Below are 180,926 nucleotides of genomic sequence, written 5' to 3'. Positions count from 1 at the left end.
ACGCAAGGCGAGCGTAAGACGGAAGCAAAAAATCGCAGGAATGAGCAGTGAATATCTGGAAACGGTACTCAATGCGGGTCTCAAAAAACTGGGTGAAATTTAACAAAATGTTCACGCTCTCACCCTGCAAGAGGCCCGTGGGGATGGGGACAGAAATAACCCTGCCTATTTCTTTGATATCACGCCGTTTCCCCATCAACTGGAGATTCTTGAACAATTGGCGATGGAGCGCGCTTTACACCAGCGCTTTCGTAACTTGGTGGTAGCGGCTACCGGTACAGGAAAAACTCTGATCTCCGCCTTTGATTTTGCGCGTTTTTTGAAAACCAAACCCGATGCCAAGTTTCTGTTTGTCGCCCACAAAGAGGAGATCTTGCGCCAAGCATTAGCCTCGTACCGCGGAGTGCTCAAGCAATCAAATTTTGGCGAACTCTTGGTCGGCGGCGCCGTGCCAACCCACTACCGTCAGCTGTTTGCCTCGGTGCAATCCTTGAATAACCAGCTGGCTAATTTACGTCTTAGTCAAGACTATTTCGATTACATCGTCATTGATGAGGTTCACCATATTGCGGCGGCCAGTTATCGCGGTCTGCTCGCCACCTTTGAACCTCAGATTCTGTTGGGATTAACCGCAACGCCAGAGCGCCATGATGGCGGTGATATTCTTGCCGACTTTTGTGGTGTCATCGCAGCAGAAATCCGCTTGCCCGAGGCCATCAATCGTCGCCATCTCTGTCCATTCCAATATTTTGGTATCGATGATGATACTGACTTGCGCCAAGTGACTTGGAAAAATGGCCGTTATGACATCACTGAGCTCACCAATATCTATACCCACAATCAGCAGCGGGTACAGAAGATAGTCCAGAGCCTCAATGAGATCGTCACCAATATTACCAAGATCAAAGCACTGGCATTTTGTGTGAGCCGTGAACATGCCGACTTTATGTGCAAGGCATTTTTATTGAAGGGTATCAAAGCTGACATACTCACTAGCGATAACCGAGACGAGCGACATCGTAAGCAACAAGATTTGCGTACCGGCGTTATCAATATTCTCTGCGTGGTGGACATCTTCAACGAAGGGGTTGATATCCCGGAAGTCGATACCTTGCTGTTTTTACGACCAACGGAAAGCCTCACCATCTTCTTGCAGCAATTGGGACGTGGCCTGCGGCTGGCGAGCGATAAAGAGTGCTGCACCGTATTGGACTTTGTTGGGAATGCCCGTGCGGAGTATGACTTTGCCCAGAAATTCCGGGCACTGGTGGGTAAAACCAATAAGGCGATCAGCCACGAGATCAAACAAGGCTTCCCTCACGCCCCCTTGGGCTGCCGCATCGAGCTCTCAAAACAGACCCAAGAGTTAATTCTGAGCAATATCAAGAAGGCGACTCTCAATACCTCGCGCCTCATGGGCCTGATCCGCCGTTTCTCACAGGATTGCGATTTACCGCTGACACTGGCGAATTTTCTGAAGTTCTACCCTCACATCAGCCTTGAGGAGATCTACAAGCGCGGCAATTGGAGCACCTTGGTCAAACAAGCCCGCAACCACACTGTTTCTGAAATGAGCGATGAGAAGCTATCTACCCTCTACACCCGGGCCATCAAAACCCGGCTATTGGGCTGCGATGCGCTCCATTACTTGAACTTCTTACAAACCTTGGTGGAAAGCACCTTTACCTTAACGGCTGAGCAGGATGAGCGGATGGCTTTGATGTGCCATTACGACTTCTGGCAACAAAGCGGACCCAACGCCGGCTTTAGCTCCTTGGCGCACAGCCTGAAACAACTCAATCAACCAGAGTTGAGGGCCGAGCTTGCAGATCTGTTGCCCATGCTGATCAACCGGGTGCAACACGAGCAACTGGCCATGCCTGACCTTCCCGGCAATCCACTGCAACTGCATGCCCGTTATGCCAGAGAGCAGGTACTGGTTGGCTTTGGCGCGACCACCTTCGCGCAGCAACCCACGGCTCGCGAAGGGGTCTATGTCATCGCAGAGCAAAATATCGAGTTGCTGTTCGTGACCTTGAACAAAACGGAGCAGCACTTCTCCCCCACCACCCGTTATCACGACTACGCCATCAACGAGTCGCTGTTTCATTGGCAGAGCCAAAACAGCGCTCGCCCAGAGCGGGGTAAGGGGCTGAGTTACATAAACCACAGGGCAGAGGGTAAGCGATTGTTTTTGTTCGTTCGTGAGCAGAGCAAAGATGAATTTGGCCGCACCCTTGGCTTTGTGAACTTTGGTGAGGTGGAGTACGTATCCCACAGCGGCAGCCAACCGATGAACATCAAATGGCGCCTAATGACCCCAATGCCGCCGTTTATGTGGAAAGAAGCGGCCAAATTGGCAGTTGGCTGAGCGACCCATCACAAAAAGGCCCACCCACGGCGGGCCGCCTTCGTGTGGTCAGCAGGCAATCCGCTCTATGCGACCGCCACTGAGTTTGAAGAAGGCATCCTGCGGCAGCTCCTGAAGCCAGGTGGTGGTGTAGTCCAGATCCACATAGGCGCCGCGCAGCATGGCGCCAAAGAGACCGTGAGAAACCACGATGGCCTGCTCGGCAATGTGCTCGTCCTCAAGCCATTGCCGGGCCCGGCGCTGAATGCTCTCAAAACTCTCACCATGGGGAGCCCGCAGATACCAGTCCGGCTCCTCCAGATCCAGCTCGGGGTGGGCCGCCAGCAGCTCGGGTACCCGGCGACTCTCCCACTCCCCCATCCCTAGCTCCACCAGCCGCTCGTCCCAGATGATGCGCTCCTGGTCCAAGCCAAGCTGCTGACACACCCGCTCCGCCGTCTGCCGTGCCCGGCCGAGGGGGCTGGCGTAGATCGTCCAGTCGGTGGGCTCGGTCAGGAGCTTGGCCAGACGGGCCCCCATGGCGAGGGCCTGGGCTTCTCCCCTGGGGGTCAGCTCGGAGTTGCAACGCCCCTGCAACCGCAATTCGGCGTTGTAACGGGTCTGGCCATGGCGCAGCAAATAGAGGGTTCGAGACATGGTTTCTCCAGCAGAGTCAACGAGATAAGAAAACAGGGGGAAGATGATAACAGATGTACCGGGTCAACCAAGACCCGGAGGATGCAGGCTTGTGCTGACTCCTTGAGCGCATGGTCTGCGGCGATCGTGAAAGGACGACAGGGGCTGCGCGCCTTTATCGCACAGGCGCCTTGTGCGCATACCACACGCCTTCGCCACGGGCCCGCCAGCGCCGTGGCAAGCGCCCCATGCCCCCCTATCTTGTTGTTCAGACGGGATAAAATGGGGATGTGCCGGTTTATCGGTCACAGGATGGCGGCCAATGCCAGAAAAGACAGAGTTTTTGCTCTGATCCGGGGGCCATTTTGGTACGTATCTCTGGCTCACGACAGGGACGCCTGGTGTACAATCTGCCACCCGATTTCCCCTGACCCGGCCCAGGCTCAGGCCCTGATGTACCCCAGAGTAAATGAACGTGACCCCAACCCACCCCATGCTCGACAGTTATTACAGCCAGGATCTGGTGTTCTTCTCCATCCTGGTGGCGGTGCTCGCCTCCTACACGGCGCTGACCATGACCAGCCGGGTGAGCCAGAGCCGGGGACGGGCCGCCGTGCTCTGGCTAGCGGGGGGAGCCTTCGCCATGGGGCTCGGCATCTGGTCCATGCATTTTATCGGCATGCTCGCCTTCAACCTGCCCATCGCGCTGGGATACGATCTGACCCTCACCGGTCTCTCCCTGGTGGCGGCCATCGGCTCCTCGGCCTTTGCGCTCTGGCTGGTGAGTCGTCCCCAGCTCCCCTGGCACCAGATCCTGTTCGGGGCCGTACTGATGGGTGCCGGCATCGCCACCATGCACTACATCGGCATGGCGGCCATGAAGATAGCGCCCGGCATCCACTACCTGCCTGGGCTTTTCATCCTCTCCATCCTCATCGCGGTATTCGCCTCGGGTGCCGCGCTCTGGATAGCGTTTCGCCTGCGCAACAGCTCGCCCCGCGCCTTCTTCAGCAAGGCCCTCGCCTCCCTGGTGATGGGGGCGGCCATCATCGGCATGCACTACACCGGCATGGCGGCGGCCCAGTTCCCCGCAGAGAGCCTGTGCGGGGCCCTCTACACCGGCCTCAATACCCAGTGGCTGGCAACCGTGGTCATCATCGTGACCCTGGCGGTGTTCGCCATCGCCTTCGTGCTCTCCATGCTGGATGCCCACGCCGCCAAGCTCTCCACCTCCCTGCATCAGGCCCACGACGAGCTGCTCAAGCTGGCGCTCCATGACAGCCTGACCCGGCTGCCGAACCGGCTGCTGTTTGCCGACCGCCTGGAGCAGCGCATCCAGGAGTGTCAGCACAGCCAGCGCAGCTTCTCCCTGCTGTTTCTCGATCTCGACGGCTTCAAGATCATCAACGATGCCCACGGCCACCACACCGGGGATCTGCTGCTGGCCGAGGTGGCCCAGCGCATCACCGGCCTGCTCGGTGCCAGCGACACCGCCTCGCGCTTTGGCGGGGACGAGTTCGTGCTGGCACTGGCGCCGGGGGATGTGAGCCAGACCACGGCCTTTGCCGAGCGGCTGCTGGCCACCCTGGCCCAGCCCTATGAGTGGGAGCACCACAGCCTGCACATCACCGCCAGCATCGGCATTGCCGTCTATCCCCAGGATGGTACCAGCCTGCACGAGCTGACCCTCAACGCCGATGCCGCCATGTATTACGCCAAGGAGCAGGGGCGCAACGACTACTACTACTTCGACAGCGCCATGAACGCCAACGCCCACCAGCAGTTCCTGCTGCACAAGGAGCTGCAACATGCCCTGGAGCGGGGGGAGCTGGCCCTGCACTACCAGCCCAAATACTGTGCCCGCAGCGGCCAGGTGGTCGGCGCCGAGGCCCTGCTGCGCTGGCAGCACCCGGAGCATGGTGCCGTCTCGCCGGCCAGCTTCCTGCCGCTGGCGGAGAAGAGCCGGCTCATCATCCCCATCGGCAACTGGGTCATCGACGAGGCGTGCCGCCAGATGAGCGCCTGGCGGGCGGCGGGTCATCACGACTGGAGCGTGGCGGTCAATCTCTCCACCATCCAGCTCGCCAGCCCTGGGCTGCTGGAGGAAGTGCAGGGCGCCCTCGCCCGCCATCGGCTCGAGGCCCGTCACCTGACCCTGGAGATCACCGAATCCACCGCCATGCAGAAGGCCGAGGAGAGCCTCGCCATCCTCAACCGTCTGGCCGAGCTCGGCCTTGGCATCTCCATCGACGACTTCGGCACCGGCTACTCCAGCCTGCTCTACCTCAAGCGCTTCCCCGCCAACGAGCTCAAGATTGACCGGGGCTTTGTCACCACCCTGGAGCGGGGAGGCGACGATGCCACCATCATCGCCGCCATCATCGCCCTGGGTCAGGCCCTGGAGATGCGCATCGTGGCAGAGGGGGTGGAAACCCCGGAGCAGCGGGACCTGCTGACCGAGCTGGGCTGCGACACCTTGCAGGGCTACCTGCTCGGGCGCCCCATGACCGGGGAGCAACTGCTTGTCCACTGCGCTCCCGAGACTCCCCAACAGGTGCTGGAAGATGTGCTTGTCTGACAAGCAGGTGAGGCGCTGCGCCCATGTCGCCAGGGTCATCACCAGCCCGATTGCGTCCCTTCACGACTCAAGGTAGTCTGCTGCAAGACTCGAATGCTCCTTTATTTTGCCGGGCGCATCGAGCGCCCCCATGGCAGATCACCCGTTCAGAGGAGCCACATCCATGGCCAGATACCAGTTCTTCAGCGTCCCCGCCTCCCGCCGTCAGCAATATACCTATGTCGACATGGCCTCCCCCACCTTCCTCACGGAGAAGGAGGCGCTGCTGACACAAGGGTTCGAGGTGGAAGAGGATTTCATCGACGCGGCCACTCCCCGCGAGGCGGTTGAGAAGTACAGATCCGGCTTTCTCTACGTAGCGGACGAGATAGGCAAGTCAGACGAGGCCTATGCGGCGGCAACGGCCTTGCTGGAGATGGGCAATAAGATCCTGGGCCGCAAGGCGGGCTGAACAAGGCGGGCCGCCGGGACGATACCCCCGATGGCCCGCAGGCAGTCAGCGTTGGGGGTGCTGGCGGAGCATCTCCACCAGCTCCTCTTCACTGCCGGGTTCATGGGCAAGCTGCAGGCTGGGGGCGGCGCCCCCCATCAGCATATAAACGTGAGTGCTGCAGTGATCGTAGTGATACCACTTACCGTCGATACAGACGTCGGTATAGCATCTCGGGTCCCTCTTGAGTTCCATACGCAGATCCTTATGTGTCATTCACCAACATCACTCTTGACCGTAAAATAAGCGGCCCGAGTCCCCCTTGACCTGGATCAAGGGTGGTGACGGGCAGAAGCGGGCAGTGGCCGGATCTGGCCGGGGCGGGATGCCGCCAGCCTGGATGACAGAGCCCGCCAACCGGCCCCAGCCAGGCAACAGCACAACAAAAACGGCGCCCGAAGGCGCCGTTTTTCATGTCCGTCATTTGACCGACGGGGAACAAGCCGCTGGCTTATTCGTCTTCCAGGTAGGCGTAGCCTTGCAGACCCAGCTCCAGCTCGTCGAGCAGGGCCTTGCGGGTCTCGTCGTCCAGCGCCGGGTGGGAGACGATGCGCTGGTAGTTCTCGCGGATCACGGACGGGTCGATGTTGACGTAACGCAGCAGCTGGTCGACGGTGTCGCCACGCACCACGTTGCGGATGTCCATCTTGCCTTCTTCATCCAGCCACACTTCCGCGCAGTGGGTGTCACCGAACAGGTTGTGCAGATCCCCCAGGATCTCCTGATAGGCACCCACCAGGAAGAAGCCGACATGGCACTCTTCGTGCTCACCGTAGACCGGCATCGGCAGGGTGCTTTCCACCCCCAGACCGTCGACGTAGTGCTCCACCTGACCGTCGGAGTCGCAGGTGATGTCCATCAGGATGCCGCGGCGGGTGAGCGGACGCTCGAGGCCGGCCAGCGGCATCACCGGGAACACCTGACCGATGCCCCAGGCATCCGGCAGGGACTGGAACAGGGAGAAGTTCGCAAAGCACTTGTCCGCCAGCTTCTCGGAGAGCTCGTCAGCCAGGGCGCGGTGGTTGCGGTTGACCGGGTTGAGCAGCTCTTTGAGTGCCAGACAGGTGTTCTGGTGCAGCATCTCGGCCCAGGCGCGCTGCTCCAGGTTCAAGAGGCCCATGGTGTACTGGGCGTTGACGTCACCGAGATCCGCCACCGAGTCGTGGAAGATCTCCAGCAGGGAGGGATCTTCCCCGCGCAGGTCCAGCCAGCCTTTCCACATGTTCTGCAAGATGGTGGGCGCGTCTTCGTCCGGGGCGCTGATGTCGTTCACCTCCACCCCTTCGGCACCAATGATGTTGGTGACCAGCACGGCGTGGTGTGCAGTCAGGGCACGGCCGGACTCGCTGATGATGGTCGGGTGCGGCAGGTCGAACTCGCGGCAGACATCGCCGATGCCCCAGACCACGTTGTTGGCGTACTCGGAGAGGCTGTAGTTCGCGGAGCAGTGGCTCTGGGAACGGGTGCCCTCGTAGTCCACACCCAGGCCGCCGCCCACGTCCACCACCTCGACCTTGGCGCCAAGACGGCACAGCTCGGCGTAGAAGCGGCCGCACTCGCGGATGCCGCCCTGGATGTCGCGGATGTTGGCGATCTGGGAGCCCAGGTGGAAGTGCAGCAGTTGCAGGCAGTCCAGCTTGCCGAGGCTGCGCAGACGCTCCACCAGCGCCAGGATCTGGGAGGCGGAGAGACCGAACTTGGACATGGAACCGCCGCTCGATTCCCACATGCCGGAGCCGGTGGACGCCAGACGGGCGCGCACCCCGATGTTGGGCTTGATGTTGAGACGAGCTGACTCGTCGAGCACCATTTCCAGCTCGGAGGGCTTCTCCACCACGATGTAGACCTTGTGGCCCATCAGGTTGCCCAGGAGGGCGTGGCGGATGTATTCGCGGTCCTTGTAACCGTTGCAGACGATCACGGACCCTTGCTCATGATGATGGGACAGCACGGCCAGCAACTCGGGCTTGGAGCCCGCTTCCAGCCCAAGCCTCGGCTTGTCGCTGTAGGACTGACTGATGGTCTCGATGACGCGGCGCTGCTGGTTTACCTTGATCGGGTAAACGCACAGGTAATCCCCTTCATAGCCTGACTTTTCGATGGCCTGACCGAAGGCGTTGAACAGCGCATCGACCCGGCTCTTGAGGATGTCGGGGAAACGCAGCAACACCGGCGTGGTCAGCCCGGACTGGCGCAGTTGCTCGATGGCCTCGGACAGCACGATCTGAGCCTCGGGGCGAGACTTGTCGGGAGAGACGGTCACATGACCGGCGTCATTGATATTGAAAAAACCCGCACCCCAGTAGGGAACGTTGTAGACCTTCAAGGAGTCCTTGCTGGACCAGTTAGTCATGGGCTATGCCTCGCAAATGAGCGGCCGTGGGCCGCCTTCGTTACCCTCAATCACATCCAGACCATTGATTGCAAAATGCGGCAAGCCAGAGCGGCCTGCTGACGTTGGACCCGCAACGGAGCATGCTCCGCCACATCCTGTTCATTGCACATCGCGGCAAGCCAAGGCTGCCTGGTGGATCTTGGGAAGTAACGAGTCTTGATGTGGGGCTGGTGGCTTTACATCAAGCTCAACGGTATGCGGTAACACCTTGCCGGCGTACCGCGGTACTTTGATGACAATCGGCATCAGCCACGCCGTTTGTTCATCATTCGGCAGCCATCCCGACGGACAGGAGAGGGTTTCAAGGAAGAGAAGGGAAGACGTCAGCACGCATCGTGTTGATGGACGACAACCACTACGACCCGCTCAACGCCAGTGACCGCCCATGACAAGGGAGATGATGAGCCCGAAGCCCACTCGGTCAGCTGAAAGATGAGAGTCCGTTGTTCTCCCTGATACCGGAGCCTAACCGGTATTAAAGAAACCATTCCCCAGCAGTGTCTGTCGTTTCTGCGTGCCTCGCCCTATAGGCGTCATGATCCTGCGGGTCTGGCGGACACGGCCTGCGCAGGGTTGCCCTCGGATCGGCGCGGAGTGTACACACTTACCGCAGCCAGTGACAATAAAAAATCGTGTTAAAAAACGGGTTTTCATCAGGGGGCAAAATCTCGCTGCCAGCAAGGCGGGCTCTGGGATGGCGGGGGATGGGAGTGCGTGGGCGAGGTGATGAAAATAACCAACACGTCACGCTTTTTGGGTCACCCCTTGCCAGCGCTGGGCCGAGGGGAAATTCAGCTTTTTCGCAATTGCTTAACCAGTTTTTATTTTGGAATTTTTATGCAAACTGCCGCGCTATGATCCCTGCCCCTCCCCTTCGATGGCCCTCCTCTCCCCCACAAAGTCATCAAAAACTGCGCTGACGCAATAAGCGGCGCCGCCGTCTTGGCCACAATGACTCCTCTTTCGTGACCCGAGGCTTGCCCATGAACACCCTGCTTTCGCGCTTTCTCCACTACCTCACCTTTCATACCCGCTCCGATGCGACCAATCCTGCCTGCCCCAGCAGCGAGGGACAGCGCCTCTTCGCCCGGGCCCTGTGCGACGAAATGACGCAGATGGGGCTGAGCCAGGTCACCCTGGACGAGCATGGCTACCTCACAGCCTGCCTGCCGGGCAACCAGCCGGATGCCCCCGCCATCGGGCTCATCGCCCACATGGACACAGCCGATTACGAGGCCGAGTGCGTCGTTCCCCAGATAGTCGAGAACTATCAGGGGGGCGATATCTGCCTTGGCAAGGGGGACGAGGTGCTGGCCATCCGCCAGTACCGCTTCCTGAAAAACTACCTGGGGCAGGATCTCATCACCACCGACGGCACCACCCTGCTGGGGGCCGACGACAAGGCGGGCATCGCCGAGATCCTCACCGCCGTGGAATACCTGCAGGCTCACCCCGAGATCCCCCGTGGCGATGTCTGGGTCGGCTTTACCCCGGACGAGGAGATAGGGCGCGGTGCCGACCGCTTCCCGCTGGAGCGCTTCCCGGCCAAGTGGGCCTACACGGTGGATGGCGGCGAGCTCGGCGAGCTCGAATGCGAGAACTTCAACGCCGCCAGCGCCACGGTGCGCATCACAGGCAACAACGTCCACCCCGGCACCGCCAAGGGCAGCATGATCAACAGCCAGACCCTGGCCGCCCGCTTCCATGCCGCCATGCCCGCCGAGCAGACCCCGGAGTGCACCCAGGGGTATGAGGGCTTCTTCCACCTGGCCCGGATGGAAGGTACGGTGGAGGAGACCACCCTGCACTACCTCATCCGCGACTTCGACGATGACTGCTTCGCCGCCCGCAAGGCCCAGCTCAAGGAGCGGGTCGCCTCCCTGCAGCTGGACGCTCCCAGGGCGCGCATCACCCTGGAGATAGCGGACAACTACCGCAACATGCGCAGCCAGATAGCGCCCCATCCCCACATCGTCGAGCTGGCCAAAGCCGCCATGGAGGCCGCCGACGTGGTGCCCAAGATCAAACCCATTCGCGGCGGCACCGACGGCGCCCGGCTCTCCTTCATGGGGCTGCCCTGCCCGAACCTGTTCACCGGCGGCCACAACTTCCACGGCAAGCACGAGTTCATCCCCCTGCAATCCATGGAAAAAGCGGTCGCCACCCTGGTGGCGCTGGTGCGCCTCACCTCTGCCTGGCGGGCTGAGTAAGGGGGCAAGGACGGGGTTCGCCCCGTCATCAAACCGTCACCCAACCGACACACGAAAGGCACGCAGGGGCGTCAAGCTGGGGCAAAGTTCAGCGGAGCCTTGCCCATGTTCGACGTCGATACCCTGCTGGGGCAGCACCTGCCCCACCTCGCCAGCCAGCCCCTCCTCCGTCCCCTGATGAGGCAGGGGCTGAGCTGGTTGCTGCACGAGGAGGCCTTCACCCGCTTTGCCATGCGCCATCCCCACCTGCGCGGTCTGGACTTCGTCGAGCAGGCCCTCACCGAGCTCCACTTCGACTACCGGGTGAGCGAGGCCGAGCTCGAGCACATTCCCGCCAGCGGCCGGGTCATTCTTGTCGCCAACCACCCCATCGGCTCCCTGGACGGACTGGCCCTGCTGCGCCTCATCGGGCGCATCCGCCCCGACGTCAAGATAGTGGCCAACCAGGTGCTGGCCCAGCTCGCGCCGCTGCGCCCTTTGCTGCTGCCGGTGGACAACCTGGGGGGCAAGACCAACAGGCAGGCCATCCTCGCCATGAATGAACACCTCGTCGCCGACGGGGCCCTGGTTATCTTCCCCGCAGGCGAGGTCTCCCGCCTCGGCCCCAAGGGGGTGAAGGATGGCCCCTGGCAGGCCGGCTTCATCAAGCTGGCCCAGCGCAGCCGAACGCCCCTGGTGCCCATTCACCTGGGAGGGCGCAACAGCCTCTGGTTCTATCTCGCCTCCTGGCTCAACAAGCCCGCCTCCGCCCTGCTGCTGGTACGCCAACTGTTTCGCCAGCAGGGGCAGACGCTGCCGGTGACCATAGGGGCGCGCATTCCCCTCGCCAGTTTTCAGGAGCTGCCGGCCAAGACGGCGGCCCGGCTGGTGCGCGGCCACCTCTACCGAATCGCTCGGGGCAAGGCGGGACGGTTGCAGACCGAGGCCCCCATCGCCCTGCCGGAGGATCGCCGCCTGCTGAAACAGGCCATCGACGGGTGCGAGCTGCTCGGCCAGACCCCGGACGGCCAGCGCATCCTGCTCTATCGCCGCCACGAGCAGAGCCACTCGGTGATCCTGCGTGAGCTGGGGCGCCTGCGGGAGATTGCCTTTCGGGCGGTGGGGGAAGGCTCGGGCAAGCGGCGGGATCTCGATGCCTTCGACGATGACTATCACCATCTCATCCTCTGGGATCCCGCCCGCCTCGACATCATCGGCGCTTACCGTTTCGCCCCGGTGGCCGAACGGCTGGCCAGCAAGGGACTGGATGGCCTCTACAGCCACACCCTGTTCGGCTTCGAAGAGAAGCTGCTGCCCCGGCTGGAACAGGCCATCGAGCTTGGCCGCAGCTTCATCCAGCCCGCCTACTGGGGCAAGCGGGGGCTCGATTACCTCTGGTTCGGCATCGGGGCCTATCTGGCCCGCTATCCCCAATACCGCTACCTGTTCGGGCCCGTCACCCTCTCCGGCAGCCTGCCGCCGGCGGCCAAGGATCTGCTGGTGAGCTTCTATCGCCAGCACTTCGCCCCCACCCTTGCCCTCGCCCCTTCCCGCCGCCCCTATCCCGCCACGCCGACGCTGTTCGAGGGGCGCGATTACGGGGACGACCTCAAGGTGCTCAAGGCCGGGCTCGACAACCTGGGCTGCGCCATTCCCACCCTCTACAAGCAGTACGCCGAGCTGTGCGAGCCGGGGGGCGTGCAGTTCATGGACTTTGGCATCGACCCGGACTTCAACCACTGCATCGACGGCCTGGTGTGGGTGGACGTGAGCCGCATCAAGCCCCACAAGCGGGCCCGCTATATTGGCCTCCCCGCCGGGGAAGGGCTGGCCACATCTGGCGACCGTTGACCGGGGGCCGCAACGAAAGAGGGAGGCCTGCGCCTCCCTCTTTCACATCATGGGTGATGCAGCCTACTCGGCTGCGGGTTTGCGATCCGCATGGCCGAGATCCCGCTCCGGGGCGATGACATCCCGCACCCGCTGCTTGATCTCCTTGGCCTCGGGGAAGCCCTCGTCGGCCACCCTGTCCCACACCAGCACCCCGTCCACCAGGATGCGAAACTCCCCCTTGCTGGCAGGCACCAGGGCCACCTCTCCCAGTTCGCCGTCGAAGGTGGAGAGCAGTTCCTGGGCGAGCCAGGCGGCTCGCAGCATCCAGCGGCAGAGGGTGCAGTAACGGATTTCGATGCGCGGTTTCGCGAGGGGCAAATGGGTGTCTGTCATGGGGTGACTCCGTGAAAATCGGTCAACCAGTGGCGAGCGATGCGCTGCATGGTGGCCTGGGGCAGTTCGTGAAGGCCCGGGGTGGATGCCTGATGGGCCAGTTGGTGCACCCCTTCGATGATCTCTGCCAGCACCAGGTAGACATATTCGCCGATGACGGCGCCGTGGACGAAGTTGACCGCCTCCCCCCGGTTGAGCAAAAAGATGGTGCTGCCGTCCGGCCGGGTCAGGGCCAGCACATGGGGACACACCTCCTCGCTCGGCCAGGGCAGCTGGGCGAGGCTGAAGGCGAATTCGTCGTCGGCGGAGGTAACCGAGGCCAGCATGGCGCCGGGGCGCAGGGCCTGCAGATCGGTGATGTCGAGGGAGCCGTTGCCGGTGGAGCAGATCACCAGCTCGGCGCGGCCCAGGGCCTCGGCCTTGTTCACCAGCTTGAAGCCGTGGGAGAGCGCCTCCACCTGGCGCAGGGCATCCGTCTCCACCAGCTCCAGATGCAGGTTGCGACAGCGCAGTTCCCGGGCGATGCTGCGCCCCACCTTGCCATAGCCGAACAGGGCGGCCTGGCAGACATTGAAGGTACGCCTCAGGGTACGCGCGAGGGACTCCGCGGAGTAGACCACGCTCAGGCCGATCTGGATATCTTCCGCCTGCTTGAGGGGGCTGCGGGCCACCGAGATGACGGGGGCCGCCAGGGACTCCTGTTCGTAGCGCTGATGGCCGTTCTCGGTCATCTCCACCACCCCGATGAAGCGGGCGCCAAAGTGCTCGGCCAGTACCGCCTGGCTCTTGGCGAAGTAGCCGCCGATGTCGAGGATGATGAGCCGCTCGTGGGACATCACCAGGGGGGCAATCTGGGCGATCACCTCACCGGGATCCGAGGTCCAGTGGCGATTGAGGGGCAGCACGGGGTAGTGCTGCTGGGCCCAGGCCAGCGTCGGCCCGTGCACGGACTTGGGTTTGGGCAGGATGGCACCGACCCGGCCCACCCGATCGAGCACCTGGATGAAGTCGGGTCTGTCGGGAAGCAGGTGGGTCACCAGCAGGATGCAGAGATCCCCAAGACATCCCTGTTCGGTGAAATGGCGAAAAAACAGATGCTCAGATCCCTGACTGTGCAACTGTGGCCTCCTTAGCGTGCCGCGGGAAAGCAGGCAAACAGAACCCGGCATAGCCGGGTTCTGTGTGTATCCAGATAATTGAAAATCCTTTTTATCCGAAAGCACCATGGGTCTCAATCTTTATCTGTCCAGACTTTGACAAGCCCATCAATTTCTAAGGTAATAGCCTGTTTTTCATGCAGAAATCAGTAAAGTGACGCCTCTGGCCATACCCACCACAGACTCACTCCGGCACCGACGGCCGCCACCAGGATCAAGACCCCCCAGCGAGAGAGTCCCGGGCGCCCGTGCAGGGCACGTTCCAGCAGCGGCAACAGCCAGACCGGCAGCAGCACCAGCAGGGGCACTTCCACGTACTGCCAGGCGAGCATCTGCACGAAGGCGAGTGAAAGCCCCAGGGCAGCCGGGGTCACCTTGACCCCTGCAAAGGCGCCGAGCAGGGCACGGAATCCGGCAAACGCGGCCAGGGCCCCCGTCAGCTGGGCGATGAGCAGGCTGCCATCGATGCCGATGACCAGCGCCAGCCAGATGAAGGCCAGGGCGAAGCCGAGCCCCTCCTCGCTGTCACCACGCCAGCTCGTCCAGCCAGACCAGAGGATGGCGGGCAGCAGGGCCAGCCAGATCCCGGGCTCGCTCGCCAGCACGGAGGCCAGCCCCTGCCACCACACCAGGGCGCCCAGCACCCCGAACAGCGCGAGGGCGATCCCCTTGCTGGTACCCTGGGTCAGGGCGGGCACCAGCAGGGTCAGCGGCAGCCACTGCCACGCCTTGACCGGCAGGCCATAGGCACCGCCCAGCAGGCAACCCACCAGCCAGATCCCCAGGGCGCCCCACAGATAGCCCAGCCGCGGCCAGCGCCACGACAGCAAAGCGGCCCCAAAAGGAGCCGCCAGGGTTTGAAGCAGGAGTGCTGCGCCCATTACTTGCGCACGCCTTCAACGAACAGGTTGATGGTCATCTCGTCAGGGATGTTCGGCACCATGTAGTTCACGCCGAACTCGCTGCGCTTGATGGTGGTGGTGGCGTTGAAGCCGCTGCGGTAGCCGCCCCAGGGATCCTTGCCTTCCCCGATGTGGACCAGGTCGAAGGCCACGTCCTTGGACACGCCGTGCAGGGTCAGGGTGCCCTTGAGTACGCCTTTGTCCTTGGTGCCTTCATAGCCGGTGCTGACGAAGGTCATCTTGGGGTACTGCTTCACGTCCAGGAAGTCGGGGCTGCGCAGGTGCTTGTCGCGGGCCTCGTGGTTGGAATCCACGCTGGCGGCATCGATTTCGAAGCTCGCCTTGGCCGCCGCCGGGTTGGCGTCGTCCATGCTGAAGGTGCCACTGAAGGTGTTGAACCGGCCGACCAGTTCGGAGAAGCCGAGGTGGCCCACCTTGAACTGGACTGTGGTGTGCGCTGCATCGACATCGTAATCGGCAGCCATCAGGGGAGCCGCCATAAACAGGCAAGAGGCCAGCAGGGCCTTGGTCATTTTCATTCCGATCGTTCCTTCATTGGGGGTTCACAACGGTGTCTAAAATGCTAACCTCCTATCGAGAATAGATAATCATCGATTTATTAAAATAATTATCAACCGAGAGTGGAATATGGATCAGATAGCCGCCATGCGCACCTTCATCAAGGTGGTGGAGTGCCAGAGCTTCACCAAGGCCGCCCATCAGCTCGGGATCTCGGTCGCCATGACCTCCAAGCTGATGCAGCAGCTCGAGGAGTCCCTCTCCACCCGGCTGCTGTCGCGCACCACCCGCCAAGTCAATCCCACCGAGGCGGGCCAGTTCTACTACCAGCGCTCCCTGGCCCTGCTGGCGGAGCTGGAAGAGACCCACAGCCAGCTCACCCACAACAACCAGCAGCCCCAGGGCACCCTCAAGCTCTCGGTGCCCATGGATTTCGGCTACCTGCACCTCTCCCCCGCCCTGCCCCTGTTTCGCGAGCGCTACCCGGACTTGAAGCTCGAGATTGAGTACAGCGACCGGCGGGTGGCCCTGGTGGAGGAGGGGTTCGATCTGGCCCTGCGCATCGGCAACCTGCCGGACTCCTCCCTGGTGGCCAAGCCGCTCGCCATGATGAAGATGGTGGTGTGCGCCAGCCCCGACTACCTGGCCCGCCGGGGCAGGCCGAAGACCCCGGAGGATCTCAAGCAGCACGACTGCCTCATCTACACCCTGACCCAGCCGGACTGGGTCTTCAAACGGGATGGGGAGGAGCACAGCATCCGTCCCCAGGGGCCACTTCGCGCCAACAACGGGGTGGCCCTGACCCGGGCCGCCTGCGACCACCAGGGCATCATCTTGCAGCCCACCTTCATCGTGGGGGATGCGCTGCGCTCGGGGGCGCTGGTCCCCTTGTTGCTGGAGTGGGAGAAGGGGCAGGTGGGGCTCTATGCCCTCTATCCGCACCGCCGTTTCGTGTCGGCCAAGGTGCGCTGCTTCATCGAATTCGTGCAGGAGCGCTATCTGGCGCCCCACTACTGGGACAGGGAGACCTGAGCCCGGGCTCAGGGGGTGGGCATCAGCTCGGCCACCAGCAGGTGATCCTGCTGGCTCATCTGCCAGCGTGGCAGACGCTGGCGCAAGGCGGCGAGCTCGGCCTCCCCCAGCGCATAGGGCAGGGTGACGTGCAGGCAGTGGCAATCCAGCATGGCCGCCAACTGCATCATCAGGGCGAGGTTTGCCTCGTCGCTCTTGTGCTTGTTGATGCGCTTGCCGAGCTCGTGGCGAAAGTGGGTCTCGGGATCCTGAGTCATCGCCTGCCAGCCGTAACCAAAGAGCGGGATGAAGGCGCTGACGATGCCAAGGGCGGTGAGGGGCCGTTTGGGCGGATGATAGAGGGCGTTGAGATCCAGCAGGATGGGGCTTTGATGGGGTTCACGACTGCCGGATAAAATAGTATTGCTCATTGGATTACCCTGTTGATTCCTCTAGACTTCGCCGCATATTTGACCTGACATGCCAACGAGGTGCTGATGCTAAGCGATATCGAGATCTCCCGCCAGTCCCCCCGCCTGCCCATCGCCGAGGTGGCAGCACAGCTCGGCATAGCGGCCGCCCATCTCCACCCCCACGGCCATTACAAGGGCAAACTCGACCTCGCGCTGCTCCATCACGCCCCCGCCCGCGAGCCCGGCAAGCTGGTGCTGGTGAGCGCCATCACGCCCACCCCCCTTGGGGAGGGCAAGACGGTCACCACGATCGGCCTCTCCATGGGGCTCAACCACATCGGCCAGCCCAGCATCGCCACCATTCGCCAACCGAGCCTCGGCCCCGTCTTCGGGGTCAAGGGGGGCGCCGCCGGGGGCGGCATGGCCCAGGTGGTGCCGATGGAGGAGATGAACCTGCACCTCACCGGGGATTTTCACGCCCTCACCGCCGCCCACAACCTGGCCTCTGCCGCCCTCGATGCCCGCCTGTTCCATGAACGCAAACTCGGTGACCAGTTCAGCGCCAGAACCGGCCTGGCGCGGCTCGATATCGACCCGGCCAACATCCTCTGGCCCCGTACCCTGGACATGAACGACCGGGCGCTTCGCCACCTCACCCTCGGCCAGGGCGGTGCTGCCGATGGTGTCGAGCGCCCCGATCGCTTCGTCATCACCGCCGCCTCCGAGCTGATGGCCATTCTGGCGCTGGCCAGGGATCTCAAGGACTTGCGCGCGCGTATCGGCCGCATCCAGCTCGCCCTCGACCTGCGCGGCAAGCCCGTGACCGCCGAGCAGCTGGAAGTGGCGGGGGCCATGACGGTGCTGATCAAAGACGCCCTCAAGCCCACCCTGATGCAGACCACGGAGCAGACCCCTGTGCTGGTCCACGCCGGCCCCTTTGCCAACATCGCCCACGGCAACTCCTCCGTCATCGCCGATCGCATGGCGCTGGGTCTTGCCGACTACGTGGTGACCGAGGCGGGTTTTGGCTCCGACATGGGGCTGGAGAAGTTCTTCAACATCAAGTATCGCCAGTCCGGCCTCGCCCCCGCCTGCGTGGTGCTGGTGGCTACGGTGCGCGGCCTCAAGGCCAACAGCGGCCTGCTCGACATCCGGCCGGGCCAGCCACTGCCGGCCAGCCTGCAAGGGGAAGATCTGCCCACCCTGACAGCGGGGTGCGCCAACCTCGCCTGGCATATTAACAACGCCCGCCGTTACGGGGTGCCCGTGGTGGTCGCCATCAACCGCTTCCCCACCGACAGCGGCACCGAGCTGGCCCTGCTGGAGGCGGCGGCGCGCCAGGCCGGTGCCTGTGGGGTCGCCCTCTCCCGGGCCTTCACTGACGGTGGCGCGGGCGCGGCGGATCTGGCTCACGCCGTGGTGGCGGCCTGCAAGCAGCCCAGTGAGGTCAGGCTGCTCTACCCCGATGAGATGAGCCTTGCCGCCAAGCTCGCCACCCTGGTGGAGTGCGGCTATGGCGGCCGGGGCATCACCCTCTCGGACAAGGCGCGCCAGCAACTGGCCAGACTCTCGGCAGAGGGCCAGGATCACCTGCCCGTCTGTATGGCCAAGACGCCGCTCTCCATCAGCCATGACCCGGCCAGGAAGGGCGTGCCGACGGACTTCGAGGTGCCCATCGAGGAGGTGAAACTCTGCGCGGGGGCAGGCTTCGTCTATGCCCTGGCGGGCCCCATCATGACCATGCCGGGCCTGGGCAGTCTGCCGGCCTATCGCCATATCGACATCGACGATGACGGGGAGATTGTCGGCCTGAGCTGACGCGCAGGCTGGCAGCCTGCCGTCCCTGAACACCATATCGACATCAACGATGACGGCGACATTGTCGGCCTGAGCTGACGTACAGGCTGGCAGTCTGCCGTCCCTGAACACCATATCGACATCAACGATGACGGCGACATTGTCGGCCTGAGCTGACGGCGCCCAGGTCCAGCCAGAAACGACAAGGCCCCGCCGATTGGCGGGGCCTTCTGCGCTGTGCCGGGTGGCAGCAAGACTCAGAGGGTGAAACGCTGGGTCATATGGTGCAGGGTATTGGCCAGCTTGCTCAGCTCGACACAGGCCTGGGCGGTCTGCTGCGCCCCCTGGGCATTCTCGTCGGCGGCGGTGTGGATCTTGACGATGCTGCGATTGAGCTCCTCGGTGACCGCGTTCTGCTGCTCGGTGGCGGTGGCGATCAGGGTGTTCATGTCGGTGATCTGGGTGACGGCACCGTTGATGCTGTCGATGCTGCTCCCCGCCTCCCGCGCCAGCTCCACGCTCTCCTGCATCTGCTGACGGCTCAGCTGCATGGCGCTGCCCGCCTCGGCGGTGCGCTCCTGAAGCACCTCGATCATCTTGCTGATCTCGGCGGTGGATGCCTGGGTACGCTGGGCCAGACTGCGCACCTCGTCTGCCACCACCGCAAAGCCACGCCCCTGCTCGCCGGCCCGGGCCGCTTCGATGGCCGCGTTGAGGGCCAGCAGGTTGGTCTGCTCGGCGATGCCGCGAATCACGTCCAGCACCATGCTGATGCTGGCGCTGTCGGTCTCCAGTTGCTGCACCACGCTCCCGGCCTGCTCTATCTGGCGGGAAACCTGCTCTATGCTGCCGATGGCGCTGCGCACCACCTGGTTGCCCTGGGTGGAGGTGCGGGAAGCCTGCTTGGCCGCCCCCATGGCGTCCGTGGTGTTGCGAGCCACCTCATTGACGGTGGACTGCATCTCGTTCATGGCGGTGGCGACCTGAGAGACCTCTCCCTGCTGGCTTGCCATGCCTTTGGCGGACTGCTCGGAGATGGCGCTCACCTCCTCTACCGCGCTGCTGAGCTGGCTCACCGAACCGGAGATTTCACTCACCAGCTCCGCCAGAGCCCCCTGCATCCGGTCGATGGCCGACCCCAGCTGGCCCAGCTCGTCGCGGTTGAAGCGGTTGCCGCGGATCCACTCCTGCAGCTCGCCCCGACCGAGATCACCGCTCGCAATGCGCTGGGCCTGACGGGCCAGCATGATGAGCGGGTCGCGGATCTGGCGGGTCAGCACCACGGAGAGGGCGACAACCAGGGCCAGGCCGATCACCAGGGCCAGGGTCACGCTCAGCTTGGCGCTGTCAAAGGCGGCGATCACCTCGGCGCGGGAACCCACGGAGTAGCCGTGGTTGATGCGGATGAGATCCCCCACCGACTTGCTCAGGGTGGTGTAGAGGGTGACCCCCTCCCCCATGAAGAGGTGCCGGGCTTCGGCCATCTGTCCCGAGTCCTGCATCTGCCGGATGCGCTGGTGCAGGGCGATGTACCTCTCCCAGTCCGCCTTGACGATGTCAAAGGCGCGGCGCTCCTCCCGATCCTCCGCCCAGATGGTGCCATCGTGGGCCACTATCTGGCGCGCAGCCTCTTGCAGGCTCTTCTCGCTCTCGTTGCGATAGCGGGCCTTCTGCTGGGCATCGTCCGCCACCAGGAAGACATCCAGTTCGTAGCGGCGCAGGGCATTGATGGTCTCGCCGAGGGTGCTGGTGCGCACGACGGCGGGCAGGATACTGTCGGTAAAGCCGATGGCGGCGCGGTTCATCTTGCTGAATTCAAACAGCGAGAAGCCGCCGATAAAGGCCATCATCAGGCCGAGTACGGCAAAGCCGGCGGTAAGTTTTTTGCCTATCGTCATGGTGTTCATGGCATGTCCTGCATGGGGAAAACAAGTGGCATTGCTGGGCGCAGGCCTGGCCTGCGCCTTCACTACCCTCCTTGGCAGCACATCTCGTCCCTGTCGGCGCGCACAAGGGCGGGCCCGGGGGTGTCGGCGTCAACCAGACCGTCCGACAACACACAGAGCCATAGCGACCGGCACGGTCACAACTTTAGGTATTTTTCAAAAAAAGTGAGGGAAAGGAGACGGGGCCTGTCGGCGACAGGCCCCGGGAGCACTACCCTTTCAGACCACCGAGGAATTCGGCGCGGGTGTCGGGCTGGGTCTTGAAGACGCCGCCCAGGGAGGTGGTGGTAGTGTAGGAGGTGGAGTCCATCACGCCACGGGCCTTCACGCAGAAGTGGGTCGCCTTGATGCTGATGGCCACGTCCCTGGTGCCAAGCAGGGTCTGCAACGCCAGCAGGATCTGCTGGGTCAGCCGCTCCTGTACCTGGGGACGGCGGGCGAAGAACTGCACGATGCGGTTGATCTTCGACAGGCCAATCACCTTGCCGCGGGGAATGTAGGCCACGTGGGCAAAGCCGTCTATGGTGACGAAGTGGTGCTCGCAGGTGCTGGTGAGGCTGATGTCCCGCACCATGATCATCTCGTCCACCTTCATCTTGTTCTCGATCACCGTCACCTTGGGGAAGGTGGCATAGTCGAGGCCGGAGAAGATCTCGTTCACGTACATCTTGGCAATGCGGTGCGGGGTCTCGGCCAGACTGTCGTCGGCCAGATCCAGTCCCAGCGTCTCCATGATGGCGCGCATATGACCTTCGATTTTTTCCTTTTTCTGCTGGCCGCTCAATTCATTGGCCACCAGAGGTGTCTCAAGGCCCTCGGCCTCGAGCGCCGCCCTGACCAACAGGGCTTCCTGGCTTAAGCTCGTCATCGTGTTTATCTCCCACGCTCAGGGACTGTGCTGGCCTGCGGCATGGTGCCGCGGCGCAATCTTACAGGGCGATTATTGTCATAATTCTGTCTAACTCAAGCCCGGTGCCCGACTTTATGCCAAACCACCCCGTTTTGTCCGCACCGGCCTGCCCATTCGGGGGCAAGGCGCACGGCCGTGCCGCCTCTTCCCCACCTGCCATCCCGCGCAAGCCTCGCCCTGGTTACCCATCAGGAGGTAATTCAACGGGATAGCGCCCCATAATCCGATCACTCCGGGGCATCTGCCCCCCATTACCGCACCTTCGGCCTGCCCATCGGAGCGGATTTTTGGGATAATCCGCCCCCTACACACCAGAGAGGTCATGATGATGGGATTCGATACCGGTGCACTCCTCCCCTTGGACAAGGCCCTGCAAGGGATGCTGGAACAACTCACCTGCTGCTGCGAGACGGAGCGGTTGCCCCTGCCCCAGGCGCTGGATCGGATCCTGGCCGAGGAGATAAGCTCCCCCCTCTTCGTCCCCCCCTTCGACAACGCCGCCATGGACGGCTATGCCGTGCGCCTGGCGGATCTCGCCGCCGGGATGCCGCTCCCCGTGGCGGGCAAGGCCTTTGCGGGCCAGCCCTATGAGGGGGAGTGGCCCGCCGGCCACTGCATCCGCATCATGACCGGGGCCCCTGTGCCCCCGGGTGCAGACGCTGTGGTGATGCAGGAAGAAACGCAAGCCGGCGACAACGGGATCACTTTCCTGACCGCGCCCACGCCTGGCCAGAACATCCGTCGCCGCGGCGAGGATCTGGCGCAGGGCGCCCGGGTGCTCGAAAGCGGCCTTCGCCTGAGCCCCAGAGAGCTGCCGCTGCTCGCCTCCCTTGGCATCGCGAGCGTCACGGTGCGCCGTCCCCTCAGGGTCGCCATCTTCAGCACAGGGGACGAGCTCAAGCCTCTGGGCACCCCGCTCCAGCACGGGGACATCTACGACTCCAACCGCTACGGGGTCAAGGCGATGCTGAGCCGCATGGGCTGTGAGTGCCTGGACCTTGGCATCATCCCCGATGATCCGGCGGCCCTGCGCGCCGCCTTCTTGCAGGCCGACCGCGAGGCCGATGCCCTGATCACCACCGGGGGGGTCTCGGTGGGGGAAGCGGACTTCACCAAGCAACTGCTCGAAGAGCTCGGGGAAATTGGCTTCTGGAAGCTCGCCATCAAGCCGGGCAAACCCTTCGCCTTTGGCCGATTGCCAAACGCCTGGTTCTTCGGTCTGCCGGGCAACCCGGTCTCCGCCATGGTCACCTTCGATCAGCTGGTGCAACCGGCCCTGGCCAGACTGGCCGGTCAGCAGTTTGCACGCCCGCACCCCCTCCAGGCCCTGGCGACAGAGCCGCTCAAGAAGAGCCCGGGGCGCCTGGACTTCCAGCGCGGCATCCTGAGCGTGGGCCCCAATGGCCTCGAGGTACGCAGCACCGGCTCCCAGGACTCCGGGGTGTTCAGCTCCCTCTCCCGGGCCAACTGCTACATCGTGCTCGAACAGGAGCGCGGCAAGGTAGCCGCCGGTGAGACGGTCACCGTCGAGCCCTTCTCGGGGCTGCTGCTGTGAGCGAGATCCTGAGCGACGCCGAGCTCCTTCGCTACAACCGCCAGATCGTGCTCAAATCCTTCGACTTCGAGGGGCAGGAGGCGCTCAAGCAATCCCGCGTGCTGGTCATCGGCGCCGGGGGCCTCGGCTGCGCCGCCAGCCAGTATCTGGCGGTGGCCGGGGTCGGCCACCTCACCCTGGTGGATTTCGATCGGGTGGAGCTCTCCAATTTGCAGCGCCAGGTGCTGCACAGCGACGCGCGCATCGGCCAGCTCAAGGTGGAGTCCGCGGCGACGTCCCTGCGCGCCCTCACCCCCTGGCTCGAGGTGGAGACCCACGCCGCCCTCGCTGACGAGGCGCTGCTCGATGCCCTGCTGCCACGCCATCAGCTGGTGCTCGACTGCACCGACAACGTCGCCATCCGCAACCTCCTCAACCAGCGCGCCCGCCAGCACAAGGTGCCCCTGGTCAGCGGCGCCGCCATCCGGCTGGAAGGGCAGCTCTGCAGCTTCACCTGGCAGGAGGATGAACCCTGCTACGCCTGTCTCAGCGCCCTCTTTGGCGATCAGGCCCTCACCTGTGTCGAGGCGGGGGTACTGGCCCCCGTGGTGGGGCTGGTGGGCAGCCTGCAGGCGCTCGAGGCTATCAAGCTGCTGGTGGGCATGGGCAAAAGCTACAGCGGCCGCCTGCTGATGATCGACGGTCTGGGTGGCAGCTTTCGCGAGCTGAAGCTTCCCAAACGCCCCGACTGCCCGGTCTGCTCAAGACCCTGAGCAGCGCCCACAAAAAAGCCGAACCCCGGGGTTCGGCTTTTTTATCTACCTCTGCTGTCTGCTCCCCCTCAATGGGTTGAGAGGATCCGCTGCAACAGATGATTGAACCCGGCAGGATCTTCCGCCGGCCAGGCGTGGTGACCATCCGGGGTGTGGATGGTGGCATTGGGCAGGGAGGCGAACTGCTCCACCCGCCGCGCCAGGGGCAGATAGTCGTGACTGGTGGAGATGATGGCCACCGGCTGCCAGAGGGTGCCGAGACGAGCCCGCACCGACCAGCCGGGCAGCGCCTCCAGCAGCGCCTTGTAGGTCTTCTTTTTGTTGCGCACGAAGCGCCCCCGGAAGGTGTGGCGCACCTGGGCGAGATCGGGGCCGGGAAAGAGCTCGCGGCCGAGCCACCACGCCAGCGGCCGCATGCCGAACCAGCGCAGCCACTTGAGGCGCATGGCATAGCGCTCCTGCTCCTTTGGCGTCTCCAGCAGAAATTCGCTGAAGCCGTTGACCAGCACCAGCCCCTGCACCTTGTGGGGCAGTTGCAGCGCCAGCTCCAGCGCCACCATGGCACCGAGCGACAACCCCACTACCCAGGCAGGCTCGGGCTGCTCGTCGAGCCAGCGGGCCACATCCGCCGCCAGGGTGGGCACGTCAAAGGGCCCCTCCTGCATGCTCTGGCCGTGGCCGCGCAAGTCGATGGCCACCACCCGGTAGCGCTCGGAAAAACGCTCGATCTGCGCCTGCCAGTCGAGGCTGGAAGAGCCCAGCCCGTGCAGCAAGAGCAGCAAGGGCCCCTCCCCCGCACTGCGCAGGGCCAAGCCATGGGATTTCATTACCTGATTGCGACGCACCCGTCCCCCCTTTCTCGACGCCATGCCGGCCACTCATGGCCAGCCAATCCGTACTCCGGTCCCCTGTCTACCCCTCTCCCACCAGGCTCACCGCCTTGATGTAGGCGTAGAGGCGCATGGCCGGCGTCAGGGCGAGCCGCTGCGCGGAGCGGCTGGTGATCCGGGCCAGCAGTATCTGCTGCCCCAGCGCCAACTGCAACAGGGTCTGCCCCGGTCGCACCTCCCGCACCTCCAGCAGCCGGGTCTCGAGGCAGTTGGAGAGGCTGGAGTGCACGATGGGCTCGGTGGCGATCACCAGATCCCGCGCCGCCACCTTGATCTGCAAGGGGCCTGCTTCATCGGGGGCATGCTCCATGGTCACCATCAGGGTCTGCTCCCCGAGTCGCAGGGTCGCCATCTGCTCGTGCTCGTCGTAGTGGGCCAGGGTCGCCGAGAGCATGACCCCGACGTCGTCGCGACTGGCCAGCGACAGGTCGGTGCGGGCGAAGATCTCCTCTGGGGTGCCCTGGGCCTCCACCCGTCCCTCTGCCAGCAGCACCAGTCCATCGCAGAGCAGGCTCACCTCCTCCATGGCGTGGCTGACGAAGATCATGGGGATGCCGCTCTCTTGCTGCAAGCCCTTGAGCACGTGGGCCTGATGGATGCGGCTGCGCCTGTCCAGCGCCGAGAAGGGTTCATCCAGCAGCAGCAAGTCGGGCTCGGCCAGCAAGGCCCTGGCCAGTGCCACCCGCTGACGCTGACCGCCGGAGAGGCCGTGGGCCGGTTGCCCCAGCAGCTCGGCAAAGCCGAGGCGAGCAGCCAGCTCCTCTGGCTGCCAGCGCCCCCTCCCCTTGCGAGCCGCCAGTTGCAGGTTGCCGAGCACGCTCAGGTGGGGGAAGAGACGGGCATCCTGAAACACCAGCCCGATGCGCCGCGCCTCGGGGGGCAGGGCTGCAAGCTCGCGCCCCTGCCAGCGCAGGGCATCGCCCGGGGCCCTGTCGAGCCCGGCGATGATGCGCAGCAGGGTGCTCTTGCCACAACCCGAAGGACCGAACAGGCCGAGGATGCGGCTGGGGGGCAGTGCCAGATCGCACGCCAGGGTGAAGGGGCCGAAATCACGTCTGGCCTTGAGGTAGAGGCTCATCCGAACAGCCTCCGTTGTCGGCGTTGCAGCACGCCGTAGACCAGCACCAGCATCACCAGGGAGAAGCCCATCAGGCCGCCTGCCAGAATATGGGCATTCTGGTAATCCATCGCCTCCACGTGATCAAACAGGGCGATGGAGAGCACCTGGGTCTCCCCGGGAATGTTGCCGCCAATCATCAGCACCACCCCGAACTCCCCCAGGGTGTGGGCAAAGCCCAGCGCTGCCGCCATCACGAAGCTGGGCAGCGTCATGGGCAGGATGATGCGAAAGAAGCGCTCAAACGGGCCCATCCCCAGGGTGGCGGCAGCCTCCAGCTCCTTGTTGCCCATGTTGACGAAGGCGGAGGTGAGGGGCTGTACCACGAAGGGGAGCGAGTAGATGACGGAGGCGATGAGCAGGCCGAGGAAACTGAAGGCGAGCGGGGCCCCGAAGGTCTCCCGCCACCAGCCACCGAGGCCGTACTCCGGGGAGAAGGCCAACAGCAGATAGAAACCGAGCACGGTGGGCGGCAGCACCAGCGGCAGGGCCACCATGGCCTCCACCAGGGGGCGCAGCCGGTGCTGGCTGCGAGACAGCCACCAGGCGAGCGGCGGCGACAGCAGCAGCAGGATGGCAGTGGTGCTGGCCGCCAGTTTCAGGGTCAGCCAGACCGCCAGCAGATCCCCTTCACTCATAGGGTCCCCTCTCGGGTGTCGATAAAAAACAGGGCGCCGTCATGACGGGCGCCGCCTTGGGACACGTCAGGCACCGGATCTGGCCAGCACGGGGCTGGCCAGCCCCCGGCAGACGCCGGGCGCTTACTGCGGCAGGGCGTAACCCGCCGCCTTGATCTGCGCCTGTCCCGGCCCCTTGAGCCAGGCGACCAGGGCATCCACCGCCGCCCCTTTCTTCAGCACCAGGGCCTGCTGCTCGATGGGGGGATAGAAGCTGGCCGGCACCGCCCAGGCTTCGCCGGTCTTGCCCGCCTCCACCAGATTGGCCCAGGCGACAAAGCCCAGCTTCGCATTGCCGGAATCGACAAACTGCCAAGTCTGGCTGATGTTGGTGCCGGTCAGCACCCGATACTGCTTGGGATCGATCTTGAGATGAGCCAGGGTCGCCATGGCGGCGGCGCCATAGGGCGCTGTCTTGGGATTGGCGATGGCCAGCTCCCCCTGCCAGTGGCGCAAGGTGGCCTCGTCAGGAGCAGGCCCCCCCTTCTGCCAGAGGCCGAGCTGACCGATGGCATAGGTGAAGCGTTCGCTCCCCTTGCCTTCCGACTCCAGCTTTTGAGGGGTCGCCACGTCGGCCGAGAGGAAGAGATCGAAGGGCGCACCGTGGGTGATCTGGGTATAGAGCACGCCGGTGGCCGCCGAACTGATGGCGATGTTGTGGCCGGTCTTGGCGGTGAACTCCTTGCCGATGCGCTCTATGGTGCCCTTGAAGTTGGCCGCCACCGCCACCTTGACCTCGTCAGCCAGCACAGCACCGCTGTACATGGCGCCGATCCCCAGCACCAACAGGGATACCCATCTCTTCATTCCGTTGCTCCTTATGTTCCGGCACGCCGGATCGATTGACACGAGCTCGAGGCTCACTCCCCTTGTTGCCAGCGGGCCAGGGCGGCGTCATCGCTCGCCCTGGCCTCGACCCAGCGTTGCACCCCGTCGGCGGTCAGCTCTTTTTTCCAGAACGGCGCCCGGGTTTTCAAGAAATCCATGATGAAGTGGCAGGCCTCGAAGGCCGCCTCGCGGTGGGCACTGCTCACCACCACCAGCACGATCTGATCCCCGAGCAGCAGCTCGCCGATGCGGTGAATGAGGGTACACTCCTGCAGGGGCCAGCGGCTGCGGGCCTCGGCCACTATGTTCGTCAGCGCCTTCTCGGTCATGCCGGGGTAGTGTTCGAGGGCCAGCCCCTTCACATGCTCCCCCTGATTGAAGTCGCGCACCTTGCCGACAAAGCTGACAATCGCGCCTGTGTCCTGCCGGGCAGCAAGGCGGGCATATTCGTCGGCCAGCGAGAAGTCAGCCCGCTGCACCAGAATGCGATCTGTGATGGCTACGTCGCTCATGGCTCAACCTCCGGTCACCGGCGGGAAGAAGGCGACCTCATCCCCGTCATGGAGGGGGGTATCCAGCGGCACCAGGGTCTGGTTGACCGCCACCAGGAGCTTGCCGGATTCGAGCGCCAGCGCCCACTTGTCACCCCGCTCGCTCAAGGCGGCGCGAAGGGCATCGGCACTGGCGTAGTCGCAAGGCAGGCTCAGCTCGTCGCAGCCGACCAGCTCACGCACCTGCGCAAAAAACAGAACCTTGATCATGCCTGCTCTCCTTTGGTCTCACCCAGTTGGAAATGACCGGATTTACCGCCCTTTTTCTCCACCAGACGCACCTGCTCGATAACCATGTCCTTTTGCACCGCCTTGCACATGTCGTAGATGGTCAGGGCCGCCACCGAGGCGGCGGTGAGCGCCTCCATCTCCACCCCGGTCTTGCCCGAGAGCTTGCACAGGGTGCGGATATGGACCCGATTGTGCGCCGCCTGGGGGGCTATCTCTACCTCCACCCGGGTCAGAGCCAGGGGATGGCAGAGGGGAATAAGGTCGGCGGTCTTCTTGGCCGCCATGATGCCGGCGATGCGGGCGGTGGCGAACACGTCCCCCTTGTGGTGCTGACCACTCAGGATCAACGCCAGGGTCTCGGGGGCCATGGTCACAAAAGCCTCGGCGCGGGCCTCGCGTTCGGTCACCTGCTTGTCGGTGACATCCACCATGTGGGCCTCGCCGCTCTGGTTGAGATGGGTCAGGTTCATCTATGCCCCTATCGAAAAATAAGATGGATGATCCGGGTTTACTCCCGGGATCACAGATGGGTCACGAAGTTGCACGGCCGGGTACGGGCATCGAGCTGATCCCGGATAAGCTGTTCCCAGCCCAGACGGCAGGCGCCGGTGGAGCCGGGCAGGCAGCAGATCAGGGTGCGATTGGCGAGCCCTGCCAGGGCACGGCTCTGCATGGCAGAGCCCTTGATTTCGGCAAACGAGAGCTGGCGGAACATCTCGCCAAAGCCCTGCACCGTGCGCTCGAACAGCACGCCGACCGCCTCGGGCACCCGGTTCTGCTCGTTGAAGCCGGTGCCGCCGTTGATGAGCACCACCTGGACTCCCTCGTCGGCAATCCAGTCGCTCACCTGGGCGCGGATGCGAAACAGGTTGTCGGGGCAGAGCGCCCGATCGGCCAGCACGTGGCCGGTCTGGGTCAGGGCCTCGACCAGATAGTCCCCCGAGCTGTCATCGGCAGCGGTGCGACTGTCGGAAACCGTCAGGACGGCGATCTTGAGAGGGATGAATTCGCTGTGTTTGGGTGCCATTGGGGCCATTCCTGTCAATCATTGACCACGAGAGGATGAGGTGAACGCGCCGCACCGTGGTGCCAGCCATGAAAGGAGCCGGTGGGCGCCGCGTTGCCGGGAAGGGATTCTATCAAAAGATGTCTGGCTGGGGGGCGTCATTGCCCATTAATCTCGAAGGCCGCCGGATCCCGGGGATCCGGCGGCCTTCCCATCAGAAGCCCGGCACCCCTTTCATGTCAGGCAGTTGGTGCGCAATCCCCTTGTGGCAGTCGATGCAGGTGTTGGCCCCGCTTGCCAGGTTGGTGGAGTGCATCTGGGCGGCCCGACGCCCCTGCAGGGAGAAGTCCATGTACTCGAAGTTGTGGCAGTTGCGGCACTCGCGCGAATCCGTCTCCTTCATCCGCTGCCACTCCCGCTCGGCCATCTCCCGCCGGTGGGATTCAAACTTCTCGCGGGTATCCACCTTGCCGGTGATCATGCCCCACAGCTCCTTGGAGGCCTGCACCTTGCGGATGATCTTGTAGGTCCACTCGTGGGGTACGTGGCAATCCGGGCAGCTGGCCCGCACGCCGGAGCGGTTGGCGTAGTGGATGGTGTCGCGGTACTCCACGAACACGTTGTCCTTCATCTCGTGGCAACCGGTGCAGAAGGCCTCGGTGTTGGAGGCTTCCATGGCGGTGTTGAACCCGCCCCAGAAGATGACGCCACCGAAGAAGCCCATCAGCAGGATGACCCAGAGGGCCGCCTTCGACGGTGACTTGAAGGTGGTCCACAGACGCTTCACAAAGCCGGGTAATTTCATCTATGGGTTCCTCAGTTCAGCGCTTCAACCGGTTTGAAGGTATTGTTCACCAGCGGCTTGGCATCCGCTTGCGGCACGTGGCACTGCAGACAGAAGTAGCGGCGCGGAGAGACTTCGCCTAGGGTCATGCCGTCGCGGGTCTCGAAGTGGGTGGGGCTGATCTTGGGGGCCTTCATGGCACTGGCGTTCTTGAAGCTGTGACAGGCCAGGCACTTGTTGACCTTGTTGTCCACTTCATAGTTGCGGGTGTCGTGGGGGATCAGCGGGGGCTGGTGCATGTACTGGCGATCGTAGAGGTCGCCATCCTTGCGAAAGTTCTTCATGGGGGCCGCGTCGGCATCCGTCACCAGATCCGTGCTTCCCCGCTCCGACTTGATGCCCCCCGTGCTGTTGGTGATCTCGGGGACGGCCGCCATCAAGGAACCCGCCATCAGGCAGGCCAGCATTGCTCCAATCAGCTTCTTCATTATGTGTTCTCCGACGTTTTCTCTGCCTTGACGGCAAAACCTACAGTGATTTCAAAAACTTGCTCCGCGCAGACATCGATGCAACGGCCGCAGTTGGTACACTCCTGAGCCGCAATCAAGGGCCCGTGACCACGCCTGGCACCGTGAACGGGGCCGCGCAGGATGGGACGCTCCGGGCAGACCGCATAACAATCCATGCAGTTGCTGCACCGCTCGCGCCCCGAGGCTGCAATCTTGATGAACCCGACCCGGTTGACCAGGGCATAGAAGGCCCCCACCGGACAGAGGTGGCCGCACCAGCCCCGCTCCACCACAAAAAGGTCGAACAGGAACAGCACCGCCAGCAAGGCCCAGCCCGCCCCCATGCCAAACAGCAGGCCGCGCAGGGTGAGCGACACCGGATTGACCAGCTCCCACACCAGCACGCCAGCGATGGCCGGCGCCACCAGCACCATGGCCAGCAGCCAGTAGCGGGTGGTGCGGCTGAACTGACCGTTGCCCTTGAGCCCGAGCCGCCCCCTGAGCCAGGCGGCGGCATCGGTGACCAGGTTGACCGGACAGACCCAGGAGCAGAACACCCGCCCCCCGACCAGCCAGTAACCCGCGAGCACCAAACCGGCCCCGAGCCAGAGGGTGGGGATGGGCCACTGGCCCGCCGCCACCGACTGCAACAGGGTCAGGGGATCCGTGAGGGGCACCGTCTCCAGCAACAGGGAGCTGGAGAGGTTGCCCTTGAGGATCCAGATGCCCGCCAGCGGCCCCAGCAGGAACAGCCCCAGCACCCCGAACTGGCAGAGCCGGCGCAGCAGCAGGAAGCGGTGGGCACGCCACCACCCCAGCCTGGCCGTGGCCTCGGCCCCCGGATACCGACTCATAGACCCTCCGGTTTGCGGGTCGGCAGAGTGAGCCTGTCGCCGATGAGGGACTTGCCCGCCTTCTCCTTCTCTTCCCACCCGAGCCGGTAGTGGTGACCCAGCTCCCCCTTGGCAAGCCCGCGAGGCACCACCTTGATGGCCGCCTCCTCCAGCACGCAGGCGTGCTCGCACTTGCCGCAGCCGGTACAGAGATCGCTGTGCACCGTGGGCAGGAACATGGCGTGCTTGCCGGTGCGCGGGTTGTGCTGCAGCTCCAGGGTAATGGCCTTGTCGATGAGGGGACAGACCCGGTAGCAGACGTCGCAGCGCAGCCCCAAGTAGTTGAGGCAGGTCTCGTGATCGATGAGCACCGCCACCCCCATCCGCGCCTGATCGATGTCGGTCATGGCCCTATCCAGCGCCCCGCTCGGGCAGGCCACCACGCAGGGGATGTCGTCACACATCTCGCACGGGACGGCGCGCGCCTTGAAGTAGGGGGTGCCGGTGGTCACGGGTTCAAACAGCCGGGCGAGCTTGAGGGTGTCGTAGGGGCAGGCCTCGACGCAGAGCCCGCAGCGCACGCAGGCGCCGAGGAACTCGGCCTCGTCGAGGGCGGCCGGCGGGCGCAGCGCCTGGGCAGGCAAAGCCTGCACCTGCTGGCGCGCCACTCCGCCGAGCCCCACACCAAGCAGGCCCACACCGCAGGCCCCCTTGGCCATGTCGGCCAGAAACTGGCGCCGACTACGACTCATCTCGCGCTCCCCCGCCTCAGGCCTTCATGACCTTGACGGCGCACTTCTTGTAATCCGTCTCCTTGGAGAGCGGATCGGTAGCGTCCAGGGTCAGCTTGTTGACCAGCTGGCTCGCGTCGAAGAAGGGCATGAACACCAGTCCCTTGGGCGGGCGGTTGCGGCCCCGGGTCTCGACCCGGGTCTTCACCTCGCCCCGGCGGGAGGAGACGATCACCTCTTCCCCACGGCGCACGCCACGGGCCTTGGCATCTTCCGGGTGCATGAAGAGCACCGCATCCGGGAAGGCGCGATAGAGCTCGGGCACGCGACGGGTCATGGTGCCGGTGTGCCAGTGCTCCAGCACGCGACCGGTGGAGAGCCACATGTCGTACTCTTTGTCCGGAGCTTCGGCAGCCGGCTCATAGGGCAACGCGAAGATGACCGCCTTGCCGTCGGGCTTGCCGTAGAAGCGCACCCCTTCGCCCGCTTTCACATAAGGGTCAAACCCTTCGCGGTAGCGCCACAGGGTCTCCTTGCCGTCCACCACAGGCCAGCGCAGGCCGCGGGCTTCGTGATACTGATCGAACGGCGCCAGGTCGTGGCCATGGCCGCGACCGAAGGAGGCGTACTCCTCGAACAGCCCCTTCTGGACGTAGAAACCAAAGTGCTCGGCCTCGTCGTTCAGGGCCCCCTTGCTCTGCTCTTTCGGGAACTGGTTCACCTGGCCGTTGGCATAGAGCACGTCGAACAGGGTCTTGCCCTTCACTTCCGGCATCTTGGCAATCAACTCAGCCGGCCACACCTCTTCCACGGTGAAGCGTTTGGAGAATTCCATCAGCTGCCACAGGTCGGACTTGGCTCCTTCCGGTGCCTTCACCTGCTGGTGCCAGAACTGGGTGCGACGTTCGGCGTTGCCATAGGCCCCCTCTTTCTCCACCCACATGGCGGTGGGCAGGATGAGGTCGGCCGCCTGGGCGGTCACGGTCGGATAAGGGTCGGAGACCACGATGAAGTTGGCCGGGTTGCGATAACCGGGCAGCGCCTCTTCGTTCATGTTCGGGCCGGCCTGCATGTTGTTGTTGCACATCACCCAATAGGCGTTGAGCTTGCCGTCTTTCAGCATGCGGTTTTGCAGCACGGCGTGGTAGCCCACCTGCTCCGGGATGGTGCCTTCCGGCAGCTTCCAGATCTTCTCGGCGATGGCGCGGTGTTTGGGATCCGTGACCACCATGTCCGCCGGCAGACGGTGGGCGAAGGTACCCACTTCACGGGCGGTACCACAGGCGGAGGGCTGGCCGGTCAGGGAGAAGGGGCCGGAGCCCGGCTGGGAGATCTTGCCGGTCAGCAGGTGGATGTTGTAGCAGAGGTTGTTGGCCCAGACGCCACGGGTGTGCTGGTTGAAGCCCATGGTCCAGTAGGAGACCACCTTCTTGTCCGGATCCGCATAGATCTGGGCCAGCTTCTCGAGCTTGTCCTTGGGCACGCCGGAGAGCTTGGAGACGGACTCCAGATCGTAATCCGCCACGAACTTGGCGAAGTCCTCGAAGCTCATGGGGGTGGAGTCGCCACTGTCCGGGTTCTTGGCCTTTTGCTGCAGCGGGTTGGTGGGACGCAGGCCGTAGCCGATGTCGGTCACTCCTTTGCGGAACTGGGTGTGCTTGTTGACGAACTCCCAGTTCACCTTGTCGTTCTGGATGATGTAGTTGGCGATGTAGTTGAGGATCGCCAGATCGGTCTGGGGGGTGAACACCAGTCCGTTGTCCGCCAGCTCGAAGCTGCGGTGCTCGAAGGTGGAGAGCACGTGCACCTGCACATCCTGGTGGGACAGACGGCGATCGGAGATGCGTGACCAGAGGATGGGGTGCATTTCGGCCATGTTGGAGCCCCACAGCACGAAGGCGTCGGCCTGCTCGATGTCGTCGTAGCAGCCCATGGGTTCATCCATGCCGAAGGTACGCATGAAGCCCACTACCGCGGAGGCCATGCAGTGACGGGCATTGGGATCCAGGTTGTTGGAGCGCAGGCCTGCCTTCATCAGCTTGGCGGCGGCATAACCTTCCCAGACGGTCCACTGGCCGGAGCCGAACATGCCGACGGCGGTCGGCCCCTTCTCTTTCAGGGTCGCCTTGAACTTCTCGGCCATGATGTCGAAGGCCTGATCCCAACTGATGGGGGCGAAGTTGCCGTTCTTGTCGAACTTGCCGTTCGTCATGCGCAGCATGGGCTGGGTCAGGCGATCCTCCCCGTACATGATCTTGGAGAGGAAGTAGCCCTTGATGCAGTTCAGGCCACGGTTGACCGGTGCATCGGGATCCCCCTGGGTCGCCACGACGCGGCCAGCCTGGGAGCCCACCAGCACGGAGCAGCCGGTCCCGCAGAAGCGGCACGGCGCCTTGTCCCAGGTGATGGCGGTCTTGTCGGTACTGGTGATCAGGTTCGCCGCCAGAGTGGGGGCACTGACACCGGCCACGGCAGCGGCTGCCGCCACCGCATTGGCCTTCATAAAGTCGCGTCGACTCAGCTTCATGACATATCCTCGCATTGCTTAATCACATCAATGACAGCCATTGTGACGAGCCGCGCTGGCTCAGCTCCATGGCGCTTTATTCCTTTGCTCTGGGCTTTCGTTCATCGAACGCAGACAACAGACCCGGCATCCCGTGTATTACCCATGGCGGTCAGCGAACGACTCTTGCGCTTCTGCCACATGACGCCTTATTCCCCATCTTCGGCGTCCATTTCATCGAACTGGTGGTAGATCAGGGCCGCAGAGAGCACCCCGGGCAACCCCTGAATGGTGTCGATGGCCGCCATGATGGGGCGCTGGCTCGGCCCCTCCAGGGTCACCACCAGCTTGCCCTCCTCGCTGACGGCGTGGATCTCGGCCCCGTCCAGGGTCGCAATCCGCTCTGCCAGGGCGTGGCGCAGATCGGGCTGGGTCAGCACCACCAGGCTGGATACATGGAACTCTTCTCGCGTCATATCACCGTTTTCCAACTTGTTCGTCTCTTGGGTCATCGCGAAGCCTCGCCACGAGACAGACCGATGCTGATACTGCCCACTGGGCAATCCGCCACGCAGGCCCCGCAGCCGTTGCACGACTCGGCATGGATGCCGGGGGTGGGTACGCGCCCCAGCCGGGGGGAAAAGCGGATGGCCTGCTGCTCGCAGCTGTCCTGACAGCGCTGGCAGAACACCTGAGCAGTGGCCAGACAGCCCGCCTCGATATGGGCCACATACTCCCAGGGTGTCTGGGTTGTCGGCCTGAACACCGGCGCCTGGCAGGCGCTGACACACTCGGTGCAGAAGGTGCACTCGCCGCGGTGAAAATCCACCGTGGGGAAGCCCCCGTCTCCCTTGATCAGGATCTGCTCCGGACAGGCCGCCAGACAGTCGCCGCAGCGGGTGCAGCCGGCCACGAACTCGTCCCAGGAGACGGACCAGGGCAACTGGATCCCGGCCTTGGGGGCGCTCAGGCGTCCCCGAAACAGGCCTCTGCGTGACAAGTTGACCCCGTCGGTCATATCGACTCCTCTTTTCGGGGACGGATGCCCCCGCGCGGATCCCGTGACTGGCATTTTCAATACCAATTATAAGCGTGGGTGTATATTGCGGCCCTGACAAGTCAGGGGATATACCACCAGGGAGATAAACAGGGGGGATTCTTGCGCTGGATCAAACCCTTGGCGCAATTAGACACAGCAGGGGCAAGGTAAATTACCCCTATGTGAGGATTGATAATTAATCGAAGGTTATTTGAGGTGCACGGCGGCTGTCAGCCGCCGATGGAGGCCAGGTGGGGTGTCATGCCTGCATTGCCTTCATGGAGGCGATGGGTGGCGGCCTTGCCGGTCAGCGCCTGGCGAATACGCCATTGCAGCTCCTCCTGCTGGCTGTCATCGGTGAGCAGATCCCGCAGTTCCACCCCGTTGTCGCCAAAGAGACACAGGTGCAGCTTGCCCTTGGAGGAGACCCGCAGCCGGTTGCAACCGGCGCAAAAATCCTTGCTGTAGGGCATGATGAGCCCCACCCCGCCCCTCGAGTCCGGATGCGTGAACACCTGGGCAGGGCCATCATCCAGGCCGCGCAGCTGCTGCACCCAGCCGCTCTCTTGCAGGCGCTGCTTGATGAGTTCACCGCTGGTATGGTGATCGCGAAACAGGGCGTCCATCTCGCCGGTCTGCATCAGTTCGATGAAACGAAGCTCGATGGGTTTGTCCAGGATCCAGACGAGGAACGTCTCGAGCTGATGATCATTGAGTCCCTTGAGCAGCACGGCGTTGATCTTGACCGACCGAAAACCGGCACTCAGGGCGGCGTCTATCCCCGCCATCACCTCCGCCAGCTTGTTCTCGCCAGTGATCTGGTGGAACTGGCGGGGATCCAGGCTGTCGACGCTGACGTTCAGGGCCGTCAGCCCCGCATCGAACCACTCGCGGGCACGCTCCTTGAGGCGATACCCGTTGGTGGTCATGGCCACCTTCTCGATGCCGGGAGTATTGGCCACGGTCTCGATGATGGCCGTGAAGTCGCGGCGCAGGGAGGGCTCGCCTCCGGTCAGACGCACCTTGCGCGTCCCCATGGCGGCAAACCCGGAGACAACGCGACGGATCTCCTCCAGGGAGAGGAAGGACTGGCGCCCCTCACCATCTCCTTTCGGCGGGTGATAGCCGTCCGGCAGACAGTAGGTACAGCGGAAATTGCAGACGTCGGTGACCGACAGACGCAAATAGTAAAAGCGACGGGAAAAACCATCTTCAAGTGGCAACATAAACACCTTTCCAAATACGGGAGGCCAGGGCATTTCTTTCCTGACCCTTTCAGCTCGAACAGCGGCTGACGGCGATCTCCCCCTATCTCAATGACTTAGGCAAAATCGCTCGGAGTTCATCTAGTTTTTCGATGCTAGCACAACTTGGAGTACACTCCCATGCTACTTTGTGGGGTCTTTGTGGGTGAAAAGGGAGCCGGTCGGCATGGGAAAATGGTTCAGAGTGCAGTCGGTCAGCAGCGCCATCGGTCGCTCCATGGTGCTGATCCTGTTCATGGCCAGCCTGATCGCCGTGGTGGCCATGGTCACCCTCTTCTATTCGGTTCCCGATGCCAAGGCCATCAACCTGTCGGGCTCCCTGCGCATGCAGGCCTACCGCATGGCCTATGAAATCGAGAAGGATCAGGTCGTCCTCGGTCGGCTCGCCCAGTTTGAACAGACCCTTCATGCCCCCGAGCTGCAGGAGACCCAGCGCTGGATCACGCCCGCCTCCCTGCGCCGCACCTATGGTGAAGTCCTGCTGCAATGGCAAGTGATGCGCGAACACATCGAGAATGCCACTCCCAGCCGTTATACCGACAATACGGAGCAGTTCGTCGCCGCCATCGATGACTTCGTCAACCAGATGCAGTACCACGTGGAGTTCAAGGTGCGCATGCTGGCCCTGGCAGAGGGGCTAGGGCTGCTCGCCATCATCACCATCGCCTGGTGCACGGTGCGCTTCACCCGCCAGCAGGTGGTAGCGCCCCTCAACCAGCTGGTCTATTGCGCACGCCAGATCCAGCGTCAGGAATTCGATCTCACCCTGCCCCCCCACTGTGAGAACGAGCTGGGAGAGCTGTCGGGGGCCTTCGCGACCATGGCCGACGAGCTTGGCAAACTCTACCGGGAGCTGGAGAGCAAGGTGGAGGAGAAAACGGCCAAGCTGCAACAGGCCAACGACACCCTCTCCTTCCTCTATTCCACCGCCCAGAAACTGCACGCGGCGCCCCTCAGCCGCCGCACCCTGCAAAAGCTGCTGGAGCGGGCCGCCGCCCACCAGCACATCGAGTACATCCGCCTAACCCGCTTCGAGCACAATGCGATGCCGGTCTACATCACAGGTCGCAAGGGGTGGCCGGGGGATCTGGACGCCGTGGTGAGCTTCTACCTGCAGATGGATGACGAGGAGTACGGTCGGCTCGACATGATAAGCGACCACCCCATCGACGAGAGGCTGATGAAGAACTTCTCCATGTTGCTGGCCCAGGTGCTGCACAAGGATCAGACCCTGCTGCAGCACCAGCGCCTGCTGCTGATGGAAGAGCGCGCCGTCATCGCCCGTGAACTGCACGACTCCCTCGCTCAGGCCCTCTCTTACCTGAAGATCCAGGCCACGCTGCTCAAGCGCTCCTTCGCCAAGGGGGACAGGGCCAAGACCGAGGCAGCCATGGAGCAGATCGACGAGGGACTCAGCAATGCCTATACCCAGTTGCGCGAACTGCTCGGCACCTTCCGCCTCAGCATCGGCGATGCCAACCTGGGTGAAGCCATCGCGGTCATGCTCGAGCAGCTCAAACCCCAGACGCACGCCGACATCAGGCTCCAGTACGGACTGACGGACACCGACCTTGAAGCGGGGCAGCACATCCACATCCTGCAGCTGATCCGTGAGGCAGTGCTCAATGCCATCAAGCATGCCAGCGCGCGGCACATTGACGTTAGCTGTGAGACCCTGGCTGATGGTAACATCCAGGTTCAGATTGCAGACGATGGTGTTGGAATAAGGGGCGCAAGCTCGGCGGTGAATCACTACGGTCTCAGCATCATGAATGAACGCGCCAGCAAATTGCGCGGCCAGTTGACCATCAGTGAACCGCCCTCCGGGGGCACCCGCATACACCTAACCTTTCCCACCAGCCTAACAAGAGACGCCTGATGGACGAGATGAAATACAGTGTTCTGGTCGTGGATGACCACCCCCTGATGCGCAAGGGAATTGTGCAACTGCTGGAGTTGGAAGATAACATCGACGTGGTTGGCGAGGCCTCCAACGGCACCGACGCCGTGGCCATGGCCAAAGAGTCCGAACCGGACCTTATCCTGCTCGACCTCAACATGAAGGGGTTGTCAGGTCTCGATACCCTCAAGGCGCTGCGGGCCGAAGAGGTGACTTCCCGCGTGGTGATCCTGACCGTCTCTGACGCCCGCCAGGATGTGGTTGCCCTGCTCAAGGCAGGCGCGGACGGCTATCTGCTCAAGGACACCGAGCCTGACATGCTGCTGGCCCAGCTGGCTGACGTGATGACCGGCAAGCAGATCCTGAGCGAGCCGCTACGTCCCTATCTCGAGAACATCTACGAGCTGGACCACCTGCAGCAGAAGCTGGAGAGCCTGACCCGACGCGAGATGCAGATCATGCGTGAAATCGCCAAGGGGTTGTCCAACAAGCAGGTCGCCTCCGTGCTCCATATCTCCGAGGGAACCGTCAAGGTCCACGTCAAGAGCCTGCTGAAAAAGCTCGAGGCCCAAAGCCGCGTCGAAGCAGCCGTCATGTACCTGGAACAGCGCAACTGAGGTCCCGGCCTCCTGTCAGCAAGGGGTCACCATCCGTGCCTCCTTGCTGGCCCCCTCTTCTTTTCCCCAAATGGCGCGGAACCCGGTGCTCTATTGAGTAGATGAATTATTATTTTCATGACATCGCACGGGAAGGAAACATCGACATGACCTTTGAGCAGATAGAGCTGGTCCAGAAAGCCTGGGGCAGGGTGAGCGCCCTGAACAACAGCTATGTCCAGGAGGTTTATGAAGAGCTGTTCAGATTGTCCCCCGAACTCAGGGCCCTCTTTCCCCCACATCAGGAGCTGCCCGTTGCCAAGGTGTCGGACACCCTGAACACCGTCATCACCAGCCTCTCCCAACTGGATGCACTGGGTTTCATCATTCGCGATCTCGGCAGGCGTCACCAGCGATTCAACGTTCAACCCCACCAGTTTGCACTGCTCAAACAGGCGCTGACCCAGGTGCTGGCACGGCGTCTCGGCAGTGGTTTTACCCCGGCACTGGCACAGGCCTGGTCAGATGTATGACGAGATAGCCGCCCTGATGCTGGACGGCATGACACAGCACACCGAATTCACCACCTGATCCCCTGGCCTTTGCCCCCAATCGCTGAATGGGTCTGTAACAGGCATTTTGCATGAATCAAATTTGCAATATGCGAAAATAGACTCATTCTGCACACAGGGTATGTTCGGCGCCCTTACACCTCACCTGAATCCCTTTCGCACTGCCTTGCCTGCATTCGCGACATCAAATCACAATAGATTGATTTTAAATGGATATTAAAAATAACCACGGGAAATGACTCACCCCTTCGCCACGCCACCTCTCTCTGGCACGGTCACTGCATTGTCACATTCAGCAATGACTGATTAGGAGGATGGAACATGAAACTTCAACAACTGGCACTGTTCCCCTTGCCGTCCCACATTCTGCCCGGTGGCAAGCTCCCCCTTCGCCTGTTCGAGCCGCGCCACCTGCAGATGCTCAAGGAGTCCTTCCTCGAGGATCGTGGCTTTGGCATCGTGATGGAAGAGACCACCAGCACGGGCACCTGCGGACGGATTCTCCCGGTCGGAACCCGCGTCAAGGTGACTGATTTTTATACCCTCAACGACGGTTTGCTCGGGGTCACCGTGCTCGGCCTTGAACGCTTCTGCATCCACGAGATGGAAACGGATAGCGCAGGCCTCAGGCACGCCCAGGTCGAGCCGTTGCCCAACTGGCCGAGTGCGGATTCTGATGTCAGCGACAACCAGCTGGTCAGCCGATTGAGAGAGGTCTTTGCACAATACCCGGAACTGGATGAGCTCTACCCGGACAAGCAGTTCGACGATGCAGCCTGGCTCTGCCAACGCTGGCTCGAGATCCTGCCCATGCCGATCTATGAAAAACAGATGTTGATTGCCAAACAGAACAGTGAAGCGGCGCGCCAGTTCTTGCGCCGACTGATCGCACAGTGAGTCAAAGAGTGAGTCAACGGTTGGTTTGCAAAACGCGAATTCTCGGCACTGCATTCTTATAATGAAAAAATGAGAATTGCATTTTGCAATCACGGTAGCGATAAATAACACACAATTCAGCTACAGGCCGCAAATAACAGGTTTTGAAAAGTTGGCACGACTTTTTCATATAAAACCGTACAACCCGATTTATCCCGTGCTCTCTTCAGTATTTGCTGAAGAATTGGTCAACCACCAGGTTGACCATTTTTTTTACCCAAAATCGGCCGACATCACCTGCAATGGCGGAGCAGGCAGCTTCGCAGCCTGGCAAGACTGATGGGTTTGGCCAGAAAATCGTTCATGCCCTGGGCAAGGCAGCGGGCCCTGTCCTCCATCATGGCATTGGCCGTCAACGCGACGATGGGCACCTCGCACCCCATGTCCCGCAGGCGCCGGGTCGCCTCCAGCCCATCCATCTGCGGCATCCGCATATCCATCAGGACAAGGTCCGGCTGCTGCTTCGCCACCTGTGCCAAGGCCTCCAGACCATTGCCTGCCAGCCTCACCCTGCACACCAGCTTCTGCAGCATCAGGGATACCACCAGCTGATTGACCGGACTGTCTTCCACCACCAGCACATCCAGCTCCAGTCTGGCGCACTCTTCACTGCTGGGGGCGGCGGCCGGAGCACAGGGAGAGGCCATCCCGGGCAGCTCGAACCAGAAGCAGCTTCCCAGCCCAGGCGTGCTCTGCACGCAAATATCTCCCCCCATCAGCTGCACCAGCCGCCTGCAGATGGCCAGTCCGAGCCCCGAGCCGGAGAAGCGGCGGGTTGCCGAACTGTCGACCTGATAGAAGGGTTCGAACAGCAACGCCTGATCCTCGGTGGAGATGCCGATCCCCGTGTCGCTGACCATGACCCCCAGCTTTTCCTCCTCCCAGGTCAACGCCAGACGCACGCTGCCGACGGAGGTGAACTTCACGGCATTGCCAAGCAGGTTGCCTATCACCTGGGAGAGGCGGACGGCATCCCCTTGAAGGCGTTCAGGGAGCGTCTCATCCAGATGCCAGTGCAGTGTGATGCCCTTGGCACTGGCCTGTGCCTGCAAGGGCTCCACCAGGGCACGGCACAGCTCGGCTGGCTGAAAGGGTTCACAGTGCAGCGTCAGGGTATGTGACTCTATTTTCGAGAAATCGAGCACGTCGTCGATGATGGTCTGCAAGAGATGCGCAGAGTGGGTGGCATGGCCGATGAGGGTCTGTTGCGGAGTGTCGAGCCGGCCGTGCTGCAGCAGATCCAACATTCCCAGCACGGCGTTCATGGGAGAGCGGATCTCGTGGGTCATCATGGCGAGGAACTGGGATTTGGCACGGTTGGCCGTCTCGGCATCATCCCGCGCCCGCGCCAGCTCCTGCTCGCGGCGGATCTGGCTGCCTATCTCCCGCGCCGTGCCCCGATAGCCGAGGAAGCGGCCACCGGCATCATGGCAAGGCTCCGCATTGATCTCCATCCAGCAAGGCCCGCCCGCCAGCATCACCTGGGCCCGCATTCCCCTCACCGGCAGATGGTGGGCGATCAGGTGCCGGTAGTGACTCCAGGCCGGGTCCTGCTTGTCGTGGGCAAAATCATAGAGGCTTCTCCCCGTCTGGCGGGCCAGCACTTCCCCCTGATAGCCAGGGGCAGAGACATAGCTGAGCCTGTGCTGGGGATCGGTCTCCCAGAACCAGTCGGAGGCCATGGCGGCAAAACTGCGAAAACGCTGTTCGCTGGCCTGCAGAGCCAGGGTCTTGAGGTCAACCTGTTCTTGCAGGCGAGCCCGATAGGCGATGTTGACCAGGGCCTGGGAGATGAGCGGGCGACAACGCTGCATCGCCGCCTTGCTCTTGAGATCGAAGGTGCCCGCCACGCCGTGCCGGCAGATGAGCACACCGGAAAACCCCGGTCCCTGCAAGCCTGTCATCATGACGCTGGCCCAGCCCGGCGCCCCCGCCAGCGGCGCCAGCTCAGGCAGTTGGGCAGGATCATAGATAACCAGGGTCTCCCCCTCGATGGCCCTGGAGAAGAGCGGTGTCAGCGACCAGATCCTGCCGACCTCGTCCGGCTGGGTGCTCAGATGGGTGCTGCCCCCCACGGCCTCCCAGGCAACCACGTCCGCCTGTTCGAATCCGATAAAGGGCTTGAGAGCAAGAATGAGACTCTCCAGTACCTGCTCCAGACTCTGGGCCTGTGCCAGGGTCGCCACCCCGCACAACAGGGCTTGGGACTCCTCCCGATATCTGGCCTCCCGCTCCCGGCAACGCATCAGCTCCACCAGCGTGGTTTGCAGTTTGTCACCCAGGGTTTCGAGTTCGCTATTGCCTATCATCTTGAATCCAGCACAGTGTCAGCTCTCGAGGAAGATTACGCTCGACACCATGAGGTTGCCGTGTGCCAGCTCACCATGGGGTAATCGTCCCTGTTCACCGAAGGTAAAGGGCGTGATGAAGGGGATCTCACCCAGCCTCTGACTGAATTGACTGACGATGTCCCCCAGCCTGTCCCCCAGTGCCAGCCGACAACCGGCACAAAACACCACCAGGGCGCCAAAGGGGCGCATATTGCTCGCCATGCCATATTCAGGCTCGATATTCACCGCATTCAGGCTGCGCTGCAACAACCCTTCCTGGCTGCTGTACATGAGCAGCAGCCGCTCTCCCAGTCGGGTCTCGGTAAAGAGGCGCAGCCCCTCCCGCGCCGTCACCGCCTCGGGATGGGAGAGCTTGTAGTAGGGCAGGTCATCGAGCATGCCGACCTGACGGGCCAGTGGCGAGAGCGTCGTCTCCCTGAGGATGGGGCCCACCGGCCAGGGCGTCGCACGCTCGGTCCAGCGACCATAGACCCGGGCCGCCGGCTCGTGATCGATGGTCAGCACCTCCCGCCCGTCTATCCCGGTAATGATGCCGCGACACTCGGTGGGTACATAGCCTGAATGAAACTGGAACGCCAGTTGGCAATCGGGGTAAAGCACCGCCAACACGCACCCTTGTGATCCCTCCCCTTCGTCCCAGCACAGCTGCCACTGCCCGGCCACGCCGTCGTCTGCCGCCGACCCGCCGACGACGGGAACGGTCGCGCCAAACTCGGCGTCGATCCCCGCGAGCACAGCCTCCTCCAGCCCCGGGCTGGTGTGCAGCAACACGAGCTGCGGCAGCTCTCCCGGTCGGCCACCATCGGCGATGGCGCGGCGCAGCAATGCCCGCACATCCGGTTGATCCCCCATCTGGCCAGCCACGCCATAGGCCCCCTTGTCATCATAAAGGGCGGCGACCGACAGGCTCCAGCCATGCCGACCATGATGGCCATCCTGGGTCAGGATACCGCCGCAGGAGCTGCAACCTATCAGCCGGGTATCGGGAAAACGTGCCTTGAGCGCACGGCGCAGTTCCGCCGCCTCGTGTGCTTGGGTAAAATAGACCAGCAACAACGATGGAACATGGGATGACTGGGCATGCAACCGCTCTGTAACTTGTTGGGCGGCCAGTGGGGTCGTCTCGGCAAGCGAGTGAGCCGTCAGGAAGTTCAACATCGTCTCCTAGGGGTACGGGATGCTGGCATCAAGCAAAAATCATACCCTTATCAAACAATTACCTGGCCATGGAGACTAGAATGGTGCCCATTGGCCTCCCACGGGATCACTGCATGTGGCAGAAAAATATCAATGACTTCGACCGGGTTGTCGCCATCGGCGGCGGGCACGGTATGGGCCGGGTGCTCTCTTCCCTGTCGTTCTTGGGATCCCGGCTGACGGGCATCGTCACCACCACGGATGATGGCGGCTCCACCGGACGCCTGCGCAAAAGCCAGGAGTGCATCGCCTGGGGGGATCTGCGCAACTGCCTCAACCAGCTGGTGACCACCCCCAGCATCGGTAGCCAGCTGTTCGAGCACCGCTTTACCGGCCGCGGCGAGCTCGCGGGCCACAACCTCGGCAACCTGATGCTGCTGGCCCTCGACAACCTCTGCGTGCGCCCCCTGGATGCCATCCGGCTCATCAGCGACATGCTGGAAATTGAACCCAATCTGCTGCCCATGTCCGAGCATCCCACCGATCTGTGCGCCCACACCGTCTGTGGCGATCAGATCCTGGGGGAGGTCTCCATCGATCAGCTCACCACGCCGCCACGGGCCCTGAGCCTGAAACCGGTCGTACCCGCCACGCGCGAAGCGGTCGAGGCGCTGAGCCAGGCCGACATGATCATCTTGGGGCCGGGCAGCTTCCTCACCTCCATCATGCCTCCTCTGCTGCTGCGCGAGATTGCGGAGGCGATCCGCAGCAGCCGCGCCATCGTCGTGTTCATCAGCAATCTGGTGGACGAAGAGGGTCCGGCAGGCCAGTTGTCACTGTCCAGTCAACATCGTTGGCTGGAAGAGCGGATAGGCAGCGGCCGGATCGATGCCATTCTGGCTCCCGAGGGCCCCCAGGTACCCGAGCTGCAGCACTGCCTCGTTCGGGCCGAGCTGGGTGAAGCAGCCCTCCCCCACCGCCACGACCGCCTCAAGCTGCGGCTGGCACTCGACACCGTGATCCTGAACAGGCTTGGCGAGCGCGACATGGCGGGCTGATGCCCTTCTGGATCAGTGAAACTGGGCCAGATGGGTGAAGACCTGGGGCAGGGAGTGCTCCAGCTCAGCCAGCAGTCTGCCGGCCTCTTGCTCATCTTCCCGGCGACAGGCGGACTCCAGATCCATGACCTGCTGATAGCTGGGTTTGGCGCCATAGCTGCCACAGGACGATTTCATGCTGTGGGCAACACGCGCCAGGGCTGACCAGTCCCGCTGCTCAAAAAGCGGTCTTAATTGGGCCAACTGCTCGCCTACCTCTTCGACAAACACCGAGATGACGACCGGCATCATCTCGTGACCGATATCATCTGCCAGTTGTCGCAGCACTTTCTGATCCAGCCACTCCATCTTCTCTTCCCTATGATGGTATTCAAACAGACCACAATATAGCGGACCCACAGCCCCGCTGTCACCCGCCCTTCGGGCATACCCGTATCGCTCCGGATGCTCTTGGGACACCAGAATGTGAGCAGCTTCAAGTTATCGGTATGTCAGTCAGAATGGAGAGAGATAAAGGTTGTCACAAAATTAACATTAAAGTAACAATGCAACCCATGAGAATGATGCGGCTCAGCAACACCTCTCTCATCCCTTTTTGCCTGTATGGCTGCTGCGAAGAACCAGGGTAGACATCTACCCTGGTATTTTTTATTTCTGGTTCAACAAGTTGGCTGCATTGCCATATTCCAGCTCGCCCAGCCTGAACAGGCAGAACTCCCCGGGCACCATCTTCACCCAATTCTCGTTGCCGGTGAGCGGCCGGGTGGCGATCAGGGTCACCACATCGTTCGGCGTGGTTTCACTCTGAAAGTCGATGGCCACATCCTCATCCAGCAGACGAGCTTCGCCAAAGGGAGCCCTGCGCGTCAACCAGTAAAGGTTGTTGCTGCAATAGGTCATCACGAACTCTCCGTCCGACAGCAGCATGTTGAACACCCCGAGCCCGCGCAGCTCGTCGCACAGGGTCGCGAGGTAACGGAACATGGCGGGGAAATTTGCCGGCCGTTTGGGGTACTTGTGCTCCAGCCTGTCGAGCAGCCAGCAGAAGGCGTGCTCGCTGTCGGTGTCGCCTACCGGGCGGTGCCGCCCCGTGGGCAGCTTCTTGTAACCGGTCAACTGGCCATTGTGGGCAAAGGTCCAGTAACGGCCCCACAGTTCGCGGGTAAAGGGGTGGGTGTTTTCCAGGGAGACACACCCCCGGTTCGCCTGCCGGATATGGCTGACCACGGCACGGCTCTTGATGGGCAGTGCCTGGACCAGCTTGGCGATGGGAGATTGGGCACTGGGTTCGGGATCCTTGAAGGTGCGAAAACCCCGCCCCTCATAGAAGGTGATCCCCCAGCCATCCTTGTGGGGACCTGTCTTGCCGCCCCGCAGCATCAGCCCGGTAAAGCTGAAGCAGATGTCGGTCGGCACATTGGCACTCATGCCGAGCAGTTCGCACATATACCATCCACTCCCTGAATATCTTGACTCTGGTTTCGTCAATCAACCGTCACGGCTGGATGAGAGGGCCGGTATGGTCACCCATCCCCCCTCTCAATCCCGGATCGTTGATTACTTGGCCATCTCTTTTTCAACCAGCTGGATCAGGATGTGGATCACCTTGATGTGCACTTCCTGGATGCGGTCGGCATAACCGAAGTGCGGCACACGGATCTCCACATCGGCCAGACCAGCCATCTTGCCGCCGTCCTTGCCGGTCAGGGCAATCACCTTCATTCCTTTGGCACGGGCCGCCTCGATGGCTTTGAGGATGTTGCCGGAGTTGCCGCTGGTGGAGATGCCAAGCAGCACGTCACCACGACGGCCGACGGCCTCCACATAGCGGGAGAAGACATAGTCATAGCCAAAGTCGTTGGAGACGCAGGAGAGGTGGCTGGGATCGGAGATGGCGATGCCGGCATAGCCTGGGCGGTTCTCGCGATAACGACCGGTCAGCTCCTCGGCAAAGTGCATGGCATCGCAGTGGGAGCCGCCGTTGCCGCAGGAAAGAACCTTGCCTTCCTGCTTGAAGGAGTCGGCGAGCAGCTTGGCCGCCGCCTCGATGTTTTTCAGATTTTGCTCATCTGCCAGGAACGCCTGAAGCACGCTGGCAGCCTCGGTCAACTCGTTGCGGATCAGTTCTTGGTACATGGTTCTTGAAATCTCGTCGTCCAACATAGGGTGGCGGCATTGTCGCACAAGCCAGTCCAATCGTCGCCCCCCGCCCGCCAAGATGGGGCGGGCAGCGCGTTATGCCGATCACAGAGCCAAGGTAACAGGCTTGTAAACAGCTTGATAAGTTTGTGCGTATGAATTACAACAGGGGCCACATCCAACAGGTCAGACCTCTGGATCAGTTAACGCCAATTTCCCAACCTCGGCAATTCATGCAAGGAGCAAACAATGACGACGACCCTCACTCTGCTCGGGGTGATCCTGGTGATCGGCGCCATGGCCTATCGCCGTGCGTCCCTGTTCACCGCCACGCTTGCCACGGCCGCCGCCCTGGTCGCCGGCACCTTCTATGGCCATGTGCCCCTGCTGGTGTGGGCGCTGTTCGCGGTGATAGCCCTGCCCCTCAATCTGGTGGAGTTTCGCCGCAACCAGCTGACCAAGCCGCTGTTCAAGATCTACAAGTCCATCATGCCGGAGATGTCCCGAACCGAGAAGGAAGCCATCGAAGCGGGGACGACCTGGTGGGAAGCGGATCTGTTTGCCGGCAACCCGGACTGGAAGAAGCTGCACGCCATTCCGGTCAGCACGCTGTCTGCCGAAGAGCAGGCCTTCATGGACGGTCCGGTTGAAGAAGTGTGCCGCATGGTCAACGACTGGGAAGTGACCCACGAGCGTGCCGATCTCTCTCCCGAGGTGTGGCAATACCTGAAGGACAACAAGTTCTTCGCCATGATCATCAAGAAGAAATATGGCGGGCTGGAGTTCTCCGCCTACGCCCAGTCCTGCGTGCTGCAAAAGCTGTGCGGCGCCAGCGCCGTGCTCGCCTCCACCGTCGGCGTGCCCAACTCCTTAGGGCCGGGTGAGCTGCTGCAACACTACGGTACTGACGAGCAGAAGGATTACTACCTGCCCCGTCTGGCTGTCGGCAAGGAGATCCCCTGTTTCGCCCTGACCAGTCCGGAAGCGGGTTCTGATGCGGGCTCGATTCCCGACTTCGGCATCATCTGCAAAGGCGAGTGGGAAGGGGAAGAGGTGCTCGGCATGCGCCTGACCTGGAACAAGCGCTACATTACCCTGGCTCCCATCGCCACCGTACTCGGCCTCGCCTTCAAGCTGCGTGACCCTGACCACCTGCTGGGTGAGGAAGAAGAGCTCGGCATCACCTGCGCCCTCATTCCGACCCACATCAAGGGGGTCGACATCGGCCGTCGCCACTTCCCGCTCAACGTGCCGTTCCAGAACGGCCCGACCCGCGGCAAGGACGTGTTCGTCCCGCTCGACTTCATCATCGGCGGTCCGGCCATGGCCGGTCAGGGCTGGCGCATGCTGGTGGAGTGTCTCTCCGTCGGTCGCGGCATCACCCTGCCCTCCAACAGCACGGGCGGCGTCAAGATGCTGGCCCTGGCCACCGGTGCCTACAGCCGCATCCGTCGCCAGTTCAAGCTGCCGATTGGCAAGATGGAAGGGATTGAAGAGCCGCTGGCACGCCTGGGTGGCAACGCCTACATCATGGGCGCCGCCGCCAAACTGACGGTCACCGGCATCGATCTCGGTGAAAAACCCTCGGTCATCTCCGCCATCGTCAAGTACCACCTCACCGACCGCGCCCAGAAGTGCATCATCGATGCCATGGACATCCATGGCGGCAAGGCCATCTGTATGGGGCCGAGCAACTATCTGGCCCGTGGCTATCAGGGGGCGCCCATCGCCGTGACCGTCGAGGGAGCCAATATCCTGACCCGCAGCATGATCATTTATGGTCAGGGAGCCATCCGTTGCCACCCCTATGTGTTGCCGGAGATGCTGGCCGCCAGCCACCCCGACAAAGAACAGGCGCTGAAAGATTTCGACAAGGCGATGTTCAGCCACGTGGGCTTTGCCATCAGCAACCTGGTGCGCAGCTTATGGCTGGGGCTGACCGGTGCCCGCTTCGCCGCCGCGCCCTACAAGGATCAGACCAAGGGCTACTATCAGCAGCTCTCTCGCCTCTCCGCCAACCTGGCCTTCCTGTCAGACATGGCGATGGGCACCCTGGGTGGCGAGCTCAAGCGCAAGGAGCGGGTCTCTGCCCGCCTTGGCGATGTGCTGAGCCAGCTCTATCTGGCCTCCAGCGCCCTCAAGCGCTATCAGGATGAAGGACGCCAGCAGGCCGACCTGCCGCTGCTGCACTGGGCACTGCAAGACGCCCTGTTCAAGGCTCAGGAAGCGATCGACGAGTTGCTGCGCAACTTCCCGAATCGCTGGATTGGTCTGGCCCTGCGCGCCATCGTGCTACCCCTTGGTCGCGACCTGAAGCGTCCCTCCGACAAGCTCGACAGCCAGGTGGCCCGCCTGCTCCAGGTGCCAAGTGCCACGCGCAGCCGTCTGGCCGAGGGCCAATATCTGACGCGCGAGGAGGGCAACCCCTTCGGGCTGCTGGAACAGGCGCTGGACGATGTGCTGACCGCAGAGCCGCTGTTTGACAAGGTGTGCAAAGCCGAAGGGAGCAAACGCCCCTTCACCCAGCTCGACAAGGTGGCAGAGGCGGGCCTGAGCCTCGGTGTCATCAACCAGGCCGAAGCGGACCTGCTGCGGCGCGCCGAGGAGAGTCGCCTTCGCACCATCAACGTCGATGACTTCGATCCCGTCGACCTGGTGGCCAACAAGGCACTGTTTGAAGCCTCCGCCTATCACAGGGCAGCTTGATGCCTCTGATGCCAGAACGCCTCCCTTGTGGAGGCGTTTTTCATGAAAGGGCTGGTGGATGGCATTCGATACGAAGAAAGAGAAACCGACTGGATCATATTTTGGATATCAATCCGTTTCCTATATTGAATGAAGCGGTTAAGGTAAGCACAGGATCACACACAGGATTGCATAATGGATGATCAAATCCTGATTATTGATGATGAAGATCTTCCCCAATCAGCACCGCGTCCCGCCGGCTGGAAGGTGATGATAGTGGACGATGAACCCGAAGTGCATCGCATCACCAAAATCACCCTGAACAAGTTTGAATTCGACGGCAAGCCGATCGATTTTCTGCACGCCTACTCTGCGGCTGAAGCCAAAGCCTTGCTCGCCCTCACCCCGGATGTCGCCCTGCTGCTGCTCGACGTCGTCATGGAGGTCGATCATGCCGGTCTCGAGGTGGTCAAGTTCGTGCGCGACGAGCTGCAAAACAAGATGGTGCGCATCGTGCTGCGAACCGGTCAGCCTGGCCAGGCCCCGGAAGATGACGTGGTGACCAACTACGACATCAACGACTACAAGGACAAGACCGAACTTACCTCCCAGAAACTGCGCACCCTGTTGCGCGCCAGCCTGCGTTCTTACCGGGACATCCGAACCCTTGAGAGCAATCGACAGGGGCTGGAGAAGGTCATCGAGGCGTCCAAGGGGATCTTCGAGCAGCGTGCCCTGCGCCAGTTCGTCGAAGGAGCCCAGACCCAGCTCAGCGCCCTGCTCAATCTGGAAGAGTCCCAGATTTACGATGTGAAGCACCTGGCGTATGAGGTGCGGGATCAGGTGCTCGAGCCTCTGCTCAGCGATGGTCCCATGCTGCGCCTCGTCGATGCGCCGGAAATCCTGCGCTGTGCCATGGCCAAGGGAGCCAATGTCTACGATGGCAACCAGATGGTGCTCTATTGCCAGAATGCCCGTCATCACCTGCTGTTCCACATCGAGACCACTCGCCCGCTCAGCCAGATGGATACCGGGCTGCTGAGCCTGTTCACCGAAAACATCATAGTGGCGCTGGAGAATATCCGGCTCAACGAGGTGATCGGTGACAACCAGCGAGAGATCATCTATCGCATCGGCGAGCTGGTGGAGAGTCGCTCGAAGGAGTCCGGCTTGCACGTCAAGCGGGTGGCCCTCTACACCGAACTGTTCTGCAAGCTGCTCGGCATGAATGAGGACAGGTGCGAGCTCATCAAGCGGGCCTCTCCCCTGCACGACATCGGCAAGGTGGGGATCCCGGACGCCATCTTGCACAAACCGGGCAAACTCACTCCCGAGGAGTGGGAGATCATGAAAACCCACGCCCAGCTTGGGCAGGACATGCTCTCCGGCAGTGACCTGGCCCTGTTCCAGATAGGCGCCACCATCGCGGGCAACCATCACGAGAAGTGGAATGGCAGCGGCTATCCCCGCGGATTGAAGGGAGAGGACATTCCGCTTGAAGGACGCATCGTCGCCCTGGCGGATGTGTTCGATGCCCTGGGCTCGGATCGTTGCTACAAGCAGGCCTGGCCGCTGGATCAGGTGCTGGCGCTGATCAAGGAGGAGAAAGGAGAGCACTTCGACCCCCTCCTGGTGGACCTGATGCTGGCCAATCTGGAGAAGTTCCTCGATATTCGCGAGCAGTACAAAGACATCTATATCGGCGCTCACTGATATCGGGTTCACCCCATCCACTTGCCACCATGAAGAAGCCGCCCATTGGGCGGCTTCTTTGCAATGTGCGCGGAATTATTGCTCCGGCAGATTGAGATCCAGTTTGGGGGTTGCTGGCGTCTCTTCAAGTTGCGCCTTCTGCGCCGCCATCGCCTTGTGCAGGGTGCGGCGCTTTTGCAGCAGAATGAAACCACCGGCCCCCAGCAAGAGCAGCAACACGCCACCTCCCCCCAGCGCCCAGGGCAGCCAGACCGGACTCTCCCGCTCCTCGAACCGGTCGGGGGTGGCGGCGGATGCGGGCATGGCCGCAGAGGGTGCGGGAGGGGGGGGAGGCGGTGCTATGGTGAACGACTTGGCCGGCAATTGCAGTTGCACCTCGCGACCGAGCCGGGTTGTTCCAAAGAGGGTGGCCTCCACCTTGTACTGCCCTGCCGCCTTGAGGGCGGAGAGATCCACGCCAAAACGCGGCGCTGTCGCCACCTCGTTGAACGTCATGCTACTGCCGCTGCCGTCGATGGCCTTGCCCTGGATGACCACGGAGGCGGGATCCAGTTCATCCACATCGATGACCAGAGAGAGCTTGGCTCCCCCCTCCCCGGAGGGGGGATTCAGGGAATAGCTGACCGGCCAGGGGTAGAGCAGCACCTGCTGTGACTGGGCTCGTGAGAAGACCTCATTGCCGGTGCTGAAGAGGGCTCGGTATTTTCCCGCAGGGACGTCCAGTACCGCCTCGGCGGTCAAGATACCGTCCCCCGGCACTTCGTCCACCCCCTTGCCATCATCCATGTAGCGTCCCAGGGTCTCCTCGAACACGGGATCGCCGCTCTGGCTGGCATCGTTGAACTGCTGCAGCTTGACGGTCATGCCCAGATCGGTGAGGTAGTAACCCGCCCCAGGCGCCGCGCCATCGATCAGCAGACGGGATTGCAGTTTGACACGCTCACCCTGATAGAGGCGGGCCGGCAGCGGCTCGCTCTCGACCTGGATGTCGGTGAGCAGGCGCACCCGATTGTCGGGGTCCACCTCCCCGATCGCCTGCCAGGGGCCGGGCATGGGGTCGCGGATGGTGATGAGATCCTGATCCTTGAGGGGCAACCAGCCCACGTCGGGCGGCTTGACCTTGCCCACATAGAGCTTGCTGCCATCGGGTCGCACCAGGATCACCGAGGGCGTCCCCGGCTTGCGCTTGATGATGAAGGTGATCTCCTTCACGCCGTAATCGATGCGAAAGCGGTTGTCGAGCAGAGGAATGTCGGAAGGCGCAAACACCTCGTTGGCCGCGGCCGGGAGGGAGGCCAGCAGCAGCAGCCCCCAAAGCGATCTCATTGCCGCCACAGGCAGGCACCTCCTTTTTTCTGTACCAGATCCAGCCTCGCTTCATGAACGGCCGCCACCTCGTCGCTCGCGCGAACCACCCTGAGCGGCGGGCGATTGCTCTCCAGACGACGAATGCCGGTATCCTGGCTGGTCTCGCTCTCGCTGGTTTCACTCGCCAGATTGAGTTTGGTCTGGCCACCCGTCATCAGGAGGTAGACGTCCGCCAGGATCTCCGCATCGAGCAAGGCGCCGTGCAGGGTACGGTGAGAGTTGTCGATGCCGTAGCGATCGCACAACACGTCCAGGTTATTGCGCTTGCCCGGGAAGAGATCCCGCGCCATCGCCAGGGTATCCGTGATGCCGCAGATATCCGCCGTCTTGAAGTTCAGACCGAGCTTGCTGAACTCATAGTCCATGAAGCTCACGTCAAAGGGGGCGTTGTGGGCGATGAGCTCGGCGCCGCGAATGAACTCGATGAAATCGTCCGCTATCTGGCTAAAAGAGGGCTTGTCCGCCAGGAAGGCATCCGTGATGCCGTGCACGGCGATGGCCTCGGGGTCCACCAGCCGATCCGGCTTGATGTAGACGTGGAAATGGTTGCCGGTGAGTTTGCGGTTGATCACCTCCACACAGCCGATCTCGATGATGCGGTGCCCAAGATAGACAGGGCCGCCCGCGGTGTTCATGCCGGTGGTTTCGGTATCCAGAATGATCTGGCGATTCAGTTGGGGTGTGCTCATGATCAAATCCATGTCAAACTTCGGTTTTACTCGCTAGTTTACCCCAAGCCTCTCGCTAAAACAGATTGATTGCTCATGTTGAAACAGATTGATTTATTCACGGATGGCTCCTGCTTAGGCAACCCGGGCCCCGGCGGCTATGGTGCCGTCATGGTCTATGGCAAGCATCGCAAGGAGATCTCCGCCGGTTTTCGATTGACCACCAATAACCGGATGGAACTGATGGCTGCCATCATGGGGCTGCGGACCCTGAACGAACCCTGCCAGGTGCGGCTCACCACCGACAGCCAGTATGTGCGCCAGGGGATCACCCAATGGATCATCGGCTGGAAGAAGAAGGGCTGGATGACCGCCAACCGTCAGCCGGTCAAGAACGTCGATCTCTGGCAGGCCCTTGATGCGGAAGTGGCCCGTCACCAGATCGAATGGTTCTGGGTGAAAGGACACTCGGGCCACCCGGAAAACGAACGCTGTGACGAGCTGGCCCGTGAGGCCGCCAACGGCAAGCAGCTTGCCGAAGACAGCGGCTACCAACCCTGATGCCCGCTAGCCGCCCTGGCGCGCCATTCCTGGCGCGGCCATCGACTCCGGCAGCCGCCAGCGGCGACGCACCGGTGTCACGGGGAAACGCCGCTTGCGGGCGGCAATCACGTAAACAGACGCCAGGGAGCGGCAATAGTCCCGCCCCAGACTCTCCCGCCACCAGCCGATCTTGCTCTGCCTGCCCATGAAGGAGAAACCGAACCGCTCGTCGAACATCACCTCGCAGCCGAGCAATTGCAGCCAGTCGGTCACCCGTGCGGGCGTGAACATGCGGGCAGACCAGGGCAGATGCCGCCGCATGAAGGGCAGATAGTGACCCAGCCCCACCAGGCTGAGCGGGTTGTAACCGCTGACAATGAGCCAGCCATCGTCGGTCAGCACCCGTTCTGCCTCCCGCAGCACCTGATGAGGATCCGGCGAGAAATCGAGGCAGTGAGCCAGCAGGCAGGCATCCACGCTCCCCGATCGCACCGGCAAGGCGAGCGGATCCCCCTGGATGTCCAGCAGCCGTCCGCCGGAGGCGACACCGATTTGATGGCGAATGGTGGAACAACCGCAGGAGAGTTCGGCGCTCAGGGCACCTATCTTGAGCAAGTGATAGCCAAAGAGGTGGGGGCACCAGTTGTCGAGGCGCTCCTGAAGCTCGGCGGCCACCCAGTCCCCCATGGGCAGTGCGGACCAACTGGTCGGAAGCGCGATCTGTTGTTCGGTACGTGCCAGTTGCATAATGGGACCAACTCGGGGGCGAATGCCATCCAGTTATATAAGATCCCTTCCTTAAAGAGAACACAAGAGCCTCGACCCATGTACACCGTCATCACAGTTCCCGCCTTCAGCGACAACTACATCTGGTTGATCCGTCACGAAAATCACTGCCTGGTCGTCGATCCAGGCGAGGCCGATCCCGTGCTGGAACGGCTGGCTGCGCTGGATCTGGTGCTGGATGCCATCCTCCTGACCCATCACCACCGCGATCACGTCGGGGGCGTATCCGAGCTGCTACAACACTTCCCCCACGCTCGCCTCTATGGTCCCAAGCATGACCCCATGCCGGACCATCACGGCCAGTGGCTCGACGACGGGGATCAGATCAACTGGCATGGCCTGAGTCTGGATGTCCTCCATGTGCCCGGTCATACCCTGGGGCATATCGCCTATTACGGCCAGGGCATGCTGTTTTGTGGCGATACCCTCTTCAGCGCCGGTTGCGGCCGTCTGTTCGAAGGGACCCCGGCACAGATGCACACTTCCCTGCAACGGCTCGCGGCACTGCCCGATGAGACCCTCCTTTATTGTGCCCATGAATACACGCTCTCCAACCTGCGTTTCGCCCATGCGGTCGAGCCCGACAACCTGGCGATCCAGCGGCAGATCGGCGTGATCAGCAAACTGCGTCAGCAGGGCCTCCCGAGTCTCCCCTCCCGGCTGGGAGATGAGCGGAATTTCAATGTTTTTCTGCGCTGCGAGCAGGACTCGGTAAAATTTTCTGCTGAGAAATACGCCCTTAAATGCTTGGAAAATCCAGAGGATACCTTCGCTGTTCTGCGGGCCTGGAAGGACGTTTTTTGAACAAACCTTGATCAGGGGGGCATTGCCCCTTATGATGCGAGCTGTTTTTCCACAGATGACCTGAGCGAGATGAAGCTACGAACGGCCTTATTGGCAGCGCTGTTTCTCAGCGGCTGTCAAAACCTGAGCCATCAGGATGACCGGGCGGTAACGGCAATCGAGCCGATCAAATCCCCCCAAGTCAGCAAGAAAACGTACAAAAAACACTCTTCGCGGATGCTGTTCGGCGACGAACAGATAGAAGAGCTGGATGACACTGATAACCTGTGGGTGCGTATCAGCGATGATATGCAGCTGGACTCGCACGATAATGCCCGGGTTCGCCAACAGCGTGATTGGTTGTTGCGCAATGATAAGCATATGGCGACCATTGCCAGCCGGGCTGAGCCCTACCTGTATCTGATGGTAGAGGAAATCGAACGGCGTGAGCTGCCAATGGAGCTTATTACCATCCCCATGATCGAGAGCATGTTCGATCCCAATGCCCGCTCCCGCAGCAATGCGGTCGGTCTTTGGCAGTTCGTTCCTGCAACCGGCAAGAATTTCGGCCTGCGCCACGACAACTGGTACGACGGTCGACGCGATGTCCTGGCATCCACCAATGCCGCACTGGATTACCTGGAGTACCTGAACCGGTTCTTCGACGGTGACTGGCTGCAGACCCTGGCCGCTTACAATGCCGGTGAAGGTCGGGTGCGCAACGCCATCACCCGCAACGAACGGGCTGGTCGTCCGACCGACTACTGGTCGCTGGACCTGCCCCGCGAAACCCGGATGTATGTGCCCAAGATCCTGGCCATGGCCGACATGATCCGCAATGCGGACAAATACAATGTCACCCTGCCGGTGCTGGCCAACAAGCCGCAATTGCGAACCATCAATACCGGTGGCCAGATTGATTTGAACGTGGCCGCCCAGCTGGCTGGTGTTTCCGCCTCCCAGCTCAAGGCGCTCAATCCTGCGCTCAAGCGTGGCATGACCTCGCCGCAGGGCCCTTACAACCTGCTGGTCCCCGTCGAGTACGCCGACACCCTGGAGCTGGCCCTGGCCGATCTGCCCCAGCGTGAACGTACCCGTGGCGTGCGCTCCTATCAGGTCACCAGTGGTGATACGCTGTCACGGATCGCCCAGAATCACGGGGTGACCGTGCAACAGCTCAAGCTGGCCAATAACATGCGTGGCAACAACCTGCGCCGTGGCCAGAGCCTGATCATCCCCAATGGCGGGCGCGCAACCCAGGTTGCCCAGAGCAAGCCGCAGCAGCTCGCCAGCCGCAGTGGTGGCAAGGTGAACTATCAGGTGCGCTCCGGTGACAACCTGTGGAGCATCAGCCAGGCACACGGGGTCACCCACGCCGACCTGGCCAAGTGGAACGGCCTGAACGCCAAGTCGGCCCTCAAGCCTGGCATGAAGCTGGTGGTCTGGCCCAAGCAGGGCAAGAGCAGCAACAAGTCCATGGTCTATCAGGTGCGCCGCGGTGATTCCCTCTCCTCCATCGCAGCCCGCTTCCAGGTCGCCGTCAACGATGTGATGCGCTGGAACCAGCTCGGCAAGAGTGACTATCTCAAGCCGGGTCAGGAGTTGACCCTGTTCGTGAAGAACAACAGCTGATCGCTCGTCGCAATCCAAAAAATACCCCGCTTGATGCGGGGTATTTTTTTGTCTGCATGAACCAGCGGCGACTCCGCTCTCCCCTGAGGGATGACTCAGGGAGTGATAGCCTGGGCCGCAAAGCGCGCCAGAATGGGGTTGTGGTCAGAGGCATCGGTAGCAGGTGAACTCACCTCCACCAGATCCAGATTGCGATAGTAGAGGTGATCCAGCGGGCGGCCAAAAGCGGTGCGACGCAGATCAGGCACAGGTATGGCCTCCTGCAGGCCAAGCTCGCCCACCAGCTTGTTCAACCAGAACGCGCGCTTGTCGCTCCAGGTGTTGAAATCGCCGCCCAGGATGACCGGCCCCTGGTGGCGATGGATCAACGCAGTCAGATCGTTGAGCTGCTCGCGGAAGGTCGCCATGCCCAGTTCGAAATTGACCGCATGGAGATTCACCACCAGCACGCCGTCAGGATCCCCCTGCAAGGGATAGAGACTGACCAGACCTGACTTGGGGATACGCAGCAGGGGTTCGGGGGAACGGACGCCACAAACAAACGCCTGCGGCGTTTTCGCCACTGTCATCACGCCAAAGGAGACACCTCCCTGGGTGAAGGCCTGCAACTGCTGCCACTGGAAATCGCCTCTCTTCAGCCAGTCCAGCATCTCGGGCCGGGTCGCCGACTCTTGCAGCAGCACCAGATCCTGGGACTTGGCATACTCATCCAGCCCTTCCCGCCAGTTCTTGCGTTGTCCCTTGTAGAGGTTCCAGACGGTGATGCCAAACTCCCTCGGCAAGGCCGTGGAGGCGAGCGCCACCAGAGGTGGTCTGTCACAGCTTGCGCCAGGTATGATACCTGCCGCAGTCACCAGATGATCTTGATCCGGTACCTCGAAGCAACCGACCAGCCCCAACGTCAGCAGGGACGTTCCCAGAATCCGATAACTATTTTTCATTGGCTAACAATCACCTGCCTCTGCAAGACGACATGGCCCTCACACAGGCCACGGTCGCCGACTAGTCTCATTATTCGTGTCCGGCCCGACTCATCCAGAAGGAATTCAACGATGGCGAGACAGCACCAGTACCGCGTGACATTTTACGATCAACAGGGAACCTGTCATCAAGTGGAGCTTTCCACCGTCTATCAAATCAGGCGGGATCCCCAATGTGATCTCTGTCTGTTCGACACCCGGCAGTGCGTGGGGTCGGAAGAGATGCTGGAGCGCATGATACGGCAAAAAACCGGGCTTGAGCAGGAAATATCCATCATCAATGCCCGGCTCATCTGAGCAGACTCAGACCGGGACGGGGCGGGATTTGCCCTGATCGTCGATGGCCACATAGGTGAAGACGCCCTCGGTCACGCAGTACCGCTGGGCTTCGTTCTCCCGCAATACCGGCTTGACCCAGACCTCCAGCTTGAGTCGCATGGAGCTGCGACCAATCTTGAGGCAGCGACCGTAACAGCACACCACGTCACCCACCTTGACCGGGCTGTGGAAGGTCATCCCCTCCACCGAGACGGTACAGATGCGCCCTTTTGCCAGCTCCTTGGCCATGATGCCCCCACCTATATCCATCTGGGACATAATCCACCCGCCGAAGATATCGCCATTGGGGTTGGTATCGGCTGGCATTGCCAGGGTTCTCAGCAACAGCTCCCCATCGGGGTGGCGCTTGGTCTCTTCCATCATTACCGCTCTCTTTATCATGGATGGCGGCATGATAGGGGGCGATCCCCCCCTTGGCAAACCTCAATTGTCCCGGAGCGCGCGCCGTATCTGGTTTGCACGCCAGATGACCGACTCCGGGGCCCGGATGGCGACGACCCGTTCAACCCTTCAAGGCCGCCCCGTCCGCAAACCAGTGGGCCGGATCCGGCCAGCGATAGACGAAACCAAGCTGCTGGCAGATGCGCTGACCTTCGATGGGAGCAAACTCCCCCGCCGGCTCGACGAACTGCGGCGGCACCAGCCCGAGCAAGCGGCTCGCGAAGGGGTAGAGCTGCTCCCGGCGCGGGTGAACGGGGGCACTCAGATTGTAGGCATCCCCATCCTGCCCCTGGGCCAGCATCAGCTCACAGGCGGCTACCACGTCGTCCAGATGCACCAGGTTCACAGCCTGGCCTCCCCCGGCCAGCGTCTTGCCCGCCAGAAAACGGCCGGGGTGACGGTCAGGACCATAGAGTCCGGCCGGGCGCAAGATCATGGCGCAGTCAACATGCCCTTCCAGCACGGCAAGCTCGGCCGCCCGCATCCGCGAGCCTCTGTCATGGGCTGGAGCGGGCGTATCCTCCTCCCCCTGTCCGGCCCCCCAGACCGAAGTCGCGCTGATAAAAAGAACCCTCTGAACACCCGCCTCCCTCGCCTGTCGGCACAGGCGGGCCACGGATGCCGGGTAATCCCCGGTCTTGCTGGGGGGCACGCAGATCACCAGGTCATGACAGCGAAAAGGCAGTGATCCCATGTCAGGGGTGAGCAACAGCGGCCAGGCGGCGATGCCCTCCCCCCGCAGCCGTTCAGCCTTTTCGGCCGTACTGACCGTCACCGCGACAGATTGCCCCTGCTCTTGCAATGCCCTGGCCAGGGGCAACCCCAGCCAGCCGGCGCCCACGATACCCGTCTGATACTCAAATTCGTTCGTCATACCCGGATCCTGACAAAAAAAAACGGCCATCCAATGATGACCGTCGAAAGTAACGAAGGAAATAGCCGGATTAACCGGTTACCTCCCACAGCGGGAAAATCGGGAGCGCACGCTCCTAATTCGTGGCCCTATCCTAGTGGCAGCGCGGTCAAAAAGCTTTGAAGCGGATCACAGTTGAAAAGGATTTCTGAAAGCGCTTTCACTGTTATGCAAAAAAGTCGACCCGCACGGGGCCAACTTCATAACTCAGGCCACAGATTCCCGCCGTACCAGTTCGGCTTCGAATTTGAGCGCCAGCCCCTCTACCGGCTTGTGATCCAGCAGCCTCAGGGCCAGCTCAGCGGCACGCTCTCCCATCTCCTCGATGGGGTAACGTACCGTGGTGAGCTTGGGATAGATGTATCGGGCATAGGGGATGTCATCAAAACCGACCACAGAGACCTGCTGGGGGATCTTGTAACCCCGCTCCAGCAGACAGGAGATGGCCCCCGCCACCATGGCATCGTTGAAACCAAGCACAGCGCTGAACTCGACGCCGCGCGCCAGCAGCTCGCTCATGGCCACATAGCCACCTTTTTCATCGGCATAGGCACGGCCGATGAGGGCAGGATCCAGCTCGATACCTGCCCGTTGCAGGGCGAAGCGATAGCCGGCCATCCGCTGCTGACCATCCACAAACTCCTCGTCATCGGAGGTGACGAAGGCAATCTTGCGATGTCCCGCGTCCAGCAGATGCTGGCAAGCCGTGGTGATGCCGGCCTGGTTGTCCAGCCAGACGCAGCGATCCTCGCAGCCTGGCACCTGACGGTTGATGAAGACGATGGGGGTCGTGCCCGACGCCAGCTCGCTGAGCTCTTCGTCAGGCAGCGCCTTGCTGTGAAGGATCAGGGCATCGCACTGGCGCTGCAGCAGCGCCTGGATGGCGTGCCGCTCACGGGTCGCGTCGTGGTTGCCGGACACCACGATGGTGAACTTGTTCGCCTTGTCGACCATGCTTTCGATGCCGCGCATCATCTGGGCGAAGAAGGGGCCGCCACACAGATCCCCCACCAGCACACCGATACAGTTGGAGCGCTTGCTCACCAGGGCCTGGGCGAAGCTGTTTGGACGAAAGCTGAGCTCCTTCATGGCCGCGAGGACAGCCTCGCGCTTCTCGGGCGCCACCTGCGCCGTGTTGTTGATCACTCGAGACACTGTCGAAATGGAGACATTCGCCAGCTGAGACACATCTTTGATCGTTGCCACTCTCGATTCCTTTGTTGGAAAAGCCTGTTAGTGATGATCGGGCATTGTATCGAACCTGACAGACCAAGACGCGGCGCCCGATCACCTGGCAGGTTTCCTTTTGTAACAAAGCTTAAGGGATGATAACCATTCTGGGGCAAGAATGGGAGGCAGCCGCCACAACGACTGCCCCCCGAACTCAATAGGCGTGATTCAGCTCGCGTTCCGACATGAAACGCAAAGGCTGCTGCAGCTTGTGTTGATAGATGAGATCGAAAGAGAGCACGTTCTGGACATAGTTGCGCGTCTCCCGATAGGGGATGCTCTCCACCCAGACATCCATCGGCTTGTTGTTGCTCTGCTCGCGCCAGCGCTTGACCCGGCCAGGACCCGCATTGTAGGCCGCCGCCGCAAGGATCCGGTTGCCGTCATACACATCCAGCAGGCGCTTGAGGTAGGCGCTGCCAAGTCGAATGTTCATGGCCGGGTCGAACAGTTGCTGCTCATTGCGATAGGGCACCCCAAGCTTGCCGGCCGTCTCTTTCGCGGTGGCAGGCATCAACTGCATCAACCCCCGCGCCCCGACCGGTGACTGGGCCAGGGGATAGAGTGCGCTCTCCTGACGGGAGATGGCGTAGAGCAGACTGGTGTTCATGGTGCGCTCTTGTGCCATCTGGGAGAAGGTGCGCTTGAGGGGCAGCGGGAAGCGCAGATCCAGCGCATCCCAGGCCTCGGCACGGATGCTGGAGAGGATCGCCAGCTCGTGCCAGCCCTGGTTGAGGGCGATGTGACCAAACTCCAGACGCTGGGCCACGCTGTTGCGATCCATGTTGTGGATCCACTCAGAGCGGGCCGCCGTGATCTCGTTCATCGCCAGCAGTTCACGCACCCGCAGCAGGAAGGGCCAACGGCGACTGGCACTTTGCCAGTCCGGCACCTTGTGCGCCACGCTCTGGTTCTTCATGCGATAGGGCACACCGGTGCGCTGGGCCGCCATGAAGCCGTAGAAGCCGCGCAGGTTCGCAGTCTCGAGATAGAGGTCCCGCGCCGGTTTCTGCCGCCCCTGTTTCTCCAGCGAGCGCGCCATCCAGTAACGCCAGCGATCCTCTTTTCGCAGCCCCATGGGCATCCGCTTGACCCAGCCTTCGAGGCCGCGCCAATCCTGCTCCCAAATGGCAAGACGGGCCCGCAGCTCCACCAGCTCCGGATCCTTGAGCCGCACCAGGGCCGTATCCAGCCAGGCACGCTGGTCAGAAGAGCGGTCCAACAACAGGCGGCGGGCGGCCGCCTTCTCCACCCGATTCACCTCGGCATGGTTCAGGCCGAAGCGACGGGTCATCTCCCCCAGCTGGCGCAGAACCGCGTCGGGCTCCTGGTTGGCGTAGCGGGCCAGCCCCAGGGAGAGCAGATGCCGTGACGGGGGCGCCGCCGTGAAGTTGGCCGGATTCATCGCCCGCACGGGTTGGTCATACAGGGCGATCATCTGATCGCCATACCCCTTCATGCCGCTGCCGAGCTGGGCACCGAGGTGGCGAATGAGGTTGGGGTTCTGGGCCTCGAAAGCCAGGTTCATGCGCTCCCAGATCTTCTCCTGAGTACGCAGACCCGCTTGCTGCCAGAGCTGGAACAGGGGATCGCAGGCATCGGGCCTGGACTGACCGCTCAACCAGAGCTTGCCTGCCTCCTGCAGGGCTTCACTTTGGTGCCCCGTGTAGTAGCGGGCCTGATAGTGCTGACAGAGCAGATCGGTGGAGCTTGGCTTGGCTGGATAGAAGCGCAGGAACTGGGACCACTGCTGGCTCTGGGCAAGATAGGTGAGATAGCTGCGCTCGAGCCGGTTGGACTGGGGGGTGTCCCCGTGCTGGCGGATGAAGCGGGTCACATCGTTGTAGTCTGCCGCCCCGGGACGGAACGCAAGCTGGTAGTAATCCAGATAGGGCAACAGCGGATAGTGGATCAGGCGTGCCCGAAGCTGGCTGAATTTGACCTGATCATTGGCACGCACGGCCTCATGGGCCTGGCGATAGAGAGACTGCTCCATGGTCTGCGCGAAGGCAGGAGCCAACAGCCCCGGCATCCAGAGCGCAGACAAGATGATTCCCTGCACGACTTTCACGAATGGCATTCTCCCCTTGAAGACATAACCACCGCCAAAGTGCGGTGGTGACATACCTTCATTCTACCCGCTAAGCACGGGGGCTACGCCACACTATTTTTATCGGTGCAGACGGGGCGATCACCGCGTACCTGGCGGCTGACATAGCGTTCAAGGTAGGGAACAGGAAGCGGCTTGGAGGCGAGGTATCCCTGGAAGAAATGGCAGCCCTGTGCCTGCAGAAACTCCAGTTGCTGGCGGGACTCCACCCCCTCCGCCGTCACGTTGAACCCCATGTGGCGGGCCATGGCGATCACGGCCTCGACGATGGCCATGTTGTCACCATCCTTGGGAATGTCCTGGATGAAAGAGCGGTCGATCTTGAGCTCGTCAGCCGGCAGCCGCTTGAGGTAGCTCAGGGAAGAGTACCCCGCCCCGAAGTCGTCGATGGCAAAGCTGATGCCCAGGGTCTTGAGTTCCGCCATCTTGCTGATGGTGTCTTCCGCATGACCCAGCACCACCGACTCGGTGATCTCCAGGTTGAGGCAGGCGGGATCCATGCCGGTGGCAGCCAGCACGTCGTGAATGCGATCGACAAAGTCGGGAGCATGGAACTGTTTGGCGCTCACGTTGACCGACAGCTGGGGGACGTGGATCCCGTTCTCCTCCCAGGAGACGTACTGGGTACAGGCTTCGTGCAATACCCAGTTGCCGATGTCGACAATGAGATCCGTCTCCTCGGCAATGGGGATGAACTCGGCAGGCGACACCAGGGCACGCCCGGGGGGTTGCCAGCGGATCAGTGCCTCGACACCGATGATCTCCCCCCCCGCCACCATATGCTGGGGCTGGTAGTGGAGAGTCAGCTCCCCATTGTCGAGGGCACTGCGCAGCTCGTTGTGAATGTGCAGACGCCGGTCGGCCTGCAACTGCATGGAGGCATCGAAGAAGCGCCGGGTCTTGCGGCCCGCCGATTTCGCCTGATACATGGCGGTGTCAGCCTGCTTGAGCAGATCCCCCGCCTCCTGCTCCCGACCGGGGAAGAGGGTGATGCCGACACTGGCGCCGATGTGCAGCACCTGACCTCTGAAATCATAGGGGGCGGCGATCTCCCCGATCAGCCGCTCCGCGATGAGGTCGGCCTGCATCTCCGCCTGGGGCGGGCTGATGGAGAGCGCTGGCAGCAACAACACGAACTCGTCGCCGCCGAGACGGGCCAGACAATCCCCCTGGCGCACCAGCCGCTTGAGACGGCTGGCCACCTCCTTGAGCAGCCAGTCGCCGGTGGCGTGACCCAGGGAATCATTGATGGTCTTGAAGTGGTCGAGATCGATGAACAGCAGGGCCCCGATAAGGTGACTGCGATTTGCATCGGTGAACGCCTGGGTCAGGGTTTCGTGCAGCTGACGGCGATTGGGCAGGCCGGTCAGCTCGTCATAGAAGGCGAGATCCTGGATGCGGCGCTCCGCCGCCTTGCGCTCGGAAATATCCTCGAAGAAGATGACATAGTGGCTGATCCCCCCCTTCTCATCCTGCACCGGCGTGACGATCTCCCACTGGGGATAGGCGTGACCGTCGGCGTGCAGGCGCAGGGTTTCCCCCTGCCAGCGATCCAGGGCGTTGAGCTCGTAACCCAGCCCTCCCAGCCCCGACCAGAGATCGTTGCCAAGATGCAGACCAATCACCCCCTGGTTGTCAAAGCCGGTGATCTGGCTGAAGGCGTAATTGACCCGCAGGATCTTGAACTCGGGATCCGTGATGATGATCCCTTCGTGAGTTTCAAAGGCCACCGCAGACAGCCGCATCAGGGCATCGCTTTGCAGGCGCTCCAGCTCGGCCACCATGCGCACCGAGAAGATGGTCAGGACGGAGTCCAGATCCGTGGTCCGGGTCTGGCTCGGGAACAGCAGGGCAAGATGGCCCAGGATCTGACCGTTGCGATCGAGCAGCGGCTGGGCGTAATAGTGCTGGCACGGGGGCAGGTCAGGATACCCGGTCAGGGGTTCACTCACGGGGACCGCGCAGGAGGCCCCCTGGCGATAGAGCTGCTGGCAGGGCATGTCACAGAGGGCATACTCCTTGACGTCGATGCCGTGGCTCGCCAGCACTCTCAGCCTGTCGAGACCAACCCGCTCCGTCAGCCAGACGGCAGTGGCTCCCAGGATATGGGCCAGCTCGTTGACCAGGGTCTGGCAAAAATCGAGCCCCGTCTTGGCGGAGAGCGCCTGCGCCAGCTTGGCCAGCAAGGGGGCCTGCAACATGGGAAGCGGCGGTGTCACGCCTGCGGGGGAGTTGGCGCGATCCATCTCGCGATGCATCATTTCGAGGGGGGCAAGCCAGCCACAACAGAGCCCCTGTGCAGGCACATACTGACCGTACCAGAGCGCATGGTGTACCTTGCCGTCCTCATCGCGCAGGTGACCGATGAACTGGCCAGGCTGGCCGGAATCGTGGAGTCTTGCAAGAAAATCGGCGAAACCCGCTTCATCTTCCCGCTCAAGTTGGGTGGCCCAGGGGTGGGCTCCCTCCCCTGCCCAGGGTTCACAAGAGACATGATCAGACAGGCTCCATTGCCCATGCTGCCGATCATAAAACCACATCATCTGGGTGGCTTGCTGCTTCATCTACGACTCCAACCACTACAACCACGTTATCCACCCCGACTCCTGCAGAAAAGCATATCCGTTTGCGCGCATATCTCCACCGGCGCATGGCAATGATTTTGCGATGCGATGAGGCGATGTGGGTGGAGAAAATTCGAGACTATGCGGCAAAAACCAAACATCGGGTCGACACAAGGCGCTGCCGAGGGGGGACAGAAACGATCCTATTTGCTGATACTGCCTGCCTGTTTCACTGAGCTCAAGCGGTTTTTGGCATGAAACGGGAAAAGCTCACAATTTATGGACAGCGGGATTCCCAAGGGGATTTTTCGTGACACAGATCACATTTTGATTTGGCGACATGGGTAATCTGGAGGTGAAGACACAAGCAAGACGACCCGAAGGGGGCCATTATGAAAATCGAAATGACCAGTAAAATCATCGACATCACCCCAGCCATCCGCGAGCGCATTGAATCCCGTTTTGAAAAGCTCGAGCGTCTTCAGGTGCCTCTTATCACACCCCATGTGATCATCTCCAAAGAGCGTTTGATGTATATCGTCGAAGCCACTATCGGCATTCCCAACGGCAAACTGTTTGCGCAGGCAGAGCACGAGGATCTCTATGCCGCCATCACGGACCTGGGCCAGAAGCTGGAACGCCAGCTCAACCGTCACACAGAAAAACCCATCGCCCGTCGTGCCGCCGGCAAGGAAGTGCCCCAACCGGACGAGGCAGACGCCTGACAAGGTTCACCATTCATAAAGCAAAAGGCGGGTCATCCCGCCTTTTTGCATTCTACCGTGCCGTCACCCCAGCCAGCGCAGCCTGGCATCCACCCCTTGCGCAAGCTCATCGAGCAGCGGCAGCATCAGCAGCGGAGCCTCCTCCCTGGGGTCAGCGCCCATAGGTCGGGCCTGCCAGCGCTCGCGACCCAGTGCCGAGAGGTTGTCGTACACCGCGGGATCCAGCGCGGGTGTTCGGCTCACCAGTGGCGGGGAGCGCAGCGCCAGCCAGAGTCTCACATCCGTCATGCACCCACCCTGTTGCAGACGCTCGTTGAGGCTGGTGGCATCGCTCTCTTCCACCCCGCCTTGCAGGGACGCCCGGGGCATCAGACCGAAACGGGAGCGCCAATCCAGCTCACCCGACGCAGGCTTGGGCGGGGCATCAAACCAGGGCTGCTCTTCCACCGCATCGGTCAGCAGCGCCAGGTGCAGCCTGAAGTCGGCACGGTCCCCCGCACGGAGATCCTGGTTGAGCCGTTGGCCCAACTGGGCCTCATCCACGAGCAAGCGGTCACGAATCGCACTGGGCAGCATGAGATAAATCTTGGAAATGAAGGTTTCATTGCTTATCGGCCATCAACCCGATCCTTTAAGCATTAAAAATCCCGGCAGAGGGGTTCACAAGCGCGACAGATCTGTTAGTATGCGCCTCGCACTTGGGGAGGGGTTCCCGAGCGGCCAAAGGGATCAGACTGTAAATCTGACGGCTCTGCCTTCGAAGGTTCGAATCCTTCTCCCTCCACCATTCAAGTGCGCACAATCAGGTCATGCCCCGTGGAGGGGTTCCCGAGCGGCCAAAGGGATCAGACTGTAAATCTGACGGCTCTGCCTTCGAAGGTTCGAATCCTTCTCCCTCCACCATCTTTCAGAAAGCCCGGCCTTATGCCGGGTTTTCGCTTTTCTGCCTTCCACAAATCCCCTTCTTCTCTACAAAAAAAAACGGGAGGCCAGGCCTCCCGTCAATATATGCACGCTCTCACCCCGAACCTACCTACAACAGCAGTCATCGGCAGGTCGGGCAGAGGGGGATAAGCGTCCCCCCCAGGTATCTGTCTTGTCATCCGCGCCCCCTTACAGGGTGAAGCGATAGAAGATATCCACCGCCTGGGCCACCCCGCTCATGGCCTGCAGATAGAGCCTTGGCATCAGCTCGTAGCGCAGCTTGAATTCGGCGATGGGGCTGAACACCCCGACCCCGTACTGGAACTGCAAGCCGGGCAGCAGGTAGGCCGACATGGTCACCTGGGTGTCATCACCACTGCCTGCGGTATCGAGGACCACGTCGCTCATGCCGAGGGACTCCCCGATGCTGGAGACCACGCCGCTCGCCTGGCTCACGGCCCCCGCCACCAGCAGGCCGTTGAAGCCGCCATCCTCGCCGCTGGTCTGCAATCCCTTGCCCCGCAACAGATAGGAGAGCTGTTCGGACTGCGCCATCTGCGGCTCGGAATAGACGGTGATCTTCGGCTTGGTGGCCGGCCCCGTCACCCGCACCCCGACGGTCACGTTGTCCTCGATGGTGTCCGGATCCCGATAGGTCTCGATGTTGAGATAGGGCTGATCAATGGGGCCGGAGAAGAGGATCCGCCCCTCCTTGATGATGAGGTTCTGGCCATAGGCCTTGAAGCGCCCGTCCCTGAGCTCCAGTTGCCCGTTGCCCGAGAGCGGCTTGGAGGGATCCTGGCGAATGTTGAGGGCCCCTCCCACCTTGGTCTTGAGTCCCATGGCTTCGAGGCGGACGTCGTCCCCGAGCCGGATGGCGAGCCTGATCTCCATGGGCAGCGGTGCCGCCTTGGGGACCGGCGGCAGATCGTCGTAGATGACGGTGACGTCATCGGAGACCGCTACCGCGCTGTCTGGCAGGCTCTTGACCAGGATGCGCGACCAGGGGATGTCCACCTGACCGGTCACCCTGGTCTCCTCCCCGAGAGAGATGGCGATGTCAGGTGTCACCCTGACCCGGCCCATGCCCGGGTACTGGGCTTCCAACTCCTTGCCCTGAATGGTGAGGCTGCCAGTCACCGGCTGCTGGGCCCAGCTCAGCCAGCCCCCCAGCACCAGGGGGCCCTTGCCCACCATCATGGAGCCGTCGAGTTCGGCCCGGTTGCCTTCTATTTTGAGGCGGGTCACCAGCTTGGAGAGGGTCACCATGTCGGAGTGGGTCTGAACCTCCCCCTCCTTCAGGTTCAGCTCGCCATACAGCAGGGGGGCAGCCAGGGTACCGTCGAAGCGGGCATCCGCCGAGATGACCCCTTGCAGGGAGCGCACTTCGGGAATGAGGGGCGCAAAGGTCGCCAGCTTCAGATCGTCAAACCTGAGTTGACCGCCGAGGTTGCCGCGGCCGGCGGGATCCCGGATCAGCAGATCGGTGTCGATGTTGCCGATCTGCTCGGAGGCGAAATCGACCCGGATGGCGGCCTGCTGGCGCTCGAAGTCGATCCCGAGCTCGAGGCGCTGGTAGTCGGTCTTGAGTTCGTCGGCGACGAAGGTCCCAGGCGTGGTACGCACGGTGGCGTGCAGGGTCGGCTGGTTGCCGCGCCAGCTGGCGCGCCCGTCGGCCGACAGCACCGCCTGCCAGCGGAAATTGTCCGGCAACCAGGGGCGCAGCCGCTTGAGATCAAATTCGTTCAGGGCAAATTCCAGATTGCCCTGGGACTGGGCTATCCGGCTCCCCTTGACGCAGAGACTGGCCTTCTGGGACGCGAGGCAGAGATCCCCCATGGTCAACTGCTGTTTCGGCAGATCCAGGTCCAGAGACCAGGGGGCGGTCAGCGCCCAGCGCTTGAGGGGAGTCTTGAGCTTCAGCTCGGCAAGGGCGCCACGCCAGTGGTCACCGCGCAGGCTGCCATTCAGGCTGAGGTCTGCCGCCAGGGGATCCCCCTTCATGGTCAAGGTGAGCCCGTGGCGCTCGAGATCGCCGCTCAGGTTCAGGGCGATTTGCGAGAGCTTGGTCTCCCCCTGCGCCAGGCTCGCCACCGTCACCGCCACCTCACCGGCGGGCTTCTCCCCGACCAGGGCGTTGGCCTTGATGACGGTCTCCTTGAGGACGGTGCCCGCGTAGGCGAGTCGGCCCGACACCAGGTCGGCATTCACGCGCGGCGCCTGCTGGTTGCCGGTGACGCGCACCTGGCCCTTGATGTCCCCTCCCAGACCCGGGTAGATACCCCCAAGCTTGGGCGCATCCAGATCCGCATCCAGCTTCCAGGCCTGGGTCGTGAGCGAGCCTTTGGCCTGCAGCCGGTTGGGGCCGCTTTGCAGCGCCAGGGCCGGGATGGTCCACTCCATCATGTCGTTGCCGCTGAGCCTGCCCTGCAAGGCCAGGGGATACTGGTTGAGCTTGCCATCCACCTTGAGCTCGGGCAGGGCCAGCTGCCAGTGGCCCGCCTCATCCAGATCGAAGCGGCTGGTGATCTTGCCCGCCAGTGCCCCCTTGATCTCGGGCACCAGCTCCGCCGGGTTGATCCCCTTGAATTCGGTCGTCCCCTGCCACTGGACCCCCTTGCTCCAGGCAAGCTTGCCGTCGAGCTTGAGCTCCCCCTTGAGGGCCCCCAGCAGCAGCTCGATGCGGCTCAGCTGGTTGAGATCCCCCTTGCCCGAGAGCGCCACCTTGAAGGGGGGCACATCGGTCCCCTTGCCGGCGGTGTTGAGCGCAAACTGGTAACCGGAGAGCTTGCCCTTGGCGCTCAGGGTGCCCTTGTCCAGCCGATAGCTGGGCTCATCCTTGGCGGGCTTGTGCAGGGGCCAGGCGAGGCTCTTCCAGTCCAGCGCCAGATCGAAGGGCAGATCCGGGTCGAGGGCCGCGAGGGATCCTTTGAGATTGGCGCCCACCGGCCCCTTGGCCTTGAGTGCCAGCCCAAGCTTGCCCACAGAACCGTCCAGGACGAGATTGACCTGCTCCCCCTTGAGCTCCCCGTCCAGCAGCCCTTGACGCGCCTTGGCATCCAGGGTCAGGGCGAGGGGGTAATCCTCGTGCAGGCGCACCTGACCACGCAAGGCCAGATCCGCCATGGCATGGCGCAAGGAGAGCTCCCGGATGTCGATGCGCTCCTCCTCGGCGGTGGCCGACAGCAACAGGTTGTCTAGCCCCTCCACCAGCTCACCTTGCTGATAACGGAACGCCGTGGCTTTCAGCCCCTCCAGCTGGATGGGGAAAGGCAGTCGCACCGCCGGCAGCACCATGGGCTCGGGCTTGCTTGCGGCCTGCGTCTTGTCACCGGGGGCAGCCTTGCCCTCGCCGGCCGCCAGGGTGGCGCTTTTCTCATCCGCCGGTTTGGCGCCCTTGTCACTGGCCGCCTCCACCGGGGACGGTGCCACCACCACGTTCAGGCCATCGAGCACGGGGCCGCGCACGATGAGCCCGGCGCGATCCAGGGCGGCGCCAATGTCCAGATCCTTGAGGGTGATCGTCACGCCGGGCACCGCCACATCGAGATCGGCAACCTTGAGGCTGTCGACCTGGATTTTGAGCGGCAACGGATGCCAGACGAAGGGCTCCGACGGCTCTTCCGGCACCGGCTCGGACTCCGCCACCCGGACCACGGGGCGAGTCACCGCCAGAGACTTGATCCAGAGCTTGCCCTGCAGGAGCTTGCCCAGATCCCAGTCCAGCACGGCCCGCTCCACGGTGACATCCACCAGCTCGTCCTGCCAGCCAACCCCTTCGAAGGTCCAGCCATACCCGAGTTGCCCCGCCACCAGCTCCCCCTTGAGGGAGGGCAGCGCGGCTCTGGCCTGTTGCCACAACCACTTGTTGCCCTGATGGGTGAAGCCCAGCAGGCTGACGCCGATGAGCAGCAGGAAGAAGAGGCCCATGAGCCACAAGAAAATGCGTTTTACCCAGATCACGATGCAGACCCCTGCAAGGAAAGCAGCCGCAGCGGCCAGAAAAGAGAAAGAAGAGGATGTGCGCCTGGTTGCCGGGTCATAGTTCCGGCCCCAGCGCGAAGTGCAGCCGCAGCGGCTTGTCCTCCTCGGAGATGCCCACCGCCAGATCGAGCCTGACCTGACCGATGGGGGTGACCCAGCGCACCCCGACCCCGGTGCCTATCTTCCAGGCCTCGCTGTAGTCGACGGTGGCGGTCCCGGCGTCCACGAACAGGGCACCGAGCCACTTCTCGCTGAAGCGGTAGTTGTACTCCAGGCTGCCGACGCTGGCGTAGCGCCCGCCGGTCAGCTTGCCATCGTCCCCCCGTGGCGAAATGGTCTCGTAACCGTAGCCCCGGACCGTCTGATCGCCGCCGGTGAAGAAGCGCAGGGAGGGGGGGACCAGGGAGAAATCATCCCCGACGATGGCCCCCTGTTCGGCCCGCATCAGGAAACGGTGATCTTCGCCCAGGGTGCGCAGCCACTTGCTGCGCCCCCACACCCGCATGAAGCTGATGTCGGACCCCCAGTAGGGGCTCGAGAACTCCATCGTCAGTTGCTGGCGATCCCCCCAATCCGGCACCAGACCGCCGCGCACCCGCAGCCGTGACCAGGAGACGCCGGGGATCAGCAGCAGGCTGTTCCCCTCGTCCTGACCCTGGACGTAGCGCTCGTTCTCCAGGCGCACAAAGACGTCTCTGTCCCAGCTCTCCGGTCGGCGTGTCCAGCGGTGCACCCCGAAGGTGGCCAGATCGGAGCGGGTGTCGTTGTTGTCGGTGTATTGATAGCCCGCCTGCAGGGAGTAGTAATCCCGCAGCGGGTTGCCCACCGGGATCTGGTAGTCGAAGCTGAGCTCCGCTTCCGGCGCCGAGATCTTGGCGGTGCTGGAGAGGCGGTGACCATAGCGGTTCACCCAGGGTTTCTCCCAGGTGGCACTCAGGCGCGGCCCCACGTCCGTGGCATAACCGATACCGGTCTCAATTTCGTGATCGACCCGGTTGGAGAGGGTCACCTGCACCGGCACCCGGTTGCCCTCGGCCTGGCTGATCAGGGGTTTGATGTCCACCTGCTTGAACTGCTTGGTGGAGGAGACATCCTGGGACATCTCCGCCAGACGGATCGCCAGATAGGGGTCGCCGCTCTTGATGTTGATGAGCGGGCGAATAAGGTGCAGTGCCTCCGGCGTCGCGTCATAGCGGATCTCGCCGAAATGGTAGCGCGGGCCAGAGCGAAACAGGATGTAGATCTCCGCCTTGCCCTGTTCCGGGAAAACCTTGACCTGGCTCTTGCTGATCTTGGCGTCAAAATAGCCGCGGGCCAGCCCCAGACTGCCGAGATCCGCCTTGATGGATTCATATTTGCCGTGGTTGAGGGGATCTCCCTCCTTCAGGGGCAGCTTGTCCAGCAGCTCGCTGTACACCTCGTCGCTCCCCGCATCCCCTTCCAGCAGGATGTCGAGGCGCGAGATGATCACGGGTTCCCCCCGCTCAATCTCGATCACCACCTTGGCGGGCGTCTTCTTGTCGCGGTTCAGGGTGATCTTGGGCTGGTAGTAACCATAGACCTGCAGCGCCTTCTGTACGCTCTCGGTGATCTTTGCGCGGGCGGGGCGGTACTGGCGTTCCTGATAGACGGGCAGGGCGTTGAGGTAGGCCTCGACGTTGTCTTTCTGCTCTCCCCTGACCCCCTTGATCTGGTAGGTCAACTTGGCCGCCATGGCGGGCATCGCCATCAGCCAGAGAGCGAGGGCGAGCAGCAAGAGACCGGGCCCGGGGCGACGGGATCGCCCGGATGAAGTGCTCCCGGTGAGAAAAGTAGGATAGCATCCTGTCAAACGTCATTTTCCCCGAATAACATGATTTAAAGATTGTGTTATTTAGTACGATACCGAGACTCATCCCGGGCGAGTGCCGCTCATCCTAGCATAATCACGACGGCGAAATCCCACGCTCGGGGCCCCTTTGCGTGCCGCTCTGCCGCCCCCGGTGCGGGGATCGCTTCGGCCCAGCAAGGAGCCAGCCGGGTGTGAGGAGCCAAACTGCGCACAATCCGGGCAAGGGGCGAACAAAACGCCACCACCGACCCCGCCACGCCGGATCTCCCCTGGCGGCCTTGGGCTGGCAGCAGGGTCCGGCTCGTCGCGACAACCCTTGTCGGACACCCCGCATCCGGCGGGTTTCGTCAACCCGTCCCCCTCGACTTGCTCCGTGCCCTCTTCCCCGCCCTGCCTGCTATTGAACAGGAAAATAAGTTTAAATCAATCACTTGAATAGATGGCACTAAAGCTTCGTTCAATTCAATCGATTTATCCCGCTGCCCCTGCGCTCCTGCCTGTCCCACACTGATCCCAATCATCGCAGGAGAGACCCCATGCACCTACGTAGCGAACAACTGGCTGACTACATCGCCGACCGACTCGAGTTCATCACCTTCCTGGCCTGCTGCAGCGCCCTGCTGGCATTGCTGACCGGCATGAACGGCCAGCAGGCCCTCGCCTTCACCGCGCTCAATCTGCCCTTTGGCCTGGCCCTGCTGCTGGGCATGGCCCTGCTCGCCCCCCTGTCTGCCCACTGGCGCCTGCCCGGCATAGTCCTGCTGCTGGTGAGCGCAGCCCTGGCCACCCTGCAGATGGGAGGCAACTGGCTCAACCCCCTGGCCATCTGGAGCCTCTATGCCCTGCTGGGGCTGGAGATCCTCTGGCAATCCCGGGCCAGGGTCCCCCTGGCCGCCGGCCCCCGGAGCCGGGTCTCGCGCCCGAGGGGCTGACGCGGAGGCGCAATTGCAGTAATCTTGCGCCCCCTTTCCCCTCGCCGAGGAGCATTCCGATGAAAAAAGCCTGTGCCCAGCACATCCTGGTCAAGACCGAGAAACAGTGTCTGGAGATCAAGGAGAAGCTCGCCAAGGGCGCCGATTTCAGCCAGATGGCCAAGCGTTTCTCCACCTGCCCTTCCGGCAAGCGTGGCGGCGATCTGGGAGAGTTCTCCAAGGGGGACATGGTCAAGTCCTTCGACGATGCCGTGTTCAAGGGGGAGCTGCTGACCGTGCTGGGGCCGGTGCGCACCAAGTTCGGCTTCCACCTCATCAAGGTGCTCTATCGCAACTGATCCAGGGCGACGAGGCCATCGGTTCTCTGAGCCGCACGCCTGGGATTGATGATCATTTACTAACGTTATCAGGCAATTAAGTTTATCCTTCTGGGCATAGTTCCATCCTGACCCGTGGATCCCTCTTATGCACAGCTCTTTGTGGTGGCCGCTGCTGACCTGGCTATTGCCCCTTTGTGGGGCTCTTGGCAGCCGCGCCCATCTCTGGCCCTGGTGGCTCGGCTTCATCCTCTGTCTCGCCAGCGCCCTCCTCAGCCTCGTGCTGCTGCTGCGCCTGCCCTGGCGCTATCGCCGCACCACCAACCTCTGGCCGGATATCTGGGGCATTGCTCCCCTGCTGTTGCCCCTGCTGTTTCTCGTCCAGGCGCTGCGCTCCCCCCTCACCAACGACGTCAGCACGGATCCCTACCATCCGCCACGGCTCCAGTGGGCCGAGCAGCTCAGAAGCCCGGAGGATCTCCCGGTCTCCCCCCCGCCCCTGCAACTATTTCCAGGCAACCCCGGTCCTCTCTATACCCGGGCATCCCCGGTCGAAGTGCTCGCGGAAGCCGAGGAACTGATGACGGAGCTGGGCTGGCAGGTTCACCCGGGCAGCGAGGGTATCGATGCCGTCGTCACCACCGGCTGGTTCGGGTTTCAGGATGACGTGGCCCTGCGGGTCTTTGCCGGGCCCAAAGAGACCCGTATCGACATGCGCTCCGCCTCGCGCCAGGGGCGCAGCGATCTGGGGGTCAACCGGGCACGGATCATCGATTTCCTGAATCGGTTGAACGAGCGCCTGGGCGGGGCCTACAAGCCCAAGATGGAGAAGCTCAAAGAGGAACAAGATGCGCATTGAGGTCAAACCGGACCGGGCCTACGCCTGGTTCATCCGCCCCTTCTTCTGGCTGCAGAAACGCAACTACGGTCAGGTACTGATCCCGGGCAAGTGCTGGGGGCGCTCCCCCAGGCTGTTCGCCGCGGTCGCCACCCTCTACGGCGTCATCAACCGCAAGCGCTCCCCCATCGACCCCGTGCTGCGCTCCCTGGTGACGGTGCGGGTCTCCCAGCTCAACTGGTGTCGTTTCTGTGTCGACATCAACGCCATGACCCTCGTCAAGCGGGCAGGCTCCAGCGACAAGGTGGAGGCGCTGGCCCGGTGGCGCGACAGCCCCTTGTTCGACGAGCGGGAACGGGCCGTGCTGGACTATGCCGAGGCCATGACCGGGCTGGATGGCGTGAGCGACGAGCAGGCCGCCCGCCTCAAGCCCTGGTTCGATGACGACGCCCTGGTGGAGCTCACCGGCCTCATCGCCTTCCAGAACATGTCCGCCAAGTTCAATGCCGCTCTCGACATCGCTCCCCAGGGGTTCTGCCAGTTGCCGGTGCAACCCGAGAGTCCCCTCGACAAGGGGCAGGGATGAACAGGGCACGCCTGCTGCTGTTGCTGGCGATGGGGGTCCTGGTCGGCACCTTCTTTGCCCTCGACCTTGACCACTATCTGAGCCTCACCCAGTTGCAGGCTCATCAGGAGCGCCTGGCCCTTTGGGTCGACCGCCATGTTGTCGCAGCCAGCCTGCTGTTTCTGGTGATCTATGTGCTCACCACCGCCCTCTCCCTGCCGGGGGCTGCCCTGCTCACCCTGGCGGGCAGCGCCGTCTTCGGCATCCTGTGGGGGCTCTTGCTGGTCTCCTTTGCCAGCTCCCTCGGCGCCACCCTGGCCTTTCTCAGCGCCCGCTTCCTGCTGCGGGACTGGGTCGAGACACGCTTTGGCGACAAGCTGGCGAGCGTTCAGGCCGGCATGCAAAAGGAGGGGGCCTTCTATTTGCTGAGCCTGCGCCTCATCCCCCTCTTCCCCTTCTTTCTGGTCAACCTGGTGATGGGGCTCACCCCCATCAGAGTCAGCACCTACTACTGGGTCAGCCAGCTCGGCATGCTGCCGGGCACCCTCGTCTACGTGCTGGCGGGGAGCGAGCTGGCGACCCTCACCAGCACAGGCAACCTCTTCTCCCCCGGCCTGCTGGCCGCCCTGACCCTGCTCGGCCTGATGCCCTGGCTGATGCGTGCCTTGCAGCGCCGTCTCGCCCTCTACCGGTTGCACGCCCCCTACCGCAAGCCGGCGCACTTTGACTACAACCTGCTGGTGATAGGTGCCGGCGCCGGAGGCCTGGTCACCAGCTACATCGCCGCCGCGGTGAAAGCCAGAGTGGCCCTCATCGAGCAGCACAGGATGGGGGGGGATTGCCTCCATACCGGCTGCGTCCCCTCCAAGGCGCTGATCCGAAGCGCCCGCTTCGCCATTGAACAGCGCAAGGCCGGGGAGCTTGGTTTTACCCCGAGCCAGAGCCGCGCCGACTTCGCCGCCGTGATGGCGCGGGTCGCCCGGGTCATCGAGGAGGTCGAACCCCACGACTCGGTGGCGCGCTATGAAGGACTCGGGGTGGAGTGCATCCAGGGGCGGGCGCGAGTCACCTCCCCCTGGGAGGTGGAGGTCAACGGCAAGCGCCTGACCAGCCGTCATATCGTGATCGCCACCGGCGCCCGCCCCCGGGTGCCCGCACTGCCGGGGCTGGACAGGGTTCCCTACCTCACCTCCGACACCCTCTGGCAGCGACTGCGCGAGCCCCCCCGCCATCTGCTGGTGCTGGGAGGAGGCCCCATCGGCTGCGAGCTGGCCCAGAGCCTGGCCCTGCTCGGTATCCCCGTCACCCTGGTGGAGCAAGGCCCTCAGCTGCTGCCCCGGGAAGATAGGGACGTCGCCGGGGCCCTGGCCGCGCAGCTGGAGCACGACGGCGTCACCCTGCACCTCGGCTGGCAGGCTACCTCGGCCGGGTATATGGACGGTAAAGGCGCCAACCTGCCCATCCGGCTGTACCTGCGCCGGGGGGACGAGACGCTGGTGGTTGAGGGGGACCAGCTGCTGCTGGCCCTTGGCCGGGAGGCCAACGTGAGCGGTTTCGGGCTGGAGGCGCTGGGGGTTGAACTGGCCCCCGGCGGCACCCTGGCCATCGACGGCTTCCTCGCCACCAACTACCCCAGCATCCTGGCGGTGGGGGACGTTGCCGGCCCCTACCAGTTCACCCATTTTGCCGCCCATCAGGCCTGGTATGCCGCCATCAACGCCCTCTTTGGCCAGTTCAGGCGCTTTCGGGCAGACTACAGGGTCATGCCGGCGGCCACCTATACCAGTCCGGAGATAGCCAGGGTCGGCCTCAACCAGAAAGAGGCTCATGCCCGAGGCATCCCCTTCGAGTCGACCCGCTTCGAGATGGCCGAGCTGGATAGAGCCATCACCGACGGCGAGTCAGGGGGCTTTGTCGAGGTGCTGACGGTGCCGGGCCGTGACAGGATACTCGGGGCCACCATAGTGGGTGCTCACGCCGGCGAGCGGATCGCCGAGTTTGCTCTCGCCATGCGCCACCGCCTGGGACTTGGCAAGATCCTCGCCACCGTTCACCCCTACCCCACCCTGATGGAGGGGAACAAGTACGTGGCTGGCGCCTGGCGCCGTGCCCGCCAGCCCGGGCGCCTGCTGGCGCTGCTGGCCCGTTATCACCGCTGGCGCCGCGGCGCCTGACTCTGACGAGGCAACCATCATGTTCAAGACCCGACTTCGCGCCCTGCTCCGTCCCCTGATAGCCGCTGTCCCCCTGCTGCTGGCCTCCCCGCTCCACGCCAATGACGCATCGTGGCAGCAGACCTTGCTGGCCGCCAGGGGGCAGACCGTCTACTTCAACGCCTGGGGGGGCAGCCCCGAGATCAACGCCTACCTGGTGTGGGCCAGGCAGGAGATCGCTCGCCAGTACCAGGTCGAGCTGGTGCAGGTGAAGGTGGATGACATCGCCCAGAGCGTGAGCCAGTTGCTGGCCGGCAAACAGACTGGCAAGACGTCGAACGGCCCCATCGACCTGCTCTGGGTCAACGGCGAGAACTTCAAGGCGCTCAAGGAGCAGGGGCTGCTGGGGGCTCCCTTTACCGACGAGCTGCCCAACATGGTCCTGGTGGACACCGCCCTGCCGGTGAGTGAGGACTTCACCGTGCCGGTCGAGGGGCTGGAGGCCCCCTGGGGCATAGGCCAGCTCAATCTGATGGTGGATGACGACCAGGTAGACACACCTCCCATCTCGGCGGCCGCCCTGCTGGCCTGGGCCAAGGCTCACCCCGGCCGCTTCACCTACCCCAAGCCTCCCCAGTTTCACGGCTCGAGCTTTCTCAAGCAGATCCTGCTGGAGCTGACACCGGATCCGGCGCCCCTCTATCGGGAGGCGACCGATGCCGACTTCCTTCGCATCACCGCCCCTCTCTGGGCCTGGCTCGACCAGCTTCACCCCGCGCTCTGGCGAAAGGGCAGGCTCTTCCCCACCGGCGCAGCCGAGACCAGGCAGTTGCTCGATGACGGCGAGCTGGCCATGGCCATCAGCTTCAACCCGGGGGAAGCCCAGAGTTCGGTGCAAAACGGCACCCTGCCCCCCACCGTCAAGGCCATCGCCATGGAAAAAGGGGCGCTCACCAACAGCCATTTCCTCGCCATCCCCTTCAATGCCTCCGCCCGGGCCGGGGCCAAGGTGGTGGTCAACTTCCTGCTGAGCCCCGCCGCCCAGGCGCGCAAGAGCGACCCCGCCTTCTGGGGGGATCCCAGCGTGCTGCGCCAGGAGGCGCTGCCAGGCCAGACCCGTCCGGCATTGCGCTTCAAGGGAGTGGCAGAGCCCCATCCCAGCTGGCAGACGCGGCTGGAAGCGGCCTGGGCCGAGCGCTACGGCCACTGATCCATCATGCAGGTGCGCGCCCCTCTTCTCCTCCTGCTGCCCTTTTTGATGCTGGGAATCCCGCTCGCCGGGGGCCTGCTGTTGCTGGTCATCGAGGGGCTCGCCCCCGCCAATCTATCCCTCTTGCTCCCCCAGCCCGGACTCTGGCACTCCGCAGGGTTGAGCCTCTGGGTGGCGGGCGCCTCCACCCTGGGGGCTCTCGGCGCCACCGCCCTGCTGCTCGCCCAGGGGGACGGGCGTCCCTGGATGCGCTGGCTGCGCCGCCTGCTCTCCCCCCTGCTGGCGCTTCCCCACGTCGCCTTTGCCATCGGCATCGCCTTTCTGATCGCTCCCTCCGGCTGGCTGCTGCGCCTCGTCGCCCCCCTGCTTGACCTCACCCATCAACCCCCGGACTGGCAAACCCTCAAGGATCCCTGGGGGCTTGGCCTCATCGTGGTGCTCATCCTCAAGGAGACCCCCTTCCTGCTGCTGATGGCGCTGGCGGCACTGGATCCCGCCAAGGTGGCGCGCCAGCAGTGGCTGGGGGCCAGCCTCGGCTTCAGTGCCCCCCGGATCTGGTGGCGCCTGCTGCTGCCCGCCCTCTGGCCCGCCCTGCGACTGCCCCTCTACGCGGTGGCCGCCTATGGTCTGGCGGTGGTGGATCTCGCCCTGCTGCTGGGGCCGGATGCCCCGCCGCCCCTGGCGGTGCGACTCTGGCTCTGGTATCAGGATGCCGACCCCGCCTGGCGCGGCGCCAGTGCCAGCGGCGCCCTCTTGCTGCTCGCCCTCAACCTGCTGCTGCTTGGCGCCCTCAGGCTGCTGGAGCGGGCCCACCTCACCCTCGGCAAGGCTCGCTGGCTGGATGGGCGACGCGCCCCCGCCTCGCCCTGGCCCGCACTCATTGCCCGCATCGGCGTGTGGGGGCTGCTCCTGACCAATCTGCTGGTGCTCGCCGCCCTGCTGCTCTGGTCCCTGACCCGGCGCTGGTCTTTTCCCGCCCTCTGGCCGAGCGAATGGAGCAGCCACCACTGGCAGGCTCTGCTGCCGAGCCTGGGCCCGCTGCTGTGGCAGAGTCTGTGGCTGGCCCTGCTCTGCGCCGCGCTCTCCCTGCTGCTGGCGGTGCTCTGCCTCGAGGCGTTGCCTGCGCGCCGCGCCACACGCACCCTCTGGCTTGTCTGCCTGCCTCTGCTGCTGCCCCAGGCCAGCCTGCTGTTTGGATTGCGCCTTCAGACCGACGGGCTGGGATTCACTGGCATAGGCCCAGGCTGGGTACTCTGGAGCCAGTTGATCTTCGTCTTTCCATACGTCTATCTCTGCCTGCACGGCCCCTATCGCCAGTTCGACGAGCGCCTCACCCGGGTGGCCCTCACGCTCGGGGCCAGCCCCTGGGGGGCCTGGTGGCGAGTCAAGGGTCCCCTGCTCGCCCGTCCCCTGTTGTTCGCCTTCGGTGTCGGAGCGGCGGTGAGCCTGGCCCAATACCTGCCGACCCTGCTGTTCGGGGGCGGGCGGGTCGTCACCATCACCACGGAGGCGGTGGCCATCGGCAGCGGCCTCAACCGGCGGCTGGCGGGGCTCTACGGCCTGCTGCAACTGCTGCTGCCCCTTTTCATCTATGCCCTGGCGCTCTGGCTGCCGCGGCGCATCAACCCCGCTCTGAGGCCCTGACCCGATGCTGCATACCTCCGCACTCACCCTCTTCCTCGACGGCGCCCCCCTGCTGACGCTCCCTCCCCTCAGGGTGGCCCCGGGCGAGGTGCTCACCCTGATGGGACCGAGCGGCTGTGGCAAGAGCTCCCTGCTGGCGGCGCTGGCGGGAGTGCTGCCACCCGGGGGGCCCATCCGGCTGACCGGGGACATCCTGCTCGGCGCACGTCGCCTCACCCCGCTGCCCCCTCAGGAGAGGGGCGTCGGCATCCTGTTTCAGGATGACCTGCTGTTTGCCCACCTGACGGTGGCCGAAAATCTGATGTTCGGCATGCCGGCGCATCTCAAGGGGATGGCGGCAAGGCAGACCCGGGCCCGCGAGGCGCTGGCCGAGGTTGGGTTGGAGGCTCAGGTGGACAAGCTGCCCGGGGCGCTCTCAGGTGGCCAGAAAGCCCGCGTCAGCCTGCTGCGTGCCCTGCTGGCCGAGCCCAGGGCATTGTTGTTGGACGAACCCTTCTCCCGCCTCGACAAGCCGCTGCGGGCCGCCTTTCGTGAACTGGTGTTCGCGCAGATCAAGGCACTGGCCATCCCCGCCATTCTGGTGACCCACGACGAAGATGACGCGCCGGGCACCATCTTGCAGCTGATCCCCCCAGCCATCCCAGAAGAGGAGCACCACCTTGTTTGATCGCCACCTGATCCCGGTTATCCGCCGCCCCCTCGCCGCGCTCGCCCTCCCACTGTGCCGGGCCGGGGTGAGCGCCAACCAGGTGAGCCTCGCCGGCTTTCTCATCGGCATGCTGGCGCTGCCGCTGCTGGCCTTTGGCTGCTATCAGTGGGCGTTGGCGGCGATTCTGCTCAACCGGCTGCTGGACGGGCTGGATGGCGCCGTGGCGCGGGAAACGGGCATCACCGACTGCGGCGGGTTTCTCGACATCACGCTGGATTTCATCTTCTACGCCGCCGTGGTGCTGGGCTTTGCCCTCGCCGACCCGGCCAACGCCCTGGCCGCCGCCACCCTGCTGTTCGCCTTCATGGGCACGGGATCGAGCTTTCTGGCCTTTGCCATCATGGCGGGCAAACGGGGCATCGAGAGCCCCGTCTACCACCACAAATCCCTCTACTATCTGGGCGGGCTCACCGAGGGGAGCGAAACCATCGCCCTCTTCGTGCTCATGTGCCTCTGGCCCGCCGCCTTCGTGCCACTGGCCTACGGTTTCGCCCTGCTCTGTGCCATCACGACCCTGACCCGGATCTGGAGCGGCTACCACACCCTGCACTGACGGGATCCCCGGGGGCGCGCCGGCACGGAGCACTTGCGCCTGCACGCCAATGTTTTACCATGACGGCACTCTTTTTCAGGCTCACGAGAACCCTATGCGTCGCCTTGTCTGTGTCCTCTCCCTGTTTCCCCTGATCTACGGCTGCAGCAGCACGCCGGCGCCCAAGCCCGTGGTCAAACCCCAACCCAACAGCGCCTTCATCAACCAGACGCCGCCGAGCAAACCCTTCTACGGGCAGGTGAGCCAGCCCGGGGTCAGCAAGGGGGACTTCGCCAATCGTTCCAACGTGGACAACTTCGTGCAGCGGATGGTGCAAAAGCACGGCTTCGACAGCGCCGAGCTGCACCGGGTACTGGCCCAGGCCGAGCGTTATGACTGGATCATCAAGCTGATGGACGCCCAGGCCCCCACCACCAGACCGCCCACCGGTCCGACCGGCGCCTGGAACCGCTACCGCGCCAAGTTCATCACTCCAGACAACGTACAGAACGGCGTCAACTTCTGGCGTGAATACGAGAGTGAACTCAACCGGGCGCAGCAGATCTACGGGGTGCCACCCGAGATCATCGTCGGCATCATCGGGGTGGAAACCCGCTGGGGTCGGGTGATGGGCAAAACCCGCATTCTCGACGCCCTGGCGACCCTGGCATTTGACTACCCGCGCCGCGCCGACTTCTTCACCGGCGAGCTGGAAGCCTTCCTGGTGATGACCCGGGATGAAGGGATGGATCCCACCGAACCCAAGGGTTCCTATGCCGGGGCCATGGGCTACGGCCAGTTCATGCCGTCGAGTTTTCGCAACTACGCGGTGGACTTCAACGGCAACGGCCACACCAACCTGTGGGATCCGGTGGATGCCATCGGCAGCGTGGCCAACTACTTCAAGGCCCACGGCTGGGAGAAAGGGCAGCCGGTGGCAGTACGCGGTCAGGGACAGCTTCCGGGCTATGAGCACGGCTTCCAGACCCGCTACCCGGTGGCCACCCTGCGCGGTGCCGGGTTGACCCCAACCGGATCCCTTGGCAATCACAAGGAGGCGAGCCTGCTGCGTCTGGATGTCGGCACCGGTTACCAGTACTGGTACGGCTTGCCGAACTTCTACGCCATCACCCGCTACAACCACAGCACCCACTACGCCATGGCGGTATGGCAGCTTGGCCTTGCCGTCAGGGATGCCAGAGGCGGCTACTGAGTCAGCCTCAATGCCAACGAAAACGGGCCCGATGGGCCCGTTTTGCTATTCGTTCTCCAGCAACCAGCGCTTGAGCAGGGCGGCCAGCTGCTCCTGTTCGGCCAAGGTCAATGGGGCCAGCAGGCGGCGCTCGTTCGCCACGTGCTGTTCCACCGCATGGTCAACCAGCTCCCGCCCCGGCTCCGTCAGGCAGACCAGCAGGCTGCGCCTGTCATCGGGGGAGGCTTCACGTCTTATCAGGCCACGCTGCTCCAGCTTGTCGAGCCGGGCAGTCATGGCTCCTGAACTCAGCATGGCGGACTGGTAGAGCGCGGTCGGAGTCAGCGGCTCACCGGCCCGACGCAGGGTCGCCAGGATATCGAAGTCAGACCCCAGCAGACCGCACTCCTTGAGGGTCTCGCTCACTTCGCGCCCGGCGATCGCCGCCATGCGCGCCACCCGCCCCAGCACCCCCATGGGGGAGCAGTCGAGGTCCGGGCGCTGCCGGGCCCACTGGACCAGCAGCTGATCTACATGATCACTCTCCATTCGGGCTCCATTATCTTTACATGAAGATACTTGATAATAAACCAACTCGCGGCTAATGTATCTTTACTTAAAGATACTTTGTTACGAGATAACCATGCCGCTGCTGATCGCCCTGCTCGCCCCCCTGCTCTGGGGCAGCACCTATGCCGTCGTCAGTCTCTACCTGACCGACTACTCCCCCTACTGGGTGGCCGTGTGGCGCGCCCTCCCCGCCGGGGTGCTGCTGCTGTTGCTCCATCCCCGCAGACCGCCTCTCGTCTGGAGCAGGCAGTTCCTGCTGGCGTTTTGCAACATCACCGCCTTCTTCGCCCTGCTTTTCGTGGCGGCGTTTCGCCTGCCCGGCGCCGTGGCGGGTACGTTGGGAGCGACGCTGCCCCTCATCCTGATGGGGCTGGCCTGGCTGCAAGACGGTGTCAGACCGACGCTCAAGTGGCTGTTGCTGGGGGTGATGGGGCTCGTCGGGGTGCTCTTGCTGCTCAATCCCTCTGCCAATCTGGATCCCGTCGGCGTGGCGTGCGCCCTGCTCGCCACCCTGCTCATCGGCCAGTCGAGCCGCTGGATGCAACGCTGGCCGGTGGACGATCTGCTGGCCCTGACCGCCTGGCAGCTGCTGCTGGGCGGCCTGATGCTGATCCCGCTGGCCTGGTGGCTGGCCGGCCCCATGCCCCTGCCCCGGGCTGACGCCACTCCCGGGCTTATCTGGCTGGTGATCCTCAATACGGCTCTGGCCTACTGGGCCTGGCTCTGGGGACTCAAACGCCATGGCCCTGAGGTGATGGGGATGCTGGCCCTCACCAATCCCATGGTGGCGGTCTCCTGCGGTGTGCTGATGGTGGGAGAAACCCTGGATGGCCGTCAGTGGCTCGGCATCGGCATCATCCTGCTCTCTCTCTTCCTGATGAAGCTGCCGGCCCGCTCTTTCCTCAAGCGCTGGCAGAACCGCAAGGCCGCCACCGGCAGCATCGACAACGGCTGATCCGCAGTCAACCCGACACAAAAAAAGAGGAGCCACCAGGGCTCCTCTTTCACATGGGTTGTTGCCGTGAGGGTCAAACGCCTGCCTTGGCCAGGGCGGCGGAGACGATCTGCTGGGCTTCCTGCTGGATGAGGTCCAGGTGCGCCTCCCCCTTGAAGCTCTCCATGTAGATCTTGTAGATGGACTCGGTACCGGAGGGGCGCGCCGCGAACCAGCCGTTCTCGGTCACCACTTTCAGGCCGCCGATGGCGGCATCGTTGCCCGGCGCCTTGGTCAGCTTGGCGAGGATGGGCTCGCCAGCCAGGGTGGAGGCTTCCACCAGGGCCGGATCCAGCTTGGAGAGCACCGCCTTCTGGGCGCTGTTGGCCGGGGCATCGATGCGGCGGTAGCTGGAGCGGCCGAATCTGGCTTCGAGCGCATCGTAGTGGGCCTGGGGATCCTTGCCGGTCACCGCCAGGATCTCGGCCGCCAGCAGCGCCAGGATGAAGCCATCCTTGTCGGTGGTCCAGACGGTACCGTCCTTGCGCAGGAAGGAGGCACCCGCGCTCTCCTCGCCGCCAAAGCCGAACTCGCCGCTGTAGAGACCGTCCACGAACCACTTGAAGCCGACCGGCACCTCTTTGAGGGTGCGACCGATCTCGCCGGCTACCCGGTCGATCATGGAAGAGGAGACCAGCGTCTTGCCGACGGCCGCCCCCTTGGGCCAGCCGGTTCTGTGGGTGAACAGATACTGGATCGCCACCGCCAGATAGTGGTTCGGATTCATCAGGCCCGCCTTGGTGACGATGCCGTGACGATCGTAGTCAGGGTCATTGCCAAGGGCGATGTCGAACTTGTCTTTCAGGGCAATCAGGCTCGCCATGGCGAACGGGCTGGAACAGTCCATCCGGATCTTGCCGTCTTTGTCCAGGGTCATGAAGGAGAAGGTCGGGTCGACCTTGTAGTTCACCACCTCGATGTCCAGACCGTAGCGCCTGGCGATGACGTCCCAGTAGGCGACGCCGGAGCCACCCAGCGGATCCACGCCGATCTTGATGCCAGCCTGCTTGATGGCGGCCAGATCCAGCACATTTTCGAGATCATCCACATAAGGGGTGACATAGTCGTGTTCCACCACGAACGGGCTCTTGAGGGCCTCGGCAAACGGCATCCGCTTCACGCCGGCCAGGCCCGCTTCCAGGATCGCGTTGGCGCGGTCTTCCACCCACTTGGTGATCTCGCCTTCGGCAGGACCGCCGTGGGGCGGGTTGTATTTGAAGCCACCGTCTTCCGGCGGGTTGTGGGACGGGGTGATCACGACGCCGTCCGCCTGCGCCACGGGTTTGCCTGCGTTGTGGCGCAGGATGGCATGGGAGATGACCGGGGTCGGCGTGAAGCCGAGGCCGGCCTGAATGCGGGTCTCGACACCGTTGGCCGCCAGCACTTCCACCGCGCTGGCAAAGGCGGATTCAGACAGGGCATGGGTATCCATGCCGACGAACAACGGCCCCGTGATACCGGCCTGCTGGCGGTACTCCACCAGCGCCTGGGTCACCGCCAGAATGTGGGATTCGGTGAAGGCGCTGTGCAGGGCGCTGCCGCGGTGACCGGAGGTGCCAAAGGCGACCCGCTGCTCAGGGCGGCTCATGTCCGGCTTGTTGAGGTAGTAGGCGCTGACCAGACGGGGAATGTTGGTCAGATCGCAAAGACGAGCCGGCTGACCGGCGTGGGAATGCTGTGCCATGGCGTTTTCCTTGAGCTGAGCCTTGCCCGGCAAGGCCTGAAGTCGTTGATGGGTTAAACGGCGCCGCACACCCGAGCCGTCAGATCCTCGTCATAACCCATGCTGTTCATGAGCTGGGCCACCATGTTCTGCTTGCGGCTGGTATTGGTATTGGTGATCACCCAGAACGGGGTCTCCGGTACCGGCTTGGGCTTGGTGGTGCTGCCACTGGCACGCAGCGCTTCCGGGTCACGGGAGAAGTAGACGCGCTTGCGCCCTTTTATCTCGGTCGCCTGGGTGAAGCCTTCCGGGTTGTCCCGATAGAGGGTGCTCAATACCAGCATGAAGCGGTTGATGGACTTCTCTTCTTTCTGCAGCTCGCCGGAATCCAGCAGTGCCTCCAGCCCCATGGCATCGGCCACGGGTTGCGGTTGCATCGCAGGCGCGGCCGCCACGGTTGCCGTGCCGGCCTGGGCGGGTTGCTCCAGCAGGCGACGCAGGATATCGGACGCACTCTCGCCGATGTGCCGGGTCTGGCTCGCGATAAAGAAGTAGAGATCGTCATCAAGCTCGATGGTTTTCATAGGGATGCGCTGGACTCGTCGAAATTCGGATGCGGCGATTATACATAGGCAGACCCGGCAGCCCAAGCAAGGGGCGGACAGATGTGCATGAATCTCCTTGAGAATACGGCATAATGACGGGCCAAGTGTGTGATCCCCCGCACTGATAGCCGATCCCGGGGAGATATTTTTGAAAAAAAACCACAAAAAAATCCCCCACCAGGAATGAAATCCTTTTCTTTCAGTGTGTTAAAAATTATGGCGATAGAGCCCACGACCGATAAGGTGTCATTTTGCAACAATACCCACGATTGAACTTCAAGGAACAGGGCGAAGGCCCGACTATCGTACTGATCCATGGCCTCTTTGGCAGCCTGGACAACCTCGGCCTGCTGGCACGCCCCCTCAGCGAACAATACCGGGTCATCAGCGTCGATCTACGCAATCACGGCGCCTCCTTTCACTCGGACGAGATGAGCTACCCGTCCCAGGCTGAGGACATCCTGGCCCTGCTGGACCATCTTGGACTTGAACAGGTGGCCCTGGTGGGTCACTCCATGGGGGGCAAGGTCGCCATGCAGGTCGCCAAGCAGGCCCCTCACAGGGTCAGCAAGCTGGTAGTGGCGGACATCGCCCCGGTGGCCTATCCCCACGCCCGCCACAAGAACGTGTTTGCCGGGCTCAATGCCACGCTGGCCACGCCCCCCCAGAGCCGCAGCGAGGCGGAAGCCATGCTGGCCGAGTACATCGAGATCGCCGGGGTGCGCCAGTTCCTGCTCAAATCCTTCGCCAAAGGGGAGTCTGGATGGGGGTGGCGTTTCAACGTGCCGGCCCTTGAGCGCAACTACGCCAACATCATGGGCTGGCCTGACGATGAACGCCGCTTCGAAGGCGCGACACTCTTCATCAAGGGGGGCGACTCCGACTATATGCTGCCCGAATACACCGGGGCCGCGATGGCCCAGTTCCCGGCCGCCAAGGCCCGCGTCATCGCCGGCACGGGTCACTGGCTGCACGCGGAAAAGCCGGTTTTGTTCAACAAACTGGTTGTGGATTTCCTGTCGACAGGCGGTTAACAGTTTCAAATCCTTTGTGATATAGTGCGCCCGTCTTAAGGAGTGCGCGCAATCCATGCTGAGTGAACACATCGATCTCATCGAGAGTCTGGGCCTGAAACTGTTCTTCGTGGCCATCTTCCTGCTGATTGGTCTGGCCATTCAGGACGTGCTCAAACGGGGCAATGTGCCCCGCTTCGGCCGCTTCATCGTCTGGCTGGTGCTGTTTCTGGGTTGCGCGGGTTTTGTCGCCAAGGGGCTGATCGAAATGGGCTGGGAAGGCTCAGGGATCGGCTAACTACTTTTCATCTGTGATGTATGGCCAAACAGCAAACTGATCGAACAACACTGGATCTGTTCGCAACTGAGAAGCGCCCCGGCAGGCCAAAGACCAATCCACTCCCCCGCGAGACCCAGCTCAAGATCAACAAGCGCAACCAGCTCAAGCGCGATCGTGAGAACGGGCTGAAACGGGTCGAGTTAAAGGTGGAAGCCGAGTTGCTGGAGCGCCTGAACCAACTTGCGCTGCAACAGAACGTCAGCCGAGCCGAGCTGATCCAATCTATCCTGAAGCAACAGATCGAGTCTGCTCATGCAGCAGGCATCGCAATCTGAACCGTCAAGCATCAACACCAGATACGGGTAACGAAACACTATGGCTAGTGTAGGTCTGTTTTTCGGCAGCGATACCGGTAATACCGAAGCTGTCGCCAAGATGATCCAGAAAGAACTGGGCAAACAACTGATTGAAGTCCGTGACATTGCCAAGAGCAGCAAGGCCGACATCGACAGCTTCGATCTGCTGATGTTCGGCATCCCGACTTGGTACTACGGCGAAGCCCAGGCCGATTGGGACGACTTCTTCCCCGAACTCGAAGAGATCGATTTCAACAACAAGCTGGTGGCCATCTTCGGATGCGGCGATCAGGAAGACTATGCCGAGTACTTCCTCGACGCCATGGGCACCCTGCGTGACATCGTCGAAGCCAAGGGCGCCATCATCATCGGCCACTGGCCGACCGCGAGCTACGAGTTCGAAGCCTCCAAGGCACTGGTGGATGACAAGCACTTCGTGGGCCTGGGCATCGACGAAGATCGCCAGCCGGAGCTGACTGCAGAGCGCGTCAAAGGCTGGTGCAAACAGCTGCACGAAGAGATGTGCCTGGGCGAGCTGGAGTGATCTGATCTCCCTCCCTCTTCATGCAACAAGGGCCCCGACGGGGCCCTTGTTGCATCTGCAGCAGGCATTCAGCCCCCCCTGTGCTGGGGCTTGGATCTGACATAGAGGGTGCGCTTCACCTGGGCCACCAGCTCGCCCTGGCCATCCTGCACCTGCACCTCGAACTCGGGAAAGTGCTTCTCTCCCCCCTCGGTCGCCGCCACGATCGATGCCAGCTTGGCGTCGCTCAGGGTGAACTCCGCCACCAGTTTGCCCTTGCCCGGCTTGATGAAATTGATGCTGCCCGCCTTGTCCCACACGTAGTAGCGGTTCTTGAAATAGCCCATCAGCATCAACGGGTAGATGGGATCCGTCATGGCGAACATGCTGCCACCGAACTGGGTCCGGTTGGCATTCTTGTTCCACCAGCGGGACTTGAGAGTGACCCGGCAGAAGCGGAAATCGGGGCTCAGGGTTTCTATCTTGATGCCTGCGCCCCAGAAGGGGGGCCAGGCGTTGAGGGCGCAGCGCACCCAGGCGGCATTGCCGAAAAGCCAATCCATGGATCTCATCCGACCAGACTATAAAGAAGTCACATAGTATCAACATTCTCTGGTCGAGCAAGCGGGCCTGAATATTCCCATGACGGGCTTGATGAGCTAAAGCCCTTGAATTGCTGGGTTTATTTTTAACTTGGCTACGACCTATAATGACAGGCCAAGCGAGTTCGTGGTTGCCATTACAGCGGCAGTCAATCAGAATAACCACACCTTCGAGAATGCGAATAAATAGAAATGGCAGACAACAACCAAGCGTTAAAAAAGGCCGGGCTCAAGATCACCTTGCCCCGTGTCAAGATCCTGGAAATCCTGCAACAGCCGGACTGCCAGCACACCAGTGCGGAAGATCTGTACAAACGGCTGATCGATCAGGGCGAGGAGATTGGTCTCGCTACCGTTTATCGCGTTCTCAACCAGTTTGATGATGCCGGTATCGTCACCCGTCACCATTTCGAAGGGGGCAAGTCGGTGTTCGAGCTGGCCACCCAGGAGCACCACGACCACCTGGTCTGCCTCGACTGCGGCAAGGTGATCGAGTTTTCCGACGAGGTGATCGAACAGCGCCAGCGCGACATCGCCAAAGCGCACAACATCCGCCTGACCAACCACAGCCTTTACCTGTATGGCCACTGCGCCAACGGTGACTGCAAGCACGACGATTGATTCGGCCGGGTCGGCGCAATAAAAAAGCCAGCATGATGCTGGCTTTTTTGTGTCCGCAATCCGGACCAGAAGCGGCAGGGTTTCCCCTGCCCTCTTCTATCAGACCTCGGCCTTGCCCCAGACGTCACGCAGGGCCACGGTGCGGTTGAACACCAGGCGCTCAGCGCTGGAGAGCTTGTTGTCGGCGCAGAAGTAACCTTCACGCTCGAACTGGTAGGCAAACTCAGGCTTGGCATCCTTCAGGGAAGCTTCCACCCGGGCCCCTTCGATGATCACCAGGGATTCCGGATTCAGAGCCGCTTCGAAGTCATCCTCGGCGCCCGGGTTCGGCACCTTGAACAGACGGTCGTAGAGACGCACTTCGGCCGGCAGGGAGTGAGTGGCGCTGACCCAGTGGATCACCCCTTTCACCTTGCGGCCGTCCGCCGGATCCTTGCCCAGGGTCTCGGGGTCGTAAGAGCAGTAGATGCAGGTGACCTTGCCGTCCGCATCCTTCTCGACCCGTTCGGCCTTGATGACGTAGGCGTTGCGCAGGCGCACTTCCTTGCCCAGCACCAGCCGCTTGAACTGCTTGTTGGCTTCCTCTTTGAAGTCCGCTTCGTCGATGAAGATTTCGCGGGAGAAATGCAGCTCACGGGTCCCCATCTCCGGCTTGTTCGGGTGCGCAGGGGCGGTCAGCACCTCATCGGCCGCCAGGTTCTCGATCACCACCTTCACCGGGTGCAGCACGGCCATGGCGCGCGGGGCGTTCTCGTTGAGATCGTCGCGGATGCAGGCTTCCAGCATGCTCATCTCGACGATGTTGTCCTGCTTGGTCACACCGATGCGCTTGCAGAACTCGCGGATGGAGGCCGGGGTGTAACCACGGCGGCGCAGACCGGAGACGGTCAGCATGCGCGGATCATCCCAGCCGCTGACGTGCCCCTCGGTCACCAGCAGGTTCAGCTTGCGCTTGGACATGACGGTGTATTCGAGGTTCAGACGGGAGAACTCGTACTGACGGGGGTGACAGTCGATGCTGATGTTGTCCAGCACCCAGTCATACAGGCGACGGTTGTCCTGGAACTCCAGGGTACACAGGGAGTGGGTGATCCCCTCCAGGGCGTCCGAGATGCAATGGGTGAAGTCATACATCGGGTAGATGCACCACTCGTCACCGGTCTGGTGGTGGTGGGCAAACTTGATGCGATAGATGACGGGATCGCGCATCACCATGAAGGGGGATGCCATGTCGATCTTTGCGCGCAGGCAGGCGCTCCCTTCGGCCATCTCACCGTTCTTCATCTTGGCGAACAGGGCCAGGTTTTCTTCCACGCTGCGATCGCGGAACGGGCTGTTCTTGCCAGGGGCAGTCAGGGTGCCGCGGTATTCGCGCATCTGCTCCGGGGAGAGCTCGTCCACATAGGCCAGTCCCTTCTCGATGAGCTCGATGGCGTAGCCGTGCAGCTTGTGGAAATAGTCGGAGGAGTAGCAGATCTCGCCGCTCCACTGGAAGCCCAGCCACTGGACGTCCTGCTTGATGGACTCCACGAACTCGATGTCTTCCTTCGCCGGGTTGGTGTCATCGAAACGCAGGTTGCACTGACCCTGATAGTCGCGGGCGATGCCGAAGTTCAGGCAGATGGATTTGGCGTGGCCGATATGGAGATAACCGTTCGGCTCCGGCGGGAAACGGGTATGCACGCTGCTGTGCTTACCGCTGGCCAGATCTTCATCAATGATCTGACGAATAAAGTTAGTTGGGCTGTTCGCCTGACTCATGGCTCACCTCAAAAATGCGTCACTGGCGGACGTTGTGCCGGCTGGCACCCTCATACCCCCGCCGTCAAGCCGGGTATGATCCCTCATTACGCGCCCTGCCTCAACCTGAATTTGGCCAATTCGGGTCATTGGCGCACCAAAAACGGCGAAACGGGAGAAATTGCAGAGATCCTGGTCAAAAAAAGCCCCGCACGGGGCGGGGTCTCAAGTGATGAAAAACAGACAAAACACACACAACAAAGGTTCACACGCAGAGTCAACCTTTCCCAAACCCGATGGCCATCGACCTTGGGAAAGGCGGGTCTTGCGACCCACCTTGCGTTATGGATTGAAGGCTAGCTATCAGTTCAGCTCGGTGACGCGGCTGGTGCGCTTGCCATCGAAGCTGGTGGTACGCAGGTAGACCTTGCCATCCACGGTCGGCTTGGCGGCAGCGTCGTAGGCGCTCCAGCTCTTGCCATCCAGGCTGTACTGGATGGGCAGACCCGGCAGATCCACATTCGCTTCCAGCACACCGTTCACCACCTTGGCGCCCGGTACGGAGAGGCGGTATTCCACCCCGGCCTGGTCCAGTTTGGGCAGCACACGCTGACCCAACACGTTGGCAAACTGGTTCCACTCCTTGTTCAGGGTGGCCTTGTTCACGTGCTTGGTGGTGCCGGAGAACTCGCGACCCTTCACGTAATCGAGCTCGAAGCCGCCCTTGTGCCAGGCGCGCTCGGCCACGGAGAAGATACGCGGATAGACCATGTACTCGTACTGGGCATCGGTGCGCACGGTTTCACTCCACTGCTGACCGGAGATCCCCTTGAACTTGACCGGATCCTGGTCACCCTTGGCCACGAAGGCGTTGCCGTCGCGGTCAACCGAGGTCTCGGCGTTCTGCGGCAGGTTTTCCGGGGCGAAGGCGAACACCTTGCGGGTGTCGTTGAAGCGGGTTGCCCAGTAGTAGCCGCGCTCAGCCGGGTGTACCTCGTTCGGGAAGTCGAAGTAGAGGTAATCCGGGTTGGAGAGCACCACGTCATAGCCCTTGTGCGCCCACTTCATCGCCTCGTTGAAACCACCCCAGTAGAGGGTTTCCCAGAAGTTGACCCGTGTCTTGTCGGTGGCGAATACGCTGGCATCCGTGGCGTACTTCAGGCCATCTTCCCACGCCTGCAGGGTGGAGAAGCCGTGGCCCTTGACCATCTCGCTCACTTCCTTGGCAAAGTAGACCGGCAGCTCGGCCACGTCCTTGATCTTGCCATCGTCGATCATCTTCTGGCACATGGGGGACTTGCCGAACGGCTTGTCCTGCTTGCTGGAGTCGACGTTGCCCTTCCAGGCCACCAGATCTTCTTTCTTGGTGACGGCCGGATCCTGGTAACCACCGCCCTGCATGATGTTCTTCGCCTCGTCACCACCGTAGTGCCAGGCGGTCAGCGGCTGGCCGGCGGCCTGGTGCATCTGGGCCACTTCATCCATCACCTTGGCCACGAAGGTGGCGGCACCCGGCTGGCAGGGGTTGATGAAGGACATCTTGTCGTAGAACTGTACCGAGGTGACATTGGAGGTATCGGCCGGGTCAGTCAGACGGAACTGGTTGGCCTCGGCCTCTTTGCCCTCGCTCATCAGACGCTTGTAGCGCGCCTCCATGGAGACCACGGCGGCACGGGCGTGGGCCGGCATGTTGATCTCGGGGATCACGGTCACACCACGCGCCTTGGCATAGCGTACCAGGTCGATGTAGTCCGCCTTGCTGTAGAAACCGGAACCCTGGTTGTCGCTGGTGGGGCCGGAGCCGAGCTGCGGCATCAGGCACTTGGTTTCGGACTCGTCGTGGCAACGCTGGCTGCCGACGTCGGTCAGCTCCGGCAGGCCCGGGATCTCCAGACGCCAGCCTTCATCGTTAGTCAGCCCCAGGTGCAGCACGTTGAGCTTCATGGCGGACATCTGGTCCACCAGCTTCTTCATGGTCTCGGGGCTTCGGAAGTGACGGGCCACGTCGGTCTGCATGCCACGGTATTCAAAGCGCGGCGCATCCTCGACGCTCATCTGACTCACCAGCTTGTCGTCAACGCCCAGCAGAGAGATCAGGGACTGGGCGCCCCAGAAGGCGCCGTCAACGTCGTGCCCCTGAATGACGGTGCCCTTCTTGCCGATGGTCATGTCGTAGCCTTCGGCCTGCTTGAGCTTGCTGCCGAGCTTGATGGTGACCGGGTAGCCGGTGTCGGAGAGGGTAACACCCAGCTTGGTCAGTTGCGCCTTCAGGGCCTCGGCGCGATCGCTTGGCAGGTCAAGGGCATTGAGCTTGATGGTGGAGAAGTCGATTTGCGGGCCGGCCTTGACCACCTGCTTCATCGGGCTTGGCAGGATGCGGTCGTCAATCTTGCCGGCAGGCAGCAGGGTGCTGGTCTGGTTGGCGGCGAAACGGGTCTCGCTGTTCATCAGGATGTTGTTGTCATCCTTGGTGCGCTTCCAGCCATCGGTCGGCATCGGCTTCTCGTAGGTGCTGGCATCGTCGATGTTGCTCATGCTGGCCAGCACTTTCGGCTCGGCCCCTTCACTGGCGACATACCAGTTCGGCATGATGTCAGATTCGAACAATACCCAGTATTCCACCACCAGGGGCACCTCGACCGTGGCGTCCTTGGCAAAGCCCTGGAACTTCTCGGTCGGCGTCAAACGATAGAGGTCGCCGGTCAGGTGGGTGATGGTGAACTGGTCGTTGTCCACCCGCTGGATGCGGCGGATGGAGGAGACATAGATGCTCCAGTCCTTGGAGGTGACGTCGGCCCCGGTATTGGTCAGGTGCAGCTTGGCAACGCCGCAGCTTGCCCACTCGGAGCCCAGCGCCTGGCAGTCAAGACCGGCGCCGGCACCGTCATTGGTGACGACTTCGTACTTGACGACGAGGTTGCTGGCGAGGGCGTCGACCACCGCTTGCCTGGCAGCATCGGCTGCAAGTGCGGGACCGGCGAAAACGGTAGACATGGCAATGGCTAACAGAGAATGTTTCAAGTTCATAACTGCTGCTCTCATTTGAAGTAAAGGTTGGATTTTCTTGGCTTTTTTTATATGGGGCCCCGAGGCGGAGCCCTTAGTTATGTCAACAATGGACTTAGACTTGAGGTGAGCGAGTCGCTCGATTAACGCAGGGCTTTCATCTCACCGGCGATGATCTCGGCCAATGGGCCCAGAATCACCTGCAGGTTCTGCTCACCGAGCTTGACCACACCGGCCGCGCCCAGGGCTTTGAGCTTGCGCTCGTCAACGATGCTGCGGTCTTTCAGGGTCAGACGCAGACGGGTGATGCAGGCATCGATGGTCACCAGGTTCTCCTGACCACCCAGCACTTCCAGATACTGCTTGGCCAGCTCGGTGCGGTCGGTGGTTTGAGCCTGTACCGGCACGGCTTCGTCATCTTCACGACCCGGGGTTTTCAGGTTGAACTTGGCGATCACGGCGCGGAAGACCACGTAGTAGAGGCCGAAGAAGACCAGACCCTGTACCAGCAGCATGTACCACTGGGTCGCCAGCGGGTTGCGGCTGGAGAGCACCATATCCACCAGACCGGCGCTGAAGCCGAAACCGGCGATCCAGTGCATGGAGGCTGCGATGAACACGGAGATACCGGTCAGCAGGGCATGGATGACGTACAGTACCGGCGCCACGAACATGAAGGAGAACTCGAGCGGCTCGGTCACCCCGGTGAAGAAGGCGGCAAAGGCGGCAGCGATCATGATGGACGCAACCTTCTCTTTGTTCTCTTTCTTCGCGCTGTGGTAGATGGCCAGTGCGGCACCCGGCAGACCGAACATCATGATGGGGAAGAAGCCGGCCTGGTACATGCCGGTCACGCCCACGACAGCCTTGCCGGCGTCGATGGAGGATTGGCCACCCAGGAAGTTCGGGATGTCGTTGATGCCGGCCACGTCGAACCAGAACACGGAGTTCAGGGCGTGGTGCAGACCGACCGGGATCAGCAGACGGTTGAAGAAGGCATAGATGCCGGCACCGGTGGAGCCCATGCTGACGATGGATTCACCGAAGCTCACCAGGCCACCGTAGATGACCGGCCAGACGGCCATCAGGATGAAGGAGACGACGATCATCACCACGGAGGTCACGATCGGCACCAGACGACGACCGGAGAAGAAGGCCAGCGCCTTGTGCAGCTCCACGCTGCTGAAGCGGTTGTAGAGCTCGGCGGCGATGACACCACACAGGATGCCGACGAACTGGTTGCTGATCTTGGCAAAGGCTGCCGGCACCTGGTCGGCCGGGATACCCTTGATCTGGGCCACGGCGCCCGGGCTCAGCAGGGTGGTGACCACCAGGAAGCCGACCAGACCGGCCAGCGCGGCGGAACCGTCTTTATCCTTGGACATGCCGTAAGCGACGCCGACGGCGAACAGAATGGGCATACTGTCGATGATGGCGGCACCCGCCTTGATCAGAAACGCAGCCAGAGGGCTTCCGCCACCCCAACCGTTCGGGTCAATCCAGTAGCCAATCCCCATCAGGATCGCGGCGGCAGGCAATACCGCTACCGGCACCATCAGGGCACGGCCGATCTTTTGCAAATAACCGAGAATGTTCACGGTTCCTCTCCTTAGTTGGTGTTTTTCTAGAAATTAAGTGCTTATCACGTTCGACGCATAAGCCATCAAGGCTTGATTGGCAGTCTATGTGTTTTATTTCGCTGCGCAAATTAATAAACCAGCTTTCGTGATCATTATCACTCAACAGAGATAAAGGTAGCCGATAGATGTGGCTTAGTTCGCAATCTTTATTTACGCTATAAAACAACTTGAATCCGTGTCTGGTCCCTTGCCGTCACTCCCTGTGCGGCAACCGTACTGAGGTATATAGAATGCGCCTGATCCCGTTGAAGTCTGCCAGCCAGGTGGGTCTCTGGTCTGCCCGTTACATCGTTGACCGCATCAATGCGTTCAAACCCACTGCCGAGCGCCCCTTCGTGCTGGGTCTGCCCACTGGCGGCACCCCGCTCAACACCTACAAGCGCCTGATTGAGCTGCATAAAGCCGGCGAGGTGAGCTTCCAGAACGTGGTCACCTTCAACATGGACGAGTACGTGGGGCTGCCCAAGGAACACCCGGAGAGCTACCACAGCTTCATGCACAACAACTTCTTCAATCACGTGGACATTCGCCCGGAAAACATCAACATCCTCAATGGCAACGCCGAGGATCTGGTGGCCGAGTGCCAGCGCTACGAAGACAAGATCAAGTCCTACGGCAAGATCCACCTGTTCATGGGCGGCGTCGGCAACGACGGTCACATCGCCTTCAACGAACCGGCCTCTTCCCTGGCTTCCCGTACCCGGGTCAAGACCCTGACTGAAGACACCCGCATCGCCAACTCCCGCTTCTTTGGCGGCGACATAGAGCAGGTGCCCAAGCTGGCTCTGACCGTGGGTGTCGGCACCCTGATGGACGCCGAAGAGATCCTGATCCTGGTGGTCGGTCACGCCAAGGCCCAGGCCCTGCAGGCCACCGTGGAGGGCAGCGTCAACCACATGTGGACCATCTCCACCCTGCAACTGCATCCGAAAGGGATTGTGGTGTGCGACGAACCTTCCACCATGGAGTTGAAGGTCAAGACGGTGCGCTACTTCCAGCAACTGGAAGTCGACAATATCAAGCACCTCTGAGGAGCTCCCATGTACGCTCTGACTAATTGCACTCTCTACACCGGCAGCTGCGTGCTGACCGGTTATGGCGTGGTCATCGATGGCGACAAGATTGTCGCCATCTCCCGCCAGGCAGAACTGCCCGCTGGCATCGAGCAGATTGACCTCCAGGGCGCCAACCTCAGCGCCGGCTTCATCGACGTCCAGCTCAACGGCTGCGGTGGCGTCATGTTCAACGGTCACATCACCACGGACACCCTGGCCACCATGCAGGCGGCCAACCTGAAATCCGGGACCACCAGCTTCCTGCCGACCCTGATCACCAGCCCGGATGCGGACATGAAGCAGGCCGTCGCCGTCACCCGCGACTACATGGCCGCCCACCCCAACGAGGTGCTTGGCGTCCATCTGGAAGGGCCCTATACCAACCTCAAGCGCAAGGGGATCCACCCGGCCGAACAGATCCGCCAGCCCGCCGACGAGATGATCGACTTCTTCTGCGACAACGCGGACGCCATCGCCAAGATCACCCTGGCGCCGGAGCGCAACAAGCCCGAGCACATCCGCCGTCTGGTGGAGGCCGGCATCCTGGTCTCCGCCGGCCACACCGCCGCCAACTACGATCAGGCCATGGCGGGCTTTGACAACGGCATGCGCTTTGCCACCCACCTCTACAACGCCATGACCCCGACCCTGAATGGTCGCGAGCCCGGCGTGGTCGGAGCCATCTACGATCGCAAGGATGTCTATGCGGGCATCATCGTCGACGGCCACCACGTACACTGGGCCAACGTGCGCCTGGCGCACAGGATGCTGGGGGAGCGGCTGGTGCTGGTCACCGATGCCACCGCGGCGGCAGGTGCACCGGAAGGCTTTGAGAAATTTGATTTTTGCGGCGCAACCGTCTATTTCCGCGATGGTCAGTGCGTCGATGAGAATGGTACACTCGGCGGCTCCGCCCTCACCATGATCGAAGGGGTGGAAAATCTGGTCAAACAGGTCGGATTGCCGCTCGACGAAGCACTGAGAATGGCCACCCTTTACCCCGCTCGCGCCATTGGATGGGACTCGCGTCTCGGTAGTATCCAGGTCGGAAAAATTGCCAACCTCACCGTCTTTGATCAGGCCTTCGCGGTCTGCGGGACCGTGGTTAACGGACACTACACAACACAGTGACACTATGACTGGCGGACAAATAGCAAACGTAGATCTTATCAAGCAGGTAAACAGTGCGGTCGTCTATCGCCTCATTGACCTGCAGGGGCCCATCTCGCGGGTCAAAATTGCCGAGTTGAGTCAGCTGGCCCCGGCCAGCGTGACCAAGATAACCCGGCAACTGATCGAGCACGGCCTCATCAGGGAAACCTCGCCGCAAGCCTCCACTGGCGGGCGCCGCGCCATCTCCCTGACCACCATCAAGCATCGCTTCCAGTTTGTGTCCGCCAAGCTGGGTCGCGGCTACCTGCAGCTCTCCCTGTATGACCTCGACGGCAAGGAGCTCGATCAGCACATCACCCAGGTGACCGAGATCGAGCAGCAACCGGTGGTGGACATGCTGCTGCGGGAGATTGGCGCCTTCATCGACGCCAATCAGGATCGCAGCCGCAACCTCATCAGTATCGCGCTGACCATGCCGGGTCTGGTCAACCCGGAATCCGGCATGGTCATCTACACCCCCACCTACCAGATCCGCAACCTGGGGCTCGCCAAGCTCCTGGAGCACCACTTCAACCTCCCCTGCTACGTGGGCAACGACACCCGTTCGCTGGCGCTGGCCGAGCACTTCTTCGGCGAGTCCCGCGACTGCATGGACTCCATCCTGGTGAGTGTCCACCAGGGGACGGGCTCGGGCATCATCACCAAAGGCAAGGTGTTTCTTGGCCAGAACCGCAACGTCGGCGAAATAGGCCACATCCAGGTCGAACCCCTTGGCAAGCGCTGCCACTGCGGCAACTTCGGCTGCCTCGAGACCATCGCCTCCAACGAGGCCATCGTCGACAAAGTGAAGGAGCTCATCAGCCGCGGTCACCTGAGTTCGTTGCAAGAGAAGCACATCACCATCCAGGAGGTGTGCAAGGCGGCGGTGGCCGGTGACGAGCTGGCCCGCAGCGTGATCGAGAACGTGGGGGAGCACCTGGGGCGCGCCATCGCCATCACGGTCAACCTGTTCAACCCCCAGAAGGTGCTCATCGCCGGTGAAATCACCGCCGCCGAAGAGATCCTGATCCCGGCCATCCGCCGCTGTGTCGAGCACCAGTCTCTGCCAAGTTTCCATCGCGGCCTGCCCATCGTGAAGGCGCGCTTCCAGAACCAGCCCACCATCGGCGGCTTCGCCCTGGTCAAGCGCTCCCTGCTGGAAGGGGATCTGCTGCAGATCATCATGGAGCAGAAGTAAGGCCTACCCCTTCGGATACGAAAACGGCAGCCAGTGGCTGCCGTTTTTTTATGGTCTGTTTTCGCCGGTTCACCCCGCCCGGCACGGTTTGAACAGATCCAGCTTGCCGTCATAGACCTGGGTCTGCACGTCCATGATACCGAGCATGGAGTGGAACAGGTTGTCGTGGGAGAAGCGCTTGCTGGCTGCCTCCTGTTGCAGGCAATCCAGATTGAGCTGACGGTCTGCCTGCAACTGGGGAGAAAACCAGGTCAGGAGCGGCACCCGGGTCTGATCGTCCGGTGCGAACTTGTAGGGGGTGCCGTGCAGATAGAGCCCCATGGCACCGAGGGATTCGCCGTGATCCGACAGATAGACCAGCCCCACGTTGTACTGGCTCTCCAGGCTCTTGAGCTTGTCGATGAGCTGGGCCAGCACCTTGTCGGTGTAGCGGATGGTGTTGTCATAGGTGTTCACCAGCTCTTCGTTGCTGCAGTTCTCGATGTCGCTGCGCGGGCAGTCCGGCAGGAAGACGCGATCGGCGGCCGGGTAGCGACGATAGTAGGTCGGGCCGTGACTGCCCATCAGGTGGAAGGCCACCAGCTTGCTGCCCTGCTTGCCCTGCATGTCGGCGATCTGCTGATCCAGCCCCTGCAACAGCACCTCGTCATGACAGGCATTGCCGGAGCAGTATGCGGGGAATGCCTTGGGCTCAATCTCGATGGTGGGGACGTTTTTGCACACCCCCTTGCAGCCGCCGTCGTTCTCCTTCCAGAGCACCGAGATCCCGGCATGTTGCAGCACGTCCAGCAAGCCATCCTGGGACTGGGCCCTGGCCTCGTCATAGCCACGCCGGGTCATGTTCGAGAACATGCAGGGCACGGAGAGCGCCGTGGCAGTGCCGCAGGATCGCACGTTCCTGAACGAGACCACATTGGCCTCCTTCTCGGTGAAGCCGTTGGTCTCCTTCTTGTAGCCGTTGAGGGAGTAGTTCTGGCTGCGGGCCGTCTCCCCCACCACCAGGAACATCAGGGTCGGCTTCTCATGCTGGCCGATCACCCTGGCATCGGTGCCGATCTGCTGGTAGGGAATGGGAGTGGCGAAGACCACATCCCGGGCGTACTTGTAGAGCCCGTGCACATAGTTGGCGGGCACTATCTCCTTGCCGAGGGACTTGTTGTTGCGCCCGACCGAGGCGTAATCCTGGTAATAAAGGGCGGCAGCCCCCATCAGAAACAGCAAAGAGAGGGCGATGGAACCGAGGCGCAGACCCAGTCCCTTGTACCAGGGACGGGGATACTCAATCTTCACCCACAGCAGGACCAGCACCGGCAGCAGGCCGGTCAGCAGGAACCAGAGCACCACGGAGCCGTTGAGGTAGGAGCCCGCCTCCCCGCTGTTGGTCTCGATGATGTTCTGCATCATGCCCATGTCGAAGATCACCCCGTACTTGAGCATGGCGTAGCTGACCAGGGAGCCGGTCAGGATGAGCAAGGCGAAAAAGGGCTTGAGCAGATAACGGAAGGTAAAGGGCAGGAACACCGCGTTGAGGGCCGCCACCAGTACCAGGGGAATGGAGAGGACAAACCCCGCCTTGACGTGTTCAAGGGCGCTGAGAATGCGATAAAAGTGCAGGAAAATGGGCCAGTTGAAGACCAGTGCAAACAGCAGCACCAGCAACAGATTGACCTTCATCACTCCCAGAGTGAGACGCATAGAGAGACTCCGACAAACCAGTGGAACTAACAACCTGCCAGCAGGCTTCGTGGTGACCATCCCGGCGCTCGGCCCTGAAAAACAGGACAAGAGCCAGGGAGGTCCAGATACGGGGTCATCCTAGGACGGCAAACTTAAGCGAACATTAAGAGAGGAAATCGAACCACAAGGGGAGGTGCGCGGTCTGGCACATAAAAAAACGGCAGCCCGGGCTGCCGTTTTTGCGAAGGTGAACAAGGTGTCGCACCTGTGTGTTCGCGAACCTGAACAGGGTCGCGAGAGGCCGGCGATCTCGCCGGAGCAGGGAAAGAGGACCGTTGTGGTCGCCCTCCCCTTGCCCTGGGGGATCACAGGGTCGCGGCAATCTCGCCGGAGCCGGGGGAGAGGACGGTTGTGGTCGCCCTCCCCTTGCCCTGGGTCTCACAGCGTTCCCGAGAGGCAATTACAGGGTCGCGGAAATCTCGTCGGAGCAGGGGAAGAGGACCGTTGTGGTCGCCCTCCCCTTGCACTGGGGGATCACAGGGTCGCGGCAATCTCGTCGGAGATGGAGCCGTTGTGGTACACCTCCTGCACGTCGTCCAGATCTTCCAGCATGTCGATGAGGCGCATCAGCTTGGGCGCGGTCTCGGCATCCAGTTCCGCCTCGGTGGAGGGGATCATGGTCACTTCGGCGCTCTCGGGCTTGAAGCCGGCAGCTTCCAGACCGTCCAGCACGGTGCCGAAGTCGTTCGGGGTGGTGTAGACCTCGATGGTGCCATCTTCTTCGGTCACCACGTCGTCGGCACCGGCTTCCAGCGCGGCGTCCATCAGGGCGTCTTCATCGGCGCCCACGAAGGTCAGCACCCCCTTCTTGGTGAACAGATAGGCCACGGAGCCGTCGGTCCCCAGGTTGCCGCCGCACTTGCTGAAGGCGTGACGCACTTCGGCCACGGTACGGTTGCGGTTGTCGGTCAGGCACTCCACCATGACGGCGGAACCGGCCGGGCCGTACCCTTCGTACACGATGGTCTCGAGCTGCTCGCCGTCACCGCCGCCGGCCCCACGGGCGATGGCGCGGTTGATGGTGTCGCGGGTCATGTTGCTGGTCAGGGCTGCCGCCACCGCCGCACGCAGGCGGGGGTTGTTGGCAGGATCGGCATCACCCAGACGCGCGGAGGTGGTGATTTCGCGGATCAGCTTGGTGAAGATCTTGCCGCGCTTGGCGTCTTGCGCCGCCTTGCGGTGTTTGATGTTGGCCCATTTACTGTGACCTGCCATAGGGACTCTCCGTTATAGTTGGAAATTTCAGTAACACTGGTTGCGCCCAGAGGGAAACGGGAAAGGCCGCATCGCTGCGGCCTTTGTTGCCGATAACGGCTTATTCGTCACCCTTGACGGTGGTCGCAATCGCCAGCTCGCCCAGTTGGGCCGGGTTGGCAAAGCTCGGGGCGTCTGTCATCAGACAGGCGGCCGCCGTGGTTTTCGGGAAGGCGATGACATCCCGGATGTTGTCGGTGCCGGTCAGCAGCATGCTGAGGCGGTCCAGACCGAAGGCCAGGCCGGCGTGGGGCGGGGTGCCGTATTTCAGGGCATCCAGCAGGAAGCCGAACTTCAGGCGCTGCTCGTCCGGGGTGATCCCCAGGATGTCGAACACGGTGGACTGCATCTCGCTGTTGTGGATACGCACAGAGCCGCCACCCACTTCGTAGCCGTTGATCACCATGTCGTAGGCGTTGGCGTAAGCACCCACCGGGTTCGCTTTCAGCTCGGCCGGGCCCAGGTTGCTCGGGGCGGTGAAGGGGTGGTGCATGGCCGCCAGGCCGCCTTCGCCATCTTCTTCGAACATGGGGAAGTCGATGACCCACAGGGGCTTCCAGACGTTCTCCACCAGGCCCAGATCGCGGCCCACCTTCAGGCGCAGGGCGCCCATGGCATCGCACACCACTTTCTTGGAGTCGGCGCCGAAGAAGATGATGTCGCCATCCATCGCGCCGGTGCGGGCCAGGATCTCGCGCACGATGGCGTCAGAGAGGAACTTGGCCACCGGGGACTGCACTCCCTCGAGGCCGCTCCCGGCTTCGTTGACCTTCATCCAGGCCAGGCCCTTGGCACCGTAGATGCCGACGAACTTGGTGTACTCGTCGATCTGCTTGCGAGAGAGCTCCGCGCCGCCCGGTACCTTCAGAGCCGCCACACGGCCTTTCGGATCCTTGGCGGGGCCGGCGAACACGGCGAACTCCACCTCGGTCAAGAGATCTGCCACATCGACCAGCTCCATGGGCAAACGCAGGTCCGGCTTGTCGGAGCCGAAGCGGCGCATGGCTTCGTCGAAGGTCATGATGGGGAAGTCACCCAGGTCCACGTTCAGGATGTGCAGCCAGAGCTTGCGGATCATCTCTTCCATGATTTCACGCACCTGGGGCGCGGTCATGAAGGAGGTCTCCACGTCGATCTGGGTGAATTCCGGCTGGCGGTCGGCACGCAGGTCTTCGTCGCGGAAGCACTTGACGATCTGGTAGTAGCGGTCGAAGCCGGACATCATCAGCAACTGCTTGAACAGCTGGGGGGACTGCGGCAGGGCGTAGAACTTGCCCTTGTGCACGCGGCTCGGCACCAGGTAGTCACGGGCCCCTTCCGGGGTCGCCTTGGTCAGCATCGGGGTCTCGATGTCGAGGAAGCCGTGCTCGTCCATGAAGCGGCGCACGAAGGCACTGGCCTTGGCACGGGTCTTCAGGTACTTGGCCATCTCGGGACGACGCAGGTCCAGGTAGCGGTACTTGAGGCTCACCTCTTCGCTGTTGACCTGGTTGAAGTCAAGGGGCAGCGGCTCGGCACGGTTGATGATGGTCAGCTCGTGGGCGAACACCTCGATGGCACCGGTGGCCATGTCGCTGTTGCGCTGGGAGTCGGGGCGGGTACGCACCACGCCGGTCACCTGGATGCAGAACTCGCCGCGCAGCTCGGAGGCCAGGGCAAAGGCGTCCGGCTTGTCCGGATCGAAGAACACCTGCACGATGCCCTCGCGGTCGCGCATGTCGATAAAGATGAGGCCGCCGAGATCACGACGACGATGGACCCAACCGCACAATGTAATGGTCTGCCCGGCATGGGCCTCATTGACCTGTCCGCAATAGATAGAGCGCATGGACTTCTTCCTTCGAAATGGTAGAGAGACGGTTCATCCTGGGTCGCCGGGCACGACTGGCAAGCACCGTCTGTCTCACAGCTGGCCAGATCCTGCTTCTTGCCCGGTTTGAAATCTGTCTCGGGTCATCCGGCTCCCCGAGCCGGATTCTTGCCGCCGCCCCAGGCATGCCCCCGCTCCCGACCGGGATGACGAGTGGGCGCCGGGGTATCGGCTGGCGTCGTTGTCTGGCCACTGCCGGGCCGCGATCATCGTCACCCGGGGGCTCGGTCGCGCGCATTACGACAATGTGGCAAACAAAAGGGTTGGCATTATAGAGGAAAACCTCCATTTGGGTAAAATGGCCCGCAGCCCCCTTTACCCTGTTTTTTGTTGTTCTGGCGCAAAAAGGAGGGCAAAAGTGCGCCAACCTGCCGACAGGAACCATCATGAGCCTCTATTTGGGCCTGCCCCAGTGGTCACACCCGGCCTGGCCCGGCCAGTTGCTGGGGATGAATGCCAGGCCCGCCGAGCACCTCGCCGACTATGCCCGGGTGTTCAACTCCGTGGAGGGCAACACCACCTTCTACGCCTCGCCGACCCCGGAGACGGTGCAGCGCTGGGCCGATGCGGTCCCCGACCACTTTCGCTTCAGCTTCAAGTTTCCCAAGGAGATCAGCCACCAGAGCGATCTGGTGAGCGCGGACAAACAGGTGACGGCCTTCATCCGCCTGCTGGCCCCCCTGCATGACAAGCTGGGGCTGCTCAAGCTGCAACTGCCCGCCCGCTTCGGGCCAGAGGGGCTGGCCCGTCTGGATGCCTTCTTCGCGCGGCTGCCCCAGGATTTCACCTATGCCCTCGAGGTGCGCCACCCCGATTTCTTCGCCAAGGGGGAGGCGGAACGGGCCCTCAACCGGATGCTGATGGCGCGGGGCATCAATCGCATCATGCTCGACAGCCGCCCGCTCTTCTCGGTGCCCGCCACCACGGCCGCCATGATCGATGCCCAGGGCAAGAAACCCAGGTTGCCGGTCCATCTGCTGGCCACGGGGGGTGCCCCGGTGGTGCGCCTGATTGGTTTGCCTCAAATCGAGGACAATCACCCATTTTTGCCACCATGGTTGCCACATTGGAAACAATGGCTTCAGGAGGGCAAGGATCTCTACCTCTTTGTTCACACCGCCGACAATGCCCGGGCCCCCGAACTCGCACGGCAGATCAGCCGCCTGCTCGGCCAGGAGATGGCCCCCTGGCCGGGAGAAAACGATCGCGCCCGCCAGGGGGTGCTGCCCTTTTGAGCGGCCCCCTCCCCGCCCCTTCTCCATCCCCAAAAAAAGCCGCTTTTTTTGTGGTCCCACCGGGGTTGGCGTCAAGACAAACGCCCGCCTTTCCTCTACACTAGCGCCCCAAGTAAGGTCCCGGGCCTGGGTGCATGGCAATGCGTTGCCCACCCCAGCCCGGCACCCTGAGGGCCCGGACCATGGCCCGTTGCGAACAGGGGCAGCCCGAAGGATCCCGGAGCAAGCCACCCCGTTCGTCAACCGGTGACGACGCCATTTCGATGCCCGTCCACCCAAGATTCAATTGAATAAAACAGCCGCCCACCACACCGGCTGTCAGGTTGCGTCAGCATGCACGATCAGATTTTTGCCGCCCCCATCGCCCGTCTGGGAGACTTCTGCTTTGACGAGCAGGTCGTCGACGTCTTCCCCGACATGATCCAGCGCTCGGTGCCCGGTTACAGCAACATCATCTCCGCCATCGGCATGATGGCCGCCCGCTACGCCCAGCCCCAGAGCCGCCTCTACGATCTCGGCTGCTCCCTCGGCGCCGCGACCCAGGCCATGCGCCGCCACGTCACCCAGCCCGGCTGCCAGATCACGGCGGTGGATCTCTCCCACCCCATGATCGAGCGTGCCCGCGCCCACCTCTCCGGTTTCAAATCCGAGGTACCGGTGGAGCTGGTGGAGGCGGACATCTGCGACATCCCCATCGAGAACGCCTCGGTGGTGGTGCTCAACTTCACCCTGCAGTTCGTCGCCCCCGAGAAGCGGGCCGCCCTCATCGCGCGCATCTTTGACGGCCTGCGCCCCGGCGGCATCCTCATCCTGAGCGAGAAGTTCCGCTTCGATGACGAGCAGGTCAACGAGCTGCTCATCGACTTGCACCTCGACTTCAAGCGGGCCAACGGCTACAGCGAGCTGGAAATCAGCCAGAAGCGCACCGCCCTTGAGAACGTGATGCGCACCGACACCCTGGCGGTTCATCAGGCGCGCCTGCGGGACGCCGGCTTCACCCACCTGGACCTCTGGTTCCAGTGCTTCAACTTCGGCTCCATGATTGCCATCAAAGCCAGCGACACCAACTAAGCCATGATCGATTTCGCCCATTTTTATCAACTGATCGCCAAGAACCGGTTGAGCCACTGGCTGCACACCCTGCCCGCCCAGCTGCACGCCTGGCAGCACGACAACCTGCACGGGGATCTGCCGCGCTGGAACCGCGCCCTCGCCAAGCTGCCCGTCGTGGCCCCCGACCGGATCGAGCTCAAAGAGCGGGTCGCCATCGGCGGCCCCGATAGCCTGGGAGAGGGTGAGCGCAAGAAGACCGAGAGCCTGTTGCGCCAGCTCATGCCCTGGCGCAAGGGCCCCTTCCATGTGCACGGCATCCACATCGACACCGAGTGGCGCTCCGACTGGAAGTGGGATCGGGTGCTGCCCCACATCAGCCCGCTCCAGGGCCGCTACGTGCTGGACGTGGGCTGCGGCAGCGGCTACCACCTCTGGCGCATGGTGGGGGAAGGGGCGAAACTGGCGGTCGGCATCGACCCGAGCCCGCTGTTCCTCTGCCAGTTCGAAGCCATTCGCCACTTCGCAGGCAACGACCAGCGCGCCCACCTGCTGCCGCTCGGTATCCAGGAGCTGCCGGCGCTGCGCGCCTTTGACACCGTCTTCTCCATGGGGGTGCTCTATCATCGCAAGTCCCCCATCGAGCACATCGAGCAGTTGCGCAACCAGCTCAAAGACGATGGGGAGCTGGTGCTAGAGACCCTGGTGGTGGACGGCGACGAAAACCAGGTGCTGATGCCCTCCGATCGCTACGGCAAGATGCGCAACGTCTGGTTCCTCCCCTCGAGCGCGGCCCTCACACGCTGGGTCGAGCGCTGCGGGTTCACCGATGTGCGCATCGTCGACGAGAATATGACCAGCACCGACGAACAGCGTCGTACCGACTGGATGATTAACGAGTCCCTGAGTGACTATCTGGATCCACACAATCCTACACTCACGGTCGAAGGATACCCGGCACCCAAACGTGCCGTACTGATCGCCAGAAAGGCCAAAGACTAGCCGATGGCGGCTGTGGAAGTTACACTGACCCAATTCCAGGAAGCACAGTTAAATGAATGACATGAAAAGCAAATTAAAAGGAATGACCCTGCTCTCCCTGCTCAGTCTCGGCGGGTGTGTCAGTATGGAAAAAGCACCCCCGGCCCCGACCCTGACGCTGGCCGAGCTGCGCAACGAGATCTCGTTGAGCGAGCAACGTCTGCAAACATCCATGGAACAGCAACAGAAGCAGTATGTGCAGCAACAGCACCTGCTGGTTCAGCTCAACACCGATGTCACCAACATGAAAGAGTCCGTGAAGAAAGTCGACAGCAAGCTGGCTACCCTGCCTCCCGAGCCGCCCAAGGCCATGCCCATTCCCACCGAGAAGTGCCCGGCGCCGAGCCAGGGCCACACCGTCGATGGCAAGCTGCTGGTGGGTGAAGCGGAGTGGATCTGGGTTGACGCCGCCAACGACGCCTTCCAGGCCCGGGTCGACACCGGCGCCACCACCTCCTCCATCAGCGCTCAGGAGATCACCATCTTCGAGCGCAACGGCAAGAACTGGGTGCGCTTCTTCCTGAGCCACCAGGAGATGGACGACAAGATCCAGATTGAAGCGCCCCTGGTGCGTCACGTGCGGGTCCGTCAGGCTTCCGCCGACGATCTCGACCGTCGCCCCGTGGTTCGCCTCGCCGTACGCATCGGCGACATGACCGAGAAGGCCGAATTTACCCTGAAGGACCGCAGCGACATGACCTTCCCCGTGCTGCTGGGCCGTGAATTCCTCAAAGACATCGCCGTGGTCGACGTGGCCCGCGAATATATCCAACCCAAACCCAAGCTCAAGGATGTGAAATAATCCATGGTTTCCCGTAAGCCGTTCTATCTGCTGGTCGCCCTGCTCTACATCGTCGGCCTGGGGATGACCTTCTATCATCACATCGCGCTGGACGTCCCGCTCACGCCGGGTGAAAAGCGCCAGATCTGGTCCATCGAAGCCAAGCTCGAGTTCGAGGCCACCGGTGAGCCGGTCATCGCCTCCCTGGCCATTCCGGGCACCCAGCCCGGCTTCACCCTGATGAACGAGAACGCCGCGAGCCCGGGCTATGGCCTGTCGTTCGTGGAAAAAGACGGGGATGCCCGCGCCGAGTGGTCCATCCGCACCGCCTCCGGCCGTCAGGAGCTCTACTACCGGGTCGACATGATGGCCGATGCCCATGCCAAGCCCGCCGCCAACCCGCAGCCGCCCGCTATCGAGAAGCAGATCGAGAGCGAGCCCTACGCCACGGCCATGAAGCAGATCCTGGAGCGCGCCCAGGAGCGCTCCGCCGACGGCTACACCCTGACCCGCGAGATCATCAAGGAGATCGAGAAGCAGGAACAGAACGCCGAGCTGCTCAAGTCCCACAAGAGCCGCGCCAATCTGATTGCCGAGCTGCTCAACAACGCGGACGTCCCGGCCCGGGTGGTTCACGCCCTCAGTCTGGAAGATGGCCGCCGCCGTCAGGAGCTGGTGGATTACCTGCAGGTCTTCAACAGCCCGACCGACTACAAGCTGTTCAACCCGCAAAGCGGTGAACAGGGTCAACCGGCCAACCTGCTGCTGTGGGAGTACAACTCCGGCGCCCTCCTGGACGTCACCGGCGGTCACAACTCCCGCGTCACCTTCTCGATGATCGAGCAGGAGCAACCGGTCAACGTGGCCCTGGCCCAGAAGTTCGAAAAATCCGAGATGATGAACTTCTCCATCCACAGCCTGCCCCTGGAAGAGCAAGCCCTGTTCAAGGGTCTGCTGCTCATCCCCATCGGCGTGCTGATGGTGGTGTTCCTGCGGGTCATCGTGGGGATCAAGACCTCCGGCACCTTCATGCCGGTGCTGATCGCGGTCGCCTTCATCCAGACCTCGCTGGTCACCGGCCTCATCGGCTTCCTGCTGATCGTCGGCACCGGCCTGGTGATCCGTTCCTACCTCTCGAGGCTGAACCTGCTGCTGGTCGCCCGAATATCGGCGATCATCATCATGGTGATCTCGATGATCGGCATCTTCTCGGCGTTCGCCTTCAAGCTGGGGTTGACCGACGGCATGAAGATCACCTTCTTCCCGATGATCATCCTCTCCTGGACCATCGAGCGCATGTCCATCCTGTGGGAAGAAGAGGGTCCCAAAGAGGTGTTCCGCCAGGGCGGCGGCTCCCTGCTGGTGGCGGTCATCGCCTACCTGGCCATGGACAACGAGCTCATTCGTCACCTCACCTTCAACTTCCTCGGCCTGCAGCTGGTGCTGATGGCGACCGTGCTGTTGATGGGTAACTACACCGGCTACAAGCTGAGCGAGCTCAAGCGCTTCAAGCCGCTGGTGGACGAGATGAAGTCTGGTGCCACCCCGGGTAAGGACAAGTAACAGATGTGGTTCTGGCAGAAATACACCAGTCCGTGGAGCCTGTCCCAGGCAGGCATCCTCGGCATGAACAAGCGCAACCACTCCTACATCAGCCGCTACAACCCGCGCCGCCTCTATCCGCTGGTGGATGACAAGCTCAAGACCAAGCGCATCGCGCTGGATGCGGGGGTGACGGTGCCTGAACTCATCGGCACCATCCGCGAGCAGCACGACGTGACTCGCATCACCGCGCTGGTGAAGGACTGGCCGGGCTTCTGCATCAAGCCGGCCCGCGGCTCCGGCGGCAAGGGGATCCTGGTGATCCTGCGCCAGGAGGATGGCCTCTTCTACAAGCCCAACGGCAGCGCCGCCAACGGCCAGGATCTGGAGCGCCATGTCTCCAACATCCTGGCGGGGCTCTATTCCCTCGGCGGCAAGCCCGACGTGGCGCTGGTGGAAGGGCTCATCAACTTCGACGACGTGTTCGACGGCTACTCCTTCGAAGGGGTCCCCGATGCCCGGGTGATCATCTTCAAGGGGTTCCCGGTGATGGCCATGATGCGCCTCTCCACCTCGGCTTCCGATGGCAAGGCGAACCTGCACCAGGGCGCCGTGGGGGTGGGCCTGTGCCTGCGCACCGGCCGCGCCCTGCGGGCGGTGCAGTTTGGCAACCCGCTGCGCCACCACCCGGACACCGGCCTGGATCTCTACGATCTGAAGGTGCCTCACTGGGACACCCTGCTCAACCTGGCGGCCTCCTGCTACGAGATGTCCGGTCTTGGCTACATCGGGACCGACATGGTGCTGGACAAGTTCCGCGGCCCCATGCTGCTGGAGCTCAACGCCCGTCCGGGCCTTGCCATCCAGATCGCCAACGGTCGCGGCCTGGTGCCCAACCTCAAGACCATCGAGAAGCTGGGTCAGGTCAAGATGAACGTGGAGCAGCGGGTCAACTTCGCCAAGGATCACTTCGGTATCTTCGACGAATAGTCCGCCCCCCTTCTGCAAAAACGCGCCCACCGGCGCGTTTTTTTATGGCCGCTCCTGCGCGCAGGGCGCCTCGCCCGAAGGCCGATCCCCGTCACATCCCATGGCGGCGCCCCTTCAATGGCGCGGCACAAGGGGATAAGCTCCTGACCAATGAGGGGTGACCAGCTCATCGGCGCAGGCCACCCCATGTGCGTGAGGCAGTGCGCCTGCCAGGGGGCACCGATTTGTCGACGACAACGGGGCTTCTCGATGGTAGATTAATCAAATCAAATAGATAGCATCGATCGGGTTTCTCCTATGCAACGTTGGCCCAGCCTGAAGCAGCTCCAGTATCTGGTCGCTCTGGACGAGCACAAGAATTTCAACCGCGCCGCCAAGGCCTGCCATGTCAGCCAGTCGACCCTGAGTACCGGGATCCAGACCCTGGAGGACATGATGAACCTGCAACTGGTAGAGCGGGATCACAAGAGCTTCATCATGACGCCGGTCGGCATGGAGATCGTGGCGCGGGCGCGCAACCTGCTCTCCGACGCCCGGGATCTGATGGAGCTGGGGCAGCAGCAGGGGGGCGTCATGCACGGCACGGTACGCCTGGGCTGCATCCCCACCATCGCCCCCTTCCTGCTGAGCAAGCTGCTGCAGGTGTGCGGCAAGGCCTATCCGGATCTGGAGCTGCTGCTGCGGGAAGACACCACCACCAATCTGCTCAAGCAGCTGGAGCAGGGGCAGCTCGATCTGCTGATCCTGGCGCTGCCGGTGGAGATCGGCGGCTTCCACAGCAAGACCGTCGGCCAGGATCCCTTCCACATGGTGATGCCCTCCCACATGGCGGCGGGCCTGCACATGCCGTTCGACTACAAGGAGCTGCCCAACCAGAGCATCTTCCTGCTGGAGCGGGAGCACTGCCTGACGGAGCACGCGGTGAGCGCCTGTCGGCTGCGGGACAAGAGCAAGATCAACCCGTTCGCCGCCACCAGCCTGCACACCCTGGTGCAGATGGTGGGGGCCGGTCTTGGCACCACCTTCCTGCCCCAGATGGCCATAGATGCGGGCATCCTCGACAACACGGACCTGGTGGCCATCCCCCTGCCCGGGGAGAAACCCTATCGGGAGATAGGCCTGGTGTGGCGCCCCAGCACCACGCGGGTGCAGACCTTCTACAAGATTGCCGAGTTGCTGACGCCGCTCATTACCCCCAAACCGGCGGGGTGATCCAGTGGTTGCCCCCACAGGCGGCCACTCGTCAATGCCGTTGTCATTCAGGTTCCAGGCAGGATCATCGTCTATGATGAACCCCGTGCCCTATCAAGGAGTTGAGATGTTTCGCACCTTGCTGCTGCCCCTGCTGGCCCTGCTTCTCGCCGCCTGCTCCAGCACGCCGGAGCCTCCCCCTCCCGTGCGCCAGAGCGGCGCATTCGACAACTTCTATCAGCAGTGGCGCGGCGTGCCCTATCGCATGGGCGGTACCAGCCGCGCCGGTCTCGACTGCTCCGCCTTCACCCAGCTCGCCTACAGCCAGGTCCTGGGCTTCACCCTGCCCCGCACCACGGAATCCCAGGCGAGCCTCGGCCGCCCGGTGGACAGATACCGTCTCCAGCACGGGGACCTGGTCTTCTTCAAGACCGGCTGGCAGCAGTACCACGTCGGGGTCTACACCGGGGCAGGTGAGTTCATCCACGCCTCCACCAGCAAGGGCGTGATCCGCTCGCGCCTCGACAACGTCTACTGGAACAGCCGCTACTGGCAGGCCCGCAGGCTGGTCCAGTAGGTGTGACCCCCAACATGAAAAGGCCCCGAGGGGCCTTTTCATGTTGTTGTCGGGTCAGTGCTTGCGGTGCCAGCGGGGCGAGGTGGCACGCTCCCCCCAGGGGGTCATGCAGGGCAGCAGGGCCCCCTCGATGACGCCCTCATGGCTCGCCAGCGCCAGGGCAATCTTTTCGTGGAGCAGGCGCAGCAGGTTCTTCTCCTGGCCCGCCAGGGAGTGGCCTGCGGCGAAATACTCCTGCTGATGTTGCAGCGCCAGCTTCTGGGCAAACTCATAGGTATTGAAACTGTCCGGCATGCGCGCGATCACGTCATCCAGCCGGGCCAGCAGGCTATGCAATTCCCTGGTCATGTGCGGTTCTCCCTCCGAGTTGGTGACCCACAATTACCCCTTATTAGATAGAAGACCAATCCAGATACCTCAAAAATGGGAGCCCGGGCACAGTTCCGGACAACGCTGCCCACTGGCAGCCACCCTCTGCCCTCGCCCGGTTTACAAGTCGGCAACGAATCGCTAGATTTGGACCGACTAATCAGTCGGTCACTTTTCGTGCGGAGCATGCCATGGACACCACCGTCACCCCCGCCTCACCGGACAAGTTCTCCCTCCCCGAGCAACTGCATCGGCTCAGGCAGGCCAGCCAGGCCACCCCCATGCCGGATCTGGCGTCCCGCCTCGCCAGACTTGATGCCCTCAAGCAGGGGCTGCTGCGCCACAAGCAGGCACTGTGTCAGGCCCTGGCCCGGGACTACGGCCAGCGCAGCGATTACGACAGCCTGATCGCCGATGTACTCCCTTGCGTCATGCAGATCAACTACACCCAGAAACGGCTCAAGGGGTGGATGAAACCGGAGCGCCGTCATTCCGGCCTGCTGCTGGCCCCCGCCAGGGTCGAGGTGCACTATCAGCCTCTCGGCGTGGTCGGCATCATGGTGCCCTGGAATTTCCCGGTGATGCTGAGCCTCGGGCCCCTCATCGGCGCCCTCGCCGCCGGCAACCGCGCCATGATCAAGCTCTCCGAGCTCACCCCTCACACCAACGCCGTGCTGCGCTCCCTGCTCGATGAGGCCCTCGGCGGTGACGAGGTGGTGGTCATCGAGGGGGATGCGGGGATCGCGGCCGCCTTCAGCGCCCTCCCCTTCGACCATCTCATCTTCACCGGCTCCACGGCGGTGGGTCGGCTGGTGATGGCCGCGGCCGCCCCCCAGCTCACCCCCCTCACCCTGGAGCTCGGCGGCAAGAGCCCCTGTCTCATCGCCCCCGACATGCCCCTGGCCCTGGCGGTGGAGCGGATGATCTTCGGCAAGAGCCTCAACGCCGGCCAGATCTGCGTGGCCCCCGACTACGTGCTGCTGCCGAGGGGGCAGGAGCAGGCCTTCATCGAGGCCTATCAGGCCCATTTTCGCCGCCTCTACCCTCAGGGGCTCGAGAGCCCGGATTATGGCGCCATCATCAACGCTCCCCAGTACGAGCGGCTCACCGCCTGGCTGGAAGAGGCGAGGCAGGCCGGCGCCCAGACCCACCCCTGCGTCACGCCCGCCCGGGATGACGCCACCCGCAAGCTGGTGCCCCACCTGCTGACCGAGGTGCCCGGCCACTGCCAGGTGATGCAGCAGGAGATCTTCGGCCCCCTGCTGCCCCTGGTGCCCTATGACGACATCGAGGAGGCCCTGGCCTATGTGGCGGCCCGGCCCCGCCCCCTGGCGCTCTATCTGATGAGCCTGGACGAGACGCTGCAACGCCGCCTCATCCGGGAGACCCACGCCGGGGGCATGGCCATCAACGAGAGCCTGTTCCAGGTGGCGGCGGACGATGCCCCCTTCGGCGGCATCGGTCCCTCCGGCATGGGCCACTATCACGGCCGCGAGGGGTTTCTCACCTTCTCCAAGGCGAAAACCGTGCTGCGCCGCGGACGCTTCAGCACAGGCTCCCTCATTCACCCCCCCTATCGGCGCTGGTACCAGCGGCTGATGATGGCCCTGTTCCTGCGCTAGGAGGCGAGATGCGAGAAACCATGACCGACAAACGCCGCCAGATCCTGGATGCCGCCCTGGCCCTGTGCGCGGAGGATGGCCTGCAGGGCGCCGCCACCGCCCGCATCGCCAAGGCGGCCGGGGTGGCCAATGGCACCCTGTTTCATCACTTTCCCAGCAAGGAGGTGCTGATCCAGAGCCTCTACCAGGACATCAAGCTGCGCCTTGGCGCCGCCATCACCGAGGCCGATGCCGCCCTGCCGCTCCAGGAGCAGGCCCGCCACTACTGGCACCAGGCCATGGGCTGGATGCAGGCCCACCCCCGTGAGCTCAGGTTCGTGCTGGGCTTTTTCCACTCCCCCCTGCTGGCCCGCCCCCTGCGCAGCCAGATCCTGGCGGAGACCCTGCATTTTCTGCCGAGCCTGCTCGCCCGGGGCCAGGCCAGCAGCGAGCTGATGTCGGCCCCGCCTGCCCTCATGCTGGAGGTGTGCCAGGGCCAGTTTCTGGCCTGCGCCTCCCTCTTTGTCGATCAGCCTGAACTGGGAGAAGACCCCCACTGGCAGGAGAGCGCCTTCACCCTCTTCTGGTCCGCCATCAGCGGAGGTTCCCATGCGCCCTGACACCCTGCTTGCCACCGGCAGACGCCTCTGGATTGGCAGCCTGCTCTGGATCATCGGCCGCACCCTGTGCCGCGCCGCCCGGGTCGACGAGGCGGTGCGCCGCGAGCTTGCCCCCCTGCCGGACGGCCTCACCATCAGGCTGGAGGTAAGCGGCATGACCCGGGGGCTGAGTCTCTACAAGTTCGCGGGGCGCTGGCACTGCGGTGAGGAGGCTGGCAGGGCGCACTCGACCTGTGCCCATGACAGCCACCACCTCCTGCGGGTGCGCTTCAAGCACCCCGCCATCGCCTTTCGCGCCCTCAGTTTTCGCCTCGGCATCAACCAGGCCTTTTGCGAAAACCGGCTGCTGGTGGAGGGGGATCTCGACGCGGCCATGCACCTGGTGCGAGCGCTTGAGCAGTTGCAGAGCCTGATCCTGCCCGCCTTCATCGCGCGGCCCCTGCTTCGCCACTACCCGGACCCGCATCGCAAGCTCGCGCGGGCCTGCCACATCTATCTGGGTCTGCTGACCGGTTGAACACGAGGAGAACGGGATGAGCCGTTATTACGATTTTTTCTGCCCGGTCAAGCTGATGGCGGGGGAGCAGGCGCTGGAACAGTTGCCGGATGCCTTGAGGGGATTGGGAGCTGGCCGCCCGCTGCTGCTCACCGACAAGGGGGTCAGCGGCAGCGGGCTCGCCACCCTGCTGGCCGATGTGATGGCCGAAGGGGCCTTGCCGGTCGCCGCCATCTGGGACGAGATCCCGGCAGACTCCTCCACCGCCGTGGTGGAGCGGATCGCCCGCCACTACCGGGAGCTGGGCTGTGACAGCCTGCTCGCCCTTGGCGGCGGCTCCGTCATCGACACCGCCAAGGCGGTGAACATACTGGCGACCCTGGGGGGCGAGCGGCTGCTCGACTATGCCGGAGCGGATTGCCTGACCCGTCCCCTCAACCCCCTGGCGGTGGTCCCCACCACGGCGGGGACCGGCTCCGAAGTGACCCTGGTGGCGGTGATCAAGGACGAAGGGAGCGGGCGCAAGGTGCCCTTCACCTCCCCCTTCCTGCTGCCCCGGCTGGCGGTGCTGGATCCCCGCTTCACCCTGGGGCTGCCGCTGCCCATCACCGCCGCCACCGCCATGGATGCCATGACCCACGCCATCGAGGCCTTCATCGGCAACGGCAAGAACCCGGTCAGTGACGCCCTGGCCCTGATGGCAGTGGAGAAGATTGCCACCGCCCTGCCCAGGGTGCTGGCCCACCCGACGGACAAGGGCCTGCGGCTGCAACTGGCAGAGGGCTCCACCCTGGCGGGCATGGCGTTTTCCAACTCCATGGTGGGGCTGGTGCACGCCCTCGGCCACAGTCTGGGGGCGCGCTGCCACCTGCCCCATGGCCTCTGTATGAACCTCTTCCTGCCCACCGTGCTCGACTACAACCGGCCCGGCATCGACCCCGAGCTGGCCCGCCTGCTGCTGCCCCTGGTGGGGCCGGAGCGCTTTGCCGCGACCCCGGCCGAGGGGAGACCCCAGGCCACCATCGAGGCGTTGCAGGCACTGCGCGATACCCTGTGGCAGACGGTCAAGCTGCCCCGCACCCTGCGGGAGGCGGGCCTCACCGACAAGACGCTGCTGCCCGGGATCCGGGATCTCGCCATCAACGACGGCGCCCTGCTCTACAGCCGCAAGGATGCGGACAGGGACCAGTTGCTGGTCCTGCTGGAGCGGGCCTGGGAGTAACGGGCCCCTTGCCCGTCAGACATCGGGGGTGAAGACCCCGGTGGAGAGATAGCGATCCCCCCGATCGCAGATGATCGCCACCACCACCCCCTGCCCGATCTCCGCCGCCACCCGCAAGGCCCCGGCCACCGCGCCACCCGAGCTGACACCGCAGCAGATCCCCTCCTCCCGCGCCAGGCGGCGCATCATGACGAGGGACTCTTCCAGTGTCACATCCAGCACCCCATCGACCCGCGCAGGCTCGAAGATGGCGGGCCGGTAGGCCTCGGGCCAGCGGCGAATGCCGGGGATCTGGCTCCCCTCGGCCGGTTGCAGGCCGATCACCGCCACCGCCGGGTTCTGCTCCTTGAGGTAGCGGGAGACCCCCATGATGGTGCCCGTGGTGCCCATGGCCGAGACGAAGTGAGTGACCGCCCCGCCGCTCTGGCGCCAGATCTCGGGGCCGGTGGAGCGGTAGTGGGCATCCGGGTTGGCGGGGTTGTTGAACTGATCGAGCACCAGTCCTTCCCCCCGCGCCTGCATGGCCAGGGCGAGGTCTCGCGCCGCTTCCATGCCCTCTTCCACCAGCACCAGCTCGGCGCCGTAGGCCTGCATGGCGTCGCGCCGCTCCTGGCTCATGTTGCTCGGCATGATGAGCCGCATCCGGTAACCCCGGGACGCCGCCACCATGGCCAGCGCGATGCCGGTATTGCCGGAGGTGGCCTCGATGAGCCGGGCTCCTGGGGCTAAGTGACCACTCGCCTCTGCCTGCCTGATGAGGTTCAGCGCCGCCCTGTCCTTGACGGAGCCGGCGGGGTTGTTGCCCTCCAGCTTCACCAGCAGGGTGACGCCGGGGTGCGGATTGATGCGGCGCAGCGCCAGCAGCGGGGTGTTGCCTATCAGATCGTCCAGGGTGGCGAAGGCCATGACGGATCCATCCTCTCTCAATGTTCTATACCTTGCCTTGCGACCATTCGCAGGCCGGCCAGTGTAAGCGAGCCCGCCATGGGCGCAAAGAATGGCGTTGGCAAACCCTGTCCGCCATGTTCTGATCTTCCCATTCACCCAGAGAGGACTCCCGATGAGCGACATCCTTCACCAGGCCGATCAGCAGCAGTTTGTCTGCACCGTGGACGGCAAGCTCTCCCGCCTTGCCTATCGCCGGCTGGACGCCACCACGGTGGACGCCTACAGCACCCAGGTTCCCCCCGAGCTGCGCGGACAGGGGATTGCCGACAAGCTGGCCCGCCGCTTCTACGACTGGACCCTCTCTGAGGGGCTCACCATAGTGCCGAGCTGCAGCTACATCGACGTCTGGTTGCGCCGCAATGCCGGTTGACGCCGCGGCGCTGCGGGAGGCGCACCTGCGGGCCTGCACCGAGGCCCTGCTGCGGGCTGATCACCCGCGCATGGATTGCCTCCGGGCTGCGCGGGAGCTGGCCCTGCCCGACTGGGCTCTGGGGGCGGGGTTTGTGCGCAGCCTCATCTGGGATCACCTCCATCACAAGGCCGAATCCACCCCGCTCAACGACATCGACCTTATCTATCTGGACAGCGCTGATCCGACTGGATTGAAGGAGGCCGATCACGAAGCCTGGCTCGCCGCCAGGATGCCTGGCCAGTTGTGGGAGGTGCGCAACCAGGCCCGCATGCATCTGCGCCAGCAGGTGCCTCCTTTTGCCAGCTCGCTCTCGGCCCTCAGCCACTGGGTGGAGATACCCACCTGCATCGGGGTCCGCCTGCTGGCAGATGATGAGTTCGAGTGGCTGGCCCCCTACGGCTTTGCCCCCAACTGGTCCCTGGTGGTGAGCCCCAATCCGCGCTGTCGCCAGGAGAGCCGTATCTTTAGCGAACGGGTCAGGGCCAAGGAGTGGCAACGCATCTGGCCTGACCTTGTGGTGAACTGGCCATGAGCGGATTGCAAAGGGCCGACGACCTTGGGCACACTAAGAAAAAGATGTTTGTAACTCAATGGGTTAAATAATGCGCGACTTCTTCTCTCTCGAGCGCTGGCTGCCGGGGCTCGCCGCCTTGCTGCAATACCAGCGGGCCTGGCTGATGCCGGATCTTCGCGCTGGCCTCTCGGTCGCGGCCGTGGCCCTGCCCGTGGCCATCGCCTATTCGGAGCTCGCCGGGGTCGGCGCCATCGTCGGCCTCTACTCCTGCATCCTGCCCATGGTGGTGTATGCCCTCTTTGGCACCTCCCGTCAGCTCATCGTCGGTCCGGATGCCGCCACCTGCGCGGTGATCGCCGCCGTGGTAACGCCGCTCGCCGCCGGGGATCCCACCCGTCACTGGCAACTGGTGATGACCATGACCGCCATGACCGGCTTCTGGTGCCTCATCGCCAGCCGCTTCAAGCTGGGGGTGCTGGCAGACTTTCTCTCCCGCCCCATCCTGATGGGGCTGCTCAACGGGGTGGCCATCACCATCATGGTGGGCCAGCTCTCCAAGATCTTCGGCTTCACCTTCAGCGAGCGCTACCTGATAGAGCGGATCCTGAACGGCACCAGTTACATTACCCAGACCCATCTGCCCACCCTGGCCATGAGCCTGACCGCTCTGCTCACCCTGCTGCTGGCCAAGCGCTACAAGCCGGCCTGGCCCTCCTCCATGGTGGCCATGGTGGTGACGGCGGCCCTGGTGTGGCTGTTCAATCTCGGCCGCGTCGACATCGCCACCCTGGGGACCATCGGCTCGGGGCTGCCCGCCTTCCAGATGCCGGACTTTCCCCCCGGGCTTATCCGTGAGCTGGTGCTGCCCGCCCTCAACCTCGCCATGGTGAGCTTCGTCTCCATGATGCTCACCGCCCGCAGCTTTGCCGCCAAGAACGGCTACGAGATTGATGCGGACAAGGAGTTTAGGGCGCTGGGCATGGCGAACCTGGCGGCGGCCGCCTCCCAGGGGTTTGCCATCAGCGGGGCGGATTCGCGCACCGCGGTCAACGACGCCAACGGCGGCAAAAGCCAGCTGGTCTCCATCATCGCCGCCGCCGTCATCGCCCTGGTCACCTTCTACCTGACGGCGCCGCTGCAATACATCCCCACCGCCGCCCTCGGCGTGGTGCTGGTGATGGCCTCCCTGTCGCTGACAGATTTTCGCGGCCTCTGGGCGCTGCGCCACTCGGACCGCGCCGCCTTCTGGCTCGCCCTGGTGACCTTTGTCAGCGTGCTCACCATGGGGGTCATTCCGGGCATCACCCTCGCGGTCCTGCTGGGGCTATTCCAGTTCCTGCGCAACGTGATGCGCCCCACCGACCAGCTGCTCGGCATGGACGACGAGGGCGTGGTGCGCACCCTGGGAGACAACGAGCAGGCCAAGGCGATTCCCGGCATCCTGGTCTACCGCTTCAACTCCCCGCTCACCTACTTCAACGCCCCCTACTTCAAGCGGCGGGTGCTGGCGCTCCTGGTGCAGGATCCCCACAATCCCAGGTGCCTGGTGGTGGATGCGGTGGCCTGCTTCACCCATCAGGACATCAGCGTCATGAGCATGGTGGGAGAGCTGCACAAGGAGCTCAAGCGGCGCGGCATCCACATGGTAATGGCCGGTCGGCACGGCCAGATGAGCCAGTGGTTCAAACAGGCGGGGATCCGGGTCGGCGAGGATGGCATCATCCTCTGCCCCGACATGTACCAGGCCCTGCGCATGACCCGCTGCTACCGGGAGCCGGTGTTCCGGGACGACGAGGGGGTGGAGAGCACCACGGATGCCCTGCTCACCCGCTGGCCGCACGATGACGACCTGCCCGACTCGGCGCGCCTCACCCGCCCCAGCGAGCAGGAGGCCGGCGCCACGCCGGTCTGAGAGACATCCCCTGGTCGCAGGCCCCCTCCTCCTGCGACCAGGATTGCACCCCGCCCCCGCTTGGTGTTAAATGCCCCTCCAGTTGGCCCTGACGAGGGCCATCGCCAGCACCTGGATATCCCATGCAGACTCAATCCCACGCGGGCCCGGGCTCCCTCTTCGCCCTGACCTGGCCACTGTTCATCGATCTGGCCCTTCACTTTCTGACCGGGGCCCTCAACACCTTCATGGTGGGCCACGTCTCCTATCAGGGGGTGGCGGCCCTCGCGGTGGGCAACCAGGTCTTCGATCTCGCCATCACCCTGTTCAGCTTCGTCAGCATCGGCACCAGCGTGGTGATCACCCAGTATCTGGGGGCGGGAGACAAGGAAAAAGCCCGCGTCGTCATCCACACCGCCATCGGCTTCAACCTGCTGGTGGGACTGGTGGCCGCGGTCGGCGTCATGGCGGGGGCCGGCACTATGCTGGCGCTGATGAACCTGCCTGCCCACCTGATGAGCGACGGCAGCCTCTACCTGCAGATCATCGGGCTTTGCCTGCTGCCGGAGGCGGCGGCCCTCTGTCTGGCCGCCACCCTGCGTGCCCACGGACACACCCGCCAGGCCATGTACGTGACCCTCATCGTCAACCTCATCACCTTCGTCGGCAACCTGCTGCTGCTCTACGGCTGGTTCGGCCTGCCCCAGCTCGGGGTCGCCGGGGTCGCCATCAGCACGGTGGCGGGGCGCATCGTCGGGGTGGTGCTGCTGGTGTGGCTGGTGGCGCGCAAGACCGGCATCCGGCTGCGTCTGCCCGAGATCGTCCGCCCAAGCCGCGCCATGCTGGACAAGGTGCTGCACATCGGTCTGCCGGCGGCGGGGGAGAACCTCTCCTGGATGCTGCAGTTCATGGTGGTGACCGCCTTCGTCGGCCTGCTCGGTGACAAGGCGCTGGCGACCCAGTCCTACTTCTTCCAGATCTGCCTGTTCATCCTGCTGTTCGGCCTCTCCATCGGCCTTGGCAACGAGATCATCATCGGCCACCTGGCGGGGGCCCGACGCTTCGATCAGGCCTATCGCCAACTGATGAAGAGCCTGAAACTCGGCCTCATCGTCACCGCCGCCATCGCCATCGCCGCCGCCCTCAACGGCCGCGCCATCATCAGCCTGTTCACCGACGACGCCGACATCATCACCCAGGTGGCGCAACTCTTCCTCATCAGCCTCATCCTCGAACCCGGTCGCACCTTCAATCTGGTGGTGATCAACGCCCTGCGCGCCACCGGGGATGCCCGTTTCCCGCTCTACATGGCGCTCGTCTCCATGTGGGGCATTGCCGTTCCCCTGGCCTATTTCCTTGGTATCATGCAGGGCTATGGCCTGGTAGGCATCTGGCTGGCCCTCGCCTGCGACGAGTGGGTGCGCGGTCTGGCCATGTTCTGGCGCTGGCGCAGTCGTCGCTGGCAAAACAAAATTCTTGTTGAAACATAAGCGGAATCACCATGAAGAAAATCGGACTCTTGTTGACGGCCATCCTGCTCAGCCCGCTCGCCATGGCGCAAACCGCCCCGGCGACCCCCAAGGCGCAGGCTCCCCAGACCTGGTATGTGGCCCCCATCGTCATCGACGAGACCAGCGAAGCCCAGAAGGCCCTGACCAAGGAGTTCACGGCCCAGATGATCAAGACCATCAAGATCAACGAGTACCAGACCGGCAAGGCGGTGGGCAAAACCAAATCGCCCAAGTGGCTGATCCGCACCAAGCTGATGCCCGCAAGCCAAGAGCCCCTGGTCGGCAAGAAGCACCCGCAGGGCCTCACCTATGGCAAGGGCATCCCCACCCAGGAGATCGTCGGCGAGCTCATCATGAACGGCACCCTGGTGGCCCACATCGGTCAGGGCTGGCGCGAACCCATCGTGCCGGGCACACCGGTGGCGGAGAAGATCTCCATCGCCAACTACCAGTACGCCATCGGCAACGAGGCCAAGGCGCCGGATCTGGAAGAGCTGGCGGCGCAGATCGGTTTCGAGGCGGGCAAGGTGATTGCCAGAGACGGCAAGCCCCTGCCCGAGAAGAAAAAGAAAAAAGAGTAAACGGCTCACCCGTTTCCAGTCAGGGGCCTCGCGCCCCTTTCTGTTGCCCGCCCCGTTGCAGACCCCCTCTCCCGAATGTGAAGCGGATCCCGCTTCTTTCCTCTGCTGTCCCTGGGTCAGTAGGCAATCATCATGTAATTCAAACAGTTAAAAATCACCCTTCTTATGCAGCAATTCCGTGGCCCCGAATTGGATCGGGATCACGTTTCTCCCCGGCAGTAAGGGGTACTTTGGTCTTGCAGGCACAATCAAACGACAACAAGGAGGCTTCATTACATGTTTCCGGAGTACAGAGATCTCATCTCGAAACTGAAGAGCAGTGATGTCCATTTCCAGAAGAAGTTTGACTTGCACAACGACCTGGATGCGGAGATCAGAAAGCTGGAGAAACACCACGCCAGCGACTACAGCTCCGAGGTGAAGGATCTGAAAAAACAGAAACTTAAACTGAAAGAGGAGATATACGACATCCTCAAACAACATCCACACTAGACGCCTCGACGAATTGCCCGGATAAGCAACTTATCCCCCAGCCCGGCTTAAAGCCGGGCTTTTTATTGGCCGCTCACGAGGCGCGGGTCTATACCATCCTGTCGGACAACGGGCGCGAGTTCTGTGGGCGTCCTGACCATCACCCCTAAGCTGTTCCTGCAACTGGTGGGGATTGAGCACCGGACCACCAAGGTACGCAGGCCACAGAGCAACGGCTTTATCGAGCGGTCACATCGAACCTTACTGCTTGCTGGATGAACACTTCCGTATCAAGGGGAGGACAACATGGTATGAGTCGGTAGAGCAGATGCAGATAGATCTTGACCACTACCTGGAACACTACAACATCTAGCGGCAACATCAGGACCGGATGATGGAGGGACAGACCCCCTACAGCATGTTCAAAAAGGGACTGAAATTGATACCGAAGGAAGTTCGCTCTAAAGTAGAGTAAAACAAGACACCGGTTTGAGGCCGGTGTCAGGTGATAACTAGATCTGTACAATCTGCACACACATATCATAAAAAATATGCATGTTTTTTGATTGTCATTCTTTAATGTAAGAATTAATCTTATCTACTAAGTATAAATATTTATCAATGTGTTCGGTGCTGACACATGGTTTTATTTTATTGTAGTTTATAATGGACAGCAAATAGGAACGATATCCCTTTAACTTGTTTTGCAGTTGATCATCTGCATACTTCTTGAAGAATTCTAAGTTTCTTCGATACTTAAATTTATGAGTGTGATAGTTAATTTTGAACAGTTTGCTCACTATTGTCACTGGGGCGATTTTTTTATCTAGCAAGTAAACCATTTTCTGTATGATTTTAGTTTTTTTAATTGATAGTCGTATAGTGCCTACAGGTTCTTCCTTATAAACATGTAGGTGTCTAGTTTTCTTTCCTTTTTCATTCTGAATCACATATCCATTGAGTGATATTGTATTCTCACATGCTATTCTTTTCTTTTTGTTAAGTTTTAAGTTTAGAATTGCGACAAAGATTGATATCTCTTTTTCAAATTGCTCGCTATGAATGAATTTATTGTCAGGGGATGAGAAAAGTAGATCGTCTGCATATCTAGTATATTTAACTCTTTTATCATCGCAGAACTTTTGAATGATAAGATCAATTTTCCTGAAAATTATATTAGATATAACTGGTGATGAGGGGAAACCTATAGGTAATATTCTTTTTCCATTAATTAACTCGCATGAACAACTTTCTGAAACTTTGTGCGTCACGACTAGAGAAGCGATATCGAAAGGAGATAATGTATCACTTCCCTTTTTTTCATCACTGAAAAGACTGAGCAATAAATCGTCAATTAGATCACTGTCGATTGTATGAAAAAAATTCTTAATATCTAGCCGAAGAAAATAATACCCAGTCACATGCGGTTGAAGAAAATCATAATAGGATTTGCTTCTAATAAAACCACAAGCAGAGGAGTTCAGTGGGATTTGAGATAAAATGATATTAGTAATTCTTTTATTTATGTTCTTATGAGGAGTTCTATCTTGAATTTCAAAGAAAAAATCATCTCCCACCTGATGTTCAACTACAGATGGCTTAAATGTATTTAGTAGTGTTTCATCTTTATTTAGAATTGCATTTATAAAAAAATCTTTATTCATTTCGTTCATATTTATGCTTCAACCCGATACAAAAGAACAAAATTACACCGAAGGTGTGCCACTAGACCACTAATGATCGCCAACTAGATGGCTAGTAACTATAGGAACTAGGAGGGTCTAGCCCTCTAATGCAGAGCTTGGCTCGTACATCACTCCTCAACTATCGGGTTGAAGCATATCGATTATATCATTCAGTTCAGGAAAGTAAACTCTAAAGAGCTTAGAAAATCTCTCTTTCTTCTTAAGAGATTCAGTTTCAATATATCCTACAGAGAAGTTAAGAAAGCTAGTAGCCCAACCATTTGTTTTTCCTGTATCGAAGTTGCTAATTGTGTTTTTTTCTAAAATATTCATAATTTTTTTTGCAGCCAAAGATGATTTCAAAAGTTTAGCATCAATGGCTTTATTATTTCTTTTGGCATCATTATATGGTTTTATGTTTAGAGCTTTGTAGTCACTTAATGTTTCAGACTTTCCGTTAAATATTATCCTCATATAGGATATTAGCATTTCTTGATCTAGGAAAGTCCTACCACTTACCTTCTCTACAAGTGGTGTCATATCTATATTATGTTCTTCTTTTAGCCACAAATAAAATAATTTAGAAGAGTTTATATTTATTAGGCATCCCTCAAAAGTCGTTTTGTTGATATAGCAATTTTTTAGTAGCAAATATTTGTTAATAGAATTATGGATTGATATTAAGTCTACGTTTTTATGAAACCTCTGGCTGGTTTTGGAAAGAGATACCTTCATGCTGGATATGTATAACAGGTCGTCAATATTGTTTTTAATTGCTCGGTATCTTTCACTGTAACCAAGTGAGTACTTCTTTCTTTCAGCTATTAAATCATGACGTTTAAGACTAAAGTAATTACCATTTTTCGTCAGGTTAATTATGCTTTTTTTTCCATCCTTTGATATATTCCATGCCTTGTCGGCATCAAAAAGAAACAAATATGGAATAGCTGTATTAGAATAAGATGGGTTAACTCGCTCACCCACAACATTACTACTGCTCTTGTATATGTCAATTTTGGTAAGCTGTGGAAAGTGCTTGGATAGCTTCATATTACCAAATACCTCCAACTCAGTTTCACCCTCAACAAAAAGAATGAAGTTGCTGAAGAACAACCTGGCTTCGTTATCGCTAAATATGTTTATAAAACTGTCGCTATTGTATTCTGAGTTTAATTTTTTTATGGAGGTTGAAGAGTGATGCGTTTTCTTGAAGAAAAGAACGTTTTGTCGTTGGTTGAATTTTTTTATTATTTCTTTGACAATATTTGGTGAGTGAGTGGCGATGAATATTTTGGGTTGGATAGTCTTTTTCTCATATTCATCGCTGTATTTATAATATCCATAAATGTCACTAATCAACACCTCGTTCATCTTAGGGTGAAGTCCCAGTTCTGGCTCATCGATATAAACGAATGGTGTTATGTACTCTCTTTTTGAAATCGTAATTAATATGCGAAGAAACAGTCTAATGAAGTGAAATGAGTTAGTACCATCCGATTGAAACTCCAGTTCGCTTTCATTTATTTCAAATTTATATCCATTCAATCCTGCCTTAATGTATGAAAGTATTTTCTCCTTTTGAGTGCTTTTCTTCGTTGGCATAACCTGATTAAGGTCTTGAATATAGTTCCTATAGGAGTTACTGCTGTCAGGATTGATTACACTATCAAAAAAATCAATGACATCATTATTGCTTATTTTTGATAGGTTGAATGATTTTAATCTGGCGACAAGATCCCACAAATCATCCCACTCATGCAAATCCATATGTCTTGGTTCAATAAAAAAGAAGGGGTAAAGATATAGAATTAAATTTTTTACCTGATGGTCATTTGTAGACCACTTTACAGAGTGGTCATTATAAACATATAGAGTAAGTGTATATTGCGTTCTTTCTGTGCTATATAATCCAATTGAATAAAAACCGCGTTTATGTAGTGGTATTAACTTTCTCATTATAAATTGAAAGTAGCTATTATTTTTATTCTTCCTAGCAATGTTGAATATTCGCGTAGTATCGAAAGTTAGTGTTATACTCCCTTTCCCAGAATAATTAGAATGTAAGCGAGGTGGAAGTGTGTTAAGGCCCTCAAGTTTATTGTAATAAAACTTGAGGGCCTTAAGTAGATTAGACTTCCCAGCATTATTTCTTCCAATAATGCAGTTCATGTCTTTGATGTCTTTAATTTCCAGCGTGTCGAAAGATAAAACATTCTCTATTTTTATTGAGCAAATCGCCATTTATATCACCCAGATAATTTAGTAATACTGAACCGCAAATTTAATTGAGGCTGCATTAGCTGGAATAGAATTAGAAAACTATCTACCGCCCCTGAGTTACAGCTCCCAGATTTCCGCTTTTGACCTCTGATCTGATGACAGTTCCTTGTCATGGGTTGGCCTTGCATGGAGCTTGGGCACAGTGCGGAAATCGTATCTCAAATGGTGCTGGTTGTTGAGCGAAAAGATGGCGGATTTGAGGGGGGATCACAGATTCTGCAAAGTAACATAGCCTTGGGTCGCCGGAGGGCAAAGCAGCCTGACGATAGTCATAGCCGAGTGTCACTTGACTGATGAGGAAGCCATTTTCAAATTTTAGCCAAAATTAACATATCTTGTGCTCATCACAACGTAGCTGGCATGCCTCTGGAACAGACCTTAGGAGTATCTTTATGAAAATGAGCGAACACTCTACTTTGTATGATGAGCAGACATCCCTGCTTGTTGAAGTCCAACCTTGTAGTGGTATCTAAATCGCACCTACTTTCCTATACGGGCAACCTTTAGTCCGCCAATACAAAAAGCGGGCCAATGGCCCGCTTCTCTATACAGAATTAACACCATGGTCACACCGGCGGATGGAAATGGCTGGCTTCGCGGGTGGCCATCTCCTCGTAGGTGGCCCACTTCTGCCACGCCACTTGTTGCGCCACCTGCATCAGCCGCTGTGCCTCTTCCGGGTGGCTCTGGGCCAGCACCCGATAACGGGTCTCCTGCTGCCGATATTCGGCAAGGGGGATGGAGGGGCGCAGGCTGTCGAGGCTGAAGGGGTTCTGCCCGGCGCTGCGCAGTATCGGGTTGTAGCGCATCAGCGGCCAGTGGCCCGAATCGACCGCACGCTTCTGTTGGGCCAATCCCTGCTCCATGTCGATGCCATGGGCGATACAGTGGCTGTAGGCGATGATCAGCGACGGGCCATGGTAGGCCTCAGCCTCACGCAATGCCTGCAGCGTCTGCTGCGGGTTGGCCCCAAAGGCGATGCGGGCAACATAGACGTTGCCGTAGGAAATGGCTTGCAGCGCCACATCCTTCTTGGCCAGGGTCTTGCCTCCCGCCGCGAACTTGGCGACGGCACCGAGCGGGGTCGATTTCGACATCTGGCCGCCGGTGTTCGAGTAGACCTCGGTATCCATCACCAGCACGTTCACATCGCGCCCGGAGGCGAGCACATGGTCGAGCCCTGATGAACCGATGTCATAGGCCCAGCCATCGCCGCCCACTATCCAGACCGAGCGGCGCACCAGCTGATCAATCAAGGAGAGCAGTTCGCGAGCCTTGCCGGATTTCACCTCTTCCAGCCGCTCCCGCACTTGCGCGACCCGGGTACGCTGGGCGCGGATCTCAGACTCCAGCCGCTGGGGGGCGCTGATCAGCGACTCGACTAGCTCTGGGCCCAGCTCCCCCTTCATCGCCTGCAAAGCCGCCACCGCCTGACCGTGATGCTGATCGGCGGTGAGGCGAAAACCAAAGCCAAACTCGGCGTTGTCCTCAAACAATGAGTTGGACCAGGCCGGCCCCTTCCCTTCCCCGTTCTTGGCCCACGGCGTGGTCGGCAGGTTGCCGCCGTAGATGGAGGAGCAGCCGGTGGCGTTGGCCACCAGCATGCGATCCCCAAACAGCTGGGTCAGCAGCTTGAGGTAAGGGGTCTCGCCACAGCCGGCGCAGGCGCCGGAGAACTCGAACAGGGGTTCGAGGAACTGGGCACCGCGCACCGTGGAGAAATCCACCCGCTCGCGAGCAGGCCACGGCAGGCTCTCGAACCAGCGCAGCGCCTGCTTCTGGCCAGCCAGATGGGGGGCCTTGTCCATCATGGTGATGGCGCGCTCGCCCTCGTGTTCCTCATCCGCCCCGACCCGCACCGGGCAGGCCTGCACGCACTGGCCACAACCGGTGCAATCTTCCGGATAGAGCTGCAAGGTGTAGCGGCTGTCGGGGAAACCCTTGGCGGTGACGGGCACCGATTGGGCTGCCTCGGGGGCGGTCGCCAGCCAGTCCTGATGGTAGAACTTGGCCCGCAGCGCCCCATGGGGGCAAACAAAGACGCAGTTGCCGCACTGGATGCAGATATCCGAATTCCAAATCGGGATCTCGCGGGCGATATCGCGCTTCTCGAAGCGGCTGGTGGCGGTAGGGTAAGTACCATCCACCGGCAGCATGGAGACGGGGATCAGATCGCCGCGCCCCGCCAGCATCGGGCCTGTGACCCGCTGGACAAACTCGCTGCCACCCGGCGCCAGTGGCAGCGGATAGTCGCTGATCTGCTCCTCACCAGCCGGGATGACCACCTGATGGAGATGAGCCAGAGTGTCATCCACCGCCGCGAAGTTGCGCTCGACCACTTCGGGCCCCTTGCGGGCATAGCTCTTCTCGATGCTCTCCTTGATCAGCGCAATCGCCTCATCTCGCGGCAAGATGCCGGCCAGCGCGAAGAAACAGGTCTGCATGATGGTGTTGATGCGATTGCCCATACCGTTGCGTTCGGCCACCCGACCCCCATCGATGCAGTAGAGTTGGATATCGAGGGCACGGATGCGGGCACGCAGCCGCTCGGGCAGCTCGGCCCAGACCCGCTCAGGCTCATAGGGAGCATTGAGCAGCAGGGTCGCCCCTTCTGCGGCGTGCTCCAGCAGATCGACCGATTCGGCAAAGCCCCACTGGTGGCAGCCGATAAAGCTCGCCTGCTCGATAAGCCAGGGGGCGTCGATGGGCTCGGGGCCAAAGCGCAGGTGGGAGACGGTGCGCGAGCCCGACTTCTTGGAGTCGTAGACGAAGTAGCCCTGGGCGTGGAAGCCCTCCAGCTCGCCGATGATCTTGATGCTGTTCTTGTTGGCGCCCACCGTGCCATCAGCACCGAGACCGAAGAAGAGCGCCCGCACCCGGCTAGGGGGCTCCAGATCGCCGATGGGGTGCCAGGCCAGACTGAGGCCCGACACGTCATCGACAATCCCCACCGTAAAGCGGGGGCGCGGCGCGTCGGATGCCAGCTCCTCGAATACCGCCGCGCACATGGCAGGGGTGAACTCCTTGGAAGAGAGGCCATAGCGACCGCCGCTCAGCCACGGCAGCCGCTTGATAAGGCCGCGCTGCAAACCGTCGATCAGCGCGCTCTGCACATCCAGCAGCAGCGGCTCGCCCCCTGCCCCCGGCTCCTTGGTGCGATCCAGCACGGCGATGCGCCGCACGCTCTCGGGCAGCGCATCGAGCAGCGCCTGTACCGGGAAGGGACGATAGAGGCGAATGACCAGCACACCGGTCTTGCGATCCTGCCGGTTGAGCCAATCCACGGTGGTGCGGGCGGTGGCGGCCCCCGAGCCCATCAGCACGATAACGTCGGTGGCATCGGGCGCGCCGTGGTACTCCACCAGCCGGTAGTGGCGGCCGGTCAGCTCGCCGAGGCTCTCCATGCACTGCTGCACCCGCGCCGGTACCGCTTCGTAGAAGGGGTTGACGCTCTCGCGGGACTGGAAATAGGTATCCGGGTTCTGGGCGGTGCCACGCATCACCGGATGATCCGGGTTGAGGGCCCGGGCGCGATGGGCGCGCACCCAGTCGTTGTCGATAAAGGCGCGAATTTCATCTTTGTGCAGCGCGACTATCTTGTTCACCTCGTGGGAGGTACGGAACCCGTCGAAGAAGTGGATAAAGGGCACCCGGCATTGCAGGGTGACACTGTGGGCGACCAAGGCCAGGTCCTGCGCCTCCTGCACCGAGCCGGAGGCGAGCATGGCAAAGCCGGTGCTGCGCGCCGCCATCACGTCCTGATGGTCGCCAAAAATCGACAGCCCCTGCGCCGCCAAGGATCGGGCCGCCACATGGAACACCGCCGAGGTCAATTCGCCTGCGATCTTGTACATGTTGGGCAGCATCAGCATCAGCCCCTGACTGGCGGTGAAGGTGGTGGCGAGCGCCCCCGCCTGCAGGGCGCCGTGTACCGTGCCAGCCGCCCCCCCTTCACTCTGCATCTCTACCACGGTGGGGATGTTGCCCCACAGGTTGGTCTGCCCTTCTGCCGCCCAGGCATCGGCCAGTTCGGCCATGGTCGAGCTCGGGGTGATGGGATAGATGGCACACACTTCGCTCAGCTGGTACGCCACCCGGGCCGCGGCTTCGTTGCCGTCAACCATGATCAATTCATGTTTCATTGGGACTCCTCCGGTTGGCGCAACTCGATGGCGTGACAGGGGCATTGGTCATGGCAGGCACCGCAGCCGGTGCAGCGTTTGGCATCCACCTGATACCCCAGACCCGGCCCCAGCTTGGCGATGGCCTGCTCGGGGCAGCTGCCGTAGCAGCCGTCACACTCGAAGCAGTTGCCGCAGGAGTAGCAGCGCGCCGCCTCGTAGCGGGCCGCCGTCTCGTCCAGTCCGCCGATGATCTCGCCAAAGTCGTCCCGCGCCGAGGGCGGTTTGACCGGCTGACTGCTGGCGGGAGCATGGGTCTGGAACCAGAGCTGCAACTGCTCGGGCCCTACCAGCGGCTTCCCTGCCTGCAAATAGGAAAGCGGTTTGTGGTAGTGGCGACCGCGCAGCAAGGCATCCATGTGGCGCGCCGCCTTCTTGCCGTGGCCGGTGGCGATGGTGACGGTGCGCTCGGAGGGCACCATGTCGCCGCCGGCAAACAGACCCGGCACATCCGTCATCAGGTTCTCGCCAACCTGCACCACCCCCTCCTTGTTGACCCGCACGCCGGGAATGCTCTCCAGCACAGAGAGGTCGACCTCCTGACCGAGCGCCAGAATAAGGGAGTCCGCTTCAAGGGTTTCAAACTTGCCGGTAGGCACCGGCTTGCCCTCGGCATCCAGCGCCATCACCTCCACCTCGATATTGGTACTGTCGAGCTGGCGGATGCTGCGCAGCCAGTTGATCTTGATCCCCTCCTCTTCGGCCTCGTCGGCTTCGAAGGTGTGGGCCGGCATATGATCCCGGTCGCGGCGGTAGATGATCATCGCCTCCTCGACCCCGAGACGGCGGGCGGTACGGGCCGCATCCATGGCAGTGTTGCCGCCGCCGTAGATGGCCACCCGCCGTCCCAGCTTGGGGGGCGGCAACCCCTGTTCTTCGGCAAGACTGGCCTGCTCGAGGAAACTCACCGCATCGAGGATCTTGCCCGCCTCCCGGGCCGGAATATCGACCCGCTTGGCCAGATGGGCGCCGATGGCCATGAAGACGGCGTCAAAGCCCCCCTCGTCGCGCTCGCACAACACATCCTCCACCTTGTGGTTGAGGGTCAGCGTCACCCCGGCCGCCATGATGCGGGCCACCTCCCGATCCAGCACGTCGCGAGGCAGACGGTAGGCGGGAATGCCGAAGCGCAGCATGCCACCGGCGAGCGGGCCCGCCTCGCGGATCTCCACCTGATGGCCGAGCCGGTTGAGGTGCCAGGCGCAGGAGAGACCGGAGGGGCCGGCACCGATCACCAGCACCTTCTTGCCGCTGGCGGGCGCGGGGGGCGCAGGCTGCCAGCCACGAGCCAGCGCCTCGTCGCCGAGGAAGCGCTCGATGGCGTGGATGGAGACGGCATCATCCACCTGGGCACGGTTGCAGGCCGTTTCACAGGGGTGATAACAGACCCGCCCGTGGACCGCAGGCAGGGGATTTTCTTCGATGAGGCGCTGCCAGGCCGCCTCAAAGCGGCCCGCTTCGGCCAGGGCAAGCCAGGCCTGGATGTTCTCGCCAGCCGGGCAGGCATGGTTGCAAGGTGGCAGGGCCGGCCGCCAAACGGGTAGCCGAGTACGGACCGGGCCTGTTCCCGTTTTCTGGGAAAGATCCGGCTGTGGGGTCATATCCAGTTGTTTGCTCATACATTGCTTTCTTCTTTTTGTGTGACAGGCCCCATCCGATGGCGCTTGATACCGTTTTGCCTGGGCAGACGGTGGCCGGAGGGGGAAGAAGCGAAAGCGTTAGAAACTGGAAGCTGGCCCGATGATGGGCCGTTTTTTGTACGACATGGTGGATCAGGATCAATAAATGTTGCGCTTTATGGGTCGCCCCCTTCACAACCGGATCCCCGTCACACCCCGCAGCCATTCGGGCCTGTCGCCCGAGCCCCCTCGCCGCCCTCGACATGGGCAGCAGGAGAAGATTGCCGCCCGGGGCAGGAATCGTTATCTTCCCCTCTTCACAGGAATCGCCACAGCACAAGGACCAGGACATGCCGACCCTCGCCAGCATACATCTCTACCCCATCAAATCGACGGCAGGCATGCCGCTGGAGCGCGCCCAGGTGACCCAGGAGGGACTTGCCGGGGATCGCCGCTACATGGTGGTCAAACCGGATGGCACCTTTATCACCGCCCGCACCCATCCCCAGTTGCAGCAGGTGGTGGCCACCCCCGTCGAGGGGGGGCTGCAACTGCGCTATCCGGGTCTGCCCCCCCTTGCCCTCATGGAGGCGGCGTTCAGTCGCGCCCCTCAGCACACCGGTGTCTGGGGGGATCGCTTTACCGCCCTGCACACCGGGCCCGACGCCGATGAGTGGCTGAGCCGGGTGGCGAGGGAGCCGGTGCGCCTGCTCTGGCTCGGGGAGGCATCCGATCGTTTTCGGGAGAAGACCGGCACCCGGGTGAGCTTTGCGGACGGCTACCCCTTGCTGCTCATCAGCCAGGCTTCCCTTGAGGATCTCAACCTGAGATCCGATGCCTTGCACCAGATGAGCCAATTTCGTACCAACCTGGTGGCGAGCGGCACCCGCCCCTTCGAAGAGGATGGCTGGAAGCGGATCCGCATCGGCGAGGTGGAGTTTCGGGTGGACAAGCCGTGCAGCCGCTGCATCATGACCACGGTGGAGGCAGGCACGGAGCGCTTCAATGCCCTGAAAGAGCCGCTGGCCACCCTCACCCGCTACCGCCGTGGCGAAGATGGTGAGGTCTACTTCGGCCAGAATCTGGTGGCCCTGAACGAGGGGTGGATTGAGGCGGGCAGCGAGATCGAGGTGCTGGAGCGGGCCCGGGCGCCGGTCTACCCCAACGCGGCCCCGAAAAAGCGGGAGCTGGTGTGCGTTGCCCGGGAACCCCTGGCCCGGGATCTGGAAACCTTCTGGTTCGAGGCCGCCGACGGCGAGCCCCTGCCCGACTACCTGCCTGGACAGCACCTGCCCATCAGCCTCGATATCAAAAACACACGGGTTCAACGCCGCTACACCCTGAGCTCCACGCCGGAGCGGCCCGAGCGTTACAGCATCAGCGTCAAGAAACTGGCCGATGGCCGCCTCTCCCCCTGGCTGCACCATGAGCTGCGCGTGGGCGATCACCTGCTGGCCGCCCCCCCGGCCGGCGAGTTTCACTTAGGGTCCGAGCGCAGGCTGCTCCTGCTCTCGGCGGGATCCGGTGTCACCCCCATGCTCTCCATTGCCCGCACTCTGGCACTACGGGGAGAGCTCGGTGACGTCCACTTCATGCACCTGTGTCGCAGCGAGGCAGACATCCCTGCCGCCAGCGAGTTGCACGCCATGGCGCAGCAGGGAATGACCCTCACCCTGATCCTGAGCCAGCCTGACAAACACTGGCAGGGGCTCAGCGGCCGTCTGAATGACGATCACCTGGGCCGGATCCGGGATTTGCAGGAGCGGGAGGTGTTCATCTGCGGCCCCCACGGCTTCATGGCCGATGCAGCCAACCGGCTGACCGCCCTCGGCGTACCGGCCGGGCGCATCCGCCAGGAGAGCTTTGGCGGGGCCCTGCTCTCGGTGGCCCGCCCCCATCAGGCGGTGCAACTGCGTATCGGCGAGCGGGAGTTTGCGGGCAACAACCAGGGCACCGTGCTGGATCAGGCCAACAAGCAGGGGGTAGAGCTGCCCTGGAGCTGCCGTGCCGGCATCTGCGGCAGTTGCAAGCAGACCCTGGTCTCGGGCGAGGTGGATCACCCCGATGCCCCCGCCATCAGCGCCGCCGAGCGTGCCGAGGGCAAGATCCTCACCTGCTGCGCCGTGCCCCTGACGGATCTGGTGATCAAATAGGGTGATCGGGGGGCAAAACCCCGTCCCCGGAATGCAAAACGGCTGCCCGAGGGCAGCCGTTTTCTTTAGATGACTGGCTATCAGCCACGCAGGGCGGCGATGCGCTGCTCGATGGGCGGGTGGCTCATGAACAGCTCGCTCATGGAGCGCTTGCCGTTGATGCCGAACGCCATCATGGAACCCTCCATCTGCGGCTCGGCACCGCGGGCAAGACGCTGGAGCGCGGCGATCATCTTGTCGCGGCCGGCCAGCTTGGCGGCACCGGCGTCGGCACGGAACTCGCGCTGACGGCTGAACCACATGACGATGATGGAGGCGAGCACGCCGAACACCATCTCCAGCACGAACACGGTGATCATGTAGGCGAAACCGCCGGTGCTGCTGCTCTCTTCCTCGTTGTTGGAGCTGAAGAAGTTGCTGATGACGCCGGCCACGATGCGGGCGAAGAACATCACGAAGGTGTTCACCACCCCCTGGATCAGGGTCAGGGTCACCATGTCGCCGTTGGCCACGTGGCTCACCTCGTGGGCCAGCACGGCTTCCGCCTCGTCGCGGCTCATGCTGTAGAGCAGACCGGAGGAGACGGCGACGAGGGAGTCGTCACGGCGGGCGCCGGTGGCAAAGGCGTTCATCTCGGGGGAGTCGTAGATCCCCACTTCCGGCATCTTGATGCCAGCCTCACGGGCCTGACGGGCAACAGTGCTCACCAGCCAGTGCTCGGTCTCGTTGCGGGGCTGCTCGATGACCTGGACGCCATAGCTGCGCTTGGCCATCCACTTGGACATCAGCAAGGAGATAAAGGAACCCCCAAAACCGAACACGGCGCAGAACACCAACAGACCGGAAATGCTGGACTTGTTGATCCCCAGAACCGAGAACAGGATATTGAGTACCACCCCCAGCACCAGCATGACGGCCAGGTTGGTCACCAGGAATAGCATAATTCGCTTCATATTGACTCCTTGTGAGATATGGATGCATGGTTCGGGGCGCCCCAGGGGCGACCGATGCCACACTTGCCCCAGATAATAGACAGACTCGATGAATGTTTGCTGAATGTCTGGCCTCAGAGCAAGGGCGACACATCGAGACAGTGGTGCAAATCCACCTCATTCACCGCGTCCACGAAGGGGAGTTCCCCCAGAAATGGGGCCGGCAACATGGCTTTCAAGGTGTCCAGGTTCTCCTCGTAGCGGCTCATGTGCGGATCCACCCGGTTGATGACCCAGCCCGCCAGGGTCAACCCCTGCTGACGAATGGCGCTGACGGTGAGCAGGGCATGGTTGAGGCAGCCCAGCCTGGCCCCCACCACCAGGATCACCGGCAGCCGCTCCTGGGCGACCCACTCCGAGAGCAGACGCTGATGATCCAACGGCAGGAACCAGCCCCCCGCCCCCTCGACAATGACGAGATCGGCCCCAGCTCCCTCAATCTCCCGCAAGCCGGCGGACAGCCCCTCGAAGGGGATGCTCGCCCCCCGCTCACGGGCGGCGATATGGGGGGCGATGGGCGGCTCGAAGGCATAGGGATTGACCTGCTCGTAGGGCAGCGCAACCGTGGCCGCCTGCTGCAACAGCAAGGCATCCAGATTGCGAAGCCCCTCCGGGGTGCGGGTGCAGCCCGCCGACACCGGTTTGTACCCGGCGCAGCGAATGCCTCTGGCGGCAAGCGCCAGCAACAGGGTGCGGGCCACCAGGGTCTTGCCCACATCGGTGTCCGTGCCCGTGATGAAATAGGATGTCCCCATGATGATTCCTCGATGCAGTGCAGGGACGCAGAGGCGCCCCGATATCCATGGTGAAAGGCAGGCGCGCGTCCTGCCGCTGAAGGGGTGGGTGTGCCGGGTCTTTTTGTGTCAGCGCCGCACCAGGCGCCCGAGGCAGACCTCGTAGCTGGCGGCCAGCAGGCCGTCCGGTTGACGGTGGCGCTCGTAGGCCTCCCCCAGTCGCACCAGGCGCTGGCGATGACCCAGACCCGCAGGCCGCTCGTCGTTGACCTGGCTCGCGCCTATCCCCTTGAGGTCGCGCAGCAGTCCGCTGAGCGCCGGGTAGGCGAGGGACCAGGTCAGCGGGCAGAGTGCCGGGGCCTCGAAGCCCCCGTCACGGGCCGCCTGCTGCAACTGGGGCAACGTCAGGAAGCGATTGACATGGTCACGACCATCCACGGCCCGCCAGGCCTCCCGCAGTTGCCACAGTGACCCCGAAAGCAGGGTCGAGAAGAAGACCTGGCCACCGGGTTTGAGCACCCGGTTGAGCTCGGCAAAGGCCTGGGCCGGCCTCTCACACCACTGCAGGGCCAGGCTGGAGAAAACCCAGTCCAGGCTCTGGTCGGCAAAGGGCAGCCCCTCCGCGTCGCCGCACACCAGGCGGGCTCCGCTGCCGCGAAGGGCCGCCTGGGCCAGCATGCCGGGTGCGAGATCCAGCCCGGTCAGCGTCTCGCAGCGCGGCGCCAGTGCAGGCAGGAAGAAACCGGTACCGCAACCCAGATCCAGCCCGGCCCCTGAGCGCACCTCTTTCACGCCCCCCTCGTCCATGCGCGCCAGCAGCGACTGCCCCACCTCCTGCTGGAAGCGGGCGTGGGCGTCGTAGTGGCGGGCCGCCGCCCCGAAGCGGCGGGCGAGCTGTGCCTTGTCCACCGACTGGAAACGCTCATGCACCATGGGCGCCCCCTCTCTCGTCGGTGGATGGGCGGGGCCCCAGGGCCTCGAGCAGGCGATCCACGTCATCTTCGCCATGGGCGGCGCACAGGGTGATGCGAAGGCGCGCCGTGCCGACCGGCACCGTGGGCGGGCGGATGGCGCCGGCCCAGACACCGCGCTCCCGCAGCCGCTCGGCCAGTTGCAGGGCAGCGACGCTCTCCCCCACCAGCAGCGGCTGGATGGGGGTATCGCTTGCCCCAAGCCGCCAGCCGAGCGCCTGCACCCCCTGCCGGAACCGGGCGACAAGGCGAGCCAGGTGGGCACGGGCCTCGTCGGCTACGCGTACCAGCTCGATGCTCTGGCGCACGGCGCACGCCTGGGCGGGGGGCATATGGGTGCTGTAGACATAGTGGCGGGAAAAATTGACCAGGTACTCCACCAGCTCGCGACTGCCGCCCACAAAGGCGCCGGCCACCCCGAGCGCCTTGCCGAAGGTCCCCATCTGGATGTGCACGCTGGCCGGGTTCACCCCCTGGGCCGCCAGGGTGCCGCGCCCCTCGGCACCCAGCACGCCGAGGCCGTGGGCATCGTCAATCATCAGCCAGTTGCCGCTTCGGGATGCGAGTGTTGCCAGCTCAGCCCAGGGGGCCTGATCCCCGTCCATGCTGAAGACCCCTTCCGAGACGATCAGGCCCCGGTTTGGCTCAAGCAGCCGCTCAAGGGCCGCCATGTCGTTGTGGCAAAAGCGCTTCATCTTGCAGGGGAGCTGGCTCCCCATCTCCTGCAGGGAGGCGTGGTTGAGCCTGTCCTGCCACAGCAGGTGATCCTTGCCGAGCAGGGCCTTGAGCACCGCCTGATTGGCGGAGAAGCCACAGTTGAACAGCAGCACCGCCTCCACCCCGAGCCAGTCGGCAAGCGTCTCTTCCAGCTGCTGGTGAGCGCGGCTGTAGCCGGTCACCAGGGGCGAGGCACCTGCCCCCGCGCCATATTGCGCCACCCCCGCCGTGAAGGCGGCCTTGATGGCGGGGTGACCGGCAAGGCCCAGGTAGTCGTTGCCAGAGACGTTGAGGTAATCGCGCCCCCCGACCCGGATCCGCCCGCCGCTCGCCACATCCACCGGGGTGCGTCGGCGCAGCAGGGTGGCCTGTTCACGCTCGGCCAGCGCCTCCCCCAGGGCAAAGGGGCCGGTAACAACGGGCGTCATCATGGACGGAGGACATCAGCGCGGGAACGGGTGGCATCGTAGAAGAGTTCGCTCGGCTCGCTCTGGCGGTTCACCTCGGCCAGCAGCTCCTCCTCTTGAACCTGATCCGGCTTCTGGGCCCGCTGGGCGGGGCGAATGCCAAGGCGCTTGAAGAGCTGCATGTCGCTGTTCTCGTCCGGATTGGGGGTGGTCAGCAGCTTGCAGCCGTAGAAGATGGAGTTGGCCCCGGCCATAAAGCACATGGCCTGCATCTGCTCGTTCATCTTCTCCCGCCCGGCGGAGAGGCGCACGTGGGAGGCCGGCATCATGATGCGCGCCACGGCGATGGTGCGGATAAATTCGAACGGGTCCAGGTTCTCCTGGTTCTCCAGGGGCGTCCCCTTCACCTTGACCAGCATGTTGATGGGCACGCTCTCCGGGTGGCGGGGCAGGTTGGCGAGCGCCATCAAGAGGCCCGCACGGTCTTTCGCCTGCTCCCCCATGCCGACGATGCCGCCGGAGCAGACCTTCATGCCGGCACCGCGCACATGCTCCAGGGTGTCGAGCCTGTCCTGATAGGTGCGGGTGGTGATGATGTCGCCGTAGAACTCCGGCGAGGTGTCGAGGTTGTGGTTGTAGTAATCAAGCCCAGCAGCCCCGAGACGCGCCGCCTGATCGGCGGTCAGCATCCCGAGCGTCATGCAGGTCTCCATGCCGAGCCCGCGCACCTCTTCAATCATGCGCAGGATATAGGGCATGTCCTTCTCTTTCGGGTTGCGCCAGGCCGCCCCCATGCAGAAGCGGGACGAGCCGTTGGCCTTGGCCTCCCGGGCCCGCTCCAGCACTTTTTCCACCTCCATCAGCCGCTCGGTCTCGAGCCCGGTGTGGTAGCGAGCGCTCTGGGGACAATATTTGCAATCTTCCGGGCAGGCCCCGGTCTTGATGGAGAGCAGGGTGCTTACCTGCACCTCGTTCGGGTCGAAATGGGCGCGGTGCACAATCTGGGCCTGGAACAGCAGATCGTTGAATGGCAGGGCAAAGAGATCCTGAACCTCGGACAGGGTCCAGTCGTGACGAAGGGCGTGGGCACCCGCGGTGAGAGCATTCATACATGGCTTCCGGTTGTTATTGGTGGGATCCTGCGCCGCGCTCAAGAGAGCGTTCGCCGCAAGACCCGCCAGCTGGACAGCGCGACGCCAGGGCGTGCGCGAAGCCAAGTGGCTGAAATTGTTGGCTAGTGTAGAGAGCACGCGTAGACTGTCAACACCGACCAGATCAAATCAATTGACAACAGAGCACAAAATGACCAATCAAGAATTCGACCTGCACCACGTCTGGCACCCCTATACCTCCCTCACCCATCCCCTGCCCTGCTATGAAGTGGCCAGCGCCAAAGGGGTGACCCTCACCCTGACGGACGGGCGCGAGCTGGTGGATGGCATGAGCTCCTGGTGGGCCTGCGTTCACGGCTATCAGGTGCCGGAACTGGACGCGGCCGCCACCGCCCAGCTCGGCAAGATGTCCCACGTGATGTTTGGCGGCCTGACCCATGCCCCGGCGGTCGAGCTCTGCCGCAAACTGGTGGAGATCACCCCGAAGGGGCTGGATCGGGTCTTTCTGGCGGATTCCGGCTCGGTGGCGGTGGAGGTGGCCCTCAAGATGACCCAGCAGTACTGGCATGCCAAAGGGACGCCCCGCGCCAAATTCGTTGCCCTTCGGGGCGGCTATCACGGCGACACCTTCGGCGCCATGAGCGTGTGCGACCCGGATGGCGGCATGCACGAGCTCTACCAGGGCTTCCTGCCCGAACACCATTTCGTCGAAGCGCCAAGCTGCCGCTTCCACGCCCAGTGGGACGAGCAGAGCGTGGTGGAGCTGGCCACCCTGGTGGCGGATCATCACGAGGAAATTGCCGCCATCGTGCTCGAACCCATCGTCCAGGGGGCAGGTGGCATGCGCTTCTATCACCCTCGCTACCTGCAGTGGGTGCGCGCCCTGTGCGACGAATTCGGCGTGCTGCTCATAGCCGACGAGATCGCCACCGGCTTTGGCCGCACCGGCCAGCTCTTTGCCTGCGACTGGGCGGGGATCAGCCCCGACATCATGTGCCTGGGCAAGGCGCTTACCGGCGGCTACCTGACGCTGTCGGCCACGCTCACTACCGAGCATGTGGCTCGCACCGTGTGTGACGGCAAGGCGGGCGTCTTCATGCACGGCCCCACCTTCATGGGCAACCCGCTCGCCTGCGCGGTAGCCAACGCCTCCATCGAGTTGCTGCTCGCCTCGCCTTGGCAGGCGCGGGTGCAAGCCATCGAACACCAACTCAAAACCGAACTGGTGGAACTGACCCTGCACCCGGCGGTGGCGGATGTGCGGGTGCTCGGCGCCATCGGGGTGGTGGAGATGAAGGAGCGGGTGGACGTGGCGCGCATCCAGCGCAAGTTCGTGGAGCTGGGCGCCTGGATCCGTCCCTTTGGCAAGCTCATCTACCTGATGCCCCCCTTCGTCATCACCCCTGAAGAGCTGCGGGTATTGACCGGCGCCATCCACGAGGCCATCACCAGCGGCGAATATTGAGTCCGGTTGAACGGGCCCTGCATGAGAACGCAGGGCCTTTCGGCGCTTTTTCATCAGAATGTGAGCAAGACACCAAAACCCGTCCGGCGAGGAGAGTAGACTGCGCGGGTTTTACCCAACAGATGTACCAGTCCCATGCGCCTCTCCATTGCTGCCAAGATCAACTTCTTCCTGCTCTTCATCTTCTCCATGGTGTTGGTGTTTTCCGCGGCCTATCAGGCGGTGCGCGAGCGTGACCTCATCCTGACCCTCATCAAGGAACAGAGCCGCGAGCAGACCGAGGCCTACTTCGACGGCCTCAACATGCTGATGCTGACCGGCAAGATGGACGCCCGCGACACCCTGCGCGCCAAGTTTCTCCATCACGCCCACGTGGAAGATGCCCGCATCGTGCGCGGGGCGGCGGTCAACAAGCAGTACGGGCCGGGCCGTGACGTCGAGGCCCCGAAGGACAGGTTTGATGCCCTGGCGCTGGCGGGCAAGGGGAGCCTGGAGGTAGAGCATGACGGCATGCACAGCCGGCTGGTGGTGACCCGCCCGCTGCTGGCCAGAAAGGATTTTCGCGGTACCGACTGCACCAGCTGCCACCAGGTGCCGGAAAACACCGTACTGGGAGCGGTGCGTTTTGACTACTCCCTCGACAACCTGTTTACCCGGGTGGAGCAGAACATCCTCACCTCGGCCCTGAGCCTCACCCTCATCTTCGGGCTGGGACTCCTGCTCACCCTCTGGGTCATCCGCACCTGGATAGTCCGCCCTCTCAACCAGCTGACCCGCTCCATGGAGGAGGCCACCGATCGCAACGACTTCGGCCACAGGCTGGAGGGGGATGAAGGGGACGAGATTGGCCGGGTGGCGCTCGCCTACAACCAGATGCTCGACAGCGTGGAGCGCCAGATAGGCAAGCGCCCCGCCTCTCAGGGGATGGATGACGGCGACGGCCCTCAGCCCCGGTAGTAAAGCAGCAGGCAGGCCACCAGGATCAGCAGCAGGATGAAGAGATTGACGTGGCGGGCATCTTCCTGTCGGCGGCTGCGGCCACGGGCCAGCACCAGCACCACCAGGGTCAGCAGGCAGCAACCCCAGAGCCCGCGCTCCAGCCAGGGGGTAAGCAGGGGGTCCCAGCTCTGGCGCACCTTGACGCCCCCATAGACCAGAAAGCCGTAAGCCACCTCTGGCCGGGCGAAGTGATAGAGGGAGAGCAGGGCGACAAAGCCGCCCCAGCAGAGGATCACCAGCCCCTGCAACACCCGTATCCAGCCATCCGGCCCCCGCCTGCGCTCCTTCACCCTCACCCCCGTCCAGCCGCCATGATCCATGCACGATGCATGGGGAAATCCCCGCAAGGGTCCGACATTTTTGCTTGTTTATCAAACCTGCGCGGGTAAGATGAACGGCTTAGTCTGCCATGGTGGGCCAACTGCGCCCGGGCCAGACCCCTAGTGTTGCAAATAGCGCTGCAAGAACAAGCTGGAGACAATATTTCGATGACGCACGCATCCGTAGTTGATGTGCTGGCCGGTAAGTATTCGGTCGGCACCACCCTGACTGTGAAAGGGTGGATCCGGACCCGCCGCGATTCCAAGGCGGGGATCTCATTTTTGGCCGTTTCCGATGGCTCCTGCTTCCATCCGGTGCAGGCCGTCGCCCCCAATACCCTGGCCAATTACGAGAATGAAGTGCAACGTCTGACCACAGCTTGCTCCGTCGAAGTGACCGGCACCGTGGTCGAGTCCCAGGGCAGCGGCCAGGCGTTCGAACTGCAGGCCACCGAGGTCAAGGTGGTGGGCTGGGTCGAAGATCCGGACACCTACCCCATGTCTGCCAAGCGCCACAGCATCGAGTACCTGCGCGAGCAGGGCCACCTGCGTGCCCGCACCAACATCGTCGGTGCCGTGACCCGGGTGCGCAACTGCCTCTCCCAGGCCATTCACCGCTTCTTCCACGAACAGGGCTACCTCTGGATCGCGGCGCCCCTCATCACCGCCTCCGACACCGAAGGGGCCGGCGAGATGTTCCGCGTCTCCACCCTGGACATGGAAAACCTGCCGCGCACCCCCGAAGGCAAGGTGGACTACGACAAGGACTTCTTCGGCAAGGAGACCTTCCTGACCGTGTCCGGCCAGCTGAACGTCGAAACCTACGCCTGCGCCCTGTCCAAGGTCTACACCTTCGGCCCGACCTTCCGCGCCGAAAACTCCAACACCAGCCGCCACCTGGCCGAGTTCTGGATGGTGGAGCCGGAAGTGGCCTTCGCCGATCTGGAAGACAACGCCGCCCTGGCCGAAGCCATGCTGAAGTACGTCTTCAACGCCGTGCTGACCGAGCGCCGCGACGATCTGGAGTTCTTCGCCCAGCACGTGGACAAGGACGCCATCGGTCGTCTGGAGCGCTTCGTCGCCTCCGACTTCGCCCAGATTGACTACACCGACGCCATCGACGTGCTGCAAAACTGCGGCAAGAGCTTCGAGTTCCCGGTCTCCTGGGGCATCGATCTCTCCTCCGAGCACGAGCGCTACCTGGCCGAGGAGCACTTCAAGTCCCCGGTGGTGGTGAAGAACTATCCGAAGGACATCAAGGCCTTCTACATGCGCCTCAACGACGACGGCAAGACCGTTGCCGCCATGGACGTGCTGGCCCCGGGGATCGGCGAGATCATCGGCGGCTCCCAGCGTGAAGAGCGTCTCGAGGTGCTGGATGCCCGTCTGGCCGAGATGGGTCTGAACAAGGAAGACTACTGGTGGTACCGCGATCTGCGTCGCTACGGCACCGTGCCCCACTCCGGCTTCGGTCTGGGCTTCGAACGCCTGGTGGTCTACGTGACCGGCATGGGCAACGTGCGCGACGTGATCCCCTTCCCCCGTACTCCCCGCACCGCCGAGTTCTAAGGCGACCCGCCCACTCGCACCGTGCAAAAGCCGACCCCCGGGGTCGGCTTTTTTTATGCCCGCCTCGCTCTTCCTGCCCCCGTTATTCCCGCCTTTTGCATGCCCAACCCTGTGCGCTCCCCCATCTTTCCCGTCATTTATCTGGTGTGCGCCAGGACGCGGCCCCCTGTTCAAGGGCTGAACCGTAGTTTTTATGCACTTAAATCGGAAAAAAGCCGGTTGTTGAAGCAACGCAATTTTTTACCCCTTTAGGGGTGACAAAATATCCATTAACCCTTCAGGGGTAATTAATGACAGCGGATCCCGGGCAGCTGGCCGATGGGGACATGGATAAAACACACGAGGTAATGGAATGATCTTGATGGAATTTTTGGTGGTACTCGGCTGCTTGCTGCTGGGTACCCGCTTCGGGGGCATGGGGCTGGGTCTTATCAGCGGTATCGGTCTGTTCCTGCTGACCTTCGTCTTCGGCCTGGTGCCGGGCGAGCCGCCGGTGCAAGTGATGCTGACCATACTGGCGGTCATTGGCTGCGCCGCCACCCTGCAGACCGCCGGCGGTCTCAACCTGATGATGCAGGTGGCCGAGCGTCTGCTGCGCCGCCACCCCCAGTACATCACCCTGCTGGCGCCGCTCACCACCTGGACCCTCACCTTCCTGTGCGGCACCGGCCACGTGGTCTACACCATGTTCCCCATCATCGCCGACATCGCGCTGCAGAAGAACATCCGTCCGGAGCGCCCCATGGCAGTGGCGTCCGTTGCCTCCCAGATGGCCATCTGCGCCTCGCCGGTCTCGGTGGCCGTGGTCTCCATGGTCTCCATCCTGGCGGCAGCTCACGGCGTGGGTCAGGCCTACGGTCTGCTCGACATCCTGATGGTCGCCATCCCCTCTTCGCTCACGGGGGTCATGATGGCGGCCCTGTGGAGCCTGCGCCGCGGCAAGGATCTGGACAAGGACGAGGAGTTCCAGGCCAAGATCAAGGACCCTGCCCAGCGGGACTTCATCTACGGCGGTGGTGAAACCCTGCTCAACACCAAGTTCCCGAAAGAGGCCTACTGGTCCACCTGGATCTTCTTCGCCGCCATCGCTGCCGTGGTGCTGCTGGGGGCCGATGAGGCGCTGCGCCCCGTCTTCACCATCAAGGAGAAGACGGGCCCCCTCTCCATGAACCTGGTGATCCAGATGATGATGCTGATCGCCGGCGCCATCATCCTGATGCGCTGCAAGGTCAAGCCGGGGGAGATCGCCAACGGCGCCGTCTTCAAGGCGGGCATGGTCGCCATCTTCTCCGTGTTCGGGGTCGCCTGGATGAGCGAAACCTTCTTCCAGGCCCACATGCCGCTGCTCAAGGAGACCCTGGCCCACGTGGTACAGGCCCAGCCCTGGACCTACGCCCTGGTGCTCTTCCTCATCTCCAAGCTGGTGAACAGCCAGGCCGCGGCGCTCACCGCCATCGCCCCCATGGGGCTGGCGCTGGGGGTCGAACCCAAGCTGCTCATCGCCTTCCTGCCGGCGAGCTACGGCTACTTCGTGCTGCCGACCTACCCGAGCGATCTCGCCTGCATCGGCTTCGACCGCTCCGGCACCACCCGCATCGGCAAGTTCATCATCAACCACAGCTTCATCATTCCGGGCCTCATCGGGGTGGTGACCTCCTGTACCCTGGGCTTCATCCTGACCAGCATCCTGCTGTAACAGGCATCCAGTGCGAGCGGCTCCCCCGTGGGAGCCGCTTTTTTATCCCCGCATCCCCGGCCCGCGCTTTGCCATCGCCCCCCACTCTGGGTAGCATGAGCCCTCTTTTATTCAGCGGAAATCCCCCATGTCTCGCGTCATCCTGCTCTGGAGCGGCGGCAAAGATGCCATGCAGGCCCTCTGCCACGCCCGGGAAGCGGGCCATCAGGTGGCGGCCCTGGTCACCTTTGCCCCGCCCGCCCCCCCGCTTTCTGGCCCATCCCCTGTCACAGGTGCGTCGGCAGGCGGCGGCCCTCGCACTGCCCCATCGGCTGGTCACCATCGAGGCGCCCTTCGATCTCGGTTATGAGCGGGCCCTGGCGGCATTGAAAGAGGAGTGGCAACTCGATGGGGTCGTCACCGGCGACATCGACAGCGTGGGGGGCGCACCGAACTGGATCCGCGAGCGCTGTCGCCCCCTGGGGCTCACCGTCCACACCCCGCTCTGGCAGCAACCCCGCGAGGCGCTGCTGGCGGACATGCTGACCCGCGGCATCGTCGCCCACCTCTCCTGCGTCGATACCCGGGTACTGGCCCCCGAGTGGGTGGGGCGCAGGCTCGATGCTGGCACCCTCAGCGATCTGCAGCAACTGGCGGATCGGGATGGCTTCGATGCCTGCGGCGAGCAGGGGGAGTACCACACCATGGTGACCGACGGCCCCGGGTTTGCGGCGCCGCTGACGCTCGGCCACTGGCAGGTGGCGCGCCAGGAGCACCTCGCCTATCTGCAGGAGGACGAGGAATGACCTCTCACGAGGGCGACACATAAAAAACGGGAGGCGCTGGCCTCCCGTTTTGCTTGTCATGCAGCGCTATCTGGCCAGCTTGCCCAGCACCCGCTTAAGCAGGCGGATGCGCGGCTCGATGCTCTCCAGCAGCAGGAATTCCGCCTCCGAGTGAAAGCCACCCCCCATGGGGCCGAAGCCATCGAGGGACGGCACGCCTGCGGCGGCGGTGAAGTTGGCATCCGAGCCGCCCCCCGCCTCCAGCCAGGTGAAGGGGACGCCCTCCTCCCTGCCTGCCGCCTCCACCAGCGCCATCAGGGCCTCGGTGTCGCCGCTCGGGCGCATCGCGGGCTTGAAGCTCTGGCGCGCCACCTCGACCCGGCAACCGGCGAGGAAGGGGTTGTTGGCCATGAAGGTGAGCCGGTCGTGCACCGCCTGCGCCTCTTCGTTGCGCCAGAAGCGCAGATCCACGATCGCCTCGGCAAAGTCGGGCACCACGTTGACGCCGGTCCCCCCCTGCACCACCCCCACGTTCATGGTGGTACCGGTTTCCATGTTGACCTGCTGGTTGATGGCGAGCACCCAGTGGGCCAGCTCCGTGATGGCGGAGATCCCTTGTGCCAGGGCCGAACCGGCATGGGAGGCCTTGCCGTGGAAGGTGATGCGGTACTTGGCATTGCCCTTGCGGGCGCTGATGAGATCCCCGCTCGGGCGGGCCGCCTCGGCCACCAGCACGCAGCCGCTCTGTCTGGCCCGCTCCACCAGCCACGCTTTGGACCAGGGGGAACCAATCTCCTCGTCGCAGTTGCAGCAAACCAGCACCTTGAGCCTGGCCAGCACGGCCGGGTCCAGCTCTTTCAAGGCATACCAGGTAGAGAGCAGGCCGCTCTTCATGTCCGAGACGCCGGGGCCAAAGGCCTGATTGCCTTCGATTTTCAGCGGTCGCTTGGCCGCCGTCCCCTCGGGGAAGACGGTGTCCATGTGGCCCACCAGCATGACGTCGTAGTGATCCGCCCCCGGGGCATTGGTTGCCTCGAGGCAGGGGCCGCACTCGGCGGCGAACTGGTGGCGGGTCACCTGCCAGCCGATGGCCTCATATTTCTCGGTCATGATGTCGGCGACCCGGGCCACCCCGGCCGGGGTGCGGGTGCCGCAGTCGAGGTTGATGAGCGGGGCGAGATCCGCCAGATAGGTATCGAGGGAAAACGGGCGCGTGAGGTCGTTCATTGTCTTCTCCATGGAACAATCTGCGTAAAACACAGACTGTTTTTGCAACGATAAGAGTGGGCGGGCACTCGACGCCGTCTCGTCAACGGCGGTCGGCCAGCGTGGATCAACTGGCCGCCGCCTCTACTACACCAGAGCCTTTACATGAACAGCAGATAGTTGAGGAGCAGCGCCGTCACCAGGGCCCCCGCCATGGGCACGCTGGTGCGCTTGACCACCACGAAGGGAGAGACCTTGGCGATGCCCGCACAGGCGATGAGCACCGCCGCGATGGGGGAGACGGTGCGGCCGATGCTCGAGGCGAGCTGCATCGGCAGCAGCATGGTCACCGCTGGCACGCCAAACTTGGCTGCCACCGCGGGGGCCAGGGAGGAGAAACTGAGGAAGGCTGCGTTGCCCGAGCCCATGATGACCGCCGCCACCATGATGAGCCCCACCATCACCAGGGTCATCAGGCCGCTGCCGATGCCGGCATTGCTGGCAGAGTGCAGCAGGGTATCGATGGCGCCGATGGCCTTGAGGGATTCGGCGAAGAGCTCGGCACAGACGATGAGCGCCACCACGGGGCCGAACACCTTGCCCATGCCGTCGAGGAAGCTCGACAGCCCCGCGAAGGCGGTGCGCACCGAGCGGGTGCGCAGCAGCTCGCACAGCATGCCGATAAAGACCGACAGCAGCATGGCCACCTCCACGCTGACGCTGATGCTGGTCACCAGGAGCTTGGAGAAGGTCATCATCAGCACGAAGGGGATGATGGGCAGCAGGCCGTACCAGGTTGGCGCGGCCACCTCGTCCGCCCCTTTTTCGTCAAGCTCCGCGTGCTCGCCGCGATGCAGGGCCGGATCCCAGCCCTCCTGACGGTCACAGTGCCGCTGCCAGAAGAAGTGCAGCACCATGGTCACCAGCAGCATGGGGGCCACCAGCCAGATCTGGTAGTCGACGAAGTAGCTGGTGGGATCCATGCCGGATTGACCGGCGGAGAAGATGGCGTTGGTCTGGGTCGGGCCGATTTCGAACGCCTGGGAGGTGGCGATGACGCCGCAGGCGGAAGCCGGGCTGATGCCGAGGTTGCGCATCACAGGGTACATGGTGACCATCAACAGCAGGCCAAGGCCGGTGGCGGAGGTGACGAACAGGGAGACGAAGACCGCCACCAGGTAGCAGATGGCCAGCATCAGGTAGCTGGACTGGATGCCCGCCACCGGTTTGACCGCCACCCGCACCAGGGCCTGGGAGGCGCCGATATGGGACATGTAGGTGGCAAAGCCCGCCACCGCCATGATGGTGAGGCCGAGCCCCGCCGCACGGTAGGAGAAGATCCCCTTGAACACCTCGAACAGGTCGAACAGGGCGAAGCCGGTGCTCTTGTCGGCGGGCAGAATGGGGTGCAATCCCAGCCAGTAGGCCACCGCAAAGAGGGCCATGCCCGCCAGCGCCAGCACCGCCTGCGGGTTGTAATCCTTGACGATGCCGTAGACCACGGCGATCAGCACGAGCAAGACGAAGACGAGTTCCAAGGTGCACTCCTGACAAGATTATCGAAAAGCGCAATCTAGTGGTGGATCTCCCCTTTCCTCTTGATCACCATCAATAAAGATGGAAAAAGCAAACGGTTGTAGATTTTTATTCCAAAAATAAAACTAAAAACGACATTTAACATCACAGAACTGGATCTAGAATGCTCCCCAGGGTATCCCTGACCGACAACCGCCACTTTGTTTGCGTTGGATCAACATCCCGCCGGGGTGAACTGGCCAAGATGCCCGTCGACACAGAGCGACCATTTCGCACCGGAGAGAGTTATGACAAACCAAGCCACCGCAGGCACCCCGACCTGCGACTGCAAGCTGTGGGACATCCTCGTCGAGTCTGCAAAGGAACGCACCACCATTCGTTACTCCAAACTGGCCAGGCAGGCCGGGCTGGAGCAGTGCCAGGATGAACTGCGCACCCTGCTGCAACGCATCCGCATGTATTGCACCGAAAATCACCTGCCCATTCTCTCCGCCATCGTGATGGATGACGTGGGCAAATACGCCGGCCTCTCCTCCAGCCTGCCGGATGCCCCCTGGGAGCGGGCACGGGTCTTCGATCACGAGTGGACCACCCTGCACTGAGTGCCGCCCCCTGAATCCGGAACGCGCCCAGACCAGCAGGCGCGTTCTGGTTTTTGGCCCCCACCGTTTCTTCCCCGGCCCCAGGCCAGGTGTGTGTCCCTGTGAGACGCCCTGCCCCCTGTCGTCCTATCCGGCCAGGCGTGCAGCATAAGGGCCTCCTGCCCCCGGTCTCCCCCTTTGATACCGCAGCGCATCCCGTCCCAGACCAGCGTGTGCTGGCGCGCGGCTCCCTCCCTTCTCCATTCGGCCTGACTGGTAAAACCAGCCCATCCGGCCATGAGCGTTGCCATGGGGGGGCCACAATGCCAGAATCGGGCCCTTGCACGATTTCAGGGCCGCCGGCCCGCAGACAAAGGATCCCCCATGGCCACCACCCTCTATGGCATCAAGAACTGCGAGCTGTTTTTATTGAATAGACCACAAAAAAGCCCAAGGAATGCTTGGGCTTCGAACCATCGATGTCATCACCAATTAGTAACAAACAGATCTCATTGAGAAGGCATAACTTAACGTTTTGTCAACTGCACCACTAGTTTGTACCGCATGTGATTCAAGCAACTACGCAGGTAGTGCTATCAGGGCACCCTATTTTCAACGTAGCATCAGACTGCTTTTCTATATGATGCTTGCTTAGGGCACTACTCGCACTTGATGCCCATAAGTCTAAAGTCCCAAGTCCATATCTTTGGGTACTCATTCGAGTGAGAAACGTAGTATTGGGTCTTATCATCCAGCTCCCTCACTGCGAAAATCTCTGTCTTTTGGCCTTCCTTAGAACTTTCATTACTCCATGTCGCCATACATTTTTTGCCTTCAGAGAGGGACTTTTGTACAGAACTTCCCTCTTCAGAAATCGCAGCAATAGCATTAGAAGTAAGAAAAACACCACACAGAACACATACAATCCCTGATAACTTCACTGTATGAACACTCCCTTATCGATAGATGGCAATGAAAAGATGCGATCAATCAAGATCACATCTCCTCATATCCGAGGTTGCTAGCACCAATACTGGATCAGTTGCACGAATATGCATTCATCGTAACAGTTGCCGAATTACCATTTGCGGTAACGTCAGTACCTGTAATGACAACAGCATTAGCTCCTAGCTTGATAGCCTCATTTGCAGCATTCTGTCTTGCCAATGCAACGTTCTTATCTACCGTCAAGCTGAAAATCTCAGTTCCTGATACTACATCAATGAGCTTGCAGCTCTCTGCTGCTTTAGCATCAATAACTTTTACTGGCAATGATGCTGATGAACTTGATGAACATGCAGTCATTAATGCTACTGAAAATAGAATTGCAATTTTCTTCATTTCAAAATCCATTCTCTGAATCGTGGTTGATATACACCCAGTTAATGAGGGGGTACTCGGTACAAAATCATGCCCAAGCAACTCAAGGTTGACAAGCAATTCTATGGACACTCGACACGCTGATACCCAGCCGCTTTGCCACTGATGCCTTAGCGATGCCCTGCGATAGAAGATGCAGCACCTCATCCCGCTTCTCCATCGCTGTCGGCTTCCGGCCCTTGTAGACCCCTTTGGCCTTAGCCAAGGCGATTCCTTCCGCCTGACGCTCTAGCATGATTTCCCGCTCGAACGTGGCGATGGCCCCGATCATGGTCAGCATTAGCTTACCTGTCGGAGTGGCCGTGTCGATGCCCAGATTCTGGATCTGTAATGTTACCCCTTTGGCGTGTAACTGGTCTGTGATCTCCAGCAAGTGACGGGTGTTTCGAGCGAGTCGATCTAACTTGGTCACTTTTAGCACGTCCCCAGACCGGGCAAATTCGAGCATTGCCTGTAGTTGCGGCCTATCCGTCTTGCTACCGCTGACCTTCTCTTGAAAAACTTTTTCGCACTCCGCCAGAGCTGTCAGTTGCTGCTCCAGCGATTGCCCCGTGGTCGAGACACGGGCATACCCGATGATTGCCATGATGGCCTCCAATAGGTTCAAGACCCTGCAAGAAAAACGTGTCAAAACTCGAAAACCAACCCGTGTGACAGGGGTTGCCGGGGGGCTTCCGGTCTGTCACACAGGCATGGTCTATTGAGCGTCCGGCTCCTTCGGCGGGGGCGGCGGTGTCTGCATCGAGTTGACGGCCTCCTTGATGAGGACGCCCAAGGCTGCTAGCAGTGCCGCCTCCAACGCTTTCAGTAACGGGTTTCCTTGCTGCTCATTCATACGCCTTCTCCTTGCTGGATGGCTCCCGACAAGGGGCCAGATGTGATGTATTCCATGGGGTTCTCCTATGGTGTAGATCTCCATCTCGCTTATACCGGCGTAGGGTCTGAATGTTGCCTGCTCGTTTTCCTTGTGCTGGTGGGGTTCGGGATTGTTTTTTCAGGGCCGCCAACGGGGCGAGATCGTTGCTATCTTCTTGATTTGTCTCCTTCGGGTGGCTTGTAGGCTCCCCCCTCGGTGCAGTAAATAGATAAGAGTCTGAGTAACTAAACGGGTATCTATATCGGGCTGGAACAAGCGACACATCAGACACATGTCGCCGAAAAGCCCATGAACACGTTGTTGGATGTGTCGATGAGACTCAAATCGACCAGACACATCACCCCGAAATGTGTCGATTGGCCTTCACTCGCGGCGGGGTCAGACGGTGATATGCCAGATTGCCGCTATGCCTCTGATTCAACCGCCAGCCAAGCCGTTCTGCAATCGCTTTAAGGTCTCGTCCCGGCTGAGCTGGATATCGTAGATACCCGGCAGAATCGCAGGTATAAGCACTCTGGGCAGACTCTCGCGTGATATCGATATGTGGGCCTTTGCCCGGCTCTGCCATCGCCCCCAGCAGCCCTTGCAGGTACTCCTCAACGCTTAGGATGCGTCCCTGAGTCCGGCAAATGGTAGCCCACAGCTCTTGCTCCTCATGGCGAATCCTGAGCGGTCTGAGGCCCGTCTGCTGCTCGATGCAAGTATCACGCTGCTGGTCTGCTTGGCGGTTCGCTGGCTCCAGATGATAGGCTTCGTCAAACTCCAGCAAGTACGCCTCCTGCCGGAGCGGTTTGTCAAAATACTTTCCGTCCGGGTCGAACCACTGCAAATCGACTCGGAAATCTATTCGGTAAGGGCCGCAAGAGAACTGCGGGATCACTTCGATTCGCAAACCCGGCTGCTGTGCTTCAAAATAATCACGCAGCGAAATTAGGTACTCTGTGTAAAATGCTGCCTCATAACGGCTCTGACCTTCCTCTCGTGGTAATGATTGTCTGGTCAACCGCTCGAGTTCCGCTATCAACTCAGCGTTCAGGTGAGAACTGGGGCCATAGGTCAGCACGGCTAAGGCTTGTAAAGGAGTCCACGTCCCCAATCCATTATCCGGTTCAGGAACCTCCGGCAGGTCGAGTCCTTGCACCTGCTGCCGGATGTTGTTGATTGCCCGCCTCACGTACTGACTGTACCGCCCATTGAAGCCAGGTATCTGTGACAGCAATGCTCTTGGGTCGATGATTCCCTGTGAAGGGTGTCCGATAAAAATACCTGTCACGTCCAACGTAACTCCCTGCAGCACCTTTACTTCGACGCTTCCGAGCTCAAGTCCTCGAAATCATCGTCAAACTCGGAATCAGATTTGTGATGGATAGACTCGAACTCGTTGCTCTCGGCCTTCACCCAGTCGGCATCAATGTAGGGAGCCTCGGCTGTTGTTCTGAGCAGTTCCTCACCACTTATATCTCGAATGCTGCTCCCGGCCAGTTTGGGTTTAAACGCCTGCTCTAACATGAACTGACCATCAAGATCCTTGAAAACAGCAGCCACTGAGTCGCCAGTACTGATAATGCTGATTTCTTTAACCGCAGCCTTGAGCTGGCTGTTAAATCGTTGCCGCTGCTCAGTATTGTTTAGGTCATCCGGGACTATCATCTTTCCAAGTGTTTTCTCAGATAACTCTCGCCCCGTGATGTCATCCTCAAGCTGGTGGATTTGTACCTCTAAAGCTTGGCAATTGGCCTTGCATTGCGTAAACAGCTCTCGGAATACTGCATCGTCATCAAGTTCCAACATGGATTGGGCCGCTTTATTTCTCTTCTTGGCTTCCAGTTCCAACTTTCTTTGCAAAATCGCCAACTCATCCTTCAGAGCAAGTGTCTTTTCAGATGCCGCCCCTCTTTGCCCCATCACCGCAGATAGCAAGCTGACTGCCTGCAAGAGCTGAGGTTCAACCTTGTCATAGAGCATATTCGGCAGGTTGCACCCAGTTATGTTTTGCTTAGGGCAAACAAGGTAATTACGCGGGTTCCCAGCTTTGCCCTTGTTGTGATATCGAAGCAATTCACCACACTGGCAGCGGAGAACACCACTAAAGAGGTTGCTATAAGTGCCTTTGCGATAGGAGCCACTATGCTTGCTTCTCGTGCCTATGAGGTGCTGCACCTCTTCAAACAAGGCGGGGGACACTATCGTGGGGTAGTACCCCAAAATCGGTTCCCCATCAGGCACCCGCTCGCCGTTCTCGATAACGTGTGGCTGGAAAACACCGATCACAGCTTGGCTCTTGATGACCGCCTGAATTCCTGCCGGACGCCAGTCAGCTTCTTTGCCGAACGTCTTGTAGCCCTTTTCTAAAAAAGCCTTGGCGATCTGTTCATAACCGCAACCGGACTTGGCCATCTCGAACATCTCATTCACGATAGCGGCACGCTCTGGGATTGGAACAATCCGCTCCCCTTCCCTAGTTAGCCATGTAGGCAGGCGAGAGTTAGTCATCACCTTGTTGCTCTCTCTGGCCTCTTTACGACCGTTTGACCATGCGGCACGGCTCCGGCGGCTCTTCATCTCTGACTCATCATTCGCACGAGCCATGTAGACGATAGAGATGATTAGCTTTGCGAAATCAAAGTTATTACCATCATCGGTCGCACGAAAGATTTCACCATCAGAGAGCGTAACGACCGCGATCCCCGCATTGAGTATTTCAATGAACTGAGAAAAGGCCTTCAGAACCGTCTGTCGGCTCAGCCTGTCCATTGATTCGACCAACAAGTAAGAGCCTTTCGCAATTGCCCCGCTCTTCACTGCCTCAATGAAACGCCCTAATGCACCATCAGTCCAATTGCTGCCACGAAATCCACTCACCCCGAAGTCTTCAATCGCTTTTTCATCAAGCTCAAGATTGTGTTTGGCACAGTAATCGATGGCCTGCTGGATCTGACGACGGTAGCTGTCCCCCTGAGCCTGCTTGGGGGTACTGAACCGAATGTATGAATACGCCTTCGGGAGACGACCCATGACAACTCCTTTGCATTGGCCCACATCAAGAAACAGGTGAGCAAGGTTGAAATCTAAGATGAGGTGAGCCTATCAGAGGCTCGGCACATCAATCAATAACCAGTTGATATCATTTTTGCCACATCAATCCACAGTCCAGCAATGCCAGTCATCAGTCAGACGATCAGCCCCAAGCAACCCCGTTTCCACGCATGGTGATCGTCTGTATGCTACTGCCCATCAAACGGAACCACGGTGACCTCCATGGAAAACAAAACCGAGTGCAAAGTCGTTCTTTACGGCATTTCCCCCAAGAACTGCGACACCATCAAGAAGGCCCGCAAGTGGCTGGAGGAGGCGGGTATCGATTACCGCTTTCACGATCACCGCGCCGACGGTCTGAGCCCGGAACAGCTCGATCTCTGGCTCGCCAAGCTGGGCTGGGAAGCCCTGCTCAACACCCGTGGCACCACCTTCCGCGCCCTGCCGGAAGCAGAAAAACAGGGGCTCGACACCGCCAAGGCCCGTGATCTGCTGCTGGCCCACCCGGCCATGATCAAGCGCCCGCTGCTGGACCAGGACGGCACCCTGACCCTGGGCTTCAAGGCAGACCTCTATCAATCCCTCTTCTCCCGTTAACTTTTTCTGTTAAGGAACACCGATGTCGGACGTCATCACACTGGCCAAGGATCTGATCAGCCGCCCCTCCGTGACCCCCCTGGATGAAGGGTGCCAGACCCTGATGGCGGAGCGCCTCGCGCGCCTGGGGTTCGTCATCGAACCCATGGTCTTTGAGGACACCACCAACCTCTGGGCACGCCGTGGCAGCGAGGGTCCCCTCTTCTGCTTCGCCGGCCACACCGACGTGGTACCCGCCGGCCCCCTGGAGAAGTGGGACACCCCGCCATTCGAGCCGACCATCAAGGACGGCATGCTCCATGGCCGGGGCGCCGCCGACATGAAGGGGTCTCTGGCCGCCATGGTGGTGGCGACCGAGCGCTTCGTGGCCGAGCACCCGGACCACAAGGGCTCCATCGCGTTTCTCATCACCTCGGATGAAGAGGGGCCCTTCATCAACGGCACGGTACGCGTCATCGACACCCTGGAGGCACGCAACGAGAAGATCCGCTGGTGCATCGTCGGCGAGCCCTCCTCCACCGCCCAGGTCGGGGACGTGGTGAAGAACGGCCGTCGCGGCTCCATCACCGGCGATCTGCTGGTGCGCGGGGTGCAGGGCCACGTCGCCTACCCCCATCTGGCGGACAACCCTATCCACAAGGCGGCACCGGCGCTGGCGGAGCTCGCCGCCATCGAGTGGGACAAGGGCAACGCCTACTTCCCCCCCACCAGCTTCCAGATCGCCAACATCCAGGGCGGCACCGGCGCCTCCAACGTCATTCCGGGGGAGTTGCAGGTCCAGTTCAACTTCCGCTTCAGCACCGAGCTCACCGATGCGGCTATCCGCGAGCGGGTCGAGGCGCTGCTGACCCGTCACGGCCTGGACTTCGAGCTGAAGTGGACCCTCTCCGGCCAGCCCTTCCTGACGGACACCGGCGCCCTGCTGGACGCCACCGTCGCCGCCGTGGCGGCAGTGAACGGCCAGCAGCCGGCCCTGCTCACCACGGGGGGCACGTCCGATGGGCGCTTCATCGCTCCCACCGGGGCGGAAGTCATCGAGCTCGGCCCGGTCAACGCCACCATCCACAAGGTGAACGAGTGCGTGAAGGCGGACGATCTGGATCTGCTGGCGGACATGTACCAAGGGGTGCTGGCACGACTGCTGGCATGAGCGGTGCTCCGGACAAGAGAGACCAGACCATGAATCAGGATCAACTGCTTGGGCTGGATGAGAGCCACCTCATCCTGGTGGGGCGCGGCCCCCATCGTCTGACCGCCGCCACCGCGGCGGCCTTCAACGACATGCAGGTGGCTGCCGCCCATGCCGGTTTCAACCTGCAGGCGGCCTCCAGCTGGCGCGGCTTCGAACGCCAGCTCGCCATCTGGAACGGCAAATGGCGCGGGGAGCGCCCTCTGCTGGATGCGCACAACCAGCCCCTCGATGCCCTGCAACTGGGCGAGACCGAGCGACTGCACGCCATCCTGCACTGGAGCGCCCTGCCCGGCACCAGCCGCCATCACTGGGGCACGGATCTCGACATCTACGATCCGGACTGCCTCCCCGCCGGCACCCGGCTCGCGCTGGAACCCTGGGAGTACGAGGCGGGCGGCTGGTTTGCCGATTTGCGCGAGTGGCTGGACGATCACATGAACGACTTCGGCTTCTTCCTGCCCTATGCAAAAGGGGAGCAACCGGATCAGGGGGTGGCCTACGAGCCCTGGCACCTGAGCTTCGCGCCCGAATCCGACGGGCTGGCCCTGGATCCGGCGGCGCTGGCGCTTTGTCTGGAACGGGCGGATATTGAAGGCAAGGAGTGCATCCTGGCTCATCTCGACGAGATCCTGGCCCGCTATGTCACCCCGGCACACCACGAAAGGAGATTCTGATGAGCTTGTGGTTATGGATAGGCTTGCCGCTGCTGTTTCTGCTCGGCCTGTTTCTCAACGCCATCAAGGACATGAAGCAGCTCGAGAAACAGCTGCCCAAGTACAAGGACAAGATCCGGGAGGTCAAGGACGACGAGGACGACTGACCCCCTCGCAGGAGCCCGTCGGCGCTCCTGCACCCTTCCCGTCCACGGCATTTTTTCGCCCTCTGCCGCCCCCCTCTGCCTGCACTGAAAGCCCCATCCATTGCCCCCTTTCCCTGCGCTTTCCCGCGCGGGCACTCCGCCCTCACCCTGCTTGAAAACTGCGCAACAAACGTAAAAAACTGCAAAACAATGCACAATTAAGCCACACAAAGGGGGTCAATCTGCATATAATGTGCCTGTTTTGCAGCCCGCCATAAGGAGTTCGCCATTGGATGCCACCACCGTCAACAGTTTCTTCTTCATCGGTGCCCTGTTGGTGGGCGCCAGTGTCCTGTTGAGCGCACTCTCCTCCAGAGTCGGCATCCCCATTCTGGTCATCTTCCTCGCCGTCGGCATGCTGGCGGGTGAGGATGGTCCCGGCGGCATCCACTTCGCCGACTACTCGGTCGCCTACCTGGTGGGCAACCTGGCACTGGCCATCATTCTGCTGGACGGCGGCATGCGCACCCGGGTCTCCTCCTTTCGGGTCGCGCTCTGGCCCGCGCTCTCGCTGGCCACAGTCGGGGTGGCCATCACCACCGGCCTCACGGGCCTCGCCGCCGCCTGGCTGTTCGACCTCAACCTGATGCAGGGGATGCTCATCGGTGCCATCGTCGGCTCCACCGATGCGGCGGCGGTATTCTCCCTGCTCGGCGGGCGCAGCCTCAACGAGCGGGTCAGCGCCACCCTGGAGATAGAATCGGGCAGCAACGATCCCATGGCGGTCTTTCTCACCGTCACCCTGATCGAGGTGCTGGCTACCGCCCAGCAGGGGCTGGATGCCGGCTTCCTGCTGCTGCAACTCGTCAAGCAGTTTGGTCTGGGCGCTGGCATCGGCCTTGCGGGGGGCTGGCTGCTGTGGAAGCTCATCAACAGTGCCAAGCTCGCCCCCGGTCTCTATCCCCTGCTCACGGTGAGCGGCGGCCTGCTCATCTTCGCCCTCACCACGGCGGTGGGGGGCAGCGGCATCCTGGCCATCTACCTCACCGGCCTGCTGCTTGGCAACCTCTCCCTGCGCAGCCGCAGCACCACCCTCTCCGTGCTGGACGGCCTGACCTGGCTCAGCCAGATCGGCATGTTCCTGGTGCTGGGGCTGCTCGCCTCGCCCCACAAGCTGCTGCCCATCGCCCTGCCGGCGCTGGCCCTGGCCATGTGGATGATCCTGTTTGCCCGTCCGGTGTCGGTCTGGATTGGACTGCTGCCGTTCAAGAACTTCGCGCCCCGCGAGCGCTGGTTCATCTCCTGGGTGGGGCTGCGCGGCGCCGTGCCCATCATCCTGGCGGTCTTCCCCATGATGGCGGGGCTGCCCAATGCCCAGCTCTACTTCAATGTCGCCTTCTTCGTGGTGCTGGTTTCGCTCATCCTGCAGGGCAGCTCGCTGCCGCTGGCATCAAAGCTGGCGCGAGTGGAGGTGCCCGCACCGCCCTCTCCCATCAACCGCTCTGGGCTGGAAATCGATCTCGACAGCCAGTGGGAGACCTTCGTCTATCGCCTGAGCGCCGAGAAGTGGTGCATCGGCTCCCCCTTGCGAGAGCTGCGCATGCCCCAGGGCACCCGCATCTGCGCCCTGTTCCGCGGCCAGGAGCTGCTCCACCCCTCGGGCAGTACCTGCCTGCAATCCGATGACATCCTCTGCGTCATCGGCCACGAGCACGACCTGCCCGCCCTCGGTCAGCTCTTCAGCCAGGCGCCGGAGCAGGATCTGGGCCCGCGCTTCTTCGGTGACTTCCTGCTGGAGGCCAACGCCAGGCTGGTGGATCTCGCCCCGCTCTACGGGCTGGATGTGAGCGAGGTGGCGGATCAGAGCCTCGGCGATTTTATTGCCCATCAGTTGGGCGATAATCTGGTGGTCGGTGACCATGTCGCCTGGCAGGGACTGCTCTGGACGGTGGCGGAAATGGAAGAGGGTGAACCCCGCAAGATAGGGGTGCGCTTCCTGGAAGAAGACCCCGTCTAGGCGCCGGCCATCGTAGCCCGCATTTGTGTGAGAAGGGAGTGAACCATGCCTTATCAAACCCTGTTGTCCGGTCTGTATCCTCCCTCGCCCAAGCTGGGCCTCATCGAGGGTTTCTTTGGCAAGGGCTGGAGCTGGGAAGCCCGTGCCCGCTACGCCCAGTGGCTGCCCCGCCACGGCTATGGCTTCTACCTCTACGCCCCCAAGGAAGACGGCTACCTGCGCAAGCACTGGGCCACACCCTGGCCCGCCGACCAGCTTGAAGCCCTGTGCCAGCTCGCCCGCCAGTGCCGGGAGAACGGTCTGGCCTTCGGGGTGGGCCTGAGCCCCATGGGGGCCCATCACGACTATGCCCGCCAGCGACCCGCCCTGCTGGAGAAGGTGAGGCTCATCGAAGAGGCGCTCAAGCCCGATATCCTGGCGATCCTGTTTGACGACATGAAGGGGGACACCCCGGATCTCGCCCACTGGCAGCTCACCATCGCCCACGACATCGCGGCCCACACCGACGCAGGCCGCCTGCTGTTCTGCCCCAGCTACTACAGCACGGATCCGGTGCTGGAGAAGGTGTTCGGTGCCATGCCCCCCCACTATCTGCAGGATCTGGGTCAGGGGCTCGACAGGCGCATCGATGTCTTCTGGACCGGCCCCAAAGTCTGCTCCACCGAGTATCCGGCTGCCCACCTCAAACAGGCCGCCGACTGGCTCCATCGCAAGCCCTTCCTGTGGGACAACTATCCGGTCAATGACGGCAGCAAGGCGAGCAGCTTCCTGCACCTGCGCGCCTTCGAAAACCGTCCGGCAGAGCTGGCGGATCTCGTGAGCGGCCATGCGGTCAATCCCATGAAGCAGGCGGCCCTCTCGGCCCTGCCGCTCGCCACCCTGCCCATGAGCTACAAGCTCGGCAAGCAGTACGATCCTGACAAGGCGCTGCACGCCTCCCTCAACGCCACCTGCGGGCCGCAGATCTCCGCCATGATCCAGGCAGACCTGCCGCTCTTCCAGGACATCGGTCTGGCCCAGCTCACCCCCGAGCAGGTCATCCACCTCAAGAGCCGCTACCTGCCGTTCCAGGATCAGGCCTGCGTGAACGAGATCCTGCGCTGGCTGGCCGGGGAATACGTGTTCGATCCGGACTGCCTGACCGACTGACCTCATGAGTCCATGAAAAGTGGGTTCATGAAAAAACGGGCCCATGTAAAAGGCCACCTCCCGGGCAGGGAGGTGGCCTTTTTGCATCATCTCTCTTCAGGTGCCCCATGGCGTCACATTGGGCGGCAGATTGAGCGGGTGTTTAACCGAAGGCCAGCCAGACCCCGACAAACAGCATGAGAGAGCCCGCGATCCGGTTCATCAGAGTGACATTGCCGCTCTTGGCGAGGAAATGGCGCAAGGTGCGGCCACCGCTGGCATAGAGCATCAGGCAGGAGAACTCGATGACCAGGATGAGCGCGACCAGGGCCCCTATCTGGGGTGCCATCGGCTTGGCCGCATTGATGAAGGGGGGCAGCAGGGAGACCATGAAAGCCCACCCCTTGGGGTTGGCGATGGCGGTCACGAAACCCTGCACGGCCAGTCCCATGGGGCTGGTCTGCTGGCCCGCCGAGAGATCCGCCGGGATGGCCATCTTGCCCTTGGCCTGCCACATCTGGATGCCAAGCCAGACCAGGTAGGCGCCACCTACATATTTGAATGCAGAGAACAGGGCCGGGTAGTTGAGCATGACTGCCGCCACCCCGACTACCGACAACACGGAGACCAGGCCGACGCCGACAAGCTCCCCCCACATCATGTGCAGGGTACGGCGCACCCCCAGACTCATGCCCAGGGTCATCGCCAGGGTCATGCACATACCGGGGGTTACTGAGACAAAAAAGAACGTGGGAATAAAGAGCGCCAAGATGGCGGGATCAATCCAGTCGGACACACTACACCTCCAGGGTAACAAGCAGACGATCTTGCCTATCACACTCTTTTAACACAAGAAAAACCTTTTCATTCAGCAAGAAGTCAGCATTAAAAACCCTGTGACAAGGATTGTCGCGCCTGTGTAAGATGCCGCCTCACTCCTCTTTCGGGTTAGGATCTTTCATGTCATTGAATAATCTGTCCATTCGTCTTCAAGTGCTTATCCCTCTCCTGCTCGCCAGCCTGTTGATGCTGCTGATGGCCGTGATCAGCAAACAGGAAATCGACGGTGCCATTCAGGACATGAATGAAACCACCGCCAGCGTCACCCGCCACAAGGACGACATTGCGGCCCTGATCCACGCCACCTACCGGCTGCGCACCAACGCCATCTACGGCCTGTACGATGAGGCCCTCTTCGCCCAGTTGCCGGCCCAGCTCTCCGCCGCCGAACAGGAGATTGGCGCCATCCTGACCAGACTGGTTGTCACCGGTGCCGAGCAGGACAACCGTCAGGTCGCGGCCGCCCTGCTGGCCTACCTCGGCCATACCCGCAGCAGCATGCTGCCCCTGCTGACCGCCAAGTACCAAGGCAGTGGCGATCCCGCCGCCTATGAGCAGGCCCGCCTGCACTTTCGCGATCTGGGGGAGGCGCTCATCAAGCAGATCGATGCCATGTCCATCCACATCAATCAGCTGACCCAGACTGAGATTGCCGAGGAGCAGGCCCACTACCGCGCGACCCTGCTGCGCACCCTGCTGCTGATGGGGGGCACCCTGATCGCGGCCCTGCTGGGTGGCTGGTGGATCTCCGGGCGCATCGTGCAGCCCATCGGCCAGTTGCAGGAGGTGATGCACGCCGTCGCCCTCGGCCGCTTCAACGTGCGTGCCAATGCCGAAGGCAACAACGAGCTGGGCCAGCTCGCCAGGGATATCAACCGGACCCTGAGCCAGCTTGCCAACACCATCCAGACCCTGACCGGCATCAGTGGCAATGTGGCCTCCGCCGCCACCGAGCTTGCCGCTGTGATGACCCAGGCAGAGGTCAACGCCCAGCAGCAGCGCGGTGAGACCGAACAGGTGGCCTCCGCCGTCACCGAGCTGGCCAGCACCGCCGACAACGTCAACCACAACGCCGCCCTGGCCGACGAGCTGGCCCGGGATGCCAACAGTCGGGTCGAGCAGGGGCTGGCCCTGTTTGCCGAAAGCATCGAGGCCAACGGCCGCATGGCGGGCAGTCTGGAGAACGCCGCGACTGTGGTGGCCAAGCTCAAGTCCCAGTCCGAGCAGATCGGCAAGGTGATCGAAGTCATTCAGAGCATTTCGGAGCAGACCAACCTGCTGGCCCTCAACGCCGCCATCGAGGCGGCCCGCGCCGGTGAAAGCGGCCGCGGCTTTGCGGTGGTGGCCGACGAAGTGCGCCTGCTGGCCGCCCGTACCCAGGACTCCACCAAGGAGATCCAGGCCATCATCGAACAGTTGCAGAGCCAGTCCCTCTCCGCCAACAGCGGCGTGCAGCAGACCCTGGAGATCCTCGGCCACAACCAGCAGCTCTCCGCCGAGGTACAGGCCTTGCTGGGGGGCATCACGGACGCGGTCAACCAGATCAACGGTGCCAACGCCCAGGTGGCGACCGCGGCAGAACAACAATCCTGCGTCACCGCCGACATCAGCCGCAACCTCACCAACATCCACGAGATCGTGAACCAGAACGCCGCCGGCATCAGCCAGAGTGCCGCCGCCAGTCACGAACTGTCACAGCTCGCCGAGCAGCAGCGCAGGCAGCTCGCCCAGTTCCAGCTCTGATCCCGAGAGGGTCTCTTCGATACCGCGGGGCCCGGCGCTGGCCCCGCACTTGCCCCTCCCCCTTCACGCCTCCTGTTTAAAACGGGTTTTTGCCATCAAGGTGTCATTGGGGGCTGGGCTGCATTCGCAAATGTGGGTATGGTAGAGGCACGTCACTCCCCCTCATCGAGAGATCATCATGAGCCTGAAGTTCAAGAAACCCGCTTTTATCACGCTCGGCCTCATCGCCCTGCTCTCCGCACTCTGGCTCGATTTCTATCTGCCGGAACACACCATCGCCACCATCACCGGGGTGGAGGTGAAGCGCACCGACAAGGATGGCCCCATCAGCCAGAAGAACCCGGCTGACGGCCCCACCACCGACGTCTATTACATCTACACCGAGCGCCCCGGCGAGAAGATCCGGGTGTTTCGCAATGAAGACACCGAATGGGGCTGGCCCTTCTACTTCAAGTTCAACGCCGCCGACGTCCAGGCCAAGGCCAAGTCCATGGAGTTCGAAAAACGCCTGGCCATCATCACCTCCTACGGCTGGCGCGTGAACATGTTCTCCATGTTCCCCAACGTCACCAAGATCGCGAGCACCGAGCCCGATGCCTCCACCTGGAGCTTCTTCCGCTGGTTCTGGTTCGGTGTCTGGGCCCTGGTGATGGGCAAGGCGGCCATCGCCACCTGGCGCTACTTCGATCGCCTCGAGGACGAGATATGAGCGAGCCGAGTAAGACCCGCACCAGCTTCTATCGCCGGCTCTACGTGGCTCACCTCATCAGTCAGGGCACGGACACCGTGCCCGCCATCATGGAGGCGACCGGCATGCCGCGCCGCACCGCCCAGGACACCCTCAGCGCCCTGGCGGAGCTCGACATCCAGTGCGCCTTCGAGCAGACCGAGGGGGCTCGCCATCTGCAGGGGCACTACCGCATCAGCGACTGGGGGCCCATCAATCCGGCCTGGATTGCTGCGCAGCTTCCCGTCATCAGGCAGACCCTGGGGTATCCCTGACACCCCGGACCCGGGTCTGCTCCCATAGAGAAGGGGCCAGCCTTGCGGCTGGCCCCTTTCTTGTCTGGCCTGATATCCCGTTGCCCTCCCCCGGGCTCACTCCCCTTCGCCGAAAGACTCTTCCGGCAGCGGCTCCGCCGACTCACCCCGGGTGCAGTCGATGATGGAGCGCTTGGGATTGTTGGGGTCGCGCAGCAACAGGGGGGCCATCCCCTCGTCATGCAGCTGCTCGTCGGAAAATTCGCTGCCATAGGCGTTATGTGTCAGCCTGCGGGCATTGGCGATGGGGGTATCCACGAAGAGGGCATGTACCTCGAAGGTGGAGGCCGGCACCAGGAAACCGACGATGGGCAGGCCGTGCAACTCCTGATGGACCTTGTACCAGGCAAAGCCCTCGCTCACCTTGTCAGGGGTATACATGGCGAGCTGCGGATTGGCCGGGCGCCCGGTCTCGATGTCGAGATGAAGGGTGTCCAGCTCGCAGGTCGCCAGCCCCTGCCACATCTTCTCGAACGGGGTCGCGCAACCCGTCAGTTGCATGCATGTCAGCAGCGCCAACGTCCCTTTCCACATTCCCAACCCCTTATCCGATGTCCAGGATGTCAACCAAATGAGCGCAGTCGCTGCACCAGCAACTCGATGAAACCGACTCTGTCGAGCCCCAGCAGCACCAGGGCATTGGCCGGTTTGCCGGTCAGGTCGTAGCGATCCACCACCGTCATGCCCAGGGTATGGGTTCCGCCGGTTTCGATATCGACCCGGCACTCCACCCCGTGAAACAGGGAGGGCGCCAGCAGCCAGGCGATGGTACAGGGGTCATGGAGCGGCGCGCCAGCAAATCCCCACTTGGGATCCCGATGATAGATCATGAAAAAGTCGAGCAGCTGTGCCACGCACTGCGCCACCGGGTTGGGAATGGCGCGTACCCGCTCGATATCCTCGTCCATCACCTGGGCCTCGTGGGTCACGTCCAGCCCGCACATGGTGATGGGCAGCCCCGACTTGAAGACCATATCGGCCGCTTCGGGATCCACATAAATATTGAATTCCGCCGCGGGGGTCCAGTTGCCCGCACCGGCGGCGCCCCCCATCAGCACGATGCGGGCGATCTTCTGCTTGAGATCGGGGTGGGCCGCCAGCAAGAGGGCAATGTTGGTGAGCGGCCCGGTCGGCACCAGGGTGACCGGCTCCGGGCTCTCGCGCAGACATCTTGCCATCAGTTCAAGGGCGCTCATCGCCCGGGGAGCAAAAGCGGGATCCGGCAGCTCTGGGCCGTCCAGCCCCGATTCGCCGTGGACGTTGTCGGCGATGATGAGTTCACGGGCCAGGGGCTTGGCAGCCCCCGCCGCCACCGGGATGTCGTCGCGGCCGAGCAGGGTCAGGATGCGCAGGGCATTGTTGAGGGTCTTGTCCGGGGTCTGGTTGCCCGCGCTGGTGGTGACCGCCAGCACCTTCAGCTCGGGGCTCGCCAGCGCCAGAATGAGGGCGATGGCATCATCGTGGCCAGGATCGCAATCGAGAATAACGGGCAACGCCATGGACAGACTCCTTACAACATGACAGGGAGCCATACATTAGCAAGAGATGGCCAGATGAACTCAGGAGGGAGTCACAAAACGCCTCAACCAACGAGATCAAGTACTTGGCGACAGGCCTTGGGAGCGGACATCCAGATTCGCCGCGCCGCCATCGTTCGGGTATGATCCCTCCCCCCTTCATCGTCCGGCTGCCCCATGTCCGTCATCGTCGACACCTTCATCGCCCCGCCCTGCGCCGCCGCCATAGAGATCCTGTTTGAGGATGCGCATCTGCTGCTCATCAACAAGCCGAGCGGCCTGCTGAGCCTCTCGGGCAAGAACCCGCAGAACCTCGATTCGGTCCATTACCGGCTGGTACAGGATTACCCCGGCTGCACCCTGGTGCACCGCCTCGACTTTGGCACCTCGGGCGTCATGGTGGTGGCCAGAAACAAGAGCATCAACGCCCTGCTCTGCCACCAGTTCAGCCAGCGCACCGTGAGCAAGGCTTACGAGGCACTGCTCTGCGGCCATCTGGCGGCGGATGAGGGCGTTATCGACGCATCCATCGCCAAGGATCCGGCGCTGTTCCCGCTGATGAGCATCTGCGCCGCCAGCGGCAAACCCGCCCGCTCACGCTATCGGGTGATGGAGCGGCTCACCCTGGAGGGGGCAGGCCAGCCGGTGCCATTGACCCGGGTCAGGCTGGTACCGGAAACCGGGCGCACCCACCAGCTGCGCATCCACAGCCAGTGGCTGGGCCACCCCATCCTGGGATGCGATCTCTATGGCGGCCTGCTCCCGCCCGGCTGCGAACGGGCCCCCAGACTGATGCTGCACGCCAGTGAACTCGGTTTTGTGCACCCGGTGAGCGGCGAGCCGATGCAAGTGCGCTGTCCAGCGCCGTTTTAGAGGCAATGGGTAGGAACAACAAGTGCAAGTGCGACGGGATCAGTGAAAGGCGTGACGGGAGAGGGAAAGCGGTAAACGGCGGATAAAGATAGGGGCCGCGCTTTCGCAACGGCCCCCACCCCCCACTCGGTACTCTTTGTTACAAAGAGGGCTATCAGATCAGCTTGCGGGCGGCGCCCAGCACGATCTTGATGGCATCAGATTCGGTTTTCGCCATGGTTTCGGCGTTCGGGATTTCCTGCTGGGTACGGTTCACGATGACACCGGCCACCATGCCCGCACGCAGGCCCTGGCTGGTACACATGGTCAGCAGGGTCGCGGACTCCATCTCGTAGTTCAGCACGCCCATGGCTTGCCACTCTTTCATGGAACCCTGGAAACGTTGTACCACGCGGCCGGATACGGTGTCGTAACGCTCCTGACCCGGGTAGAAGGTGTCGGAAGAAGCAGTGACGCCCACATGCAGCTTGGAGCCCAGCTCTTTGGCGGTGTTCACCAGCGCAGTGGTGCAGTCGAAGTCGGCCACTGCCGGGAACTCCATCGGCGCGAAGTGCAGGCTGGCACCGTCGAGGCGCACGGAGCCGGTGGTGACGATCACGTCGCCCACGTTCAGGTGCGGCTGGATGGCGCCGGTGGTGCCGATGCGCAGGAAGGTACGGATACCCAGCTGGGCCAGCTCTTCCACCGCGATGGAGGTGGACGGGCCACCGATACCGGTGGAGCAGATGATCACGGCCTTGCCGTCCATCTCGCCGCGCCAGGTGGTGAATTCACGATGGCTGGCCAGGTGCACCGGGTTGTCCAACAGCTCTGCGATGCGCTTCACGCGCTCGGGGTCACCGGGGACGATCGCCAGGGTGGCGCCTTGCAGATCCGCTTTTTTCAAACCCAAGTGAAATACATCAGACATAGTGGACTCCTGGTTGCGCCCCGCCGTATGGCAGCCGAGTGCAGTTAAGGTGATTCTTTACGGTACTTTCAAGCCGGTATCCCCTCATCCGGGGAGGCGCCAACTATGGTCGAAAGCGCTTTCCAATTCCTTGATGCGCCTCACACTTCTGCGCTTCAAAGCTGACAAAAATGGCGCGAAACGTTTGCTAAGATGATGAATTTCTTGAAAAACGTTTTTACGTTCCTTTTGCACTCCCATCCCTTGTCAAGCCTTGAGCGACCGTCCATTTAAAGAGCGCGATCGAGTCCACAAAGTTGCAAACGAGATACCATTGACCCCTTCTCATCCCCTCCGACGCTGTTATGTTGGCGCCCGCATACCACTTAATGGCTAATCATACGGAGTCCATCATGGCGACATTCAAGTTCTACATTCCCGCAATCAACCTGATGGGGGCGGGCTGCCTGCAGGAAGCGGCAGCGGATATCCAGGGACATGGCTATCGCAAGGCGCTCATCGTCACCGACAAGATCCTGGGCCAGATTGGCGTGGTGGGCCGGCTCGCCACCCTCCTGGCCGAGCACGGCATCGACGCAGTGGTGTTCGATGAGACCAGACCCAATCCCACCGTGGCCAACGTCGAGGCGGGTCTTGCGATGATCCGGGCCCACGGCTGTGACTGCGTCATTTCGCTCGGCGGCGGCTCACCCCACGACTGCGCCAAGGGCATCGCCCTGGTGGCCGCCAATGGGGGCAGCATCAAGGATTACGAGGGGGTGGATCGCTCCGCCAAGCCGCAGTTGCCGCTCATCGCCATCAATACCACGGCCGGTACCGCCTCCGAGATGACCCGTTTTTGCATCATTACCGACGAATCCCGTCAGGTGAAAATGGCCATTATCGACAAGCACGTCACGCCGCTGATGTCGGTCAACGACCCGGAACTGATGCTGGCCAAGCCCGCCGGCCTCACCGCCGCCACCGGCATGGATGCCCTGACCCACGCCATCGAGGCCTATGTCTCCACCGCCGCTACCCCGGTCACCGATGCCAGCGCCGTGATGGCCATCGCACTGATTGCCGAACACCTTCGCACCGCCGTGCATCAGGGGGAGGATCTCCATGCCCGTGAGCAGATGGCCTATGCCCAGTTCCTGGCCGGCATGGCCTTCAACAACGCAAGCCTGGGTTATGTGCACGCCATGGCTCACCAGCTCGGGGGCTTCTACGACCTGCCCCACGGGGTGTGCAATGCGGTGCTGCTGCCCCATGTCCAGGCCTATAACGCCCGGGTGTGCGCCGGTCGGCTCAAGGATGTGGCCCGTCATATGGGGGTGGATGTGAGTGCCATGAGCGATGAGCAGGGTGCGGCGGCAGCCATTGACGCCATCCGGCAACTGGCTCGCGACGTCAAGATCCCCGCCGGTCTGGAGCAGCTCGGGGTCAGGGCCGACGACCTAGACGTGCTGGCCACCAATGCGCTCAAGGATGCCTGTGGTCTCACCAACCCCAGGCAGGCGACTCACGCGGAGATCGTCGCCATCTTCCGCGCCGCCATGTAAGGGGGCAAGATCTGCCAGGGCCGCCACGCGGCCCTTTTTATTGGCTGATGGATCAATGGCTTTTTACTTCCGCACGGGGAGTGGGTATGATTTGCCGAGCTAAAAAGACTGTATGGATGATCTGAACCCGATATGCGGATGAAACACCTGATTGCCGCGGCCCTGACCGCCCTCACCCTGTCCGGTTGCAGCCTGGTCTATCGCATCGATATTCCCCAGGGCAACTATGTGGAACAAAAGCAGGTCGACAAGCTGCGCCAGGGCATGACCCGCGAACAGGTCGAGTTCGTGCTGGGTTCTCCCATGTTGCGCGACAGCTTTGACCCCAACACCTGGTACTACCTCTATGAGTTCCAGCCCGGTCGGGGCGACAAGGAGCGCAAGGAGCTGACCCTCAACTTCGTGGGTGACAGACTGGCCACCGTGACCGGTGATTTCCCTCTCCCTGCCGCCTTCACCACACCGCTCTAGATGACATCACAAAACCGGCTTCTGCCGGTTTTGTTCTCTCTGGCCCCGGTGATGTCGCCGGGCCACACTCTGGATGCCTCATTGCCCCGAGGAGATCATCATGAGTCGATTCCTGATTGCCGGCGCCACCGGTCTGATTGGCAAAGCCTTGCTGCGCGAGCTGGGAACGGAACACGACCTCCTCCTGCTCTGCCGCAAACCGGGCGACCCCGCTCCGGGACGCACCTGGGTGCCCACCTCGTTCGACGCGCTGGACAGATTGACGCTGCCCTCCCCTGTGGACATTGCCTTCTGCTGCCTTGGCACCACCCGCAAGGATGCCGGCTCGGCCGAGGCATTTCGCCGGGTCGATCTCGACTATGTGCTGGCCTTTGCCGCGCTCGCCCGTCGCCACGGCTGCGGCCGCCTGCTGGTGGTCTCCAGTCTGGGCGCCAACCCGGGTTCCCCTGCCCTCTATCCCCGCACCAAGGGCGAGATGGAGCAGGCCCTGCTGGCCCAGGAGTGGCAGCGGCTCGTCATCCTGCGCCCGGCCATGCTGCTCGGCCATCGCGAACCTGCGCGTCGTTCGGAGCAGATCATCCAGGCCATCTATCCGCTGGTAAAGCCCCTGCTGCGCGGGTCGCTGCGCCGCTGGCGTGCCATCGAGGCCAGTCAGGTGGCGCACGCCATGGTGCGCCTTGCCATCCAGGAGAGCGGGATAGAGACGGTGGAAAACGAGCGCCTGCTCACCCTGTGATGCCCCGTGCCGGGCGAGACGATCACAAAGGGGCGCCACGGCGCCCCTTTGTCACAACCCATCACCCGTCAGGTGCCGGCATCGTCTCGCTTGCGGTGCACATCGGGCCGCCCGCCGGTGACCACATCGGCGCGCCCCTCTTCCTTGGCTTTTTCCGCACGCTTCTTGCGCATCTCCTTGGGATCGGCGATGAGAGGGCGGTAGATCTCGATGCGATCCCCCTCCTGCACCGACTCTGTGCCCTTCACCGGACGGCTGTAGATACCGAACTTGTTGACCGACAGGTCGATCTCCGGGTGCTTTTGCAGGATGCCGGACTGTTCGATGGCCGCCAGCACGCTGGTCTCGGGCGCGACCCGGATGCACAGCACCGTCTGCCGCTCGGGCAGGGCATAGGCCACTTCGATATTGAGGAGCTCAGACACCGTAAACCACCTTGGCACGATTGGAGAAGGCAAGCACCATGGAGCTCACCAGCTCGCGGAAGATCTGGCCAAAGGCCAGCTCAATGAGCTTGGAGGTGAACTCGAAGTCGAGATCAAACTCCACCTTGCAGGCATCCACGTCCAGGGGCGTGAAGGTCCACCATCCCGCCAGCTTGCTGAAAGGCCCCTCCACCAGCTCCATCTTGATGGTGCGATTGGCATCGAGCTGGTTGCGCGTGGTAAAGGTCTTGGCGATACCCGCCTTGGCCACATCGACCGAGGCCATCATGTAGTCTTCACCCGACTCGTGAACACGGCTGCCGACACAGCCGGGCAGGAACTCAGGATAGGCATCAACATCATTGACCAGCCGGAACATCTGTTCCGCGCTGAACATCACCAGGGCACTGCGAGTAATACGGGGCATGGGTTTTCCTCATCCAATCGGCCCGATTTTATCACCTTGTCAGCCAAAATCACCGCCGAAACTGTTCGCGGGTCACCAAGCAGGGCAATCGCACACTTTCCGGACAGTGTGGTCCGCTCTCGCCCCGCCCTTCCCTCAAAATCGTCATCGAACTGCTCACAAAGCCGCCACTCGGAGCGCTGTGCGTTTTACAGCCGCCGCCACCCACGTATAATGCGCCTTCCTAAACATTGCCTAAGGCCCCCGTCATGAGCAAAAAGAACAGTAAAAACAAAGCCGGGTCCAGCACCATTGCACTCAACAGAACCGCCCGTCACGAGTACTTCATCGAAGAGCGCGTGGAAGCCGGCCTGTCCCTGCAAGGGTGGGAAGTGAAGTCCCTGCGGGCGGGCAAGGCCAACATCAGCGAAGCCTATGTCATCTTCATGCAGGGAGAAGCCTTCCTGTTCGGCTCCAGCTTCCTGCCGCTGAACGCCGCCTCCAGCCACGTGGTATGCGATCCGACCCGCACCCGCAAATTGCTGCTCAGTCGCCGTGAACTCGACAAGCTCGAGAGCCTGACCGCTCGTCAGGGCTACACCATAGTGCCGCTGGCCCTCTACTGGAAAGCGTGCTGGGTCAAGGTCGAGATCGGCCTGGTGAAGGGCAAGAAAGAGCACGACAAGCGGGAAGACACCAAGGCACGGGAATGGGACCGTGAGAAGGCCCGCATCATGAAGAACAAGCACCGCGGTTGATCGTGCGCCGCCGGCCCCCATGCGGCGACCAATAAACCAGCAATCGACCGGCCAAGGCCGGTCGATTGCCATCAACGCCTTGCCATGACAGGATTTTTGCGTACAATCCCTTTTGACAACTTGGGGCTGATTCTGGATTCGACAAGATTCACGAAACCCAAGGTGCATGCCGAGGTGCGGTAGGCCTCGTTAATAAACCGCAAAAAAATAGTCGCAAACGACGAAAACTACGCACTCGCAGCTTAATAACCTGCGCTGAGCCCTTCTCCCCTAGCTTGCCTGTGTCCTAGGGAAATGGAAGGTCATCCTTCACAGGATCGTGTGGAAGTCCTGCTCGGGGCGGAAGCATTAAAACCAATCGAGCTAGTCAATGCGTGGCGTGTCTCTCCGCAGCGTGTTGGCGAATGTAAAGAGTGACTAAGCATGTAGTACCGAGGATGTAGTAATTTTGGACGGGGGTTCAAATCCCCCCAGCTCCACCAAATACCGGTCCAACAGTGACCAACGAAGTCCAAGAAACCCGCATAGCATAAGGCTTTGCGGGTTTTTTGTTGTCTTATGCTGTCCAATGGGGTGCGTTGCCATCCAGCCCTTTTAGGCATATCGTTAGGCATATCGTTTTGTATGCCTTCCGGAGCGTATGCCTATGCCTCGTATCACCCGTCCCTTATCCCCAACCGAGATCAAAGCAGCCAAGCCCAAAGAGAAGGAATACACCCTCTGCGACGGGGCTGGTCTGGAGCTCGTCATCAAGCCCAATGGCTCCAAGTTGTGGCGCCTGCGTTACTACCGCCCCCTAACTAAACAGAGAAACATGATCAGCTTTGGCTCCTGGCCGGAGATGTCGTTGGCTGAAGCGAGAGAGAAACGCTCCGAAGCCAAAACGTTGCTGCAACAAAACATCGATCCCCAACACCATCGTGATGAGCAGGCATCCGCTGCGTTATCACAGAGCGAGCACACCTTTGAAGCCGTCGCCAAGCGCTGGTTTGATGTTAAGCGCCCTTCCGTCACCCCGGCATATGCCGAGGATCTCTGGCGTTCGCTCGAAATGTATCTGTTTCCGGAGATCGGTACTGTGCCCGTGATGGAGATAAAGGCGCAGCGGACAATCAAGATCATCGAGCCCATCGCCGCCGCCGGAAAACTTGAAACCGTGCGTCGCCTCACCCAGCGAGTGAACGAGATCATGACCTTTGCCGTTAACTCCGGCCTGATCGATGCTAACCCTTGCTCGGGGATCAGCAAGGTGTTTCAGCGGCCAGCCAAGCAACACATGCCCAGCATTAACCCCAACCAGCTACCAGAACTGATGAACCGGCTTTCCAAAGCAAGCATCAATTTGCAGACCCGCTGTCTCATCGAATGGAGCCTGCATACCTTGGCTCGCCCCAGCGAAGCAGCCGGAGCCCGGTGGGCAGAGATCGATATGGAAAAGAAACTCTGGCGGATTCCACCAGAGAGGATGAAGAAGCGCAGAGGTCATGACGTACCCTTGACGCCACAGACACTTGCCTATCTGGACCTCATGCGACCGATCAGCGGCCATCGTGAGTTCATCTTCCCTGGTATCCGTAACCCCAAAACGCACACCAACGAGCAAACGGCTAATGCAGCCTTGAAACGAATGGGATATGAAGGGACCTTGGTCGCTCACGGCCTGCGAGCCTTGGGCAGCACGACCCTTAACGAGAGAGGATTTGATCGAGACGTTATAGAATCTGCCTTAGCGCACTCTGACAAAGACGAAGTGCGTAGTGCATACAACCGCACTGATTATCTGGACCGCCGCCGGGAAATGATGGTCTGGTGGTCAGAGCATATTGATGCAGCAGCGAAAACGGGCTCTGCACTGACTTGGCTGCCGTCCACAAAAGCAGGATAACTGTCAGATAAAGTCTGAACTTGTACAAGTAAAACACCGGTTTAAGGCCGGTGTCAGGTAATCTAATTCAGTGCCGCCTTCACACGCGGTCTGCCTCGTGCAGTGTCGTGCTTGGGCAAGTTGCCTTTGAAAAAGGTACGGTGCTTTTTGAGTTTCAGCCTCGCGGCTGACTCTGATTTGGTCAGATAAGCAAGCGCTTTTTGTAAATAGCACCGTTTCGTCTTGTCGGCATGCCCCACCATGCCAATCCCGCACTCCCGGTATTCAGCCTTTTTCTGATTGCAATTATGCCCTCTGCCTCGATTGCCCGTGATACGCAACCATTCCTTAATGATGGCATCTGCATAGTAAACATCACGCTGGACATGAGCACCGTTCATAAAAACTGCCAGGTGAAAATGAAAGCCTGTTAGAGGTGCAAATTCCAAACGACAAGCATACCCCACCCAATTAGCAGCTAATGCCCCCTTACGACGGGTTTTAAACAGCGCTTTTTTGTGCTTGATGATCTCCTCAATAGAAAGCGAGTCCAAGAACTCCGTTTTGTAGTACAAATCGACCCGTAGAACGAGGAGACGAGCATAGCGCCCAAACAGCCGATTCACGTAGCGATGCAGTGATGCTGTATTCTTCTGCGCTCCCTTCATGAAGGTATGGCACTTTCCCTGCATAGTTTCAGACTTCAATTCCGATATCAACTGTTGATACCTGAATTTCAGATTGACCTGCGCATCTTGGCTGGTGCCACCGTCCATGATCATCTCATGAAGTTGATGCTTGACGACGAAATTGCACAAGCAAGCCAACTTGGGATGCAAATTAAAAAATTCCTGATGCTTGTATACCTGCATAGCAAGCGTGACTATATCTGATAGTTCTCTCCCCTCCTTAGTTAGAGGGTAAATCCACCCCAGAATTTCAGCTGAAAATAGAGCAGGGTGGGCATCCATCTGTTCCAGTTTGTCGATGAATTTGAATAGCGCCTGATAATGAATAGATTGAACAAGCATTTCACGCAACGCTCTTGTTATTGGAATTGCATTATTCATACGCAATGCTTTGCTTGGTTCTTTCTGTATAGGGATAGCATCAATATCGATACTATTACGAACATACTTAGGCATATTTACCCCTTCATTTAATCCTTGGTTTTGGTGGAGTGTAAGGACATGTGATCATGTCCTACTCGTACATCTGGTTACAGGCTTCATCCTGTTGATTACGCCTGTACTCTGATCCATCATTGTCGACTGTGAGTCTGAATGATTGGATAACCAGTTAGGTGGTTATTTATTATTCTGTTAAATACTGAGTTAGACGAACTATAAATAACATTAAAAACCAATATTAATGACTCGATGGCACGAAATATTTTTGAGGAAAAGGTTCGAACACATCTTAGTTTAACCAGTGCAAATGCTCTGTAAGAGTTATTTTTTATTTGTATAGTTAGTGTCTATTACCCCCCTTCTCTGCACTCACGCTATCATCTAACCAAGAGTGGGTTTTGTGAGTCACTGTTAGCTATGTAGACGCTTAACATTATCTCCGTTGGCTATAAATATGCTTATTGCTATATAAGCGCCTTTATAGCTACACATGAAATGTGTCAGATGCTACGTATTAAAGCACCAGCAGTTACACAAGTGCCCGTCTTTGCCCTGGCAGGTAATAGTTGACATAACTCGTGCCATTAAATTGGTGCTGGGTCACTGCCATGCGATTAACAAGTGCATTCAGTGCTCGCTCCAATTTTACTTTATTCCGGATGCAATTCGGACCAAATTTGCGGATATCATTCTTCTTGAATGCACCATTCTGGCTGCGATGCAGATTGATTTCCAGCCAACGTTCTAGTTCATTCGCCTCGCGAATATCGTTCGGAACTGTACGTTCTTTAAATTGTTGGATGAAATGCTGGAAGTACCAGTTAACAATAACTATTGCTGCATGCATGCTCACGTCAGAGATGACTGGACTACGTTTAGTAAAGCAGTGCAAGACTGCGGCAATTCTTGAAGCATGCTCCATGAATTTAGAAGCAAAGTCCCGGTACTCACGCCATTCTCCGAAGGGACCAATGTTGTTCTCAACGTAATTTGATGCTTCGAACCAGCGCGCACGGGCTTCTGGCGACAGTGTTAAGCACATTCTGGGCTTACCCAATTCACGGTGCATCTGAGATGCCTTAAGCAGTTTTTCTACCGTTTGGTAGAAGTCGTTCAAAGAGGTGGCATTGACATCTCCTGGCGACAACTCATCACAGAAAAATCGTGATCCCTGGGTTGAGTGGGGCTCAGACAACAAACAGCGAGCGAAAAACCCAGACTCGCGAGCCTGCTCGCCTTGACGATCAAGAAACCGTTCAAAGAGCGGCCCCTGAACCATCAGGGAAAGGCTAAATCGGTAATCACCGATCGTTGTCGCTCCCTGAGTCGATACTCGCATAGCCGAAATTGGTTTTGCCCCCCACAAAGAGTTCAGTACAGAGGTCTCGCGCATGAAATCACTGGCAAAAAGATGTGCGGACTCATCCGAGAAGACACCAATGGTGTGACCATAGGCGCTAATGGCATGTTTGATGGCTGCACTCGTCACATCATTCAGAAGCCACTTCTTATTCGATGGAAGTGAAGGCTTTGCCGCCTCCACATCTCTTAATGCCTGTTTTTCAGACGAGGCATCTCCTTTCGCCAGAATGGCTTTATGCAACGCCTTCTTACATGCCTTTTGCTCTTCTTCCCAGACACTGAGCTCGATGGTGTATTGTTCATACGCATCACGATATTGCTGTTCTGCTAATAGTTCCAGTTTACGAAAAGGCTTCATCACCAGCTCGTCAACCGCTGTTTTTCGTTCGCCCGAGTCAGCCTTGGTAATAATAAACAGGGAGACTGGGTGAATAAGGTCTGCTTTAGGACTGACATCCACCAGATCTTGGCAAGCCAGTCCCATCGCACTGAGTACGGATGAGGCAATCAAACCAAGGGGCGCTTGAGTCTGCTGTTGGATCTGACGCATGACGTCTTGCAGCTGTTCATCGAGTACATGAACAGGAAATTCTCCAATCAGATTGAGCTTGATGGGGGTTGCGTACATTTTAAGATCTCCTTCGTTAATACAGGGGGAAACTACTGGATGCGTGAGGTAAGCCACTGATGTACTGATGACAGCAACCACCCCACTGAACTACTTCCCAAGCGCAACGGCTTGGGAAAGTCGGGGTCATAGGACTTGGATTTGGGGTTAAGTTTGTTGTAGATGGTCGAACGTGAAAGCCCCAGGATGCGAGCTAGCTCCTTGATGCGCACAACTCGATGTAACGTCTCACGGTCCCAGTAGTGACCATCTTCTTGCAAGTTCATGATTCATCTCCGCTTTGGTTTGGACTGAGGGCAGACTAACTCCTCCTGAAAAATGAAAACGCCGAAAATGTGCAGAGATATGGCTAAAAGCTGGAGAGCCTTTCAAACTCCTCGACAAGAAATTCTGTATAGGAACAGGCCATGGTATGGTTGACCCGTAGCGCGGCTTGCTTTTCTCTTTGCAGACTGGACGAAAGTAAAGAAGCGGAAAAAAATTACAAACACAGTACATATGCAGAGGTTTAAACAAGGTGTCACAACCAACAACAGATAAGCTAAGACTAAATAGCCATAGCCTTGATGAGTTCGTTACATTTATGTATGACGCTTTTGGATTGAGGGATGGCCGCCAACATCAGCTTCAAGAATTAAAGAGCATTGATGCCCTTTCCGATATGGTCGAAAAAATGACCAGAGGCCTTGCTAAGCATCTTGTGAACAATAATGGGAAAAGCACCGATCAGCTCATGCTGTTAGATAGGCTAAAAGTCATGTTTGATTTCATGAACCAAATGTTGCTACATTTCAATAAAGCTGAAATGTTTTCTGACTTATCAAGATCTCAGCTATATATGTATTTTCTTCGTGATGTTCAATTGCCATTCATGAGACAAGCAATCGCACTTATCATCGATAAAAATAAACCCATTTTCTACTCACCATCGGATAAAGATGAGTTTCGTGCAGATAGCTTGATGACTCATCTGTTGTACATGCTGACTCCTGAATATCTGCAACACGCAGAAGAGAATATTAACTCATGGATGTGCAGACAAAAGTCATTCCTCATCCATGGCGTTGGTACAACCTTTAAAAAAACTCTCCGGGGGTATAAGGGAAAGACGTCCATCATCAGTCTTCACACTATCGATAAAGTCTGCCAGGAATTTCACGAGGATAATATTTCTGTTTCCTCTAAGAAATTCCCCACAATAGATGAGCTAAAATCATTTTGGTATGGGGCAAGAGTCGCATTATTTCTTTCTAGAAAAATTGATTTTTCAACTAACCCTATGGAAACTCTTGAAGACCTGAAAGACGACTGCCTTTCTTTGTTTAAATGTTTATTACACTCTGAAACACCATATCTTACTTCAGATACACTGATGGGATTTTTTGACAAAGTTGTTATACGAATAGCTAAATCCTCTTTAACAAGAGATGAGCTTGACGTGGTGCTTAATACTATCTCAGAACAATCAAGATATAATCTCATGCCTCCACAAGGTAAAATAAACAAACCCATTATCCAATTTTGTTACGACTTCAATGCTGTTATCTCGTTGATTGCCAAAGGCGAGTTCATGTACAGGATCTTTAGCGCCAACCAATTGAAATAGATATAAAAAAGGCTTCGTTTGTGATCTAATTTTATCGCCAAACAAAATCAACACGCGCGAAGCCTATGACCATTATTAATGCTAATCACTATCTGGAGCAACTCCTGGCTCCCGCCGCCAGGGCCGACGCATGATCATTCTCTGCACAAGTTGATCAAGTCTCGATCAGTTGAACGGCTCCAAGTACGATTTTAATTGTACCTTGCGTTGCCAAGCTGTAAATAGTCGAGATCTTAACCAACTGTTTATTATTATGGCCCAGAAGTCTTTGCTCGACTACCTTGAATCAATCCCAGACCCACGCAATCAGGCCAAGTGCTCACATATCTTGTCAGAGGTTGTTT

Annotated in this window: 161 protein-coding genes, 2 tRNA genes, 1 other RNA gene, 3 pseudogenes and 1 riboswitch; of the genes and pseudogenes, 85 read left to right on the top strand and 82 right to left on the bottom strand. The window is 61.5% G+C overall.

The annotated features are described in order from the left end of the window. Nucleotides 1–124: 124 nt before the first annotated feature. Nucleotides 125–2,371, top strand: a pseudogene (locus tag HKD46_RS02635) (DUF3427 domain-containing protein); the annotation flags it as partial. A 48-nt stretch (nucleotides 2,372–2,419) separates the two neighbouring features. Here HKD46_RS02635 and HKD46_RS02630 read toward each other — a convergent pair. Beyond that, complete coding sequence (locus HKD46_RS02630; protein ID WP_069784867.1) at nucleotides 2,420–3,007, bottom strand: histidine phosphatase family protein; 588 nt, start codon at nucleotides 3,005–3,007, stop codon at nucleotides 2,420–2,422. A gap of 448 nt (nucleotides 3,008–3,455) precedes the next feature. On the opposite strand from HKD46_RS02630, the gene HKD46_RS02625 reads away from it, so the two are divergent. Together HKD46_RS02625 and HKD46_RS02620 are read left to right on the top strand one after the other, a co-directional pair. Beyond that, nucleotides 3,456–5,564: a bifunctional diguanylate cyclase/phosphodiesterase gene (locus HKD46_RS02625; protein ID WP_235673792.1), complete on the top strand. Its 2,109-nt coding sequence runs from the start codon at nucleotides 3,456–3,458 to the stop codon at nucleotides 5,562–5,564. Nucleotides 5,565–5,727: 163 nt separating this feature from the next. Then, the gene (locus HKD46_RS02620; RefSeq protein WP_049636330.1) at nucleotides 5,728–6,015 is read left to right on the top strand and encodes a hypothetical protein; all 288 of its coding nucleotides are present in this window, start codon (nucleotides 5,728–5,730) and stop codon (nucleotides 6,013–6,015) included. Between the two features lie 45 nt (nucleotides 6,016–6,060). On the opposite strand, the gene HKD46_RS02615 is transcribed toward HKD46_RS02620, so the two are convergent. Both HKD46_RS02615 and speA read right to left on the bottom strand, forming a co-directional pair. After that, nucleotides 6,061–6,249 carry a hypothetical protein gene (locus HKD46_RS02615; RefSeq protein ID WP_010674183.1) on the bottom strand — a complete coding sequence of 63 codons (189 nt, stop codon included), beginning with the start codon at nucleotides 6,247–6,249 and terminating at the stop codon, nucleotides 6,061–6,063. Nucleotides 6,250–6,505: 256 nt separating this feature from the next. Then, nucleotides 6,506–8,407, bottom strand: coding sequence for a biosynthetic arginine decarboxylase (gene speA, locus HKD46_RS02610; protein ID WP_042882536.1), 1,902 nt, complete (start codon nucleotides 8,405–8,407; stop codon nucleotides 6,506–6,508). Between the two features lie 1,025 nt (nucleotides 8,408–9,432). Here speA and pepT point away from each other — a divergent pair. Both pepT and HKD46_RS02600 read left to right on the top strand, forming a co-directional pair. Next, nucleotides 9,433–10,659 (top strand): peptidase T, encoded by a 1,227-nt coding sequence (gene pepT / locus HKD46_RS02605; protein ID WP_171864885.1) that lies wholly within the window; start codon nucleotides 9,433–9,435, stop codon nucleotides 10,657–10,659. Between the two features lie 105 nt (nucleotides 10,660–10,764). After that, a complete protein-coding gene (locus tag HKD46_RS02600) occupies nucleotides 10,765–12,489 on the top strand; it encodes a lysophospholipid acyltransferase family protein (protein WP_171864884.1) in 1,725 nt (574 codons plus the stop codon). A gap of 63 nt (nucleotides 12,490–12,552) precedes the next feature. Here the strand turns inward: HKD46_RS02600 and HKD46_RS02595 are convergent, their stop codons facing one another. The 4 genes from HKD46_RS02595 to HKD46_RS02580 form a co-directional block, all read right to left on the bottom strand. Then, nucleotides 12,553–12,864, bottom strand: a complete 312-nt coding sequence (locus tag HKD46_RS02595; protein WP_010674179.1) for a SelT/SelW/SelH family protein — start codon at nucleotides 12,862–12,864, stop codon at nucleotides 12,553–12,555. Further along, a complete protein-coding gene (locus HKD46_RS02590; RefSeq protein WP_103259839.1) occupies nucleotides 12,861–13,982 on the bottom strand; it encodes an adenosylhomocysteinase in 1,122 nt (373 codons plus the stop codon). Before HKD46_RS02590 ends, HKD46_RS02595 begins: the two co-directional genes overlap by 4 nt. A gap of 185 nt (nucleotides 13,983–14,167) precedes the next feature. Then, nucleotides 14,168–14,902, bottom strand: coding sequence for a hypothetical protein (locus HKD46_RS02585; RefSeq protein ID WP_161470238.1), 735 nt, complete (start codon nucleotides 14,900–14,902; stop codon nucleotides 14,168–14,170). Beyond that, on the bottom strand, nucleotides 14,902–15,462 hold the full coding sequence (locus tag HKD46_RS02580; protein ID WP_010674176.1) for a YceI family protein: 561 nt from the start codon (nucleotides 15,460–15,462) through the stop codon (nucleotides 14,902–14,904). Before HKD46_RS02580 ends, HKD46_RS02585 begins: the two co-directional genes overlap by 1 nt. 109 nt (nucleotides 15,463–15,571) lie before the next feature. Here HKD46_RS02580 and HKD46_RS02575 point away from each other — a divergent pair, with 109 nt between their 5' ends. Then, the gene (locus HKD46_RS02575) at nucleotides 15,572–16,474 is read left to right on the top strand and encodes a LysR family transcriptional regulator (RefSeq protein ID WP_039038856.1); all 903 of its coding nucleotides are present in this window, start codon (nucleotides 15,572–15,574) and stop codon (nucleotides 16,472–16,474) included. Nucleotides 16,475–16,482: 8 nt separating this feature from the next. On the opposite strand, the gene HKD46_RS02570 is transcribed toward HKD46_RS02575, so the two are convergent. Continuing rightward, nucleotides 16,483–16,884, bottom strand: coding sequence for a hypothetical protein (locus HKD46_RS02570; protein ID WP_010674174.1), 402 nt, complete (start codon nucleotides 16,882–16,884; stop codon nucleotides 16,483–16,485). Nucleotides 16,885–16,950: 66 nt separating this feature from the next. On the opposite strand from HKD46_RS02570, the gene HKD46_RS02565 reads away from it, so the two are divergent. After that, a complete protein-coding gene (locus tag HKD46_RS02565; protein WP_111896512.1) occupies nucleotides 16,951–18,684 on the top strand; it encodes a formate--tetrahydrofolate ligase in 1,734 nt (577 codons plus the stop codon). 236 nt (nucleotides 18,685–18,920) lie between these two features. Here HKD46_RS02565 and HKD46_RS02560 read toward each other — a convergent pair whose 3' ends face one another. Continuing rightward, the gene (locus HKD46_RS02560) at nucleotides 18,921–20,570 is read right to left on the bottom strand and encodes a methyl-accepting chemotaxis protein (protein ID WP_171864883.1); all 1,650 of its coding nucleotides are present in this window, start codon (nucleotides 20,568–20,570) and stop codon (nucleotides 18,921–18,923) included. 250 nt (nucleotides 20,571–20,820) lie between these two features. Continuing rightward, nucleotides 20,821–21,477 carry a GTP cyclohydrolase I FolE gene (folE, locus tag HKD46_RS02555; RefSeq protein ID WP_010674171.1) on the bottom strand — a complete coding sequence of 219 codons (657 nt, stop codon included), beginning with the start codon at nucleotides 21,475–21,477 and terminating at the stop codon, nucleotides 20,821–20,823. Nucleotides 21,478–21,847: 370 nt separating this feature from the next. Here folE and moeA point away from each other — a divergent pair, with 370 nt between their 5' ends. Both moeA and moeB read left to right on the top strand, forming a co-directional pair. Further along, a complete protein-coding gene (gene moeA / locus HKD46_RS02550) occupies nucleotides 21,848–23,074 on the top strand; it encodes a molybdopterin molybdotransferase MoeA (RefSeq protein WP_043154257.1) in 1,227 nt (408 codons plus the stop codon). After that, on the top strand, nucleotides 23,071–23,826 hold the full coding sequence (gene moeB / locus HKD46_RS02545; RefSeq protein ID WP_171864881.1) for a molybdopterin-synthase adenylyltransferase MoeB: 756 nt from the start codon (nucleotides 23,071–23,073) through the stop codon (nucleotides 23,824–23,826). The genes moeA and moeB overlap by 4 nt, the downstream gene beginning before the upstream one ends. Nucleotides 23,827–23,894: 68 nt before the next feature. Here moeB and HKD46_RS02540 read toward each other — a convergent pair whose 3' ends face one another. The 16 genes from HKD46_RS02540 to moaA form a co-directional block, all read right to left on the bottom strand. Beyond that, complete coding sequence (locus HKD46_RS02540; protein ID WP_049636339.1) at nucleotides 23,895–24,671, bottom strand: alpha/beta fold hydrolase; 777 nt, start codon at nucleotides 24,669–24,671, stop codon at nucleotides 23,895–23,897. A 67-nt stretch (nucleotides 24,672–24,738) separates the two neighbouring features. Beyond that, complete coding sequence (gene modC, locus HKD46_RS02535) at nucleotides 24,739–25,794, bottom strand: molybdenum ABC transporter ATP-binding protein (protein WP_171864880.1); 1,056 nt, start codon at nucleotides 25,792–25,794, stop codon at nucleotides 24,739–24,741. Beyond that, complete coding sequence (gene modB / locus HKD46_RS02530; RefSeq protein ID WP_010674165.1) at nucleotides 25,791–26,471, bottom strand: molybdate ABC transporter permease subunit; 681 nt, start codon at nucleotides 26,469–26,471, stop codon at nucleotides 25,791–25,793. Before modB ends, modC begins: the two co-directional genes overlap by 4 nt. Nucleotides 26,472–26,594: 123 nt before the next feature. Further along, nucleotides 26,595–27,317: a molybdate ABC transporter substrate-binding protein gene (modA, locus tag HKD46_RS02525; protein ID WP_102948215.1), complete on the bottom strand. Its 723-nt coding sequence runs from the start codon at nucleotides 27,315–27,317 to the stop codon at nucleotides 26,595–26,597. 53 nt (nucleotides 27,318–27,370) lie between these two features. Next, a complete protein-coding gene (moaE, locus tag HKD46_RS02520) occupies nucleotides 27,371–27,850 on the bottom strand; it encodes a molybdopterin synthase catalytic subunit MoaE (protein WP_102948214.1) in 480 nt (159 codons plus the stop codon). 3 nt (nucleotides 27,851–27,853) lie between these two features. Next, nucleotides 27,854–28,099, bottom strand: a complete 246-nt coding sequence (moaD, locus tag HKD46_RS02515; RefSeq protein ID WP_010674162.1) for a molybdopterin synthase sulfur carrier subunit — start codon at nucleotides 28,097–28,099, stop codon at nucleotides 27,854–27,856. Further along, nucleotides 28,096–28,590: a cyclic pyranopterin monophosphate synthase MoaC gene (gene moaC / locus HKD46_RS02510; RefSeq protein ID WP_069652762.1), complete on the bottom strand. Its 495-nt coding sequence runs from the start codon at nucleotides 28,588–28,590 to the stop codon at nucleotides 28,096–28,098. The genes moaD and moaC overlap by 4 nt, the downstream gene beginning before the upstream one ends. Nucleotides 28,591–28,640: 50 nt before the next feature. Further along, nucleotides 28,641–29,147 (bottom strand): molybdenum cofactor biosynthesis protein B, encoded by a 507-nt coding sequence (gene moaB / locus HKD46_RS02505; RefSeq protein ID WP_039038846.1) that lies wholly within the window; start codon nucleotides 29,145–29,147, stop codon nucleotides 28,641–28,643. A 193-nt stretch (nucleotides 29,148–29,340) separates the two neighbouring features. Then, nucleotides 29,341–29,931: a cytochrome c3 family protein gene (locus tag HKD46_RS02500; RefSeq protein ID WP_010674159.1), complete on the bottom strand. Its 591-nt coding sequence runs from the start codon at nucleotides 29,929–29,931 to the stop codon at nucleotides 29,341–29,343. A gap of 11 nt (nucleotides 29,932–29,942) precedes the next feature. Then, on the bottom strand, nucleotides 29,943–30,398 hold the full coding sequence (locus tag HKD46_RS02495; RefSeq protein WP_029314277.1) for a nitrate reductase cytochrome c-type subunit: 456 nt from the start codon (nucleotides 30,396–30,398) through the stop codon (nucleotides 29,943–29,945). Next, on the bottom strand, nucleotides 30,398–31,273 hold the full coding sequence (napH, locus tag HKD46_RS02490; protein ID WP_171864879.1) for a quinol dehydrogenase ferredoxin subunit NapH: 876 nt from the start codon (nucleotides 31,271–31,273) through the stop codon (nucleotides 30,398–30,400). Before napH ends, HKD46_RS02495 begins: the two co-directional genes overlap by 1 nt. Continuing rightward, complete coding sequence (gene napG / locus HKD46_RS02485) at nucleotides 31,270–32,004, bottom strand: ferredoxin-type protein NapG (protein WP_171864878.1); 735 nt, start codon at nucleotides 32,002–32,004, stop codon at nucleotides 31,270–31,272. The genes napH and napG overlap by 4 nt, the downstream gene beginning before the upstream one ends. 16 nt (nucleotides 32,005–32,020) lie before the next feature. Next, nucleotides 32,021–34,510 carry a nitrate reductase catalytic subunit NapA gene (gene napA / locus HKD46_RS02480; RefSeq protein WP_010674155.1) on the bottom strand — a complete coding sequence of 830 codons (2,490 nt, stop codon included), beginning with the start codon at nucleotides 34,508–34,510 and terminating at the stop codon, nucleotides 32,021–32,023. Nucleotides 34,511–34,698: 188 nt separating this feature from the next. Continuing rightward, on the bottom strand, nucleotides 34,699–35,001 hold the full coding sequence (locus HKD46_RS02475; RefSeq protein WP_010674154.1) for a chaperone NapD: 303 nt from the start codon (nucleotides 34,999–35,001) through the stop codon (nucleotides 34,699–34,701). Next, the gene (gene napF, locus HKD46_RS02470) at nucleotides 34,998–35,507 is read right to left on the bottom strand and encodes a ferredoxin-type protein NapF (protein WP_041212734.1); all 510 of its coding nucleotides are present in this window, start codon (nucleotides 35,505–35,507) and stop codon (nucleotides 34,998–35,000) included. Before napF ends, HKD46_RS02475 begins: the two co-directional genes overlap by 4 nt. 251 nt (nucleotides 35,508–35,758) lie before the next feature. Then, on the bottom strand, nucleotides 35,759–36,754 hold the full coding sequence (gene moaA, locus HKD46_RS02465) for a GTP 3',8-cyclase MoaA (protein WP_102948208.1): 996 nt from the start codon (nucleotides 36,752–36,754) through the stop codon (nucleotides 35,759–35,761). Further along, nucleotides 36,742–36,881: riboswitch (molybdenum cofactor riboswitch) on the bottom strand. (Overlaps the previous gene by 13 nt.) A gap of 78 nt (nucleotides 36,882–36,959) precedes the next feature. Here moaA and narQ point away from each other — a divergent pair. The 4 genes from narQ to HKD46_RS02445 all read left to right on the top strand — a co-directional run bounded on the left by narQ (nucleotide 36,960) and on the right by HKD46_RS02445 (nucleotide 40,758). After that, complete coding sequence (gene narQ / locus HKD46_RS02460) at nucleotides 36,960–38,672, top strand: nitrate/nitrite two-component system sensor histidine kinase NarQ (RefSeq protein WP_041215515.1); 1,713 nt, start codon at nucleotides 36,960–36,962, stop codon at nucleotides 38,670–38,672. Next, nucleotides 38,672–39,310, top strand: a complete 639-nt coding sequence (gene narL / locus HKD46_RS02455; RefSeq protein WP_039038841.1) for a two-component system response regulator NarL — start codon at nucleotides 38,672–38,674, stop codon at nucleotides 39,308–39,310. Before narQ ends, narL begins: the two co-directional genes overlap by 1 nt. 146 nt (nucleotides 39,311–39,456) lie before the next feature. Continuing rightward, on the top strand, nucleotides 39,457–39,822 hold the full coding sequence (locus HKD46_RS02450; protein ID WP_113978478.1) for a globin domain-containing protein: 366 nt from the start codon (nucleotides 39,457–39,459) through the stop codon (nucleotides 39,820–39,822). Between the two features lie 360 nt (nucleotides 39,823–40,182). Continuing rightward, nucleotides 40,183–40,758, top strand: a complete 576-nt coding sequence (locus tag HKD46_RS02445) for an LON peptidase substrate-binding domain-containing protein (protein ID WP_010674148.1) — start codon at nucleotides 40,183–40,185, stop codon at nucleotides 40,756–40,758. Between the two features lie 272 nt (nucleotides 40,759–41,030). On the opposite strand, the gene HKD46_RS02440 is transcribed toward HKD46_RS02445, so the two are convergent. After that, nucleotides 41,031–43,106 carry an ATP-binding protein gene (locus tag HKD46_RS02440; RefSeq protein ID WP_171864877.1) on the bottom strand — a complete coding sequence of 692 codons (2,076 nt, stop codon included), beginning with the start codon at nucleotides 43,104–43,106 and terminating at the stop codon, nucleotides 41,031–41,033. A gap of 18 nt (nucleotides 43,107–43,124) precedes the next feature. Further along, nucleotides 43,125–44,306: an FIST signal transduction protein gene (locus HKD46_RS02435; protein WP_041215518.1), complete on the bottom strand. Its 1,182-nt coding sequence runs from the start codon at nucleotides 44,304–44,306 to the stop codon at nucleotides 43,125–43,127. A 113-nt stretch (nucleotides 44,307–44,419) separates the two neighbouring features. Here HKD46_RS02435 and yvcK point away from each other — a divergent pair, with 113 nt between their 5' ends. Continuing rightward, nucleotides 44,420–45,343 carry a uridine diphosphate-N-acetylglucosamine-binding protein YvcK gene (gene yvcK / locus HKD46_RS02430; protein WP_161470246.1) on the top strand — a complete coding sequence of 308 codons (924 nt, stop codon included), beginning with the start codon at nucleotides 44,420–44,422 and terminating at the stop codon, nucleotides 45,341–45,343. A gap of 12 nt (nucleotides 45,344–45,355) precedes the next feature. Here the strand turns inward: yvcK and HKD46_RS02425 are convergent, their stop codons facing one another. From HKD46_RS02425 to lpcA, 3 genes are all read right to left on the bottom strand, one after another. Continuing rightward, nucleotides 45,356–45,691, bottom strand: coding sequence for an Hpt domain-containing protein (locus tag HKD46_RS02425; protein ID WP_039038838.1), 336 nt, complete (start codon nucleotides 45,689–45,691; stop codon nucleotides 45,356–45,358). Nucleotides 45,692–45,991: 300 nt separating this feature from the next. Beyond that, nucleotides 45,992–46,789, bottom strand: coding sequence for a class II glutamine amidotransferase (locus tag HKD46_RS02420; protein ID WP_043154215.1), 798 nt, complete (start codon nucleotides 46,787–46,789; stop codon nucleotides 45,992–45,994). 111 nt (nucleotides 46,790–46,900) lie between these two features. Further along, nucleotides 46,901–47,479, bottom strand: a complete 579-nt coding sequence (gene lpcA / locus HKD46_RS02415) for a D-sedoheptulose 7-phosphate isomerase (protein WP_039038837.1) — start codon at nucleotides 47,477–47,479, stop codon at nucleotides 46,901–46,903. A 252-nt stretch (nucleotides 47,480–47,731) separates the two neighbouring features. Here lpcA and fadE point away from each other — a divergent pair, with 252 nt between their 5' ends. Both fadE and HKD46_RS02405 read left to right on the top strand, forming a co-directional pair. Continuing rightward, a complete protein-coding gene (gene fadE / locus HKD46_RS02410) occupies nucleotides 47,732–50,188 on the top strand; it encodes an acyl-CoA dehydrogenase FadE (protein ID WP_128296643.1) in 2,457 nt (818 codons plus the stop codon). 174 nt (nucleotides 50,189–50,362) lie between these two features. Continuing rightward, nucleotides 50,363–51,880 carry an HD domain-containing phosphohydrolase gene (locus tag HKD46_RS02405; protein ID WP_039038835.1) on the top strand — a complete coding sequence of 506 codons (1,518 nt, stop codon included), beginning with the start codon at nucleotides 50,363–50,365 and terminating at the stop codon, nucleotides 51,878–51,880. Between the two features lie 75 nt (nucleotides 51,881–51,955). Here the strand turns inward: HKD46_RS02405 and HKD46_RS02400 are convergent, their stop codons facing one another. Together HKD46_RS02400 and dnaQ are read right to left on the bottom strand one after the other, a co-directional pair. Beyond that, nucleotides 51,956–53,206, bottom strand: coding sequence for a TIGR03503 family protein (locus HKD46_RS02400; protein WP_171864876.1), 1,251 nt, complete (start codon nucleotides 53,204–53,206; stop codon nucleotides 51,956–51,958). After that, a complete protein-coding gene (gene dnaQ, locus HKD46_RS02395) occupies nucleotides 53,203–53,937 on the bottom strand; it encodes a DNA polymerase III subunit epsilon (protein WP_041212726.1) in 735 nt (244 codons plus the stop codon). Before dnaQ ends, HKD46_RS02400 begins: the two co-directional genes overlap by 4 nt. 75 nt (nucleotides 53,938–54,012) lie before the next feature. Between dnaQ and rnhA the strand changes: the two genes are divergently transcribed. After that, nucleotides 54,013–54,477, top strand: coding sequence for a ribonuclease HI (gene rnhA, locus HKD46_RS02390; protein WP_171864875.1), 465 nt, complete (start codon nucleotides 54,013–54,015; stop codon nucleotides 54,475–54,477). Nucleotides 54,478–54,483: 6 nt separating this feature from the next. Here the strand turns inward: rnhA and HKD46_RS02385 are convergent, their stop codons facing one another. Further along, entirely contained in the window at nucleotides 54,484–55,206 is a 723-nt protein-coding gene (locus HKD46_RS02385; RefSeq protein ID WP_161469592.1) for a class I SAM-dependent methyltransferase, read from the bottom strand. Between the two features lie 78 nt (nucleotides 55,207–55,284). Between HKD46_RS02385 and gloB the strand changes: the two genes are divergently transcribed. After that, complete coding sequence (gene gloB / locus HKD46_RS02380) at nucleotides 55,285–56,049, top strand: hydroxyacylglutathione hydrolase (RefSeq protein WP_109112289.1); 765 nt, start codon at nucleotides 55,285–55,287, stop codon at nucleotides 56,047–56,049. Nucleotides 56,050–56,136: 87 nt separating this feature from the next. Here gloB and HKD46_RS21265 read toward each other — a convergent pair whose 3' ends face one another. Then, on the bottom strand, nucleotides 56,137–56,409 hold the full coding sequence (locus HKD46_RS21265; protein WP_010674135.1) for a hypothetical protein: 273 nt from the start codon (nucleotides 56,407–56,409) through the stop codon (nucleotides 56,137–56,139). Here HKD46_RS21265 and HKD46_RS02375 point away from each other — a divergent pair, their 5' ends adjacent. Continuing rightward, nucleotides 56,410–57,660, top strand: coding sequence for a LysM peptidoglycan-binding domain-containing protein (locus tag HKD46_RS02375; RefSeq protein ID WP_010674134.1), 1,251 nt, complete (start codon nucleotides 56,410–56,412; stop codon nucleotides 57,658–57,660). Between the two features lie 95 nt (nucleotides 57,661–57,755). Here HKD46_RS02375 and HKD46_RS02370 read toward each other — a convergent pair whose 3' ends face one another. Then, entirely contained in the window at nucleotides 57,756–58,601 is an 846-nt protein-coding gene (locus tag HKD46_RS02370; protein ID WP_029314263.1) for an endonuclease/exonuclease/phosphatase family protein, read from the bottom strand. Between the two features lie 111 nt (nucleotides 58,602–58,712). On the opposite strand from HKD46_RS02370, the gene HKD46_RS02365 reads away from it, so the two are divergent. Then, a complete protein-coding gene (locus HKD46_RS02365; protein ID WP_010674132.1) occupies nucleotides 58,713–58,937 on the top strand; it encodes a hypothetical protein in 225 nt (74 codons plus the stop codon). Between the two features lie 6 nt (nucleotides 58,938–58,943). On the opposite strand, the gene yciA is transcribed toward HKD46_RS02365, so the two are convergent. The 5 genes from yciA to HKD46_RS02340 form a co-directional block, all read right to left on the bottom strand. Beyond that, the gene (gene yciA, locus HKD46_RS02360; protein WP_029314261.1) at nucleotides 58,944–59,342 is read right to left on the bottom strand and encodes an acyl-CoA thioester hydrolase YciA; all 399 of its coding nucleotides are present in this window, start codon (nucleotides 59,340–59,342) and stop codon (nucleotides 58,944–58,946) included. 139 nt (nucleotides 59,343–59,481) lie between these two features. Continuing rightward, nucleotides 59,482–60,294, bottom strand: a complete 813-nt coding sequence (locus HKD46_RS02355; protein WP_043154205.1) for an NAD-dependent epimerase/dehydratase family protein — start codon at nucleotides 60,292–60,294, stop codon at nucleotides 59,482–59,484. A gap of 246 nt (nucleotides 60,295–60,540) precedes the next feature. Beyond that, nucleotides 60,541–61,539: a LacI family DNA-binding transcriptional regulator gene (locus tag HKD46_RS02350; protein WP_039038828.1), complete on the bottom strand. Its 999-nt coding sequence runs from the start codon at nucleotides 61,537–61,539 to the stop codon at nucleotides 60,541–60,543. Between the two features lie 178 nt (nucleotides 61,540–61,717). Continuing rightward, entirely contained in the window at nucleotides 61,718–63,634 is a 1,917-nt protein-coding gene (locus HKD46_RS02345) for a transglycosylase SLT domain-containing protein (protein WP_171864886.1), read from the bottom strand. 83 nt (nucleotides 63,635–63,717) lie between these two features. Beyond that, entirely contained in the window at nucleotides 63,718–66,237 is a 2,520-nt protein-coding gene (locus tag HKD46_RS02340; RefSeq protein ID WP_171864874.1) for an EAL domain-containing protein, read from the bottom strand. A 392-nt stretch (nucleotides 66,238–66,629) separates the two neighbouring features. Here HKD46_RS02340 and hpf point away from each other — a divergent pair, with 392 nt between their 5' ends. Next, nucleotides 66,630–66,962 carry a ribosome hibernation-promoting factor, HPF/YfiA family gene (gene hpf / locus HKD46_RS02335; protein ID WP_010674126.1) on the top strand — a complete coding sequence of 111 codons (333 nt, stop codon included), beginning with the start codon at nucleotides 66,630–66,632 and terminating at the stop codon, nucleotides 66,960–66,962. A gap of 63 nt (nucleotides 66,963–67,025) precedes the next feature. On the opposite strand, the gene HKD46_RS02330 is transcribed toward hpf, so the two are convergent. After that, nucleotides 67,026–67,538, bottom strand: a complete 513-nt coding sequence (locus HKD46_RS02330) for a VC2046/SO_2500 family protein (protein WP_171864873.1) — start codon at nucleotides 67,536–67,538, stop codon at nucleotides 67,026–67,028. Between the two features lie 126 nt (nucleotides 67,539–67,664). On the opposite strand from HKD46_RS02330, the gene HKD46_RS02325 reads away from it, so the two are divergent. Next, nucleotides 67,665–67,749: transfer RNA gene (locus HKD46_RS02325), tRNA-Tyr, on the top strand. A gap of 31 nt (nucleotides 67,750–67,780) precedes the next feature. Beyond that, nucleotides 67,781–67,865 (top strand) — tRNA-Tyr (locus tag HKD46_RS02320). Nucleotides 67,866–68,075: 210 nt separating this feature from the next. On the opposite strand, the gene HKD46_RS02315 is transcribed toward HKD46_RS02320, so the two are convergent. Continuing rightward, nucleotides 68,076–71,849, bottom strand: a complete 3,774-nt coding sequence (locus tag HKD46_RS02315) for a translocation/assembly module TamB domain-containing protein (protein WP_171864872.1) — start codon at nucleotides 71,847–71,849, stop codon at nucleotides 68,076–68,078. 76 nt (nucleotides 71,850–71,925) lie between these two features. Next, nucleotides 71,926–73,701, bottom strand: a complete 1,776-nt coding sequence (locus HKD46_RS02310; protein WP_171864871.1) for an autotransporter assembly complex family protein — start codon at nucleotides 73,699–73,701, stop codon at nucleotides 71,926–71,928. A 536-nt stretch (nucleotides 73,702–74,237) separates the two neighbouring features. Here HKD46_RS02310 and HKD46_RS02305 point away from each other — a divergent pair. From HKD46_RS02305 to mltB, 10 genes are all read left to right on the top strand, one after another. Then, nucleotides 74,238–74,633, top strand: a complete 396-nt coding sequence (locus HKD46_RS02305) for a hypothetical protein (protein WP_043154193.1) — start codon at nucleotides 74,238–74,240, stop codon at nucleotides 74,631–74,633. A gap of 59 nt (nucleotides 74,634–74,692) precedes the next feature. Beyond that, nucleotides 74,693–74,971 carry a peptidylprolyl isomerase gene (locus HKD46_RS02300; protein ID WP_039039827.1) on the top strand — a complete coding sequence of 93 codons (279 nt, stop codon included), beginning with the start codon at nucleotides 74,693–74,695 and terminating at the stop codon, nucleotides 74,969–74,971. Nucleotides 74,972–75,098: 127 nt separating this feature from the next. Further along, nucleotides 75,099–75,809 carry a DUF1499 domain-containing protein gene (locus HKD46_RS02295; RefSeq protein WP_041212718.1) on the top strand — a complete coding sequence of 237 codons (711 nt, stop codon included), beginning with the start codon at nucleotides 75,099–75,101 and terminating at the stop codon, nucleotides 75,807–75,809. Then, nucleotides 75,799–76,374, top strand: a complete 576-nt coding sequence (locus HKD46_RS02290) for a carboxymuconolactone decarboxylase family protein (RefSeq protein ID WP_161469597.1) — start codon at nucleotides 75,799–75,801, stop codon at nucleotides 76,372–76,374. The genes HKD46_RS02295 and HKD46_RS02290 overlap by 11 nt, the downstream gene beginning before the upstream one ends. Next, nucleotides 76,371–78,527: an FAD-dependent oxidoreductase gene (locus tag HKD46_RS02285; RefSeq protein WP_171864870.1), complete on the top strand. Its 2,157-nt coding sequence runs from the start codon at nucleotides 76,371–76,373 to the stop codon at nucleotides 78,525–78,527. The genes HKD46_RS02290 and HKD46_RS02285 overlap by 4 nt, the downstream gene beginning before the upstream one ends. A gap of 19 nt (nucleotides 78,528–78,546) precedes the next feature. Then, complete coding sequence (locus HKD46_RS02280) at nucleotides 78,547–79,716, top strand: ABC transporter substrate-binding protein (RefSeq protein ID WP_161469599.1); 1,170 nt, start codon at nucleotides 78,547–78,549, stop codon at nucleotides 79,714–79,716. Between the two features lie 6 nt (nucleotides 79,717–79,722). Further along, nucleotides 79,723–81,360, top strand: a complete 1,638-nt coding sequence (locus tag HKD46_RS02275) for an ABC transporter permease (protein ID WP_171864869.1) — start codon at nucleotides 79,723–79,725, stop codon at nucleotides 81,358–81,360. 4 nt (nucleotides 81,361–81,364) lie between these two features. Beyond that, nucleotides 81,365–82,027 (top strand): ATP-binding cassette domain-containing protein, encoded by a 663-nt coding sequence (locus HKD46_RS02270; protein ID WP_171864868.1) that lies wholly within the window; start codon nucleotides 81,365–81,367, stop codon nucleotides 82,025–82,027. After that, nucleotides 82,020–82,622, top strand: a complete 603-nt coding sequence (locus tag HKD46_RS02265; RefSeq protein ID WP_161469602.1) for a CDP-alcohol phosphatidyltransferase family protein — start codon at nucleotides 82,020–82,022, stop codon at nucleotides 82,620–82,622. The genes HKD46_RS02270 and HKD46_RS02265 overlap by 8 nt, the downstream gene beginning before the upstream one ends. Before the next feature lie 94 nt (nucleotides 82,623–82,716). Then, nucleotides 82,717–83,814, top strand: a complete 1,098-nt coding sequence (gene mltB / locus HKD46_RS02260) for a lytic murein transglycosylase B (protein WP_010674112.1) — start codon at nucleotides 82,717–82,719, stop codon at nucleotides 83,812–83,814. A gap of 45 nt (nucleotides 83,815–83,859) precedes the next feature. Here the strand turns inward: mltB and HKD46_RS02255 are convergent, their stop codons facing one another. Continuing rightward, nucleotides 83,860–84,342 carry a MarR family winged helix-turn-helix transcriptional regulator gene (locus HKD46_RS02255; protein WP_103243435.1) on the bottom strand — a complete coding sequence of 161 codons (483 nt, stop codon included), beginning with the start codon at nucleotides 84,340–84,342 and terminating at the stop codon, nucleotides 83,860–83,862. Between the two features lie 94 nt (nucleotides 84,343–84,436). Here HKD46_RS02255 and HKD46_RS02250 point away from each other — a divergent pair, with 94 nt between their 5' ends. After that, a complete protein-coding gene (locus HKD46_RS02250; protein ID WP_171864867.1) occupies nucleotides 84,437–85,318 on the top strand; it encodes a DMT family transporter in 882 nt (293 codons plus the stop codon). 73 nt (nucleotides 85,319–85,391) lie between these two features. Here the strand turns inward: HKD46_RS02250 and pgm are convergent, their stop codons facing one another. Further along, on the bottom strand, nucleotides 85,392–87,041 hold the full coding sequence (gene pgm, locus HKD46_RS02245) for a phosphoglucomutase (alpha-D-glucose-1,6-bisphosphate-dependent) (protein WP_010674109.1): 1,650 nt from the start codon (nucleotides 87,039–87,041) through the stop codon (nucleotides 85,392–85,394). A 53-nt stretch (nucleotides 87,042–87,094) separates the two neighbouring features. Further along, entirely contained in the window at nucleotides 87,095–87,604 is a 510-nt protein-coding gene (seqA, locus tag HKD46_RS02240; protein ID WP_010674108.1) for a replication initiation negative regulator SeqA, read from the bottom strand. 290 nt (nucleotides 87,605–87,894) lie between these two features. On the opposite strand from seqA, the gene HKD46_RS02235 reads away from it, so the two are divergent. The 4 genes from HKD46_RS02235 to fldA are packed head-to-tail and all read left to right on the top strand — an operon-like array spanning nucleotide 87,895 to nucleotide 89,818. Next, complete coding sequence (locus HKD46_RS02235) at nucleotides 87,895–88,659, top strand: alpha/beta fold hydrolase (protein ID WP_109112016.1); 765 nt, start codon at nucleotides 87,895–87,897, stop codon at nucleotides 88,657–88,659. A gap of 55 nt (nucleotides 88,660–88,714) precedes the next feature. After that, on the top strand, nucleotides 88,715–88,936 hold the full coding sequence (locus HKD46_RS02230; protein WP_010674106.1) for a DUF2788 domain-containing protein: 222 nt from the start codon (nucleotides 88,715–88,717) through the stop codon (nucleotides 88,934–88,936). Between the two features lie 20 nt (nucleotides 88,937–88,956). Continuing rightward, nucleotides 88,957–89,253, top strand: a complete 297-nt coding sequence (gene ybfE / locus HKD46_RS02225; protein ID WP_005325670.1) for a LexA regulated protein — start codon at nucleotides 88,957–88,959, stop codon at nucleotides 89,251–89,253. A 40-nt stretch (nucleotides 89,254–89,293) separates the two neighbouring features. Beyond that, nucleotides 89,294–89,818 carry a flavodoxin FldA gene (gene fldA, locus HKD46_RS02220; protein ID WP_010674104.1) on the top strand — a complete coding sequence of 175 codons (525 nt, stop codon included), beginning with the start codon at nucleotides 89,294–89,296 and terminating at the stop codon, nucleotides 89,816–89,818. Between the two features lie 68 nt (nucleotides 89,819–89,886). On the opposite strand, the gene HKD46_RS02215 is transcribed toward fldA, so the two are convergent. Continuing rightward, on the bottom strand, nucleotides 89,887–90,360 hold the full coding sequence (locus tag HKD46_RS02215; protein ID WP_010674103.1) for a DUF4442 domain-containing protein: 474 nt from the start codon (nucleotides 90,358–90,360) through the stop codon (nucleotides 89,887–89,889). Nucleotides 90,361–90,591: 231 nt separating this feature from the next. On the opposite strand from HKD46_RS02215, the gene fur reads away from it, so the two are divergent. Further along, nucleotides 90,592–91,020 carry a ferric iron uptake transcriptional regulator gene (gene fur, locus HKD46_RS02210; protein WP_010674102.1) on the top strand — a complete coding sequence of 143 codons (429 nt, stop codon included), beginning with the start codon at nucleotides 90,592–90,594 and terminating at the stop codon, nucleotides 91,018–91,020. A 99-nt stretch (nucleotides 91,021–91,119) separates the two neighbouring features. On the opposite strand, the gene glnS is transcribed toward fur, so the two are convergent. The 3 genes from glnS to nagE all read right to left on the bottom strand — a co-directional run bounded on the left by glnS (nucleotide 91,120) and on the right by nagE (nucleotide 97,364). Then, nucleotides 91,120–92,781 (bottom strand): glutamine--tRNA ligase, encoded by a 1,662-nt coding sequence (gene glnS, locus HKD46_RS02205; RefSeq protein WP_139736996.1) that lies wholly within the window; start codon nucleotides 92,779–92,781, stop codon nucleotides 91,120–91,122. A gap of 342 nt (nucleotides 92,782–93,123) precedes the next feature. Further along, complete coding sequence (locus HKD46_RS02200) at nucleotides 93,124–95,787, bottom strand: beta-N-acetylhexosaminidase (protein WP_171864866.1); 2,664 nt, start codon at nucleotides 95,785–95,787, stop codon at nucleotides 93,124–93,126. 122 nt (nucleotides 95,788–95,909) lie between these two features. Then, complete coding sequence (gene nagE / locus HKD46_RS02195; RefSeq protein ID WP_039039841.1) at nucleotides 95,910–97,364, bottom strand: N-acetylglucosamine-specific PTS transporter subunit IIBC; 1,455 nt, start codon at nucleotides 97,362–97,364, stop codon at nucleotides 95,910–95,912. Between the two features lie 272 nt (nucleotides 97,365–97,636). Here nagE and nagB point away from each other — a divergent pair, with 272 nt between their 5' ends. From nagB to HKD46_RS02180, 3 genes are read left to right on the top strand one after another with little or no spacing between them, the layout of a single operon-like run. Further along, nucleotides 97,637–98,437, top strand: coding sequence for a glucosamine-6-phosphate deaminase (gene nagB, locus HKD46_RS02190; protein ID WP_171864865.1), 801 nt, complete (start codon nucleotides 97,637–97,639; stop codon nucleotides 98,435–98,437). Nucleotides 98,438–98,446: 9 nt separating this feature from the next. After that, complete coding sequence (nagA, locus tag HKD46_RS02185; protein WP_039039842.1) at nucleotides 98,447–99,592, top strand: N-acetylglucosamine-6-phosphate deacetylase; 1,146 nt, start codon at nucleotides 98,447–98,449, stop codon at nucleotides 99,590–99,592. 4 nt (nucleotides 99,593–99,596) lie between these two features. Further along, complete coding sequence (locus HKD46_RS02180; RefSeq protein WP_010674096.1) at nucleotides 99,597–100,811, top strand: ROK family protein; 1,215 nt, start codon at nucleotides 99,597–99,599, stop codon at nucleotides 100,809–100,811. Between the two features lie 69 nt (nucleotides 100,812–100,880). Here HKD46_RS02180 and HKD46_RS02175 read toward each other — a convergent pair whose 3' ends face one another. From HKD46_RS02175 to aspS, 3 genes are all read right to left on the bottom strand, one after another. Further along, a complete protein-coding gene (locus HKD46_RS02175; RefSeq protein WP_041212708.1) occupies nucleotides 100,881–102,506 on the bottom strand; it encodes a phosphoethanolamine transferase in 1,626 nt (541 codons plus the stop codon). A 516-nt stretch (nucleotides 102,507–103,022) separates the two neighbouring features. Next, on the bottom strand, nucleotides 103,023–103,763 hold the full coding sequence (locus tag HKD46_RS02170; RefSeq protein WP_010674094.1) for a YebC/PmpR family DNA-binding transcriptional regulator: 741 nt from the start codon (nucleotides 103,761–103,763) through the stop codon (nucleotides 103,023–103,025). 100 nt (nucleotides 103,764–103,863) lie between these two features. Continuing rightward, the gene (gene aspS, locus HKD46_RS02165; protein WP_045525291.1) at nucleotides 103,864–105,630 is read right to left on the bottom strand and encodes an aspartate--tRNA ligase; all 1,767 of its coding nucleotides are present in this window, start codon (nucleotides 105,628–105,630) and stop codon (nucleotides 103,864–103,866) included. Nucleotides 105,631–106,058: 428 nt separating this feature from the next. Here aspS and HKD46_RS02160 point away from each other — a divergent pair, with 428 nt between their 5' ends. The 8 genes from HKD46_RS02160 (at nucleotide 106,059) to HKD46_RS02125 (ending at nucleotide 114,079) form a co-directional block, all read left to right on the top strand. Then, on the top strand, nucleotides 106,059–106,907 hold the full coding sequence (locus HKD46_RS02160) for a DUF72 domain-containing protein (RefSeq protein WP_010674092.1): 849 nt from the start codon (nucleotides 106,059–106,061) through the stop codon (nucleotides 106,905–106,907). A 333-nt stretch (nucleotides 106,908–107,240) separates the two neighbouring features. After that, nucleotides 107,241–107,978: a carboxy-S-adenosyl-L-methionine synthase CmoA gene (gene cmoA / locus HKD46_RS02155; RefSeq protein ID WP_010674091.1), complete on the top strand. Its 738-nt coding sequence runs from the start codon at nucleotides 107,241–107,243 to the stop codon at nucleotides 107,976–107,978. A gap of 3 nt (nucleotides 107,979–107,981) precedes the next feature. Further along, nucleotides 107,982–108,959 (top strand): tRNA 5-methoxyuridine(34)/uridine 5-oxyacetic acid(34) synthase CmoB, encoded by a 978-nt coding sequence (cmoB, locus tag HKD46_RS02150; protein WP_171864864.1) that lies wholly within the window; start codon nucleotides 107,982–107,984, stop codon nucleotides 108,957–108,959. Nucleotides 108,960–109,041: 82 nt separating this feature from the next. Then, nucleotides 109,042–109,800 carry an ATP-dependent zinc protease gene (locus HKD46_RS02145; RefSeq protein ID WP_010674089.1) on the top strand — a complete coding sequence of 253 codons (759 nt, stop codon included), beginning with the start codon at nucleotides 109,042–109,044 and terminating at the stop codon, nucleotides 109,798–109,800. Between the two features lie 3 nt (nucleotides 109,801–109,803). Further along, a complete protein-coding gene (locus HKD46_RS02140) occupies nucleotides 109,804–111,342 on the top strand; it encodes an inactive transglutaminase family protein (RefSeq protein WP_010674088.1) in 1,539 nt (512 codons plus the stop codon). 3 nt (nucleotides 111,343–111,345) lie between these two features. Continuing rightward, nucleotides 111,346–112,311 carry an alpha-L-glutamate ligase-like protein gene (locus HKD46_RS02135; protein WP_010674087.1) on the top strand — a complete coding sequence of 322 codons (966 nt, stop codon included), beginning with the start codon at nucleotides 111,346–111,348 and terminating at the stop codon, nucleotides 112,309–112,311. A 297-nt stretch (nucleotides 112,312–112,608) separates the two neighbouring features. Further along, nucleotides 112,609–113,523, top strand: coding sequence for a hydrogen peroxide-inducible genes activator (locus HKD46_RS02130; RefSeq protein WP_010674086.1), 915 nt, complete (start codon nucleotides 112,609–112,611; stop codon nucleotides 113,521–113,523). A gap of 106 nt (nucleotides 113,524–113,629) precedes the next feature. Beyond that, nucleotides 113,630–114,079 (top strand): C40 family peptidase, encoded by a 450-nt coding sequence (locus tag HKD46_RS02125; protein WP_029314241.1) that lies wholly within the window; start codon nucleotides 113,630–113,632, stop codon nucleotides 114,077–114,079. A 54-nt stretch (nucleotides 114,080–114,133) separates the two neighbouring features. Here HKD46_RS02125 and HKD46_RS02120 read toward each other — a convergent pair whose 3' ends face one another. Further along, nucleotides 114,134–114,427 carry a hypothetical protein gene (locus tag HKD46_RS02120; protein WP_010674084.1) on the bottom strand — a complete coding sequence of 98 codons (294 nt, stop codon included), beginning with the start codon at nucleotides 114,425–114,427 and terminating at the stop codon, nucleotides 114,134–114,136. 212 nt (nucleotides 114,428–114,639) lie between these two features. On the opposite strand from HKD46_RS02120, the gene HKD46_RS02115 reads away from it, so the two are divergent. Genes HKD46_RS02115 through HKD46_RS02100 form a run of 4 tightly spaced genes read left to right on the top strand, consistent with a single transcriptional unit; the run spans nucleotide 114,640 to nucleotide 118,387 of the window. Next, nucleotides 114,640–116,070 carry a coniferyl aldehyde dehydrogenase gene (locus HKD46_RS02115; protein WP_171864863.1) on the top strand — a complete coding sequence of 477 codons (1,431 nt, stop codon included), beginning with the start codon at nucleotides 114,640–114,642 and terminating at the stop codon, nucleotides 116,068–116,070. Between the two features lie 8 nt (nucleotides 116,071–116,078). Further along, complete coding sequence (locus tag HKD46_RS02110) at nucleotides 116,079–116,669, top strand: TetR/AcrR family transcriptional regulator (RefSeq protein WP_171864862.1); 591 nt, start codon at nucleotides 116,079–116,081, stop codon at nucleotides 116,667–116,669. Continuing rightward, a complete protein-coding gene (locus HKD46_RS02105) occupies nucleotides 116,659–117,186 on the top strand; it encodes a hypothetical protein (RefSeq protein WP_171864861.1) in 528 nt (175 codons plus the stop codon). Before HKD46_RS02110 ends, HKD46_RS02105 begins: the two co-directional genes overlap by 11 nt. A gap of 16 nt (nucleotides 117,187–117,202) precedes the next feature. Continuing rightward, nucleotides 117,203–118,387, top strand: a complete 1,185-nt coding sequence (locus HKD46_RS02100) for an iron-containing alcohol dehydrogenase (protein ID WP_171864860.1) — start codon at nucleotides 117,203–117,205, stop codon at nucleotides 118,385–118,387. Nucleotides 118,388–118,402: 15 nt separating this feature from the next. On the opposite strand, the gene cysM is transcribed toward HKD46_RS02100, so the two are convergent. After that, nucleotides 118,403–119,293: a cysteine synthase CysM gene (cysM, locus tag HKD46_RS02095; protein WP_010674079.1), complete on the bottom strand. Its 891-nt coding sequence runs from the start codon at nucleotides 119,291–119,293 to the stop codon at nucleotides 118,403–118,405. A gap of 154 nt (nucleotides 119,294–119,447) precedes the next feature. On the opposite strand from cysM, the gene HKD46_RS02090 reads away from it, so the two are divergent. The 7 genes and pseudogenes from HKD46_RS02090 to HKD46_RS02060 all read left to right on the top strand — a co-directional run. Beyond that, the gene (locus HKD46_RS02090; protein WP_041212700.1) at nucleotides 119,448–119,705 is read left to right on the top strand and encodes a GNAT family N-acetyltransferase; all 258 of its coding nucleotides are present in this window, start codon (nucleotides 119,448–119,450) and stop codon (nucleotides 119,703–119,705) included. Continuing rightward, on the top strand, nucleotides 119,695–120,279 hold the full coding sequence (locus HKD46_RS02085) for a nucleotidyltransferase family protein (protein ID WP_171864859.1): 585 nt from the start codon (nucleotides 119,695–119,697) through the stop codon (nucleotides 120,277–120,279). The genes HKD46_RS02090 and HKD46_RS02085 overlap by 11 nt, the downstream gene beginning before the upstream one ends. A gap of 70 nt (nucleotides 120,280–120,349) precedes the next feature. Continuing rightward, entirely contained in the window at nucleotides 120,350–122,173 is a 1,824-nt protein-coding gene (locus tag HKD46_RS02080; RefSeq protein WP_171864858.1) for a SulP family inorganic anion transporter, read from the top strand. Nucleotides 122,174–122,295: 122 nt separating this feature from the next. Continuing rightward, nucleotides 122,296–123,642 (top strand): MATE family efflux transporter, encoded by a 1,347-nt coding sequence (locus tag HKD46_RS02075; RefSeq protein ID WP_010674075.1) that lies wholly within the window; start codon nucleotides 122,296–122,298, stop codon nucleotides 123,640–123,642. Nucleotides 123,643–123,653: 11 nt separating this feature from the next. Then, the gene (locus HKD46_RS02070; protein WP_039039859.1) at nucleotides 123,654–124,244 is read left to right on the top strand and encodes a hypothetical protein; all 591 of its coding nucleotides are present in this window, start codon (nucleotides 123,654–123,656) and stop codon (nucleotides 124,242–124,244) included. 276 nt (nucleotides 124,245–124,520) lie between these two features. Further along, on the top strand, nucleotides 124,521–124,736 hold the full coding sequence (locus tag HKD46_RS02065) for a YdcH family protein (protein ID WP_005313020.1): 216 nt from the start codon (nucleotides 124,521–124,523) through the stop codon (nucleotides 124,734–124,736). Between the two features lie 74 nt (nucleotides 124,737–124,810). Beyond that, nucleotides 124,811–125,190, top strand: a pseudogene (locus tag HKD46_RS02060) (integrase core domain-containing protein); the annotation flags it as partial. A 94-nt stretch (nucleotides 125,191–125,284) separates the two neighbouring features. Here the strand turns inward: HKD46_RS02060 and HKD46_RS02055 are convergent. The 4 genes from HKD46_RS02055 to HKD46_RS02040 form a co-directional block, all read right to left on the bottom strand. After that, on the bottom strand, nucleotides 125,285–126,388 hold the full coding sequence (locus tag HKD46_RS02055) for a reverse transcriptase domain-containing protein (RefSeq protein ID WP_171864857.1): 1,104 nt from the start codon (nucleotides 126,386–126,388) through the stop codon (nucleotides 125,285–125,287). 147 nt (nucleotides 126,389–126,535) lie between these two features. After that, nucleotides 126,536–128,641 (bottom strand): retron Eco8 family effector endonuclease, encoded by a 2,106-nt coding sequence (locus tag HKD46_RS02050; protein ID WP_171864856.1) that lies wholly within the window; start codon nucleotides 128,639–128,641, stop codon nucleotides 126,536–126,538. A 605-nt stretch (nucleotides 128,642–129,246) separates the two neighbouring features. Further along, a complete protein-coding gene (gene nifJ / locus HKD46_RS02045; RefSeq protein ID WP_171864855.1) occupies nucleotides 129,247–132,822 on the bottom strand; it encodes a pyruvate:ferredoxin (flavodoxin) oxidoreductase in 3,576 nt (1,191 codons plus the stop codon). Further along, nucleotides 132,819–134,480, bottom strand: coding sequence for an NAD(P)-binding protein (locus tag HKD46_RS02040; RefSeq protein WP_171864854.1), 1,662 nt, complete (start codon nucleotides 134,478–134,480; stop codon nucleotides 132,819–132,821). Before HKD46_RS02040 ends, nifJ begins: the two co-directional genes overlap by 4 nt. A 350-nt stretch (nucleotides 134,481–134,830) precedes the next feature. On the opposite strand from HKD46_RS02040, the gene HKD46_RS02035 reads away from it, so the two are divergent. After that, nucleotides 134,831–136,633, top strand: coding sequence for an MOSC N-terminal beta barrel domain-containing protein (locus HKD46_RS02035; RefSeq protein ID WP_171864853.1), 1,803 nt, complete (start codon nucleotides 134,831–134,833; stop codon nucleotides 136,631–136,633). A gap of 80 nt (nucleotides 136,634–136,713) precedes the next feature. Here the strand turns inward: HKD46_RS02035 and htpX are convergent, their stop codons facing one another. The 5 genes from htpX to bioB form a co-directional block, all read right to left on the bottom strand. Continuing rightward, entirely contained in the window at nucleotides 136,714–137,586 is an 873-nt protein-coding gene (htpX, locus tag HKD46_RS02030) for a protease HtpX (RefSeq protein WP_010674070.1), read from the bottom strand. A 113-nt stretch (nucleotides 137,587–137,699) separates the two neighbouring features. Beyond that, entirely contained in the window at nucleotides 137,700–138,380 is a 681-nt protein-coding gene (gene bioD, locus HKD46_RS02025) for a dethiobiotin synthase (RefSeq protein WP_041215555.1), read from the bottom strand. Nucleotides 138,381–138,488: 108 nt separating this feature from the next. Beyond that, nucleotides 138,489–139,292, bottom strand: a complete 804-nt coding sequence (bioC, locus tag HKD46_RS02020) for a malonyl-ACP O-methyltransferase BioC (protein ID WP_171864852.1) — start codon at nucleotides 139,290–139,292, stop codon at nucleotides 138,489–138,491. Further along, nucleotides 139,282–140,478, bottom strand: coding sequence for an 8-amino-7-oxononanoate synthase (gene bioF / locus HKD46_RS02015; RefSeq protein ID WP_171864851.1), 1,197 nt, complete (start codon nucleotides 140,476–140,478; stop codon nucleotides 139,282–139,284). Before bioF ends, bioC begins: the two co-directional genes overlap by 11 nt. Then, nucleotides 140,475–141,563: a biotin synthase BioB gene (gene bioB / locus HKD46_RS02010; protein WP_171864850.1), complete on the bottom strand. Its 1,089-nt coding sequence runs from the start codon at nucleotides 141,561–141,563 to the stop codon at nucleotides 140,475–140,477. Before bioB ends, bioF begins: the two co-directional genes overlap by 4 nt. Nucleotides 141,564–141,756: 193 nt before the next feature. Here bioB and bioA point away from each other — a divergent pair, with 193 nt between their 5' ends. Both bioA and HKD46_RS02000 read left to right on the top strand, forming a co-directional pair. Beyond that, a complete protein-coding gene (gene bioA, locus HKD46_RS02005) occupies nucleotides 141,757–143,031 on the top strand; it encodes an adenosylmethionine--8-amino-7-oxononanoate transaminase (protein WP_171864849.1) in 1,275 nt (424 codons plus the stop codon). 135 nt (nucleotides 143,032–143,166) lie between these two features. Then, entirely contained in the window at nucleotides 143,167–143,988 is an 822-nt protein-coding gene (locus HKD46_RS02000) for a HAMP domain-containing protein (RefSeq protein WP_102948169.1), read from the top strand. On the opposite strand, the gene HKD46_RS01995 is transcribed toward HKD46_RS02000, so the two are convergent. Further along, nucleotides 143,976–144,278: a hypothetical protein gene (locus HKD46_RS01995; RefSeq protein ID WP_010674063.1), complete on the bottom strand. Its 303-nt coding sequence runs from the start codon at nucleotides 144,276–144,278 to the stop codon at nucleotides 143,976–143,978. The two genes, HKD46_RS02000 and HKD46_RS01995, sit on opposite strands and share 13 nt — an antisense overlap. Before the next feature lie 240 nt (nucleotides 144,279–144,518). Here HKD46_RS01995 and asnS point away from each other — a divergent pair, with 240 nt between their 5' ends. The 3 genes and pseudogenes from asnS (at nucleotide 144,519) to HKD46_RS01980 (ending at nucleotide 148,400) form a co-directional block, all read left to right on the top strand. Next, nucleotides 144,519–145,919: an asparagine--tRNA ligase gene (gene asnS, locus HKD46_RS01990; RefSeq protein ID WP_039039869.1), complete on the top strand. Its 1,401-nt coding sequence runs from the start codon at nucleotides 144,519–144,521 to the stop codon at nucleotides 145,917–145,919. Nucleotides 145,920–146,271: 352 nt separating this feature from the next. Continuing rightward, on the top strand, nucleotides 146,272–147,615 hold the full coding sequence (locus tag HKD46_RS01985; protein WP_039039870.1) for an anaerobic C4-dicarboxylate transporter: 1,344 nt from the start codon (nucleotides 146,272–146,274) through the stop codon (nucleotides 147,613–147,615). 127 nt (nucleotides 147,616–147,742) lie between these two features. Continuing rightward, a pseudogene (locus HKD46_RS01980) lies at nucleotides 147,743–148,400 on the top strand (hypothetical protein). A gap of 66 nt (nucleotides 148,401–148,466) precedes the next feature. Here the strand turns inward: HKD46_RS01980 and HKD46_RS01975 are convergent. Both HKD46_RS01975 and dcuC read right to left on the bottom strand, forming a co-directional pair. Continuing rightward, on the bottom strand, nucleotides 148,467–149,606 hold the full coding sequence (locus HKD46_RS01975; RefSeq protein ID WP_171864848.1) for a M20 family metallopeptidase: 1,140 nt from the start codon (nucleotides 149,604–149,606) through the stop codon (nucleotides 148,467–148,469). A gap of 140 nt (nucleotides 149,607–149,746) precedes the next feature. Further along, nucleotides 149,747–151,123: a C4-dicarboxylate transporter DcuC gene (dcuC, locus tag HKD46_RS01970; protein WP_043155244.1), complete on the bottom strand. Its 1,377-nt coding sequence runs from the start codon at nucleotides 151,121–151,123 to the stop codon at nucleotides 149,747–149,749. Nucleotides 151,124–151,408: 285 nt separating this feature from the next. Between dcuC and HKD46_RS01965 the strand changes: the two genes are divergently transcribed. After that, nucleotides 151,409–151,723: a hypothetical protein gene (locus tag HKD46_RS01965; protein ID WP_010674057.1), complete on the top strand. Its 315-nt coding sequence runs from the start codon at nucleotides 151,409–151,411 to the stop codon at nucleotides 151,721–151,723. Nucleotides 151,724–152,740: 1,017 nt separating this feature from the next. Here the strand turns inward: HKD46_RS01965 and HKD46_RS01960 are convergent. The 5 genes from HKD46_RS01960 to HKD46_RS01940 form a co-directional block, all read right to left on the bottom strand. Next, complete coding sequence (locus HKD46_RS01960; RefSeq protein ID WP_146054088.1) at nucleotides 152,741–153,043, bottom strand: DUF4156 domain-containing protein; 303 nt, start codon at nucleotides 153,041–153,043, stop codon at nucleotides 152,741–152,743. A gap of 82 nt (nucleotides 153,044–153,125) precedes the next feature. Then, on the bottom strand, nucleotides 153,126–153,668 hold the full coding sequence (locus HKD46_RS01955; RefSeq protein WP_010674055.1) for a recombinase family protein: 543 nt from the start codon (nucleotides 153,666–153,668) through the stop codon (nucleotides 153,126–153,128). Nucleotides 153,669–153,779: 111 nt separating this feature from the next. Beyond that, nucleotides 153,780–153,917: a hypothetical protein gene (locus HKD46_RS01950; protein ID WP_010674054.1), complete on the bottom strand. Its 138-nt coding sequence runs from the start codon at nucleotides 153,915–153,917 to the stop codon at nucleotides 153,780–153,782. 379 nt (nucleotides 153,918–154,296) lie between these two features. Further along, a complete protein-coding gene (locus HKD46_RS01945) occupies nucleotides 154,297–155,238 on the bottom strand; it encodes a hypothetical protein (protein ID WP_171864847.1) in 942 nt (313 codons plus the stop codon). A 20-nt stretch (nucleotides 155,239–155,258) separates the two neighbouring features. Next, a complete protein-coding gene (locus HKD46_RS01940; protein WP_171864846.1) occupies nucleotides 155,259–156,974 on the bottom strand; it encodes a recombinase family protein in 1,716 nt (571 codons plus the stop codon). A 243-nt stretch (nucleotides 156,975–157,217) separates the two neighbouring features. Between HKD46_RS01940 and HKD46_RS01935 the strand changes: the two genes are divergently transcribed. From HKD46_RS01935 to HKD46_RS01910, 6 genes are all read left to right on the top strand, one after another. Next, nucleotides 157,218–157,592, top strand: coding sequence for an ArsC family reductase (locus HKD46_RS01935; protein ID WP_053288949.1), 375 nt, complete (start codon nucleotides 157,218–157,220; stop codon nucleotides 157,590–157,592). Between the two features lie 22 nt (nucleotides 157,593–157,614). After that, nucleotides 157,615–158,742 carry a succinyl-diaminopimelate desuccinylase gene (gene dapE, locus HKD46_RS01930; protein ID WP_010674050.1) on the top strand — a complete coding sequence of 376 codons (1,128 nt, stop codon included), beginning with the start codon at nucleotides 157,615–157,617 and terminating at the stop codon, nucleotides 158,740–158,742. A gap of 29 nt (nucleotides 158,743–158,771) precedes the next feature. Further along, nucleotides 158,772–159,458 (top strand): M15 family metallopeptidase, encoded by a 687-nt coding sequence (locus HKD46_RS01925; protein ID WP_029314223.1) that lies wholly within the window; start codon nucleotides 158,772–158,774, stop codon nucleotides 159,456–159,458. Then, nucleotides 159,458–159,604 (top strand): hypothetical protein, encoded by a 147-nt coding sequence (locus tag HKD46_RS01920; protein ID WP_010674048.1) that lies wholly within the window; start codon nucleotides 159,458–159,460, stop codon nucleotides 159,602–159,604. The genes HKD46_RS01925 and HKD46_RS01920 overlap by 1 nt, the downstream gene beginning before the upstream one ends. Before the next feature lie 268 nt (nucleotides 159,605–159,872). Then, on the top strand, nucleotides 159,873–161,600 hold the full coding sequence (locus HKD46_RS01915; RefSeq protein ID WP_010674047.1) for a potassium/proton antiporter: 1,728 nt from the start codon (nucleotides 159,873–159,875) through the stop codon (nucleotides 161,598–161,600). 45 nt (nucleotides 161,601–161,645) lie between these two features. Beyond that, nucleotides 161,646–162,749 carry a beta-N-acetylglucosaminidase domain-containing protein gene (locus HKD46_RS01910; RefSeq protein WP_045525256.1) on the top strand — a complete coding sequence of 368 codons (1,104 nt, stop codon included), beginning with the start codon at nucleotides 161,646–161,648 and terminating at the stop codon, nucleotides 162,747–162,749. A gap of 142 nt (nucleotides 162,750–162,891) precedes the next feature. On the opposite strand, the gene HKD46_RS01905 is transcribed toward HKD46_RS01910, so the two are convergent. Further along, complete coding sequence (locus tag HKD46_RS01905) at nucleotides 162,892–163,524, bottom strand: LysE family translocator (RefSeq protein WP_039039878.1); 633 nt, start codon at nucleotides 163,522–163,524, stop codon at nucleotides 162,892–162,894. Between the two features lie 164 nt (nucleotides 163,525–163,688). Here HKD46_RS01905 and HKD46_RS01900 point away from each other — a divergent pair, with 164 nt between their 5' ends. The 3 genes from HKD46_RS01900 (at nucleotide 163,689) to HKD46_RS01890 (ending at nucleotide 166,313) form a co-directional block, all read left to right on the top strand. Beyond that, entirely contained in the window at nucleotides 163,689–165,311 is a 1,623-nt protein-coding gene (locus tag HKD46_RS01900; protein ID WP_102948163.1) for a methyl-accepting chemotaxis protein, read from the top strand. Between the two features lie 178 nt (nucleotides 165,312–165,489). Next, nucleotides 165,490–166,020: a DUF1523 family protein gene (locus HKD46_RS01895; protein WP_039039880.1), complete on the top strand. Its 531-nt coding sequence runs from the start codon at nucleotides 165,490–165,492 to the stop codon at nucleotides 166,018–166,020. After that, nucleotides 166,017–166,313: a helix-turn-helix domain-containing protein gene (locus HKD46_RS01890; RefSeq protein ID WP_039039881.1), complete on the top strand. Its 297-nt coding sequence runs from the start codon at nucleotides 166,017–166,019 to the stop codon at nucleotides 166,311–166,313. The genes HKD46_RS01895 and HKD46_RS01890 overlap by 4 nt, the downstream gene beginning before the upstream one ends. A 96-nt stretch (nucleotides 166,314–166,409) precedes the next feature. Here the strand turns inward: HKD46_RS01890 and HKD46_RS01885 are convergent, their stop codons facing one another. Both HKD46_RS01885 and rihA read right to left on the bottom strand, forming a co-directional pair. Then, complete coding sequence (locus HKD46_RS01885; RefSeq protein ID WP_171864845.1) at nucleotides 166,410–166,886, bottom strand: hypothetical protein; 477 nt, start codon at nucleotides 166,884–166,886, stop codon at nucleotides 166,410–166,412. Between the two features lie 29 nt (nucleotides 166,887–166,915). Further along, nucleotides 166,916–167,851 (bottom strand): pyrimidine-specific ribonucleoside hydrolase RihA, encoded by a 936-nt coding sequence (gene rihA / locus HKD46_RS01880; RefSeq protein WP_171864844.1) that lies wholly within the window; start codon nucleotides 167,849–167,851, stop codon nucleotides 166,916–166,918. Nucleotides 167,852–168,046: 195 nt separating this feature from the next. Here rihA and HKD46_RS01875 point away from each other — a divergent pair, with 195 nt between their 5' ends. Continuing rightward, nucleotides 168,047–168,742, top strand: a complete 696-nt coding sequence (locus tag HKD46_RS01875; RefSeq protein ID WP_171864843.1) for an RluA family pseudouridine synthase — start codon at nucleotides 168,047–168,049, stop codon at nucleotides 168,740–168,742. Nucleotides 168,743–168,896: 154 nt separating this feature from the next. On the opposite strand, the gene udp is transcribed toward HKD46_RS01875, so the two are convergent. Then, complete coding sequence (gene udp, locus HKD46_RS01870; protein ID WP_010674037.1) at nucleotides 168,897–169,652, bottom strand: uridine phosphorylase; 756 nt, start codon at nucleotides 169,650–169,652, stop codon at nucleotides 168,897–168,899. A gap of 392 nt (nucleotides 169,653–170,044) precedes the next feature. Between udp and yiaY the strand changes: the two genes are divergently transcribed. The 3 genes from yiaY (at nucleotide 170,045) to HKD46_RS01855 (ending at nucleotide 172,403) form a co-directional block, all read left to right on the top strand. Further along, nucleotides 170,045–171,196 (top strand): L-threonine dehydrogenase, encoded by a 1,152-nt coding sequence (yiaY, locus tag HKD46_RS01865; RefSeq protein WP_171864842.1) that lies wholly within the window; start codon nucleotides 170,045–170,047, stop codon nucleotides 171,194–171,196. Nucleotides 171,197–171,328: 132 nt separating this feature from the next. Continuing rightward, complete coding sequence (locus HKD46_RS01860; RefSeq protein WP_029314185.1) at nucleotides 171,329–171,667, top strand: outer membrane protein assembly factor BamE; 339 nt, start codon at nucleotides 171,329–171,331, stop codon at nucleotides 171,665–171,667. Nucleotides 171,668–171,767: 100 nt separating this feature from the next. Further along, entirely contained in the window at nucleotides 171,768–172,403 is a 636-nt protein-coding gene (locus tag HKD46_RS01855) for an NAD-dependent epimerase/dehydratase family protein (RefSeq protein ID WP_171864841.1), read from the top strand. A 68-nt stretch (nucleotides 172,404–172,471) separates the two neighbouring features. On the opposite strand, the gene HKD46_RS01850 is transcribed toward HKD46_RS01855, so the two are convergent. Then, nucleotides 172,472–172,828, bottom strand: a complete 357-nt coding sequence (locus tag HKD46_RS01850; protein ID WP_039039886.1) for an RnfH family protein — start codon at nucleotides 172,826–172,828, stop codon at nucleotides 172,472–172,474. After that, a complete protein-coding gene (locus HKD46_RS01845; RefSeq protein ID WP_010673974.1) occupies nucleotides 172,821–173,255 on the bottom strand; it encodes an SRPBCC family protein in 435 nt (144 codons plus the stop codon). Before HKD46_RS01845 ends, HKD46_RS01850 begins: the two co-directional genes overlap by 8 nt. A gap of 248 nt (nucleotides 173,256–173,503) precedes the next feature. Between HKD46_RS01845 and smpB the strand changes: the two genes are divergently transcribed. The 3 genes from smpB to HKD46_RS01830 all read left to right on the top strand — a co-directional run bounded on the left by smpB (nucleotide 173,504) and on the right by HKD46_RS01830 (nucleotide 175,877). Then, entirely contained in the window at nucleotides 173,504–173,992 is a 489-nt protein-coding gene (gene smpB / locus HKD46_RS01840; protein ID WP_010673973.1) for an SsrA-binding protein SmpB, read from the top strand. A 122-nt stretch (nucleotides 173,993–174,114) separates the two neighbouring features. Continuing rightward, nucleotides 174,115–174,474: a transfer-messenger RNA gene (gene ssrA / locus HKD46_RS01835) on the top strand. A 164-nt stretch (nucleotides 174,475–174,638) separates the two neighbouring features. Continuing rightward, nucleotides 174,639–175,877: an integrase domain-containing protein gene (locus HKD46_RS01830; protein ID WP_124813480.1), complete on the top strand. Its 1,239-nt coding sequence runs from the start codon at nucleotides 174,639–174,641 to the stop codon at nucleotides 175,875–175,877. A gap of 62 nt (nucleotides 175,878–175,939) precedes the next feature. Here HKD46_RS01830 and HKD46_RS01825 read toward each other — a convergent pair whose 3' ends face one another. The 3 genes from HKD46_RS01825 to HKD46_RS01815 all read right to left on the bottom strand — a co-directional run bounded on the left by HKD46_RS01825 (nucleotide 175,940) and on the right by HKD46_RS01815 (nucleotide 179,242). Further along, entirely contained in the window at nucleotides 175,940–177,001 is a 1,062-nt protein-coding gene (locus HKD46_RS01825) for an inovirus-type Gp2 protein (RefSeq protein ID WP_163156106.1), read from the bottom strand. A 514-nt stretch (nucleotides 177,002–177,515) separates the two neighbouring features. Beyond that, a complete protein-coding gene (locus HKD46_RS01820; protein ID WP_163156108.1) occupies nucleotides 177,516–178,976 on the bottom strand; it encodes a YfjI family protein in 1,461 nt (486 codons plus the stop codon). Nucleotides 178,977–179,008: 32 nt separating this feature from the next. Then, complete coding sequence (locus HKD46_RS01815) at nucleotides 179,009–179,242, bottom strand: AlpA family transcriptional regulator (RefSeq protein WP_080689276.1); 234 nt, start codon at nucleotides 179,240–179,242, stop codon at nucleotides 179,009–179,011. Between the two features lie 251 nt (nucleotides 179,243–179,493). Between HKD46_RS01815 and HKD46_RS01810 the strand changes: the two genes are divergently transcribed. Then, nucleotides 179,494–180,582, top strand: a complete 1,089-nt coding sequence (locus tag HKD46_RS01810) for a hypothetical protein (protein ID WP_171864840.1) — start codon at nucleotides 179,494–179,496, stop codon at nucleotides 180,580–180,582. The last annotated feature ends 344 nt before the right edge of the window (nucleotides 180,583–180,926 follow it).

It is taken from the genome of Aeromonas sp. TW 6, from assembly GCF_013168745.1.
Lineage (GTDB): Bacteria > Pseudomonadota > Gammaproteobacteria > Enterobacterales > Aeromonadaceae > Aeromonas > Aeromonas caviae.
Note: the sequence above shows the minus strand (reverse complement) of the source record. Positions and strands in the feature narration are given on the sequence as shown.

What these genes read in the sequence shown, in the direction of transcription:
- HKD46_RS02630 (WP_069784867.1), bottom strand. Translation starts at nt 3,007, where the DNA reads ATGTCTCGAACCCTCTATTTGCTGCGCCATGGCCAGACCCGTTACAAC.
- HKD46_RS02625 (WP_235673792.1), top strand. Translation starts at nt 3,456, where the DNA reads ATGAACGTGACCCCAACCCACCCCATGCTCGACAGTTATTACAGCCAG.
- HKD46_RS02620 (WP_049636330.1), top strand. Translation starts at nt 5,728, where the DNA reads ATGGCCAGATACCAGTTCTTCAGCGTCCCCGCCTCCCGCCGTCAGCAA.
- HKD46_RS02615 (WP_010674183.1), bottom strand. Translation starts at nt 6,249, where the DNA reads ATGGAACTCAAGAGGGACCCGAGATGCTATACCGACGTCTGTATCGAC.
- speA (WP_042882536.1), bottom strand. Translation starts at nt 8,407, where the DNA reads ATGACTAACTGGTCCAGCAAGGACTCCTTGAAGGTCTACAACGTTCCC.
- pepT (WP_171864885.1), top strand. Translation starts at nt 9,433, where the DNA reads ATGAACACCCTGCTTTCGCGCTTTCTCCACTACCTCACCTTTCATACC.
- HKD46_RS02600 (WP_171864884.1), top strand. Translation starts at nt 10,765, where the DNA reads ATGTTCGACGTCGATACCCTGCTGGGGCAGCACCTGCCCCACCTCGCC.
- HKD46_RS02595 (WP_010674179.1), bottom strand. Translation starts at nt 12,864, where the DNA reads ATGACAGACACCCATTTGCCCCTCGCGAAACCGCGCATCGAAATCCGT.
- HKD46_RS02585 (WP_161470238.1), bottom strand. Translation starts at nt 14,902, where the DNA reads ATGGGCGCAGCACTCCTGCTTCAAACCCTGGCGGCTCCTTTTGGGGCC.
- HKD46_RS02580 (WP_010674176.1), bottom strand. Translation starts at nt 15,462, where the DNA reads ATGAAAATGACCAAGGCCCTGCTGGCCTCTTGCCTGTTTATGGCGGCT.
- HKD46_RS02575 (WP_039038856.1), top strand. Translation starts at nt 15,572, where the DNA reads ATGGATCAGATAGCCGCCATGCGCACCTTCATCAAGGTGGTGGAGTGC.
- HKD46_RS02570 (WP_010674174.1), bottom strand. Translation starts at nt 16,884, where the DNA reads ATGAGCAATACTATTTTATCCGGCAGTCGTGAACCCCATCAAAGCCCC.
- HKD46_RS02565 (WP_111896512.1), top strand. Translation starts at nt 16,951, where the DNA reads ATGCTAAGCGATATCGAGATCTCCCGCCAGTCCCCCCGCCTGCCCATC.
- HKD46_RS02560 (WP_171864883.1), bottom strand. Translation starts at nt 20,570, where the DNA reads ATGAACACCATGACGATAGGCAAAAAACTTACCGCCGGCTTTGCCGTA.
- folE (WP_010674171.1), bottom strand. Translation starts at nt 21,477, where the DNA reads ATGACGAGCTTAAGCCAGGAAGCCCTGTTGGTCAGGGCGGCGCTCGAG.
- moeA (WP_043154257.1), top strand. Translation starts at nt 21,848, where the DNA reads ATGGGATTCGATACCGGTGCACTCCTCCCCTTGGACAAGGCCCTGCAA.
- modC (WP_171864880.1), bottom strand. Translation starts at nt 25,794, where the DNA reads ATGAGCCTCTACCTCAAGGCCAGACGTGATTTCGGCCCCTTCACCCTG.
- modB (WP_010674165.1), bottom strand. Translation starts at nt 26,471, where the DNA reads ATGAGTGAAGGGGATCTGCTGGCGGTCTGGCTGACCCTGAAACTGGCG.
- modA (WP_102948215.1), bottom strand. Translation starts at nt 27,317, where the DNA reads ATGAAGAGATGGGTATCCCTGTTGGTGCTGGGGATCGGCGCCATGTAC.
- moaE (WP_102948214.1), bottom strand. Translation starts at nt 27,850, where the DNA reads ATGAGCGACGTAGCCATCACAGATCGCATTCTGGTGCAGCGGGCTGAC.
- moaD (WP_010674162.1), bottom strand. Translation starts at nt 28,099, where the DNA reads ATGATCAAGGTTCTGTTTTTTGCGCAGGTGCGTGAGCTGGTCGGCTGC.
- moaC (WP_069652762.1), bottom strand. Translation starts at nt 28,590, where the DNA reads ATGAACCTGACCCATCTCAACCAGAGCGGCGAGGCCCACATGGTGGAT.
- moaB (WP_039038846.1), bottom strand. Translation starts at nt 29,147, where the DNA reads ATGGCACCCAAACACAGCGAATTCATCCCTCTCAAGATCGCCGTCCTG.
- HKD46_RS02500 (WP_010674159.1), bottom strand. Translation starts at nt 29,931, where the DNA reads ATGAAATTACCCGGCTTTGTGAAGCGTCTGTGGACCACCTTCAAGTCA.
- HKD46_RS02495 (WP_029314277.1), bottom strand. Translation starts at nt 30,398, where the DNA reads ATGAAGAAGCTGATTGGAGCAATGCTGGCCTGCCTGATGGCGGGTTCC.
- napH (WP_171864879.1), bottom strand. Translation starts at nt 31,273, where the DNA reads ATGAGTCGGTATCCGGGGGCCGAGGCCACGGCCAGGCTGGGGTGGTGG.
- napG (WP_171864878.1), bottom strand. Translation starts at nt 32,004, where the DNA reads ATGAGTCGTAGTCGGCGCCAGTTTCTGGCCGACATGGCCAAGGGGGCC.
- napA (WP_010674155.1), bottom strand. Translation starts at nt 34,510, where the DNA reads ATGAAGCTGAGTCGACGCGACTTTATGAAGGCCAATGCGGTGGCGGCA.
- HKD46_RS02475 (WP_010674154.1), bottom strand. Translation starts at nt 35,001, where the DNA reads ATGACCCAAGAGACGAACAAGTTGGAAAACGGTGATATGACGCGAGAA.
- napF (WP_041212734.1), bottom strand. Translation starts at nt 35,507, where the DNA reads ATGACCGACGGGGTCAACTTGTCACGCAGAGGCCTGTTTCGGGGACGC.
- moaA (WP_102948208.1), bottom strand. Translation starts at nt 36,754, where the DNA reads ATGTTGCCACTTGAAGATGGTTTTTCCCGTCGCTTTTACTATTTGCGT.
- narQ (WP_041215515.1), top strand. Translation starts at nt 36,960, where the DNA reads ATGGGAAAATGGTTCAGAGTGCAGTCGGTCAGCAGCGCCATCGGTCGC.
- narL (WP_039038841.1), top strand. Translation starts at nt 38,672, where the DNA reads ATGGACGAGATGAAATACAGTGTTCTGGTCGTGGATGACCACCCCCTG.
- HKD46_RS02450 (WP_113978478.1), top strand. Translation starts at nt 39,457, where the DNA reads ATGACCTTTGAGCAGATAGAGCTGGTCCAGAAAGCCTGGGGCAGGGTG.
- HKD46_RS02445 (WP_010674148.1), top strand. Translation starts at nt 40,183, where the DNA reads ATGAAACTTCAACAACTGGCACTGTTCCCCTTGCCGTCCCACATTCTG.
- HKD46_RS02440 (WP_171864877.1), bottom strand. Translation starts at nt 43,106, where the DNA reads ATGATAGGCAATAGCGAACTCGAAACCCTGGGTGACAAACTGCAAACC.
- HKD46_RS02435 (WP_041215518.1), bottom strand. Translation starts at nt 44,306, where the DNA reads ATGTTGAACTTCCTGACGGCTCACTCGCTTGCCGAGACGACCCCACTG.
- yvcK (WP_161470246.1), top strand. Translation starts at nt 44,420, where the DNA reads ATGTGGCAGAAAAATATCAATGACTTCGACCGGGTTGTCGCCATCGGC.
- HKD46_RS02425 (WP_039038838.1), bottom strand. Translation starts at nt 45,691, where the DNA reads ATGGAGTGGCTGGATCAGAAAGTGCTGCGACAACTGGCAGATGATATC.
- HKD46_RS02420 (WP_043154215.1), bottom strand. Translation starts at nt 46,789, where the DNA reads ATGTGCGAACTGCTCGGCATGAGTGCCAATGTGCCGACCGACATCTGC.
- lpcA (WP_039038837.1), bottom strand. Translation starts at nt 47,479, where the DNA reads ATGTACCAAGAACTGATCCGCAACGAGTTGACCGAGGCTGCCAGCGTG.
- fadE (WP_128296643.1), top strand. Translation starts at nt 47,732, where the DNA reads ATGACGACGACCCTCACTCTGCTCGGGGTGATCCTGGTGATCGGCGCC.
- HKD46_RS02405 (WP_039038835.1), top strand. Translation starts at nt 50,363, where the DNA reads ATGGATGATCAAATCCTGATTATTGATGATGAAGATCTTCCCCAATCA.
- HKD46_RS02400 (WP_171864876.1), bottom strand. Translation starts at nt 53,206, where the DNA reads ATGAGATCGCTTTGGGGGCTGCTGCTGCTGGCCTCCCTCCCGGCCGCG.
- dnaQ (WP_041212726.1), bottom strand. Translation starts at nt 53,937, where the DNA reads ATGAGCACACCCCAACTGAATCGCCAGATCATTCTGGATACCGAAACC.
- rnhA (WP_171864875.1), top strand. Translation starts at nt 54,013, where the DNA reads ATGTTGAAACAGATTGATTTATTCACGGATGGCTCCTGCTTAGGCAAC.
- HKD46_RS02385 (WP_161469592.1), bottom strand. Translation starts at nt 55,206, where the DNA reads ATGCAACTGGCACGTACCGAACAACAGATCGCGCTTCCGACCAGTTGG.
- gloB (WP_109112289.1), top strand. Translation starts at nt 55,285, where the DNA reads ATGTACACCGTCATCACAGTTCCCGCCTTCAGCGACAACTACATCTGG.
- HKD46_RS21265 (WP_010674135.1), bottom strand. Translation starts at nt 56,409, where the DNA reads ATGCTTATCATTGCGCAACAACCAATCACGCTGTTGGCGAACCCGGGC.
- HKD46_RS02375 (WP_010674134.1), top strand. Translation starts at nt 56,410, where the DNA reads ATGGCGACCATTGCCAGCCGGGCTGAGCCCTACCTGTATCTGATGGTA.
- HKD46_RS02370 (WP_029314263.1), bottom strand. Translation starts at nt 58,601, where the DNA reads ATGAAAAATAGTTATCGGATTCTGGGAACGTCCCTGCTGACGTTGGGG.
- HKD46_RS02365 (WP_010674132.1), top strand. Translation starts at nt 58,713, where the DNA reads ATGGCGAGACAGCACCAGTACCGCGTGACATTTTACGATCAACAGGGA.
- yciA (WP_029314261.1), bottom strand. Translation starts at nt 59,342, where the DNA reads ATGATGGAAGAGACCAAGCGCCACCCCGATGGGGAGCTGTTGCTGAGA.
- HKD46_RS02355 (WP_043154205.1), bottom strand. Translation starts at nt 60,294, where the DNA reads ATGACGAACGAATTTGAGTATCAGACGGGTATCGTGGGCGCCGGCTGG.
- HKD46_RS02340 (WP_171864874.1), bottom strand. Translation starts at nt 66,237, where the DNA reads ATGAAGCAGCAAGCCACCCAGATGATGTGGTTTTATGATCGGCAGCAT.
- hpf (WP_010674126.1), top strand. Translation starts at nt 66,630, where the DNA reads ATGAAAATCGAAATGACCAGTAAAATCATCGACATCACCCCAGCCATC.
- HKD46_RS02330 (WP_171864873.1), bottom strand. Translation starts at nt 67,538, where the DNA reads ATGCTGCCCAGTGCGATTCGTGACCGCTTGCTCGTGGATGAGGCCCAG.
- HKD46_RS02305 (WP_043154193.1), top strand. Translation starts at nt 74,238, where the DNA reads ATGCACCTACGTAGCGAACAACTGGCTGACTACATCGCCGACCGACTC.
- HKD46_RS02300 (WP_039039827.1), top strand. Translation starts at nt 74,693, where the DNA reads ATGAAAAAAGCCTGTGCCCAGCACATCCTGGTCAAGACCGAGAAACAG.
- HKD46_RS02295 (WP_041212718.1), top strand. Translation starts at nt 75,099, where the DNA reads ATGCACAGCTCTTTGTGGTGGCCGCTGCTGACCTGGCTATTGCCCCTT.
- HKD46_RS02290 (WP_161469597.1), top strand. Translation starts at nt 75,799, where the DNA reads ATGCGCATTGAGGTCAAACCGGACCGGGCCTACGCCTGGTTCATCCGC.
- HKD46_RS02285 (WP_171864870.1), top strand. Translation starts at nt 76,371, where the DNA reads ATGAACAGGGCACGCCTGCTGCTGTTGCTGGCGATGGGGGTCCTGGTC.
- HKD46_RS02280 (WP_161469599.1), top strand. Translation starts at nt 78,547, where the DNA reads ATGTTCAAGACCCGACTTCGCGCCCTGCTCCGTCCCCTGATAGCCGCT.
- HKD46_RS02275 (WP_171864869.1), top strand. Translation starts at nt 79,723, where the DNA reads ATGCAGGTGCGCGCCCCTCTTCTCCTCCTGCTGCCCTTTTTGATGCTG.
- HKD46_RS02270 (WP_171864868.1), top strand. Translation starts at nt 81,365, where the DNA reads ATGCTGCATACCTCCGCACTCACCCTCTTCCTCGACGGCGCCCCCCTG.
- mltB (WP_010674112.1), top strand. Translation starts at nt 82,717, where the DNA reads ATGCGTCGCCTTGTCTGTGTCCTCTCCCTGTTTCCCCTGATCTACGGC.
- HKD46_RS02255 (WP_103243435.1), bottom strand. Translation starts at nt 84,342, where the DNA reads ATGGAGAGTGATCATGTAGATCAGCTGCTGGTCCAGTGGGCCCGGCAG.
- HKD46_RS02250 (WP_171864867.1), top strand. Translation starts at nt 84,437, where the DNA reads ATGCCGCTGCTGATCGCCCTGCTCGCCCCCCTGCTCTGGGGCAGCACC.
- pgm (WP_010674109.1), bottom strand. Translation starts at nt 87,041, where the DNA reads ATGGCACAGCATTCCCACGCCGGTCAGCCGGCTCGTCTTTGCGATCTG.
- seqA (WP_010674108.1), bottom strand. Translation starts at nt 87,604, where the DNA reads ATGAAAACCATCGAGCTTGATGACGATCTCTACTTCTTTATCGCGAGC.
- HKD46_RS02230 (WP_010674106.1), top strand. Translation starts at nt 88,715, where the DNA reads ATGCTGAGTGAACACATCGATCTCATCGAGAGTCTGGGCCTGAAACTG.
- ybfE (WP_005325670.1), top strand. Translation starts at nt 88,957, where the DNA reads ATGGCCAAACAGCAAACTGATCGAACAACACTGGATCTGTTCGCAACT.
- fldA (WP_010674104.1), top strand. Translation starts at nt 89,294, where the DNA reads ATGGCTAGTGTAGGTCTGTTTTTCGGCAGCGATACCGGTAATACCGAA.
- HKD46_RS02215 (WP_010674103.1), bottom strand. Translation starts at nt 90,360, where the DNA reads ATGGATTGGCTTTTCGGCAATGCCGCCTGGGTGCGCTGCGCCCTCAAC.
- fur (WP_010674102.1), top strand. Translation starts at nt 90,592, where the DNA reads ATGGCAGACAACAACCAAGCGTTAAAAAAGGCCGGGCTCAAGATCACC.
- glnS (WP_139736996.1), bottom strand. Translation starts at nt 92,781, where the DNA reads ATGAGTCAGGCGAACAGCCCAACTAACTTTATTCGTCAGATCATTGAT.
- HKD46_RS02200 (WP_171864866.1), bottom strand. Translation starts at nt 95,787, where the DNA reads ATGAACTTGAAACATTCTCTGTTAGCCATTGCCATGTCTACCGTTTTC.
- nagB (WP_171864865.1), top strand. Translation starts at nt 97,637, where the DNA reads ATGCGCCTGATCCCGTTGAAGTCTGCCAGCCAGGTGGGTCTCTGGTCT.
- nagA (WP_039039842.1), top strand. Translation starts at nt 98,447, where the DNA reads ATGTACGCTCTGACTAATTGCACTCTCTACACCGGCAGCTGCGTGCTG.
- HKD46_RS02180 (WP_010674096.1), top strand. Translation starts at nt 99,597, where the DNA reads ATGACTGGCGGACAAATAGCAAACGTAGATCTTATCAAGCAGGTAAAC.
- HKD46_RS02175 (WP_041212708.1), bottom strand. Translation starts at nt 102,506, where the DNA reads ATGCGTCTCACTCTGGGAGTGATGAAGGTCAATCTGTTGCTGGTGCTG.
- HKD46_RS02170 (WP_010674094.1), bottom strand. Translation starts at nt 103,763, where the DNA reads ATGGCAGGTCACAGTAAATGGGCCAACATCAAACACCGCAAGGCGGCG.
- aspS (WP_045525291.1), bottom strand. Translation starts at nt 105,630, where the DNA reads ATGCGCTCTATCTATTGCGGACAGGTCAATGAGGCCCATGCCGGGCAG.
- HKD46_RS02160 (WP_010674092.1), top strand. Translation starts at nt 106,059, where the DNA reads ATGAGCCTCTATTTGGGCCTGCCCCAGTGGTCACACCCGGCCTGGCCC.
- cmoA (WP_010674091.1), top strand. Translation starts at nt 107,241, where the DNA reads ATGCACGATCAGATTTTTGCCGCCCCCATCGCCCGTCTGGGAGACTTC.
- cmoB (WP_171864864.1), top strand. Translation starts at nt 107,982, where the DNA reads ATGATCGATTTCGCCCATTTTTATCAACTGATCGCCAAGAACCGGTTG.
- HKD46_RS02145 (WP_010674089.1), top strand. Translation starts at nt 109,042, where the DNA reads ATGACCCTGCTCTCCCTGCTCAGTCTCGGCGGGTGTGTCAGTATGGAA.
- HKD46_RS02140 (WP_010674088.1), top strand. Translation starts at nt 109,804, where the DNA reads ATGGTTTCCCGTAAGCCGTTCTATCTGCTGGTCGCCCTGCTCTACATC.
- HKD46_RS02135 (WP_010674087.1), top strand. Translation starts at nt 111,346, where the DNA reads ATGTGGTTCTGGCAGAAATACACCAGTCCGTGGAGCCTGTCCCAGGCA.
- HKD46_RS02130 (WP_010674086.1), top strand. Translation starts at nt 112,609, where the DNA reads ATGCAACGTTGGCCCAGCCTGAAGCAGCTCCAGTATCTGGTCGCTCTG.
- HKD46_RS02125 (WP_029314241.1), top strand. Translation starts at nt 113,630, where the DNA reads ATGTTTCGCACCTTGCTGCTGCCCCTGCTGGCCCTGCTTCTCGCCGCC.
- HKD46_RS02120 (WP_010674084.1), bottom strand. Translation starts at nt 114,427, where the DNA reads ATGACCAGGGAATTGCATAGCCTGCTGGCCCGGCTGGATGACGTGATC.
- HKD46_RS02115 (WP_171864863.1), top strand. Translation starts at nt 114,640, where the DNA reads ATGGACACCACCGTCACCCCCGCCTCACCGGACAAGTTCTCCCTCCCC.
- HKD46_RS02110 (WP_171864862.1), top strand. Translation starts at nt 116,079, where the DNA reads ATGCGAGAAACCATGACCGACAAACGCCGCCAGATCCTGGATGCCGCC.
- HKD46_RS02105 (WP_171864861.1), top strand. Translation starts at nt 116,659, where the DNA reads ATGCGCCCTGACACCCTGCTTGCCACCGGCAGACGCCTCTGGATTGGC.
- HKD46_RS02100 (WP_171864860.1), top strand. Translation starts at nt 117,203, where the DNA reads ATGAGCCGTTATTACGATTTTTTCTGCCCGGTCAAGCTGATGGCGGGG.
- cysM (WP_010674079.1), bottom strand. Translation starts at nt 119,293, where the DNA reads ATGGCCTTCGCCACCCTGGACGATCTGATAGGCAACACCCCGCTGCTG.
- HKD46_RS02090 (WP_041212700.1), top strand. Translation starts at nt 119,448, where the DNA reads ATGAGCGACATCCTTCACCAGGCCGATCAGCAGCAGTTTGTCTGCACC.
- HKD46_RS02085 (WP_171864859.1), top strand. Translation starts at nt 119,695, where the DNA reads ATGCCGGTTGACGCCGCGGCGCTGCGGGAGGCGCACCTGCGGGCCTGC.
- HKD46_RS02080 (WP_171864858.1), top strand. Translation starts at nt 120,350, where the DNA reads ATGCGCGACTTCTTCTCTCTCGAGCGCTGGCTGCCGGGGCTCGCCGCC.
- HKD46_RS02075 (WP_010674075.1), top strand. Translation starts at nt 122,296, where the DNA reads ATGCAGACTCAATCCCACGCGGGCCCGGGCTCCCTCTTCGCCCTGACC.
- HKD46_RS02070 (WP_039039859.1), top strand. Translation starts at nt 123,654, where the DNA reads ATGAAGAAAATCGGACTCTTGTTGACGGCCATCCTGCTCAGCCCGCTC.
- HKD46_RS02065 (WP_005313020.1), top strand. Translation starts at nt 124,521, where the DNA reads ATGTTTCCGGAGTACAGAGATCTCATCTCGAAACTGAAGAGCAGTGAT.
- HKD46_RS02055 (WP_171864857.1), bottom strand. Translation starts at nt 126,388, where the DNA reads ATGAACGAAATGAATAAAGATTTTTTTATAAATGCAATTCTAAATAAA.
- HKD46_RS02050 (WP_171864856.1), bottom strand. Translation starts at nt 128,641, where the DNA reads ATGGCGATTTGCTCAATAAAAATAGAGAATGTTTTATCTTTCGACACG.
- nifJ (WP_171864855.1), bottom strand. Translation starts at nt 132,822, where the DNA reads ATGAAACATGAATTGATCATGGTTGACGGCAACGAAGCCGCGGCCCGG.
- HKD46_RS02040 (WP_171864854.1), bottom strand. Translation starts at nt 134,480, where the DNA reads ATGAGCAAACAACTGGATATGACCCCACAGCCGGATCTTTCCCAGAAA.
- HKD46_RS02035 (WP_171864853.1), top strand. Translation starts at nt 134,831, where the DNA reads ATGCCGACCCTCGCCAGCATACATCTCTACCCCATCAAATCGACGGCA.
- htpX (WP_010674070.1), bottom strand. Translation starts at nt 137,586, where the DNA reads ATGAAGCGAATTATGCTATTCCTGGTGACCAACCTGGCCGTCATGCTG.
- bioD (WP_041215555.1), bottom strand. Translation starts at nt 138,380, where the DNA reads ATGGGGACATCCTATTTCATCACGGGCACGGACACCGATGTGGGCAAG.
- bioC (WP_171864852.1), bottom strand. Translation starts at nt 139,292, where the DNA reads ATGGTGCATGAGCGTTTCCAGTCGGTGGACAAGGCACAGCTCGCCCGC.
- bioF (WP_171864851.1), bottom strand. Translation starts at nt 140,478, where the DNA reads ATGATGACGCCCGTTGTTACCGGCCCCTTTGCCCTGGGGGAGGCGCTG.
- bioB (WP_171864850.1), bottom strand. Translation starts at nt 141,563, where the DNA reads ATGAATGCTCTCACCGCGGGTGCCCACGCCCTTCGTCACGACTGGACC.
- bioA (WP_171864849.1), top strand. Translation starts at nt 141,757, where the DNA reads ATGACCAATCAAGAATTCGACCTGCACCACGTCTGGCACCCCTATACC.
- HKD46_RS02000 (WP_102948169.1), top strand. Translation starts at nt 143,167, where the DNA reads ATGCGCCTCTCCATTGCTGCCAAGATCAACTTCTTCCTGCTCTTCATC.
- asnS (WP_039039869.1), top strand. Translation starts at nt 144,519, where the DNA reads ATGACGCACGCATCCGTAGTTGATGTGCTGGCCGGTAAGTATTCGGTC.
- HKD46_RS01985 (WP_039039870.1), top strand. Translation starts at nt 146,272, where the DNA reads ATGATCTTGATGGAATTTTTGGTGGTACTCGGCTGCTTGCTGCTGGGT.
- HKD46_RS01975 (WP_171864848.1), bottom strand. Translation starts at nt 149,606, where the DNA reads ATGAACGACCTCACGCGCCCGTTTTCCCTCGATACCTATCTGGCGGAT.
- HKD46_RS01965 (WP_010674057.1), top strand. Translation starts at nt 151,409, where the DNA reads ATGACAAACCAAGCCACCGCAGGCACCCCGACCTGCGACTGCAAGCTG.
- HKD46_RS01960 (WP_146054088.1), bottom strand. Translation starts at nt 153,043, where the DNA reads ATGAAGAAAATTGCAATTCTATTTTCAGTAGCATTAATGACTGCATGT.
- HKD46_RS01955 (WP_010674055.1), bottom strand. Translation starts at nt 153,668, where the DNA reads ATGGCAATCATCGGGTATGCCCGTGTCTCGACCACGGGGCAATCGCTG.
- HKD46_RS01950 (WP_010674054.1), bottom strand. Translation starts at nt 153,917, where the DNA reads ATGAATGAGCAGCAAGGAAACCCGTTACTGAAAGCGTTGGAGGCGGCA.
- HKD46_RS01940 (WP_171864846.1), bottom strand. Translation starts at nt 156,974, where the DNA reads ATGGGTCGTCTCCCGAAGGCGTATTCATACATTCGGTTCAGTACCCCC.
- HKD46_RS01935 (WP_053288949.1), top strand. Translation starts at nt 157,218, where the DNA reads ATGGAAAACAAAACCGAGTGCAAAGTCGTTCTTTACGGCATTTCCCCC.
- dapE (WP_010674050.1), top strand. Translation starts at nt 157,615, where the DNA reads ATGTCGGACGTCATCACACTGGCCAAGGATCTGATCAGCCGCCCCTCC.
- HKD46_RS01925 (WP_029314223.1), top strand. Translation starts at nt 158,772, where the DNA reads ATGAATCAGGATCAACTGCTTGGGCTGGATGAGAGCCACCTCATCCTG.
- HKD46_RS01920 (WP_010674048.1), top strand. Translation starts at nt 159,458, where the DNA reads ATGAGCTTGTGGTTATGGATAGGCTTGCCGCTGCTGTTTCTGCTCGGC.
- HKD46_RS01910 (WP_045525256.1), top strand. Translation starts at nt 161,646, where the DNA reads ATGCCTTATCAAACCCTGTTGTCCGGTCTGTATCCTCCCTCGCCCAAG.
- HKD46_RS01900 (WP_102948163.1), top strand. Translation starts at nt 163,689, where the DNA reads ATGTCATTGAATAATCTGTCCATTCGTCTTCAAGTGCTTATCCCTCTC.
- HKD46_RS01895 (WP_039039880.1), top strand. Translation starts at nt 165,490, where the DNA reads ATGAGCCTGAAGTTCAAGAAACCCGCTTTTATCACGCTCGGCCTCATC.
- HKD46_RS01890 (WP_039039881.1), top strand. Translation starts at nt 166,017, where the DNA reads ATGAGCGAGCCGAGTAAGACCCGCACCAGCTTCTATCGCCGGCTCTAC.
- HKD46_RS01885 (WP_171864845.1), bottom strand. Translation starts at nt 166,886, where the DNA reads ATGTGGAAAGGGACGTTGGCGCTGCTGACATGCATGCAACTGACGGGT.
- rihA (WP_171864844.1), bottom strand. Translation starts at nt 167,851, where the DNA reads ATGGCGTTGCCCGTTATTCTCGATTGCGATCCTGGCCACGATGATGCC.
- HKD46_RS01875 (WP_171864843.1), top strand. Translation starts at nt 168,047, where the DNA reads ATGTCCGTCATCGTCGACACCTTCATCGCCCCGCCCTGCGCCGCCGCC.
- udp (WP_010674037.1), bottom strand. Translation starts at nt 169,652, where the DNA reads ATGTCTGATGTATTTCACTTGGGTTTGAAAAAAGCGGATCTGCAAGGC.
- yiaY (WP_171864842.1), top strand. Translation starts at nt 170,045, where the DNA reads ATGGCGACATTCAAGTTCTACATTCCCGCAATCAACCTGATGGGGGCG.
- HKD46_RS01860 (WP_029314185.1), top strand. Translation starts at nt 171,329, where the DNA reads ATGCGGATGAAACACCTGATTGCCGCGGCCCTGACCGCCCTCACCCTG.
- HKD46_RS01855 (WP_171864841.1), top strand. Translation starts at nt 171,768, where the DNA reads ATGAGTCGATTCCTGATTGCCGGCGCCACCGGTCTGATTGGCAAAGCC.
- HKD46_RS01845 (WP_010673974.1), bottom strand. Translation starts at nt 173,255, where the DNA reads ATGCCCCGTATTACTCGCAGTGCCCTGGTGATGTTCAGCGCGGAACAG.
- smpB (WP_010673973.1), top strand. Translation starts at nt 173,504, where the DNA reads ATGAGCAAAAAGAACAGTAAAAACAAAGCCGGGTCCAGCACCATTGCA.
- HKD46_RS01830 (WP_124813480.1), top strand. Translation starts at nt 174,639, where the DNA reads ATGCCTCGTATCACCCGTCCCTTATCCCCAACCGAGATCAAAGCAGCC.
- HKD46_RS01825 (WP_163156106.1), bottom strand. Translation starts at nt 177,001, where the DNA reads ATGCCTAAGTATGTTCGTAATAGTATCGATATTGATGCTATCCCTATA.
- HKD46_RS01820 (WP_163156108.1), bottom strand. Translation starts at nt 178,976, where the DNA reads ATGTACGCAACCCCCATCAAGCTCAATCTGATTGGAGAATTTCCTGTT.
- HKD46_RS01815 (WP_080689276.1), bottom strand. Translation starts at nt 179,242, where the DNA reads ATGAACTTGCAAGAAGATGGTCACTACTGGGACCGTGAGACGTTACAT.